This window comes from Alcanivorax limicola (assembly GCF_019931215.1).
Taxonomy (GTDB): domain Bacteria; phylum Pseudomonadota; class Gammaproteobacteria; order Pseudomonadales; family Alcanivoracaceae; genus Isoalcanivorax; species Isoalcanivorax limicola.
The window spans coordinates 515,994-746,679 of sequence record NZ_JAIOUB010000002.1 but is presented as its reverse complement, the minus strand read 5'-3'; the positions used below and the strand labels follow the sequence as shown (position 1 = coordinate 746,679).

At 61.3% G+C, this 230,686-nt stretch carries 218 protein-coding genes, 1 tRNA gene, 1 other RNA gene, 2 pseudogenes and 1 riboswitch (2 of these 223 only partly in view); of the genes and pseudogenes, 105 read left to right on the top strand and 117 right to left on the bottom strand.

What is annotated here, in order from left to right:
• Positions 1-630, top strand: the 3' portion of a protein-coding gene (locus K8B33_RS09380; protein ID WP_223425828.1) for an acetoacetate decarboxylase family protein. It extends 36 nt beyond the left edge of the window; 630 of the gene's 666 nt are visible here — the last part of the coding sequence; its start codon lies off the left edge, out of view; the stop codon is at positions 628-630.
• A 2-nt stretch (positions 631-632) separates the two neighbouring features.
• Here the strand turns inward: K8B33_RS09380 and hemE are convergent, their stop codons facing one another.
• From hemE to K8B33_RS09325, 11 genes are all read right to left on the bottom strand, one after another.
• Entirely contained in the window at positions 633-1,697 is a 1,065-nt protein-coding gene (gene hemE, locus K8B33_RS09375) for a uroporphyrinogen decarboxylase (RefSeq protein ID WP_223425827.1), read from the bottom strand.
• Between the two features lie 4 nt (positions 1,698-1,701).
• Entirely contained in the window at positions 1,702-3,123 is a 1,422-nt protein-coding gene (locus K8B33_RS09370; RefSeq protein ID WP_223425826.1) for an FAD-dependent oxidoreductase, read from the bottom strand.
• 56 nt (positions 3,124-3,179) lie between these two features.
• The gene (gene gltB / locus K8B33_RS09365) at positions 3,180-7,643 is read right to left on the bottom strand and encodes a glutamate synthase large subunit (protein ID WP_223425825.1); all 4,464 of its coding nucleotides are present in this window, start codon (positions 7,641-7,643) and stop codon (positions 3,180-3,182) included.
• A gap of 174 nt (positions 7,644-7,817) precedes the next feature.
• On the bottom strand, positions 7,818-9,212 hold the full coding sequence (locus K8B33_RS09360; protein ID WP_223425824.1) for an SPOR domain-containing protein: 1,395 nt from the start codon (positions 9,210-9,212) through the stop codon (positions 7,818-7,820).
• The gene (gene aroB / locus K8B33_RS09355) at positions 9,200-10,279 is read right to left on the bottom strand and encodes a 3-dehydroquinate synthase (RefSeq protein WP_223425822.1); all 1,080 of its coding nucleotides are present in this window, start codon (positions 10,277-10,279) and stop codon (positions 9,200-9,202) included. Before aroB ends, K8B33_RS09360 begins: the two co-directional genes overlap by 13 nt.
• An 83-nt stretch (positions 10,280-10,362) precedes the next feature.
• Positions 10,363-10,893, bottom strand: coding sequence for a shikimate kinase AroK (aroK, locus tag K8B33_RS09350; protein WP_223425820.1), 531 nt, complete (start codon positions 10,891-10,893; stop codon positions 10,363-10,365).
• A 6-nt stretch (positions 10,894-10,899) separates the two neighbouring features.
• Positions 10,900-13,005: a type IV pilus secretin PilQ family protein gene (pilQ, locus tag K8B33_RS09345; RefSeq protein WP_223425818.1), complete on the bottom strand. Its 2,106-nt coding sequence runs from the start codon at positions 13,003-13,005 to the stop codon at positions 10,900-10,902.
• Positions 13,006-13,024: 19 nt separating this feature from the next.
• On the bottom strand, positions 13,025-13,564 hold the full coding sequence (locus K8B33_RS09340; RefSeq protein WP_223425816.1) for a pilus assembly protein PilP: 540 nt from the start codon (positions 13,562-13,564) through the stop codon (positions 13,025-13,027).
• A 19-nt stretch (positions 13,565-13,583) separates the two neighbouring features.
• The gene (gene pilO, locus K8B33_RS09335) at positions 13,584-14,252 is read right to left on the bottom strand and encodes a type IV pilus inner membrane component PilO (protein WP_223425815.1); all 669 of its coding nucleotides are present in this window, start codon (positions 14,250-14,252) and stop codon (positions 13,584-13,586) included.
• Positions 14,249-14,818, bottom strand: coding sequence for a PilN domain-containing protein (locus K8B33_RS09330; protein ID WP_223425814.1), 570 nt, complete (start codon positions 14,816-14,818; stop codon positions 14,249-14,251). Before K8B33_RS09330 ends, pilO begins: the two co-directional genes overlap by 4 nt.
• Positions 14,815-15,882 carry a pilus assembly protein PilM gene (locus tag K8B33_RS09325; protein WP_223425813.1) on the bottom strand — a complete coding sequence of 356 codons (1,068 nt, stop codon included), beginning with the start codon at positions 15,880-15,882 and terminating at the stop codon, positions 14,815-14,817. The genes K8B33_RS09330 and K8B33_RS09325 overlap by 4 nt, the downstream gene beginning before the upstream one ends.
• A gap of 210 nt (positions 15,883-16,092) precedes the next feature.
• On the opposite strand from K8B33_RS09325, the gene K8B33_RS09320 reads away from it, so the two are divergent.
• Entirely contained in the window at positions 16,093-18,663 is a 2,571-nt protein-coding gene (locus K8B33_RS09320) for a penicillin-binding protein 1A (protein WP_223425812.1), read from the top strand.
• A 54-nt stretch (positions 18,664-18,717) separates the two neighbouring features.
• Here the strand turns inward: K8B33_RS09320 and K8B33_RS09315 are convergent, their stop codons facing one another.
• Both K8B33_RS09315 and rpmE read right to left on the bottom strand, forming a co-directional pair.
• Positions 18,718-19,992 carry a malic enzyme-like NAD(P)-binding protein gene (locus K8B33_RS09315; RefSeq protein ID WP_223425810.1) on the bottom strand — a complete coding sequence of 425 codons (1,275 nt, stop codon included), beginning with the start codon at positions 19,990-19,992 and terminating at the stop codon, positions 18,718-18,720.
• A gap of 125 nt (positions 19,993-20,117) precedes the next feature.
• A complete protein-coding gene (rpmE, locus tag K8B33_RS09310) occupies positions 20,118-20,339 on the bottom strand; it encodes a 50S ribosomal protein L31 (protein ID WP_223425807.1) in 222 nt (73 codons plus the stop codon).
• A 212-nt stretch (positions 20,340-20,551) separates the two neighbouring features.
• On the opposite strand from rpmE, the gene K8B33_RS09305 reads away from it, so the two are divergent.
• The 13 genes from K8B33_RS09305 (at position 20,552) to tatC (ending at position 32,900) form a co-directional block, all read left to right on the top strand.
• Positions 20,552-22,756 (top strand): primosomal protein N', encoded by a 2,205-nt coding sequence (locus K8B33_RS09305; protein WP_223425805.1) that lies wholly within the window; start codon positions 20,552-20,554, stop codon positions 22,754-22,756.
• A 76-nt stretch (positions 22,757-22,832) separates the two neighbouring features.
• Positions 22,833-24,578, top strand: a complete 1,746-nt coding sequence (gene argS, locus K8B33_RS09300) for an arginine--tRNA ligase (protein ID WP_223425803.1) — start codon at positions 22,833-22,835, stop codon at positions 24,576-24,578.
• Positions 24,578-25,198 carry an SPOR domain-containing protein gene (locus K8B33_RS09295; protein WP_223425801.1) on the top strand — a complete coding sequence of 207 codons (621 nt, stop codon included), beginning with the start codon at positions 24,578-24,580 and terminating at the stop codon, positions 25,196-25,198. Before argS ends, K8B33_RS09295 begins: the two co-directional genes overlap by 1 nt.
• A 116-nt stretch (positions 25,199-25,314) precedes the next feature.
• Positions 25,315-25,854, top strand: a complete 540-nt coding sequence (gene hslV / locus K8B33_RS09290) for an ATP-dependent protease subunit HslV (protein ID WP_223425799.1) — start codon at positions 25,315-25,317, stop codon at positions 25,852-25,854.
• A gap of 6 nt (positions 25,855-25,860) precedes the next feature.
• Positions 25,861-27,189, top strand: coding sequence for an ATP-dependent protease ATPase subunit HslU (hslU, locus tag K8B33_RS09285; protein WP_223425798.1), 1,329 nt, complete (start codon positions 25,861-25,863; stop codon positions 27,187-27,189).
• A 22-nt stretch (positions 27,190-27,211) separates the two neighbouring features.
• The gene (locus K8B33_RS09280) at positions 27,212-27,913 is read left to right on the top strand and encodes an FFLEELY motif protein (protein ID WP_223425797.1); all 702 of its coding nucleotides are present in this window, start codon (positions 27,212-27,214) and stop codon (positions 27,911-27,913) included.
• A 47-nt stretch (positions 27,914-27,960) separates the two neighbouring features.
• Positions 27,961-28,710, top strand: coding sequence for a bifunctional demethylmenaquinone methyltransferase/2-methoxy-6-polyprenyl-1,4-benzoquinol methylase UbiE (ubiE, locus tag K8B33_RS09275; protein ID WP_223425796.1), 750 nt, complete (start codon positions 27,961-27,963; stop codon positions 28,708-28,710).
• Positions 28,707-29,357, top strand: a complete 651-nt coding sequence (locus tag K8B33_RS09270; RefSeq protein WP_223425795.1) for a ubiquinone biosynthesis accessory factor UbiJ — start codon at positions 28,707-28,709, stop codon at positions 29,355-29,357. The genes ubiE and K8B33_RS09270 overlap by 4 nt, the downstream gene beginning before the upstream one ends.
• Positions 29,354-30,973, top strand: a complete 1,620-nt coding sequence (locus K8B33_RS09265) for an AarF/UbiB family protein (RefSeq protein ID WP_223425794.1) — start codon at positions 29,354-29,356, stop codon at positions 30,971-30,973. Before K8B33_RS09270 ends, K8B33_RS09265 begins: the two co-directional genes overlap by 4 nt.
• A gap of 79 nt (positions 30,974-31,052) precedes the next feature.
• Entirely contained in the window at positions 31,053-31,382 is a 330-nt protein-coding gene (locus tag K8B33_RS09260; RefSeq protein WP_223425792.1) for a phosphoribosyl-ATP diphosphatase, read from the top strand.
• Positions 31,383-31,432: 50 nt separating this feature from the next.
• Positions 31,433-31,678, top strand: a complete 246-nt coding sequence (gene tatA / locus K8B33_RS09255) for a Sec-independent protein translocase subunit TatA (protein WP_223425789.1) — start codon at positions 31,433-31,435, stop codon at positions 31,676-31,678.
• A 35-nt stretch (positions 31,679-31,713) separates the two neighbouring features.
• A complete protein-coding gene (gene tatB, locus K8B33_RS09250; RefSeq protein WP_223425787.1) occupies positions 31,714-32,118 on the top strand; it encodes a Sec-independent protein translocase protein TatB in 405 nt (134 codons plus the stop codon).
• Complete coding sequence (gene tatC / locus K8B33_RS09245; RefSeq protein WP_223425785.1) at positions 32,115-32,900, top strand: twin-arginine translocase subunit TatC; 786 nt, start codon at positions 32,115-32,117, stop codon at positions 32,898-32,900. Before tatB ends, tatC begins: the two co-directional genes overlap by 4 nt.
• On the opposite strand, the gene K8B33_RS09240 is transcribed toward tatC, so the two are convergent.
• From K8B33_RS09240 to pip, 5 genes are all read right to left on the bottom strand, one after another.
• Complete coding sequence (locus tag K8B33_RS09240) at positions 32,889-33,734, bottom strand: alpha/beta hydrolase (RefSeq protein WP_223425784.1); 846 nt, start codon at positions 33,732-33,734, stop codon at positions 32,889-32,891. The two genes, tatC and K8B33_RS09240, sit on opposite strands and share 12 nt — an antisense overlap.
• Positions 33,713-35,563 (bottom strand): Lnb N-terminal periplasmic domain-containing protein, encoded by a 1,851-nt coding sequence (locus K8B33_RS09235; RefSeq protein WP_449697254.1) that lies wholly within the window; start codon positions 35,561-35,563, stop codon positions 33,713-33,715. Before K8B33_RS09235 ends, K8B33_RS09240 begins: the two co-directional genes overlap by 22 nt.
• 101 nt (positions 35,564-35,664) lie before the next feature.
• A complete protein-coding gene (locus tag K8B33_RS09230; RefSeq protein WP_223425782.1) occupies positions 35,665-36,147 on the bottom strand; it encodes a DUF3015 domain-containing protein in 483 nt (160 codons plus the stop codon).
• Positions 36,148-36,253: 106 nt separating this feature from the next.
• The gene (gene dtd, locus K8B33_RS09225; protein ID WP_317846217.1) at positions 36,254-36,682 is read right to left on the bottom strand and encodes a D-aminoacyl-tRNA deacylase; all 429 of its coding nucleotides are present in this window, start codon (positions 36,680-36,682) and stop codon (positions 36,254-36,256) included.
• A 2-nt stretch (positions 36,683-36,684) separates the two neighbouring features.
• Positions 36,685-37,662, bottom strand: a complete 978-nt coding sequence (gene pip / locus K8B33_RS09220) for a prolyl aminopeptidase (protein WP_223425779.1) — start codon at positions 37,660-37,662, stop codon at positions 36,685-36,687.
• Positions 37,663-37,664: 2 nt separating this feature from the next.
• On the opposite strand from pip, the gene K8B33_RS09215 reads away from it, so the two are divergent.
• Positions 37,665-38,123, top strand: a complete 459-nt coding sequence (locus K8B33_RS09215; protein WP_223425777.1) for a nuclear transport factor 2 family protein — start codon at positions 37,665-37,667, stop codon at positions 38,121-38,123.
• A 27-nt stretch (positions 38,124-38,150) separates the two neighbouring features.
• Here the strand turns inward: K8B33_RS09215 and glnG are convergent, their stop codons facing one another.
• The 9 genes from glnG to K8B33_RS09170 form a co-directional block, all read right to left on the bottom strand.
• Positions 38,151-39,572, bottom strand: coding sequence for a nitrogen regulation protein NR(I) (gene glnG, locus K8B33_RS09210; RefSeq protein ID WP_223425776.1), 1,422 nt, complete (start codon positions 39,570-39,572; stop codon positions 38,151-38,153).
• A gap of 41 nt (positions 39,573-39,613) precedes the next feature.
• Positions 39,614-40,753 carry a nitrogen regulation protein NR(II) gene (gene glnL, locus K8B33_RS09205; protein ID WP_223425775.1) on the bottom strand — a complete coding sequence of 380 codons (1,140 nt, stop codon included), beginning with the start codon at positions 40,751-40,753 and terminating at the stop codon, positions 39,614-39,616.
• A 144-nt stretch (positions 40,754-40,897) separates the two neighbouring features.
• Complete coding sequence (locus K8B33_RS09200; protein ID WP_223425774.1) at positions 40,898-41,557, bottom strand: hypothetical protein; 660 nt, start codon at positions 41,555-41,557, stop codon at positions 40,898-40,900.
• 124 nt (positions 41,558-41,681) lie between these two features.
• Positions 41,682-43,088: a glutamate--ammonia ligase gene (glnA, locus tag K8B33_RS09195; RefSeq protein WP_223425773.1), complete on the bottom strand. Its 1,407-nt coding sequence runs from the start codon at positions 43,086-43,088 to the stop codon at positions 41,682-41,684.
• 218 nt (positions 43,089-43,306) lie between these two features.
• Positions 43,307-43,627 carry a sulfurtransferase TusA family protein gene (locus K8B33_RS09190; protein ID WP_317846214.1) on the bottom strand — a complete coding sequence of 107 codons (321 nt, stop codon included), beginning with the start codon at positions 43,625-43,627 and terminating at the stop codon, positions 43,307-43,309.
• Entirely contained in the window at positions 43,624-44,736 is a 1,113-nt protein-coding gene (locus K8B33_RS09185) for a tRNA (5-methylaminomethyl-2-thiouridylate)-methyltransferase (RefSeq protein ID WP_223425772.1), read from the bottom strand. Before K8B33_RS09185 ends, K8B33_RS09190 begins: the two co-directional genes overlap by 4 nt.
• A gap of 95 nt (positions 44,737-44,831) precedes the next feature.
• Complete coding sequence (locus K8B33_RS09180; protein WP_223425771.1) at positions 44,832-45,812, bottom strand: alpha-L-glutamate ligase-like protein; 981 nt, start codon at positions 45,810-45,812, stop codon at positions 44,832-44,834.
• A 2-nt stretch (positions 45,813-45,814) separates the two neighbouring features.
• Positions 45,815-47,350 (bottom strand): inactive transglutaminase family protein, encoded by a 1,536-nt coding sequence (locus tag K8B33_RS09175; protein ID WP_223425769.1) that lies wholly within the window; start codon positions 47,348-47,350, stop codon positions 45,815-45,817.
• A 46-nt stretch (positions 47,351-47,396) separates the two neighbouring features.
• Positions 47,397-48,026 (bottom strand): ATP-dependent zinc protease family protein, encoded by a 630-nt coding sequence (locus tag K8B33_RS09170; protein WP_223425767.1) that lies wholly within the window; start codon positions 48,024-48,026, stop codon positions 47,397-47,399.
• 303 nt (positions 48,027-48,329) lie between these two features.
• On the opposite strand from K8B33_RS09170, the gene typA reads away from it, so the two are divergent.
• The 11 genes and pseudogenes from typA to K8B33_RS09115 all read left to right on the top strand — a co-directional run.
• Positions 48,330-50,138 carry a translational GTPase TypA gene (typA, locus tag K8B33_RS09165; RefSeq protein WP_223425765.1) on the top strand — a complete coding sequence of 603 codons (1,809 nt, stop codon included), beginning with the start codon at positions 48,330-48,332 and terminating at the stop codon, positions 50,136-50,138.
• Between the two features lie 788 nt (positions 50,139-50,926).
• Positions 50,927-51,988, top strand: coding sequence for an acyl-CoA desaturase (locus tag K8B33_RS09160; protein ID WP_223425763.1), 1,062 nt, complete (start codon positions 50,927-50,929; stop codon positions 51,986-51,988).
• Between the two features lie 114 nt (positions 51,989-52,102).
• The gene (locus tag K8B33_RS09155; protein ID WP_223425762.1) at positions 52,103-52,840 is read left to right on the top strand and encodes a hypothetical protein; all 738 of its coding nucleotides are present in this window, start codon (positions 52,103-52,105) and stop codon (positions 52,838-52,840) included.
• 78 nt (positions 52,841-52,918) lie between these two features.
• Positions 52,919-53,290, top strand: a complete 372-nt coding sequence (locus K8B33_RS09150; protein ID WP_223425761.1) for a hypothetical protein — start codon at positions 52,919-52,921, stop codon at positions 53,288-53,290.
• 172 nt (positions 53,291-53,462) lie between these two features.
• Positions 53,463-54,548, top strand: coding sequence for a protein kinase domain-containing protein (locus tag K8B33_RS09145; RefSeq protein ID WP_223425760.1), 1,086 nt, complete (start codon positions 53,463-53,465; stop codon positions 54,546-54,548).
• 94 nt (positions 54,549-54,642) lie between these two features.
• The gene (locus K8B33_RS09140) at positions 54,643-54,888 is read left to right on the top strand and encodes an Imm32 family immunity protein (RefSeq protein WP_223425759.1); all 246 of its coding nucleotides are present in this window, start codon (positions 54,643-54,645) and stop codon (positions 54,886-54,888) included.
• A 114-nt stretch (positions 54,889-55,002) separates the two neighbouring features.
• Positions 55,003-55,620 (top strand): DUF4272 domain-containing protein, encoded by a 618-nt coding sequence (locus K8B33_RS09135; protein ID WP_223425757.1) that lies wholly within the window; start codon positions 55,003-55,005, stop codon positions 55,618-55,620.
• Between the two features lie 148 nt (positions 55,621-55,768).
• Positions 55,769-56,161, top strand: coding sequence for a VOC family protein (locus K8B33_RS09130; RefSeq protein ID WP_223425754.1), 393 nt, complete (start codon positions 55,769-55,771; stop codon positions 56,159-56,161).
• A gap of 438 nt (positions 56,162-56,599) precedes the next feature.
• Positions 56,600-57,022, top strand: a complete 423-nt coding sequence (locus K8B33_RS09125) for a hypothetical protein (protein ID WP_223425752.1) — start codon at positions 56,600-56,602, stop codon at positions 57,020-57,022.
• Positions 57,023-57,256: 234 nt separating this feature from the next.
• A complete protein-coding gene (locus K8B33_RS09120) occupies positions 57,257-57,664 on the top strand; it encodes a VOC family protein (RefSeq protein ID WP_223425749.1) in 408 nt (135 codons plus the stop codon).
• A gap of 85 nt (positions 57,665-57,749) precedes the next feature.
• A pseudogene (locus K8B33_RS09115) lies at positions 57,750-57,860 on the top strand (CPBP family intramembrane glutamate endopeptidase); the annotation flags it as partial.
• 84 nt (positions 57,861-57,944) lie between these two features.
• On the opposite strand, the gene K8B33_RS16255 reads toward K8B33_RS09115, so the two are convergent.
• Positions 57,945-58,070: a hypothetical protein gene (locus K8B33_RS16255; RefSeq protein ID WP_396020978.1), complete on the bottom strand. Its 126-nt coding sequence runs from the start codon at positions 58,068-58,070 to the stop codon at positions 57,945-57,947.
• A 125-nt stretch (positions 58,071-58,195) separates the two neighbouring features.
• Between K8B33_RS16255 and K8B33_RS09110 the strand changes: the two genes are divergently transcribed.
• The 3 genes from K8B33_RS09110 to K8B33_RS09100 are packed head-to-tail and all read left to right on the top strand — an operon-like array spanning position 58,196 to position 59,827.
• On the top strand, positions 58,196-58,666 hold the full coding sequence (locus K8B33_RS09110) for a hypothetical protein (protein WP_223425747.1): 471 nt from the start codon (positions 58,196-58,198) through the stop codon (positions 58,664-58,666).
• Positions 58,667-58,695: 29 nt separating this feature from the next.
• The gene (locus K8B33_RS09105) at positions 58,696-59,316 is read left to right on the top strand and encodes a uracil-DNA glycosylase (protein WP_223425746.1); all 621 of its coding nucleotides are present in this window, start codon (positions 58,696-58,698) and stop codon (positions 59,314-59,316) included.
• A 4-nt stretch (positions 59,317-59,320) separates the two neighbouring features.
• Positions 59,321-59,827: a GNAT family N-acetyltransferase gene (locus K8B33_RS09100; RefSeq protein ID WP_223425745.1), complete on the top strand. Its 507-nt coding sequence runs from the start codon at positions 59,321-59,323 to the stop codon at positions 59,825-59,827.
• Positions 59,828-59,973: 146 nt separating this feature from the next.
• On the opposite strand, the gene K8B33_RS09095 is transcribed toward K8B33_RS09100, so the two are convergent.
• Genes K8B33_RS09095 through K8B33_RS09085 form a run of 3 tightly spaced genes read right to left on the bottom strand, consistent with a single transcriptional unit; the run spans position 59,974 to position 62,076 of the window.
• A complete protein-coding gene (locus K8B33_RS09095) occupies positions 59,974-60,759 on the bottom strand; it encodes a thioesterase family protein (protein WP_223425744.1) in 786 nt (261 codons plus the stop codon).
• The gene (locus K8B33_RS09090) at positions 60,756-61,337 is read right to left on the bottom strand and encodes a 2-hydroxychromene-2-carboxylate isomerase (RefSeq protein ID WP_223425742.1); all 582 of its coding nucleotides are present in this window, start codon (positions 61,335-61,337) and stop codon (positions 60,756-60,758) included. Before K8B33_RS09090 ends, K8B33_RS09095 begins: the two co-directional genes overlap by 4 nt.
• Positions 61,338-61,350: 13 nt before the next feature.
• Positions 61,351-62,076 (bottom strand): SDR family oxidoreductase, encoded by a 726-nt coding sequence (locus K8B33_RS09085; protein ID WP_223425740.1) that lies wholly within the window; start codon positions 62,074-62,076, stop codon positions 61,351-61,353.
• A 98-nt stretch (positions 62,077-62,174) separates the two neighbouring features.
• On the opposite strand from K8B33_RS09085, the gene K8B33_RS09080 reads away from it, so the two are divergent.
• Positions 62,175-62,642 carry a winged helix-turn-helix transcriptional regulator gene (locus tag K8B33_RS09080; protein WP_223425738.1) on the top strand — a complete coding sequence of 156 codons (468 nt, stop codon included), beginning with the start codon at positions 62,175-62,177 and terminating at the stop codon, positions 62,640-62,642.
• Between the two features lie 30 nt (positions 62,643-62,672).
• Here K8B33_RS09080 and K8B33_RS09075 read toward each other — a convergent pair whose 3' ends face one another.
• Positions 62,673-63,071: an SEL1-like repeat protein gene (locus tag K8B33_RS09075; protein ID WP_223425735.1), complete on the bottom strand. Its 399-nt coding sequence runs from the start codon at positions 63,069-63,071 to the stop codon at positions 62,673-62,675.
• Between the two features lie 97 nt (positions 63,072-63,168).
• Between K8B33_RS09075 and K8B33_RS09070 the strand changes: the two genes are divergently transcribed.
• Positions 63,169-63,660: a tRNA (cytidine(34)-2'-O)-methyltransferase gene (locus K8B33_RS09070; protein WP_317846213.1), complete on the top strand. Its 492-nt coding sequence runs from the start codon at positions 63,169-63,171 to the stop codon at positions 63,658-63,660.
• 66 nt (positions 63,661-63,726) lie between these two features.
• Here K8B33_RS09070 and secB read toward each other — a convergent pair whose 3' ends face one another.
• The 3 genes from secB to K8B33_RS09055 are packed head-to-tail and all read right to left on the bottom strand — an operon-like array spanning position 63,727 to position 64,915.
• Positions 63,727-64,206 (bottom strand): protein-export chaperone SecB, encoded by a 480-nt coding sequence (gene secB, locus K8B33_RS09065; protein WP_223425733.1) that lies wholly within the window; start codon positions 64,204-64,206, stop codon positions 63,727-63,729.
• A gap of 41 nt (positions 64,207-64,247) precedes the next feature.
• Entirely contained in the window at positions 64,248-64,502 is a 255-nt protein-coding gene (gene grxC, locus K8B33_RS09060; protein ID WP_223425731.1) for a glutaredoxin 3, read from the bottom strand.
• Positions 64,502-64,915, bottom strand: a complete 414-nt coding sequence (locus K8B33_RS09055; RefSeq protein WP_223425729.1) for a rhodanese-like domain-containing protein — start codon at positions 64,913-64,915, stop codon at positions 64,502-64,504. The genes grxC and K8B33_RS09055 overlap by 1 nt, the downstream gene beginning before the upstream one ends.
• A gap of 238 nt (positions 64,916-65,153) precedes the next feature.
• Between K8B33_RS09055 and K8B33_RS09050 the strand changes: the two genes are divergently transcribed.
• The 3 genes from K8B33_RS09050 to K8B33_RS09040 are packed head-to-tail and all read left to right on the top strand — an operon-like array spanning position 65,154 to position 68,369.
• On the top strand, positions 65,154-66,305 hold the full coding sequence (locus K8B33_RS09050; protein ID WP_223425727.1) for a murein hydrolase activator EnvC family protein: 1,152 nt from the start codon (positions 65,154-65,156) through the stop codon (positions 66,303-66,305).
• Between the two features lie 22 nt (positions 66,306-66,327).
• Positions 66,328-67,608, top strand: coding sequence for a S41 family peptidase (locus K8B33_RS09045; RefSeq protein WP_223425726.1), 1,281 nt, complete (start codon positions 66,328-66,330; stop codon positions 67,606-67,608).
• Positions 67,608-68,369, top strand: a complete 762-nt coding sequence (locus tag K8B33_RS09040) for a divergent polysaccharide deacetylase family protein (protein WP_223425725.1) — start codon at positions 67,608-67,610, stop codon at positions 68,367-68,369. Before K8B33_RS09045 ends, K8B33_RS09040 begins: the two co-directional genes overlap by 1 nt.
• Here K8B33_RS09040 and K8B33_RS09035 read toward each other — a convergent pair.
• The 5 genes from K8B33_RS09035 to hisB all read right to left on the bottom strand — a co-directional run bounded on the left by K8B33_RS09035 (position 68,366) and on the right by hisB (position 72,335).
• Positions 68,366-69,247: a bile acid:sodium symporter family protein gene (locus K8B33_RS09035; RefSeq protein ID WP_223425724.1), complete on the bottom strand. Its 882-nt coding sequence runs from the start codon at positions 69,245-69,247 to the stop codon at positions 68,366-68,368. The genes K8B33_RS09040 and K8B33_RS09035 overlap by 4 nt on opposite strands.
• Before the next feature lie 202 nt (positions 69,248-69,449).
• Positions 69,450-70,223, bottom strand: coding sequence for an imidazole glycerol phosphate synthase subunit HisF (gene hisF, locus K8B33_RS09030; RefSeq protein ID WP_223425723.1), 774 nt, complete (start codon positions 70,221-70,223; stop codon positions 69,450-69,452).
• Positions 70,224-70,255: 32 nt separating this feature from the next.
• Entirely contained in the window at positions 70,256-71,011 is a 756-nt protein-coding gene (gene hisA, locus K8B33_RS09025; RefSeq protein WP_223425722.1) for a 1-(5-phosphoribosyl)-5-[(5-phosphoribosylamino)methylideneamino]imidazole-4-carboxamide isomerase, read from the bottom strand.
• A 39-nt stretch (positions 71,012-71,050) separates the two neighbouring features.
• Positions 71,051-71,698 carry an imidazole glycerol phosphate synthase subunit HisH gene (gene hisH, locus K8B33_RS09020; RefSeq protein ID WP_223425720.1) on the bottom strand — a complete coding sequence of 216 codons (648 nt, stop codon included), beginning with the start codon at positions 71,696-71,698 and terminating at the stop codon, positions 71,051-71,053.
• Between the two features lie 4 nt (positions 71,699-71,702).
• The gene (gene hisB / locus K8B33_RS09015; protein WP_223425718.1) at positions 71,703-72,335 is read right to left on the bottom strand and encodes an imidazoleglycerol-phosphate dehydratase HisB; all 633 of its coding nucleotides are present in this window, start codon (positions 72,333-72,335) and stop codon (positions 71,703-71,705) included.
• 129 nt (positions 72,336-72,464) lie between these two features.
• On the opposite strand from hisB, the gene K8B33_RS09010 reads away from it, so the two are divergent.
• Complete coding sequence (locus K8B33_RS09010; RefSeq protein WP_223425716.1) at positions 72,465-72,734, top strand: GNAT family N-acetyltransferase; 270 nt, start codon at positions 72,465-72,467, stop codon at positions 72,732-72,734.
• Between the two features lie 13 nt (positions 72,735-72,747).
• Here the strand turns inward: K8B33_RS09010 and K8B33_RS09005 are convergent, their stop codons facing one another.
• Complete coding sequence (locus K8B33_RS09005; RefSeq protein ID WP_223425714.1) at positions 72,748-74,673, bottom strand: sensor histidine kinase; 1,926 nt, start codon at positions 74,671-74,673, stop codon at positions 72,748-72,750.
• A gap of 214 nt (positions 74,674-74,887) precedes the next feature.
• Between K8B33_RS09005 and K8B33_RS09000 the strand changes: the two genes are divergently transcribed.
• The 5 genes from K8B33_RS09000 to K8B33_RS08980 all read left to right on the top strand — a co-directional run bounded on the left by K8B33_RS09000 (position 74,888) and on the right by K8B33_RS08980 (position 80,250).
• A complete protein-coding gene (locus K8B33_RS09000) occupies positions 74,888-77,089 on the top strand; it encodes an AsmA family protein (RefSeq protein WP_223425713.1) in 2,202 nt (733 codons plus the stop codon).
• A complete protein-coding gene (gene mutY, locus K8B33_RS08995) occupies positions 77,089-78,177 on the top strand; it encodes an A/G-specific adenine glycosylase (protein ID WP_223425712.1) in 1,089 nt (362 codons plus the stop codon). Before K8B33_RS09000 ends, mutY begins: the two co-directional genes overlap by 1 nt.
• 52 nt (positions 78,178-78,229) lie before the next feature.
• Entirely contained in the window at positions 78,230-78,517 is a 288-nt protein-coding gene (locus tag K8B33_RS08990) for an oxidative damage protection protein (RefSeq protein WP_223425711.1), read from the top strand.
• A gap of 55 nt (positions 78,518-78,572) precedes the next feature.
• Positions 78,573-78,648, top strand: a tRNA-Phe gene (locus K8B33_RS08985).
• A gap of 204 nt (positions 78,649-78,852) precedes the next feature.
• Positions 78,853-80,250, top strand: a complete 1,398-nt coding sequence (locus K8B33_RS08980; protein WP_223425710.1) for an oxygenase MpaB family protein — start codon at positions 78,853-78,855, stop codon at positions 80,248-80,250.
• A gap of 71 nt (positions 80,251-80,321) precedes the next feature.
• Here K8B33_RS08980 and K8B33_RS08975 read toward each other — a convergent pair whose 3' ends face one another.
• The gene (locus tag K8B33_RS08975; protein WP_223425708.1) at positions 80,322-80,741 is read right to left on the bottom strand and encodes a PRC-barrel domain-containing protein; all 420 of its coding nucleotides are present in this window, start codon (positions 80,739-80,741) and stop codon (positions 80,322-80,324) included.
• Positions 80,742-81,174: 433 nt separating this feature from the next.
• Between K8B33_RS08975 and K8B33_RS16250 the strand changes: the two are divergent.
• Positions 81,175-82,339 (top strand): annotated as a pseudogene (locus tag K8B33_RS16250) (NAD(P)/FAD-dependent oxidoreductase).
• A 35-nt stretch (positions 82,340-82,374) separates the two neighbouring features.
• Here the strand turns inward: K8B33_RS16250 and K8B33_RS08965 are convergent.
• Positions 82,375-84,732, bottom strand: coding sequence for a DUF6351 family protein (locus K8B33_RS08965; protein ID WP_223425706.1), 2,358 nt, complete (start codon positions 84,730-84,732; stop codon positions 82,375-82,377).
• 342 nt (positions 84,733-85,074) lie between these two features.
• Between K8B33_RS08965 and K8B33_RS08960 the strand changes: the two genes are divergently transcribed.
• On the top strand, positions 85,075-87,249 hold the full coding sequence (locus tag K8B33_RS08960; protein ID WP_223425703.1) for a hypothetical protein: 2,175 nt from the start codon (positions 85,075-85,077) through the stop codon (positions 87,247-87,249).
• A gap of 16 nt (positions 87,250-87,265) precedes the next feature.
• On the opposite strand, the gene K8B33_RS08955 is transcribed toward K8B33_RS08960, so the two are convergent.
• Positions 87,266-88,726, bottom strand: a complete 1,461-nt coding sequence (locus K8B33_RS08955) for an aminotransferase-like domain-containing protein (RefSeq protein ID WP_223425701.1) — start codon at positions 88,724-88,726, stop codon at positions 87,266-87,268.
• 280 nt (positions 88,727-89,006) lie between these two features.
• On the opposite strand from K8B33_RS08955, the gene K8B33_RS08950 reads away from it, so the two are divergent.
• The 3 genes from K8B33_RS08950 (at position 89,007) to K8B33_RS08940 (ending at position 91,133) form a co-directional block, all read left to right on the top strand.
• Complete coding sequence (locus tag K8B33_RS08950; protein ID WP_223425699.1) at positions 89,007-89,240, top strand: DUF2798 domain-containing protein; 234 nt, start codon at positions 89,007-89,009, stop codon at positions 89,238-89,240.
• Between the two features lie 89 nt (positions 89,241-89,329).
• A complete protein-coding gene (locus tag K8B33_RS08945) occupies positions 89,330-89,680 on the top strand; it encodes a YchJ family protein (protein WP_317846210.1) in 351 nt (116 codons plus the stop codon).
• A gap of 88 nt (positions 89,681-89,768) precedes the next feature.
• Complete coding sequence (locus K8B33_RS08940) at positions 89,769-91,133, top strand: SLC13 family permease (RefSeq protein WP_223425697.1); 1,365 nt, start codon at positions 89,769-89,771, stop codon at positions 91,131-91,133.
• A gap of 34 nt (positions 91,134-91,167) precedes the next feature.
• Here the strand turns inward: K8B33_RS08940 and K8B33_RS08935 are convergent, their stop codons facing one another.
• The 3 genes from K8B33_RS08935 to K8B33_RS08925 all read right to left on the bottom strand — a co-directional run bounded on the left by K8B33_RS08935 (position 91,168) and on the right by K8B33_RS08925 (position 102,076).
• Positions 91,168-97,050, bottom strand: coding sequence for a PKD domain-containing protein (locus tag K8B33_RS08935; RefSeq protein ID WP_223425696.1), 5,883 nt, complete (start codon positions 97,048-97,050; stop codon positions 91,168-91,170).
• A gap of 31 nt (positions 97,051-97,081) precedes the next feature.
• Positions 97,082-101,092, bottom strand: a complete 4,011-nt coding sequence (locus K8B33_RS08930; protein WP_223425694.1) for a PKD domain-containing protein — start codon at positions 101,090-101,092, stop codon at positions 97,082-97,084.
• Positions 101,093-101,524: 432 nt separating this feature from the next.
• Positions 101,525-102,076, bottom strand: coding sequence for an ATP-dependent zinc protease family protein (locus K8B33_RS08925; protein ID WP_223425692.1), 552 nt, complete (start codon positions 102,074-102,076; stop codon positions 101,525-101,527).
• A 343-nt stretch (positions 102,077-102,419) separates the two neighbouring features.
• On the opposite strand from K8B33_RS08925, the gene K8B33_RS08920 reads away from it, so the two are divergent.
• Positions 102,420-102,713: a hypothetical protein gene (locus tag K8B33_RS08920; RefSeq protein ID WP_223425690.1), complete on the top strand. Its 294-nt coding sequence runs from the start codon at positions 102,420-102,422 to the stop codon at positions 102,711-102,713.
• A 23-nt stretch (positions 102,714-102,736) separates the two neighbouring features.
• Here K8B33_RS08920 and cysQ read toward each other — a convergent pair whose 3' ends face one another.
• Positions 102,737-103,564, bottom strand: coding sequence for a 3'(2'),5'-bisphosphate nucleotidase CysQ (gene cysQ, locus K8B33_RS08915; protein ID WP_223425688.1), 828 nt, complete (start codon positions 103,562-103,564; stop codon positions 102,737-102,739).
• Complete coding sequence (gene nudE / locus K8B33_RS08910) at positions 103,561-104,124, bottom strand: ADP compounds hydrolase NudE (RefSeq protein WP_223425687.1); 564 nt, start codon at positions 104,122-104,124, stop codon at positions 103,561-103,563. Before nudE ends, cysQ begins: the two co-directional genes overlap by 4 nt.
• A gap of 71 nt (positions 104,125-104,195) precedes the next feature.
• Between nudE and yrfG the strand changes: the two genes are divergently transcribed.
• The 7 genes from yrfG (at position 104,196) to K8B33_RS08875 (ending at position 110,902) form a co-directional block, all read left to right on the top strand.
• Positions 104,196-104,861 carry a GMP/IMP nucleotidase gene (gene yrfG / locus K8B33_RS08905; RefSeq protein ID WP_223425686.1) on the top strand — a complete coding sequence of 222 codons (666 nt, stop codon included), beginning with the start codon at positions 104,196-104,198 and terminating at the stop codon, positions 104,859-104,861.
• Entirely contained in the window at positions 104,858-105,241 is a 384-nt protein-coding gene (locus K8B33_RS08900) for an RNA-binding S4 domain-containing protein (RefSeq protein WP_223425685.1), read from the top strand. The genes yrfG and K8B33_RS08900 overlap by 4 nt, the downstream gene beginning before the upstream one ends.
• Before the next feature lie 36 nt (positions 105,242-105,277).
• Entirely contained in the window at positions 105,278-106,156 is an 879-nt protein-coding gene (gene hslO / locus K8B33_RS08895) for an Hsp33 family molecular chaperone HslO (protein ID WP_223425684.1), read from the top strand.
• Positions 106,157-106,455: 299 nt separating this feature from the next.
• Complete coding sequence (locus K8B33_RS08890; protein WP_223425683.1) at positions 106,456-108,000, top strand: phosphoenolpyruvate carboxykinase; 1,545 nt, start codon at positions 106,456-106,458, stop codon at positions 107,998-108,000.
• A 237-nt stretch (positions 108,001-108,237) separates the two neighbouring features.
• Positions 108,238-108,693, top strand: coding sequence for a response regulator (locus K8B33_RS08885; RefSeq protein ID WP_223425681.1), 456 nt, complete (start codon positions 108,238-108,240; stop codon positions 108,691-108,693).
• A gap of 38 nt (positions 108,694-108,731) precedes the next feature.
• Positions 108,732-110,210 (top strand): PAS domain-containing sensor histidine kinase, encoded by a 1,479-nt coding sequence (locus tag K8B33_RS08880; RefSeq protein WP_223425679.1) that lies wholly within the window; start codon positions 108,732-108,734, stop codon positions 110,208-110,210.
• The gene (locus K8B33_RS08875) at positions 110,207-110,902 is read left to right on the top strand and encodes a DUF6901 family protein (RefSeq protein WP_223425677.1); all 696 of its coding nucleotides are present in this window, start codon (positions 110,207-110,209) and stop codon (positions 110,900-110,902) included. Before K8B33_RS08880 ends, K8B33_RS08875 begins: the two co-directional genes overlap by 4 nt.
• 16 nt (positions 110,903-110,918) lie before the next feature.
• Here K8B33_RS08875 and K8B33_RS08870 read toward each other — a convergent pair whose 3' ends face one another.
• From K8B33_RS08870 to K8B33_RS08850, 5 genes are all read right to left on the bottom strand, one after another.
• Positions 110,919-111,833, bottom strand: coding sequence for a YihY/virulence factor BrkB family protein (locus K8B33_RS08870; RefSeq protein ID WP_223425675.1), 915 nt, complete (start codon positions 111,831-111,833; stop codon positions 110,919-110,921).
• Positions 111,834-111,910: 77 nt separating this feature from the next.
• Positions 111,911-112,333, bottom strand: coding sequence for an SRPBCC family protein (locus K8B33_RS08865; protein ID WP_223425673.1), 423 nt, complete (start codon positions 112,331-112,333; stop codon positions 111,911-111,913).
• Positions 112,334-112,411: 78 nt separating this feature from the next.
• A complete protein-coding gene (locus K8B33_RS08860; RefSeq protein ID WP_223425671.1) occupies positions 112,412-112,735 on the bottom strand; it encodes a TRL-like family protein in 324 nt (107 codons plus the stop codon).
• 57 nt (positions 112,736-112,792) lie between these two features.
• Positions 112,793-113,530 (bottom strand): LytR/AlgR family response regulator transcription factor, encoded by a 738-nt coding sequence (locus K8B33_RS08855; protein ID WP_223425669.1) that lies wholly within the window; start codon positions 113,528-113,530, stop codon positions 112,793-112,795.
• A 13-nt stretch (positions 113,531-113,543) separates the two neighbouring features.
• Positions 113,544-114,626: a sensor histidine kinase gene (locus K8B33_RS08850; protein ID WP_223425667.1), complete on the bottom strand. Its 1,083-nt coding sequence runs from the start codon at positions 114,624-114,626 to the stop codon at positions 113,544-113,546.
• Positions 114,627-114,750: 124 nt separating this feature from the next.
• On the opposite strand from K8B33_RS08850, the gene argH reads away from it, so the two are divergent.
• The 6 genes from argH to K8B33_RS08820 all read left to right on the top strand — a co-directional run bounded on the left by argH (position 114,751) and on the right by K8B33_RS08820 (position 120,748).
• On the top strand, positions 114,751-116,136 hold the full coding sequence (gene argH, locus K8B33_RS08845; protein WP_223425666.1) for an argininosuccinate lyase: 1,386 nt from the start codon (positions 114,751-114,753) through the stop codon (positions 116,134-116,136).
• 34 nt (positions 116,137-116,170) lie between these two features.
• Positions 116,171-116,338 (top strand): LPS translocon maturation chaperone LptM, encoded by a 168-nt coding sequence (gene lptM, locus K8B33_RS08840; RefSeq protein ID WP_223425665.1) that lies wholly within the window; start codon positions 116,171-116,173, stop codon positions 116,336-116,338.
• A 34-nt stretch (positions 116,339-116,372) separates the two neighbouring features.
• Positions 116,373-117,614 (top strand): diaminopimelate decarboxylase, encoded by a 1,242-nt coding sequence (gene lysA, locus K8B33_RS08835; protein ID WP_223425664.1) that lies wholly within the window; start codon positions 116,373-116,375, stop codon positions 117,612-117,614.
• 107 nt (positions 117,615-117,721) lie between these two features.
• Entirely contained in the window at positions 117,722-119,404 is a 1,683-nt protein-coding gene (locus K8B33_RS08830) for a carbon starvation CstA family protein (RefSeq protein ID WP_223425663.1), read from the top strand.
• A gap of 79 nt (positions 119,405-119,483) precedes the next feature.
• A complete protein-coding gene (locus K8B33_RS08825; RefSeq protein ID WP_223426082.1) occupies positions 119,484-119,705 on the top strand; it encodes a cory-CC-star protein in 222 nt (73 codons plus the stop codon).
• Between the two features lie 2 nt (positions 119,706-119,707).
• Positions 119,708-120,748: an ArsA family ATPase gene (locus tag K8B33_RS08820; protein WP_223425662.1), complete on the top strand. Its 1,041-nt coding sequence runs from the start codon at positions 119,708-119,710 to the stop codon at positions 120,746-120,748.
• Here the strand turns inward: K8B33_RS08820 and K8B33_RS08815 are convergent.
• Positions 120,736-121,551, bottom strand: a complete 816-nt coding sequence (locus K8B33_RS08815) for a class II aldolase/adducin family protein (protein ID WP_223425661.1) — start codon at positions 121,549-121,551, stop codon at positions 120,736-120,738. The genes K8B33_RS08820 and K8B33_RS08815 overlap by 13 nt on opposite strands.
• A 116-nt stretch (positions 121,552-121,667) precedes the next feature.
• A complete protein-coding gene (locus tag K8B33_RS08810; protein WP_223425659.1) occupies positions 121,668-122,549 on the bottom strand; it encodes a metal-dependent hydrolase in 882 nt (293 codons plus the stop codon).
• A gap of 250 nt (positions 122,550-122,799) precedes the next feature.
• Here K8B33_RS08810 and dapF point away from each other — a divergent pair, with 250 nt between their 5' ends.
• From dapF to K8B33_RS08785, 5 genes are read left to right on the top strand one after another with little or no spacing between them, the layout of a single operon-like run.
• Entirely contained in the window at positions 122,800-123,657 is an 858-nt protein-coding gene (gene dapF / locus K8B33_RS08805) for a diaminopimelate epimerase (protein WP_223425656.1), read from the top strand.
• Positions 123,654-124,367 carry a DUF484 family protein gene (locus tag K8B33_RS08800; RefSeq protein WP_223425654.1) on the top strand — a complete coding sequence of 238 codons (714 nt, stop codon included), beginning with the start codon at positions 123,654-123,656 and terminating at the stop codon, positions 124,365-124,367. The genes dapF and K8B33_RS08800 overlap by 4 nt, the downstream gene beginning before the upstream one ends.
• A 34-nt stretch (positions 124,368-124,401) precedes the next feature.
• Positions 124,402-125,343: a tyrosine recombinase XerC gene (gene xerC, locus K8B33_RS08795; protein ID WP_223425652.1), complete on the top strand. Its 942-nt coding sequence runs from the start codon at positions 124,402-124,404 to the stop codon at positions 125,341-125,343.
• A 54-nt stretch (positions 125,344-125,397) separates the two neighbouring features.
• A complete protein-coding gene (locus K8B33_RS08790; RefSeq protein ID WP_223425651.1) occupies positions 125,398-126,105 on the top strand; it encodes an HAD family hydrolase in 708 nt (235 codons plus the stop codon).
• Positions 126,098-126,415 carry a YqcC family protein gene (locus tag K8B33_RS08785; RefSeq protein WP_223425650.1) on the top strand — a complete coding sequence of 106 codons (318 nt, stop codon included), beginning with the start codon at positions 126,098-126,100 and terminating at the stop codon, positions 126,413-126,415. The genes K8B33_RS08790 and K8B33_RS08785 overlap by 8 nt, the downstream gene beginning before the upstream one ends.
• 49 nt (positions 126,416-126,464) lie before the next feature.
• On the opposite strand, the gene K8B33_RS08780 is transcribed toward K8B33_RS08785, so the two are convergent.
• Both K8B33_RS08780 and K8B33_RS08775 read right to left on the bottom strand, forming a co-directional pair.
• A complete protein-coding gene (locus tag K8B33_RS08780; protein ID WP_223425649.1) occupies positions 126,465-127,490 on the bottom strand; it encodes a ChuX/HutX family heme-like substrate-binding protein in 1,026 nt (341 codons plus the stop codon).
• A gap of 85 nt (positions 127,491-127,575) precedes the next feature.
• The gene (locus tag K8B33_RS08775; protein ID WP_223425648.1) at positions 127,576-127,818 is read right to left on the bottom strand and encodes a hemin uptake protein HemP; all 243 of its coding nucleotides are present in this window, start codon (positions 127,816-127,818) and stop codon (positions 127,576-127,578) included.
• 208 nt (positions 127,819-128,026) lie between these two features.
• On the opposite strand from K8B33_RS08775, the gene K8B33_RS08770 reads away from it, so the two are divergent.
• Together K8B33_RS08770 and K8B33_RS08765 are read left to right on the top strand one after the other, a co-directional pair.
• On the top strand, positions 128,027-128,548 hold the full coding sequence (locus tag K8B33_RS08770) for a DUF6231 family protein (protein ID WP_223425646.1): 522 nt from the start codon (positions 128,027-128,029) through the stop codon (positions 128,546-128,548).
• An 89-nt stretch (positions 128,549-128,637) separates the two neighbouring features.
• Positions 128,638-129,309 (top strand): hypothetical protein, encoded by a 672-nt coding sequence (locus K8B33_RS08765; RefSeq protein ID WP_223425644.1) that lies wholly within the window; start codon positions 128,638-128,640, stop codon positions 129,307-129,309.
• An 11-nt stretch (positions 129,310-129,320) separates the two neighbouring features.
• On the opposite strand, the gene K8B33_RS08760 is transcribed toward K8B33_RS08765, so the two are convergent.
• From K8B33_RS08760 to K8B33_RS08745, 4 genes are read right to left on the bottom strand one after another with little or no spacing between them, the layout of a single operon-like run.
• On the bottom strand, positions 129,321-129,824 hold the full coding sequence (locus K8B33_RS08760) for a dihydrofolate reductase (protein WP_223425642.1): 504 nt from the start codon (positions 129,822-129,824) through the stop codon (positions 129,321-129,323).
• Positions 129,825-129,838: 14 nt separating this feature from the next.
• Positions 129,839-130,672, bottom strand: a complete 834-nt coding sequence (locus tag K8B33_RS08755; protein WP_223425640.1) for a thymidylate synthase — start codon at positions 130,670-130,672, stop codon at positions 129,839-129,841.
• Entirely contained in the window at positions 130,669-131,502 is an 834-nt protein-coding gene (lgt, locus tag K8B33_RS08750) for a prolipoprotein diacylglyceryl transferase (RefSeq protein ID WP_223425638.1), read from the bottom strand. Before lgt ends, K8B33_RS08755 begins: the two co-directional genes overlap by 4 nt.
• A gap of 12 nt (positions 131,503-131,514) precedes the next feature.
• A complete protein-coding gene (locus K8B33_RS08745) occupies positions 131,515-132,321 on the bottom strand; it encodes a sulfite exporter TauE/SafE family protein (protein WP_223425636.1) in 807 nt (268 codons plus the stop codon).
• A gap of 98 nt (positions 132,322-132,419) precedes the next feature.
• On the opposite strand from K8B33_RS08745, the gene K8B33_RS08740 reads away from it, so the two are divergent.
• Positions 132,420-133,181 carry an NRDE family protein gene (locus K8B33_RS08740; protein WP_223425634.1) on the top strand — a complete coding sequence of 254 codons (762 nt, stop codon included), beginning with the start codon at positions 132,420-132,422 and terminating at the stop codon, positions 133,179-133,181.
• Positions 133,182-133,193: 12 nt separating this feature from the next.
• Here K8B33_RS08740 and K8B33_RS08735 read toward each other — a convergent pair whose 3' ends face one another.
• The 3 genes from K8B33_RS08735 to K8B33_RS08725 form a co-directional block, all read right to left on the bottom strand.
• Entirely contained in the window at positions 133,194-133,865 is a 672-nt protein-coding gene (locus tag K8B33_RS08735) for a hypothetical protein (protein ID WP_223425632.1), read from the bottom strand.
• 138 nt (positions 133,866-134,003) lie between these two features.
• Complete coding sequence (ptsP, locus tag K8B33_RS08730; protein WP_223425630.1) at positions 134,004-136,274, bottom strand: phosphoenolpyruvate--protein phosphotransferase; 2,271 nt, start codon at positions 136,272-136,274, stop codon at positions 134,004-134,006.
• 3 nt (positions 136,275-136,277) lie between these two features.
• The gene (locus tag K8B33_RS08725; RefSeq protein ID WP_223425628.1) at positions 136,278-136,790 is read right to left on the bottom strand and encodes an RNA pyrophosphohydrolase; all 513 of its coding nucleotides are present in this window, start codon (positions 136,788-136,790) and stop codon (positions 136,278-136,280) included.
• Between the two features lie 143 nt (positions 136,791-136,933).
• Here K8B33_RS08725 and K8B33_RS08720 point away from each other — a divergent pair, with 143 nt between their 5' ends.
• Together K8B33_RS08720 and K8B33_RS08715 are read left to right on the top strand one after the other, a co-directional pair.
• Positions 136,934-137,593: a histidinol-phosphatase gene (locus K8B33_RS08720; RefSeq protein ID WP_223425626.1), complete on the top strand. Its 660-nt coding sequence runs from the start codon at positions 136,934-136,936 to the stop codon at positions 137,591-137,593.
• 34 nt (positions 137,594-137,627) lie between these two features.
• Positions 137,628-138,605 (top strand): imelysin family protein, encoded by a 978-nt coding sequence (locus tag K8B33_RS08715; RefSeq protein WP_223425623.1) that lies wholly within the window; start codon positions 137,628-137,630, stop codon positions 138,603-138,605.
• Positions 138,606-139,082: 477 nt separating this feature from the next.
• Here K8B33_RS08715 and K8B33_RS08710 read toward each other — a convergent pair whose 3' ends face one another.
• The 17 genes from K8B33_RS08710 to K8B33_RS08630 all read right to left on the bottom strand — a co-directional run bounded on the left by K8B33_RS08710 (position 139,083) and on the right by K8B33_RS08630 (position 163,489).
• Complete coding sequence (locus tag K8B33_RS08710) at positions 139,083-139,871, bottom strand: enoyl-CoA hydratase (protein WP_223425621.1); 789 nt, start codon at positions 139,869-139,871, stop codon at positions 139,083-139,085.
• Positions 139,872-140,019: 148 nt separating this feature from the next.
• Positions 140,020-140,637 (bottom strand): hypothetical protein, encoded by a 618-nt coding sequence (locus tag K8B33_RS08705; RefSeq protein ID WP_223425619.1) that lies wholly within the window; start codon positions 140,635-140,637, stop codon positions 140,020-140,022.
• 153 nt (positions 140,638-140,790) lie between these two features.
• Positions 140,791-142,005 (bottom strand): class I SAM-dependent rRNA methyltransferase, encoded by a 1,215-nt coding sequence (locus K8B33_RS08700; protein ID WP_223425617.1) that lies wholly within the window; start codon positions 142,003-142,005, stop codon positions 140,791-140,793.
• On the bottom strand, positions 142,002-143,480 hold the full coding sequence (gcvPB, locus tag K8B33_RS08695) for an aminomethyl-transferring glycine dehydrogenase subunit GcvPB (protein ID WP_223425615.1): 1,479 nt from the start codon (positions 143,478-143,480) through the stop codon (positions 142,002-142,004). Before gcvPB ends, K8B33_RS08700 begins: the two co-directional genes overlap by 4 nt.
• Entirely contained in the window at positions 143,477-144,835 is a 1,359-nt protein-coding gene (gene gcvPA, locus K8B33_RS08690) for an aminomethyl-transferring glycine dehydrogenase subunit GcvPA (protein WP_223425613.1), read from the bottom strand. Before gcvPA ends, gcvPB begins: the two co-directional genes overlap by 4 nt.
• A gap of 113 nt (positions 144,836-144,948) precedes the next feature.
• A complete protein-coding gene (gene gcvH, locus K8B33_RS08685) occupies positions 144,949-145,341 on the bottom strand; it encodes a glycine cleavage system protein GcvH (RefSeq protein WP_223425611.1) in 393 nt (130 codons plus the stop codon).
• Positions 145,342-145,358: 17 nt separating this feature from the next.
• Entirely contained in the window at positions 145,359-146,435 is a 1,077-nt protein-coding gene (gcvT, locus tag K8B33_RS08680; protein WP_223425609.1) for a glycine cleavage system aminomethyltransferase GcvT, read from the bottom strand.
• A 117-nt stretch (positions 146,436-146,552) separates the two neighbouring features.
• Positions 146,553-149,804 (bottom strand): Ig-like domain-containing protein, encoded by a 3,252-nt coding sequence (locus tag K8B33_RS08675; RefSeq protein WP_223425607.1) that lies wholly within the window; start codon positions 149,802-149,804, stop codon positions 146,553-146,555.
• 10 nt (positions 149,805-149,814) lie between these two features.
• Positions 149,815-151,185: an OmpP1/FadL family transporter gene (locus tag K8B33_RS08670; RefSeq protein WP_223425605.1), complete on the bottom strand. Its 1,371-nt coding sequence runs from the start codon at positions 151,183-151,185 to the stop codon at positions 149,815-149,817.
• 272 nt (positions 151,186-151,457) lie between these two features.
• Entirely contained in the window at positions 151,458-154,469 is a 3,012-nt protein-coding gene (locus K8B33_RS08665; RefSeq protein WP_223425603.1) for an Ig-like domain-containing protein, read from the bottom strand.
• 10 nt (positions 154,470-154,479) lie between these two features.
• Entirely contained in the window at positions 154,480-155,838 is a 1,359-nt protein-coding gene (locus tag K8B33_RS08660; RefSeq protein WP_223425602.1) for an OmpP1/FadL family transporter, read from the bottom strand.
• Positions 155,839-156,104: 266 nt separating this feature from the next.
• Positions 156,105-157,724, bottom strand: coding sequence for an ABC transporter permease (locus tag K8B33_RS08655; RefSeq protein WP_223425601.1), 1,620 nt, complete (start codon positions 157,722-157,724; stop codon positions 156,105-156,107).
• A gap of 63 nt (positions 157,725-157,787) precedes the next feature.
• Positions 157,788-158,831 carry an extracellular solute-binding protein gene (locus K8B33_RS08650; RefSeq protein ID WP_223425600.1) on the bottom strand — a complete coding sequence of 348 codons (1,044 nt, stop codon included), beginning with the start codon at positions 158,829-158,831 and terminating at the stop codon, positions 157,788-157,790.
• Positions 158,832-158,947: 116 nt separating this feature from the next.
• The gene (locus K8B33_RS08645; RefSeq protein ID WP_223425599.1) at positions 158,948-160,195 is read right to left on the bottom strand and encodes a UbiH/UbiF/VisC/COQ6 family ubiquinone biosynthesis hydroxylase; all 1,248 of its coding nucleotides are present in this window, start codon (positions 160,193-160,195) and stop codon (positions 158,948-158,950) included.
• Between the two features lie 31 nt (positions 160,196-160,226).
• On the bottom strand, positions 160,227-161,510 hold the full coding sequence (locus tag K8B33_RS08640) for an FAD-dependent monooxygenase (protein WP_223425598.1): 1,284 nt from the start codon (positions 161,508-161,510) through the stop codon (positions 160,227-160,229).
• Positions 161,507-162,835, bottom strand: a complete 1,329-nt coding sequence (gene pepP / locus K8B33_RS08635) for a Xaa-Pro aminopeptidase (protein ID WP_223425596.1) — start codon at positions 162,833-162,835, stop codon at positions 161,507-161,509. Before pepP ends, K8B33_RS08640 begins: the two co-directional genes overlap by 4 nt.
• Before the next feature lie 60 nt (positions 162,836-162,895).
• Positions 162,896-163,489 (bottom strand): UPF0149 family protein, encoded by a 594-nt coding sequence (locus K8B33_RS08630; RefSeq protein ID WP_223425594.1) that lies wholly within the window; start codon positions 163,487-163,489, stop codon positions 162,896-162,898.
• 144 nt (positions 163,490-163,633) lie between these two features.
• On the opposite strand from K8B33_RS08630, the gene K8B33_RS08625 reads away from it, so the two are divergent.
• From K8B33_RS08625 to K8B33_RS08610, 4 genes are all read left to right on the top strand, one after another.
• Entirely contained in the window at positions 163,634-163,846 is a 213-nt protein-coding gene (locus K8B33_RS08625; RefSeq protein ID WP_223425592.1) for a TIGR02449 family protein, read from the top strand.
• Positions 163,843-164,169 carry a cell division protein ZapA gene (locus tag K8B33_RS08620; protein WP_223425590.1) on the top strand — a complete coding sequence of 109 codons (327 nt, stop codon included), beginning with the start codon at positions 163,843-163,845 and terminating at the stop codon, positions 164,167-164,169. Before K8B33_RS08625 ends, K8B33_RS08620 begins: the two co-directional genes overlap by 4 nt.
• A gap of 84 nt (positions 164,170-164,253) precedes the next feature.
• Positions 164,254-164,439: non-coding RNA, 6S RNA (ssrS, locus tag K8B33_RS08615), on the top strand.
• Between the two features lie 106 nt (positions 164,440-164,545).
• Positions 164,546-165,082 carry a 5-formyltetrahydrofolate cyclo-ligase gene (locus K8B33_RS08610; protein ID WP_223426081.1) on the top strand — a complete coding sequence of 179 codons (537 nt, stop codon included), beginning with the start codon at positions 164,546-164,548 and terminating at the stop codon, positions 165,080-165,082.
• A gap of 87 nt (positions 165,083-165,169) precedes the next feature.
• Here the strand turns inward: K8B33_RS08610 and K8B33_RS08605 are convergent, their stop codons facing one another.
• Both K8B33_RS08605 and ilvA read right to left on the bottom strand, forming a co-directional pair.
• Positions 165,170-165,322 carry a hypothetical protein gene (locus K8B33_RS08605; protein ID WP_223425588.1) on the bottom strand — a complete coding sequence of 51 codons (153 nt, stop codon included), beginning with the start codon at positions 165,320-165,322 and terminating at the stop codon, positions 165,170-165,172.
• A 304-nt stretch (positions 165,323-165,626) separates the two neighbouring features.
• Positions 165,627-167,144: a threonine ammonia-lyase, biosynthetic gene (gene ilvA / locus K8B33_RS08600; RefSeq protein ID WP_223425587.1), complete on the bottom strand. Its 1,518-nt coding sequence runs from the start codon at positions 167,142-167,144 to the stop codon at positions 165,627-165,629.
• Positions 167,145-167,312: 168 nt separating this feature from the next.
• On the opposite strand from ilvA, the gene rpiA reads away from it, so the two are divergent.
• On the top strand, positions 167,313-167,966 hold the full coding sequence (rpiA, locus tag K8B33_RS08595) for a ribose-5-phosphate isomerase RpiA (RefSeq protein WP_223425586.1): 654 nt from the start codon (positions 167,313-167,315) through the stop codon (positions 167,964-167,966).
• 26 nt (positions 167,967-167,992) lie between these two features.
• On the opposite strand, the gene K8B33_RS08590 is transcribed toward rpiA, so the two are convergent.
• Complete coding sequence (locus tag K8B33_RS08590) at positions 167,993-168,655, bottom strand: fumarylacetoacetate hydrolase family protein (protein WP_223425585.1); 663 nt, start codon at positions 168,653-168,655, stop codon at positions 167,993-167,995.
• Complete coding sequence (locus K8B33_RS08585; RefSeq protein WP_223425584.1) at positions 168,652-170,037, bottom strand: FAD-binding oxidoreductase; 1,386 nt, start codon at positions 170,035-170,037, stop codon at positions 168,652-168,654. The genes K8B33_RS08590 and K8B33_RS08585 overlap by 4 nt, the downstream gene beginning before the upstream one ends.
• Positions 170,038-170,137: 100 nt before the next feature.
• Here K8B33_RS08585 and serA point away from each other — a divergent pair, with 100 nt between their 5' ends.
• From serA to K8B33_RS08560, 5 genes are all read left to right on the top strand, one after another.
• Positions 170,138-171,367, top strand: a complete 1,230-nt coding sequence (serA, locus tag K8B33_RS08580; protein WP_223425583.1) for a phosphoglycerate dehydrogenase — start codon at positions 170,138-170,140, stop codon at positions 171,365-171,367.
• Between the two features lie 161 nt (positions 171,368-171,528).
• A complete protein-coding gene (locus tag K8B33_RS08575; protein ID WP_223425581.1) occupies positions 171,529-172,902 on the top strand; it encodes a COG3014 family protein in 1,374 nt (457 codons plus the stop codon).
• Positions 172,899-173,273, top strand: coding sequence for a YcfL family protein (locus K8B33_RS08570; protein WP_223425580.1), 375 nt, complete (start codon positions 172,899-172,901; stop codon positions 173,271-173,273). Before K8B33_RS08575 ends, K8B33_RS08570 begins: the two co-directional genes overlap by 4 nt.
• Before the next feature lie 47 nt (positions 173,274-173,320).
• Positions 173,321-173,911 (top strand): penicillin-binding protein activator LpoB, encoded by a 591-nt coding sequence (gene lpoB, locus K8B33_RS08565; protein WP_223425579.1) that lies wholly within the window; start codon positions 173,321-173,323, stop codon positions 173,909-173,911.
• A gap of 38 nt (positions 173,912-173,949) precedes the next feature.
• The gene (locus K8B33_RS08560) at positions 173,950-175,233 is read left to right on the top strand and encodes a penicillin-binding protein activator LpoB (RefSeq protein ID WP_223425578.1); all 1,284 of its coding nucleotides are present in this window, start codon (positions 173,950-173,952) and stop codon (positions 175,231-175,233) included.
• Between the two features lie 58 nt (positions 175,234-175,291).
• Here K8B33_RS08560 and K8B33_RS08555 read toward each other — a convergent pair whose 3' ends face one another.
• From K8B33_RS08555 to K8B33_RS08520, 8 genes are all read right to left on the bottom strand, one after another.
• A complete protein-coding gene (locus K8B33_RS08555; RefSeq protein ID WP_223425577.1) occupies positions 175,292-175,738 on the bottom strand; it encodes a hypothetical protein in 447 nt (148 codons plus the stop codon).
• A gap of 420 nt (positions 175,739-176,158) precedes the next feature.
• A complete protein-coding gene (locus tag K8B33_RS08550) occupies positions 176,159-177,331 on the bottom strand; it encodes an HNH endonuclease (RefSeq protein WP_223425575.1) in 1,173 nt (390 codons plus the stop codon).
• 148 nt (positions 177,332-177,479) lie between these two features.
• On the bottom strand, positions 177,480-177,908 hold the full coding sequence (locus tag K8B33_RS08545; RefSeq protein ID WP_223425573.1) for a hypothetical protein: 429 nt from the start codon (positions 177,906-177,908) through the stop codon (positions 177,480-177,482).
• Positions 177,905-178,339 carry a GIY-YIG nuclease family protein gene (locus tag K8B33_RS08540; RefSeq protein WP_223425571.1) on the bottom strand — a complete coding sequence of 145 codons (435 nt, stop codon included), beginning with the start codon at positions 178,337-178,339 and terminating at the stop codon, positions 177,905-177,907. The genes K8B33_RS08545 and K8B33_RS08540 overlap by 4 nt, the downstream gene beginning before the upstream one ends.
• 107 nt (positions 178,340-178,446) lie before the next feature.
• Positions 178,447-179,577 (bottom strand): hypothetical protein, encoded by a 1,131-nt coding sequence (locus tag K8B33_RS08535; protein WP_223425569.1) that lies wholly within the window; start codon positions 179,575-179,577, stop codon positions 178,447-178,449.
• Between the two features lie 504 nt (positions 179,578-180,081).
• Positions 180,082-180,606, bottom strand: a complete 525-nt coding sequence (locus tag K8B33_RS08530) for a porin family protein (protein ID WP_223425567.1) — start codon at positions 180,604-180,606, stop codon at positions 180,082-180,084.
• 54 nt (positions 180,607-180,660) lie between these two features.
• Positions 180,661-181,041, bottom strand: coding sequence for a hypothetical protein (locus K8B33_RS08525; RefSeq protein ID WP_223425566.1), 381 nt, complete (start codon positions 181,039-181,041; stop codon positions 180,661-180,663).
• A 152-nt stretch (positions 181,042-181,193) separates the two neighbouring features.
• Entirely contained in the window at positions 181,194-182,183 is a 990-nt protein-coding gene (locus K8B33_RS08520) for an alpha/beta hydrolase (RefSeq protein ID WP_223425565.1), read from the bottom strand.
• A gap of 111 nt (positions 182,184-182,294) precedes the next feature.
• Here K8B33_RS08520 and K8B33_RS08515 point away from each other — a divergent pair, with 111 nt between their 5' ends.
• Positions 182,295-182,921, top strand: coding sequence for a flavin reductase family protein (locus K8B33_RS08515; protein WP_223425564.1), 627 nt, complete (start codon positions 182,295-182,297; stop codon positions 182,919-182,921).
• Between the two features lie 67 nt (positions 182,922-182,988).
• Here the strand turns inward: K8B33_RS08515 and fba are convergent, their stop codons facing one another.
• From fba to tkt, 4 genes are all read right to left on the bottom strand, one after another.
• The gene (gene fba / locus K8B33_RS08510; protein ID WP_223425563.1) at positions 182,989-184,053 is read right to left on the bottom strand and encodes a class II fructose-bisphosphate aldolase; all 1,065 of its coding nucleotides are present in this window, start codon (positions 184,051-184,053) and stop codon (positions 182,989-182,991) included.
• 104 nt (positions 184,054-184,157) lie between these two features.
• A complete protein-coding gene (locus K8B33_RS08505) occupies positions 184,158-185,318 on the bottom strand; it encodes a phosphoglycerate kinase (protein WP_223425562.1) in 1,161 nt (386 codons plus the stop codon).
• Between the two features lie 9 nt (positions 185,319-185,327).
• Positions 185,328-186,335 carry a type I glyceraldehyde-3-phosphate dehydrogenase gene (locus tag K8B33_RS08500; RefSeq protein ID WP_223425560.1) on the bottom strand — a complete coding sequence of 336 codons (1,008 nt, stop codon included), beginning with the start codon at positions 186,333-186,335 and terminating at the stop codon, positions 185,328-185,330.
• Positions 186,336-186,348: 13 nt separating this feature from the next.
• Positions 186,349-188,355: a transketolase gene (gene tkt / locus K8B33_RS08495; protein ID WP_223425558.1), complete on the bottom strand. Its 2,007-nt coding sequence runs from the start codon at positions 188,353-188,355 to the stop codon at positions 186,349-186,351.
• 176 nt (positions 188,356-188,531) lie between these two features.
• Here tkt and K8B33_RS08490 point away from each other — a divergent pair, with 176 nt between their 5' ends.
• From K8B33_RS08490 to K8B33_RS08465, 6 genes are all read left to right on the top strand, one after another.
• Positions 188,532-190,220 (top strand): alpha/beta hydrolase, encoded by a 1,689-nt coding sequence (locus K8B33_RS08490; protein ID WP_223425556.1) that lies wholly within the window; start codon positions 188,532-188,534, stop codon positions 190,218-190,220.
• A gap of 12 nt (positions 190,221-190,232) precedes the next feature.
• Positions 190,233-191,225, top strand: coding sequence for an ArsR/SmtB family transcription factor (locus tag K8B33_RS08485; protein WP_223425554.1), 993 nt, complete (start codon positions 190,233-190,235; stop codon positions 191,223-191,225).
• Between the two features lie 33 nt (positions 191,226-191,258).
• Positions 191,259-192,419, top strand: a complete 1,161-nt coding sequence (gene metK, locus K8B33_RS08480; protein ID WP_223425553.1) for a methionine adenosyltransferase — start codon at positions 191,259-191,261, stop codon at positions 192,417-192,419.
• A gap of 27 nt (positions 192,420-192,446) precedes the next feature.
• A riboswitch (S-adenosyl-L-homocysteine riboswitch) is annotated at positions 192,447-192,521 on the top strand.
• A 20-nt stretch (positions 192,522-192,541) separates the two neighbouring features.
• A complete protein-coding gene (gene ahcY, locus K8B33_RS08475) occupies positions 192,542-193,930 on the top strand; it encodes an adenosylhomocysteinase (RefSeq protein ID WP_223425552.1) in 1,389 nt (462 codons plus the stop codon).
• A gap of 60 nt (positions 193,931-193,990) precedes the next feature.
• On the top strand, positions 193,991-194,821 hold the full coding sequence (gene metF / locus K8B33_RS08470; protein ID WP_223425551.1) for a methylenetetrahydrofolate reductase [NAD(P)H]: 831 nt from the start codon (positions 193,991-193,993) through the stop codon (positions 194,819-194,821).
• 3 nt (positions 194,822-194,824) lie between these two features.
• Positions 194,825-196,135, top strand: a complete 1,311-nt coding sequence (locus K8B33_RS08465; RefSeq protein ID WP_223425550.1) for an MFS transporter — start codon at positions 194,825-194,827, stop codon at positions 196,133-196,135.
• A gap of 7 nt (positions 196,136-196,142) precedes the next feature.
• On the opposite strand, the gene K8B33_RS08460 is transcribed toward K8B33_RS08465, so the two are convergent.
• Both K8B33_RS08460 and trmB read right to left on the bottom strand, forming a co-directional pair.
• On the bottom strand, positions 196,143-196,442 hold the full coding sequence (locus tag K8B33_RS08460) for a hypothetical protein (protein WP_223425548.1): 300 nt from the start codon (positions 196,440-196,442) through the stop codon (positions 196,143-196,145).
• A 352-nt stretch (positions 196,443-196,794) separates the two neighbouring features.
• Positions 196,795-197,511 (bottom strand): tRNA (guanosine(46)-N7)-methyltransferase TrmB, encoded by a 717-nt coding sequence (gene trmB / locus K8B33_RS08455; RefSeq protein ID WP_223425547.1) that lies wholly within the window; start codon positions 197,509-197,511, stop codon positions 196,795-196,797.
• A 258-nt stretch (positions 197,512-197,769) separates the two neighbouring features.
• Here trmB and K8B33_RS08450 point away from each other — a divergent pair, with 258 nt between their 5' ends.
• On the top strand, positions 197,770-198,681 hold the full coding sequence (locus tag K8B33_RS08450; protein ID WP_223425546.1) for an aspartyl/asparaginyl beta-hydroxylase domain-containing protein: 912 nt from the start codon (positions 197,770-197,772) through the stop codon (positions 198,679-198,681).
• 112 nt (positions 198,682-198,793) lie between these two features.
• Positions 198,794-199,717 (top strand): recombination-associated protein RdgC, encoded by a 924-nt coding sequence (locus K8B33_RS08445; RefSeq protein WP_223425545.1) that lies wholly within the window; start codon positions 198,794-198,796, stop codon positions 199,715-199,717.
• A gap of 1 nt (position 199,718) precedes the next feature.
• Here K8B33_RS08445 and K8B33_RS08440 read toward each other — a convergent pair whose 3' ends face one another.
• From K8B33_RS08440 to K8B33_RS08425, 4 genes are all read right to left on the bottom strand, one after another.
• Positions 199,719-200,135, bottom strand: coding sequence for a hypothetical protein (locus K8B33_RS08440; protein WP_223425544.1), 417 nt, complete (start codon positions 200,133-200,135; stop codon positions 199,719-199,721).
• Between the two features lie 152 nt (positions 200,136-200,287).
• Positions 200,288-200,632 (bottom strand): YciI family protein, encoded by a 345-nt coding sequence (locus K8B33_RS08435; RefSeq protein ID WP_223425542.1) that lies wholly within the window; start codon positions 200,630-200,632, stop codon positions 200,288-200,290.
• 41 nt (positions 200,633-200,673) lie between these two features.
• Positions 200,674-201,903: an RNA polymerase sigma factor gene (locus K8B33_RS08430; RefSeq protein ID WP_223425541.1), complete on the bottom strand. Its 1,230-nt coding sequence runs from the start codon at positions 201,901-201,903 to the stop codon at positions 200,674-200,676.
• A gap of 14 nt (positions 201,904-201,917) precedes the next feature.
• A complete protein-coding gene (locus K8B33_RS08425; protein ID WP_223425540.1) occupies positions 201,918-202,289 on the bottom strand; it encodes a YciI family protein in 372 nt (123 codons plus the stop codon).
• A gap of 188 nt (positions 202,290-202,477) precedes the next feature.
• On the opposite strand from K8B33_RS08425, the gene K8B33_RS08420 reads away from it, so the two are divergent.
• The 3 genes from K8B33_RS08420 (at position 202,478) to K8B33_RS08410 (ending at position 204,897) form a co-directional block, all read left to right on the top strand.
• Positions 202,478-203,287, top strand: coding sequence for an alpha/beta fold hydrolase (locus tag K8B33_RS08420; protein ID WP_223425539.1), 810 nt, complete (start codon positions 202,478-202,480; stop codon positions 203,285-203,287).
• Positions 203,284-204,465: a helix-turn-helix transcriptional regulator gene (locus K8B33_RS16220; RefSeq protein WP_223425538.1), complete on the top strand. Its 1,182-nt coding sequence runs from the start codon at positions 203,284-203,286 to the stop codon at positions 204,463-204,465. Before K8B33_RS08420 ends, K8B33_RS16220 begins: the two co-directional genes overlap by 4 nt.
• Before the next feature lie 156 nt (positions 204,466-204,621).
• Positions 204,622-204,897 (top strand): hypothetical protein, encoded by a 276-nt coding sequence (locus tag K8B33_RS08410; protein WP_223425536.1) that lies wholly within the window; start codon positions 204,622-204,624, stop codon positions 204,895-204,897.
• Positions 204,898-204,912: 15 nt separating this feature from the next.
• Here K8B33_RS08410 and argE read toward each other — a convergent pair whose 3' ends face one another.
• From argE to ftsY, 8 genes are all read right to left on the bottom strand, one after another.
• Positions 204,913-206,076: an acetylornithine deacetylase gene (gene argE, locus K8B33_RS08405; protein ID WP_223425535.1), complete on the bottom strand. Its 1,164-nt coding sequence runs from the start codon at positions 206,074-206,076 to the stop codon at positions 204,913-204,915.
• Entirely contained in the window at positions 206,076-206,888 is an 813-nt protein-coding gene (locus tag K8B33_RS08400) for a thiazole synthase (protein WP_223425534.1), read from the bottom strand. The genes argE and K8B33_RS08400 overlap by 1 nt, the downstream gene beginning before the upstream one ends.
• A gap of 38 nt (positions 206,889-206,926) precedes the next feature.
• Positions 206,927-207,124, bottom strand: a complete 198-nt coding sequence (gene thiS, locus K8B33_RS08395) for a sulfur carrier protein ThiS (protein WP_223425533.1) — start codon at positions 207,122-207,124, stop codon at positions 206,927-206,929.
• 5 nt (positions 207,125-207,129) lie between these two features.
• Positions 207,130-207,516, bottom strand: a complete 387-nt coding sequence (locus K8B33_RS08390) for a DUF423 domain-containing protein (RefSeq protein ID WP_263284581.1) — start codon at positions 207,514-207,516, stop codon at positions 207,130-207,132.
• 113 nt (positions 207,517-207,629) lie between these two features.
• Entirely contained in the window at positions 207,630-208,490 is an 861-nt protein-coding gene (rpoH, locus tag K8B33_RS08385; protein WP_223425532.1) for an RNA polymerase sigma factor RpoH, read from the bottom strand.
• A 156-nt stretch (positions 208,491-208,646) separates the two neighbouring features.
• Positions 208,647-209,681 (bottom strand): permease-like cell division protein FtsX, encoded by a 1,035-nt coding sequence (gene ftsX / locus K8B33_RS08380; protein WP_223425530.1) that lies wholly within the window; start codon positions 209,679-209,681, stop codon positions 208,647-208,649.
• A complete protein-coding gene (gene ftsE, locus K8B33_RS08375) occupies positions 209,678-210,364 on the bottom strand; it encodes a cell division ATP-binding protein FtsE (protein ID WP_223425528.1) in 687 nt (228 codons plus the stop codon). Before ftsE ends, ftsX begins: the two co-directional genes overlap by 4 nt.
• Positions 210,365-210,384: 20 nt before the next feature.
• Entirely contained in the window at positions 210,385-211,476 is a 1,092-nt protein-coding gene (gene ftsY, locus K8B33_RS08370) for a signal recognition particle-docking protein FtsY (RefSeq protein WP_223425525.1), read from the bottom strand.
• A 187-nt stretch (positions 211,477-211,663) separates the two neighbouring features.
• Between ftsY and K8B33_RS08365 the strand changes: the two genes are divergently transcribed.
• The 8 genes from K8B33_RS08365 (at position 211,664) to K8B33_RS08330 (ending at position 220,503) form a co-directional block, all read left to right on the top strand.
• Complete coding sequence (locus tag K8B33_RS08365; RefSeq protein ID WP_223425523.1) at positions 211,664-213,034, top strand: M16 family metallopeptidase; 1,371 nt, start codon at positions 211,664-211,666, stop codon at positions 213,032-213,034.
• Positions 213,027-214,478, top strand: a complete 1,452-nt coding sequence (locus tag K8B33_RS08360) for a M16 family metallopeptidase (RefSeq protein WP_223425522.1) — start codon at positions 213,027-213,029, stop codon at positions 214,476-214,478. Before K8B33_RS08365 ends, K8B33_RS08360 begins: the two co-directional genes overlap by 8 nt.
• Entirely contained in the window at positions 214,456-215,037 is a 582-nt protein-coding gene (rsmD, locus tag K8B33_RS08355; protein WP_223425519.1) for a 16S rRNA (guanine(966)-N(2))-methyltransferase RsmD, read from the top strand. The genes K8B33_RS08360 and rsmD overlap by 23 nt, the downstream gene beginning before the upstream one ends.
• A gap of 45 nt (positions 215,038-215,082) precedes the next feature.
• Positions 215,083-217,200 (top strand): protein-disulfide reductase DsbD family protein, encoded by a 2,118-nt coding sequence (locus tag K8B33_RS08350; RefSeq protein WP_223425517.1) that lies wholly within the window; start codon positions 215,083-215,085, stop codon positions 217,198-217,200.
• 54 nt (positions 217,201-217,254) lie between these two features.
• Positions 217,255-217,872, top strand: a complete 618-nt coding sequence (locus K8B33_RS08345; RefSeq protein ID WP_223425515.1) for a redoxin domain-containing protein — start codon at positions 217,255-217,257, stop codon at positions 217,870-217,872.
• 13 nt (positions 217,873-217,885) lie between these two features.
• On the top strand, positions 217,886-218,686 hold the full coding sequence (locus K8B33_RS08340; protein WP_223425513.1) for a dienelactone hydrolase family protein: 801 nt from the start codon (positions 217,886-217,888) through the stop codon (positions 218,684-218,686).
• The gene (locus K8B33_RS08335) at positions 218,667-219,677 is read left to right on the top strand and encodes a hydrolase (protein ID WP_223425511.1); all 1,011 of its coding nucleotides are present in this window, start codon (positions 218,667-218,669) and stop codon (positions 219,675-219,677) included. The genes K8B33_RS08340 and K8B33_RS08335 overlap by 20 nt, the downstream gene beginning before the upstream one ends.
• Before the next feature lie 157 nt (positions 219,678-219,834).
• The gene (locus K8B33_RS08330; RefSeq protein WP_223425508.1) at positions 219,835-220,503 is read left to right on the top strand and encodes a sterol desaturase family protein; all 669 of its coding nucleotides are present in this window, start codon (positions 219,835-219,837) and stop codon (positions 220,501-220,503) included.
• 32 nt (positions 220,504-220,535) lie between these two features.
• On the opposite strand, the gene K8B33_RS08325 is transcribed toward K8B33_RS08330, so the two are convergent.
• On the bottom strand, positions 220,536-221,213 hold the full coding sequence (locus tag K8B33_RS08325; RefSeq protein WP_223425506.1) for a TetR/AcrR family transcriptional regulator: 678 nt from the start codon (positions 221,211-221,213) through the stop codon (positions 220,536-220,538).
• Positions 221,214-221,362: 149 nt separating this feature from the next.
• Between K8B33_RS08325 and K8B33_RS08320 the strand changes: the two genes are divergently transcribed.
• From K8B33_RS08320 to ggt, 5 genes are all read left to right on the top strand, one after another.
• Positions 221,363-222,805, top strand: coding sequence for a coniferyl aldehyde dehydrogenase (locus K8B33_RS08320; RefSeq protein ID WP_223425504.1), 1,443 nt, complete (start codon positions 221,363-221,365; stop codon positions 222,803-222,805).
• A gap of 7 nt (positions 222,806-222,812) precedes the next feature.
• Entirely contained in the window at positions 222,813-223,370 is a 558-nt protein-coding gene (locus K8B33_RS08315; protein WP_223425501.1) for a Tat pathway signal protein, read from the top strand.
• A complete protein-coding gene (locus K8B33_RS08310; RefSeq protein WP_223425499.1) occupies positions 223,367-225,004 on the top strand; it encodes a GMC family oxidoreductase in 1,638 nt (545 codons plus the stop codon). Before K8B33_RS08315 ends, K8B33_RS08310 begins: the two co-directional genes overlap by 4 nt.
• Before the next feature lie 148 nt (positions 225,005-225,152).
• Complete coding sequence (gene coaD, locus K8B33_RS08305; protein WP_223425498.1) at positions 225,153-225,647, top strand: pantetheine-phosphate adenylyltransferase; 495 nt, start codon at positions 225,153-225,155, stop codon at positions 225,645-225,647.
• An 18-nt stretch (positions 225,648-225,665) separates the two neighbouring features.
• The gene (gene ggt, locus K8B33_RS08300; RefSeq protein ID WP_223425497.1) at positions 225,666-227,411 is read left to right on the top strand and encodes a gamma-glutamyltransferase; all 1,746 of its coding nucleotides are present in this window, start codon (positions 225,666-225,668) and stop codon (positions 227,409-227,411) included.
• Here ggt and K8B33_RS08295 read toward each other — a convergent pair.
• The 4 genes from K8B33_RS08295 to mutM all read right to left on the bottom strand — a co-directional run.
• A complete protein-coding gene (locus K8B33_RS08295) occupies positions 227,377-229,077 on the bottom strand; it encodes a vWA domain-containing protein (RefSeq protein ID WP_223425496.1) in 1,701 nt (566 codons plus the stop codon). The genes ggt and K8B33_RS08295 overlap by 35 nt on opposite strands.
• 37 nt (positions 229,078-229,114) lie before the next feature.
• The gene (locus K8B33_RS08290) at positions 229,115-229,660 is read right to left on the bottom strand and encodes a porin family protein (RefSeq protein WP_223425495.1); all 546 of its coding nucleotides are present in this window, start codon (positions 229,658-229,660) and stop codon (positions 229,115-229,117) included.
• Positions 229,661-229,687: 27 nt separating this feature from the next.
• The gene (locus K8B33_RS08285; RefSeq protein WP_223425493.1) at positions 229,688-230,047 is read right to left on the bottom strand and encodes a hypothetical protein; all 360 of its coding nucleotides are present in this window, start codon (positions 230,045-230,047) and stop codon (positions 229,688-229,690) included.
• 168 nt (positions 230,048-230,215) lie between these two features.
• Positions 230,216-230,686, bottom strand: the 3' portion of a protein-coding gene (gene mutM, locus K8B33_RS08280; RefSeq protein ID WP_223425492.1) for a bifunctional DNA-formamidopyrimidine glycosylase/DNA-(apurinic or apyrimidinic site) lyase. Its footprint extends 339 nt past the window's final position; only the last 471 of its 810 coding nucleotides appear in the window; its start codon lies off the right edge, out of view; the stop codon is at positions 230,216-230,218.

The window sequence follows — 230,686 nt, the reverse complement described above, 5'->3', positions numbered from 1 at the left end:
TGGCAACTGACAGGGCGCGCCTACGCCATCGCGTTACGCCTGCCGGACGCACAGCGCATCGAACAAGCCGGCGTGCCGGCGATACTCGGCGAGCCCGCAGGCCGCTACAGCCTGATGATGTTCGTGGACTATACCGACTCAAATGTGGGGCCCTACCACGAGCTGCTGTTTATCCCGGGCAGTTATGACTTCGTCGACGGCCACCGCCATCTGTCCATCGGGCACATCTATGTGTCCAGCCAGGACAGCGTCGTCAACGGCCAGAACAACTGGGGCATCCCCAAGGACCTGGCCAGCTTCGAGGTGGTACGCGGCAAGCGGGAAGACACGGTGACGGTATCACAGGACGGGCAGGTGTTCTGTCGGCTGACGTTGCGACACGGGCGGCTGGGTGTGCCGGTGTTTGCGCCGCTGGTACCGCGCCGCCTGCGCACACTGGGGCAGGTTCGTGAGGGCAAGACGTTTATCTATGCGCCGTCCGCCAGCGGCACCCTGTGTCGCGGGCAACTGACAGAAAGCTGGGCCGACGGCGTGCACTTCCCGGAAATCCAGAAGGGCCGCGTCATCGCAGGCGGCTATATGCCCGCCTTCCGGATGAACTTCCCGGTGGCGGACACCTTTTCATCTTGAGTTCAGCGCTGGCTGAACTCATGCACCGCCTCGATGAAGGCACCGGCGTGGGCCGGGTCCACCTGGGGCGTAATGCCGTGGCCGAGGTTGAAGATGTGGCCATTGTGCGGACCGAAATCATCCAGAATACGTTTCACCTCGGCGCGAATCGCCTGAGGTGATGCGTACAGCACCGCCGGGTCCATATTCCCCTGCAACGCGACCTGCCCGCCAATGCGCTCCCGGGCGCGACCGATATTGATGGTCCAGTCCAGGCCAACACCATCACAGCCGCTGGCGGCGATATCTTCCAGCCACAGGCCGCCATTCTTGGTGAACAGAATCACCGGCACCTTGCGGCCATCGTGTTCACGAATCAGGCCGTCGACAATCTGCTGCATATAGCGCAGGGAAAACGTCTTGTAGCCTTCTGCCGAGAGCGCGCCGCCCCAGGTATCAAAGATCTGGACCGCCTGAGCCCCGGCGCGAATCTGGGCATTGAGATAATCGGTCACCGAGCGTGCCAGTTTGTCCAGCAGCTGATGTGCCAGCTCAGGCTGGCTGTAGACCATGGCCTTGAGATGACGGAAGTCCTTCGAGGAACCGCCTTCCACCATGTAAGTGGCCAGCGTCCAGGGGCTACCGGAAAAGCCGATCAGCGGCACCTTGCCATTGAGCTCGTGGCGAATGGTGCTTACCGCGCGCATGACGTAATCCAGATCCTTTTCTGCATCCGGCACTGGCAACGCATCAATCTCCGCCGCCGTGCGCACCGTCTTGCGGAAGCGTGGACCTTCGCCGGTTTCGAAATACAACCCCAGCCCCATGGCATCGGGAATGGTGAGGATATCGGAAAACAGAATGGCCGCATCCAGGTCGTAGCGCGCCAAGGGCTGCATGGTCACTTCGCAGGCCAGCTCGGCGTTCATGCACAGATCCATGAAGGAACCGGCACGCTCCCGGGACGCACGGTACTCGGGCAGATAACGCCCCGCCTGGCGCATCATCCACACCGGCGTCATGTCCACCGGTTCACGATTCAGCGCACGAAGAAAGCGGTCGTTCTTGAGTGCCGGAAAGGTTGCCATGCGCTTACACCCCCAGGTAATCGAGGATGCCTTTGGCCGCTTCGCGACCTTCCCAGATTGCGGTAACCACCAGATCGGACCCGCGCACCATGTCGCCACCAGCAAAGATCTTTTCATTGCTGGTCTGGAACGGGAACGGTTGTTGCTCGGCAGCGCGCACGCGACCGGACTCATCCATATTGATCTGTTTGCTTTCGAACCAGTCCGCCGGGCTGGGGCGGAAGCCGAATGCAATGATCACAGCATCGGCGGGCAGCACTTCTTCGGAACCCGGCACCGGCTCAGGACGACGGCGGCCATTGGCATCCGGCTCACCCATGCGCGTCTGCACTACCTTGACGCCGGTAACCTTGCCGTCCGCGCCGACAATCTCGATGGGCTGACGGTTGAACAGGAATTGCACACCCTCTTCGCGGGCGTTGGCCACTTCGCGGCGTGAGCCGGGCATGTTCTCTTCATCGCGACGGTATGCACAGGTCACACTCGCAGCCTGCTGACGGATAGAAGTGCGATTGCAATCCATGGCGGTATCACCACCACCCAGCACGACAACCCGCTGACCCGACATATCAATAAAGTCTGCCGCATCCTTCTCGAAACCGAGGTTACGGTTCGCACTGGAAATCAGGAAAGGCAGCGCCTCATGCACGCCGCTGAGCTCTTCACCGGGGAAGCCACCCTTCATATACGTGTAGGTGCCCATGCCCATGAAGACGGCATCGAACTCTTCCAGCATTTCATCAATGGTGATGTCCTTGCCCACTTCCGTGTTCAGGCGGAATTCGATCCCCATGCCTTCGAACACTTCGCGGCGCTTGGCCATGACCGGCTTTTCCAGTTTGAATTCCGGAATGCCGAAGGTCAGCAGGCCGCCGATTTCCGGGTAGCGATCAAACACCACCGGCTTGACGCCACTGCGCACCAGCACATCCGCACAGCCAATACCGGCAGGCCCCGCACCGATCACAGCGACTTTCTTGTCGGTCCACACCACTTTGGACATGTCCGGACGCCAGCCCATGGCCAACGCCGTATCGGTAATGTATTTCTCGGTGGCGCCAATGGTCACCGCACCGAAACCGTCATTCAGGGTGCAGGCACCCTCGCACAGACGATCCTGGGGGCAAACACGGCCGCAGACTTCCGGCAATGAATTGGTCTGGTGGCTCAGCTCCACGGCTTCCATCAGGTTGCCTTCGGAGATCAGCTTCAGCCAGTTCGGAATATAGTTGTGTACCGGGCACTTCCACTCGCAATACGGATTGCCACAGGCCAGACAGCGATGGGCCTGGTTCTCCACTTCCCGCACTTCGTAGGGGTAGTAGATCTCCTCGTACTTTTCCTTGCGCGCTTCAGGGGCCTTTTTCTTCGGATCCTGACGCGGCACATCCAGAAACTGGAAGCTGTTATTCAGACGCTCACCCATTTCCTACCTCTTCTTCACAGGCCCGGTACTCATGCACAGCACGTCACGCTGAGCACTCAAGCCGGATTGGCACGCGTGCTCTTGAGCAGATTCTCGAGGCTGGCGGCTTTCGGCTTGACCAGCCAGAACTTGCGGCTCATGGCATCAAAGTTATCGAGGATGTAACCGCCCCACTCGCTGCCGGTTTCCTCAACATATTCCCGCAACACACTGCGCAGATGGCTGCGGTGTGCTTCTGTCGCCTCGGTGCTGATGCGATGCAGCTCGATCAGCTCCGGGTTGATGCGGTCGAAGAACTGATTGTCCTGATCCAGCACATAAGCAAAGCCACCGGTCATGCCGGCACCGAAGTTGTAGCCGGTGTCGCCCAGTACGGTGACACAGCCGCCGGTCATGTATTCGCAACAATGGTCGCCCGCACCTTCCACCACCGCGTGGGCACCGGAGTTACGCACACCAAAGCGCTCACCGGCGCAGCCCGCAGCAAACAGCTTGCCGCCGGTGGCACCGTACAGGCAGGTGTTGCCGATGATCGACGTGTCCTGGCTCTTGAAGGGGCTGCCGGTCGGCGGCCGGATGACCAGCTTGCCGCCCGCCATGCCTTTGCCGACGTAATCGTTGGCATCACCTTCGATGTACATATGCAGGCCACCAGCATTGAACACGCCGAAGCTCTGGCCGGCGGTGCCGACGAAGCGCACGCGGATGGGCGCATTGCTCATATCCAGATTGCCGTAGCGCCGTGCAATTTCACCGGAAATACGCGCACCGATGGAGCGGTTGCAGTTGGTGATGTCGTAATGGAACGAACCACCACTGCGGCTTTCGATGGCCGGCAGCATGTCCGCCACCATCTGCTCCGCCAGCTCGCCTTTATCGAACGGCTCGTTGCGGTGCACCTGACAGTACTGGGGCTTGTCCGCCGGAATCGCGTCATTCCGCAGCATCGGCAGCAGATCCAGCTTTTTCTGTCGGGCCGTCTCGCCTTCCAGCATCGCGAGCAGATCGGTACGACCAATCAGGTCCGCCAGCGAGGTGACACCCAGCTTCGCCAGCAGCTCACGCACTTCCGTGGCCACGAAGGTGAAGTAGTGAATCAGCATTTCCGGCGCACCGATAAAGTGCTCCTTGCGCAGATCGTCACGCTGGGTCGCCACGCCGGTGGCGCAGTTGTTCAGGTGACAGATGCGCAGGTATTTGCAGCCCAGTACGACCATGGGCACGGTGCCGAAGCCGAAGGACTCAGCGCCCAGAATCGCGGCTTTCACCACATCCAGGCCGGTCTTCAGGCCGCCGTCAGTCTGCAGGCGAATCTTGTCGCGCAGATCATTGCTGCGCAGCGCCTGATGCGCCTCGGACAGACCCAGCTCCCAGGGCGAGCCGGCATAGCGGATGGATGTCAGCGGGCTGGCCGCCGTACCGCCGTCATAGCCGGAGATGGTAATCAGGTCGGCGTAGGCTTTGGCAACGCCAGCGGCGATGGTGCCGACACCGGGCTCTGATACCAGCTTGACCGACACCTGCGCCTGCGGATTGACCTGCTTGAGGTCGAATATCAGCTGCGCCAGATCCTCGATGGAATAGATGTCATGGTGTGGCGGCGGCGAAATCAGCGTGACACCGGGCACCGAATGACGCAGACGCGCGATCAGTTCGTTGACCTTGCCGCCGGGCAGCTGCCCGCCTTCGCCAGGCTTGGCACCCTGGGCCACCTTGATCTGCAATACTTCAGCATTGACCAGGTAATGCGGTGTCACACCGAAACGGCCGGACGCGATCTGTTTGATCTTGGACACACGCTCGGTACCGAAGCGGGCAGGATCTTCGCCACCCTCGCCGGAATTGGAGCGCCCACCCAGACGGTTCATCGCTGTGGCAATCGCTTCATGCGCCTCCGGAGACAGGGCACCCAGCGACATGCCGGCAGAATCGAAACGCGGCAGAATCTTTTCGATGGGTTCCACGTCATCCAGCTGCACGGGCGTAATATCGTCGCGCAGTTTCAGCAGATCACGCAGCGTGGCCACCGGACGGTCGTTGACCAGTTCAGCGTACCGCTTGTAGGCCTCGTAATCGCCGGAGTTCACGGCTTCGTGCAGGGAGTGGATCACGTCCGGATTGAAGGCGTGATATTCCTTGCCGTAAATGAATTTCAGCACGCCGCCGGCATCGATCGGCTTGCGCTGCTTCCAGGCGTCACTTTCCAGCGTGCGGAAATCACTTTCGAAATCACTGAAGTCCGCGCCGCCAATACGACTGGGCACGCCACAGAAGCACAGATCCACGACCTCACGGGCCACACCCACTGCTTCGAACAGCTGGGCGCCACGATAGGAGGCGATAGTGGAAATGCCCATCTTCGACAGGATTTTCAGCAAGCCTTTGTTAATGCCCTTGCGGAAGTTCTTCTGCAATTCCACCGCATCGCCCAGCAGCTCGCCGGAGCGCACCATATCGGCAATGACGTCATAGGCCAGATACGGATACACCGCCGTGGCGCCGAAACCGAACAGCACAGCAAAATGGTGGGGGTCGCGGGTCGTTGCCGTTTCCACAATGATGTTGGCATCACAACGCAGACCTTTGGCGGTCAGGTGGTGATGCACGGCGCCGGTGGCCATGGCCGCATGAATGGTAAAGCGCCCCGGCTCGATGGCGTAATCCGACAGCACCATGAGGACTTTGCCGCCGCGCACGGCCGCTTCAGCTTTCGCACACAGATCAACAACGGCCTGCTTCAGGCCCACCGCAGGATCATAGTGCAGCGACAGACGTTCGTGGGCGTAACCCTCACGGTCAAGCTGCAGCAGGTTGGCAAACTTCGAATGCGACAGGATCGGCGTGGAAAGAATCGCGCGATCCGCATGGGCCGCATCTTCCTCGAACACATTGCGCTCGGCGCCGATACAGGTTTCCAGCGACATCACGATGGCTTCGCGCAGCGGATCAATCGGCGGGTTGGTGACCTGGGCAAACTGTTGCCGGAAGTAGTCATAGACCGGGCGTTCGCGCTTTGACAGCACGGCCATGGGCGTATCGTCGCCCATGGAGCCCACGGCTTCCTGGCCAGCTTCCGCCAACGGCCGCAGCACCTGATCACGCTCTTCGAAGGTCACCTGGAACAGCTTCTGGTAGGCCAGCAATTCGCTCGGCTGCACCTCGTCCATGCGCTCCACTTCGGTATCGTAATCCGCCTCGATGCGCAGGCCCTTGCCCTTGAGCCACTCGCGATAGGGCTGGCGTACCTTGAGCTTGCTGTCGATGTCGTTGGTGTGCAGCAATTCGCCGGTTTCGGTATCCACGGCCAGAATCTGGCCCGGCCCGACACGCCCTTTGGCCACGACATCTTCCGCCGCGTAACCGTAGACGCCGATTTCCGAGGACACGGTAATGAAACCGTTGCGGGTGATCACCCAACGCGACGGACGCAGGCCGTTGCGGTCCAGCATGCACACGGCATACCGGCCATCGGTAATGACCAGCCCGGCAGGACCATCCCAGGGCTCCATGTGCATGGAGTTGTATTCGTAGAAGGCGCGCAGATCCGCGTCCATGGTTTCCACGTTCTGCCAGGCCGGCGGCACCATCATGCGCACCGCGCGGAACAGATCCATGCCGCCTGCAACGAGAATCTCCAGCATGTTGTCCATGCTGGAGGAATCCGAGCCCGTGCGGTTGACCAACGGTTCGAGTTTATCCAGACCGGGCAGCAGGTCGTTGACGAACTTGGGGGTACGCGCCACAGACCAGTTGCGGTTGCCCTGGATGGTGTTGATCTCGCCGTTATGTGCCAGATAGCGGAACGGCTGAGCCAGCGGCCAGCGCGGCATGGTGTTGGTGGAGAAGCGCTGGTGGAACACAACGATGGCGGTTTCCATCGCCTCGTCACCGAGGTCCGGGTAAAAGGCCGGCAGGTCCACCGGCATCATCAGCCCTTTGTAGGCGACGACAGACGCGGACAGCGAGCAGACGTAGAAGTGCTCATCCACACCAATGCGCTGCTCCGCATGGCGGCGCGCAAAGAACAGGCGACGATTGAGTTCGACATCAGAGAGGCCGTCGACGCCAACCAGGATCTGGGCGAAACCCGGCAGGGTCTGCACGGCGATCGGGCCCAGGCAATCCGGGTCGGTGGGCACATCACGCCAGCCCAGCACCGTCACGTCCTGGCGCTTGAGCTCTTCTTCCACGATGGCGCGCTGGCTGGCCGCCTTGTCGGCGTCCGGGCTCAGGAAGAGCATGCCCACGCCATAGCTGTCGGTGAGCGCGATGCCCAACTCGCCAGCGACCTTGCGGAAGAAGGAGTCCGGCTTTTTCAGCAACAGACCACAGCCATCACCGGTCTTGCCATCAGCGTTGATGCCACCCCGGTGGGTCATGCATGTCAGTGCTTCGATTGCGGTCTGCAGGAGCTCATGACTTGCCCGGCCTTCGGTATGAGCGATCAGACCGAAGCCACAGTTGTCGCGAAATTCTCCGGGCTCATAGAGACCCCGCACCAGCGTTGAATTCTGCTGCATCAAAACCTTTCCTCTTGAAATTCAGAGACTTACTCAGAGACGCTTTATCAGAGACTTAGACGAAGGTTATCTGCGCCCGGCGAGCGGCGACGGCAAAAGGGCGCTCATTTTACACACTGGACCCATGGCCGACAAATGGGGCCGGATTCACACCTCCAGGCCCACCCCGGGGGATCAGTCGGCGCGGCTGGCCATCTCGTCCTGAATGGTCGAAATCTGCCGCGGGAAAGGGCCGGCAGCGGCCAGATCAGCAGGCAGTTGCCCGCGCCCCTCGGTCGCTGCCGTGCGGGATTCGAAAGGCCCGAACAACACGATGAACACGTTACGCTCATTGCGCCGCGCACGATAGTAGGCGCTGCGCTCGACGCCCAGGCGATCTGCCAGCGCACGCGCGCTGTCTTCGCTGGACGCCAGTGTCACTTGCAGCATCCAGTGGTCTGCAGGCGCAGTGAGTAACCACTCATCCCGGCGATAGCCCAGCTCGGCGTCCAGCCCGGACATGGCCGGTGACTGGTCGGCGCGCACCACGGTGGGCGCATCGGGCGCGGTCTCTGGCACATCCGGCTCAGGTTCCGGTGCTGGCTCAGGCTCAGGCTCGGGCTCGGGCTCAGGCTGAGCCTGAGGAGATTGTTCCGCTGGCAGCGCGGGAGCAGCCTGCGGCTCTTGTGCCCCGGACTGGCTCACAGCGCCTGCCGGTGAGGGGGCCGGAGCGTCTGCGGTAACGGTCTGAGGCACTTCGCGCACCGGCAGAGCCAGGCTGCGCACGTCCTCATCCGCCTTGTCACCCCGTGGCCAGAGAATAATCAGCACCAGCGCCAGACCGCCAACCGCGGCCAGATGCTTCCAGGGCATCTGGAAATCGGCCAGCGGGTTGTTGCTGCGCAGCGTCGGTGGTGGCAGGGCAGCCAGCAGGGTAGCAGGCCAGACGCCAGCGTCATCATTCAGGTCGTCATCGAGCACATCATCAAACAGCGCCGCCACCTCGTCCTCTGACAGCGTCGCGCCAGCGACGACGTCCAGAAACTCGATGGCCTGATCCTCGCTCAGCGGCTGCAGGGGCAGATCATCGGTAATCGTCAGATCTGCCGCCTCAATGCGGGCTACCATTTCCGGGTACCCGCCAAGGATCACCGCAAAACCGGCACCCAGCCGCTCGCGTAACACACCCAGCGTGGCAATGGCTTCGCCGCCCAGCTGCTCGCCATTATCGATAATCAGCATCAGCGGTTCGCTGGCGAGCGCCCGCTCCAGGGTGGCCGCAAAGTCCTCTTTTGCCACGCCAAAATAGCCCAGCAGCGCAGACAACAGCGCGTTGCGGGACGGCGTTTGCGCGCCATCGACGCGGACCACCGCGCCATGATCCAACAGCCGCATGGCGGCTTCACCGAGCAGCGTGGAGACCCCGGCGCCCGCCGGACCAGTCAGCGCCACCAGGCCGCCACGCAGCCCGGCGTCGCAAAGAATCTCCAGTGCGTCGCCCCGGCCGGCGCCGCGATAGAAGACGCCATCCTGCTGGTCCAGGTCGTCAGGGTCGTTGCGGTTCACGCTGTTCGATTTCAAGAATGACACATTCGCTCCAGCAGGCGCGTCAACGCCAGTTTATCGAAATCCCCAGTGACCACAGCCTGACCGATGGCACGCAGCAATACCAGACGCAAGCGTCCGTCCTCGACCTTCTTGTCGTGGGCCATGAGGCTGCTGAAATCCGCGGGCTTCATGCCCGCCGGTGGTGCCACGGGCAGCCTGGCACGCTGCAGCAACTGTGCCAGATCAACCAATGCCTCCTGCGGCAGCCAACCCAGATCCGCAGACAGTTCTGCCGCCATCATCATGCCGGCCCCTACCGCCTCACCATGCAGCCACTCACTGTAGCCCGTGGCGGTTTCTATCGCGTGACCGAAGGTGTGCCCCAGATTCAGCAGTGCCCGGCTACCCTGTTCAGTTTCGTCCTCGGCAACCACGTCAGCCTTGTTGCGACAACTGACCAGAATGGCCTCTGCCAGCAGCGCCGGTTCCCGCGCCATCAACCCTTCCATGTGCCGGTTGAGCCAGGCATGAAAGGCCTTGTCGCGGATCAGCCCGTACTTGATGACTTCCGCCAGCCCGGCACTCAGCTGCCGCTCGGGCAGTGTCTGCAGCACCTCGGTATCAATCAGTACCGCTCTGGGCTGATGGAAGGCACCGATCATGTTCTTGCCACGGGGATGATTGACCGCGGTCTTGCCGCCGACCGACGAATCCACCTGTGCCAGCAACGTGGTCGGCACCTGCAGGAAATCCACGCCGCGCTGGTAGCAGGCCGCAGCGAAGCCGACCATATCGCCGATCACACCACCACCCAGCGCCACCAGGGTGGTGCTGCGGCTGTGGTGCCCGGCCAACAAGGCATCAAAAATGGTTTCCAGCGTCGCCAGGGTCTTGTACTGCTCGCCGTCCGGCAATATCAGGGTTTCAACGTTCAGCCCCTGCAAGCTGTCACAGATGCGCTGCAAATAAAGCGGCGCGACGGTCTCGTTGGTCACCACCAGCACCTGGCTGGCGCGCACATGCTGGCGCAGCAGGTCGCCATCCAGCAGGCCCTGACCTATGTAGATGGGATAACTTCGTGCCCCCAGGGCAACTTCAAGGCTTTGCATGGATTCTCCGGGCCGGACATTGTTCCACTGCGAGTGTTCCGCTGCGATATTGAGGATGATACCCGCAGGCACAGCCTGTGACATCAGGAGGGCAATGGCTGTTCCAGACAATGCAGAATCTGGTCGGCCACCCGGCGCAAATTGCCGGATGTTGTCGGGATGACGTGATGGGCGATCTGCCGATAGATGGGGTCGCGCACACGCATCAGTTCGCTGAGCACGCGCTCCGGATCAGGTGTTTGCAGCAGGGGACGATTGCGGTCATGGCGGGTGCGGGCCACCTGCACCTCTACCGGGGTGTAGAGGTAAAAGGCCCGCCCTCGATCATGAAGATGGCGCCGATTGGCCTCCCACAGCACTGCGCCGCCGCCCGTGGCGAGCACGACTTCCGGCAACGCGGTAAGCTCGTCGATGATTTCCGCCTCGCGGCGACGAAACCCCTCTTCGCCTTCCATATCGAAGATCCAGGGGATATCGGCGCCGGTGCGATCGACAATCACCTTGTCGGAATCATGGAAGGGGCGGCCAAGCACCTGCCCGAGGTATCGGCCCAGGGTGCTTTTGCCGGCACCCATGGGTCCGATCAGGAATACGGAGGGCAGTGCTGGGTCCATCGATCCTCAGTTATTGGCAAAGGTGTCTCTCATCAGCCGTGGCGTAATGAAAATCAGCAGTTCCTGCTTGCCGTCACTGCGGAATTCACGTCGGAACAGGCGCCCGATCCATGGCAGATCACCCAGGAAGGGAGTTTTCACCACACCTTCCGTTTTCTGTTGCTGGAAGATACCACCGAGCACCACTGTTTCGCCATCACTAACCAGCACGGTGGTTTCGACGCGATTGGTATTGATGCTGGGGATACCGGCGATCACCTCACCGACCGAGTCATTGTTGATCTTCAGATCCATGATGATACGGCCTTCCGGCGTAATCCGCGGAGTCACTTCCAGACGCAACTCTGCGTCGATGAATGACACCGCTGTCGCGCCGCTGGAGGTCGCTTCCTGGTAACCGATCTGATTACCGGATGCAATCAATGCGGGCTGCTGATCCGCCGTGAGCACCTTGGGAGTGGCGACGAGTTCGCCATAACCTTCAGCCGCCAGCGCAGACAGCTCGAGCTCCAGGATGCCGGCCGCCAGATCGACGAACCCGAGGGTAAAGCGCGTGGCTTCCGAGCTCTGCACACCCAGATCGACGACCAGCTCTTGCGGTGATTCGATTTCGATATCGTCTGCGTTGAACACGCCTACGCCAAAGTTGAGGGCGTTCTGCGCCCGGCCGGTGCCGACGAAAGCGCGACCATCCCGCGCCAGACGATTGCCCTCGAATGCCAGACCACCCCAGCGCACACCCAGCTCATTGGTCAGGTCGGAGGTTGCGATAACCACACGCGCCTCGATCAGTACCTGCTGCACGGCGATATCCAGTGTGCTGATCACTTCGCGGATTTCGTCCAGCTTGCGATCCGTATCCTGAAGGATCAACGTATTGGTGCGCTCGTCCACCGTCACCGAGCCGCGGGGCGAAAGCAGGGACCCTTCCGCCCGAATCAACGCTTCCATGTCCGTCGCACGGGCATAATTGACACGCACATACTCACTGCGCAGCGGCGCCAGGGACTCGATCTGGCGCTGACTCTCCAGCTCCAGTTGTTCGCGCGCAGCAATTTCGTCTGCCGGGGCCACCAGCAGGACGTTACCGATCTGCCGCTTGTCCAGGCCTTTGGTCTTGAGGATCAGATCCAGCGCCTGGTCCCAGGGAACGTTCTGCAAGCGCAGAGTGATGCGGCCGGTAACGGTATCGGACGCCACCAGGTTCAGGCTGGTGAAATCGGCTATCAGCTGCAGTACAGAGCGCACCTCGATATCCTGGAAGTTCAGGGACAGCTTCTCCCCGGTGTACTGGAAGGCATCGCGACGGCGGCGGGACTCTTCAGCCTGGGTGACGGGCTTGACGCTGATGCTGAACTCGCGGTCTGCCTGATACGCCAGATACTCCCAGTTGCCGGAGGCTTCGATGGTGATCACTGAGGTCTCACCTTCCTGGCGCGCGTCAACGTACTGCACCGGGGTGGCGAAATCCGTGACATCCAGACGACGGCGCAGCTCGCTGGGCAGTTGCGCACCGACGAAACGCGCCACGATCCGGTTACCTTCCTCTTTCACATCCACGGGCGTGGCTGAGCGCGAAAGATTTACCACAATGCGGCCGTCACCATCGCTGCCACGACGAAAATCAATCTGGCTCAGACGACTCTCACGGGCTTCACGAATGGCCGCCGGGCCGCCTTCATCACCGAACACAGGCTGGTCCGCGTCACCCACCCCGAGCTGCAGCACAAGATCATTGCCATCCTGCACCATGTTGTAGCCGGTCAGCTGCGCCAGATTGACGATCAGCCGGGTTCGATCACGGGCTTCCACCACGGTAATGCTGCGCGCATTACCCATACCAAGATTGAAGTTCCGCTCACTGAGACCGCTTTGCGTATCCATGAGATCCAGCGCAATACGCGCCGGCTTCTCGATACTGTAGCTATGATTTTCCGGGGGCGTGCCGTCGAAGTTCAGACGCACCTCGACCCGGTTACCCGGCAACGTTGTATAACTGACATCCTGCAAGACTGCCGCATTCACCGCAGCCGAGGCCAGGGTCGCCACCACGGACAGCGCCAGAGCACCAATTACTCGTCCGCTTATTATTGTTTCGCGCAAGCTTTTCATCACGACTTCCCCAGCATCTTTATTCCGTCAGCGAAATGGCGCGCGGCCGCTCGACCCAGCCATCATGCCCATCCGGTACAATTTCAATAAGGCCCAACCGCGTCTCATCCACAGAGATGACACGACCGAAGTTTCTACCCATGTGGTTACCCAGCCTGACCCGATTCACCGCGCCAGACGGATCCTCGACCAACGCCTCGAGCTCTGCACCCGGGCGCGTGATAGTCCCAACCATACGCAGGGAGTCCAGGCTGAAGCGCTCCAGGTACTCACGCGGCCGCGTCAGATCCGGGTCCACCTGGCGCCCCTGCGGAGCCGTGGCGAGCGTTTCATCAACCGGAGGCGTAAACGGTGCACGCAGCTGGTGGGCACCGTAAGCGAAGGTTGCAATGGGCTCGAACTCCGGCGGCGGATCAATCCTGCCACGGGGTCGCGCCTTGATCTCTGCAATCCTGGCATCCAGTTCAGCAATATTCGCACCGCTACTGCAGCCGCTGACCCCGAAACCGGCACCCAGCAGCAGCATCAGACATCCCGCCATGCGGGGCAAAGAGTTCATTCTCATATCTCTATCCCCCTTAGCGCCGTCTGCGCTGGTCGGCCTGCGGCGCTGGCGCCGATGACGGACTCGACGCGTAGCGATAGGTCTTGGCGGTCACATTCATGCGCAACAGACGCTCATTGCTGCCCTGCTGGGCCGGCACAATACTGAAATCATGCAGCGTCACGATACGCGGGAGACCGGCCACACCACTTACGAAGGCACCAAATCCATGGTAATCCCCGCGCACGATGATCTGGATCGGCAGCTCGGCATAGAACTCCCTTTCGGTTTCGGCGGCCAGTTCGATGCGATCGAATTCCAGCCCACTGCCGAGCCCGGTATGCGTGATGTCTTCCAGCAGACCCGGCACTTCCGTCTCGCGCGGCAATTGTTGCAGGAGCGACCCGAAGGTTTCTTCCATCTCCGCCAGCTGGGCCCGATACTGATCCAGATGATGCGCACGATGCGCCTTCTGTTCCAGCTGCTGCATCAAGGTTCTTTCACTGCTCTCGGCACGATCGCGCTGGTTGTTCAGGTCGGTGATGCTGAACATGTAACCCAGCCCGATGACGACGGCAAAGACGATAACCGCTGCGCCGATCTTGATCGGGGTGGGCCAGCCGCCGACATTCTCGAAATCCAGATCCTGCAGCTTTGCAAGCAGCTCCTGAAGATCGAACTTGTTGGTATCTTCAGCTTTCATTTCTCGCCCTCCGTCTCACTGCGCGGAGACCCCTGCCTGGCAGTCAGCGTAAAGCGGTTCGCCTGGGAATTCGCCTCCACCGCAGCCACACTGATCAGTGTGGGATCAGTGAACCAGGGCGAATCGCCGAGGTTACGCATGAGGCGCGATATGCGGTTATTCGATTCCGCCACACCGGTGATGGTATACAGCGCACCCACGCGACGAACTTCGGTAAAATAGACACCATCCGGCAGCTTGCGCACCAGCTCGTCAAACACATAGACGATGGTCGGGCGATTGCCCTGCAGCTCCTGAATGACGCGCATCCGCTCCACCAGCTCCGAGCGTCGCTGTTCCAGCTCCTGAATCTCGCTGATACGTTGATCGAGCTCGGATATCTCCTTCTCGATATGGCGGTTACGGGCATTCTGGTCGGTGATCGCGGACTGCACGCTGCTCTGCCAGAACATCCACACCAGCACCGCCGCCGCGGCAGCGACGACCAGCAAAACGATGAATTCCACCTGGCGCTGCTTGCGACGCTCCTCCCGCCAGGGGAGCAGGTTGATATGTGTTGTTCTCATTCTTCGAAGCTCCTCAGCGCCAGGCCGCAGGCAATCATCAGCGCCGGCGCATCATTGGCGATGCTGGCTGCACTGACTTTGCTCGCCATGGCCATGTCCACAAAGGGATTGGCCACCGAGCAACTTGCCCCGATCTTTTCCTGCACCAGCTCTGGCAACCCGGCAATCGAGGCCGAGCCCCCGGCGAGGAGGATGTAATCCACCTCATTGAACTGAGTGGACCCATAGAAGAACTGCAGGGATCTGTTGATCTGCTGGACCACGGCTTCCTTGAAGGGCTGCAACACTTCAGACTCGTAGTCATCCGGCAACTCACCGGTTTTCTTCGCCAGCCCGGCCTCTTCCATCGAAATGCCGTAGCGACGCTGAATTTCCTCGGTCAACTGCTTGCCACCGAACAGCTGCTCCCGGGTGTAGACGTTGCGCCCCCGATGCAGCACGTTGAGCGTGGTCATAGTGGCGCCGACATCGAATATCGCCACCGTCTCCAGATCATCTGCATTCGGCAGGTGTGGCAGCACCAGCTGGTAAGCCCGCTCCATGGCGTAGGCTTCCACGTCCACGCCACCCGCCTTGAGGCCGCCGATCTCGAGGCAATCCACCCGCAGCTGCACGATTTCGGTGCGCGAGGCGGCCAGCAGGACATCAACCCGTTCGGGGTTGTCCTCTGTCTGCCCCATGACGCAGAAGTCCATACGGACCTCATCCAGAGGGAACGGAATATACTGATCCGCCTCCGCCTTGATCTGGTTCTCCATCTCGTCTTCACTGAGGGAGGCGTCCATCTCGATCAACTTGGTGATCACGGCAGAACCGGCCACCGCCACGGCGGCAAGCTTGGTACCCGGGCGGGCACGCGACACCAGACGCGCCACTGTTTCTCCGACACTTTCGGAGTCAGTGACGTTCTTTTCGACCACGGCATTGGCCGGCAACGGCTCAACTCCGTAGCTGTCAACACGGTAACGATCACCGCTTTTAGACAGCTCAAGGAGCTTCACAGCCGTTGTACTGATGTCGATCCCCAGGACCCTCTGGGCCTTTTTACTTAGGAAAGGCAGCACTTTAGTTGTCCCGACTGGTTATTATTAAAGTGTTTTTTCAGAAGAAAGATACACTTACAGCGGATTTATGTCTAACCACTTTAGAATTAAGTAATAACAGAAAGGCTGTTAGATCACAACAGCCATACGGGCGTATAATGACGCGCTTCACGGAGTGGACCCGACGTCACTCTCAAGGTCCACATATTTACCCGTCAGAGCCCGTCTCCTATGCTGCTGAAGAAAACCTGGCCCAGACTTCTCCTTGCCCTGATGTTGCTGGGCCTGAGTGGCGCCACCCTCGTCATGACTGCCAGCTTCCTGTACCTCAGCCCTCAGCTGCCGGCCGCGGCCCAGCTGCGCGAGGTCACCTTCCAGATCCCGCTGCGGGTATACAGCCGTGACGGCGATCTGATCGGCGAGTACGGTGAACAGCGTCGTACCCCCATCGCCTACGAGGATATTCCGACCATCTTCATCGACGCCATCACTTCGGCGGAGGATGAGCGCTTCTTCCGGCACAACGGCGTCGATCTACGCGGCCTCACCCGCGCACTGACCGAGCTGCTGCGCTACCGTGAGATCCGCTCCGGCGGCTCCACCATCACCATGCAGGTGGCGCGTAACTTCTTCCTCTCGCGGGACCAGACTTTCCTCAGGAAATTCAATGAGATAGTGCTCTCTCTCCAGATCGAGAAGCTGCTCACCAAGGAAGAGATCCTGGAGCTCTACGTCAACAAGATCTACCTGGGCCACCGCGCCTACGGCATTGAAGCCGCTGCGCACGTCTACTACGGCAAGCGCATGGCCGAGCTCAATCTGGCCCAGATGGCGATGATCGCCGGGCTGCCGAAAGCCCCGTCCGCCTACAATCCGCTGAGCAACCCACGGCGGGCGCTTGCCCGCCGCGACTGGATCCTGGAACGCATGCACGATCGCGGCGTGATCAGCGACGAAGATTACCAGGCGGCCCACAGCGCACCGATTACTGCACGCCACCACGGCTCGCGCCCGGAAGTGGAAGGCTCGTATATCGCCGAAATGGCGCGGCAGGAAGCACTACGGCAAATCGGCCCGCGCATCTATACCGACGGCATCCGCATCACCACCACCCTCGACAGCACCATGCAACGCGCCGCCGTCAGCAGCCTGCGCCATAGCCTGCACGCCTATGACGAACGCCATGGCTGGCGCGGCGCGGAAGCCCGGGTCGCCGTCAATGAACTGCCCGCCCTGCCCGCTGCCGCCGCAGAGCTCGACGCCAGCGACACCGACGCACAGGCTGCCAGCGACGCAGAAGACACGCCGCCTCAGGCCGTGACCCTGGCCGGCATCCCGACCAGCATCGCCGCCTGGGCGCGCGAGCTGCGCAACTATCGGCGCATTGGCGAGCTCGAGGCAGCGCTGGTTGCCGAAGTCGGCGACGACCAGGTACGCCTGGTCCTCAGCACCGGGCAAATCGCCAAGCTGCCCTGGGAGCAGATGAAGTGGGCCAGCCCTTACCTCAACGCCAGTGCCGTGGGCGCGGCACCCAAGGCGCCGGCTGATGTGGTCAGCCCCGGCGATATCGTGCGCCTGCGCGCAGTGGCGGACGACGAGGGCACTAAAGTCTGGCGCCTGGCGCAGCTGCCGGCGGCGCAAGCCGCGCTGGTGGCGGTAGACCCCCAGACCGGTGCCATCCGGGCTCTGCAGGGGGGCTACAGCTTTGCCCAGTCGAACTACAACCGCGCGCTGCAAGCCGAGCGCCAGGCCGGCTCGGCCATCAAGCCTTTCGTTTACGCGGCCGGCATCGAGCGCGGCATCACTGCCGCCACGCTGATCAACGATGCCCCCGTCGTGTTCCAGGACAGTCAACTTGAATCGGCCTGGCGCCCCACGGGCGCCGGGGCTCGCTTCTACGGCCCGACACGGGTAAGGGAAGCGCTGTATCGCTCACTCAATCTGGTCTCCATCCGCCTGCTGCAACAGGTCGGTATCGGCAACACCATGGCCACCCTGAACGAATTTGGCCTGCCAACGCAGCGCTTCGCCCGTGACCTGTCACTGGCCCTGGGCAGCGCCACGGTCACACCACTGGAGATGGCCAGTGCCTATGCGGTGTTCGCCAACGGCGGCCATCAGGTGCCGCCCTGGTTTATCGAGCGCATTGAAGAAGAGGACGGTGAGGTGCTCTGGCAGGCGCCGCAGATCCACCTGTGCGAAGAGGACGAGTGCGATGTGCTGGAGCAGCCACTCCCGGCCGATATTGATGCCCTCACCGAGACCGCCATGCTCGACGACGACAGCGTGACGATTCCGCCACCGCTGCTGGAATGGCGGCCACGCAGTGTCGATGCCCGCACCATCTGGCTGATGGATTCGATGATGAAAGATGTTATCCGTCGCGGCACCGCAGGTAGCGCCCGGACACTCAATCGCAGCGACCTGGCAGGCAAGACCGGCTCCACCAACGACCACCTCGATGCCTGGTTCGCCGGCTACGCGCCGGGCCTCGCCAGCGTTGCCTGGGTGGGTTTCGACAGCCCGGCCACCCTCGGCCGCGGCGAGTACGGTGGCCGCGCAGCACTGCCGATGTGGATCGACTTCAACGCTGAGGCCCTGCCACGGGTCCCGGAAAGAAGCCTGCCCCAACCGCCAGGCATCATCTCTGCGCGCATCAATCCGGACAGCGGCAAGCGCGCCCGGCCGGGCGATCAGGGCGCCATGTTCGAGTATTTCAGGGAGGAGGACTTGCCAGACCTGGATGATGCACTGCACGGCGGCAGTGATGGCGACCAGATAAGTCCCGAAGATCTGTTCTGAAACAAATCTGTTCTGAAACAAAAAAGCCCGCTTTCGCGGGCTTTTTTTGGAACGTCAGATCTCGGGGAAAATATCGTCCACCGTTTTTAACGGATAGTGGGACGGGTAGCCCTTGCGCGCCACACCGCTGTCCACCGCCGCCTGCGCGACTGCCGCCGACACAGCGCCCAGCAAGCGCGGGTCATTGGGCTTGGGGATAATATAGTCAGGCCCGAACGATAGCGCATCGCCGCCATAGGCATTGAGCACTACCTCTGGCACTGGCTCACGCACCAGCCCGGCAATCGCGTGTACCGCCGCCAGCTTCATGGTTTCGTTGATGGCGCTGGCACGCACATCCAGTGCACCCCGGAAGATATACGGGAAGCCCAGCACATTGTTGACCTGGTTCGGATAATCCGAGCGGCCGGTGGCAATGATCAGATCCTTGCGCACCGTGTGAGCCAGCTCCGGGCGAATTTCCGGGTCCGGATTGGCCAGCGCGAAAACAATCGGATTCGGCGCCATGCTGGCGACCATATCCGCCGTCAGCATGTCCGGCCCGGACACGCCGATAAACACATCCGCATCGACCACGGCATCCGCCAGCGTGCGCTTGTCGGTTTCGTTGGCAAACGCGGCCTTGTACTGGTTGAGATCGTCCCGACGAGAGTGAATCACGCCCTTGCGGTCCAGCATCAGGATATTTTCCCGACGCACACCCAGTTCGATCATCAGCTTGATCGAGGCCACACCGGCCGCGCCTGCACCGACGCAGACCACCACGATGTCCTCGATCTTTTTCTTCTGCAGCTCCAGCGCATTGATCAGGCCGGCGCAGACCACGATGGCCGTGCCGTGCTGGTCGTCATGGAACACCGGAATATCGCACTGCTCTTTCAGAATGCGCTCGATTTCAAAGCACTCAGGCGCCTTGATATCTTCCAGATTGATGCCGCCAAAGGTGACGTGGATGCGCCGCACCGTGTCGATGAATGCCTGGGAACTCTCTGCCTCGACTTCGATGTCGAACACATCGATGCCGGCAAAGCGCTTGAACAGAATGCCCTTGCCTTCCATGACCGGCTTGGAGGCCAGTGCCCCGAGATTGCCCAGACCGAGAATTGCCGTGCCATCGCTGATCACCGCCACCAGGTTGCCCTTGGAGGTAAAGCGGTAGGCCAGCTCCGGCTCACGGGCGATCTCGCGCACCGGCTCGGCCACACCCGGGCTGTAAGCCAGCGTCAGGTCGCCGCTGGTTTCAGTGGGCTTGGTGATCTCGACACTGATCTTGCCCGGCCGCGGCTTGGCATGATAATCGAGCGCCGCCTGCTTGAACTCATCGGACATGGGTTTCTCCACTCGTTCCTTATGAGCGTCCCCGCCGGGGGATGCTATACACACTGTTCAGGGCCCCAGAAACACAAAAAGCACCCCCGGGGGTGCTTTTCGAGCGACACAATCAAACGGGCAGGTCAGCTCTTCTTGCGTGAGCTCAGCACACCAAAGCGCTGCTTGAACTTGTCGATCTGACCACCGCTCTCGGCCTGCTTCTGCGTGCCGGTGTAGAAGGGGTGGCATTTGGAACACACATCCACCAGGAAGTCTTCACAACGGGTGGAGCGTGTCTTCATGACATTCCCGCAGCTGCAGGTAATTGTCACGTTCTGGTAATCGGGGTGAATCTCTGCTTTCATGGCCTGACTCCGTACAGTGTCGCTACCCGAAGGCCGTTCGGGCACCACACATTGGCTTGCGCCGGGCAAAAGGGAACGCGAATACTACCAGCTTGTTTGTATTCCGCAAGGGCTAGTCTGTATTAAAGTCCCCCGTGAACGGCCTGAGCAGCGCACTTCAGCACACGCTTCGGCAACGATTCGACCACCCCCACCCTGACGAGGTAAGACGCTTGGCACAGCAGAAGGTGATCAGGGTCGCTGTACCTGTTCCCCTGCGGCAGCTGTTCGACTATCTGCCGCCGCCGGGACCGATGCCCGAGCCCGGCAGCCGCTGCGAGGTGGACTTCGGCAACCGTCGCCTGATCGGCATTGTCTGGGAAACCGGCGACGCCGTGCATGAGGGTGGCCGCATCCGCGCCGCCCGACGCCTGCTGGACCCCGCGCCACTGCTGGACGCCGACCTGCGCAAGCTGTGCCAGCGCGCTGCCACCTACTATCAACACCCCATTGGCGAGGTCCTGCAAACCGCCCTCCCGGTACTGCTGCGCCAGGACAATGACGGCGAGCCCCCCGGAGAGCTGATCTGGCGCCTGACGGCCCAGGGCCGCTTCGCGGAACCGGAGCAACTGACCCGGGCACCCCGCCAACAGCAGGCATTGATCGTGCTGCGCGAACACCCCGACGGCCTGAGCCGCCCCATGCTGACCTCCCTGGGCCTGTCCAGCCCGCCCTTGCGGGCGCTGGAGAAAAAAGGCTGGGCCGAGCTGGTCACCGACGCACCGGCGCCGGACATCACCGCGAACAGCGCGCCGCGCAGTCCGCTGGCGCAGCCCCATCTGGCCCCCGGCCCGGAACAGGACGCCGCCATCAGGGCAATCTGCGCCAGCGACCATTTTGTGCCCTTCCTGCTGGATGGCGTGACCGGCAGCGGCAAGACCGAGGTGTACCTGCAAGCGATGGCGCACCAGCTCGCCAGTGGCCGCCAGGTACTGGTGCTGGTGCCGGAAATCGGCCTGACACCGCAGACCATCCGCCGCTTTCGCGACCGCTTCAGCGTGCCGGTCACGGTACTGCACTCCGGCCTGAGCGACCGGGAGCGATTGCAGGCCTGGCACGATGCCCGGGACGGGCGCGCCGGCATCGTGCTGGGAACGCGCTCGGCCATCTTTACCCCGCTGCGCAAACCCGGCCTGATCATCGTCGATGAGGCCCACGACAATTCTTTCAAGCAACAGGACGGGTTCCGCTACTCGGCCCGGGACCTCGCGGTATGGCGGGCACAGATGCTGGATATCCCGGTGGTGCTGGGCACCGCCACGCCCGCCCTGGAAACCCTGCATCAGGCGGAAACCGGCCGCTACCGGCACCTGCGCCTGACACACCGGGCGGGGCCAGCAAAACCACCCAATATCTATATAGAGGACTGTCGCGGCCTGCCCGCCGATGCGCCGCTGAGCCCACGCAGCCTGGAAGCGCTGGAGAAGACGCTGCAAGCGGATCGCCAGGCACTGGTCTTCATCAACCGGCGCGGCTATGCGCCGATGCTGATGTGCAGCGATTGCGGCTGGCAATCCGAATGCGATCGCTGCGACGCCCACATGACCTGGCACCGCGCCGCAGGCGAGCTGCGTTGTCACCACTGTGACCATCGCCGGCCCGTGCCCCGGCGCTGTCCGCAATGCGGCTCGCTGCACCTGCGGGATATGGGCGCAGGCACCGAGAAACTGGAGGCGGTGCTGGCCAGCCGCTTCCCGGACGCCCGCCTGATTCGCATCGACCGCGACAGCACCCGGCGCAAGGGCAGCCTGGACGCCAGCCTCAAGGAAATCCGGCGCGGCGGCGCAGCGCTGTTGGTAGGCACCCAGATGCTGGCCAAGGGCCACCACTTCGAGCATCTGGACCTGGCTGTCATGCTGGATGCCGATGCCGGTTTCCTCAGCGCCGACTTCCGCGGCCCGGAACATGCAGCCCAGCTGATCCTGCAAGTGGCCGGCCGCACCGGGCGCAGCGACCACGCCGGGCGGCTGCTGATCCAGACCCGGCACCCGGATAATCCACTGCTGCAACTGCTGAGCCGTGGCGACTATCAGCGCTTCGCACACCAGATACTGGAAGAGCGCAAGCAAATCGGCCTGCCGCCCTATGGCCATCTGGCGCTGATCCGGGCTGAAGCACTGGCGGCGAACACGGCCATGACACTGCTGCAGGACATCAGCCAGAGCCTGCCCCTGGACAGCGGACTGATGCTGCTGGGGCCAGCCCCCGCACCGATGGAGCGGCGTCAGGGGCGCTACCGCACGCAGCTGTTACTGCTGGCACCCACCCGCGGCCTGCTGCACCGGCACCTGCCTGGCCTGCTCGAGGCGATCGGCGCTCACCCGCTGCAACGCAAATGCCGCTGGCACCTGGACGTAGACCCCACCGATCTGTTGTAGGGCAGCGCAATCACCTTCCATTTGCCTTACAATCACGCTCCCGAATTCGCCACATCCGAGTGTCACAACGCGCATCATGAAAGAACAGATTATCTCACTGGTCGAAACGGCCCTCGATACGCTGCGTCAACGTGGCGACCTGCCCGATCAACCGCGCCCGCCGGTGCAGGTTGAGCGCACCCGTGACAAACAGCATGGTGATTTCGCCACCAACATTGCCCTGATGCTGGCCAAACCCGCCGGGCGCAAGCCCCGCGACGTGGCCGAGGCACTGCTGGCAGCGCTGCCGGAAAGCCCGCTGGTCAGCAAGGCGGAAATCGCCGGCCCGGGGTTCATCAACTTCTTCCAGGCCGGGAATTACCTTCAGGACCAGCTGAAGGCCGCGCTGGCCGACGACAAACTCGGCATTGCCCCGGCAGCCAGGGCACAGACGGTGGTGGTGGATTACTCCTCGCCGAATCTGGCCAAAGAGATGCATGTGGGCCATCTGCGCTCCACCATCATCGGCGATGCCGTGACCCGGACGCTGGAATTTCTCGGCCACACCGTGGTGCGCCAGAACCATGTGGGCGACTGGGGCACCCAGTTCGGCATGCTGCTGGCCTACCTGGAAGAGCAGCAGGACCAGGCCGAACTGTCCTCCGAGCTGTCGGATCTGGAGAACTTCTATCGCGCGGCCAAACAGCGCTTTGATGAAAGCCCGGAATTCGCTGATCGCGCCCGCTCCCTGGTGGTCATGCTCCAGTCTGGCGATGCCCACTGCCTGAAGCTCTGGCACGACTTCAATCAGGTGTCCCTGAACCACTGTTTCGAGGTCTACCAGCGCCTGGGCGTCAGCCTGACACCCGCAGATGTGCGCGGGGAAAGCGCCTACAACCCGGAACTGCCGGTGATCGTTGCCGCGCTGGAGCAAGCCGGCCTGCTGGTCGAGAGCGACGGCGCCCGCTGCATCTTCCTGGACGACTTCACCACCCGCGACGGCCAGCCCTTACCTGTCATCGTGCAGAAAGCCGATGGCGGCTATCTCTATGCCACCAGCGACCTGGCCGCGCTGCGCTATCGCGCGCAGACACTGGGCGCCGACCGCATTCTGTATTTCGTTGATCAGCGCCAGGCACTGCACTTCCAGCAGGTGTTCCAGGTGGCCCGGCTGGCAGGCTTCGTGCCCGAGACCACTGCACTGGAGCACATGGGGTTTGGCACCATGAACGGTCCGGACGGCAAGCCGTTCAAGACCCGCGCCGGTGGCACGGTCAAGCTGGTGGACCTGCTCAGTGAAGCCGAAGATCGCGCGCTGGCGCTGGTCAGCAGCAAGAACCCGGCACTGGACCAGGACGACCTGATGCAGATCGCCAGCACCGTTGGCATCAGCGCGGTCAAATATGCCGACCTGAGCAAACACCGCACCAGCGACTACATCTTCAATTTCGAACAGATGCTGAGCTTCGACGGCAATACCGCACCTTACCTGCTGTATGCCTATACGCGGGTCGCCAGCATCTTCCGCAAGGCAGACGTGGCACCGGACAGCCTCACGGCGCCGATCACCACCGACGACGAACGGGAGTTGGCCCTGGCCAACAACCTGCTGCAGTTCGGTGAAGTGCTGCAATCGGTGGCCGACAAAGGCCAGCCGCACCTGCTGTGCACCTATCTCTATGATCTGGCCGGGCAATTTTCCGGCTTTTATGAACACTGCCCGATTCTCGGCGCCGACAGTGAGGCGCTGCGCGACAGCCGCCTGCAACTGGCCTGGCTCACCGCACGCACGCTGCGCCAGGGGCTGTCCCTGCTCGGCATCACGACACTGGAACGTATGTAATGGCTCGCAAACCCGCCGCGCCCCGCCGGGGCGCCAGCAAATCCGCCGCCCGGGAGCGCCTTGTTCCCGGCTGGGTCTGGTTGTTCACCGGCGTCGTCGCCGGTCTGTTCATCGCCTTTCTGTTTCATCTGGGCCAGCTGCAACTGGACCGGGAGAGCCGCCCGGCGACGGCGACCACGGACAGCAAACCTGACAGCAAACCAGCCGAGGACTCACGGGGGCCGCGCTTCGACTTCTATGCGGTACTGCCGCAGATGGAGGTCATCATGCCCAAAGGCGAGGATGACACGCCGCGGCCAGAGCGCCCTTCCCGCACACCGCCACCGGATCAGGAGCGGGCCGCCGATGACGCCCCGGTCGCACACCGGCAGAGCGAACATTTCCTGCTTCAGGCCGGCAGCTTCCGCCGCAGCGAAGATGCGGACCGCCGGCGTGCCGAGCTGATACTGCAAGGCATGGACGCGCGCGTGCAGCCGGTCAGCCTGGATTCCGGCGACACCTGGCACCGGGTCATGATCGGCCCCTTCACCAACGCCAATGCCATGCACCGTGTGCAGGATCAGCTGGTCAGCGCCGGTATCGAAACACTGGCCATTCGCGTGCGCGACCCGGACGCCTGACCCCTCTGGCCTGGCAGACGCGCGTTCTGCCGGGCCGCTTTCCCGCCTCCGGTCTTGAGTTTCCCGTCAGCCTCCCCCATATCTGCGACAAGCCTTACAGCAAGGAGCTTTCCTGCATGGAACAGTATCGTGGCACTACCATTGTTTCCGTCCGCCGCGGCAATGACGTCGTGATTGGTGGTGACGGCCAGGTGAGCCTGGGCAACACCGTCATGAAGGGCAACGCCCGCAAGGTGCGCCGACTGCACCACAACAAGGTGATCGCCGGTTTTGCCGGCGGCACCGCCGACGCCTTCACCCTGTTCGAACGTTTCGAAGCGCAACTGGACAAACATCAGGGCCAGCTGGTGCGCGCCGCCGTCGAGTTGGCGAAAGACTGGCGCACCGATCGCGCCCTGCGACGCCTGGAAGCCCTGCTGGCCGTCGCCGACAAAGACAACTCGCTGATCATCACCGGTAACGGCGATGTCATCGAACCGGAGAACAACCTGATTGCGATCGGTTCCGGCGGCCCGTTTGCCCAGTCCGCCGCCACCGCCCTGCTGGAGAATACCGACCTCTCCGCCCGAGAGATTGTGGCCAGAAGCCTCACCATTGCCGGTGATATCTGCATCTACACCAACCACAATCACACTTTCGAAGAATTATCCTGGTAAACCATCATGTCTGCTTTGACTCCCCGTGAAATCGTAAGCGAACTCAATCGTCACATCGTGGGTCAGGACCCGGCCAAGCGCGCCGTCGCCCTGGCACTGCGCAATCGCTGGCGGCGCATGCAACTGCCGCTGGAGCTGCGCAACGAGGTGGCACCGAAAAATATTCTGATGATCGGCCCCACCGGCGTCGGCAAGACCGAGATTGCCCGGCGTCTGGCGCGCATCGCCGACGCGCCGTTCATCAAGATCGAAGCCACCAAATTTACCGAGGTCGGCTACGTCGGCCGCGACGTGGAATCCATCATCCGCGACCTGATGGAAATGGCCATCAAGCTGTTGCGCGAAAAAGCAATGCAGCGCCAACAGGGCAAGGCGGAAGATGCCGCCGAAGACCGGCTGCTGGATGCGCTACTGCCTCCGGCGCGCGGCAGCGATCAGCCCACCGATAACACCACGCGCCAGCTGTTCCGCAAAAAATTGCGCGAAGGCGAGCTGGATGACCGGGAAATCGAGATTGAGGTTTCTGCCCAACCCATGGGCGTGGAAATCATGGCGCCCCCGGGCATGGAAGAGATGACCAGCCAGCTGCAACAGATGTTTTCCCGCATGGGCGGCAACAAGCGCAAGACACGCAAGCTGAAAGTCAGTGAAGCGCGCCGCCTGATACGCGATGAGGAAGCAGCGCGCCTGATCAATGAAGAAGAGCTCAAGGCCCAGGCGGTTGATCTGGTGGAAAACAACGGCATCGTGTTTCTGGATGAAATCGACAAGGTCGCCCGGCGCGGCGATGCTGGCGGCACCGACGTCAGCCGCGAAGGTGTGCAGCGAGATCTGCTGCCGCTGATCGAAGGCAGCACTGTGAGCACCAAATACGGCATGGTGCGCACCGATCATATCCTGTTCATCGCTTCCGGCGCCTTCCACCTCAGCAAGCCTTCGGATCTGATTCCGGAGTTGCAAGGCCGCCTGCCCATCCGTGTTGAGCTGAGCGCACTGACAGTGCGGGATTTCGAATGCATTCTGACCGAGCCGAACGCCTCACTGACTGAACAGTACCGGGCGCTACTCGCCACCGAAGGGCTGAAGATCGAATTCACCCCGGAATGCATCCACCGGATTGCGGAAGTCGCCTGGCAGGTCAACGAGCGGGTCGAAAACATTGGTGCCCGCCGCTTGCACACCGTGCTGGAAAAACTGCTGGAAGAAATCAGCTACGACGCTGACGACCTGGCCACCCAGTACCACGACAAGCCGCTGGTGATTGATGCCGAAGCGGTGGACCGTTACCTGGGCGAGCTGGCCGGCGACGACGATCTCAGTCGTTACATTCTCTAGCGGCTCTGCTGGAGCAGGGATGATGAAAGCCGGTGACCGACTCGGAGACGCGCTGGAGCGCTTTTTTGCACTGCGGCAACACAGTGACGACACGCGTTTCCAGTCGCGTCTGACAACGCTGCAGGCCTGGCAGATTGCCCGCCTGCGCCGCTCCCACCATGACCTGCTGGCCCAACCCACCACCGAACCCGGCGCAGAGTTCCTGTTTTCCGAGGTCTACGGCGGCCGCGACCTGCGCCCCGTGGCCAGGGAAGTGCGCCGCGCTCTGCCCAAAGCCCTGAAACTTCTGCCCGACCGGGTCATGGCCACCTCGGCCAGCGCGCTGGAAGCGGCCATCATTACGCAGGAACTGGATGAGCAGCTCACCGACCTGCTGGGGAGCGAACTGGACCGCCCGCCGGTGATGCTGACGGCGGACCTGTATGCCGCCGCCTACCGCGACCAGCAGCAGGAAGCCGCCCGCGAACGGCAGCTGCAACTGGTGTCCGAGCTCGGTCATCACATTGACCGCTATGTGCGCAGCCGTATGATTCAGACCACTTTCCGCCTGGTGCGACGTCCGGCCCATGCAGCCGGCTTCAGCAGCCTGTATGATTTCCTCGACCGGGGCTTCGGCGCCATGCGCCCCCTGCCCAGTGTGGACACGCTACTGACCACCCTGGCGACCCGGGAACGCGATATCATGCAGCGTTTGCTTTCGGGCCACCCGGCCCCCTTCGGGTAAACGCCCCGGCACCAGACAGATCTCAGCATCAGCGGAGCACCACGATTATGGCGGAAGACAAAAGCACTCACTTCGGCTATCAGGAAGTGCCCTGGCAGGAAAAGGCCAGCAAGGTTGCCGGCGTATTCCGTTCGGTCGCACCCAAGTACGACCTGATGAACGACCTTATGTCCATGGGCATCCACCGTGCCTGGAAGCGTTTTACCCTGGAGCTGGCGGGCGTGCGCCCCGGCCACCGGGTGCTGGATCTGGCCGGCGGCACCGGCGACCTGGCCATCAAGTTCTCGCGCATCGTCGGTGACCAGGGTGAAGTGGTGCTGGCGGATATCAACGATGCCATGCTCGGGGTCGGCCGGGACCGTCTGTTCGATGCCGGTTGCGCCCACAACACCCGCGTCGCGCAGGTCAACGCAGAAGCGCTGCCGTTTGCCGACAACAGCTTCAACTGCATCACCATTGCCTTTGGCCTGCGCAATGTCACCGACAAGGAAAAAGCCCTGAAGTCCATGCTGCGGGTGCTCAAGCCCGGCGGCCGCCTGCTGGTGCTGGAGTTTTCCAAACCGGTGCATGAGCCACTGGCCAAGCTGTATGACTTCTATTCGTTCTCGGTGCTGCCACGGCTCGGCAAGGCTGTCGCCAACGACGCCGAAAGCTACCAGTACCTGGCCGAATCCATTCGCATGCACCCGGACCAGCAGACCCTCAAGGCAATGATGACCGACGCCGGCTTCAGCCGCTGCGACTACTTCAACATGACCGGCGGCATTGTCGCCCTGCATCGCGGATTCAAGCTATGACGCTGGAACACCAGTCACAGCCGCCGGGCTTGCTGGAGACCCTGCTGCTGGCCAGTATCGAGCGCGGCGTCAACAGCGCCCTGCGCCACGACCCGGCCAGTCAACAGCGGCTGGCCGAGCATAGCGGCCGCCTGATCTCGGTCAGCCTGCGCGTGCCCGCCCGGGAGGTCTTCATCCTGATCGTGGAAGATGGCGTCGAGTGTTATCACAGCAGCGAAGCGGAAGCTGATGTTTCGCTGTGCGGCGGCCCCCTGGATCTGGCCGCAGAATTTCTCGGCTGGGACACAGCGCCCGGCGTCATTGCCGGCCCGGTCAGTGTGCGCGGTGATCGCGAACTGTTGCAGGCGCTCACCGCCATCGCCCGCGACCTGGACGTGGACTGGGGCGCCCTGTTCGCGCCACTGCTGGGCAACGAACTCGCGCAACAGGTAGATCACGGTGCCCGGCGCTTTTTCCACTGGGCCCGGGAAGGTCTCGACCGGCTGGCCCGCCAGGGCAGTGACTACCTGTCCCGGGAGAGCGGCCTGATGCCCTCGCGCACGGAGCTGCGCGAGTTCGGCCACGATGTCACCGAATTACAGATGGCCACCGAACGTCTGGAAGCCCGAATTCAACGCCTTCGGGCCCAGCAAGAGCCCCGGCAATGACCTTGCTCCCGACCCTGCCCGTTGGCCGTATCCTGTTCGTCATCCACATCGCCTGCCGCTATCGGCTGGCCAGCCTGCTGCCCGCCCATGGGCTGCGCCCGCTGGCGGTGTTGCTGCAGTACCTGGTGCCTTCCAGCTGGTTCGCCCCTCGCGGTCTCAGCGAGGGTGAGCGGCTGCAACAGGCGCTGGATCAACTCGGCCCGATCTTCATCAAGTTCGGCCAGTTGCTGGCCACACGCCGGGATCTGTTGCCACCGGAATGGACCGACGCGCTGGCCCGGCTACAGGATCAGGTCGCGCCCTTCCCGGTCGCCCAGGCACGCGCGCGTATCGAGCAGGAACTGGGGCAGCCCATCGAGGCCGTGTTCCGCCAGTTTGACGACACCCCGCTGGCCTCGGCCTCCATTGCCCAGGTCCACAGTGCCATCCTGCACGACGGCACCGAGGTGGTGGCCAAGATTCGCCGGCCGGGGCTGGAGCGCATCGTACAGCGCGACCTGACAGTGATGCGCTTTGGCGCCACCTGGCTGGAGCGTCTGTGGCGCGACGCCCGTTATTTCCGCCCGCGCCGTGTGGTGGATGACTATGCCGGCATTATCCGGGGCGAACTGGATCTGACCGCAGAAGCGCATAACAGCGAACTGATGCGCCGGCAGTTCCTGTTCAGTCCGCTGCTGTTCATTCCGCCGATTCACATGCAGTACACGACCGCGCGGTTGCTGGTGATGGATCGCATCCATGGCATCCCGGTGAATGAGATTGATCGCATCCGTGCCGCCGGTATCGACCCCAGGCAACTGGCCGAGCGCGGCGTCGAGATCTTCTTTGCCCAGGTGTTCCGCTACAACTTCTTCCACGCGGACATGCACCCGGGCAATATTTTCGTCAACCCGGACAAGCCCGACTCGCCGCAGTATATGGCCGTGGATTGCGCCATCGCCGGCCACCTGAGCAAGGACGATCTGGATGTGCTCGGGCGCATGGTGCTGGCAGTCATGCGCGAGGACTACACCACGCTGGTGGATGTGGTGATTCGCGCCGGCTGGACCACGGTACCGGTGGACCGGCATCGCTTCGAGCGTGCCGTGCGCAGCATCGTCGAACCCATTCGCACCATGCCACTGGACCAGCTGGAATTCGCGCCGCTGGTGATGAAGCTGTTCGACATGGCCCGCGGCTTTCATATCGAGGCGCCGGTCCAGTACATCCTGCTGATGAAGACCCTGGTACACATCGAAGGCCTGGGCCGCAGCATCTACCCGCAGCTGGACATCTGGGCCACAGGCCGGCCGCTGCTGGAAACCTGGATGATGGACAACTACGGCCCCGGTGCCACGCTGCGCAAGCTCCAGGCACGGGCGCCGGAGTGGGCCGCCAGCCTGCCGGACATGCCGGACATGCTGCGCGACGCCCTGGAGAACCTGCGCCGTCTGCCACAGCAACAGCAGCAACTGGCCGCGCGCCTGGCCGAGCAGCAGACCCATCACCGGCGCAAGCTGCTCGGCGGCATCGCGGGCCTGGGCCTGCTGGGCAGCACCCTTTTGCTCAGCGGTTTCTGGGCCGGGGCCAGCGCCGGGGCAGGCGCCCTGCTGCTGCTCGGCGCCCTGCGCCGCTGAGGCGGCGCGTCGGACGCTCGCCCCATGAATCTGCTAGACTCGACCCCATGAATCGCGGTGTCTGCGTAGGTGAATCTGCATGAATGACGTACTGAGCCAGCTGCACGACGTGCTGGAAGCGCGCAAGACCGAAGCCCCGGAAAGCTCCTACGTGGCCAGCCTGTATCACAAGGGTCTGAACAAGATTCTCGAGAAGGTGGGCGAGGAGGCGGTGGAAACCATCCTCGCCGCCCGGGATGCAGAAGTCAGCGGCAAGCTGGATGCCCTGATCAGTGAAACCGCTGATCTCTGGTTTCACAGTATGGTCATGCTGGCCGCGTTGAATGCATCCCCGGCACAGGTCATCGCAGAACTGGAGCGCCGCTTCGGGCTCTCGGGGCACGAGGAAAAGGCCTCGCGCAGCAACTGAGAACATACGACGTTTTTTAACTTTTGCGTTTTTAGTGTGGAGAGTCACTCATGTTATCCGGCATCAGTCTCTGGCAACTGCTGATTGTTCTGGCAATCGTTGTAGTACTGTTTGGCACCAAGAAGCTGCGCAATATCGGCGGCGACCTTGGCGGCGCAGTAAAAGGCTTCAAACAAGCGGTCAAGGAAGGCGAGGAAGACGGTAGCAAGCAGATCAAGGCGCGCCATGACGACGACAAGGGCACGACCCTCGACGAGCATGGCGAACCGGTCAAAGACAAAGACCACCAGTCCTGATTCTCAGGCACTGATCCTCAGACAGGAGCCGCCCCTTGTTGGATATCAGTTTTGCTGAACTGGCGCTGATCTTTGTCATCGCCCTGGTGATACTGGGACCCGAACGTTTGCCCAAGGCCGCGCGCACCGTGGGGCAATGGGTGGGCCGTGCCCGGGGGGCATTCACGCATCTCAAGAATGAACTCGAACGCGAAGCCATCAACATGGACATGCGCGAGAAGTTCAAGGAACAGCTCAAGGAGATGGGGCTGGAGGATGAGAGCCTGAAGCTGGATCAGGACATGATGCCGCCGGAGGTGGATGCGGCACCGCAGCACAACACCCGGCGGCCGGTGCAAGAAACGCTGGGCACCGGCAAAGAGACGGAAAGTAACGAGACGGAAAGCACGCCGACACGAAAGATCTCCGAGCGTCCCTCTGCAGATAACGATCCCTCATGAGACAACCGCCCCACTCTGAAGAACTGCCGCAGACCCTGATCAGCCATTTGCTGGAGCTGCGCAACCGCCTGCTGAAAAGCATGGCCGCCATCATGGTCATTTTTCTCGGGCTGTTCTATTTTTCGCGAGACCTCTACACGCTGGTCGCGAAGCCGCTGATTGATGCCCTGCCGGAAGGCGCCTCAATGATCGCCACCGATGTGGCCGCCCCCTTTATTGTGCCGTTCAAGTTGACGCTGTACCTGAGCATCTTTGTTGCCATGCCGGTGATACTGCATCAGGCCTGGGCATTTATCGCGCCGGGGCTCTATCGCCATGAAAAGCGCATCGCCATGCCATTGCTGGTCAGCAGCGTGCTGCTGTTCTATCTCGGCGCAGCGTTCGCGTATTTCGTGGTCTTTCCGCTGATCTTCGCTTTCTTTACCGCCATCGCACCGGAGGGTGTCGCGGTGGCCACCGACATCAGCCGCTACCTCGACTTTGTGATGAAGCTGTTTCTGGCATTCGGCTTCGCCTTCGAGCTGCCCATCGCCATTGTGCTGATGGTCTGGACGGGCGTCACCACTGTCGAAAAGCTCAAGACCAAACGGCCTTATATCATTGTCGGCTGCTTTGTCGCGGGCATGTTGCTGACGCCACCGGATATTCTGTCGCAGACATTGCTGGCCATTCCGATGTGGGTGCTATTCGAACTCGGCCTGGTGGCCGCCCGCTGGGTCAAGCCGCGTGAGGCAACCGACGAAGCGGACGCAGAACAGGAAGACGCCGGGTCAGCGCGCTGATCCGGCGCAGTCGCTCGCCATGAAATCCACCAGCCGTTCCTGCACCGACGGGTCACGCGTGCTGATGATGTGCCCACCCCGCAACGCCTGAAATGTTTTCGGTTCCTGCGCCGCCTCAAACAAGGTCTCGCCGTGATGGAAGGGAATAATCTGATCATCATGACTGTGCAATAACAGGATCGGCTTGGGCGCCAGCGCAGCAATATGATCCCGGGCATCCCAGTCCGTTGAAATGGTCGGCGCCACAACAAAACTGAATGGCCACAGCACCCAGCTGCCCCGCATGATCTCCTGCACGATATCCCTGAAGCCGGTGAAGCCCGCCTCCATGATGACGCAGTCATAGCTGCCCTGGTTTGCCTCCCGGGCCAGCACGTTGGGGGCCATGCTCGCGCCGAGACTCTGGCCAAACACAATCAGGGGGCCCTCCACACGCCCGGAAGCCTGCAACCAGTCCAGCCCCAGCTGAATATCATCGAACACGGCTGGCAGCCTGGCCTTGCCCTCCGACATCCCGTACTCACGATAATCCAGCAGAAACACCTGATACCCCTGGGCGGGTAACCAGGCCACATTCATCAGATGTGTGCTGATGTTCTGGGCATTGCCATGCAGAAAATAGACCGTCCCGCGCACGTCCTCACCCTGGGCTGGCAACCACCAGCCGTGAAGTCGCAAGCCGTCCGGATGCAGCAGGATCACGTCTTCGTAATCCAGATCCTGACGGGCGGGGTTCTGCACCCAATCGCTCATCGGATAGAAGAAGATGCCCGTGCAGGCACCCAGCTGTGCGGTTAGCACGAGCAACAATGTCAGTCGTAGAAATAGCGCCATGAGACCCGGAACTCCGTATCTGCGTCACCGCGCACCGCCAGCCGCTCCAGATCGAGGCGCAGCGCATTATTACGTGTCAGCGGCAGATTCGCCGTGACACTGGCCCGATGCCGGTACTCGTCATTGTTCAGGTAATAGCCACTCCCCTGGACACCCAGCGTCGCGCCTCTTCCTGCATGCCAGAGCAGCCCGCCACTGGCGCCGGCAGCGCCGGTGACAAAGGGATCATAAGCACTGTTATTCTCGGCGCGGAAGGTCGCAAACACAAAAGGTGTCAGCCTCCCCCACTGCCAGCTGAGCCCCGGCCCGCCCTCAACGAAATGCGAGCGGCCGTAGCGACGATCATCCTCATCGCCCGCCTGCACGCGCTCAATGCCCGCATGTACGAACCAGGAGACCGGCCGCACAAAGGTACTGCGCGGCGCCAGAGAACGGATATTGACCAGGTCGAAACGCTCAAGCTTCAGCGCCGCCGATTCCGTGCTGCGCAAACGCACATTGATGCCTTCTATCTGTGCGCCGCGCAAGAATCCGGTGCTGTTATCGAACAGGTCGTGATAGGTATAACGCAGCTGCACCTCACCGAATTCATGACCTTCACGCTGCCCGTATGCGGCAGCGATCATCTTGGTCGCATGCCCCTCCTCCGGGGGTTCAGGTTCGGACAGCGGCACGGCCTCTGCCACCACTTGCCCGGAAAGGCGGTTCACCAGGCGCAGCATTGCCAGACTGTTGCGCGCCACTTGCGCATCACGCTCCCGCGTGCGATTGCGGAAACGCAGAAATTCATAGGCGGTTTGCGCCATCAGGCGTTGTTGCTCAACGGGGTGACTCAGGAACTCGTCTTCGTCGGCCAGGGACGGATCAGCGGCCAGGCGTCGCGCCAGCCGCCGGGCTGCAGGGCTCAGTTGCGACGCCAGGTGATCCAGCTCCGCCGCCTTGGAAGGCCGGTAGACACGTTTCTCGATCAGCCCCGCATCCTGAAGTGCGCGCACCGTATTCACCGGCACTTCCGCAAACCGGTAATCATCCAGCAAGCGGCTGCCCGGGCGCGCCACCTCGATCAGTTCCAGCAGACGAAATGAACAGTTCTCATCAAAAAAATAGTAGTCGAAGCGGATGTCGCGCAGCTCCCAGAGGTGCTCCACCAGCCAGCGGCGCTCTTCATCATCCAGGGAAAGGGTGTACTCCCACATGTCCCGGTTCTCGAGGTGGGCGTAGTCCTGAATCTTTGTCAGATAGGGCACAATCGAAAAGTAACCGGGATAGCCGCCAGCCAGCCCGCGATAAATATAGAAAATCGAGTTGTCACTGCTGTCTACCTGGGCCCCGAAATTGACGGCCTGGGACAACCAGACACCGTCCTCCTCTTCGCCATCAATGCGCAGGAGCGTGTGCCCGAACATGGACGACGGGCTGTTGAGATAGGCAGCAGGAAAAATCAGCACTACCGGGCCATCAGGTATCTGCTCTCGCCAGCTGAGGTACTCCTCGCAATGCGCGAAGGGCGCACTGTCTTGCCAACCAAACTGTTCGGCGATAAAGCGATAACGCGCCGGGTAAGCGCAACGTGCCTGGCTGTCGGCCTCCGCCAGCGCGGCAATGCTGGCCTCAAGTTCCGCCGCCGGATCATCTCGACCATCGGGCGACAGAAAGAAACTCTCGTCGGTGACATAGCTGCGCCCCCGACCACGCAGCGTCGCGCCACGATTGATGTGCATCAAGGCCTGCCAGCGTGGTGATTCGGCCAGCTCGGCGACTGGAACCGAGGCATATGACGCCGACGAAAGAAGACAGAGAGAACAAAGCAGCCCGCTCAGCGGGGCCATCAGAAGAGAGCGCATAAGTATCCGGAAAAATAAAATGCCCTGCCGGATACGGCAGGGCATAGACTGAATCAGTCAGCGTTACATCATCTCAGGCCATGGCCTCAGGCGGTGTATTTTACCAGCTGCTGATCAGCTTTCATGATGGCCTGGATGCTGGCCAGCACTTCTTCGGCGGTAACGCTCTCATGCGGGAAAATCGCAGAGAAATTCTGGTGCAGAACGCTGTTGAAATGCCCGCGGTCATCAGAAGACACGCCCATGGAAACGGACAGTGCGGTCAGGGCTTCGCCCTCACCCATGGCGATGTCGTGCGCCACTTCTTCCAGCACGCCATTCATGGCCAGCAGGCTGCTGCCGCTGTAAGCCAGTGCGCCACTGGTGTCACAGCCGTTAGTGCCACTGGTCATGCCGAAAGTCGCGTTACCGGAGGTGCCGTTAACGAGCGTTGCCAGCAGATGAATCGGCAGGCCGCTCTGACCTTCAAACAGCATGTTGCCCCAACCACAGCCCGGGCCACCCGGTGCGTTGGCGGATGCAGTCATGGACGCGCCCAGCAGGGCAGTTGCCAGTACGATTTTTTTCATTTGAACTCCTCCGATTAACATTATATGTCCCTTGGCGCCCGTCACCGGTTGGTGCAGCGCTGCCTTCATCATAGAGAAGTCGGCGGCCAGCGCAACAGTCCATTAATCAGGAGAGGAAGAAGGTCACAGGCCCGTCATTGACAAGAGCCACCTGCATGTCGGCACCGAAAATACCGGCGGCTACCGGTACGCCTTGCGACGACAGGCTGACGAGAAAATGCTCGTACAGCTGCCGGGCCCGCTCCGGCTCAGCGCCGCCAGTGAAACCGGGCCGCAGGCCACGGGAGGTATCCGCAGCCAGGGTAAACTGGGACACCACCAGCAGACTGCCCCCGGCCTGGGCCACATTCAGGTTCATACGCCCCTGGTCATCGGCAAACACCCGGTAGCCCAGCACCCGCGCTGCCTGCCGCCGCACGACCATCTCATCATCGTCCCGGCAGACCCCGGCGAAGACCAGCAAGCCGCGCTCGATCTGCCCGACCACCTCCCCCGCCACGGTCACACTGGCCTGGGAGACCCGCTGAATCAGCACGTTCAAGACGATGCCCTCCCGGACTCGCGCGCGAAGTCAGCCACCGCCCGCACCAGCGCCGACTCAAGCGACGGCTCTGTGGCCGAATGACCGGCATCCGGCACCACAGTGAGCAGGCTGCCCGGCCAGGCCTTGTGCAGCGTCCAGGCCTGCTCCGCCGGACAAACCATATCGTAGCGGCCGTGCACCAGCCGTGCCGGGACGCCCGCCAGTGCCGGCATACCGGCCAGCACACCACCCGCCGGCATGAAGCCGTTTGCCATAAAGTAGTGGGTTTCGATGCGCGCCAGCGCCAGAGCCCGCTCACGGAAGGCCGTCATGACTCCCGGGGACGGCAGCAGGGTCGCGCAGGCCGCTTCCCACTCTGCCCAACGCAACGCCAGCTCCCCGTCCGGATCGTCCGCCATCAACCGGGCATGGTACGCCGCCGTGAGATTGCCACGTTCTGCCACCGGGATGGGCGCATTGAAGCGCGCCCAGGCCTCCGGAAAAACACGGCTCGCCCCTTCGTGGTAAAGCCAGTCCAGATCCTGCCGGCGACACAGAAAGACGCCGCGCAGCACCATGCCGGACACCCGTTGTGGAAACTGCTGGCCATAACAAAGCGACAGGGTGACGCCCCAGGAACCGCCAAACAGTAACCAGCGCTCCACACCCAGCACTGTTCTGATCCGCTCCATGTCGGCGACCAGATCCGCGGTGGTATTGGCCTGCAAGCCGCCCAGCGGGGTCGACCTGCCCGCGCCCCGCTGATCAAACAGAATGATGCGCCAGTGCGCCGGATCGAAGTAGCGCCGCATCCGCGGTGAACAGCCGCCGCCCGGCCCGCCATGAACCAGCAGCACGGGGGCCCCCTCGGGGTTGCCGGACTGTTCCACATAGATACGGTGGCCCGCACCCACATCGAGGTGGCGCTGGTCCCAGGGTTGTATCTCGGGATAAAGTGATTCCCGGACGGGAACCGAATTGTCAGGATTCATGAATGAAGCATACGCGATTTGCCGCCGTGCTGCTGTGTGCGCTGGTACTGACAGCCTGCAGCAAGACACCACCGGAGGAGGCCATCGAGGCCGCCATACACGAGATGGCGGATGCCGTCACTGAACGCCGGGGCGCCGTGATCAGCGCCCGGCTGGCCGAGGACTTCGTGCTGGAACAATACGGCGGGCAAAGCACCATGGACCGGCGCGATACCCAACGAATGATGGCCGGTCTGCTGTTGCGCTATCAGGACATCCGGGTAGTAATTACCAACGTCTCGGTAACACTGGACCCGGTTCGCGACGATCAGGCCGAGGCCACCTTCAATGCCCTGGTGACCGGTGGCCACGGCGGTTTATTGCCCGCCCGGGGGCAGCTGTTCAGAATGAGCACTGACTGGCAACACGATGGCAGTGACTGGCAGGTGGTCCGTGCCAGCGCCCGCCGGGCGCTGGAATAGCTCGGCGAGCGGCTTGTCGGTCAGGCGTCAATCGTCAACACCGGCCAATTCATCCATGCCCAGCTCCTTGATCTTGCGCGTCAAGGTATTGCGCCCCCACCCCAGCAACGATGCCGCATCGCGGCGACGGCCGCCGGTATGGTTGAGCGCCACTTCAATCATCGCCCGTTCGAATACCGGCACCGCGCTGTCCAGAATGCCGCGCTCGCCGCCAGACAGGGCACGCTCCGCCCACTGGCGCAGGGATTTTTCCCAACTGCCGCCGATTTCCGGCCGCACGTCCTGCTGGTTCAGCTCCATGGGCAGGTCGTCCACCAGCACTTCCCTGCCTGATGCCATCACGGTCAGCCATCGGCAGGTGTTTTCCAGCTGCCGCACATTGCCAGGCCAGGGCAGCCCGGCCAGATAGCGCTCGGTATCGGCATGCAGGGTTTTTGCCTCGACTTCCAGCTCACGCGCAGCACGTTGCAGGAAGTAACGCGCCAGGCGCGGGATATCTTCGCGGCGCTCACTCAGGCGCGGGATATGAATGCGGATCACGTTGAGGCGGTGGAACAGATCCTCACGAAAGTCGCCGTCTTTCACCAGTTTTTCAAGATCCTGGTGGGTCGCGGCAATAATGCGCACATCCACCTTGATCGGCGTCGTGCCGCCCACGCGATAAAATTCGTTTTCCTGCAGCACCCGCAGCAGCCGGGTCTGTGCCTCGATCGGCATATCGCCGATCTCATCCAGAAACAGCGTGCCGCCATTGGACTGTTCGAAGCGGCCAATACGCTGGGCATTGGCACCGGTAAAGGCGCCTTTCTCGTGCCCGAACAATTCTGATTCGATCAGGTCCCGGGGGATGGCCGCCATGTTCAGCGCCACAAACGGCTTCTCGCCACGCACCGAGTGGCGATGCAGTGCGTGGGCAACCAGTTCCTTGCCGGTACCGGACTGCCCATTGATCAATACTGTGACATTGGAATGGGAGAGCCGCCCGATGGCGCGAAACACTTCCTGCATCGCCGGGGCTTCGCCAATAATTTCCGCCGGCGGTTCACTGGGCTGCTCCACCGGACCGCCGCGCGCCTCGGCGCGGTGACGGACCGCACGCTTCACCAGCGCCACCGCCTCATCCACATCAAACGGCTTGGGCAGGTATTCGAATGCTCCGCCCTGATAGGAGGCCACCGCCGAATCCAGATCCGAGTGCGCCGTCATGATAATCACGGGCAGATCCGGGTGCTTGCGCTGCAATACCTTCAACATGCGCAAGCCATCCGTGCCCGGCATACGCACATCGGAAATCAACACATCCGGCTCTTCCGTGCCACTTTCCAGCGCGTTCAGCGCTTCGTCCGCATCCTCGTAGGCAACGACGTTAAAACCTTCCTGCCCCAGGGCCTTGTCCAGCACCCACCGGATCGAACGATCGTCATCTATGACCCAAACTTTTGCCGTCATGGTGTATTACTCTCGTGTGATTCCGCATTGCCTTGCACGCGTCATTCCGGCCTGTGTCCACTGGCCAGCACGCGCGCGCCGACCTCATCCATCTCTGCCTGCGCTTCCATCGGCAGCACCAGACTGAATACCGTTTTGCCGACAGCGCTCTCACATTCGATCAGCCCGCTGTGCTGGTTGATGATCGACTGTGCGATCGACAACCCCAGACCGGAGCCATTGGCCCGACCACTGACCATCGGATAGAACAACGTCTCCCTTAACTCCTCTGCAATACCCGGGCCGTTATCTTCGATGTCCACCTTCAGAACCATGCGGTGGCGCACAGTTCCGATAGTGTATTGCCGCAACACCCGCGTTCTGAGGATCACCCGGGCATCTTCGATGCGTGCTTCGGTCAGCGCCTGTACCGCATTGCGCACCAGATTCAGCACCACCTGCACCATCTGGTCCCGGTCAGCCGGAATTTCCGGCAGGCTGGTGTCGTAGTCACGCCGTACCGCCACCCCCTCGGGGTGCTCGGCAAGCACCAGCTGGCGCACATGCTCCAGGCATTCATGGATATTCAACGACCGGAAATACGGCAACCGCCGTGGCCCCAGCATACGGTCCGCCAGCGAGCGCAGCCGGTCCGCCTCGTCAATAATGACCCGGGTATATTCGGCCAGATCAGGATCAGGCAGCGCGCGCTCCAGAAGCTGCGCAGCACCGCGAATGCCCCCCAACGGATTCTTCAACTCGTGAGCCACACCACGCACCAGCGCCCGCGTCGCCTGGTGCGCGTGCACCAGTGCTTCTTCTCGCCCGATGCGCAACATGCGATCCAGCGGCTGCAACTCCACCAGCAAACTGACAGGCTGCCCCGGATCACTGAGCTGGACCATGGAGTAATCGGCGACGATCTCCTGGCCCGGCGCAATCGCCAGCTTTGCTTCACGGCGGGTAAAGGGATGCCCCTCGTCAATGCACCGATGCAGTGCAGCACTGGAGTCTTCATCATCAAAAAAGCAGTCTGGCAGGCGCTGGCCCACCGACCGCTGCGCACTGGCAAAGAGCAGAATCTCTGCCGCAGGGTTCAGATAGCGAATGCGCAGGTCCGCATCCACCATCATTACCGCCGTGGTCAGGTGATCCAGCAGCCGCTTGTGCACAGAGCTGTCGGGATATCTGGTTTTCGCCATAGCAGGGCCAAAGCAAGTTTCAGGCCATCACAACAGCGCTGCCATGGCCTCGCATTACGGCGCTTTCACGCCCGAATAGCATTTCGGGCCGGGCGCCCCCGTCTCAAGAGCCCAGATAATGCACCATAACGGGGCATGCATGCATCAATCCTTACCACCCCCCTCTTTTTTCGCCCCCGGACGCAGCAGCACGCTGGGCCGATGCACGAAAACAGTCACCGAGTCTGACCGTTTCAACGTCTGCCCCTCCGGGCCCACCACCTGCACCATCAATCGATGCTCACCGCGATCAGGCCAATCCAGCGCCATCGTCTCCTGTGGCACGCCGTTGAGCAGCAGTTGCACCCGATGCCCCGGCTGCAGCCCCGGCTCAATGCGGTAGGAGACCGGCACGGGCTCCGTCGGATGACGTATCGTGGCCTCGTGCTCAGGGGAGCTGATCTCAAGCAGGGTGTACTCCGCCACCGCAGCCGCATCCGGCACGCCTTGCGGCCGCGTCGCCGGTTGTGCTGACGGCGCCCTGGGCCGGGCCGGCATGACATTCACGGGCTCCGGCGGCGCCCTGCGTTCAAGCACTTCGCTGCCATCCGCAGGCGGCCTGTCACTGAAAACCGGCGAGCCATCCGCAGCCCGGCTGCGATACAGCGACCGCTCCGTGGCGTCGTCATCAGCCGCCCAGGCCGGTGCGCTCCAGACCGCCATGGACATCGCCATCAGGATGCCGCTCGCCATGACCCCCGATGCCACCACCCGGGGCACTATCGCTGCCCGCCACTGGCTGGCCACGCTCTGTTTCCTGTCCATATGCGTCTCCCGTCAATGAAGCACGCCTTCATTGTGGCAGATTTGCCGGGCGAAACCGCAGCAACAAAAAAGCCCCCTTGAAAGGGGGCTTTTCGTCCAGCCAGTGCTCAGATAAACCGAGCGCTTAGCAAGAGTAGTACATGTCGAACTCGACCGGATGCGGGGTCATGTTCAGACGCTCGACTTCGTCACGCTTGAGCGCGATGTAGCCGTCCAGCGCATCCTTGGTGAACACGCCGCCTTCCAGCAGGAAGTCGTGATCCGCTTCCAGCGCGTCCAGTGCCATGGTCAGTGTATGCGCCACAGTCGGGACGCCCTTGGCTTCTTCCGGCGGCAGGTCGTACAGATCCTTGTCCATGGCATCGCCAGGGTGGATCTTGTTCTTGATGCCGTCCAGGCCAGCCATCAGCAGCGTAGCGAAGCACAGGTACGGGTTGGAAGCCGGGTCAGGGAAGCGAGTCTCGATACGACGCGCTTTCGGGCTGTTGACCCATGGAATCCGGATGGAAGCTGAACGGTTGCGGGCGGAGTAAGCCAGCATGACCGGTGCTTCGAAGCCGGGCACCAGACGCTTGTAGGAGTTGGTGGAACCGTTGGTCAGCGCGTTGATGGCACGAGCGTGTTTGATGATGCCGCCGATGTAGAACAGCGCCATTTCAGACAGGCCGCCGTACAGGTCGCCGGCAAACAGGTTCTTGCCGTCTTTGCTCAGGGACTGGTGCACGTGCATACCTGAACCGTTGTCGCCGATCAGCGGCTTCGGCATAAAGGTCGCGGTTTTGCCATAGGCGTGTGCAACGTTGTGTACGCAGTACTTGAGGATCTGTACTTCGTCCGCCTTCTTGGTCAGGGTGTTGGCGCCAACGCCGATTTCACACTGGCCCGCGGTGCCCACTTCGTGGTGATGCACTTCAATCACCAGACCCATCTGCTCCATGGCAGCACACATGGCAGCACGCAGGTCGTGCAGGCTGTCCACCGGCGGCACCGGGAAGTAGCCGCCCTTGACGCCCGGACGGTGACCGATGTTGTTACGCTCGAAGTCGTCAGCAGACACCCAGGCGGCTTCTTCGGAGTAGATTTCGTACATGGCGCCCTGCATGTCGGACTTCCATTTTACGGAATCAAACACGAAGAATTCCGGCTCCGGACCGAACAGTGCGGTGTCCGCAATGCCGGTGGATTTCAGGTATTCCTCTGCACGCATGGCGATGGAACGCGGATCACGCTCGTAACCCTGCATGGTGGTCGGCTCGACGATGGTGCAACGCAGGTTCAGCGTTGACACGTCGGTGAACGGATCAATCACCGCTGTTTCGTCGTCCGGCAGCAAGATCATGTCGGATTCGTTGATGCCTTTCCAGCCAGCAATGGAGGAGCCATCAAACATCTTGCCTTCAGCGAAGAAATCATCGTTGATCTCGCTGGAAGGGATGGACACGTGCTGTTCTTTACCGCGGCTGTCGGTAAAGCGCATATCCACCCACTTGACGTCGTTCTCTTTAATCAGTTTGAGAGTCTTTGCAGACATGTTGAAGCGTCCTCCTGGAACAGCATTGAATATGGTAGTCGGCCCGTTGAGTGTGCACCGGACCGGGTCTTGCCCGCTAATAGAGCAAAATACGTGCCACGTTCGGCCAGCCTGATAGATCAGGGAGATAGCTGGCTCCGCGTATGGCGATCAGCACCTGTCAGCACTGTACGCGCACCATATTGGTGCGGACATTGCTGATTTGCACTACTTTGGTGCTAAAGGCTTCGCACGACCTGTAATCGTACAAAGATGATGCTTTCCCTGATCCCGGTCTCAAGCACCCCGGTTTCGAGTACCCCGGTCTCAAGCACAGTGTGCCCGTTGATCCGGCACCAGGCAGGCACATCATTGAGCACTCCGGGATCAGTGGCAAGCACTTCCAGCAAATCACCATCATCCAGCTCGCGAACCCGGTTCTGGGTCCGGATCACCGGCAGCGGGCAAAGCAGCCGCCGGGCGTCCAGTTGATGCCACTCCGTCGTGGCCGCCGTGGCCGCCGCCTGTTCCTGCTGTGCGCTCATGGATACCCGTTTCATAAATACCAGTGCTCCGGCACCTGCTCAGCGGTGAAGGGTTTGACCAGCAGTTCCTCCGCCACGCCATCCGGCTGTCGCCACACCACGCGCACCTGCTCCGCATCACGCCCTTGAGAGAAACGCGCCACGATAGCCGCCGCGAACTCCGCTTCCGCGCGGTCCGCCAGATCACCATCCACCAGCGTCAACGGCCCGCCGTGGCTGATCGTCTCCAGACTGCTGAATTGATAACGATAGCCCTGCAGGAATTGCCCCTCGCCTTCTTCGCGACTGATGATCAGCTTCAGATGCGGCCGCGGCCGCAGGTGCCGGCCCACCTTCAACAACATGATGTCGTCCAGCGCGTAATCCCGGCGCCCCCGGGCCTGCCAGAGATCACCCAGCTTGCGCGAATAGGCCTCGTCCGTCAGAAAGCAGCACCCCCCTGCCGGCTGAGCAAACTCTTCCAGCCCCAGCGCTTTCGCCAGGGCAATCTGGGGCTTGCGGTTGCGACCGCCGAAGCCATACAGCTTGCTGCGATCTACCCAGCCTTCTCGCTCGGGCAGGGTTTCATCGAGATTCCGGGCAGACAGGGGGCGCAGCAGCCGGTCTTCGGCGCCGGACTCCCGGGCAATCACCGGCATGCTCCATTTGCGCTGGGACTTGGGGCGCTGGCCCACCACCTCGCCGGTGATGATGAAATCGAATCCCTGGCCCTCGCCCGCTCTGTCGTTGGCCAGGCTGCGCGCCTTGTCCAGCATCAGGCTGGCCTGGCTGACCATGAATATCTTGCAGTCGAGGCAGGGGTTCATATGCGCGCCGTAGCCGTAACGCGGCTTGAGCACCACATCCTTGTACTCTTCGGAAATATCGATGATGTGCAGACGGATGCCCAACTGCTCCGCCACCCACAGCGCATTATTGCGCTTGGGCTTCTTGCGGTCGCGAATCGCGTGGGTGTGTCCCTCGACACAGAAACCGGTGAAGAAGTTGACGCCCTCTACCTCGATTCCCTGGTCCTGGATGACCTTTACCGCCAGCATGGAATCCAGCCCACCGGAAATCAGCGCCAGCGCCCGCCGTGGCCGTTGCTGCAGATTTTTACTTGTCTCGAGGATAGTCTCTGGCATAACGAAGGGCCCCGGAGATCAAGATCCCGCCGGGACTGTATCAAGTGAAGAATGGGTGAAGAAGGATAACAGAGAAAGCGGCCCGGGGCCTGCCCTCAGGCTGACACCGGCAGAATGTCCGAAGCGAAGTGCTGCTGGCAGTAGCTGATACGTTTGCTCGGGGTTTCAGTCTCCCCTGCGGCCGCCAGCGCCTCCATATGCCGCTCAACCACTGCACAGCGGCTGCCCAGGCCAGCATCATTGGCAATCTGGATATTCAGGCCCGGCCGCGCATTCAGCTCCAGCATCAGCGGCCCCTTGTCCTTGTCCAGCACCAGATCCACGCCCAGATAGCCCAGCCCGGTGAGCTCGTAACAGCCTGCGGCAATCTCCATGAAGCCGTTCCAGTCCGGCAGCTGTACGCCGGCCACCCGGTTGGCCGTATCCGGGTGGCGCTGGATAACCTGGTTATGCCAAGTGCCTTCCAGTGTTATCCCGGTGGCCAGGTCCACCCCCACACCAATAGCGCCCTGGTGCAGGTTGGCCTTGCCCTGCGACTGACGCGTGGGCAGGCGCAACATCGCCATCACCGGGTAACCGCACAGCACGATGATGCGAATATCCGGCACCCCTTCGTAACTGATCGCCCCGAATACGGAATCCGGTGTGACCCGATATTCCACCATGGCCCGGTCGCGGTGACCGCCCAGCGAATACATGCCGGAGAGGGTATTGGAAAGATGGTGCTTGATGTCGTCTTCCGTCAGCAGCCGCCCGCCCGCCGTGCGATAGAAATGATCGAACCGGTCGGTGATCACCAGAATACCGTCACCCCCGGCCCCCTGGGATGGCTTGATGACAAAGTCATGGTATTGGTCCAGCGAGCGCAGGAAGGCGTTGATGCCGTGCTCGCTCTCCACCGAGGCATACAGATCGGGCACCTGGATACCGGCACGAATGGCCCGCTCCTTGGTCAGCAGCTTGTCATCCACCAGCGGGTACAGGTGACGGCGGTTGTAGCGCAACACGTAATCGCCATTGCGCTCGTTGATGCCCATCACCCCGCGTCGACGCAATGCCAGCCAGCGACCCAGCATGATCAGCGCTCCTGCTTCTTCGCCAGCGCGCGGAAGCGCACCAGCTCAGTGAGGCGGTAACCACGGTAATGCCCCATCATCAGCATGATGCCGACAAATACCAGCAGAATGCCCGGGAAGGTGAAGCACAGATACGAAAGATGCGGCTGCGTCATCAGCAGGTGGCCGAACGTGGCCGCCACCAGCGTGCCCACCGCCGCCTTGAGCGCATCCGACGCACCGCGCTCTTCCCACATGATCGATAACCGCTCGATCACCATGGTGAGAATCACCATGGGGAACAACGCCACAGCCAGACCTCGCTCGACGCCCAGCTTGTGGCCCAGCAGACTGATCACCGCCATCAGGATCACCACAAAGGTCAGCACCACCGACAAGCGCGATAGGAGCTGCAATCGCAAGTGCTCGAGATAGGAGCGCAGCGACAGACCGATGGCCGTGATCACGGTGAACATGATGATGCCCCAGATCACCTCGGTTTCCCGGAAGGCCAGCGCCACCAGCACCGGCGTAAAGGTACCCAGCGTGTGCATGCCCACCAGGTTGCGCAACATCAGAATCAGCAACACCCCGATCGGGATCATGATCATGGTGCGATAGACTTCCTGCGTGGCTACCGGCAGGTCATAAAGAGAAAAGCTCAACAGCGTGCTGCGGCGCACCGGTTCGGACGTCTGCGCCAACTGAATCGCACTGACTTCCGTGCTGGTCACACTGAAGGTCACCCGGGCGTTCTGCCCACCCTCCACATCAACGACCGGCGCCACGCCAGACCACCAGACCACGCGGTCCTCTGGCAAGCCCCGATCACCCGTGACCGGGTTGAAATATATCCAGCGCTCTCCGTTATAGGTGCGCAGCCACACTTCCGGGCTCTGATTCTGACTGGGTAGCAAACGGATGGTCTGCACCTGCTCCGCTGGTATGTGCGCTACGGAAAGCAGCATCTCCACCACACGGGTGCGATTGCTGACGGATTCGTTACCCGCCAACAGCAGCCGCACATTGTCATCACTCAGATTGTTGACCCGGCGCACTGCCTCACTGATGAAGGTTTCCACATCGGCGGAGTGCTGCCGAATCGGCGCAAGCAGTGACTCCGCCGCAATGCGCTCTGGCTCGGCCAGCGGGGGGCGTGGCCTGAACTGCGGCCCGGTTTCGGCGACAGCCTTCTCGGCAAAGCGCTGGGACAGCGTCTTGCGGTAATACAGCGTCTGCTCGCCCTGCGCCCGGCGCGAGGACCAGACTACCTGCCGATTGGTGCCGGCGCGGCTGACATTGAAGCCGTAGTTCTGGGAAATAAAACTTTCATTGAGCACCAGGAATCGCTCACTGGGCGGCGGCACGAACAACTGCACCTTCACCGGCGAATTCCCGCTGGCGCGATAACTGACACGCGCGTCGATGACCCAGACCGGGTCGGTCTCACTCTCGCTCAGCGGGATGTTGAGCACCGCGACCTGATATACCGTGCTGGCGACGCCAGCCCCGATCATCACCAGCGCCAACAGCAGGGCATGCAGCTTCACACCACGCATTCATGCCCTCCCGCGAAACCCTCGACCGTCCCCGACGCAGTGATCATCAATCCTCTTCCCCTTCATCTTCCATCCCCAGCGTCACGCTGCACAGAGGCTGCCCGGCGCTGAATTCCTGGTCCGGATCAATCAGGGAGCGCATATCCCGCAGGCCCTCGGAACCGATCAACAGCGGATAACTGAAATTGCGGCGGTCCGTGAGATTGACCCGCATCGGCACCTGACGCTCGCCGATACACACCATCAGCCGTACTACCGGGCGACGCGTGTAGGTGCGCTGGGTTTCCTCGTCGATATCCGCCAGGCGGCGACGAATGCGCACCGTAGTATCCAGCGGCAGCTCCATTTCATCTTTATCGGCACCGTCTATGCCCAGACGGAAGGACACCCAGTCTTCGCCATCGCGCTCGAACATATTGATGTCATAGGCGCTGAGCGAGGCACTGACAGCCCCGGTATCGAGCTTCGCCTCCACCGACACCTCCAGCGCCTCGATGCGCGCATGCTCGTGGAGCCCGAAAATCACCTTGTGGTTGCTGGCCTGATAGTCGTCGGCCTCGTCAGCGACTGCCGACCCGCCCCCCGCCAGCACCGCCATGACCAGAAATGCTGTCAATATGGACAGTGCTCTCGCTGTGAGCTGTGCCGAAAAAGTCGTCATCGTCTGTATGGCCATAAAACAACCCCTGCCTTGCCTGCGTTCATATTCTGAGCCCCTGAGGTGCTGCCATGACCGCGAAACGCGCAGTACGCCCGGCCTCAGGGCTTCGACCCTGCCATTCGCAAACGGTTGCACCGCGTCGCTGCGACGTACACAAGTGGTGAGGGTGCCAGATTCTAGAGCATGACGGGCCGGAAATAACCGCCCGGAAGTAAAAGAGTCTTATATCTTACTGCCTTCACGCACACTCTACCCGTGTCGTTGGACCGCCGACCCTGCTATACTCCGCGCCCCAAAAGCTCTGTCGGTGCATTATCCGTGATCGAACGCCTGCGTAATATCGCCATCATCGCCCATGTAGACCATGGCAAGACCACTCTCGTGGACAAGCTGCTGCAGCAGTCCGGCACTCTGGGCGACCGCGCTGGCGCCGTCGAGCGGATCATGGATTCCAACGACATCGAGAAAGAGCGAGGCATCACCATTCTCGCCAAGAACACAGCGCTGCGGTGGAATGACTACCGCATCAACATCGTGGACACCCCCGGCCACGCCGACTTCGGCGGCGAAGTCGAGCGCGTGATGTCGATGGTGGATTCGGTGCTGCTGCTGGTGGACGCCGTAGACGGCCCCATGCCACAGACCCGCTTCGTGACCCAGAAAGCCTTCGAGCAGGGCCTCAAGCCCATCGTGGTCATCAACAAGATCGACCGCCCCGGCGCCCGCCCTGACTGGGTCATGGACCAGGTCTTCGATCTGTTCGACCGCCTCGGCGCGACTGACGAGCAGCTCGACTTCCCGGTGGTCTATACCTCCGCCCTGAACGGCATTGCCGGTCTGGATGCCGACGATATGGCCGACGACATGACGCCGCTGTTCCAGACCATCGTCGACAAGGTTGCCCATCCCGACGTGGACATGGACGGCCCGTTCCAGATGCAGATCTCCTCACTGGACTACAACAGCTATGTCGGCGTGATCGGCATTGGCCGGATCAAGCGCGGCCGCATCAAGAGCAACACCCCGGTCAAGGTGATCAACATTGAGGGCAAGGTGCGCAACGGCCGCGTCCTGACCATCATGGGCCACCACGGCCTGGAGCGCGTCGAAGTCCCGGACGCCTCTGCCGGCGACATCGTCTGCATCACCGGCCTCGACCCGCTGGATATCTCCGATACCCTGTGTGACCCGAACAACGTCGAAGCCCTGAAGCCCCTGACCGTCGACGAACCCACTGTAAGCATGTTCTTCCACGTGAACACCTCACCGTTCGCGGGCCAGGACGGCAAATACGTCACCTCACGCAACATCCGTGAGCGCCTGCACGAAGAGCTGCGTCATAACGTGGCCCTGCGCGTCGAAGACACCGGCAGCCCGGACCGCTTCCGCGTTTCCGGCCGTGGCGAACTGCACTTGTCCGTACTGATCGAAAACATGCGCCGCGAAGGCTTCGAGCTGGCCGTAGGCCGCCCGGAAGTGATCGTGAAAGAAGAAGACGGCGTCAAGAAAGAGCCCTACGAACAGCTGATCCTCGACGTGGAAGAACAGCACCAGGGCGCCATCATGGAACAGATGGGCCTGCGCCGCGGCGATATGCAGAACATGACCCCGGACGGCAAGGGCCGCGTGCGCCTGGAATACATCGCGCCTTCACGAGGCCTGATCGGCTTCCGTTCCATGTTCATGACCCTGACCTCCGGCACCGGTATCTTCAACTCCATATTTTCCCACTATGGTGATTTCAAGACCGGCCAGCTGGCAGAGCGTAACAACGGCGTGCTGATCTCCAACGTCAGCGGCAAGGTGCTGGGCTTCTCCCTGTTCAACCTGCAGGAACGCGGCCGCATGTTCATCGAACCGAACGTGGACGTGTATGAAGGGCAGCTGATCGGCATTCACTCCCGTGACAACGATCTGGTGGTCAACCCGACCAAGGGCAAACAGCTCACCAACATGCGCGCCTCCGGCACCGACGAGAACATCGTCCTGACCCCGCCGATCCGCTTCTCACTGGAACAGGCCATCGACTTCATTGACGAAGATGAGCTGGTGGAAGTCACGCCGCAGTTCATTCGCCTGCGCAAGAAGCTGCTGACCGAATCGGATCGCAAGCGCGCCAGCCGCTAAGGCAGGCCTGCCGCACCACAAGGGCTACGCTCGGGTTTCAGGACCCGGTGTAAGCCCAGACAACAACGCCCCGGATTCGGGGCGTTGTTGTTTGTGGGGTGTGCTGCACACCCAATGCGTCCTCCAAGGTGCACCCATCTGTCATCGTGAGAATTCCACCATCGGGGTAACCCAGGGCCAACAATGGTCATGGCGACATCTTTGTGCTATCCATATCGCCAGTGTTATTGAAATGGGAAAAGAAGAAGGCGCTGTTATTGGGGAAGCAAAGTAGGTGCGCGCCGCAACCCATTGACAGGGAAGCAATATTTTCAATATACAAATCTACATACTGTGATAGGCCGCGCGCGTCGTTATTCAATATAGGCGCCGGCGTCCTAATACCTGTTAAGCGAAATGACAAAACACACACTTGATTGTAGATCGTGCGGAGAATCCATAGAGGGTGAGCTCTACCACTTGGGGTTTGGCGACATAGATGCTATCTACTGCGATTCATGTCCGAACGTTATTCTGCTGAAGGACCGTGAATTCTTTGCAAGGATTGGGATTAAATTTCCATACCTTCAACCAGGAGACAAGGGGTGGGAATATTACAACAGGCACCTTCTTCCATACTATGAGGCGGCAGAGACGCATTTTCCGGCCTGCGCTTGTGGAGGTCGGTTTAGATACATGTCCGCGCTACGCTGCCCTTGCTGTGGAGATTACCTTATGGGAAAGGGCTTTGAAGAGCCAGTAGATCGGAATTTAAGATATGTTTTTGTCTCAAGGGATTCGATTGAGCTATGAAGCGCTTAACAAGGCCCAGCAATACGCAGCCTTCGGCTGCCGGACTCGCTGCGCTCGCCGTTGTGGGCGGCGTTATCTATCTCTGGAGAGTCATGCTTAGCACCGAAAGGGTTAAAGCCAAGCCTGATACCGACGCATTCGTTGGGCGGGTAGTATGGAGCCCGATTAAGTCGCTTTGGTTCAATTTCCACTTATTGGCCGCAATTTTTCTGGCCCCCTTTGTCGTTAGCCTCTCCTCAGTTGGTGTATTCATTCTGCTAACCGGCATTACCTTATGCTTTGGCCACTCGCTAGGTATGCACAGACTTCTGATCCATAGGTCATACGAATGCCCAAAATGGATGGAGTACCTGTTTGTATATCTAGGCACGTTGGTGGGTATGGCGGGGCCGATCGGAATGATGAAACAACATGATCTGAGGGATTGGGCGCAGCGCCAGACCCACTGTCACGACTATCTGTTACATGGCTCCAGCATCTTGAAAGATGGCTGGTGGCAGCTTAACTGCGATCTGGAGCTGAAAAATGGGCCTGACTTCTTTATCGAGGATTCTGTCTGGTACGATCCATTTTATCGGTTCATTGAAAAAACATGGATGTGCCAACAGCTAGCACTTGCGTTGCCGCTTTATTGGTTTGGTGGCCTAAGCTGGGTGGTCTGGGGGATTTCTGTGCGCATAGTTGTCTCGGTGGGTGGGCACTGGCTCATAGGCTATTTTGCGCATAATCGTGGGGAGCGTACTTGGCGAGTCGATGGCGCAGCGGTTCAGGGTCATAATATTCGTCTTGCTGGGTTGCTTTCCATGGGAGAGGCGTGGCACAACAATCACCATGCGTATCCCGGCTCGGCGATGCTTGGTCTATACAAGGATGAACCAGATCCAGGCTGGTGGGTTCTGAATGCATTGCACAACTTGGGTATCGTCAAGAATATCCAATTACCAAGGGATCTACCGCCGCGGTCTGAGCTTGTTTCTGAGAGCATCGATCTGGAAAAGCGTGTCGAGCGAGTGCCTGAGGACTGTGAGATTGCAAAGTTTATTCGAGGAAATAGATAACAAAGCCATGCACGCGACAAACGCGTGCATGGCGGCGTTAGCGAGAAAACGATGTCACTCCATAAGCAAGTAAATGCGTCAGGATTTCCACTGCAAATTGCTGTGGGACGAGTCGTGAGTGAAGAGCTCTCGGATTGGTCGATTTTGTATGAGGAACATGCGTGGAGCGGTGAAGGTCACCATGGGTTCATCGATTTGGCAATTGAATGGACCCACCGAACTTGGGTTATGAATATCGAGTGCAAAAGGGTTCGTGATGCAGAATGGATCTTCTTGAAAGATAGAAAGGCCCCTTCTGGGCGGCGGCAGGCAAAACTATGGATAAGCTACTACTCTGGCAATGGAGACTTCACGAAATTTGACTGGGCTGATGTCGCAATGGATCCACTTTGCCCAGAGTCAAGCATGTGCGTTGTGCCAGGGCAGGACCAAAAAGCCACTCCAATGCTTGAGCGGGTGTCTAGCGGCCTCGTAATGTCTACTGAGGCACTGGCGCGTGAAGAAGCATCGTTTCTAAAAGATAAGTATAGCGGATTGCGAATGTATCAGAATGTAATCGTGACAACAGCGAGGCTCAAGCTCTGTGAGATCGACTTGGCAAATATCGATATCGCTAGCGGTGAGATCGATCAATCTGCCTCATCTGCTGAGGTCCCCTTCGTGCGATTTAGGAAGCAGCTCGGCACAGCCAGCGCGAAGCGTGATGTCTCTTGTGATACATATCAGCTCAGAGATGTTGCGAAAGAATTTGAAGACACCGTCTTTGTAGTTAACTCAGCTAGGTTTGCGGAATTTGTAAGGGCGTGCGAAGTCGATATTGGCCCACTTATGGCGGTTTGTGGTCGTCGCTAACAAGTGGCAGCAGTCGGAACGTTTTTCCGCTCCTTCGTCGCTCCAAAACGTCCGCTGTGCCAAGCGTTAGGTGAAATCATGAGGATATATCCCCCTGCCTTGATGGTGGCCTTGCTGGCATCTCAGGCGAACTCAGAACCAATGCCTTGGGAAACCGAGGAATACTTCGAGAGCAAGCGAAAAGCCCAACAGGAACATTTATCGAAATTTCCAATTGAAATGATGCTTTTTCTAGCGGTGGGCTCCAAGCCAGATAAATCTCTAACTGGATGGATTCGGCTTGGCGAAGAACATCCATCTCCTTTGGATCCAAGGGTAAATATCGCTTCCGTGTTTAATGTATCATCAGGGATGAAAATCGGACTAAATGAGGGGATAATTAAAGACGTTTTTGATTATGGCATTGTGATTGAGGAAAACTCCCCGTTTGCGGTTAGTCCGGCTTTATAAAGCGAACAACGCTATTAGAAATTAAGAAGCCCATGCCAGAAGGCACTACAGTGAAATATTCAGTGGTTGATGGGAAGAACGAATGCGAGTAAAGAACCTAACAAGTAGCGGCGGTTTTCTCGCTGCGGCTCGCCGCTGCGCGGTGCGTTAAATGCACAGGAAGCTAAGCTCCATGGATCAAATAGATTTTCATGCTCTCGATGAGCATCAGAAGAAATTGATGTTAGAGGTTGCTTTGGGTAACAAAGGGAAGTGTGTTCCAGCTTCTGGGGGAATGTGCGGAGAGATTTATGTTTTTGATCAGGGTGAAAATGTATCACCTCGATATGTATGTGCAAAAATACCAAAACCTCTCACCAACGTTTCTGCTGAGGAAACGAACAATAGATTTGTCAATGAACTCAAGAATCAGCTTTCATATAACCACCAGAGCTTTGTTCATTGGGCATTTGATTTCTCAGAGGTTCTTGGAACTCCTGTGGCATTATTTCGCTATTGGGGAAGAGACCTTGAGAAGGTGATAAGAAATTCTGAACTTTCCAGTAAGGTCGAAAATCTTTCTATATTGGTTTATGTTTGCAGTGGTTTGAACCACTGCTATAAGAGTGGTCTAGTAGCACATCAAGATTTGAAGCCAGCCAATATTTTTTTGAGAGACGTCAAAAGCGAGTTTCATGATTTACCTGATATTGATATTTATAACTTGGCTCTAATAGCTGATTTCGGTCTAGCAAATGCTTTTCTAGACTCTTCCGTCTTCGGTGGCTCTCGGCCTTATATGGCTCCAGAACAGTGGGATGAATCTGAACTGTCACCTAAAACGGATGTATTTGCGCTGGGGGTCATTCTCTATGAGCTTATGAGTGGAGGGTTCCATCCGGTTGGCATCAAGCTCAGTGATTATTGGCCTCGACCGGTGGAGGGCAATAGTAAAAAGTGGACTAAAGCTGATGCTTGGAGAAAATGGGCAAAGAGCGCGAGTATCAATTTTGATGGTATTCCACCGATAGATCCTGAAATTCAATCTCTTGTTAATGACATGCTATCAGTTGACCCCGCTGATAGGCCATCCATTGATGAAGTCAAGGTGTCATTGCTTGAGATGATTAAGAGTGAATCACAAGAAAGCTGTGTTCAGCTAGAATTCCTTGTTGATTATTTTGAAAATAAGGCATCGACAGAGCCATTAAAAGACAGATGGCCATATTTGTGGGAAAGATGGCAGCGATTTCAAGTAAAGTTCGAGACGGGCATTTAACAATGCAAGTCACGGCGACGTCTACTACATTGCGACTTCGCCTCCATTACGTAGCCGCGCGTGCTTGGCGGCGTTATGAGTATCTGGGGTTGAAATGCTAACCGTAGAAAAAGATAAAGAAGCAGAGCAGGTTTTCATCCATGGCTCTCCTGAAAAGCTCCGGTGGCTCGCGGCCCGGCTAGAGGCCATAGCAACGGAAGCCGAAAATTCTGGCCGCTCACACGATCATTTTATGACTGAGGCGTGGGGTGGTAATGAATTATCGAGCGAGGCTCAGGGCGGCAAAGAGTCTCATGCATTAATCAATCATTTGATAGTTTATGGTTGGGGCGGCGGGTAGTGATAGCAACTCATAACAAGTTGCTGTTGTCGCCGCTTCGCGGCTGGGGCCTCCGTTCCGCTGCGCTTCACTGCGGCCAGAAAGCAAAGCGTTAGGACTCTCTGAGAAATGAGTATGGAAGAACTTAAATCCAGAACCACAGACTATCTTGCTTCGGTTGGTATCGAAGTGCCTGAGCATCTCCCAACGATTGAGGGGATGGATGAAGTCACGCCAAGAAATGCAAAAGACGTAGCAGGACGACTCAGTGCACTTGCTTACGTTATTGGACTTGGTTTTGGTGCAAAAGGCAGCGATCTTTTGGAGCACCTTCAACAGTACGACCTGATGCCCTACGTAAGCCAACGCGAAAAAAAACTGCTTCGCGAAGAAGTCCTCGGCAATCAAGATAAAGTAGATATGTTTTGGCAAACGGAATGTGCCCAAGCCCTGGCATGGTGTATTGGCCTTGTTGAGCTCGACCACTTCCAACACTGCGACGACGACTTGGCCCAAAAGATTCCATTCAAAGTAGATCCGAGTGACTTCATTCAAAGCGCCCACCTGAAGCCGATTACCGAAATTCAATCGCAATCAGACCTACTTTATAGAATGCACTGGCATGCGAGAAATTGCCGACTTACCGGGCGAGAATGCGATCTGAGTGAAAGCATTATCTCCGAACGGAGAAAAGCCATTGATTGGGTTTATGGTGTTGAGGAGGACTGGGATGAAGTTCCAATGGATACCTAGCCCTAACAATCGCAGGCACAGGGACAAAATTTCCAATGCGCTACAAGTTTGCCCGTGCTGCGGGCGTTATGAGGCACAACATATCGACACTGAGCGAACCTGCAGCGATTCAACTGGCCAGAAGGCCGAAGACAATGGAGATGCATAGATGTTCAGTCATGTGATGGTCGGCTCGAATGACATTGAGCGCTCAAAGCGCTTCTATGACGCCTTGCTAGGCATACTTGGGGCGGGGGAACCGCTGCGAAATCAAAACGACACTGGGCAAACGCGCTTGTTCTATCGGCACGATGGTGGAACCTTCTGCGTCAGTGAACCGATCGACGGTGAGCCCGCAACGTTCGCCAATGGCAGCACGATCGGATTCAAGTGCGCTTCGCCAGAGCAGGTGCAGCAGTTCCATGACACAGCTGTTGCCCATGGGGGTACTTCGATTGAAGAACCGCCAGGCCTGCGCGAAGGCAAACTCGGTGCCATGCACTTGGCATATGTGCGCGACCCGGACGGCAACAAGCTTTGTGCGCTTCATAGACCAAAGTGAGCACATGCGTCTCTGAGGGTCAGGCCTCCCATTGCCCACTAAGAATTTTCCTTTCGGAAATGAGAAACCTGACCTTAATGATGCTGCGCTGCAGTTCATCCGCCTGCGCAGGAAAGTTCCTGACCGAATCGGATCGCAAGCGTACCAGCCGCTAAGGCAGGTCTGCCATCAAGAGGATGCACCATGGGGATAGCCCCGGGGCGAAACATAGTCATGGCGACATCTTTGTGCTATCCATATGCCAGTGTTATTGAAACGGGAAAAGAAGAAGGCGCTGTTATTGGGGAGGCAAAGGACGCGCGCCATAACCCATTGATGGGGAATTATTATTTTCCAATATGCCGCATTGCATACTGTGATAGGTCGCACGCGTTGTTATTCATTATACGCGCCGGCGTCCTGATACCTGTCAGGTGTCTCTAAGAGGGGACCGCAAAAATGAATCGAAGGATCATTCGGCACGGATTTATCCTGATCTTGATCGCCTTGGTGACCGGCTTATTGCTTCCTGCCATGCAAATTCCGAGACTTGGACTGTCCGCACATACAATTGGCATTCTGAGTGGCGTGCTACTCATCGGGATCGGCGCCATCTGGAGTGCATTCAGCCTATCGGCCCGCCAGGCTCTCGTTATGTACTGGGGTTGGGTGTATTCCAGTTATGCCAACTGGCTAGGCTGCCTGATTGGTGCGTTTGCCGGCGCGGGGCAAATGACGCCATTGGCATCATCGGGCGTGAAAGCCGACACCTGGGCAGAGGCAACTGTTGCCGTGTTGCTCATTAGCGTTGCAATTACCTCACTGGTCGCAGTGGCGCTGTCCATCTGGGGATTACGGAGGCACAGGGCAAACGACGCCTGACAGTCGTTCCAGTTCGTTCCGGCCCTGATGGGCCTCCACCGGACGCCCTTTTCTCCGCTTCCCTGCGTAAAAGGTCGCCGCTCGGTCTCCGGGGTCAGGTCTCCCGGTCTCCGGGGTCAGGTCTCCGGTCTCCGGGGTCAGGTCTCCCATTGTCCAACGGGAATTTTCCTTTGGGAAATGAGAGACCTGACCCCAATTATGGTCCTGGCAATTGATTTGTTGATAGGAGGCACCATGCCAGATCAGGAAACGGCAACAGATGAAATTGTCGTCACGAGGCTTCTTCCAAACATCTGCACGGACCGCGTGGAAGAGACCAGGGACTTTTACGCGGCGTTGCTCGGTTTCGTCGTCGGCTTCGAGCATCAGGGCTGGTACACCCAAATGGCGTCACCTGAAAATCCTCAGTTACAAATCGGTATTGTGCGGCGCAATCACGAGTTCACGCCGAAGGCTTTTCAGAAACCGGCGCAGGGCGTCATCATCTCCGCGCAGGTTGCAGATGTCGATGCGGCGTACTCCGAAGTGCTAAAGCGCGGCATCCATATCGAACTCGAACTGCGAGATGAAAGCTTTGGGATGAGGCGCTTTATGGTAGCCGACCCGAATGGCGTTCTCGTCAACGTGTTTTCGTTCCCATGAAGCGATCTAACCGAGTTGTTGCAGCCCAGGTCGGTGCATTGACGGCTGACGTGGGCAGCGTCCCTCGCCGGCGCGAACAACTGTCTTCGGCGTGATTTTCAGCTACCTTTTCTGGCGATACGGCCTGGAGGCAGCGATTATTGCTCACGCGTTTGCGCATGTGATGACCCGTACCCTTGGCATTGTGACGGCATGACGCCGGCGTTCATGCAGGGCAGGCATCTAATGCGGCTCGGCCCGGTTAACAGGCCCAAGCAAGGGGGGCGCAACACCTTCAGGTTCAGGCAAATGCCGTAATGGTCTGCCGACTGAGCGCTACGGTGCTGCCATCCTGATCAGCAATCACGGCACGGCTCTGACTATAGCCCTCTCTGCACTGGTCAGTGGTTACCGCGTATTGCCACAGCGCATCCGGCCTCTGGGAAATGAGAGACCTGACCCCGGAGATGCTGACCCCGGAGATGCTCCCGGCGCCAGGCGCATAGCAAGCGCTCCCGGAATTCCTTTGGCGGATGAGTGGATAAAGATCACATGAGCGAAGAATTCATAAAGCATCACTCTTTACATGATAACCACATTCACGGATTGTCCTATACCGATGAAAACTTTGAAACAGAGTTGAAGTTGGATATTGACTACATCCATGAGCGGCACTGCGACAGAACACCAGTTGAATTTGTAGTGGCGCCTGCCTGGCTGATATTTAGAGGTGTCATGTCATACCGGGCCTCGCTTATCAGAACCTGTCCGACCCTTAACGGATATTTAGGTATTATTTTAGGACTAAAGATTGAGACCGTAGATGAGGACACCTTCCGGTATACGTTTTCTCTAGTCGGTGATGACAAGCTTGAAGTCGAGGCACGCAGTATTGCGCTAGTTATATGGGGGGAAGATGTGGTAACGCAACAGCAAAGTCTGTCCACTGGGCAGCGTCATGCGCCTGACAAGCAACGGCAGCTCGCCCCTTCGGGGCCAGACGCACCTACAGCGCGCCGCTGAGCAGGTCATCAAACCGCAAAGAGAGATATATGGACCGCCCCAAGTTACTCCGAGACAAAACAGCCAGGGAAGCGAGGTTGTCACAGCTTGACGAGGCTCATGTTGCTCGACTGACCGACTTTGTCGATGACCTTAGGATCAGGATAGGGCCAGAGGCTGCTATCCCATACTTCGACCCCTGGGATGGAGGAGTTGGGGCGGAGGCCCTTTTCCTCCTGGAGGCACCCGGCCCTAAGGCGCGCAATTCTGGATTTATGTCTATGAATAATCCGGACGAAACCGCAAAAAATTTGTTCGAGTTGATTCACGAAGCTGAAATAGACCGTCGCCGCATCGCAATCTGGAATACTGTCCCTTGGTATATAGGGTCTGGAGCCAAGATTCGACCGGCCAGCTCGTCCGACATCGCTTCGGGGATTGAGTCGCTCTCCAATTTGTTCCAACTGATGCCCAAGCTACGACTGGTCGTGTTGGTTGGTGCTAAAGCTCAGAAAGCCCACAAACATATCCAAAACGTGGCACCACATCTTGGCCTGCTCTCAAGCCCGCACCCTAGCCCGATGTTTGTGAATCGGCGCCCGGGGAACCGCGAAGCCATTCTAAACAGTTTGCGCACTGTGAGCATGTCGTTAGTCAGGAAAAAAGGTTGATATTATGAACTCCGTTATACGCGAAGAGTTACCGACTGATGTTGCGGCAATCCATGCCGTAACGATCGCGGCATTTATGAACGCACCACACACCGATCACACGGAGCAGTTCATCGTTGATGCCCTGCGCAAGGCCGGGGCGCTGTTCCTGTCCCTCGTGGCGGAGCAGGCTGGTTCCGTCGTGGGGCATGTCGCAGTGTCGCCGGTAACGGTGTCGGATGGTTCATCGCATTGGTATGGACTGGGCCCTATCTCGGTCATCCCTGAACTTCAGGGGCAGGGCATTGGCAGCCTCCTTATGCAAGAAGCCTTGCAGCGGCTTCGAGATAAGGGGGCGGCGGGGTGCGTCTTGCTGGGTGATCCGGCCTATTACTCACGCTTCGGGTTCAAGGCCATGTCGGAGTTAGTGCTACCGGATGTGCCGCCGGAGTACTTCCAGGCCTTGGCATTTCAGCCCTCTTTGCCACGCGGCATCGTTACTTATCATGAATCCTTCAACGCACAGGGCTAACCAGGCACTGAAACCGGCGACTCGCCGCTGCTCAGCAATCACTTTCATACACAGATATTTCTGTTGATGCGAGAGGCGCGGCATGAGCCCCCCTTAACCGTTCAAGCGGCCCAGTTGCGAGCCCAGTAAGGAGGGGCACAACACGCTCAGGCAAATACCGCAATGGTCTGGCGGCTGAGCGCAACAGTACGGCCTTCCTGATCACAAATGACCGCACGGCTCTGGCCATAGCCCTCACTGCACTGATCCGTGGTCACCGCGTATTGCCACAGCGTATCTGCCGGTCTGTTATCCGGCTCCTCCAGCAGTTCCATCGTCCAAGTCAGGGAGCTGGCCGCCGCCGGGCCCTTGAGCATAGGCAAAACCGAAGGCGGCCAGGTGTCTACCAGACAGATCAGCGCGGCTGTGGTCATCGCCTTTGGTGTTTCTGCAAAGCGCATATAGCCGGCAAAATCAGGCTCCTTGCTGCCGCTGTAGGGCGGCATGCCGGCCGCATAGCGCATATCAAAGTGCTGGAGGAAATCCGGCATCATGCCTTGAATAAACGGGAACTTCATGGCCTCGTCACTGCTTTTCATCGGCTCGAGTCCTGGCGCCTGTACCACAATCGCGGATTCGCGTGCGGCGCCAAAACTGGCCAGCATGACTGCCACCACCTGCTCACCCTGGCGAGCCGTGACCATGGCCTGCATGACCGACTTGCCCTCGCGCAGCACCTCGCCGCTCAACGACACCGGCCCCGGCGCGGCAGGCGCCACGAACGACAACGAGAAGCTGCGCAGGCGGCGCCCGGCCGACACGGTCTTTTCAAGATGATCGTAAAGCACCGCAGCAATAATCCCGCCAAACAGTGCCCGCCCCTGCCCCCATGCTTCCGGAAACGCGGCGTTGCCCTGGCCATCCACCGTGGCCAGAATGTCGTCAAAATTCATAGTGCTTCTTCCACAAAGTCCAGCCGATCCTGGCCAAAGAACATTTCGCCATCCACAAAGCAAGTCGGCGCGCCGAAGACGCCCCGTTTTACTGCGGCCTCGGTATTTTCGCGCAATCGACTCTTTACTTCATCCGACTCGGATTTCTCCAGCCAGGCTGCGCCATCCAGCCCAGCCTCGTTAAGCACCCGAACCAGCTCTTCCGGTTCCGACAGCTTGCAGGGCGACTTCCACATGGCATCGAACAGCGCCGCGACTATCGCCGCCTGCTCCGGCGCTTCCTCAGCCGCCGTGGCAATGCGCATGGCGCCCAGCGTATTCACCGGAAAATACGGGTTCATCGTCAGCGGCACCTGGTAGCGTTTGGCGAAGCGGCCCAGATCGCGCAGCATGTACTGGCCTTTGGCCGGCACGGCTGCCGGCGGGCTGTTACCCGTAGCCTTGAAGATGCCGCCGAGCAGCACCGGACGATATACCAGCTCGGCGCCCTGACGGGCACAGAGGGCCGGCAACTGCGTCCAGGCCAGCCAGGCGGTGGGGCTGCCCACATCAAAGAAGAATTCCACTTGCTTGCTCATTGCGGCTCTCCGTTCAAAAGGTTTCCATCCACGGGCGCAGATCCATTTCATGGCTCCAGGCATCGCGGGGCTGCCGATGCAGCATCCAGTACGCCTCGGCAATATGTTCGGGGTTGAGAATGCCGTCCTGCGCTTTGAGGGCATAACGGTCAGGGAAGTTGTCGCGGATAAACGCGGTATCAATCGCCCCATCGATCACCGGATGGGCCACATGAATCCCCTGGGGGCCCAACTCACGCGCCATGCTCTGGGCCAGCGCCCGCAGGGCAAACTTGGCCCCGGCAAAGGCGGAGAACCCCTTGCCGCCGCGCAGCGATGCGGTCGCGCCGGTGAACAGGATGGTACCCCGCTGGCGCGGCAGCATCACCCGCGCCGCTTCCCGGCCGGTCAGGAATCCGGCAAAGGCGGCCATTTCCCAGACCTTGCGATACACCCGGGCCGTGGTGTCGACCACCGGGAAATACACATTGGCACCAATATTGAACACGACCACCTCCAGCGGTCCAACCTCCGCCTCGATGGTCGCAAACAGATCCGCCACCTGCTGCTCATCGCGGGCATCACAGCCAAACCCCCGGGCCTGACCGCCCGCCTGTTCTATGTCGGCCACCAGTGGCATGACCGCATCCTGCGTGCGACGCGCCACACAGGCGACATATCCCTCACGGGCAAAACGTTTTGCGATGGCGCCACCGGTGGCATCCCCGGCACCGATGACCAGCATGGCAGCCTGACTCATGATACCCTCACTTTGATGGGTTCCAATTTGGAACTCAGACTAGGTTCTTTTTTGGAACCCGTCAAGCCGCTATGATGGGGCAACTTCGTGGAGGCGTTATGCGCTGGCAAGATATTGATCAACACCCCTGCTCGGTGGCGCGCACCCTGGCCATCGTCGGTGACAACTGGACGTTGCTGGTACTGCGCGATTGCTTTCTCGGGGTGCGCCGCTTTGATCAGTTCCAGCAACGTCTGGGGGTGACCCGCCATGTGCTCAGCGACCGACTGCGCAAGCTGCTCGACGGCGGCATTGTGGAAAAGGTGGCCTATCAGCAGCGGCCCGTCAGGGAGGAATACCGGCTGACCGATAGGGGCCGCGCCTTGTACCCGGTCATTGTTCATCTGGCCCAGTGGGGCGACACATACCTGCCCCACCCCCTTGGCGCTCCAGTGACCCGCATCCACACCCACTGCGGTGCAGCACTGGAAGCCACCCTGCAATGCAGTCATTGCGGCGAGGCGGTGGAGGCCAGGGATATCCGCGTGGAAGAAAACCCGCACTGGCGCGGGAAATTACTGCCCTGAGCTGATGATCCCTAAGCCCGGGCGGCACCGTCATACGTCCTCTTCTCGCCACCATGTCTGGAACAACTGTCGTGCCCGGGGGCCTGCCGGCGCATGCCCGGCCCGCGCGGCACGCTGGCACCAGAACACCCCCTTCACCGGGTCCACCTTGATACCCAGGCCCTCACCATAGATGGCACACAGCCGGGCAGCTGCCGCATTGGAGCCTGAGTAGGCGGCGTAGTCGAATTCCACCAGGGCACGCTCAACCCGCCCTGACTCGAAATAACGACGGCCCGCGTCATAGTCACGCTGCAGCGCCTCGGCTTCACTGGCTGCCAGTTCATCGGCGGCAGCCATTTCCGCCTGCAAGGCAGCATCCATGGACGGCCCGCTGGCACAAGCCGCCAGCAGGGCACTGCATAACACCACATATTTAGGGCTTTTCATCTCTGCGCTCTCCTTCTGCAACCGATCCCTGACACGTCTTCTGGCACTGCCCCCATGATGCTACCTGTTTCAGACATACGGCGAGTGAAGCCTGCCCGTGGCAGCACAGCTGGTGCATAATGCGCCCATGCTGCATATCGCCCTGTATGAACCCGAGATACCGCCAAACACCGGCAACATCATGCGCCTGGCCGCCAATACCGGCAGCCGGCTGCATCTGATTGCGCCGCTGGGCTTTGCGCTGGATGAAAAGCGTCTGCGCCGGGCCGGGCTGGATTATCGGGATCAGGCCACGGTGACATTGCATGAGGACTGGCAGGCGTTCTGCCGGTGGCGCGGGACACGCCGGTTATGGGCGTTTTCAACCAAGGCGCAGGCCTGCTACAGCCAGGCGCGCTATGCGCCGGATGACATACTGCTGTTTGGTCCGGAGAGTCGTGGCCTGCCCGAGGCGCTGTTCATGGATCAGCCCGACGTCGCGCCGGTACGGCTGCCTATGGTGCCGGGCAGCCGCAGCCTGAATCTGGCCAATGCCGTCTCGGTGGCCGTGTTCGAGGCCTGGCGACAGTGCGACTTCGAGGGCACCTGATCAGAGCCTGGTCAGCGCCTGATCAGCGACTAGTGACGCCCCGGCTCAGGCCGGGGCAGTGCGCTGTCAGTGGGTTTCTTCCGGCGCTTTCGGGGCGGCTTGCTGACCTTCCTGCTGGCGCTGTTTCGCGTCCAGGAACAGGGCATCAAAGTTGATCGGCTGCAACAGCAACTGCGGGAAGGTACCGCGACTGACCAGATCAGATACCAGCTCACGGGCATACGGGAACAACAGATTCGGGCAGTAGGCGCCCAGCAGTTGTTCGCGCTCGTCGCCTTCGATACCCGCCAGGGTAAAGACGCCCGCCTGTTTGATTTCTACCAGATACACGGTCTTTTCTTCACTGGCAGCAGTCACCGTCAGGCTCAGCACCACCTCGTAATCCGACTCGGTTTCCGCCAGCCGACGCGCTTCCGTGTTCAACTGCACGTTCACTTTGGGCTGCCACTGCTTGCGGAAGATGTCCGGCGCGCCGGGCACTTCGAATGACACATCCTTGGTATAAATGCGCTGCAATTGAAACGTACGCTGTGGTACTTCACTCATAACAATCCCCAAATTCTGTTTGTGTTCTGACCCGCATCGGGTCAGTTGTTCAGCATGTCGTCCAGGCGGCCCGCTCGCTCCAGCGCATAGAGCTCATCACACCCCCCGACATGGGTTTCACCGATCCATATCTGTGGCACGCTGCGCCGCCCCGCCCGCGCAGCCATATCGCTGCGCAAGGCCGGATCAGCGCCAACGTCGATATTGGTGTAGGGCGCGCCTTTGCGATCCAGCAAGCCGATAGCGCGAATGCAGAAAGGGCACCAGCGGGTGGTATAGAGCACCACATCAGCCATTACTTCACCACGGGCAGGTTATCGTTGCGCCAGCCCTGAATGCCGCCACGCATACGATGCAGCGCCGCAAAGCCTTCGTTTTTCAACTGACGGCCCGCCAGCGAGGCATGGCTGCCCACATTGCAGACCAGAATCACCGGCTTTTCCTTGTAACCCGCCAGCTCACTCATACGCTCTGATATCTTGGCGTAGGGCACATTGACGCTGCCGGCAATGTGGCCCTTGCGGAAATCGTCCTCGTCACGCAGATCGACGATGACACCGTCGTTGCGATTCACCAGTGTGGTGGCCATCTGCGGGGTCACAGGACGACTGCCGCGCCGGGACTCGGTAAAGAAAAACGCGGTCCAGAGCAGGAAAAATGCCGACACCAGAACATAGTGGTTGGCAGCGAACTCAAAAATGCGATCCATATCAGCGTCCGAACAGAGGAAAACGGCGCCCAAGTATAGGCAACCCGGACCAAATCATCCATGATCAGTCATCCATGATCCGTCACCGACGACCCGCGACGCCGGACGAACTCCCCGTCACAATTGCCGATCCGAGGCCCGACACACCGGTATGACCCGCTTTCCTTTCGCCATACTCCTCTGCCAGCCCCGCTGCCAGCCCCGCTGCCAGGCCCGCCGCCAAGCCCGCCGCAGTCACTTGCAGCTTATCGCCGCCCTGCTGGGCTTTGCGCTGATGCTGCCTGCGGGTGCCGAACAGGCCTCACCGGCACAGCTGCGCGAGCTGCGGGAGCGCATCCAGGCGCTGCAACAGACGCAGCAGCGGGATCTGCGCCGGCGTGATCAGCTGGCCAACGAACTGCGTGAGCGCGAAATCGAGGTCAGCCGGCTGGCACGTCAGGGCGAACAATTACGCAATGAGACCCGCCAGGCCGAGCAGCGCCTCGCCGAGCTGCGTGAGCAGCAGCTGCGCATGGCAGCCGAGCAATCCACACAGCTGCGCTGGCTGGAGCTGACGGTGCGCACCGCCTATATGAGCGGCCGCGAACCCCTGATGAAGCTGCTACTGAGCCAGGAGGAGCCGGACCAGGTGGCGCGGCTGCTGCGCTATCACGAATATTTCCAGCGCGCCCGGCATACTCGATTGCATGAACTGCAGGACGAACTCAAGGCACTACTGGCGGTCTCCCTGGAAGTGAGTGATGCCCGGGACAAGCTCTACCAGCGCCGCGAGGCCGTCAGCCGACAGCAGAAGGAACTGGAAAAGGCGCGCGCAGAACGGGCTACTGCACTGGCACGCCTGAACCGCCGCGTCGACGAACAGAAAGGCCAGCTGAGCTCGCTGCGCGAGGACGAAGCCCGCCTGGACAAGCTGCTGCAGGACATGAACCGCGCCATCTCGGACATCCCGGCAGACATTGGCGGCAAACCGTTCGGCGATCTGGCCGGGCAACTGCCCTGGCCGGTAGAGGGCCGCACCCGTGTCAGTTTCGGGGCACGCCGTGACGGCGGCATGCGCTGGAACGGCGTACTGCTGGACGCCAGCGCCGGCACCCCGGTGCAGGCCATCCATCCCGGACGCGTGGTGTACGCCGATTGGCTCAGGGGGTATGGTCTGATCATCATTGTCGATCACGGACAAGGGTATCTGAGTCTGTACGGCCACAATCAGAGCCTGATGCGTGACGTGGGTGACTGGGTTGCCCAAGGTGACGTACTGGCCCGGGCCGGCGACTCCGGGGGGATGAACACCAGTGGGGTCTATTTTGAAATTCGCCACAAGGGCCAGCCGGTCAACCCGGACCGGTGGTGCAACCGGCGTGTTACACTGCCTCCCGTCGCGCGTAGCTGATTCACAAGAGAGAAGCATCCGGATGAAACACATGTTGTGCGGCCTTGCCGCTCTGGCTCTCAGCGCCACCGTTATTGCCCAGCCTGCCAACCAGGACGCACCATCTCTGGACGACATGGCCGCGCTGCAGGACATCCCCGTCAATGAGATTCGCATCTTCGCCGAGGTCATGGAGCGTATTCGCGCCACCTACGTGGAAGAGATTGATGACCGCAAACTGCTGGAATCCGCCATTCGCGGCATGCTGCTGGAGCTGGACCCGCACTCCGCCTATCTGACGCCTGAGGATTTCGATGAGCTGCAAGTCACCACAAGCGGTGAATTCGGCGGCCTGGGTATCGAGATCAGCATGGAAGACGGCTTTGTCACCATCGTGACGCCTCTGGACGACACGCCCGCCAGTCGCGCGGGGCTGCAGGCCGGCGACATCATTCTCAAGATTGATGACACCTTTACCAAAGGCCTGAATCTCGGCGAAGCCGTGGAGCTGATGCGCGGTGAGATTGGCGAAGACGTGACATTGTCGATCATGCGCGGCAGCGAAAGCTCGCCACGGGAGGTGCAGCTCACCCGGGATCGCATTGCCATCCGCAGTGTGCGCAGTGAAATCATCGAGCCCGGTTACGGCTACCTGCGCATCACCCAGTTCCAGAACAATACCGGCCGTGATGTGCGTCAGCACCTGAGCAAACTGAAGGAATCCGGTGACCTCAATGGCCTGATTCTGGATCTGCGCAACAATCCGGGCGGCGTGCTCGGCGGTGCAATCCAGGTGTCTGACCTGTTCCTGGACAACGGCCTGATCACCTACACCCAGGGCCGCGAGGCCGAAAGCCGGGTGAATTATGGCGCCAGCCGGGGAGATATCCTGGATGGCGTGCCGCTGGTGGTGCTGGTCAACGGTGGCTCGGCATCTGCCTCCGAAATCGTCGCCGGCGCGCTGCAGGACCAGCAGCGGGCCATCATTATCGGCCGCCGCACTTTCGGTAAAGGCTCCGTGCAGACTGTCCTGCCCCTGCATGATGAACGGGCGCTGAAACTGACCACCGCGAAGTATTACACCCCCGGCGGCCGCTCGATTCAGGCGGAAGGCATCGTTCCCGACATCACCGTCGATATCGCCCGCGTTGAGCTGCAGGAAGATCAACCGGGTATGCGCGAAGCAGACCTACCTCGCCACTTGCGTGGCACGGCGCCAGACGACTCGGATGCGGAAAAGAAGGACAGCCTGGCCGGTCGCGACTATGACCTGTACCAGGCGCTGTCAATTCTCAAAGGCATCCATCTCTCCCGTTCGCGTTGATGCGAGACATCACCACGCCGTGCCTGACCAGGCTGACGCGCCTGCTGTCGGGCGCCCTCCTCGCCCTGCTTCTCTGCACCGGCGCCGCAGCGGCGGCGCCGGTGCGCATCGCTATCATCATTGATGACATCGGCTACCATCGACACCGCGGGCTGGAAGCCATCAACCTGGACCCGGGCATTACCTGCGCCGTGATTCCCAGGGCGCCACACGGCCAACGCCTGGCGCGGGAAGCCGCCCGACAGGGGCGCGAGGTGATTATTCATCTGCCCATGGCCGGCAATGGCCTGGCCCTGGACCCGGGTGGCATCCACAGCGACATGGCGCCGGAGGACATTGCGGCCGTGGTGCGGGAAGCCTTTACGCTGATTCCGGAAGCCACCGGTCTCAACAACCATATGGGCAGCGTCACCACCAGCGACCCGGAGGCCATGCACTGGCTGATGCATGAGCTGGCCAGCCACCAGGCCTTCTTCGTCGACAGCCGTACCTCGCCGACATCCGTGGCGGAACAGACCGCCCTGGCCCACGGGCTACCTGCCACGGGCCGCGATATCTTTCTCGATAACGAGCGCGACCTGCTGGCGATCAACGATCAGTTCAATGCATTACTGCGGCTGGCCCGCCGCCGGGGCAGCGCGATCGCCATCGGGCACCCCTATCCGGAAACCCTCGAATACCTGCGCCGCGCCTTGCCGCTGTTGAAAGAGGCCGGCATCGAACTGGTGCCGGTCTCCATGTTGCTCCCTGGTGCGCCTTAAGCCGTTTTTTCCGGACGGCCGATGCCAGTAAGACGGCTGTAGCCCAGCAGCAAGAAACCGAAGATGAACATCAACAACCCATACACCGCCGCAGGAATGGACATTTCCGGCGAATCCATCAGGCTCAGCGCGATCATCAGACCCAGGGTCCCGTTCTTGATGCCCAGCTCCACCGCCAGGGTGAAGGCCTGCGGGCGCGACAGCCCCATCAGCAAACCGCCGCCCATACCCAGCACGATCCCGGCAATGTTCAGCAGCACTGCAGCCACACCCGCCGCATTCAACAACCGCAGTGCCTGGTCGCCAACGCTGACCAGGATGGCAATAATCACCCCGATCAACACCACCAGACCGAAGATCGCCACGATGCGCTCGGCCCGCGCAGCCAGCCCCGGCTGATAGCGCCGCACCAGCATGCCGATACCCACCGGCACCAGAATGATGACGAACAGGGTGATTACGGTGCGCAGCACAGGCAGCTGCAAGGCGACACCGTCATCGTAATAGACGTTCATGGCCCAATTGACGAACAGCGGCAGGGAAATGATGGTCAACAGGCTGGCAATGACCGTCAGCACGATGGACAGCGCCACATCACCACGACCGATGAAGGCAAACAGATTGGAGGTCGTGCCCCCCGGGCAAGCCGCAATCAGCACCAGCCCCACCGCCAGTGCGGGCGGCAACGCCAGCGCTGTCGCGATCACGAAAGCGATCAATGGCAACAGGATGATCTGGGCAACGCACCCGAACAGCGTGGCCTTGGGCGCCACAACAACCTCACGAAAGTCACGAACAGTCAGGGTCAGGCCCATGCCGATCATGATCAGAAACAGCGCGATCGGAAGTCCGATCTCGAAAAGTGGACTTTGCTCCATAACTCACCCTTTTATCGTATTATCGTAGCGCGCTTGCAGCATAACCGGGCCGGACCGGGGGTGCCAGACGAGGGATGTAACAGCAGGGATGCAATGACGGGATTGCAACTACAGGATTACCACTACAGGGTGAGGCAAAGCCCGGTCGGGACCGACCGGGCCGGAAATCAGACAGGCCTGAACAGGCACTCCTTAACAGACACTACAAGCGCATCTCGATGCCTGCGGAGATCATGTACTCCTTGGCTTCGCGCACCGAATACTCGCCGAAATGGAAAATGCTGGCCGCCAGCACCGCATCTGCGCCGCCCTGCAGCACACCATCGACCAGATGCTGGAGGTTGCCGACGCCACCGGAGGCAATCACCGGCACCGGCACCGCTTCACTGATCGCTCGCGTCAGGGCGATATCGAATCCATTGCGCGTACCATCGCGGTCCATACTGGTCAGCAGTATCTCGCCCGCCCCGTATTCGGTCATGCGCCGGGCCCAGCCGATGGCATCAATGCCCGTGGCCTTGCGGCCGCCGTGGGTGAAGATCTCCCAGCGGTTGGATTCGCTCTCCGCGCTGACCTTCTTGGCGTCGATAGCCACCACAATGCACTGGGAACCAAAGCGATCCGCGGCGGCCTGGACGAAAGCGGGATCATGCACGGCAGCCGAATTGATGCTGACCTTGTCGGCACCGGCATTGAGCAGATTGCGGATATCCTCCAGCGTACGTACCCCACCGCCCACGGTCAGCGGAATGAAAACCTGGCTGGCCATCTTTTCGACGGTGTGCAAGGTGGTATCCCGGCCCTCATGGCTGGCGGTAATATCAAGGAAAGTGATCTCGTCAGCGCCGGCCTCGTTGTAACGCCGCGCCACCTCCACCGGATCACCCGCGTCACGGATGTCGACAAACTGAACGCCCTTGACGACGCGGCCCTGGTCCACGTCCAGGCAGGGGATAATGCGTTTCGCGAGACCCATAAGACACCATCAATACTGAAGAGCGACAGATTCTAACAGAGAGCAGCGTCCGGCGGGCACAGCTCATCCGACAGCGCCTGGCCGGCGGCAAAATCCAGTGTGCCCTCGTAGATCGCACGCCCGGTGATGGCACCCTCGATGCCCCGCTCGGCGACCGCACACAGGTCGCGCACATCATCGACATTGGTGATCCCGCCGGAAGCGATCACCGGAATGTTGATGGCCTCGGCCAGCCGCACCGTGGCTTCCACGTTGACGCCCTGCAGCATGCCGTCGCGGCTGATATCGGTGTAAACAATCGATGACACGCCGTCATTCTCGAACTGCCGCGCCAGCCCGGTCACCTCGATATCCGTGACATTGGCCCAGCCGTCCGTCGCCACCATGCCGTCTCTGGCATCCAGGCCGACAATGATATGGCCGGGGAAGCGACGGCACATATCCGCCACGAACTGCGGCTCACGCACCGCCTTGGTACCGATGATCAACCACTGCACCCCGGCCGCCAGATACGCTTCGATAATTTCCGGTGTGCGAATGCCGCCGCCGATCTGGATCGGCAGATCCGGAAACGCACTGGCGATCGCCTTGACGATGTCGCCATTCACCGGCTCGCCGGCAAATGCGCCATTCAGATCCACCAGATGCAGGCGCCGGGCGCCCTGCTTGACCCAGTGCGCCGCCACAGCGACCGGATCATCGGAAAACACCGTATCGTCTTCCATGCGGCCCTGCCGCAGGCGCACGCATTTGCCGTCTTTGAGATCAATGGCGGGAATCAGGAGCATTGGAACTCTTCCTCAAGAAATCGATGTGATGCGCGCAGATCAGGCAGCGCCGGGCTGCCAGCGCAAAAAATTGTCCAGCAGTATCAGACCGTGGGCGGCACTTTTTTCCGGGTGAAACTGCACGGCAAAGATATTGCCGCGGGCCGCAGCGGCCGCGAAGTGCAGGCCATACTCACAGCCACCGGCGACCTGCTCTTCCGGCAAATCCGTGACATGGTAGGAATGCACGAAGTAAAAGCGGCCATGATCCGGGATGTTCTGCCACATGGGGTGGCTGCTCTGACGCACCTGGTTCCAGCCCATGTGCGGCACTTTGAGGCGGTTGCCGAACTCATCCACCTGCTCGGGAAAGCGGCGCACGACGCCCGGGAAAATACCCAGGCAATCAACCCCTTCGTTCTCCTCGCTGTGGCTCATCATCGCCTGCATGCCCACACAAATACCCAGTAGCGGGCGCCCCGAGGCAGCCACTTCGAGGATCGCCTGATCCAGCTCGCGCTCGCGCAGTACAGCAATACAGTCGCGTATTGCGCCGACACCGGGAAACACCACCCGGTCTGCCGCAACCACCGCCGCCGGATCGCCGGTGACAACAATCTTCTGGTCGCCCGCCACTTTTTCGAGGGCTTTGGACACAGAATGCAGGTTACCCATGCCGTAATCGATTACGGCAATTGTTTCAGACATGGAATCAGCCTTTCGCGTCAGCGCTGGAGGCGCCGGCGTCTTCGGTAAGCGTGCCCTTGGTAGAGGGAGTGATGTCGGCCATGCGCGGGTCCGGTTCCACCGCCATACGCAGTGCCCGGCCAAAGGCCTTGAACACCGTCTCGGCCTGGTGGTGGGCATTGCGCCCGCGCAGATTGTCGATATGCACGGTGATCATGGCGTGGTTGACCACGCCCTGGAAGAACTCGAAAAACAGGTCCACGTCGAAATCACCGATGCGGGCGCGGCTGAAATCCACGTTCATCTCCAGCCCCGGGCGACCGGAAAGGTCCACCACGACCCGTGACAACGCTTCGTCCAGCGGCACATAGGCATGGCCATAACGGCGCACACCCTGCTTGCCGCCCCAGGCCTTTGCCAGCGCCTGCCCCAGCGTGATACCGATGTCTTCCACCGTATGGTGCGCATCAATATGCAGATCTCCCTTGGCGCGCACCTCCAGGTCGACAAGACCATGGCGAGCGACCTGATCAAGCATGTGATCAAGGAATGGCAGTCCCGTCTCGAAGACACCTTTCCCGGTGCCGTCAAGATTCACACTGACCTGAATCTGGGTTTCCAGCGTATTACGCGCCACACTGGCGGTGCGTTGCTTCATGAATGACCTCCGATGCACAAGCCGGGTATTATACGGCCCCCCCGGCAAGCGAACCAGCGAACCCAGACAATGCCTTTGATAGCCCGAGAACATCAGTGCTCCCCCGACTCCCCTGAGTACTTCAGCCGAGTGCTGAGAGACCACCCTGAGATCAGCGCGCGCCTGGCACAGCCCGCACCGGGGCTGCGGGTCCTGGAGGGGCACTTCAATGGCAGCCCGCTGGCGGTGTTGCTGGTGGAGGAGAGGCCCACAGGGCCGATGGTCACTGCCCTGGTCGTTCACCCGGCCAGTCGCAATCGCGGGGTCGGCAGCACCCTGCTGCGGGAGGCCTGCGCCTGGCTACCCGGGCTGGGCTGGCCGGATGAGCTGGCCAGACTGGCCCGCAAAGCGGGCCTGTAGCCGCAGGATCAGTTCAGAGCACAGCCATGGGCAGGCGCACACACAGCGTCAGCCCGGCGCCCCGGCCGGCACTCTCGGCCCACATTTCCCCGCCCATGTGGTCCATCATGAGCTTGGCGGTGGGCAGCGACAGCCCGAAGCCGTTGGCCTGATGCCCGGAACCAATCATGAAGAAAGGCTGGAAGATGCGCTCCAGATCGCACCCATCCAGGCCACGCCCCGTATCAGTGATCCGAATGGTGGCCAGGTGCCGGCGCGTATCAATCTCGGCGTCGGCGACAATGTCACTGTCGGCATCACTGTAGTGGGCCGCATTTTCCAGTGCCATGCCCAGCACCTCTTTCAGCTCTTTCTCACACCCCACCAGCAACAGATCGGCAGGCACCCGGTTGTGCAGGGTGAGATTGCGCGCCTTGAAGTTCTTCTCCTGCTGCTGGAGCAGGTCATCCAGCATCCACATCGGCTGGCAATGCGACAGCGCCGGCTCGCCCTCGCGCCCGACCAGATCAAAGTAGCGCAACGACGTGGAAACCAGCTGCTGCAGACGATCCTGGCCGTGCTGCACCATGCCCACCACATCGGCCAGATCGGTCTGTGCCTCACTGCTGTGCACAAGCCGTGCGCCAGCCAGCCAGTTCAGCGGCGTATTCAGCTCATGGCTGAGATATTCCAGAAACAGCGTCTTGTCGCGATCCATGCGCTCCACTTCCGCGACATGGCTCTCCAGTGTGAGCCGTGCATCCTCCGCCATCTCATCCCGCTCGCGCTGCAGCAACTTGATGCGGTCCCCCAGCGCCAGAGACATCAGGATAATTGCCCAGGCCCCGCCGAAATGCGGCGCGTAATTGGTCACTGCCAGATGGGGCAGCACCCCCAGATTCATCAGCGCGAAGACCCCGCAGCCCCCCAGGAAAAAGAACCATGCCAGCACGTACAGCCGTGCGGCCTGATAGCCGGCGCGCCAGGTCTGCCAACTGACAATGGTCAATGTCGGGACGATCAACAGTACCCAGAACACGATCATGAAATAGGACAGTGGCGGCGGAATAACCAGCGAGAGCACCGTCAGCAGCACCGTGCCGTGGAGCAGATACCGCAGCACCCGGTCCTGCCGCGGCCGGCGCTGATCCAGCCCCAGGAAACGGCGACTGAACTGGATGACCGCTGCCATGGTAATCCCCATCAGGAAGGGGAAATATTCGTTGATGACCGGCAGTTCCGGCCACAGGTACTGCAGCCCCAGACCGTTGATGTTCACGAAACTCAGGGCAAAACCCACAATGAAGAGCAGGTAATACAGGTAAGAGGTGTCTCGCACCGTGAAAAACAGCAGCAGGTTGTACAGCAACATGGCCACCACGCCGCCGAGAAACAGCCCGAACGCCAGTTGCTCACGATAAGTGCGCTCTACCAGTCCCTGCGTAGAAGACAGGCGCATCTCGATATGCAGCGCGCCAAGCCCGTGCACCTTCATGTAGTAAGTCTGCGGCCCGCGCAGATCCATGTTCAGCGGAAAAACAAACTCCCGCACTTGCATCACGCGCTCCCCGAACGGCAGCACATCGCCCATATGGCTGACATCGAAGCCGCCCTGCCCATCCGGCATGTACAGATGCATGTGGTCAACGATCGGATGCCGCTGAATCAGAAACCAGTTACGCCCCGACACCTGATCCAGGTCCAGCGTGAAGCGCAGCCAGATGACCGAACGCGTGAAGCCGAAACTGGGGTTGGCACTCTGGCTGGGCTGGAAACGCCCGGCAAAGGTCGTGCTGACATCGTCGATATCCCAGGCGCCCTCCGGGTCCACCAGGACATCGACCTGACGGCCCAGCAACAGATCCTTGTCATCTGGCGTCGGCACGATCAGGCTGGCCATGGCGCTGCCCGGCCCGACAAGCAGAACAGCCAGGCACAGGCGCAACAGGAACTTATGCAAGATCACTTCCTCTGACTTTCATGGCTGACTGGCATGGCCCCACACCCGCTGCATGCTGGAACTGCATTGTTTTGTCACCTGACATCACATCGGCCCGACAGCGCGCTGCTACAAAACACTGCTATAACACACTGCTATAATCGATCATCACTGATAGCATTGGTCGCTGACAGACCAGACAATCGTGCAACCCTTCCCGCAAGGAGAGCTTCAGATGGCCCGCGCCGCACGCATCATCCTGTACGTTCTGATCGGTTTATTCGTTCTGCTCGCCGTCGCCGTGTTTGCTGTCACGCGACTGATTGACCCCAACGATTTCAAGCCTCAGATCACCGCCCTCGCCGATGAGCACGCCGGCATCACGCTGGATATCCAGGGCGACCTGGGCTGGACCTTCTGGCCCTCTCTTGGCGTCAGCATTGGCCGCACGGAAGCGCGCATCGGCGACGACGAAGAGCTATTCGCTGCGCTGGATGAAGCGCGCGTCGGCGTGGCGATCTGGCCATTGCTGTTCCGCCGCGTGGAAATGGATGCCATCACCCTCAGCGGCGTCGACCTGAACCTTATTGAAACAGAGGATGGCGGCAATTGGGAACGCATTGCCGCCACAGAAACTGCACCGGAAGATGATGTCACCGTGACATCACCGGAGGACAGCGAGGACGCAACGGCGCTGGATATACCGGTAAAAATCCCGCTCATCAGCCTGTCTGACAGCCGCCTGCGCTACCGTAATACGGTGGACGGCACGGACATTACTGTCGAACACCTCAATGTCCGCGCCCGGGACGTACAGCTGGACCAGCCATTCCCGGTCACCGCATCGCTGCGCTATCAGGACCAGGACGATATCCGCATCGATCTGAACGTCGATACCGTCGTCGGGCTCGATCTGGACAACGAGGTCTACACGCTGGACCCGTTGCGGCTAGATACGTCCATCGGCGGCATTACCGCAAGCCCGATCCAGATTCGCGTTGATCAGCGCCTGGAAGCCGCCATGGGCGAGGGTCGCATCAGCATCCGCGAGCTGGTGCTCAATGCCGCCGGCATCACCACTACGGGCGAAATCCACATCACCGGGCTCAATGACGACGCCATGCAGCTGCGGGGCCAGCTGGATACCGAGCCCTTTGCCGCCAACACCGCGCTGCGCAATATCGGCGAAGCGCCCATCGAAACCAGCGATAGCGCTGCCCTGCGCAGAATCGGCTTCTCCGGCACGCTCTCCGGGCCGGCCAACAGCGTCATACTCGACCCCATGACCATCACGCTGGACGACAGCACCATTACCGGCAAAGCGGGCATTACCAACCTGGACAGCATGGCGATGATGTGCGACCTGGCGCTGGACCGCATTGCGCTGGATGGCTACCTGCCCCCTTCTGCGGATGAGCCGGTGCCGGAGAGCGAAAGCAGTGCCGCCGCACCTTTGTCAGAAGAGCCGATTCTGCCGCTTGAGGCCCTGCGAGAGCTGGCGCTGGACGGCAAACTCAGCATCGGTCAGCTGGCCATCATGGGGCTGGATGCCAAAGAGGTCCTGGTCACCGTCAGCGCGGCCGACGGCCTGCTGCGCCTGACCCGCGCGGAAGGCAAGACCCTGGAAGGCAGCTTCAGCGCCGATGCGCAGCTGGATGCCCGCACCGATAACCCAACCATGGCATTCAACAGCACGGTAACCACCTTGCAGGTCAGCCCGATCATCCAGATGCTGCTGGACGATGATCTGCTACTGGGCCTGTTCGATATGAAAGCCGCCTTCACCACCGCCGGCAACAGCGAGAAAGCCCTCTTCGAGAATGCCAAAGGCGGCATGGATCTGGGCCTGACCGATGCCACCGTACGCGGCGTTAACCTGCATGGCGCGCTGACTTCAGGCCTCAATGACATGCTTGGCAACTATCAGGCACTGGCCCGATTCATCCCCGGCGCCGAGGACGGCAGGCTGCCGCGTGAACTGCGCGAGGACACTGAAATCCTCGACCTGGACAGCCGCATCACCCTCAAGGACATGATTGCCACGGTGGAGCGACTGGACGCGCAGCTGGATCGCGGCGCCTCGCTCAAAGGCAACGGCTGGCTGAATATTCACAACAGCGATTTCGATCTGACCCTGCGCATGAAAGCACCGGAAATCAGCAGCCAGCCACGTATCAGCGAGCGCGAATGGCCGCTGCGCTGCGCCGGCAACCTGGCGGGCAGCCCGGCGCGCTGGTGCCTGCCGAGCAGCCAGGCATTTCGCGATGCCGGCCGGGAGCTGGTCGCACGCCTTGCCAGCGACCAGCTGGGCGTTGATCGGGAGCGCATTGACGCCGAACGGGAGCGCGCTGAAGAGCGCGTTCGCGAGGAGCGGGACCGCGCCGAAGATCAGGTACGCGACCGGGCCCGGGAACAGCTGGACCGTTTGCGCCGCTGATGACTGACGCAATGGCAACGGGCAGCTTCAGTGCTGCCCGATTCCGGCGTGCCGTGCTGGCCTGGTATGACCGGCACGGCCGCAAGGACCTGCCCTGGCAGCAGGACATCACGCCCTACCGCGTCTGGGTCTCGGAGATCATGCTCCAGCAGACCCAGGTCGCCACCGTGATCCCCTACTTCGAACGCTTCATGGCACGCTTCCCGGATGTACAGTCCCTTGCGGAGGCGCCGGTGGACGACGTACTGCATCTGTGGACAGGGCTCGGCTATTACGCCCGGGCACGCAATCTGCACAAGGCCGCGCAGACGGTTGTGCGCGAGCACGGCGGCGCCTTCCCGCGGGACATCGACGCGCTGACGGCACTGACCGGCATCGGTCGCTCCACCGCCGGCGCCATTGCCAGCATCAGCCTGGATCTGCGCGCCCCGATTCTCGACGGCAATGTGAAGCGGGTGCTGACCCGCTTCTTTGCGATTGCCGGCTGGCCCGGCGAACGTGCCGTGGAACAGAAACTCTGGGCCCTCGCCGAAACGCTGACGCCGACCACACGGCTGCGGGATTTCACCCAGGTCATGATGGATCTGGGGGCAACCGTCTGCACACGCCGACAACCCGCCTGCGAACGTTGCCCCCTGAAAGCACACTGCCAGGCACGCGCCGACGGCAACCCGCACGACTATCCGACCCGCAAACCGGCGAAGACCATTCCCGTGCGCAGCACCATGATGTTGCTGGCCCGAGACACGCAGGAGCGGGTACTGCTGGTGCAACGGCCACCCAGTGGCATCTGGGGCGGACTGTGGTGCTTCCCGGAAAGTGACGGCGACATCGACAGCAGCCTGGCCCGCCACGGGCTGAAAGCGTCCACGCCGGAGCCGCTACCGGGATTCCGGCATACCTTCAGCCATTTCCATCTGGATATCACACCGGTGATCGTGCAGGTGCGGCCCCATGGCGCAGGCATCGCGGAAGGCCCTGAGACCTGCTGGGTGGACCCCGCACAACCGGGTCGACTGGGGCTCGCAGCACCGGTAAAAAAGTTGCTGGAGAGCCTGGCGGAGCCACGACAGCTGTCCGTGCTATGATCCCCACCCACACCACTCTCGAACCCCGGTCCCGGACCCTGCTGGAGCACTTATGACCCGCACCGTCTTCTGTCGCAAGTATCAGCAAGAGCTCGAAGGGCTCGAGCGCCCGCCGTTCCCGGGCCCGAAAGGCAATGCCATCTACACGGATGTGTCGAAAAAAGCCTGGCAGGAATGGCTGGCGCAGCAAACCATGTTGATCAACGAAAAGCACCTGAACGTCATGGACCCGGCCACCAAGACCTACCTTGACGCGCAACGTGAACACTTTCTCGACAACGAGCCCTTCGATCAGGCCGAAGGCTATGTGCCACCGGAGGCTACGCAGGAAAACAAATAACGCCGGCCGCGCCTTGACGCAGCGAGGCCGAATCGCTTTAATAGCGCCCTCTTTTGCCCGGATAGCTCAGTTGGTAGAGCAGGGGATTGAAAATCCCCGTGTCGGCAGTTCGATTCTGTCTCCGGGCACCAAAACAGCAAGATGGCATTGCCATCGTGAAGAAACCCGGCCTGGCCGGGTTTTTTTATGCCTGCCTGTCTGTCCACGCCCCTCGTCCCCTCGCCCAGACGAACATTTTTCGCACACACATATACCTGCCTGGCATTGACAGAACCCATGAGTTCTAGCGTATGCTTTTACGGAACAGCAGTCCGATTATTCCAGCGAGGCACGGCATGAAGTCACTCGAAGCGCTACGCGCTCAGGTCGAAAACCAGCGCACGCTGATTCCCTCGCTCTATGGCGAAGTGGATTTCAGCAAGACGCCAGAGCGCTTCACCGCTGACACGCAGGTGCAGAGCATGCTGCCGGTGGAATTCTCCCGCAAATATCGCAAGGCCATCCTGGCGGAGGACGAGCGCGTCGAGCGGGCCCGGCTCTATACCATGCTCGGCGACAACGTCGCCGATGCCTACGCAGCGCTGGCGCCGAAGTACCGGGTGCGGCCGCTGATCGACATGCTCAAGAAGGCCTGCGATGAAGGCGTGGAGAATGTGGACGATGCGCCACAGGAGCTGATCGACTTCATCCGTTCCATGGAACACATTCCCGACTGGGTCGACATGGCGCTAGTCCGCGAAGGCGCGCGCTACAGCCGCAACATGCTCGCCAATCTCAGCCCGTTCGCGATCCGCGGCGCCTTTATTGCCACCTTCATGAACAAGTATTCCGGCCTGCCCATGGCGCTCACCGGCACGCTCTCGGGGCAATCCGCCGTGCAGCGGGTCAATGAAACGGCCAGCTTCTTCACCACGGCGGCCCTGCCCGGCGCGCTTGATCGCTACGGTCAGGGCTTCAAGGCAGCAGCCATGGTGCGGCTGATGCACTCCATGGTCCGCTTCAACCTGCTCAAACGCTCGAAGAAGTGGGATGTCGCGGTCTATGGCATCCCGATTCCCCAGGTCGACCAGATGCCCGCAGGCACCATTCCTGCCTTCCTGGCGGCGTTCAATACCGTACGCAAGGGGAAAACCGAGTTCGGCCCGAGGGACCGGGCGGTGGTCGAGCTGTGCCGATACCAGAGCTATCTGCTGGGCCTGCCCGAGGACCTGCTGCCGGAAAAACCGCAGGAGATCTTTGATGTGATGCTGACCTATGCCGGCACACTGCGCGACGGCTACGACGATGAGACCTGTGGTGAACTGGTGCGCGCGACCATGAACGCCTACCGCCCGAAAGACAAATCTGTGCGCAGTCAGATCTTCAACGCTGCGGAAAAAGGCTTCTCCAAGGTCTTTTTTACCCGGACCTTTCTGCGCGGCAATGACAAGTCCATGGCGCGCCGCATGGGTGTGCAGCCCGGCATGCTCGATTACGCCATGTTTGTCGCGTCCAATCTGTATATCCTGCCGCGTCTGAACGCGCACATGCTGCTGCGCCGGGTCCCGGTAGTCAGCGGTATCGCTGACCAGCTTCTGATCCGCAAGCTGAACCGGTTGCTGGTGGAGTACGGCCACGCGGAGTACGTCACCGACGCTGCCAAATACAAGGACCGCACCGTTCACGGGAGCAATGACACTCCTGCATTAACCGCTGACGCCGCGGCAGCGACCGCCACCAAGAAAACCGCCTGAGCACACAAATAAAAAACGGGGGCACATTGTGCCCCCGGTTTCCATGGGTTGGATCAACTGCATGGATCAGACTACTTGCGCTCGTGCTTCGGCGCGCTCTTCAGCGCATCTTCGCCAATGTTCACATAGAACACTGAATCATCATCTTCCACGGCGTGCTGGAGTTGATCCCAGTTCAGGCTGACTTCGCGCCCGCCCATCCCCAGCGTGGTGCCAGTGGTGATCACGACGCCCACAATCTTGCCATCTCTGCCGATGACAAGATCATCAACATCGCCGATGTTATCGCCTGAGCTGCGGTTCTTTACGTTTGCGCCAATCAGGTCGTCGGCATAGAGCGCGCCAGCAGGCGGGCTGGTCATAAACTGTTGGCTGCCCTGACGATCTGATTGTCGCTTCATGTTGTCGCCATCATTCGCAACGGCAACCGTGCCCAGTGTCAATGCCGGCACGATAGCAGCGGAAAGTATCAACGCGGTTAACTTTTTCATCACTAAACTCCTGGATTACGCGGCAGTATGCCGGGCCCTCACGGGCCATTAACGCAGTTCCCTGATCACGGGAAAGCCATTCCATCCTGGGCACCAGCAAATAGTTCATCAGTGCGCCAACGAACACAGGGCAGCCATTGCATGGCACAGAACGCATCATTTTACTAATGGGTGCCTGCTGACTCGTGAGCCAGGGTCGTAAAAAAAAGCGATGTACCGTGATTACCTAGATACGAGTCGCCGCAATGTCTGCAACATCCTTGTTGTCCGCAAGTCAGTGTGGAAACGCACCGACGCGAAAGACGCAGCCATGTGACGCTGATGGCGATACGCGCCAGCTATCAATTGTTAAATCATTGACTTCATCATTCGCCAGGAGAGGGCTGTGGACCTGAAAAGCGGATATCCATTCTGGGCCGTGAAGAATGGTCTGATGTATACCTTCCCTCCACTTGATGCCGACGTGAACTGTGACGTGGTGGTTGTGGGTGCCGGCATCACCGGTGCGCTGGTCGCTGACGAGCTGGCAGGCCATGGTCATGATGTCGTGGTGCTTGATCAGCGCGACGTCTGCTGGGGCAGCACATCGGCCAGCACCGCCTTGTTGCAGTATGAGAACGACACACACGCGACAGATCTTGTCAGGCGTTACGATCAGGACACAGCGCTGCTGGCCTATCAATCCAGCCTGGATGCCATCAGTGAGATCGGGGAGATCGCCCGAGCGGTCGGTGATGTCGATTTTGATACCTGCGAGAGCCTGTACTACGCCAGTAATCGCAAGGATCATCCCGGCCTGGTGGAAGAATTTGCCTGGCGGGAGAAGCACGGCTTTCCGGTACGCTGGCTCAACCGCGCAGCACTCAAAGACGAATATGCCCTGAATGCGCCCTCTGCCATTCTCAGTTCAATCGCTGCCCGGGTTGATCCCTATCGGCTCGCCTCACGCCTTGCTGCGCAGGATGCAGAAAAAAGGAACACGTGTATTCGATCGTACACAGGTAGCGTCCATCAAAACGACCGCGCGTTCCGCTCAACTGACCACCGACACAGGTATGTCGATCAAGGCGAAATACGCCGTGGTTGCCAGCGGCTACGAGTCGCAACGCTGGTTGCGCCAGCGGGTCGCCACCAATCTCAGCAGCTACGCCTACATCACCGACCCCATCGACCCCGACGAACTGGGCTGGTTGGCGAATACCCTGCTGTGGGAATCTGCGCGGCCCTATCTTTATCTGCGCAGCACTGGCGATGGACGGCTGTTGGTGGGTGGCGAAGACGACGACCATGACATCCCGGCACGCCGGGACCGGTCGGTGGATCGCAAGGCAGCAACGCTGCAGCGCAAGATCGCCCGCTTGTTTCCGCATCTTCATGCCGAGCCGGCGTTTGCCTGGGCGGGCACCTTCGCTGAAACTGGCGACGGCTTGCCGCTGTTCGGTCCGCATCCGGAACACGGGCCGCGTGTACTGTTCGCGCTGGCCTATGGCGGCAACGGCATCACTTACAGCATGCTCGGTGCCGGCTTGCTACGCGCACAGATCGAGCGTCGCAAGCATCCACTGACAGCATTGTTCGCCTTTGAAAGGCTTGCCTGACACCGGCGGGCAAACGCCCGCCGGGTTCATCGCCGTCAGGGCCGTCCGACATCAGGCTGACTGAAATCGCAGACGCCTTGGGGGAAGATGGCCTCAAGACGCGCAATCTGCGAGGCGTCGGGCTCCCAGCTCCCGTAGGTGCCGTCGGTCAGGGCTGTCTCGAGCGGCTTCAGCGCGCACTTGAAGAAGTCCCCCTGAATCGGCGCCCCTGCCACGACGCGTGAGGTCGTATAAAGCGGGAAGGTCGCCGTGCAATCGCCGCTGCTTTGCTGATCCAGAATCCCACTCCATACCTCACTCCCCGCCGCGATCAACGCACCATCGTTGTCGAAGCAGCTGTCCACCGCAGCGGCAGGCTTGTTTTCAGCCATGGAAAGGTCCGGATTCTCACGAATATTGGCCATCCATTCGTCAATCACCGCCAACGCCATGGGGGTCTGATCAAAGGCATTGTCTTCTGTACCCCGCGCGTCGGTGAACCAGATCACCTGGTTATCATGGTGACCGACCGCATCCAGCATCCGCTGCCGCACCGCGAAAGACTGGTGCACGTTATGCATGTCGAGCACTTCTTCGAGATAAGGGCGCCAGTCGATCAACGGAATATCCGCATGCCCCTGAAATACCATCCCGGAATCGTAGGCCGCATTCATGGCCTGCAAGTCGCCTTCAGTGCGCGGCGCCGGGGTGTCGTCCGCACTCAGGTTCATATTGCGACGACTCCAGGGATCGAAGCGCGAGGGATCTGCCTGGACATCACCCATACTGCCAATGAACGGAAAGCCTTCTTGCACCATTTCCGAGGGATGCTTCCAGCCACCGACCTGGGCATTCAGATCGAGAAATTCCTCGGCGGTAATGTTGCCATCCAGCAGGGCCTGCAAACCATACTGCACCCCCACGTTATCAAACAGCGAGCGCGCATGGCCGGTTTCATCGCGGCCATAGATATTCACCAGATCATCGGTGTGGGTCCAGCGAACGTCGCTCATGAGGGAAGCCGGTTCCATTTTCTGCTGCTCGCGCACACTGCCAAAATGCGGGTTCAGCGCCAGCGGCGTGAGGCCACGCCAGGACTCGATGCATTCGGTGGAACCCGGCGCGATGCCATAGTTTGTCCCGGCCAGATCGTTGAGCATCTGTTTGGCCGGCGCCAACGGATCAGGCACATTGTCAGTGGCATGCAGACCCACCAGCCAGGAGCGATTCGTTGTTGTATGCCACTTTGCGTTATCTGCATCAGTGACATCCATATAATGTTCAAGCAGTTCGCAATCACCGATATGAATGGTCTGCGTCACCATATCGGTGTAGGTCTGCACCGGCACACCGGCATCGATCAGGCCCGGCGCATTCTGTGCATACATGTATTGCTGAATGCCGCCGCCGGATGCGCCCAGGCCGACAGTATACAGCGGCGCGCCGTAGCGCTTGATGAAATGCTCCTTCACCATCAATGCCGTTTCAGCACCGAGCTCGAGGTTGTAATGTTCGCCGGTGCGGTTGCCGGTGGAATAGGCAATGGCATACCCCAGACCCAGCACTTCCGGGTGCAGCGCTCGCCGGTCGCGATCCACGCGGCCCTGGCTGTGGCCGATGCCCACGCCGCCCTGGAAGCGATACAACAGGCGGCCATTCCAGAGGTCGGCATCCAGTGCGCCCGGATTCTCGTTTGCTTCATCCAGCGTGGCCAGCATGGCATAGCTGTAAATAAAGCGGTTGATCGTGCCGCGCTCCCAGCGAACGATGAAATCAACCTCACGACCATCCATCAGTGTCGTCATCGCAAGGTCAGCCGGCCGCGAGCCATCCTGTGGTAATGGCGCATAGGTATTCGCCGTCGTGCGATACCAGTACTCGATATAAGGCTCGATCGAACAGTCACGGCTGTAACCGATCACATTATCTGCGTCATCCAGCACCGGAAAGCCTTCCGTAGCACCTTCATCCACCAGCGGCTGAATACCCAACTGATGCACTGTCATGCAGACAAACGGATACTGCTGCGCCCCGGAAAACATCGGCCCGGTAATCGGATGATTCTCCAGCGTCTGCGACGCCAGCACGCCGTGCCGCGCATGCACCACTTCCAGCAGGTTTTCGCCAAGCGTCAGCCCACTCACCAGACCTTCCAGAACGCCCTCGCCGGGCACCATCGCCTCTGTGGAAGCCGACTCACCATTCAGGCGCAACGACAACGATGACAGCGCGGCATCGTCGCCGCGCAGGGCAATCCTCACATCCCCGCCGGACACCTGGTCCGGCGCGCTGGAGATGATATCCAGCGATACGGTCGGGACCATGTCGCGCGACGATCCCGAACTGCCACCGCACCCCACCAACATCGCAATACTCATGGCGGCCAGCACACGGCTGACTGAATATCGTTTCATGATCTGCTCCTCGATTATTGTTATTCCAACGTCTTCTCTACGGTAGAAAAGCACCGTCGCTCGCGAAAGGTACAGTTCCGGATAAAGCAATCAAACAGTGTTACGCCTGGTCGAAAAAGGTTACCAAACGACCCATTCATCACTCCTTTCCCCCCCAAAGTCCGATTCCGGGCAACAGGCGTGCACTCCAACTGTGTCAGTCATTCACCGCAATCTGTCTCTGTCAGTCGCGCGGGGCACGCCAATACACTGAATGGCGCCTGCAACAAAACACTGGCAACACGACATCAACAACAAACAGGGCCACGCCCGTCACGGCGAATGGCCGATCTGGAGAACAACATGTCCACGCGCTACGCACGCCTGCTGGCAACCACCGGCCTTCTTGCTGCCGCCGTCATCATGTCCGGTTGCGGCGGATCATCGTCATCCTCTCGTGGCCCGCAAATCGATCTGTCGCATCTTGATCCGAGCGAGGCGGCCTATTGCGATCAGCTGATCAGCAGCTATTGTCTTTACCCGTTCCCGAGCAATCACTACACCCGCGCTGACGAAAACAGCGTGACAGGTTTGCGCATCAATTTTCAGGCGGCAGGCTTGCCCATCGCCCAGCCCACCGGCATCCCCGGTTTGCCGACAACGCCGGCTGCCATGAACCCGGATGAATGGAACCGCAATGATGGCTTTTCGCCAGGCGCCATGCTGCTGGCGCATTTTCCGGGCGTGGACCTTGCGCAGACCGGCGCCGTCACACTGGGCGATATCGAGGCCTCGCTGGATGGCGATGCCCCGATCCTGGTGATAGATGCCGAAACGCTGGAGCGACAGTTGATCTGGGCTGAGACCGACGCCACCGCCACGGACCCGGAGCGGCAGTCGCTGATGATCCGCCCTGCGGCGAATTTTATCGAAGGGCGCCGCTACATCGTCGCCTTGCGGCAGCTGCGCGATGACCAGGGCGAACTGATTCCCGCCCCCGCACTGTTTCGCGCCTACCGCGACAATTTGCGTACCGGGCAGGATGTGTATGAGCAACGCCGCCCGGCGATGGAAGATATTTTCAGCCGCCTTGCTGACCACGGGGTTGAACGTCACACCCTGACACTGGCCTGGGATTTCACCATCGCCAGCCAGGCGAATCTGACCGAACGTCTGCTGCACATTCGCGATGATGCCTTTGCCCGGCTTGGCGATCAGGCGCCGGCCTTTCAGATAGACACAGCAAGCAAGGAGATTGACGGGCAGGAGCGTGCGCTCTTCAGCCGTGGCATCAGTGGCACCTTTGAGGTGCCCAACTACCTCACCACTCCCGGAGGGCAGCCCGGCGGTCGCTTCCATTACGCAGACAATGGCGACGCAGATGCGTTGCCGCAGGTACTCAACAATGATGACGTGGTGCAGGCACGTTTTCGCTGCCAGATTTCCGAGGCCACTGTCTCCGATTTCGATGACGACACCGCCACCGTCTCACCGGCACGCGCCGCACTCTACGGCCATGGCCTGTTTGGCGAGGGGCCGGGCGGCGAGTTCCGCAGCAATGCGGTCAGCGTGATGTCCCACGAGCACAACATCATGTACTGCGCCACTGACTGGATCGGCATGTCGCGTTTCGACGTGGACGCCGGGGTCGTGCCGCTGGTGCTGGCAGACATCAGCAACCTGCCGATGATGAACGACCGCAGTCAGCAGGGCATTCTCAACACCATGTATCTGGCGCGATTGCTGACCCACCCCCAGGGATTTGCCTCACACCCGGCCTTCAGCCATGAAGGGCAGCAGGTTTTCGAGATAACGCATGATGAAGTCTTTTTTGACGGCAACAGCCAGGGCGGCATTATCGGCGGCGCCCTGGTGGCCACCGCGCCCGACATTCACCGTGGCGTGCTCGGCGTACCCGGTGCCAACTACAGCTTGCTGCTGCAACGCTTTGGCCCATTCGAGGAACGCTTCGGTTTCATTCTCTATGGCGCCTACCCTGACACCCTGGACCAGAGTCTGGTCTTCGCACTGATGCAGATGCTCTGGGACCGTGCGGAAAACAATGGCTATCTGAGCCATCTGGCCGGACGGCATTTACCCAATACCGAAACCGATAAACGCGTGCTGCTGCATGCTGCGCTCGGCGATCATCTGGTCACACACTGGAGCGCAGAAATCATCGCCCGCACCATCGGCGCGCCCGTGCACGAACCGACCCGGCGACTGGGCGACCATACCGACAGCAATCCCTACTTTGCGATTGCGGATATCCAGTATCCGCACGCGGGGCATGCGCTGATGATATGGGATTCCGGCGCCTACGATGCCGGCACTGACCGAGGCAACGCCCTGCCGCCCACCAACAATACCGGCCCGACCAAGGCCACCGGCTACGGCAATGATCCCCACGAAAGCCCGCGCCGCACACCGGCGGCCCAGGCACAGAAGAGCGCCTTCATGCAGCGCGACAGCGTGGTGATCGACGTATGCGGCGACGACATCTGCCGCAGCTTCGATCACACGGGTCTGGACCGTTGAATCCGGGGCGGCGGGGTCAATGCGACCTTGCCGCCATCAGCCTGGCCACCATATCCCCCAACTGCTGCACCGCATGGCGAATGGCATCCGTTACCGGATTGCCCGCATTGATGCGCAGATACCCCCGATATTCCCCGGTGGCGGAAAACACGCCTCCGGGAAACACATGAATATCGGCCTCGGCCGCCATGCCAAACAACTGATGGCTGTCGACCCCCTCCGGTAATCGCACCCACAGCACACAGCCTCCGGACGGCAGCGACACGCGCGTGCCCGCAGGAAACGCCGCCAGTATCAGCGCCTGCATCTGTACCGCCTGACGATACAGTGCCTCGCGCAGCGCACGCAGGTGGCGAGCATGGAAACCGCTTTCCAGCAAACGCCCCATGGCAAGCTGCGACAGGGATGGCGAGGTGATGGTGCTGAGCTGTTTCAGCTCCAGCAGGCGCCGATGAAAGCGCCCTCCTACGGCCCAGCCCAGACGCATGCCGGGCATCAGTGTCTTGGAAAACGAATTGCAGTAGATCACCAGGCCTTCCCGATCCCAGGCTTTGGCCGGCAACGCCTGGTCTGCGGCATATACCGTGTCGCCCCAGATATCATTCTCGATCAGCGGAATACCGTAGCGCGCCGATAACGCAACCAGCGCCTGTTTGCGTGCGGCAGACATGGTGAAACCGAGCGGGTTCTGGGCATTGGTGGCCACCATGCAGGCGGCAACACGGCCCCGGGCAAACACCTCCTCCAGCGCCGACAGGCTGATGCCGTCACGGGGATGCGCTGGCACCTCGACCACCCGGCGCTGATGCGCTTCCAGCAACAGCAGCGTGCCGTAGTAGGTGGGCGATTCCACGGCCACGGCATCACCCGGCTTGCTGACGCTGCGCAGGGCCAGGGTCAGCGCCTCCATACAGCCATTGGTGACAATGATGTCTTCAGCGGCAAACGGCTGATCGTAGCCCAGGCTGCGACGGGCCAACTGATGCGTCAGCGGACTGTTGGCATTCGGGTGGATGTAATCCCACGCTTCGACGGGATGGCGCCGGGTCACGTCACGAATCACTTGCATGACCCGCCCCAGGGGCAACACTTCTGGCCCCGGCAAGGCGATACCCAGACGCGCCACGTCCGGGCGGGCATGCAGCGCCATATACTCCAGCACCTGCTCGCTGAGCGACACTTCCACCGGCAACAACGGGTAGCGCGCCTCGTCCGGCGGCGGCACCGCATCGCTCTCCATGGGGCGCACGAACACCCCCGACTGGGGGCGTATCTCGAGATAGCCCTCCAGCTCGAGCTGCCGGTAGCACTGCATGACCGTGTTGACGCTGACGCCAAAAAGCGCGCTCATGCGTCGCACCGAGGGCAAGCGCTCGCCCACGGCATAGTTGCCAGCGCGGATCTGTTCCAGCAGGCGCTGGCTGATCCGTTCGTATAGAAACCGCTCCTGTGACACCTCGCTCTCCGGGCCGGGCATTGCGTGTGGCTATCCTGGATTATCCTGGCTGCCAACCGGCAACCCATGGAACCATGCCGCAATCATCTCGAAGGACCAAGCTTTTTTGCAACATGGTGCCACATCCTGCCAGTAGCGCCCTTGCCGGAAAGTGCGCTTTCTGCCCGGGTCGCAGCGCCGTCAGCGGGACAGCTTTTTTACCGGCGTAAACCGGTACCGGCGGTCACTGTACACATAACCCCGGCTGCCGTTTAATGACGGCCTCGCACCTCATTGTTTGCACATCACAGGATGCCCGGCCATGCCCGCTGTCTTCCCCGCCCGCTTTCGTCCGCTGTTGTTCGCCCTGATCATGTCGGCATTGATGTCGTTTCTGATGTCCGGCGTTATTACGCTGATCAACACGGGGCTGGCGGAGGGCTTTCTGTTTCGCTGGTTGTGGGCCTGGATCGTTGCCTGGGCAGTGGCCTTTCCTCTGGTGAGCTTTATTGCCCCCCTGGCACACCGCCTGACGAACAGCCTGATCCGCCCGTGAGCCAGTGCCCTTGCGGGAGTGACCACCCCTATGACGCCTGCTGTGGCCCACTGCATGCCGGAGGACCTGCCAGCGGCCCCGAGGCGCTGATGCGCTCGCGCTTTTCCGCCTTTGCCCGGGGCGATATCGACTACCTGCTGGCCAGCTGGGCGCCGGAAACCCGCCCGGCGCGCTTCGCGTCGGACCCGCAAACACAGTGGCACACCCTGACCGTCGTCAGTGCGCAGGCAAACGATGCCCGGGGCGAGGTCCATTTTTTGGCTGTGTCACGGCAGGATGGGCAATGGCACTGTCTGGAAGAGCGCAGCCGCTTCCGGCAGGAAGGCGGCCACTGGTTTTATATCGACGGTGACCCGGTGCTGACTACGCTGTCCCCCGGACGCAACAGCCCCTGCCCGTGCGGCAGCGGCGCCAAATTCAAACGCTGCTGCGGCGGTTGATGGCTCCTGCGACCACCTGCTTTCGCCGCCCCCCGCTTCGGTTTACGCTGCCAACACCCACTCTGCAAATAACGGTACGGAGGCTGTCATGTCGGCCCACCCCCTGCGGCTGCTGCTGGCCATCGTGCTCGCTGTCCTCGCCTGGCATCTGCCCGAGGCGCCCGACCAGCAGGCCGGCCTGGCCCTGTTTGTGCTGATCGCCACGCTGTGGCTGACGGAGGCATTGCCGTTGACCTTCACCGCGCTGCTGGTACCGGTCATGGCCGCCGTGCTCGGGCTGGGCACCTTGCCCGAGGTGCTGCAGGGTTTTGCCCATCCGATCATCTTCCTGTTCCTGGGCGGCTTTGCCCTGGCGGCAGCCCTGAGTCACCACGGCATTGATCGCTGGCTGGCGGCGCAACTGTTGCGCCTGGCCCGGGGCAAGCCGCTGCCCGCCGCGCTGCTGCTGAGCGGTATCACCGCACTGTTATCCATGTGGATCAGCAACACCGCCACCGCCGCCATGATGCTGCCCGTTGCACTGGGTTTGCTGGCGCCGCTGGGTGAGGGCTTCCCCCGCTTTCGCCTGTTTCTGCTGCTGGGGCTCGCCTGGGGCGCCAATATCGGCGGCATCGCCACCCTGATTGGCAGCCCACCGAACGCCATCGCGGCGGCGGCACTGGGCTGGCAATTCATGGACTGGTTGCGGGTCGGCGTGCCGGCCTTTCTGGTGTTGTTTCCACTGGCACTGGCGGTCCTCTACGGCGCCACCCGGCCCGAACGCGGCGTGCCCCGTCTTGATCCGGGTGCGGTGCCGCCATTCCCCCGTTCGCGCAGTGCCATGATGGCACTGGCGGTATTCGCCCTCACGGTGCTGCTGTGGGTGCTCGGCAAACCGCTGGCTGCCTGGACGGGCATTCAGGACACCGACGGCTGGGTTGCACTGCTGGCCATTGTGCTGCTCGGTGCCACCGGAGCCCTGGACTGGAAGAGCATCGAGCGGCGCAGTAACTGGGGCGTACTGTTGCTGTTTGGCGGCGGCATCACATTGGGCAGCCTGATGGACAGCTCCGGCACCAGCCACATGCTGGCGCGCGCCCTGGAGGGCATATTGCCCGGCGGCGAGCATGTGGCGCAGCGGTGGCTGCTTTATGTGTTGATTGCCCTGTTCGTGGTGATGCTCACCGAGCTGGTCAGCAATACCGCCAGCACGGCACTGCTGGTGCCTCTGCTTGGTGCCGTGGCGATAACGTTGGGCGTCAGCGAAACCAGTGTGATCGTGCTGATTGCGGTGTGCGCGTCCTGCGCTTTCATGCTGCCGGTGGCAACGCCACCCAATGCACTGGTGTACGGCACCGGGCAGGTGCCGCAACAGGACATGATCCGCGCCGGCTTGCGGCTGAATCTGTTGTGCGCCCTGTTGCTGGGCACCCTTGCCAGTGCAGCGATACCGCTGCTCACCGCTGCGTCCTGACGCTGGCCGGATTTCACCAGCTGCAGCGATACCGTCAGGGCGCGGCCACGCCGAAATCACTCAGACAACGTTGCACCTGGGTATCCCGCTGCGCGCTGTAGTCCAGCACATCAGCAATGAAGCCATGACGTTGCAGGAAGTGATGGATCTGGCAGTTGGCGCCGCCATGACCGCGCGGATAACCGTGCGGATTCGGTCCTTCTGTTGGCGGGATATTGGCCAGTGGCGGTGATAGCACGCCTGGCTGTACCCAGACGATATTGGCCGAACCCGACGCGCGGCCCTGCTCATCGAATTGCAGACGCGGAATATCATAGTAAGGCGCAATATCCGGATTCAGGCCGGGATAGCGCAGCGTGTCACGATCATCCACCGGCGCGCCCATGGTGCGCGCCATCATGTCGACGCTCCAGTGGGTCACTTCCTGATCGGCAAAGGCGGTGTGCAGCAACACATGATTATCTGTGCCAGACAGATTCGGTTGCGTGCCGTCCACGGCCTTGTCGCGTTCCGTCAGGTAGGCAGCAAAGCCGGAATTCTCGCCACGATCCCAGAGCATCTGGATCAGCGCAAACGCCAGATTGCGATCCAGTTCATCCGGGTAAGCCAGATACAGCGGTATCGAGTAGAGCGTGAAATCCTTGCTGCGGCGCAGCAACAATGAATAGTTCATACCCGGCACACCGTAGACACCCCGGTTGATGTCCGGTGATACGGCCTGGACCGGGCCGGGCAGGATGCCGCCCTGGCTGTTGCCGTAATAGAACACATCGCTGCGGTCAAACGCCGGCGCAGCCGCCGCATCCCCGCCCTGGCGGAACGCAGGGTGTGCCGCAAAGCCGTCCGGGTGCAACATGGCGCGCGCCAGGAACATCCAGTTGAGCATGCCTTGCTGAGACGCATCCGGAATGATGCCGAAGTTTGACAGGTCCAGCAGTGTCAGCAGGATATTCGGCAGATCCCCCTGGGCAAAGCCGAACCAGTCGATGGCACAGAACATGGTGTTGTAATTGTAGGCAACACGACTGCGGCCACCGGGGTGGTCATAGGTCAATGCCACCCGCCCTTGCAGCAGGCCATGCCCGTACAAGGACGCGCGGGACGGCTGGTCCAGCCCGTCGTAGGCGTCACGGGGAATCTCGCAGGTGTAGCGCGCAGATATCTCATCCACCACTGGCATACGATCCGGCAGGGCATCACCGTAGCGCTGCAGATCCAGCGTCGTCGGCGACGGTGGCACCAGCGCATCAAACGCAGAATAGTTCAGCCGATTGGGCGGCAACAGGCTGGCGGATTCGATGATGTCATAGGCATCATTATCGAAGAGCGCCGCAAGCGGTACGTCATCGAAGAGCCCCAGCAAGCCTCGTATTTCCGGGCGCGCCAGCGGTGATGTATCCGCCGGCAGCAGGTAGCTCGGGATCATCAGTGTGCCGTCGATTTTCACCATGCGGCCGTCGTCCGCATCCAGATCCACCGTGTCCACCGTAAAGGTCGGCGGCGCACAGTCAGCGGCGCGGCTGTCGTCATGTCGCAGACAATCGTCTGCGCCACTGCGCGACAGGCTGGCGAAGGCGTCATCGCGCATGTGCACCAGCCGCCCGGTAATGTTTTCGGTGCTGGCGACAGTAAAGTCCCAGGCCAGATACAGGCTGCTGTCACGATGAATGCCGGCGGCGTCCAGCACCGGGAAAACATCCTGCTCCAGCGCATCGCACCGCCCCTGCACCGCAGGCAGTGATGAATCGAGTTGGTCACGGCAGACCTGGAAGCCAATTGATGACGCGATGGTGCCGCCATCGGCATCACGCAGGTCGCGCATAACGACGACGTAACGGCGCCCGGGAATGAAGTTTTTCGCAGGCCGCACCAGCACCGCCGAACGGGCTTCGCCGACACGATCAATGTCGTCGCCAAAGACCTCACCGGTGGGCAGGAACAGGCCCGCATTCGTATCCTGCTCCACCCAGACCAGATGCTCCCGAGTCACCAGGTTTTCTTCATCCACCACTTCCAGCACCAGCACCGGCGGGCGGCCCCAGCCGTTGGCAAAGGCTTCGTCGGTCAGGGACCGGCGCGGATCGGCAATACCCAGTTGATCCAGCGGTGCCTGATAGGTCTGCGCCATATCCAGCCCCGGCACGAAGGTCGTGATCAACTGCCCCGGTGAAAAACCGTCGTTGCGATTCCAGTCCGTGGGATCAATGGGCTTGCCCACAATATTGCTGGGCATCGCCAGCGGATTGAAAAACACTCGTCGACCTGTCGCAACGCCCGGCGTGCCCGCGGGCACACCCGCCGTAAAGTGATTCGAGGGGAACGGGTACAGGCAATGGGCCGGGTCCAGCAGATCACAACCCCGCAGTGTGGCATCCGCCCCCGTCACCAGCAGTGACAGATCCGCTGGCCCCGTCAGTCCGATACCGGTGAGCAACCCGTTGATGGTGTCTACCAGCTCATCCGCCAGGCCACAGGCCGGGTCCAGTGGGCCGTCGCATTGCGCCAGCAAGGTATCGACAAGGTTATCCACTTGCTGGCACACCGGCCCCAGCAGCGGCAGCCCGAGCACCGCGCAAACCTCGGTAATTTCGGGCACCAGATTGACCGGGGGCGGCGCCGTCGCCAGCGGGTTGCTGAGCTGGCCTTGCAGTAATGGCAGCTGCACGCTGCCGCTGATGTTCACAAACGGCACCAGCGCATCCCGCGACCAACTGGCGGGATACTGGGGGTGGAACCCGTAAACCAGCAGCGCCAGTTCTTCCCCGGCAGGCAACGCTTCTGCGATGCCGACCATATGCACCACGGCATCACGCTGGAGGCCCCGCACCGGCATGATCTGGTCATCCACCAGTTGCCAGCGTTGCGCACCCGGCGCACGCCGACCAATGCCGATAAACACGGCCGGATCACAGCCGACACTCAACAGCGGCAATGCCACTTCACAGGCGTCGCGCCCCAACAGATCTGACACGGTCAGCTGCGCTGTGGGAATGCCTCCCAGCACAGCACCTTCCGGCCCCACCACACCCAGTGGCATCACCGCCGGCACCACAGTGGCCGTGGCCACGGCGGTGAAACCGGAGGGCACAGGCGTCGCGCTGCTGACCTGACGCTCTATCACATAAGGCCCGGCCAACAGCGCGTCAGCAGCGGCCGGTGCCGGGAAGTCGTCCATCGGCACCAGCAACGAGGCGCCATCATCCAGCGACAGACACACCTGGTCTTCCGTGCCATCAAAATAGGCAGGCAGTGCTTCGCCAAGCAAGCTGTAGCGCATCCAGTCACGCGTTGCACGGGAGACAGAAATGTCGCCGCAGGCAAACGCGCCCGCCCCGCTCTGGAACCCGGGGATGTTCAACAGATTGCCGAGTGGCGGCGGTACATAGGTGCCCGGTTGAATATCCTCCGGGGCTTCCAGTGGCAAAATGTGGCCGCTCTGGTGGGTCAGCAACCGTACGTCGCCGCCGCGCTCGCGCAAACAATCGAAGTTGTGCCACGCCTCGTTGAAATTGAACAGCGTATCGCGCATGCCCTGGGTCAACAGCACGTCTGCCATCGGATAATTATCCGGGGGCGTGTCATAGGCTGGCGGATTCACCAGGCCGAGCAACAAGCCATTGGGGTCCAGTGGGCGCTCGGGAATGGGCTCGCCGTTACATCGGTAAGCGGGGCTGTGGTAATAGAAAAAATCGAGGCTCTGATCCGGGAATGTATTGGTGGCCAGGCCGCGCACCAGCGTTTCACGAATGATGGGGTCCAGCCCGCCATTGCGGTTGGGCTGGGAACCGGCTTCACCGCCAAGGACCAGAAACAGATCCCAGCCGGTCTTGATCACATTGCCCGGGTTGAGGCTGTAGCGCAGGTCATGCCAGGTGATATCCGGCACCAGGGCATCGAGACGCTGGCGCGGATCCTGACCGTGCAACAACATCTGGAAGCCACCGCCATAACTGCCGCCCATGGCGCCAACCACCAGATTGGGATTCAGCTCCGGCGGCAACCCTGCCTTGTCGCGCTTCATCAGGTAATCAAGATTGTCTTCTGCCCAATCCAGAATACGGATCAGGTCGCGCCCTTCAAATTCCGGGTCCATCACGCGCACGGTGCCGCTGCTTTCACCAAAGCCCCGCGAATCAATAGAGATCACGGTAAAGCCCGCTTCCCGGTAATCATTGAAGCCCGAAAGCGAACGGGAACCGCCGAAGCCATGGCCGTGCAACACCAGCGCGTGCCCGCTCTCGCAATCGACACCGCCGATGGGCTCCAGTACCTGAAAGGCGATGGTTTCGCGGCTTTCCGATTCAATATAAACCGGGTAGCTGCGCCCGCCTTCCAGCGCCTCGCCGGTAGCACAGGAGGCGGGCGCCTGCATCGCACCGGCTGGCGGTATCGGCCTGGAGAACAGGCTGTTGCACAACAGGTCCGCCGGTTCACCCAGCAACGGCCGCGACAATTGCACACATTCATTATGCGCCGCATCGGGTATCGCGAAGAGGCCGCCACAGATTTCCTCAGCCGGGCCACCAAATCCCGCCACAGTGTCATCACACTGCTCGCGCTGGAACGGCAACAGCAGGGACGGCAAACCCTCGAAGCCCCCTTCATCCGGCGGCGGCTCCTCACCGCCGGTGCGTGGCGCGACCGTCACCCGAGTTTCGTCGCTGCCTTGCGCGCCCTGATCATCGGTAACGACAAGGCGGAAACGCAGCACCGTGTCATTCGCCACCAGCGGCGCTTCGAACCGGGCGGTCAACGTATCCGCATCCGTGAGCGTCACGGCCGGGCCCGCCAACTGCTCCCACTGTGCCGCGACGATATCGCCGTCCGCATCACTGCTGCCAACACCGGAGAGCACCACCATGTCACCGGCCGTCACCTGCTGATCCTCGCCGGCCGCCGCCACCGGGGGCTGGTTCGGCGCCGCCACGACGGTAACGCGGGTGCTGTCCTCGCTGCTCAATCCGGCGTCGTCGGTGACCGTCAAGGTGAAGGTCAGCACATTGCCGGGTTGGTTTTCCGGCACAAGAAATGAGGCGACGGGTTGATCTGCATCCTGCAATACCACGGGCATTCCGCCGACTTGCTGCCATGCAAAAGTGACCAACGCGGCGTCGCCTTCATCGCTGGCGCTGCCATCCAGTATGACGGTGTCACCCACCATGGCAGTCTGATCCGACCCTGCGTCCGCGCGTGGTGGCTGCTGCGGCGCAAACGGCGCGCAGTCAGGAATACCTTCCAGCCGGTCGCGCATCAACATGCTTTGCGTCAGCGCTTCACAGGCATCAAACGGGTCCGGCAGTGCCGTGCGTCCACTTTCGCTCAGGCGCGCCATCAGGTAAGCCTGCGCGCCGCCGTCAGCAAACTGTGCGTCGAAGGCGTCCACTGGCAGATCGAAGTTGATCGTCAGGCCCATGGCGTCAGCGTGGGCCTGCTCTGTGATAAGGATTTCGTCAGCCTCCTGCGCCGCATGGGCTTGCAGAAAGCGCGACATATTGATGGCGCACAGATCACTGCCTGCCTCGCCTGCTGCCTCACCACTTTCCTCACCACCTTCCTCACCACACACCAGATCTACGGGAAATGTCTGCACAGGCAAACACGCAGAACGGCCCAGCACCAGTTCACCGATTTGCCAGCGTACGCCCGTGTCCGCATGGCAGGCGTAGCCGCCAGCAGGCGCCAGTGATGTGCGACGCACGGTCTCATCACCGCTCTGGGCATAACCCAGGTTTACCACCGGCGCATTGACGAAGACCCCTTCAGTATCCGGCGCCGGCGGTTCAACAACCGGAGGACGTGATGTAGAACTCGAGCCACCGCATGCTGCAAGAGCCAGCACCATCATGCTCAGCATGATGGTACGGGCAGCATGGTACGCGCGGGCAGCAGGTCCGCCTGTGGAAGCCACTACTGACATGGGTATCTCCTTTTTCTTTTTTGGTTTTTCACTATTCGGTTCGCCAACGCGCAGCGTCTTCTTCGCTGCGACGATAATTCAGCCAGACCTGATCAGGGTTGCCCGCAGCAAGTCGTGCCTCGCGCAGCCGTTCGTTGAAATAGGCGTTCTCTGGTACAGCAAAACGGAAGCCAGCCGGACATTCAGCCTGGCCCCAGCCTCCGGCCGGGCCGGCAATATGCCAATGGGCGGGATCATCTTCGGCAACGCAGGCGTAAGGCCGCTGGGTGCTACAGTGATCCGCCTCAAAACGCCCCTGGTTGTTCTGGAAGGCGCAGTCATGGCCCGGCGTTTCAGCGGGTTGCTGTGATGCCCAGCTCCAGATGAAAGCCACCACCTGTTCCGGCACGAGAAAATCCGGGGACGGCATGTTGACGCCGCAACGCAACATTTCCGGCATGGCATCGACCACGCGCAAACCCGGACTGCCGGTAAAAGCACCCACCAGGGTTCCGTCCTCATAAAAGCGGGTCCAGCGCGTGTTGTGGGTGGCGCGATCAAAATCACACTGGGGATAGTGATAACCTTCGAAACTCAGGCGTGCCGACTGCACATGGTTGCTGCCGCGCTTGCGGTGAAACAGCGAGGCCCAGCGCTCACTGACGCCGTCGCTGCATGTGCCGGTGTAGATCATCACCTGCGCACCCGCCTCACGTATTTGTTGACGACTGACGTTCAACCAGGAGGTCGGCGACGTCATGGCGGCCTCATCCTCGCAGGTCGCACCGTGATCACCGGGGCGATATATCAGGTCACCCAGCACAGCAATAAAATCATCGGCGGTGCGATCAAAGGACACACTGGTGTCATCCAGCGGTTCGTCGAGATTGGCCTCCAGATCGATGATGATGACTTCATCCGGATTGGCGTCCAGCCAGCCGCGCAGCAATGTCAGCTCTTCATGCAGCGTACGCTCGTAGGTACATCCGACGTGCTGCACATTGCCGTGGCAAACCACCGGCGCAAACGGAATCGGCACACCGCCCCCGGTCAGGCCGCCAATCAGGTTGCTGATCAGGCCGACAAGACCCTCGCTTCCACGAACACTCGGCATCCAGTGCACATCCAGTTCCAGGCCGCGCACGCCCATGCGCAACTGATCCACCACACCATAGAACTGGTTGGCGTCCAGGCCGGAGAGGGTCGGCGGCGTGTTTTCATCGGTGGCATTGAAGGAGTTATGTGTCGCCAGTATCTGGGTGTGCACCCACGGCAGCGACAAGCCCAGGTTATTCTGCAAAGCGATGGCGCGCGCCGCCCAGCTCTCTTCGAACCCGGCAATCTGACGCTCGTTGATATGCACGCCGCTGATCAGACTGCAGACTTCATTGCGCAACGCATCCTCGGGGAGCATAGCGTCAGGCGCGGAGAAAGCCTGGCGGCAGAAAGACGCTGCGCCCTGCACAAAAGTGTCCACGGCCTTGCACATCGGCAGAGGGCTGTTTTCGACAAAGGCATCCGGCAAACCGGCGTAGCAGGTTTTTACCAATGTATGCAGGTTGCCGCTGGTGAGCGAACACAGCAGCCCGCCGCCGAGCAGGCCACAGCTCTGTTGCAGACCGGCCTGGGCATCCGAGAGCAAATCGCAGAGCGGATCACTGCCCGGCACACTGTATGCGTGGCACACATCGCTCAGGCCCGGGCCCGCCATTGATGCCGCTTCGCCGCCCGGCAGCAGACTCAGGGGATCAAGCAGATTGCAGAATTCCTGCGGCAATCCATTATCCTCACACGCCGTTTTCAGGCCGCTCTGGATAAAACCCAACTGCCGACCGACATCCGCCAGTACGCAATCTTCACTGGCCAGCGATTCATGGCAGGCCAGCAGATTGGGCGGCAATCCCTCGACAGACAGGGGACCGACATCGAACAGCGGGTTATAGCCCTGCAGACGCAACATGGGGGCCGTTAACGGCCCGAGCGATACATACTCTTCGTAATTGGTGAACGGCAGTAACAGGCCCGTGCCGCCTTCCGGGTCGACATAACTGAATTCGTTCTCCGGAATGATGTAGCCGAACGATTGCTGCGTCAGGCCGAGGAACATCACGTCGGCGCCCGGCTGTGCCAGCGCGCGAATGGACTCACCAAACGTATTGGTGGCTTCACCGGGAATAGTGACAATTTCCAGGCCCGATTCTGCGCCGCCAAGTGTCACGCGGGAGACAATCGTGCTCGCTGTCGGTGTAATCTGCGGCAAAAAGCCGGCCTGCTCTCCCAGGAACGGGATATCCGCCAGCGGCAACATCAGAAAGTCGTAATAGCGATTCAGCGCGCCCAGCGCACCCAGCCCGATAAACAGCGGATTGGTCACCGGCAGCGCCGCGCTTTCGTGACGCACGGTGAGTGTTGGCGCCAGCTCGCGCATGGGCGCCATCATTGCCTGGCGGGCAATATTTTCACCGCGGGACCTGACACGCTCGTAAGCATCATCGCCAGGCGCTGGTCCGGCACTGGACGCATCTGCGATGGGGCCATTGAAATAGAGCGCGACGCCGCCCTGCTCCTGCTCGAGCAATTCCACAGCACCGAGAATGTAGTCCGCATGGGGAACACGCGGGTCCTGGCCAGCGCTGATACCTACCGGGTGGGCGTTGTATTGCAACAAACTCCCGCGCACCGCGCCCGCGTCATGGCCACTGGTGCAACGCGCCTGCAACAGGGTCATGGCGGGATCGGCCTCGGCATCCGTGCGCACGCGCGGACGGCGATAGCTGTTCAATGCCGGCACAGCGACCTGCCCGACACTCAGTTGTGCAGTGCACATAGTTTTTTGTGCATCACTGACCGCCTGCACCGCAGCCGGATACAGCACCGTGTCGATCCAGTCCTGCGGCACACCGCCCCACAAGCCTTGCAGGTCGGCGCCAGCATGAGAGTGCGTCTGGCCGAACAGAATATTGTCCGGCGCTATGCCTGTGGCATCAGCAACCCGCGCCTTGAGATTATTGGTAATAACGTTACCGGCACCGATGGCATCCATGACCAGAAATACCACCTGCTCATCCTGACCATCGGGCGAGCGCCGGGAGAGCACCATGGCGCGCAACCAGGTGTGTTCCTCACGGCCCGCCGCGTTGGTGTGGACGCGGGCGCCTGCCGCTTGCGTGAGCAATTCACCCAGGGAACCGAACGGCTCGGGAAAGTTCTGCGTCATGTCGAAGCCGAAGCCGCCCAGATTGAACTGCTGCAAACGGCCAGCACCGAGCAAACGCGCTTCCTCGACGCCGTCGATATGCTGTTGCGCGGGTGTGATACGGGCACGCGCCGCGCCGGCGCAGAACTGGCTGTCATCACATTGCGGTGGCGGCACCACTTCGACGTTTACCTCGGCGTTGTCCCAGGCGCCCCGCTGATCTGTCACGATGAGGCCGAAGCGCAGGGTCGCCGGGGCGTCCACGGAGGGCGCAAGAAATTGCGGCTGCGCCTGATCCGCGCCGGCCAATGCCACCGTCGGCCCCGCTTGCTGCGCCCAGGAAAAGGTCAACGCCGAATCATCGGCAGCGCGGCTGCCGCGACCGTCCAGCACGACAATATCGCCTGGTACGGCGATCCGGTCGGCACCGGCATCTGCCTGGGGTGGCGCCTGGGGAAATACCGTGATTGTGACCGTGGCCGCTGCGTCGTCACCCCGGTCGTCCGTCACAACAAGACGGAACGTCAGCGCTGTTTCCGCCGCGACCACCGGCGCTGTAAAAACAGGACGCGCTGTTTCTGCATCGTCCAGCAACACAGAAGGCCCTGCCGTCTGCATCCAGGAAAAGGACACCAGCGCACGGCCAGGCAAGGCGCGGCTGTTGCGCCCGTCCAGACGCACGGCATCACCGGTGCGGACCTGTTGATCCGGCCCTGCGTCAGCAATCGGCGCCAGTGCTCCCCGTGGCGCGCTGGCGCTCTCCGAACCGCCGCAGGCGCTGAGAAGCGTGACGAGAAAAAGCGCCAGGCAGGGCATCACGCCATGACGCCGACCGGAACAGTGGCGCTGGTAGCCATGGAGGGGCATGGCGGGTCTCCCGATGTAGCGCTACGCCCTCATCCGGAGCGTGCTTGTTGTTGGTCTTGATGCAACAACGTATAGCCGGAGACACACTGCTGGCAATCTGCCATCTTTTCGCCATAACTCCCCGAAGAACAGACTGTTACAACGTTCACTCGGGGCGGACAGGCAGGTCCGGATCAGACATCTCTGGCCCGCGCAAACGGATCAGGGAAGGTGAGGGGGAGGCAATACTTTAATTATCAGTACGTTGGTGCCACCTTGAGAGCATATTCTTGCCGCGCCCCGGGCTCGAGCAGCCATCAGAGGCGGGGCCAGAAACACAGCGAGAAGAACAGAATTCTGTCACAGCATTGCAAAAGGACACGCAAATGACATATCCGGGACACATTGCTACAGATCGTTGTATTTTTTTAGCCGGCACGCAGACTGCGCAAATCAACAGGTCGGATCAGCCGTGTAGCGATGCGCAGAACTCACCAGCACGTGGCGAGAAAGAAAGTTGCGGCCCACCAGCATCGGGTAGGTCATGGCACTGCGGTCTGCCAGCGTGAATTCCGTGTCCTGTTGTCGCTCGCCGATACACAACGGCAGACTGACGACATAGCGCGTTGTCACCCCACCCGCCTGCCGAACATCGGTCTGCTCGATCAACGGGCGCTCGATCTCATGGGCGCCGCCATCGTGGTCATCAAACACGAAACGCACCCACTCTTTACCGTCACGCTCGAATTTCTCGATGTCTCTGGCATGCATTGAACTGCGTTGCGCGCCGGTGTCCAGGCGGGCAGAAAAATATCGGTCGTCGCCATTGATGCTGGCTTTTTCAATGTGTCCGAAGACGGCCTTTTCGCTGACATCCTTGTCCGGCACTGCCGCAGACACGGCCATCGGGAAGGAAGCCACGAACAAAAGAAGTGCGGCAGTAAACGTCCTGAGAAAAATCGATTGCTCTCCATGAGAAGCATGCCCGAAAAAGAAATTTTTCATTTCACCTCCACCTTCGCATCGTCAGCTATAACTGTCTGCGAGCAGGCATGAAAGTTCCGCAACGGCATGCCAGGAGAAATGAAAAACAGTATGAATCGCGCGGCTCACCCGGCCCTTCGAAGCACCAGAGTGCCAGATCCGCACACTCCGTTTCTGATCGGCAAATCACGCCAATCGGGAAATTCGGGACACAAGTCACGTCACCGCCTCACTGCACCAGCCAGAATGCGTGTGGGGGGTGGTGCACGAGGGGGCACCGCCAAAGGCATCGAGACAGATGCCGCACAAGAAAAAACATCACCCGTGGTGCGCAGAGATGCATCATGCGGTGGGAGCATGACGCATGCTGGACAATACGTTTACCGGCCTTTCTTTCCCATTGGACTTTCTGGCGGCATCCGGCGATAGCGGCGTGTACATGCTGGCAGGTGCGGCCGTGGCAGCGCTGCTGATGCTGTGCCTGGCCGCAAGCCGCCTCCGGCAGGGGTTACTCTCCGCGCTGCTGGTCAGCCATGTCATGATTCCAACCATCAGCATCTGCCTGATCGCCATCTTGAGCCTGCACGCCGTCGATCAGGTGCACTGGATGAGCGCGGAGCTGGAAGACCTGTTGCGGCAGGGCCTCAGCCAGCGCTGAAGGGACACATGCCTGGCGGCCGGTCACAATAACGGCTTGAGAAACCGCCATCGCTCAGGCTCTGATCCCGTCACCAGAAAGTGCGGATTCAACAGGTCCTCTTTCTGGTAGCGCAGCGGCAGGAAATCCGGCCCCAGCACCTCACCCCCTGCCGCCTTGACGATGGCATGGGCCGCAGCGGTATCCCACTCTGCCGTTGGCGCCAGACGCGGGTAGATATCAGCCCGGCCCTGGGCGATCCGGCACAACTTGAGCGACGAGCCCATGCTGGTGCGCGCCACCGGCCCCATACGCGCTTCAATCGCGTCTTCCAGCGCCGCCACGGCGCCCGCACCGTGGCGCCGACTGGCAACCAGTGTCACCGGACTCGCCGGGGAGCGGGCGCGTATGGCGTCACGCACATGCCCGGATTGATGCCAGGCTCCCGTCACCTTATCGGTATTCAAACCCAGAAATACTTCCCCGGTGACAGGCACCTGCACCACCCCCATCACAGGCACCCCGTCCTCGATCAAGGCAATATTGACCGTGAACTCCCCGTTGCGACGGATAAATTCCTGCGTGCCGTCCAACGGGTCCACCAGCCAGAACAGCGGCCAGCTCAACCGCTCGGCGATGTCCACCGCTGCGGATTCCTCCGACAGCACCGGCACCTCTGGCGTCAACGCCTTGAGCCCGGCGTCAATAAGGTGGTGGGCGGCCATGTCCGCTTCTGTGAGCGGCGAGTCATCGGCCTTGCGTGTGACACTGATGTCGCCGCGCTCATAAATGGTCCGTATTGCCTCACCGGCCTGCCCCGCCAGTGTCACCACCGCCTCGAGCAGGGCCATCCTGTCCCGCAGCAGGCTCATGGCGCCTCACCTGCCCGGCGCCGGGCCATGATGTCCCGCACCATATAAAGGGCGGCAATCACACGGGCCTCCGTCATATCGTCCCGCGCCAGCAGCGCATCCAGCTCGGACAGGCGCCAGGTCAGCACTTGCAATGGCTCGGGCTCATCCCCCGGCAGGCTGGAGGGATACAGCTCCTCCGCCAGCACGGCGTGAATCCGGTGGCCCATGTAGCCCGGCGAGAGACTCATGCGCTTGAGCTCCGTCAGTCGCCGGGCGCCATACCCGGCCTCTTCCTGCAGCTCCCGGTGCGCCGCATCGTGCCAGTCTTCGCCGTCATCCAGCGCGCCTTTGGGCAGGGTCAACTGATACGACTCCATACCGGCGCCGTATTCACGGATCAGCACCACCGTATCGTCATCCAGCATCGGCACCATCATGACCGCTGCAATGGGGGGCGTGCGCAGGCGCTCATAGGTCCGCTCCTCGCCGTTGCTGAAGCGCAGCTTCATTTCTTCAATCCCGAACAGCCGGCTTTTAGCCACCAGGCGGGTTTCGAGAATTTCCGGTTTCTGTTGCATACTGTGCTCCTGCACTTTCACCAGACACTTTCACCAAACACTTTCACAAGACAAGGCAACGCGGTAGATCCATGATCAAGTGGCAAGACATCGACACAGTATTACTGGATATGGATGGCACCCTGCTGGATCTCGCCTTCGACAACTATTTCTGGCAGATCTATGTGCCGCAACAGTATGCCCTGCAAAAGCAGCTCACTGATAGCGAGGCCACCGCCCGGTTGACTGACTGGATCGGACGGCACCAGGGCACACTGAACTGGTATTGCCTGGATTTCTGGTCCGATGAACTGGGCCTGGATATCGCCACACTCAAGCGCCGGGTTGCCCAGCGCATCGGTTACCGGCACGGCGCCGAGGACTTTCTGGCGTCCCTGCGCGCCAGCGGCCGCAAGGTGATCATGGTTACCAATGCTCACCCGGACGCCCTGGCATTGAAGGTGGAGCGCACCGGTATAGATCGTTACTTCGACGCGCTGGTCTCCAGCCATCAGTATCGCGCCGCCAAGGAGGAACAGGCCTTCTGGCAGACCCTGCGCGAGCATCACCCTTTCGATGCGCCGCGCGCGCTGCTGGTGGATGACTCGCTGCCGGTGCTGGCCTCTGCGCAGCAGTACGGCATCGGCCATCTGTGGAGCATCCTGCACCCGGATTCCAGCACCGACGCCAGACCCCACACCGACCCCTTCCCGGCCATCGGTGATTTCGCCCAGGTCATGCCGGCGCGCGCCTCATGAGCGAGGCGGTGCGGATCGACAAATGGCTCTGGGCGGCCCGCTTCTTCAAGACCCGCAGCCTGGCGCAACAGGCCGTGGAGGGCGGCAAGGTGCAGATCGAAGGCCAGCGCGCCAAGCCGAGCAAGCTGGTCAAGTGCGGCATGACAGTGGAAGTCCGTATCGGCCTGGATGTGCGCATCGTGACGGTCACCGGTATCGCGGAAAAACGGGGCAATGCCACGGCTGCCGCCTTGCTTTACCAGGAAACCGACGCCAGTATTGCCGCCCGCGAGGCCGCAGCAGCAGTACGCAGTGCCGAGCGCAGCACCCAGGTCGCCCCGGATCACCGGCCCAGCAAGAAAGAACGTCGTGATCTGCAGCGCTTCCGCGACCGCCAATAGCCCTGATGAGCGCATTACCCCGACACCGAGGTTTCCATGAGCACAACCGATCTGCGTCAGCGCTTCCTGTTTCCTGACAGCGACATTCGTGGCGAGATAGTGCGCCTCGACACCAGTGTGGCCCAGGCACTGCAGGCCCGCAGCTACCCGCTGGTGATCGAAGCGCTGCTCGGCGAAGCCATGGCCGCCGCCACACTGCTCAGCGGCACCCTCAAGTTCGAAGGGCGCCTGAGCCTGCAAGCTCAGGGCCAGGGCGACCTGACCCTGCTGCTGGCCGAGTGCACCCACGACAGCCAGATCCGGGGCCTGGCCCGCACGCGTCTCACCGCCGGGGATTCAGAGCAGCAGCCTATGACGGCGCAGCTACCGGCGCTGCTCGGCGACGGCATCATGGCCATCACCATCGTGCCGGAGCGCGGCAATCAGTATCAGGGCCTGGTGCCGATGGAATCCGACACCCTGGCCGGGTGCCTGGAGGGCTACTTCTCGCAGTCGGAGCAGTTGCCTACGCGGCTCTGGCTCGCCGCCGGCAACGGGCATGCCGCAGGCCTGCTGATTCAGGTGCTGCCGGAGCACGCAGGCTCCGCCGAACACAATGCCCGCGTCTGGGAGACCGTGACCGCCCTGGCCGGCACCCTGACCATGGAAGAGCTGCTGACCCTGCCGGTGGAAACCGTGCTGCATCGCCTGTTCCACGAGGCGCCGCCCATTCTGTCCCCGGCAGATACCGTGCGTTTCGGCTGCACCTGCTCACGCGAGAAGGTGCGCGGCACCTTGCTGTCACTGGGGAGCGAAGAGCTCCAGGCGCTGCTCAGCGAGCAGGGCGAAGCCCGGGTCACCTGCGATTTCTGCGGCAGTGAAGAGCTGTTCGATGCCGTGGACCTGGCCGAGTTGGCCCACCAGAGCGCCAGCTAGCGCCACTCGGGGAGCCCCCCATAGCCAGCAGCTATAGCGCCTGGCGGCAACAGTCCACCGCCCGGCGCATGGCACCCCCTATCCTTTTCTGTCATAATCGCGCGCCTGTCGGCGCTCTATGTATCTACGGAGTATGTACGGACCCGACAGGTCTGGCGGCAGGCGTTCATGCACCACTTCACGCCTGTCGCCCGGGACCGGCACCGTCACCCGCGATGCGAAAGAATACCTGGGCCCTGTGATATGCCCGGATGTTCTGTTTACGGCCAAAAGCCAGGACTACAAGCCCAGGAAGAGTCATGACCCAAGCAACTGTTTACAACGACCTGAGCCCGGCGCAGCTCGTCGAGCTGGCCATTCAGCGTAATGAAGGCCGCCTGGCCGCCAACGGCGCCCTGGTCTGTGAAACCGGCCACCGCACTGGCCGCTCCCCGATGGACCGCTTCATCGTTGATGAGCCCAGCACCAGCGCCAAGATCCACTGGGGCCCGGTTAACCGCCCCTTCGATGCCGACAAATTCGATGCCCTCTGGGAGCGCGTTGCCGCGTTCGCAGCCGGCGAAGATCAATTCGTGTCGCACCTGCATGTCGGTGCCGCGTCTGATCACTACATCCCCGTCAAAGTGACCGCGCAGACGGCCTGGCACAATCTGTTTGCCAACACGCTGTTCATTCGTCCGCAGCAGTACAACCCGGGCAACAAGGGCGAGTGGGAAATCCTGCACGCCGCCAACTTCCAGTGCGACCCGGCACGTGACGGCACCAACTCCGACGGCTGCGTCATTTTCCAGTTCGCCCAGCGCCGGGTGCTGATTGCCGGCATGCGTTACGCTGGCGAAATGAAGAAGGCCATGTTTGCCGTGCAGAACTTCCTGCTGCCGGAAAAAGACGTGCTGCCGATGCACTGCTCTGCCAACGTGGGTGAAGACGGCGGCGTTGCCCTGTTCTTCGGCCTGTCCGGCACCGGCAAGACCACCCTGTCTGCGGACCCGGATCGCTTCCTGATCGGCGATGACGAGCACGGTTGGGGCAAAGGCGTTGTCTTCAATATTGAAGGCGGCTGCTACGCCAAGTGCATCGATCTGTCGCAGAAGAACGAGCCGGTAATCTGGGATGCGATCAAGTTCGGTGCCGTACTGGAAAACGTGGTAATGGATGCGGAAACCCGCGTTCCGGATTACACCGACGTGTCCCTGACCCAGAACACCCGAGCGGCTTACCCGCTGGAGAACGTCGACAAGCGCGTCATCGAAAACCAGGCCGGCGAACCGAAACACATCATCTTCCTGACGTGCGACCTGACGGGCGTGCTGCCGCCGGTGTCCAAACTGTCCCGTGAAGCGGCCGCCTATCACTTCCTCAGCGGCTACACCGCGCTGGTAGGCTCCACCGAGATGGGCGCAGGCTCTGGCATCAAGAGCACCTTCTCCACCTGCTTCGGCGCGCCGTTCTTCCCGCGCCGGGCCGGTGAATATGCCGAGCTGCTGATGAAGCGCGTAGATGAGTTTGATTCTCAGGTCTATCTGGTCAACACCGGCTGGACCGGCGGCCCTTACGGTGAAGGGGATCGTTTCAGCATCCCGACCACCCGTGGCGTCGTCAACGCGATTCTCTCCGGCGCACTGGACAACGCAGAAACCCAGCATCTGGACATCATCAACCTGGACGTCCCGAAAGTGGTGCCCGGCGTGGACAGCAACCTGCTGGTGCCGAAAAACACCTGGAAGAATCCGGAGAACTACGAGGCCCGGGCACGAGATCTGGCCGAGCAGTTTAATCAGAACTTCGCCGAGAAGTACGCGGATGTCTCTGAGGATATCCGCAAGGCCGGTCCGGGAGTCTGATCGACCTGCTCCCAGCGGGACGACACAGCACAAAAAACCCGCCGAATGGCGGGTTTTTTGTGCTCAACGGTCGTGTTCGAGAGATACGGCAGGGGCGCTGAGGAGCATTGCGTCAGACCTGAGTGAATGGTACTTTGTTCGTATTCTGAATGCTTGGCTCGACACCTGAAAAAAAACAATAATCCGGTGAGGGGGAACCGATCAGCGTCAGAGAACTTATACCCACGGAGCCCGGCCATGACCGCCTACACCATCATGATCGTTGATGATGAAGAGAATATCCTGAAAAGCCTGGCGCGGAGCCTTCGCCACAAGGAGAACTGGGAGCTCGAAACCTACACCTGTGCCGAAGATGCGCTAAAGCGAGCACGCACACGCATCTTCGATGCGGTCATCAGCGACTACAGCATGCCAAATATTGATGGCATGGCATTCCTGTCAGAACTGAAAATCCTGCAACCTGATGCAGTGCGCATCATCCTGACCGGCGTAGTCAGCATCGAAACACTGATGGCCGCCATCAATGTCGCGGGCGCTTTCCGTTTCTTCGCCAAACCCTGGGACGACAAGGCGCTGATTGAAGGGCTGGAGGAAGGCTTGCGAATGCGCGACACACTACTTGAAAACCGTATGCTGGCACTGAAGGTAAAAGACCTTCAGGAGGAGCTCGACCGCATCAAGGGCGGCATGTAACAGCCTGGAAGGCTGACCTGTAACACAGGGGAAAGGCTATGGATCTTATCGAAGCACTGGCAATGCCTTTTAACAGTGAAAACGTTTCGGTTTTCTACATCTCAACGTCCATCATTGTCATGCTGGTGGTCATTCTTGTGCTCTACAAGACCTACCGCGCATCACTGAATGTCGAGGCCCGTCTGGCCGAATTTTCATCGCTGACCACCAACCCGTTCGCCAACCGCCTCAAGCTGATCGAAACCAACGCCGATGAGTACCGGATCAACAAGCAGGCGCTCGGCCCGCTTGCCCGAATCATTGATGAGTACTGCGTATTCACCACTGACATACATGGTCAGATCACCTATGCCAACGAGAAGTTTCTGGCGCTGAGCGAATATCAGCTGAAAGACCTGATAGGCAAACATCAAAGCATCACGCGAACCAAAAACTCCGACGAAGGCAACGATGACAAGATTCAGAAGAATCTTTCTGAAGAAAAAGTCTGGCACGGCGAACTCTGCAACCGAAGCCGGAGCGGAAAAACATACTGGGTCGATGCGTTTGTCTTTCCCCTGTCCTATCTCTCGGAGGTAGACCGGGGCTATATCTACTTCGGCACCGACATCACCGCCATCAAGCAATTGAATAATCAGCTACTCAGTGAAGTCCGGAAGAAAGAGGAGGCCATCAGCAAGGTTGAAAACATGCTGCTTCACTCAGAAAAGATGGCGTCCCTCGGCGTTATCTCTGCCGGCATCGCACATGAAATCAATACACCTCTGGCGTTTGTCTCCAACAACATCCGCCGTCTGGATGAAAATATCGAGCCTCTTCTGCTTGCGGTAAAGGTGTCGCGAGAGCTGCTGGGCGCAGAGGCGCTGACCAGAAAACTGCAGGAGACCCGGCCAGAACTGCATGAAAAGGAGCTGGCTTATCTTCTGGATGATACGCCCTGCCTGACCCGCGAAACCAATGACGGCATTGAGCGCATCAAGAAGATCATTACCGACCTGAAATGCTTTTCCCATGAAGGGAAAGATGCATTCGCGCCGACCGACGTACACAAATGTATTGAAAGCGCACTGAATCTGGCGCGGCACGAAACGCGCCATGGCATTGAGGTGGTCCGCCAGTTTGATGACACAGAAACACAGGTCATGGGATCAGAAACCCAACTCTCCCAGGTCCTGGTCAATCTCGTGGTCAATGCGGCGCAAGCCCTGCAAGGGCAAGGCCGCATCACCATCGCCACCCGCGTCGTAAACGACCATTTCTCGATCAAGGTAACCGACAACGGCCCCGGCATTGAACCCGACATACTCGAGAATATCTTCGAACCCTTCTTCACCACCAAAAGTGTCGGCAAGGGCTCCGGTCTCGGCCTGGCGATCAGCCAGGATATCGTCAAACGACACAATGGCAATATTTCCGTTGCAAGCAAACCGGGTGTAGGCACCGCATTCCTGATACAGCTGCCTCTGGCCAAACCGGCCGAGACACCGGCGACAGCACCGCAAGAGCTGGCGCCGTGAAACCGGACTTTGAATATCGCATCACGGGAAAGACCGGCGCACTGACGCGCATCCCGCTTTATCTGGATGAAGACACCGGGGAGATCCATATCCCGACAGCGTTCCAGACTCCCCGCTGGGCCCGCCTCGAGCACCAGCAATGCAGTCATTGCCCCCTTGATCCAGGCACAACCCCGGACTGCCCGGTTGCCCGCAACGTGGCATATGTTTTCTCACTGGCGCCGTTGGGAGATTCTTTCGAGAGCATTCATCTGGATGTGCAGACACCGCAGCGTACCTATGTGATGGATACCTCTCTGCAGCGTGCGCTGGGCGCGCTGTTCGGCCTCGTATGTGCCCTGAGCAAATGCCCCTACATGCTGCCACTGAGACCCATGGGGCTTTTTCATCTGCCACTGGCAACAGAATCCGAGACATTCTTTCGTGCAGCCTCTGTCTTTCTGATGCACAGCTACCTGCAAAGGGAAACCAACCCCGAGACCCGAGTCGATCTTTCGAGCATGGAAGAGGCTTACACAAATCTGCGCGAGATCAATCGCAGCTTTGCCCGCCGGCTGCGCGATATTGATGGCGCGGAGGCCGCGACGAACGCCATCGTTCTGCTGGACATGCTGACCCGCGACGTGACCTTTCAGCTGGAAGAACAGATGCCGTATTTGAGACGCCTGTTCGGCTTGCCACCCGGGCACTGAGTGCGACAGATCGCAATCATCCTGCCTCATCATCTTCTATCAGGGTCTTGTGCACACACACTGCCGTATTACGTGGCCGGATACGCACCCCTCTGGCCTCTGTATGTGCACGGGTAAACGCAGCACCGAACAGCAGTATCAACGAAGAGTAGTTCACCCACAGCAGTAACAGCACCAGTGAACCGGCCGCACCGTACGTCGATGCAGTGCCTGCGTTGGCGAGGTAGGTAGCAATCAGAATGCGCCCGAGGGTAAAAAGCAGCGCCGTGATAAATGCCCCGAGCATGACATCTTTCCAGCGCAAGATGACGTCAGGCAGCACGCGGAAGATCGTCGCAAACAGCAAGGTGATTACCGAAATCGACAGTATTGCCTCCATGCCGACCATCGCCATACCGGGGACCGGCAGCCAGTCGGAGGCGAATATCATGATGGCGCGCAGTATGACGCTCAGTAACAGCGAGACCAGCAGAATAAAGCCGATGGACAACACAATCGTCAGCGACAACACCCGGCTCTTGAACAGCAGGAAAAGCGTATTTCTCGAAGGGCGCGGCGCCACATCCCAGATATTGTTCAGCGAACGTTGCAGCTGCGCAAACACCGTCGTCGCGCCAATTACCATGGCGCCAATACCAATCAGCGTCGGCACCAGACCACTGTGATCAATCTCCGTGCCCGCCACGGCCACCCGAACTGCCTCGGCAGCCTCTTCGCCAATGGCCGCCTGCAATTGCTCCATGATCTGCGCCATCGCCGCCTCGGTACTCAGCACCAGGCTGATGACATGGACAGCCAGAATCACGACCGGGGCAATGGAGAACACCGTGAAGAAGGCCAGCGCGCCAGCATAGATAAAAGCATGACTCTTGAGCCAGTTATCCAGCGCGGCGCGCAGAATGCCGAACCAGTACAGAAAAGCAGCTTTCATCCAGCAGGCTCCCGGAGCGATTGTCGAGTGCCCAGTCTAGCGGCTTCACGCTGTACTACGCATCTCGGCGTCGCATCTCACAGCCGCAGCTTGTCCAGGCCCTGGCGAATACCGCGATTGAGCGCGGCGCGGACCAACGGACCGATCAACGGCAACTTGCCCTCGAACTCGATAGTGTAATGCAGGACAGAACCTTCGGGTGTGGCGCTGAAGCGCATCACGCCATGGTGATTACGCAGCGGACTGCCCCGGGTAATGCGGTATTCGATGCGCTCGTTTTCGCGGAACAGCGTCACTGTTTCCTCGAAGGCGGGTGCAATCAGGATGCGCAGGCGGCGGACAGATTTCAGCCCATCCGGCGTATCAACCCCGTCGCGCACCCTGTCGATGCGCGCTGGCACGAAGATCGCCTCCAGATTCTTGTGCACGCTCAAAAAGCCGAACAGCTGCTCGACGGGGTAGGGAAATTCCTTGCGGATATCGATTTTCTGCAGGGCCATGCCACGCTCCAGTGAAAGAAAGCACGGATTGTCGCTTTCTCACTGGAGCCCGGACAGGTTCAGACGGGCCAGATGTATTCAGTTCCCGTAGACCACTACCGTGAATTCAGCCAGGACACCAAAGAAATTCTGGGACTCGTAGTCCACATAGTGAATTTCCGTGATGCCCCCGTTGCGGGCTGCGGTATGGATACTGGCATCCCCGGAGGCGATCAGGCCCAGAATGGAACGCACCGAAGCACGACCAACCAGAGTGGTCTGCCCCGGGGCAGCGGTGCCCGTCATCGGCGCCTTGACGTTACCGTACATGAAACCGGAGACCGGCATGGTGGCCGTCGCGCAGCCCATCAGACCGGAACAAAGAAGCACTACAGCGATGAGCGCTGGCAGGATTGTTTTCATGACTTACCTCTGATTGTTGTTTTTATGGTGTGCTCAATACCTTGTGTCAGGCCCTTATCATAGCCGCTGCATGAGCTTACGCAACCCGGCCACATGGCGGCGGCTGACCACCAGCGGCTCATCAAGCCCGCGCAGGCGCAGCTGGTGATGCCCGTGCCCCGACTGCTCCATGCCCTCGATATAACTCAGGGCCGCCAGCGCATTGCGGTGCACCCGGACAAACTGATCGCCGAACTCCTCCTCCAGATCCTTGAGGGTCTCATCAATCAGTACCTCACCGTCCCCGTAGCGCACCGTGATGTACTTCTGATCGGCGAGGAAATAACGCACATCAGCCACCGGGACCAGCTCCATCCCCCGGTGAGTCCGCGCAGAGATGTGCCGACGCCGACGCCCCGAGGCCGCGCCCTCAAGATTGTCAGGGATACGCTGATGACGCGCGAGGCCATCCGCGCGCGCCAGGGCGGCAGACAATTCCTCCCGGTTCACCGGTTTGAGCAGATAGTCCATGGCATGCACCCGAAAGGCATCCAGGGCATGCTCATCATAGGCGGTACAGAAAATCACAGCGGGCGGTTCTTCTGCGCGCGCCATATGCGCCGCCGCCTCAAGGCCATCCATATCCGGCATACGGATATCCATCAGCACCACATCCGGCTGCACACGCTGGGCCGCCAGCACTGCCTCCCGGCCGTTGCTCGCCTGCTCCACCACCTCGACGTCGTCGAGACTGTCAATCAGCCGTACCAGACGCTCCCGCGCCAACTGTTCGTCGTCACAGACGAGTACTCGCATCAAGCCCCCTGATTCAGGCAATCGGGTAACGCAGGGTCACCCTGTATTCATTATTATTTGCTCTGGCATCCACCGATGCCCGTTCCCCGTAAAGCGCCGCCAACCGATGGCGGATATTATCCAGCGCCATGCGGTTCCCCTGGCTGGCTGATGGATCTGCCGATGAAGCCCCGGCAGCAGCCTCCGTCACGGGCAACGGATTGGTGACCAGTACCTCCAGCATATCGCCATCCCGGGCAACACGCACCTGCACATACCCCCCTTCTGCACGGGGCTGGATGCCATGGTAGATGGCATTCTCCAGCAAGGGCTGCAAGGTCAACAAGGGGATTGTCACCTGCGTCGGGTCCAGCTGGATATCCCAGCCCACCCGCAGCCGCTCCCCCATCCGCAATCCCTCGATGCGGGCATAGCGGCGGCACAGATCCAGCTCCTGGCTCAACGGCACCTCCGCCGGGCCCTCCCGCAGGCTGGCCCGAAATAACCGGGCCAGATCTTCCACGGCCTGCTCGGCCGCCTCCGGCGCCACCGCGATAAGACTGGAGATGATGTTCATGCTGTTGAACAGAAAGTGCGGACGGATACGGGACTGCAACGCCTGAATGCGAGCTTCGAGCTCGGCCTCGCCCTTGAGCCGCAGCTGCTCCTGAATATAGAAGTAGCGCATCACCACACCCGCGACAATCGCCGCGATCGCCACGTTGACCACCACATTGGCATGCCAGAGCACCGGACCAGGGCCCGGATCAACCCAGGTCGGCAGCAACAACGCCACGACGCTGAACAGCAAGGTGTTGAGCACTACCAGTGCCACGACCGCCAGGGCCGCCCAACTCAACGGCAAGCGATTGAGGCGCTGGCGCAGCGCACAGATCAGCGCCGCCGAGGTCAGCCCCACCCACTGCATGAAGAACGACGTCAGCCCCAGACGCTGAAAGCTGAAAGGCTCGTAGTAGGTCGCCATCAGGGTCAGCACGATCGCCACCAGCTGAGCCATGACCACCACCACGAGCACAGCGCGCGCCTCACAGAGATCCGGCAGGAAAGCCCGACTGGTCGTCGTCTCTGGCGTGTTGCGGAGTGTCATGGCTGGCATACCTCAATCCTGACGGGCGGGTGGCAGCGCCCCAGCAGTCCTTATACCTGAGGCCCGCGCCGTGGGCGACCCTGAGGTGCTATACTGCGCGCCTTTCCGGTTGAACGGTTAATGAGGAAGATCCATGGCTGACAAGCAAAACAAACTCTGGGGCGGCCGCTTCAGCGAGTCCACCGATCAGTTTGTCCAGGAATTCACCGCCAGCGTGAATTTCGACCAGCGCATGTATGCCCAGGATATCCGCGGCTCCATCGCCCACGCCACCATGCTCTCGGAGGTCGGCGTGCTGACTGATGCGGAGCGCGAGGCCATCATCAATGGCCTGACCGAGATTCGCGAGGAGATCGAGCGCGGCGAATTCCAGTGGTCCGTGGCGCTGGAAGATGTGCATATGAACATCGAAGCGCGGCTGACCGATCGCATCGGCATTACCGGCAAGAAATTGCACACCGGCCGCAGCCGCAACGATCAGGTGGCCACCGATATTCGCCTCTGGCTGCTTGATCACATTGACCTGATCGACCGCGAACTGCATCGGCTGATGCAGGGCATGCTGGGCCTGGCGGAGCGCGAAGCCGCCACCATCATGCCCGGCTTTACCCATTTGCAAACCGCACAGCCGGTGACATTTGGTCATCATCTGCTGGCCTGGTTCGAAATGCTGCGCCGTGACCGCGAGCGTCTGGCGGACTGCCGCAAGCGCACCAACCGCATGCCGCTGGGCAGCGCTGCACTGGCCGGTACCACTTACCCGATCAATCGGGAACGCACCTGCGAGCTGCTGGGCTTCGACGAGGTTTGCCAGAACTCGCTGGACGCCGTCAGCGACCGGGATTTCGCCATTGAATTCTGCGCCATGGCCGCACTGTGCATGACCCACCTCTCGCGCATGAGCGAAGAACTGGTGCTGTGGACCAGCGCCCAGTTCGGTTTCATCAATCTGCCCGACCGCTTCTGCACCGGCAGCTCCATCATGCCGCAGAAAAAGAATCCGGATGTGCCAGAGCTGGTGCGCGGCAAGACCGGCCGCGTCAACGGGCATCTGATCTGCCTGCTGACGTTGATGAAAAGTCAGCCGCTGGCCTACAACAAGGATAACCAGGAAGACAAGGAGCCACTGTTCGACGCTGTGGACACTCTGCTTGGCAGCCTGCGCGCCTTCGCTGACATGGTGCCGGCCATTGAACCGAATCGTGACGTGATGCGCGAAGCCGCCCGGCGCGGTTTTGCCACAGCCACCGATCTCGCCGACTATCTGGTGCGCAAGGGCATCGCCTTCCGGGACGCTCATGAGGTGGTCGGCAAGGCCGTCGGCTACGGCGTCTCCAGCAAGAAGGACCTGAGCGACATGAGCCTGAGCGAGTTGCGCCAGTTCAGCGACCAGATCGACGACGATGTGTTCGAGGTGCTGACACTTGAGGGCTCGGTAAGCGCGCGCAACCATGTCGGCGGCACCGCGCCGGACCAGGTCCGGGCGGCGGTAGCGCGAGCACGGCAGCGCCTTGGCTGAGCAGCCATAACGGGAACAGGAACGGGAGGACATCATGCGTTACTGCGCGATAATGCTACTGGTGCTGATGCTGTCCGCGTGCGGACAGCGTGGCGCGTTGTATTTCCCCGGCGAAACCGGCAACGCCACCAGCCAACCGGCGCCATCCACCCCGACCGATGCTGATAGCGATGTCAGCGACAGCGAAGACAACGACGATTGATCCCCTCACCGGGACAGGTAATGAGGCGCAGCACATGGACCACTTTCAGTATCGCGACGGCCACCTGTTTGCCGAGGACATTGCTCTCGGCGACCTGGCTGAACGCTTCGGCACCCCGCTGTATGTGTACTCCCGGGCGACCCTGGAGCGGCATTTTCGCGCCTTTGATGACGCCTTCGGCGATCACCCGCATCAGGTTTATTATGCGGTAAAGGCCAACTCCAATATCGCGGTACTGAACGTGCTGGCGCGCCTCGGCGCCGGCTTCGATATCGTCTCCGGCGGCGAGCTGGAGCGGGTGCTGCGCGCCGGCGGTGCGCCCGACAAGATCGTCTTCTCCGGCGTCGGCAAGACCGCCGACGAGATGATCGCGGCACTGGCCGCCGGCATCCACTGCTTCAACGTGGAATCCGCCGCCGAGCTCGAGCTGCTGAACATGGTGGCCAGCGAACAGGACACGATTGCGCCGGTATCGATTCGCGTCAATCCCGATGTAGATGCCCAGACGCACCCCTATATTTCCACCGGGCTCAAGGACAACAAATTCGGCGTCGACATTGAGGACGCCCCGGCACTGTATCAACGCGCTGCGGACCTGCCGCATCTGCGCGTGCTCGGTGTGGACTGCCACATCGGCAGCCAGCTCACCAGCCTGGCCCCCTTCGAGGATGCGCTGGCTCGGGTGCTGGCTCTGGTGGAAAAACTCTCTCACCGCGGCATTCATATCCGTCATCTGGATCTGGGCGGCGGCCTCGGCGTGCGCTACCGGGACGAGACCCCGCCAGCACCTGACGAGTACATTCGCGCCTTGCTGCGCCATATTCCCGGCGACATGCCGGTGCATATCGAACCGGGGCGCGCCATCGCCGCCAATGCCGGGGTGTTCCTGACCCGGGTGTTGTATCTCAAGCCAACACCGCACAAGAATTTTGCCATTATCGACGGCGCCATGAATGACCTGATTCGCCCCAGCCTGTATGCCGCCTGGCAGGACATCGTGCCCGTGCAACCCCACGATGCCGACTGCCGGGAGTGGGATATCGTCGGCCCGGTGTGTGAGACCGGCGACTTTCTTGGCAAGCAGCGCACCCTGGCGCTGGAAACCGGCGACCTGCTGGCGGTGCGCTCGGCTGGCGCCTATGGCTTCTCCATGGCCAGCAACTACAACAGCCGCAACCGCCCCGCTGAAATCATGGTGGACGGCGATCAGGCCTTCCTGGTGCGCCAGCGCGAGACCATCGAGGAGCAAATGCGGCTGGAGTCGCTCCTGCCCTGAATCCATGCTGCGCCGGGAAAGGCGCAGCCTCTGACTTTGGTCTGATTGACTAAGCCCCGGTTACCGTTAGAGTTGAGTACCTCAGAACAACAACACCGGGAGCTTCCATGAGCGCCATCGTGTTAATGCTGCTGGGCCTGGGCGGTATGGCAGCGGGCTATTTCCTCTACTCCCGCTTCATCGCCGAGCGCATCTACCAGCTGGACCCGGATTTCCGCACCCCCGCCCATGAGTTCGAGGACGGCGTCGACTTTGTGCCGACCAACCGCTTCGTGCTCTGGGGCCACCACTTCACCTCCGTGGCAGGCGCCGCCCCCATCGTTGGCCCCGCCATCGCAGTGATCTGGGGCTGGTTGCCCGCATTCCTCTGGGTCGTGCTGGGCACCATCTTCTTCGCCGGCATACACGACTTCGGCGCCATCTGGGCCAGCGTGCGCAATCGCGCCCGGTCCATCGGCGCCCTCACCGGCGAGGTGGTGGGGCGCCGCGCCCGGGCGGTCTTCATGATCGTCATCTTCCTGGTGTTGTTGATGGTCAACGCGGTATTTGCCGTGGTGATTTCCCGCCTGCTGATCAACAACCCCGGCGCGGTGGTCCCGGTATGGGGCGCCATCGCCGTTGCCCTGATCATCGGCCAGCTGATCTACCGGCGCATCATTGGCCTGGGCCTCGTGTCCGTGCTGGGCGTTGCGGCACTCTACGCGCTGATTTACGTGGGGCCGCAGGTGCCGATCTCGCTGCCGGAAACCACCCTGGGCCTGTCGGCAGGCGCCAGCTGGATCCTGATCCTGTTCTTCTACGCGGCCATCGCCTCGCTGCTGCCGGTGTGGGTGCTGCTGCAACCCCGGGATTACATCAACGGCCTGCAATTGTTCATCGGGCTGATTCTGCTCTACGGGGCGGTGCTGGTGGCCAACCCGACGCTGGTGGCGCCCATGGTCAATGCCGATGTCCCCGCAGGCACGCCATCGCTGATTCCGTTGCTGTTCGTCACCATCGCCTGTGGCGCCATCTCAGGCTTTCACGGGCTGGTGTCCTCCGGCACCACATCCAAGCAACTGGATCGGGAGCCGGACGCCCGTTTTGTCGGCTATTTCGGCGCCGTCGGCGAGGGCTCGCTGGCCCTGGCGGCGATCATCGCCACCTGCGCCGGCTTTGCCACCCTCGCTGACTGGCAGGCGATCTACACCGCCTACGGCCAGGGCAGCATGGGCGCCTTCGTGAATGGCGGCGCCAACATATTGCATGCCGGCACGGGCATGGATGTGGCGGTGGGTGCCACACTGCTGACCGTCATGGCCGCGCTGTTCGCCGGCACCACCATGGATACCGGTCTGCGGCTGCAACGCTACATCTTCCAGGAATGGAGTGTGATCTATGAGATTCCCTGGATGGGCAAAGCGCTGCCCGCCACCTTGCTGGCGGTGGCCAGCTGCCTGATCCTGGCCTTCGGTGCCGGCGGCGCGGACGGCAGTGGTGGCATGTTGATCTGGCCCCTGTTCGGCACCACCAACCAACTGCTGGCAGGCCTGACCCTGCTGGTCATCACCGTGATGCTGGTACGTCTCGGGCGGCCCGCGCGTTACACCCTGATCCCGCTGGTCTTCTTGCTGGCCATGACACTGGCAGCGCTGCTGTTGCAGCTGCGCAACCTCTATCTGGACGGCGAATGGTTCCTGCTGGGGCTGGATATCGTGGTGCTGGTGGCCGCGGTGCTGGTGACACTGGAATGCATCGGTGCGTTGCGGCGCCTGAAGCAGACACCGCCTGCCGAAAGTAGCGCGCCGTGACGAGTAACGCACCATGAAAAGCGCCATGACACTGACATCGCGCCTGCGCCGCTGGCACCAGAAGGCCGGGGAACTCGGCATGACCTGGTATAACGCGCCCTACCGGGCCGCCATTGCCCGCGCCAGGCGCGACGAGGAGGACCTGTTCATGCTGCTGGTGTTCTCCGAAACCCTGGGCGTGCCCAACCCGGCAAGCTGGTACACGCTGGAGCTGCAGCCATTGCTGCTGGAACGCTTCCACGACTGGCACCGGCGTATGGGCATGGAACACTCGCCACTGGACAACATGCGGTGTTGCTGACCATGCCCGGAACAAAAACGCCCGCACTGAACGTCCCGGCACTCATCCGCCAGCACCGGCTGTTGCTGGTGGGCGGCAAGGGCGGCGTGGGCAAAACCACCATGGCATCGGCGCTGGCCTTGGCAGCGGCACAGCAAGGGCAGCGCGTACTGCTGGTGTCTACCGACCCGGCACACAGCCTGGCGGATGCCTTCGACCGGCCCATTGGCGGCCAGGAAACCGCGCTGGCCGAGCGGCTGACAGCACTGGAAATTGATCCGGATCGGGAAACCGACGCCTACCTCAACCGCGTCCTGGAGCAGATGCGAGGCTTCACCACCCCGGACCAGCAGCGCGAGCTGGCGCGGCAGATGAACCTGACACGTCAATCCCCCGGCGCCGAGGAAGCCGCCCTGCTGGAGCGGCTCGCCCGCCTGCTGGAGGATGCCCGCGAGCGTTTTGATCTGGTGGTGCTGGACACCGCCCCCACCGGCCACACCCTGCGCCTGCTGAGTCTGCCGGAGATCATGGCCGCCTGGACAGATGGCCTGCTGCGTCACAACGAACGCGCGGCGCAGCTGGGCAAGGTGCTGGGGCATCTGACGCCCGGCCGGGATCTGGACAGCCCCATGGGATCACCGCAACAGGATGCGCTGGCCAGCATGGATGCCCGCACCCGTGGCCTGACCGAGACCCTGCGCCAGCGCCAGCACCTGTTTCACCGCACCCGTCGATTACTGATGGACCCGGCACACACCGCCTTCGTGTTTGTGATGACACCGGAGAAGTTGCCGATTCTGGAAACGGAGCGCGCCGTCAGCAGCCTGCAGGCGCACCAGATCCCGGTCGCCGGCATCATTATCAATCGGGTATTACCGCAGGACACCGGCAGCGCCTTCATGCACGCCCGAGGGCAACGGCAACAACGGCATCTGGACGACATAGATCAGCGCCTGGGCACACTGCCCAGGCGGCAAATCGCATTGATGGCGGACGACGTTCAGGGCCTGGCGGCGCTGTCCGCCCTGGGCGCCGAACTACTGGGCAGCGCTCAGTCGGCGTAACCCGGATTGGTCCGATCAAGCTTGCGCAGCAAGCCCGGCCAGGCCAGCGCTCCACCCAGCCCTTTCGTCACCTGGGCCGCCTGCGCCTGTATGCCCGCCACAATCCGCGGATCAACCTGAATCAGTTCGCGACTGCCCGCCAGCGCCCGCACCTGCACCATGCACGCCGCTTCAAAGACATACATATTCAGAAAAGCGTCTGCCACCGAGGCACCGACGGTCAGCAGCCCGTGGTTGCGCAACATGAGAAAGTTGGCGGTGCCCAGATCCGCCACCAGGCGCGGCTTCTCCTCCTCGTTGAGCGCCACCCCTTCATAGGCGTGATAGCCCAGCGACGAGAGGACGAAAAGCGACTGCTGGGAGATCGGCAGCACCCCGTCCTTCTGCGCGGAAACCGCAACGCCATTGAGTGAGTGGGTATGCATGACACACAAGGCATCCTCGCGGGCAGCATGCACCGCACTGTGGATGGTGAAGCCAGCCGGATTGACGGGAAAATCGGACGCCTCCACTTTTTCACCGTGCAGGTCCACCTTGATCAGGCTCGAGGCGGTAATTTCCTCGAACATCATGCCGTAGGGGTTGATCAGGAAATGGTGTTCCGGGCCGGGCACGCGCACGGAGATGTGGGTAAAGACAAGATCATCCCAGCCGTACAAGGCCACCAGGCGATAGGCGGCTGCGAGGTCGACCCGCAGCTGCCACTCTTCGGCGCTGACGCTGTTGCCGGGCGCAGCAGGGCGCGGCCGGGAACCTGATGGAGAATCTGATTGAGAAGGTAAGCGGGAGTCGGGCGTGGTCATGGCACTCTCCGGTGATGTCATCCACCGATAGTGCCTGACCCGCGCCAATCTGGACAGACCGGGCCGGAACGGCAATGGTCAACAGGGCAGGTCACGACAGAAAAATGGCCCTTGCCTCAGGCTGGCTTTTCCAGCAACTCGGGACGGTTCAGCATTTTTGCCAGTTTCTTCAGCCCCTGCTCACGCAGCGCCTTGCTGTCTTTCTGGGCAGGGTGGAAATCACGCCGATAATACGACCGGTACGCCGGACCGAGTTTGCGCAACCAGCCCGGACGGCCCAGCAACCAGTTGAAACCGCGCGCCACCGAGCGCAGGTCGCGCTTGTCGTCCATGCCCGAACGCAGCTGCAGATAATGGAAGATGGTAAAACCAAGAAACTCTACCGTGGTCTTGGCCATCTCACTGGTGCGAATCCAGTAGCTACCGACCTGGTCCTGATAGACGTCGAAGGCGACGGACTTGTGCTCGCTTTCTTCCACCGCGTGCCAGAGCCACAACGGCAGCATGCGCTCGTCCATCCCTTCCAGCATTTCCGGGTGCTCGAGAATGGTCTCCGCCAGCATCGCCGTGAAATGCTCCAGTGCACAGGTCTTGGCCAGCTGCCGCTCGCGGGACATGCGGCTGGATTGCCACTTGAGCCCCTTGAGCACGAATGCCTCGACCTTGCGGGCCGGGATACCGCGCTCCTCGAGAAAGGCATTGAACGCTTCATGCTCGTTACCGTGATGGGCTTCCTGACCTATGAAGCCTTTCACTTCCTCGCGCAATTGCGGGTCCGTGATATGCGGCTGATAGTGGCGTACGGAGCGCACGAAGAAGCGCTCTCCCTCGGGAAAGGTGCAAGACAGCGCCGACAACAGCAAGGTCTTGAACTGATCACCGGCAAACCAGTAGCGCGGGATCGACGGATCGAACTCGAAATCCATGCGCCGGGGCTGGATATCGCTCTTGTTCGTACGACGCACCGCAGGCGCTGCAACACTGGCTTTCGCATTCATTCTGACACTCCACAAATCCGGTGACATACAAATTCGGTGACACACAACGATGAACCAGTATCCACAGCCACACCCGGGCACGTGAGTGCAGGTTGTGCCAATATCACCCGCCGCTGGCGTCCCGGGCTGGCCCAGACGGCACATGCCGCAAGGCAATTCCAGGGACAATCCATCTGCCCGATGATCAGGTGACCCCCACGCGCCCGACCGCTACAATGGAGCGTTTTCCGGCCTCACTGAGCAACACGCGATGACACTCAAGTTCACCAAAATGCACGGCCTGGGCAATGACTTCATGGTGCTCGACGGCATCCGGCAGCCCCTGCCGGAGCAGGGCTCGCCCCTGCCCGTCGCCACCCTGCAGCGCCTGGCGGACCGGCATTTCGGTATCGGCTTTGATCAATTGCTGCTGGTGCAACCCGCCCTCGGTGACGCTGATTTCCGCTATCGCATCTTCAATGCCGACGGCAGTGAGGTGGGGCAGTGTGGCAATGGCGCGCGCTGCTTTGCCCGCTTCGTCCGCGAGGAAGGCCTGACGGACAAACACGATATTCGCGTCGAAACCCGCAGCGGGGACATCACCCTGCATGTCACCGATGATGGCCTGGTGACGGTGGATATGGGCGCGCCGCGCTGGGCACCGAAAGACATCCCCCTGCGTGCAACGCAGGAAGCGGATACCTATTTTCTGGTTTCCGGGCAGCAAGCCTGGGAAGTCTCGGCAGTCAGCCTGGGCAACCCGCACTGCGTGCAACTGGTGGAAAATGTGGACACCGCGCCGGTCGCCACCGTTGGCCCCCTGCTGGAGAGCCATCCGGACTTCCCCGAGCGGGTCAATGTGGGCTTCATGCAGATAGTGGATCGCGGGCACATCCGCCTGCGGGTGTTCGAGCGCGGCGTGGGCGAGACCCTGGCCTGCGGCTCCGGCGCCTGCGCGGCCGTGGTCTGCGGCCAGCGCCGTGGCTTGCTGGATGACACCGTTACCGTCACCCTGCCCGGCGGCGATCTGCGCGTGCGCTACACGAACACGGGCGGCGTCCTGATGACAGGCCCGGCAAGCCGCGTCTATGATGGCCACCTGAACCTGAATGCATGGAGCAAGGCATGAGCGAGCACAAGCCCCTCAGCGGTGATCAGGTTGCCGCCTGGCTGCGCGACCACACAGATTTCTTCCAGGGCCGTCAGGAACTGCTTGAACTGCTGAAGCTCCCGGACCCCCGCGGCAACGCGGTATCCTTGCTGGAACGTCAGGCGCAGATACTGCGCGAACGTAACCAGGGCCTGCGGGACCGGCTCAACAATCTGCTCGGGGTCGCACGCGACAACGACCAGCTGTTCGAGAAAACCCGCCAGCTGGTGCTGACCATGGTCGAAAGTCGCAGCGCCGAGCAGCTGTTCCCCGATCTGATCCGCATTCTGCAACAGGACTTCGGCGCCGATACGGTATCCCTGCTGGTCTATGACCGGGACATGGACCTGACCGGCGAACTGCGCAGTCAGGTACGCTGCCTCGCCGCTGACGATCTGCACGAAGCCCTGCAATTGCTGCTGCGCAACGGTAAGGCCATCTGCGGGGTGTTGCGTCAGGTAGAACTGGAGCAGCTGTTCCCGCGCCATGCCGATCAGGTGCAATCCGCCGCCATGGTGCCGCTCGAATGGCAGGGCCGACAGGGGCTGCTGGCCATCGGCAGCTTCGACGCGCACCACTTCCGCAGCTCTCTGGGCACCATCTTCATCAGCCATATCGGTGATGTGCTGAGCCGCCGCATGCATGACCTGCTGCGCCGCTATCCCCGTCTCGAAGCGCGCCGCGCCTGACGCCTGCACCCGGGATCGCTATCATGACGGCATCATGCCGACATCATTAGAGCAACCTCTGCAGGATTACCTGCACCACCTCGCCACCGTAAGGCGCATGTCACCGCATACGGTCAAACACTATGGCCGCGACCTTGCGCAAACCGCCGCTCTGCTTACCGAACGCGGCCTGACGCGCTGGGATGCCGTCACCGTGCATGACGTACGCCAACTCACCGCTACCCTGCATCGCCGTGGTGTCGGCGGCAAAAGCCTGCAACGCCTGCTGTCGGGCCTGCGCGGCCTCTATCATTACCTGATCAGCCAGGGGCTGGCGCGGGATAATCCCGCGGTCGGTGTCGCGGCACCGAAAAGCCCGCGGCGCTTGCCGAAAACCCTGGACCCGGACAGTGTCGGGCATCTGCTGGACAGCACCCGCGACGATGACCCGTTGAGCCTGCGCGACCGCGCCATGATGGAGCTGATCTATTCCTCCGGGCTGCGTCTGGCCGAGCTTGCCAGCCTGGACATCGACAGCATTGACCGCCACGACGCCAGCCTGGTGGTCACCGGCAAGGGCCGCAAGACCCGCCATCTTCCCGTGGGCCAACCGGCCCTCGCCGCACTGGGCCGCTGGCTGCGCGCTCGCGCGGCACTGGTGCGTGATCCGGCGGAACGGGCCCTGTTTGTCGGCCAGCACGGCCGGCGGCTGGGTGACCGGGCAATCCAGAAACGGCTTGCGGCACGGGCCCGCGAGGCGGGGCTGGAGCAGCACCTGCATCCCCACATGCTGCGCCATTCGTTTGCCACCCATCTGCTCGAATCCAGCGGTGACCTGCGTGCGGTGCAGGAGCTGCTGGGTCACGCCAACCTCAGCACCACCCAGATTTACACCCATCTGGACTTCCAGCACCTGGCCCGGGTCTATGATGCCGCTCACCCCCGGGCCCAGCGCCGCCCGGAGTTCGACGGCCCCGAGCCAGAGGACGACGCCTGAGCATCATTTACCTGGCGCATTTCCCCGACAGGGACAGAGCGCTATGATGCTGCCATGGCGACGCTGAAGCTGATCACATTCGATCTCGACAACACACTCTGGCCGGTGGATGAAGTCATTCGCCGGGCGGAGCGACGCTGCCGGGACTGGATCGCGGAGCGCTACCCGGAAGCCGCGACGATCATGACCGTGGACAAGGTGCGAGAGATTCGCGACCTGCTACTGCTGGAAAAACCCGGTTATGTGCACAATCTCACCGCCCTGCGCCGGGAGGCACTGGCGCGGGGGTTCCTGGCGGCGGGCTATTGCACCGACGAGGCAGGCCGGTTGGCAGGGCAGGCGTTCGAGATTTTCCACGAGGCGCGCAATGAGGTGGTGTTCTTTCCCGGCGCGCTGGAGGTCCTGGAAACCCTGGCAGACTCCTACACCCTCGGCGCGCTGACCAATGGCAATGCGGACCTGAAACGCATCGGCATCGGTGATCTGTTTGCCTTCCAGCACTCCTCGGAGTCCATCGGCAAGCGCAAACCGGCCCCGGACATGTTCCTGGCCGCACTCGCCTCGGCCCGCGTCCGGGCCAACCAGTCCGTGCATGTTGGCGACCACCCGCTGGAAGACGTCGATGCCGCACGTCAGCACGGATTCCAGGCGGTCTGGGCCAATCTGCTGGATCAGAAATGGCCCCTGGATTTGCCCGACCACCCCCATCGCATTCACAATCTGCACGAACTCAGCGACCTGGTGGCCCTGCTCGATGGCTGACACCCTGCGAACCGATCTGCTTGCCCTGCTTGATGACCTGGAACAGGAGCTGCGCCGTCTCGGCTATTGGCAGGGCACGCCGCCAGCCCCCGAAGCGTTCCTGAGCACCACGCCGTTCAGCGCCGACACCATGGCCTTCACCGAGTGGCTGCAATGGGTTTTCGTGGCGCGCTTTCGCGCCCTGGTGGTTGGCGGGCACCCACTGCCCGGCGCCTGCGACGTGCGCCCCATGGCAGAACAGGCCCTGTCCGGCCTGCCCCGTTGCGAGCACTTGCTGTGCATCATCGGCGATATCGACGACCACTTCTGATTCGGGCCGGTGATTCGCGCAGGTGATTCGAACAGGCCATCAGAAGTGATCAGCCCGGCGCATCGGGCGGCATCAGGCAATCTCCCAGCAAGGCGCGCCAACTCGGTAACTCCGAGCCGCTGCTGCTGCCGGCGCAGGAGAGCATCAACACCCGCTGGTCCCGGTGATCAAACAACTCGATACGTGTGGCAATGTGGCGGTTATTGCCGCGCCCGGCCGGCATGCGCACCCGCCATACGGACGCGATCTGCCTTGGCAGCAGGCGAAAATCCAGCCCCGGCTGCCGCAGACAGACCCCCTCCGCACCCCAGACCGGCAACGGCAAGACGCCTTCGTAGCGCTGCTCACAACCACCACTGACGCCATCGCCACTGAAGACCTGCAACCGCACAGGCGTACGTCGTGCGGCCGCCAGCGCCAGCAAGGCGGGCACGCTATCCAGCCGCACTGCCCGGGCAAATTTGTCACGCACGCGGCAATAAGCACCCAGACGACTGATACCGGCACGCTGCAGCAACGCTGTGAACTCCCGATGGTCCGCCAGCACCGACCAGTCCTGTTCAAATGCCGCCAGATCCACACTGGCTGCACTGCTGTGCAGCGGCAGCGGGTCAGGCACCGGCACCTGATGCTGATCCGGGTGCAGCCGGTTGCAGGCCAACTCCTCGAATGCCATGCCGGCGGTGCCCTCGGGCACCTGCACTTCATGCAGCAAACGCCCGTAGCGATCGAAAAACAGGAAGGTACGCGCGGGAATACCCGCCAGCGGCGCCAGCACCGCCAAGCTCAAGGCCCAGCGCCGGGGCGTCGCTCGCCAGGCAAAGCCGGGGCCGCGCAGCGCCATCGCCGCGCTGTCACCGCACACCGACAAGGGCGAGTAGCTGGCGCTCTGGTGTAGCCGCACCGCCTCGTTGCGGGTGGCAATGTGCAACTGCGGGAAGCGGTAAAGCATCTTCAGCAGCGCCGGGGCGTCGTCCTGCAGACGCAGGATGCGATCACCCAGCGACGCGGCACAAACGCCCAGTGGTGCGGGCCAGGGCGTACGGTAAACACTGAGAGATGTCAGGGCATTCATTGTGTCACCTGCATGAACAAGTGCGGAGTGGCTGGCGACTGCTGGCTTGTCCGTCAGGGGAAAAGGGGGCCGGGGAGCAGGCCAGTCATTTGGTCAGAATCAACTTGCCGGAGGCGGTCCGGCGCAGCTGATAGCGGCTGTTGTCATGTTCGATCCAGAGCAGCCCGTCGCTGCCCAGCAATGCGTCACTGGGCACCAGATCATTGTGTACCGCCACCTGTCTCGCCACCTGTCGCGAGGAGGAAGACACCGCTCTGGCCGTGCTTTTGGCGGTCTGTGGCGTGGCCTGTAAAGAATCGTGTGCTGCTGAAGGCTGAGGTTTGCTCATGCTGGCGCTCCGTTGAAATCCGTGACAGTGGCCGTTCATTTCCTTAATGAGTCCATTCTCTTAAATGAGAATGATTACCATTAACTATACTGCATCCTGTCAACCTGACCGTCAAGCATCCTCGCAACCATTCCGGCAACCATCCTGCAACCCTCCCAACAAACCTGCACGCTCGCCTTTTCCTTCTCCCTCGCGCTACACTGACCGCATGAGCCAAGCAGAAGCCACCGTCCCGGCGACGGACAGCCCGCAACAACACCTGGCCGCCATTCTTGACGGCCACCGCCCGACCTCCCTCCTGACACTGAGCCTGAACCCGGTCACACTGGTGGATGAGTGGTGTCAGGCCCATGGCGTCAGCAACATCGCCATTACCGAGCAAGACCCTTTCCCCCTGCTGGCCGAACTGGGCCGCTTTGATCTGGTGATCGTGGCGGACCAGCTGGAATACATGAATCGTCATCACGGGGAAGAACTGCTGGGCCTGCTGCGCAACCTGCACACCGACAGCATGGTGGTGATGTATCGCGCCGATCTGGCGCCGGCGAAACTGCGCTGGGAACGCAACCACTTTCTCGGCATGGGGCTGCGGCGAGAAGCCGTGTTCGAGCAGGGCGAGCGCAGCATGGCGCTGTACAGTTACGAGCTGGCCACCTACAACTTCCGCCGCACCTGGAACAACTCACGCTTCTGGGCCAATCCGGAAAACTGGGGCAAATACTGGTGGTGAGGTAAAGCGCATCAGGCACTCACTTTTGCCGCCCGCCCCGTTATACTGCCTGCCTGACGACACTCCCCGAACGGTTTTCAAGGATCATCATGATAGGCCAACGCCTGAACGAGACGCTGCGCTTCTGGTGGCAGAATATTCCCGCACTGCTGCTGGTGACACTACCGTTTGCCTTGCTCGGCGAGACCGCCCAGGCGATTCTGGGCCCGGCCATCATGGCCGGCGAAGAGGGGCTCAGCATCACCCAGAGCTCTGCCGTCATCCTGTTGCTGCTGCACCCGCTGACGGCGGGCGCGATCATGGCGCAACTGACCGCGATCCAGAGTGGCCGCGCGCGCAGTCTTGGCGACTGCCTGCTGTTCAGCCTGCGCGCCTTGCCGATCCTGTTGCTCACTTACATGCTGCTGGGCCTGAGCGTCTATTTCGGGTTGTTGTTGTTCTTCTTCCCTGGCGTGTGGCTCTACGCACGGCTTTGCCAGGCGCCTTTCATCGCCGTGCTGGAAAACCGCACGCCGCTGCAAAGCCTGCAGCAAGCCTTTGTGCGCAGTGCGTCGGATCAGTGGCAGATGCTGGCAGCGATTACGCTGATCTTCATGTTGATCGTGGTCATCGTGCTGTTTTCCGCCACGCTGGTTACCAGCCTGATCGGCACCGGCACCTTGAGCAGTGTGATTCTCGGGGGCATTACGGGTCTGGTGACGTGTCTGCTGAATATCATCGTGTTCCGCTACTACGGGCTGCTGAGACCCGCAGCAGCGTGATCCCGGAAAAGTCAGCGGCGCTGATAGACCACGAAACTGTAGTCATAGGGATTCGGCGGCTGGGCGGAAAAATCCTCCCGGCCTGCCTCCTGCCACTGGCTCATGTCCACCTCCGGGAAGAAGGCATCCCCGCCCACATCGGCATGCACTTCGGTGACATACATGCGATTGATCTGCGGTAACGCCAGCGCATAGATCTCAGCGCCGCCGATCACGATAGCCTCATCCGCACCGTCAATAAGCCCCACATGCCCGGCCAGCGTCAGTGCCTCGTCCAGCGTCGACACCACGCGCGCGCCCTGCGCCTGATAGCCTGCCTGCCGGGTAATGACAATGTTGGTGCGCCCCGGCAAGGGCCCTTTGAGAGACTCCCAGGTCTTGCGGCCCATAACGATGGGCTTGCCCAGCGTCACCTGCTTGAAATACTTCAGGTCGTTGGGCAGATACCAGGGCAGTTTGTTGTCGCGGCCGATACAGCCATTGGCCGCACGGGCCACCATCAATGCCAGTTGCATGCTTGATCCTCTGATCAGACCGCGATGGGCGCCTTGATATGGGCATCCGGCTCATAGCCCTCCAGGGTGAAATCCTCGATGCGAAACGCAAACAGGTCTTTCACATCCGGATTGATGCGCATCTGCGGCAGCGTGCCAGGTGAGCGGGAGAGTTGCAGATCCGCCTGCTCGAAATGATTGCTGTAAAGATGCGCATCGCCCAGCGTGTGGACGAACTCCCCCGGCGCCAGATCACACACCTGCGCCATCATCATCGTCAGCAACGCGTAGGAGGCAATATTGAACGGCACACCCAGGAAGATATCGCCACTGCGCTGATACAGCTGGCACGACAACTTGCCGTCGGCGACATAGAACTGGAACAGGCAGTGGCAAGGCGGCAAGGCCTGGCGGCCCATGCTCGCATTCACCTCTGGCGCCAGTGAGGGGTCCGGCAGCACGGCCGGATTCCAGGCCGAGACCACCAGACGTCGCGAATCCGGGTTGCGGCGGATTTCCGCCAGCACCTCGCTGATCTGGTCGATCACGCGGCCATCGTGGGTTTTCCAGCTGCGCCATTGCTCGCCATACACCGGGCCCAGCTCACCGTCTTCCGTGGCCCACTCATCCCATATCCTGACGCCGTTTTCCTTCAGGTAACGGATGTTGGTGTCACCGGATAAAAACCACAGCAACTCGTGAATGATGGATTTCAGATGCAGCTTCTTGGTGGTCAGCGCGGGAAACCCCTCGGCCAGATCAAAGCGCATCTGGTAGCCGAATACGGCCCGGGTCCCGGTGCCGGTGCGGTCACTTTTTTCCACGCCGTTGTCGCGCACATGGCGCAGTAGGTCGAGATACTGTTTCATTTTGCCTTGGCTCCTTTTCGGGTCGGCGCCTTCACCGGTGCGCTCGCCAAAGGCTGAGTGCGGTACGCCCAGACCATCATGGCCACCCCGATCACCACCATGGGCAGGCTCAGTATCTGCCCCATGGTCAGCCAATCGAAGGCAATGAAGCCGATATGCGCATCCGGCTCGCGGAAGAATTCAGCAATGATGCGGCACGTGCCGTACCCGACACCAAACAGGCCGGTCACCGCCCCCAGAGGCCGTGGGCGGGAGGAGTAGAGCCACAGCACCACAAACAGCAGCACGCCTTCCAGCAGGGACTGATACAGCTGCGAGGGGTGTCGGCTGATCTGCAACGGATCACCGGGGAAGATCATGGCCCAGGGCACATCCGATGCGCGCCCCCAGAGCTCACCATTGATGAAGTTGCCAACGCGCCCGGCAGCCAGGCCCAGCGGCACCATGGGCACCCCGAAATCCACCACTTCGAAATAGCGCTTGCCGCTCTTGCGGGCAAACAGCCAGAGCGCGAGCAGCACACCGATCATGCCGCCGTGGAACGACATGCCGCCCTGCCACAGGCGCACCAGTGACAGCGGGTCGGCCAGAAATCCGGAGAAGTTGTAGAACAGGGTGTAGCCGATACGGCCCCCCAGAATCACCCCCACGGCCCCGAAGAACACCAGATCACTGACTTGCTGGGCGCTCCAGAGGCTGCCCGGCTGTTTCGAGCGGTGATGGCACAGCAACCAGGCGCCGACAAAACCGATCAGGTACATGAGGCCGTACCAGTGTATCTGCAGGCCGAACAGCGAGATCGCTACAGGGTCGATATCAGGGTATTGCATAGTGCGTCCTTTTCATCCGAGCGCCAGTCGCAGGCCGATGATAAACAGCAGCGCGGCAAAAATCCGCTTCAGGGTACTCGCGGGCAGGCGATGGGCCAAACCGGCCCCGACACGCGCCATGGGGTAACTGGCAATGCCGATGCCCACTGCCGCAGGCAAATAAACGTAACCCAGGCTGCCCGCAGGCAAGGCCGGATCGCCCCAGCCCGCGATAACAAACCCGAGACAACCGGCCAGGGCAATCGGCAGCCCGCAGGCGGAGGATACGGCCACCGCCTGCTGCATGCGCACCCGGCAGGCATTGAGAAAGGGCACGGTGAGGGAACCCCCACCAATACCAAACATGCTGGATACCAACCCGATCGCCGCGCCCGCCAGACTCAGACCGCCCGCACCCGGCAGACGTTCCGACGCATCCGGGGGCGGTGCCCGCAGACTGCTGAACATCATCTGCAACGACAGCAGCACGGCGAAGGCACCGAACAGGCGCGCCAGCCGGGGGCCGGAGAGCCAGTCCGCCACGAAAGCCCCCGCGAAAGCGCCCAGCGAGACGCCGATGGCCAGTTGCCAGACCAGGGGCCAGCGCATATTGCCGCGCTGGTGGTGGGCGCGCACCGCGCCGATGGATGTCACGATAATGGTTGCCAGTGATGTCGCCACCGCCAGCTGCGTCATCACCTCGATCTCGATGCCGCGCAGGTGAAAGATCAGCAACAGTGCCGGCACGACGACGATGCCACCGCCCAGCCCCAGCGCACCACCCAACAACCCGGAAAGCACACCGATCAGAACGTAAAGCGGTAAATATTCAATCTGCAACAGCTCTCTCCACGCACCTGCCCGGGTACGGATGCTATGCTGGGTTCGGCCGACGCCGCGGCGGCCTTAGTGTAATCATTCCCGAAAGACGAGTCGCTATGTGCATTGTACTGTTTGCCTGGCAAAGCCACCCCCGCTATCCGTTACTGGTCGCCGCCAATCGTGATGAGTTCCACCGCCGTCCTGCGGAGCCCGCCCGCTGGCGCGACGATATGTTCTGCGGCCGGGACCTGGCGGCTGGCGGCACCTGGCTGGGCGTGACACGCACCGGCCGTTTCGCCACCGTCACCAATTTCCGCGAGCCCATTGAGGACCACAGCCGGGGGGCGCGCTCGCGGGGTGATCTGCCCACCGGCTATCTGGCCGGGGACCTGTCACCGCGCGCCTATTGTGAGCACATTGCCACGCATCAGGATGATTACGGCCCATTCAATCTGCTGGTGGGGGATGCCCGGGAGCTGTGGTACATGAGCAATCGGGGCGCCGCGCCCCAGCGCGTGCCGCCGGGCGTGCACGGGCTGAGCAACGGTCTGCTGGACACGCCCTGGCCGAAAGTCACCCGCGGTATGGAAAAGCTGGCCGCCATCGGCGAGGGCCAGGCCCACCCACAGCACCTGCTGTCGCTGCTACATGACAGCTGGCGACCGGACGATCACTGGTTACCGGACACCGGCGTCGGCATGGACCTGGAAAGGCTGGTCGCGCCGATCTTCATCCAGTCCGAGGTGTATGGCACCCGCGCCAGCAGCGCAGTCCGCCTCGCCAGTGAAGGGGTGCCGGAAATGGTTGAGCAGCGATGGCATCCGGATGGCTCCCCGGACGGGGAGCCTGTCAGCAACCTGGGTGAGCGTGAGGTGTAAGCCGGGAACGACTCAGCGTTGGGTCAGAATGCTGCTGTAATGGCTCATGAAGCCTTTCAGCTCATCATCGCTGAGCCCCTTGAGCACCTTGTTGTTTACCGCGTGCACCGCCTTGCGGCTGCCTTCTACGCCGACATTCAGGGCCTTCCCCGTAACAAAACCGATCTTCACATAGCGGGTATTCTCGAGAAATACCTTGTCGATGATTTCGTTGGTCAGGCGATCCATAACGGCCGTAATCAGCGCCACTTCACTGGTGCCCTGGCCCGCTTCCGCGACGTCAGCAGCGCGCCGGAAATCCGCAGCAAAGTCGTCCGGCACGGCAAACGCCAGTGACGGATGCTGATTATTATCCTCGCCCGCCGACCAGTACATGGCGCGCACATTCTGCGCAATCGGCTCGAACTCGTCGTTGCTGACCTTTTTATAGATCTGGCGCGTCAGCATGTGCGACGCCTTGCTGGCCGTGGACACAGCAAAGTCGATGACCTTGCGCTGGCCCCCTGACAGCTCGGTCATCTCAGCCGGCTCCAGCAGGAACAGGCCGAGCAGCCGATCTGTCAGCCGGTCCACCAGCGTGATGAACTTCTCGGCAGCGGGCTTGCCATGCTCCATGGCCTGCAGGAAATCTTCGGTGCTGTTGACCAGTGCCGGGTTGGCCGGGATGGCGACGACATTCTGCATAATCATGCTTCCAGTAGCAGGTGACTGTAGCGCAGGGCGAGTGGGTGCCCTGCAAGAATCAGCCGCGCATCATAGCGGCGGTTCGGGCAGGACTGAATATCTGAACGTGCCATATGCTGTTGCGATGGCTGCATTGCTTCAAAGCACCGCACGGCGGTGTTGCAACAGGTCGCCGAGACCCGCTTTTTCCAGTTGCAGATCCACATAGGCGGCAATGACTTCACCATTATCCATGGCCAGCACTTCGTTGAGCAGCTTGCGGGCAAAGGTGATCTTGATGCGCCGTATGGCCGCCTTGACCTTGAGCAGGTTGGACGCATTCATGGACAACGCCTGAAACCCCATGGCCATCAGCATCAGTGCCGAACCGGGCTCACCCGCCATCTCGCCGCACACGGACACCGGTTTGTTCTCTTCCCGGGCGGCCTCCACGATATGCATCAGCGCGTGCAGCACCGCCGGGTGATAGGAGTTGTACAACCCCGCCACCTGACGGTTGTTGCGGTCCACCGCGAGCAGATACTGGGTCAGATCGTTGGTGCCCACCGACAGGAAATCCACCCGCTGGGCCAGGGCCCGGGCCTGGTACACCGCCGCCGGCACCTCGATCATCACGCCCACCGGCGGCATCGCCACATCGGCGCCTTCGTCACGCACTTCCAGCCAGGCACGGTGAATCAGATGCTGGGCTTCTTCCGCCTCAAATACGGAGGTGACCATGGGCAGCATGATGCGCAAATTGTCGAGCCCCTCACTGGCACGCAGCATGGCCCGCACCTGCACCATGAAGATTTCCGGGTGATCCAGTGTCACGCGAATACCACGCCAGCCGAGGAACGGGTTTTCTTCCTTGATCGGAAAATAGGGCAATGACTTGTCGCCACCGATATCCAGCGTGCGCATGGTGACCGGGTAAGGCGCAAACGCCTGCAGCTGCTCGCGATAGATCCGGCACTGCTCTTCTTCAGACGGGAAGCGGTCGCGCACCATAAAAGGAATCTCGGTACGGTACAGGCCGACGCCCTCCGCCCCACGCTCGAGCGAGCGGGAAATATCGGTCATCAGGCCGGTATTGACCTGCACCTGGATGCGCACGCCATCTTCGGTCTCGGCCGGTTGCTCGCGCAGCTTTTCCAGCCCCGCCAGCAGATCCAGCTCTTCCGCGATGATTTCCTCGAACTGGTGCTTGAGCTCCGGCGTGGCATTGCTGATCACCCGGCCCCGGAAGCCATCGACGATCAGCTCTTTGCCGTCCATCTGTTTCAGCGGCAGACCCTGTACGCCCACCACGGTGGGAATGCCCATGGCCCGGGCCACAATCGCCATGTGCGAGTTGCGTGAGCCGTGGCTGGAGGCGATGCCGACGATACGCTCCTGCGGCACCTCCATCAGCATCGTGGTAGTAATCTCTTCGCCCAGCAGAATGCTGCGCTCGGCAAACTGGATCTCACGCCGGTTGCGGCTTTGCAGCTCGGCCAGCACCCGGCGACCGAGATCGCGGACGTCCGCCGCCCGCTCGCGCAGGTAGGCGTCATCCATCATTTCGAAATTGCCGATGTGCTCTTCGATAACGATACGCAACGCGCCCTGGGCCCAGTGCCCCTCGCGAATCTTGGCGATGAATTCACCACCCAGCGCCTGCCGGTCCAGCATGCGCAGATACACCTCGAACAGCGCCTGCTCTTCCGGGCCCAGGCGCCCCTTGGCACGCTCACCCAGCGCGCGCACATCCGAGCGCACCCGCATCAGCGCGGTTTCCAGCAAGCTGACCTCGGCCTCGATATCCTCCGCCTCGCGGTCCGGCACCCCGCTAAGGTCCGCAGGCGGAAACAGCAACACGCCCGTGCCGATGGCGGCACCGGCGGCACCGGCGACACCATCAAAAAAGCGCGCGGTGGGTTCGTTGGTATCCAGATTACCCAGCGCGCCAGTCGCTCGCGCGTGGGCCACGACCGCCGACAGCTGCGCAGAAATGGTGACCAGAAAAGCTTCTTCACTCTGGTCGAAACGCCGTGCGTCACGCTGCTGCACCACCAGCACGCCGAGCACGCGACCGTGGTGCATCACCGGCACGCCGAGAAACGCATGGAAGGGATCTTCGCCGGTTTCTGCCAGATACAGGAATTTGGGATGCGAGAACGCATCCTCGAGATTGATCGGCTCTTCGCGCAGGCCAACCTGACCGATCAGACCCTCCGCCACACCCAGGCTGACGCGTCCGATGGCCTCCTTCTTGAGGCCTTCCGACGCCATCAGCACGTAACGAGGTTCGGTGCTGTCCAGCAGGTAAATGGAGCAGACTTCAGTGCCCATGGCGTCGCGCACGCGACGCGCCATGAGATCAAGCGCCGTTCTCAGATCCGGCGCGCTGTTGACCTCCTGAACAATCCGTCTGAGGGTATCGAGCATGCATCAAGCCTTGTTGAGGTGGCGTTCGCGCCGCATCACCGGTGCCAGTTCTTTCAATGCCCTGGCGTAAACGCCGCGCTTGAAATGCACCACCTTGCGGATCGGATACCAATAGTTGACCCAGCGCCAGGCCTGAAACTCGGGGCTGCCGGTACGCGCCAGATCAATGCGCTCTTCGTCAGAAACCAGCCGTAACAGAAACCACTTCTGCCGCTGCCCGATGCACTGGGGCGAGTCGTCCCGGCGACGACGGAGAAAACGATGCGGCAGCCGGTAACTCAGCCAGCCTTCGGTACTGCCGAGTATTTCCACGTCAGCTTCCGTCAGACCCACTTCCTCTTCCAGCTCGCGGTACAACGCCTGCTCCGGGGTTTCACCCGGCATCAGCCCGCCCTGGGGGAACTGCCAGGCATCCCGGTTGCCGATCCGCCGCCCCCAGAAGACGCGTCCTCCGGCGCCAACCAGAATAATGCCGACGTTTAACCGGAAGCCCTGTTCATCAATAATACCTGTCATCGTCCTGCCTGCTGGTTGCAGCACAATTAAAGCATAACAAGGGCCAGCTCTGCTCATCTGTGTGCAGTTTATGCTGCGCCGCTCTGCTATCCTTGCGTCTTCCTGATGATCATTCACTGCCTTGCACCCCAACGGAGCCTTTCATGACGCTTGCCCTGTTCGATCTGGACAACACACTGATCGCCGGTGACTCCGATCATCTGTGGGGCGACTACCTGGTGGCCCGGGGTGTCATCGACGCCGAGGGCTACAAAGCCACCAATGATCGCTTCTATGAGGATTATCTCGCCGGCAAGCTGGATATCGCCGCCTACCTGCGTTTCGCATTGAGCGTCCTGGGCGAGCATCCCCTGTCTTCGTTGCTGCAATGGCAGGCTGATTTCATGCGCGATGCAGTGGCCCCGATCATGTTGCCGCAAGCCGCCGCCCTGCTGGACGAGCATCGCAAGAAAGGCCACACGCTGGTGATCATCACGGCCACCAACGATTTCGTGACCCGCCCGATTGCCGAGGCGCTGGGCGTGGAACATCTGATTGCCACCATGGCCGCCATCGAAAACGGGCGCTATACCGGGGATTTTGTCGGCACACCCTGCTACCGTGAAGGCAAAGTCACCCGGCTCGAAGCCTGGTTGGCGGAGACCGGGCACGACCTGGAGGGCGCCTGGTTCTACAGCGACTCACGCAATGATCTGCCGCTGTTGAGCCTGGTGTCGCACCCGGTCGCCGTAGACCCGGACCCTGTACTCAAGGGGGAAGCAGACAGTCGCGGCTGGCCCGTGATCAGCCTGCGTCAGGACTGATTAATACGGCTATTTTGGGGAATCGGACAAGACCATGAATTTTCGCCTGATCTGCCTGCTGGCCCTGGCCGGCAGTGTTCTGGTGGGCTGTGACCGCGAACCTGCGGCGCCCGCACCGGAACCGGTACTGGACACCACCACCGTCGTCGGTGCAGAACACCACGCCCTGGCCCGTGCGTTCGAGGACGAGGCAGCGCCCTGGCAACGCAAGCTGGTGGTGGCCGCCCCCGGCTTCCGCGAAGCCGTCAGAGCCCTGCTCCGGCAACCGGATGAGAACAGCCTGGACGCCACACGCAACGCCTGGACCCTGCTCTACGAGAGCTACAATCGTGCCTGGCCGATCCTCGCCACACGCGCCATGCTCGACCCGACCCTGACCACCCATCTTGAGCGCACCGATATCTGGCCGCTGATGCCCGGCTACGTCGACGCCATGCCCCAGTGGCCCGAAAGCGGCATCATCTACGATGCCACCGTCGATCTGGACATCGACAGCCTGCTCGCTCAACAGAATATGACCGACCCGGCAGAAGTCACGGTCGGCTTTCAGGTGCTTGAGCTATTGCTGTTCGGTCTGCCGGATGCACCGCGCAGCGCGCTGGATCTGACCCTCACCGAGACACTGCCAGACCGCCAGCAACCGGAAACAGAACAGCCACAGCACCGTCGCCGGGCCTATCTGGACGCCGTCAGCGCCCTGCTGCTGGAGGACCTGAGCCCGTTGATGCGCCCCCAGGCCCCCGTGCCCGCCGGCGAGCTGGCGCCCGCACTGCTGCAAGCCCTGTCCGTGAGCCGTGAACGGCAAAACCGGCTGGATGCCCTGGCGGAGGCCAGCGACCCCGACGGCGGCGAGTACCTGTCAGAACGCGCAAGGACCATCGCCATGCAGGGGATGGATGAGGCGATGGCCGCCTGGTCGGACGGTGACAGTGACGCGGGCAAGGCACTGGCGGAGTATCTGGCATTGCAGGCGAGCGACGCGCCAACGGCGTTAGAGAATACCGCCGAGTAGCCCTGCTTCGCGGCTTCATGGGGACGTTTGCCGAGAGAACGGAGAGCCGGGGAAGCGAGGAGCTCTCCAGCGAGTACGCACCCTCCAGCGAGCACGCGTTGAGCCGGGGTATGCCCTTCCGGGACCGCTCAAGCCATCCCTGGTCGCTCGCGCTTTGGCCATCCCTGGCCAAAGAGGTCCCTCCACGGCATACCCCGGCTCAACGCTGGCAGGAAATTCAACGCAACGTGGTTATACCGACTTTCTGGAGGAACAAAACTGCCGGTTGGCTTCCATCTCGTTAACAGGGCTTGCGCGTGACGGCCCTCGGGGGGCGGGGAAGGTTTTAAGGACTGTTTGAGGCAGGATGCCGAAACCAAGCCCCCAGGGATGGGTTTACGGCGTGTCCTGAAAACCTTTCCCGCCCCCCGAGGGCCACAACCACCAAACCAACAAAGAATGGAAAGCACCAAACACGAACCAACCGCCCAGCCCCCGTCAGCTGAAACGGCTGAAGTCCGGCTTGCGCTTTTCCATGAAGGCGGTCATGGCTTCCCGCGCCTCCGGTGAGCTCAGGCGCTCGAGGAAGGTGTCCCCCTCCAGTTTCATGTGTGCCGCCACGGCATCACGGGTCGGCCCCCGCAGGAATGCCTTGGTCAGGCGCACTGACGCCGGCGGCTGGGCTGCAAGTCGCGCAGCCTGGCGGCGCGCCTCAGCCAGATACTCGCCGTCCTCGTACACCGCATTGGCGATACCCAGCGCCACCGCCTCTTCGCCGGAAAACGTCTCCGACAGCATCAGCAACTCCGCCGCACGCGGGTGCCCCATGATCATCGGCAGCAGCATGCTGGCACCGGCTTCCGGGCACAGCCCCAGGCTCACAAACGGCATCTGCAGTTTTGCACTGCGCGCGCAATAGACCAGATCGCAGTGCAGCAGCAGGGTTGTGCCAACGCCGACTGCCGGGCCGTTGACCGCCGCCACCAGCGGCTTTTCCTGCGCCAGCAGCTGCGCCAGAAAACGCATGACCGGGCTATCGTCGCCCTTGGGGGGATCTTTCAGAAACTCCACCATATCGTTGCCGGCGGTGAAGCAATCGTCGGTGCCCGTGATCAGGGCCACTCGCACAGCAGGGTCCGTATCTGCCGTCACCAGCGCACGGGTGATGGCATCGTACATACCGTGGGTCAGAGCATTCTTGCGCTCAGGGCGCTGAATCCGTATCTCGAGGATACCGTCGGCCTGGCTGACGGTGACGTGTTCATGTGCTGCAGCAGGCTGCGCCATGCGATTTCTCCCGGGCTTATCAAAGTCAAAGGCCGCCGTGACGCATGCCTCGGCGGCCTCGGGAGTATACAGCCCAGCCTCTCAGTGCAGAAACCCGGGCACTGTCCTCAACACACGGCCCCTGAAATGCGGTCCTTGAACACTGCCCTCAAAAATTGTAGCGCCCGAACAGGCCAACGGTGCCGATGTCATCGCCAACCTGCACCCGCGCGCCCACGTCCAGGCTCTGCTGGACATTGAACAGCGCTTCACCATAAAGGCCGGTGTCACTGCGGTCGATGTTCTCGTGGAACGCACCACCGGCCAGCTGCAGGCGGTCCGTGGTGCGGTGACGCACGCCACCACGCAGTTCAAGGCCTGTATCGGAAGCACTGCTGCCGCCTGATTTGGCGCGCACCTGCACCACATCACCGGAGGCAACAAAATCCAGATCGTTCTGCAGCAGTGTGTTAAAGCCAAGACCTGCGGAAATGCGGTGCCCGTGGATGTCAGCGCCGCCCCGGCGCACATCGCCGTCGTAGTACCCCAGACCACCGCGCACGTGAAGGTTCGGGTCTATGGCGTAGCTGCCTTCGACGTATACCGTGTCAGCGTCAGCACGCGGATTACGCAGGTTGCCCACATCGACACCGCCTTGCAGGTAGGTATAGGAAAAGGCGTTATCCCGGCCCGGCAGCGTGGCGACCGGATCGGCAACTGCGGCTGTGAACGGGGCGCATATCACGGCAGACAGCAGCAGCGGAGCAGAATACTTCATCGATTTCATGGTCGGTCCTCGCATCAGTGACGGATTCTCAATTCCGGATATTGAGCTCAACAGTAGCCCTTTGACGCACAGACAGGCCCCGGAGTTTCACCGGTCCTGTAAACTGCCGTTAAACATGACGGGCTGACGCCGGGCCGGGAATGAATGCATGCCTCAGAGGCTGGGCAGTACGCGTACGAACCAGCTTTTCAGGTAGGCGGTTTCGGGAATGGCGGGATGCATCGGATGATCCTCTGCCTGCCCCGCGCTGGCGAAGACCTGGGCAAACCGGTCAATGTGCCGCGCGCTGGCCCGCACCACATCCAGCAACTGCTCTGACTGCAAATGCATGGAACAGGAAGCCGACACCAGCACCCCGCCCGGCGCCACCAGCCGCATGGCCAGTTCGTTGATGCTGTGATACCCCGCGAGGCCGTTCTTGATGTCCTTGCGGCGTTTGATGAACGCTGGCGGGTCCAGCACCACGATGTCGAATTTTTCCCCGGCACTGGCCAGTTCTTTCATGCCGGTGGCCGCATCCGCCTGCAAGGACTGCACCCGCTCAGCCACACCGTTGGCCTCGGCATTGCGATGCACGAAATCCAGCGCCAGCGCTGAAGAATCCACACACATGACATCCCGCGCACCGTGGGCAGCCGCCAACACGCCCCAGGCACCACAGTAGGCGAACACATCCAGCACCCGTGCATCTTTGGCCAGCGGAATGATGTGCCGCCGCGCCGCACGGTGGTCAAAGAACCACCCGGTCTTCTGGCCCGCCGCCAGCGGCGCACTGTAGGCGACACCGTTCTCCGTCAATGACACGGTTTCCGGCAGGTCGCCGTGCAGGGCCCGGGTATATTGCTCCAGCCCTTCCAGCTCGCGAATACTGCTCTCGTTCTTTGCCACCACGACGCGTGCCTGATGCTGGTCCACCAGTACCTTGGCCACTTGCTCCTGCACCCGTTCCATACCGGCGGTGCCCGACTGCAGCACAAACACATCGCGGTAACGGTCAATCACCAGCCCCGGCAGGCCATCGGCCTCGCCAAATACCGCTCTGTAGCAGCCATCGGGGAACAACCGCTCGCGAAAGGAAATCGCTTGCTCAACGCGTTTCTTCAGAAAGCTGTTGGACAACCCCTGGGTGACATCGCGGCTGTAGAGTCGCGCGCAGATCAACGATTGCGGGTTCACGTAGGCGCGGCCCAATGGCTTGCCCCGGTTATCCTCGATCACCACTTCACTGCCAGGCGCCAGACCTTTCAACGGTGTCTTGTCGGTATCCACTTCATTGGAATACACCCACATATGGCCGGAGCGCAGGCGGCGCTCCTCACCACGGCGCAGTGTCAGAACCGGCACCGCCTCGTTCACAGAGCCGCTCACAGCTTACTCCAGACCAGGTCCAGCTCGCGGGCTGCCTTGACGTCATCCAGGCGCCGCACCGGCTGACTGTAAGGCGCGCCCTTGAGCAGCTCGGGATTGTCGCGGGCTTCCGCCAGAATGCTCTCCATGGCGGCCACGAATTCATCCAGCGCTTCTTTTGTTTCGGTTTCCGTCGGCTCGATAAGAAAGCACTCCGGCACCAGCAAGGGGAAGTAGGTCGTGGGGGCGTGCTGGTTGTAATCCAGCAGCCGCTTGGCGATATCCATCGCCGAGACGCCCAGGGTTTTCGCCTCTTTGGCAAACGTCAGAATGAACTCGTGGCTGGCACGACGCTCCGGGTAGGCCGGGGTACAGCCGATGGCTTCCAGACGCTTGAGCAGGTAGTTGGCCGCCAGTGTCGAATACTCCCCGACACGGATCATGCCCTCGCGCCCGAGGACGCGCGCATAGAAGTACGCCCGCAACAGCACGCCCGCGTTGCCCATGAAGGCCGACAGGTGGCCGATGCTCTGGGGCAGATCATTCTGATCCAGCCAGCGATAGCGTCCGTCATCGTCACGGCCCACGATCGGCGTCGGCAGGAACGGCTTGAGCCGCTCGCTGACGCCCACCGGCCCTGCGCCGGGGCCGCCGCCACCGTGGGGCGTGGCAAACGTCTTGTGCAGGTTCATGTGAATCACGTCGAAGCCCATGTCACCCGGCCGCACCTTGCCGAGAATGGCGTTGAGGTTGGCGCCATCGTAGTACAGCAGGCCACCGGCTTCGTGCACCGCCTTGGCGATGCCATCAATCTGCCGCTCGAACACCCCGCAGGTAGACGGGTTGGTCATCATCAGGCCCGCTGTCTGCGGCCCGCAGGCGGCCTTGAGCGCCGCCAGATCCACATCGCCGTCCTTGTTGACCGGCACTTCGCGCACCTTGTAGCCACACATCACGGCGGTGGCCGGGTTGGTCCCGTGGGCCGCTTCGGGGATCAGGATTTCCGTGCGCGCATCATCGTTACGCGCTTCGTGATAGGCGCGAATCATGGCCACACCGGCGAATTCGCCCTGCGCACCCGCCATGGGGGTCAGTGACACGCCCTGCATGCCGGTCACTTCCTTGAGAAATTCCTGCAGCTCGAACATGCAGGCCAGATACCCCTGGCTGTGGCTTTCCGGCGCCAGCGGGTGGCGGCCCAGGAAGCCCGGCAGCATGGCGGCTCTGTTGGCCCCGCGCGGGTTGTACTTCATGGTGCAGGAGCCCAGCGGGTAAAACTGCTTGTCGATGGCAAAATTGCGTGTCGACAGGTTGGTGTAATGGCGCACTACCTGCAGCTCGGACACTTCCGGCAGAGCCGGGCGCTGCTTGCGTCGCAATGCGGCCGGAATGGCGGACAGCCGTTCCGCCGGCAAGGCGCGGGGCGCTTGTGCCGCAGCGCGGCGACCGGGACGGGACAGTTCGAAAATCAGTGTGTTGTCTGCTTGTGTGCTCATGCCAGCACCTCCGCCAGAACGGTCGCATACAGGTCGATATCATCCGCAGTGCGGGTTTCGGTGGCGCACACCAGCACGCAATCTGCCAGGCTCGGGAAATCCAGACCCAGGTCGTAGCCGCCGATGATGCCGCGCTCCGCTAACTGTGGCAGGACCTCACTGGCCGGTTTCGGCAAACGCAGGACCGCTTCGTGGAAGGTGGCGTCGGTAAAGGCAACGCTGACACCGTCAATAGCACCCAACCGGGCGACCAACGTCTGCGTATTGGCATGACTGTGCGCGGCCACGGCTTCCAGCCCTTCCGGCCCCAGCAGCGACAGATAAATGGTTGCCGCCGTCATCGCCAGGCCCTGGTTGGTGCAGATATTGGAGGTCGCCTTGGAGCGACGGATATGCTGCTCGCGGGCCTGCAGCGTCAGGGTGAAACCGGGCTTGCCTTCCAGATCCACGGTGCGGCCGATGATCCGCCCCGGCATCTGCCGGATGTGCTGCTGCTTGCAACACATGAAGCCGCAATAGGGCCCGCCGGAGGACAACGGAATACCCAGCGGCTGAGCTTCGCCGACCACGATGTCCGCACCTTTCTCGCCCCACTCGCCCGGCGGCGTCAGCAGCGCCAGCGCGGTGGGATTGACCAGCGCGATCACCAGCATGCCCTGGGCATGGGCCCAGTCGGTCAGCGCATCCACATCTTCCAGCCCGCCAAAGAAGTTGGGCTGTGCGATCACCAGCGCCGCGAAATCTTCGCCGGCATACCCCGAGAGCGCCGTCACCGCCGTGGTGCCAGCCGCCGCATCGAAGGGGACGGAAACCAGCTCTACGTTCTGGTTCTCGCAGATCGCTGTCACGGTCTGGCGATAGCGCGGGTTTACGGCCTCCGGCATCAACACCCGCCCGGACTTTGACTTGCGATTGGCGCGCAGCGCCATCAGCACCGCCTCCGCCAGACCCGACGCCCCGTCATACACCGAGGCATTGCTGGCATCCATGCCGGTCAGGCGCGCCATCAGCGTCTGGAATTCATAGATGGTCTGCAACGTGCCCTGGCTGGCTTCCGCCTGATAGGGCGTGTACGCCGTGTAGTACTCGCCGCGTGTGGCGATTTCCCATACCGCCGCCGGAATGTGATGCTCGTACGCGCCCGCGCCGAGGAAGCACAGGACGCCGGCATCCTGGCGCGCCCGTGACGCCATCAGCGCCGTCACTTCCATCTCGGACAGCCCTTCAGGCAGCCCGGCCAGGGCACCGGCCTTGAGGTGGGCGGGGATTTCATCGAACAGGTCTTCAATACTGTCGGCGCCAATCGCCGCCAGCATGGCCTGCACGTCGTCGGAGGTATGAGGAATAAAGGGCATAGTGCTGTCTTCAGGTTGGGAGACGGAGCGCGCTCAGGGGCGAGCGCGCTGGCAATCAGTGTCCACCGCCCACCGTGGATAGCCAGTGAGCGGGCGGCAAGCGATGACCGGAATCAGTCTTCGCTGTCGAGTTGGGTCCGGTAGTCGTCGGCGCTGAGCAACTGCTCCAGCTCGGCCTTGTCATTCAAGCGAATCCGGAACAACCAGCCGTCACCGTAGGGGTCCTGATTGACCAGCTCCGGGGTGTCTTCCAGGGCTTCGTTGATGGCCACGATTTCACCGGACACGGGCGCGTAAATGTCGGAAGCCGCTTTGACGGACTCCACAACACCGGCCTCATCGGTCACTTCCAGCGCTTGCCCCACTTCCGGCAGCTCAACATAAACCAGGTCGCCCATGGCATCCTGAGCGTGGTCGGAGATACCGACATACGCCGTGCCGTCATCCTCAAGACGCACCCACTCATGACTGGTGGCATAGCGCAGCTCAGCGCGAATATCGCTCATGATTTTATTCCCTAATGCTATTGCTGATAGACGGTTTTGCCGTGCCGCACAAAAGGCGGACGGACGATGCTTACGGGCAGCCGCTTGCCGCGGATTTCCACTTCTGCCTTGCCTTCGGTGCCCGCAGGCACCCTGGCCAGCGCGATGGAGAGGCCCAGTGTCGGCGAAAACGTGCCGCTGGTAATCTCCCCTTCGCCCGCCGCGCTGATCACTTTCTGGTGGGCGCGCAACACGCCCTTGCCTTCCAGTATCAGCCCGACAAATTGCTCATGCCCTGCCTGCTGCTGGGCTTCCAGCGCGGCGCGGCCGATAAAGTCACGGTCGTCGCCAAAGGCCACTGTCCAGCCCATGCCGGCCTGCAACGGCGTGATGGTTTCATCCATGTCGTTGCCGTAAAGATTCATGCCGGCTTCCAGCCGCAGCGTATCCCGCGCGCCCAGGCCGCAAGGCCGGACACCGGCATCAGCCAGCTGTTGCCACAGCGCCACGGCGTCCGCGCCCGGCAGGATGATCTCGACACCGTCTTCGCCCGTGTAGCCGGTGCGGGCTATCAGCCAGTCACCGTCTTCGGCAAAGCCAAACACCTTGAGGTCGGACACCGCCGCCGCGCGAGCGGGCGCAAGCAGGGCACCGAGACGCTCGCGGGCACGGGGGCCCTGCACCGCGACGATGGCCAGCTCCGGGCGCTCCGCCACCTGCACCGCAAAGCCCTCGGACTGTTTCGCCAGCCAGGCCAGGTCTTTCTCGCGGGTGCCGCAGTTGACCACCAGACGGTAGTCATTGTCCCGACGATAGACGATAAGATCGTCGATCACGCCGCCTTCTGCGTTGAGCATGGCAGAATACAACGCCTTGCCGACCGGCGCACGGTCCACATCATTGGCGAGCAGATGGCGCAGATAGTCCCGGGCACCGGCGCCGGTCACATCCACGACGGTCATATGAGAAACGTCGAACATGCCGGCATCGGTACGCACGGCGTGGTGCTCGTCCAGCAGGGAACCGTAATGTACCGGCATATCCCAGCCACCAAAGTCCACGAGGCGCGCACCGGCGGTCACATGCTGGTCATAGAGCGGGGTTCTGTGTCCCATGGGTCATGCTTTTCCGGCGTTGAAAGTATGCCGCGCATTCTACATGGATGGTGCGGGCGGTCATAGCAGCCGGCGGCCACACCCTGCTGCCCGGACGGCAACAGGGTGTGGCACCGCTCAGCGCTTGATCGCGCCGGAGGTGTAGTTGAGGTTGGCGCCGTTGAAGGGAATCTCCAGATTCACTTCCGCCTCGAGGAAGCCCAGCGCCACCAGCTCGACGTCCAGCGCCACGAGCCCCTGACTGAGCAGCCCGACTTCCAGCCGCCCGTCGTCGTAGAACTCGACCGGGCCGAGCAGGTCCAGCGCGAAGCCATAACTGCGCTGGTTATGCTCCAGCGGCACCGCCGTCGGGTCAGCACCCTCCGGCAGAATGCTGGTAATCGCCGCGATGACGTCACTGACGGTGCCCAGCACCGGATCGGTGACCGGGCTGAGCAGCCCCAGCAATCCACCCACCAGATCGCCCAGCACCGGCACCTGGCCGATGGCGTTGGCCAGATTGTCCGGCAACGCATCCAGCGCCAGAATATTGACGCGCGGGTCCAGCGCAGGGGAATCGATATACAGGTTCAACGCCGTGGCGAATTCCGTGCCGCTGGCGCCCTCGAATATCCAACCCTCGACCAGACCTGCCTCGCCGTCCTCGCACTGACGGATCGGCGCCGCATTGGGTGGCTGTGGCGCTCCGCTGGTGCGGGCATCGCAGGCATACCGCACCCGCAATGTCATCGGCCCGGTGTCTGCCGGCGCCGCCTCGCCAATGGCCGAGGTAGCATCCACAACAATGTTGCTGGTCTGCAGCTGGGTGGGATACAGATACACCAGCACCCCGCCGCCCGCCGCCGTCACCACCGGCGGCACTGGCGTTCTGGCCACCGCCTCCGCCTGCTCGGCATCGAAGAAGCCGACCACATCGGTGTCGATGCCGCCCGTGAGATAGATCAGGCATTGCTCCAGATCGTTACCCGCGTTGTCCTGCCCGCACTGCAGCTCGGCATCCGTCACCACCATATCGTCCACGCCCACCACCTCAACAGCCGCACTGTTTTTCAGCAGCTCCGGGTTGTCGATACCGTTGTCTTCACCGGGGTCGCGCAGGGTGTTGCTGTTGACGTCAGCCGTAGGCAGGTTGCCCAGAATAATCCGCGCCCAATCCACTTCCGGTGCGCCACGGAATGCAATCTGCAGATCGGGGCCACCGCCATCCAGCGTCGGCGCGGCACTCGGTGTCTGGGCAAACAGCCGCGTCCGCAAGGGCAGGCCATCCTGCGAGCAGATCATCTCCTCCGGCACACAGGTGCTGGCGCGGCTTTCGCCATTGGAGCGCAGCGTGTATTGATACAGCGCACCGATTTCCCAGGGCTGATCCGGCGTGAACACCATCCCCCGCGCCCGGGTTTCCAGGCGACCGGATACCAGCCCCGCCACACTGCCGTCCTCATTCAGGCGCTCTACCGTCACGCTGCCCGCGTTGTCGCCATCGGTCAGCGTGAAGCTGTCGAGATTCATGACCTGGGAGAAACGCACTTCGATGCTGCGGTTGGCCGGCATCTGCGGTACTGGCAACAGATCATCGGATGCCATCGCGCCGTCACAGCGACCGGTAATCCCGGCACTCAGATTGCGTTCGTCGGTATTCAGTGCGCAGGGGTAGCCGGGGTAAACATTCAACGCCAACGGCGAGGCCAGCGGCACGTCGCGCACATACTCTTCCATCGTGAAGGTCAGCGTCTGCGGCATCAACGGTGTACCGGCAATGTCGGTGATACCGTCACGCAACACGACATCGTAGGTTTCGCCGTATTCCAGGTCCGCATTGATGACCAGGGATACGCCGTCGAAATACGCGGTATAAGGCACATCCATTCCCGCGCGACGCAGGGCGATGCGCGGGTCCACGCCGCCAAGCGCCAGCGTCTTGCGATCCAGCGCCTTGGTGAAATTCAGCACGATGGGATCACCGGGGCGCTGCTTGTCCACGTTGTCCTGAAATGGCGGCACATTGTTGCCGGGCATCCAGGACTGCAACGCCAGCTCGCGCATGTCCGGCAACGGACCAGGCGCATTTTCCTGATCAAGCAGGCCTTCCATGCGGAAACTCAGCGTGCCGAACGCCGTCTCCACACCCAGCACTTCGGACTCCACAACGGTCAGCGCATCAGCAACCAGACGGCCGTTCTCCACGACCGCCTGACCGACCAGCTCCAGATGCAGGACATCCTGATTGAACGCAGCGTTGGCTTCGGCATCGCCCGTGGCAATAGCGATATCCATCAGCACCCGCAACTGCCTGGGCGCCTGCGGATTAGTGCTGTAGGGGTTGGGCGACAGGAAACCAACGGCATCAGAGATAAACTCCACCGTCACCGTGCCGGAGTTGAAGCCGGCGTCTACGGCGCCCCCGACATTCACGACCAACTCGTCCCCGGAGAGCATGCCGCCCTTGGCGATGCGCAAGGGCGTCACATCAGGAAAGTTTGGCACGAAAGCCAGCTGTGAAAACACCAGGCCTTCCTGCTGTGACTCAGTGTCATCACCCAGCAGCGCCGCAATCACCGGCACCAGATTGACCGTCTGCCCGGTCAGCTGGGACAGCTCTCCGGACGCAGGCGCTTCAAGCACCAGTGTTTCATTGGGACCGGAATCCAGGGGCGTGAACGTCCGCGACATTGTCACCAGCGGTGCGTCATAAATACTGCGCACACTGCTCTCGATGGTCAGGGTATGCGGCACACCCGGCGCAAGATTTTCATCTGGATCGATGGTCAGGAAATGCCCTTTCGCCAGCAGCGTCGCCGGCACCAGGTCACCGCCCTCCGTACGCAGGGAAATATCATGGCCATAGCGAATTGTCGCCACATCGACAGGCTGGCTGAGCTGAACGCGCAAGGCGGAGAAGTCGACAATCGGCAAGCTGTCGCCATCCGGCACCATACGTGTCACGGCAAACTCCTCAGCGGTGATCTGCTGCGAGCGCGGACCTTTCGTTGCCGGCCCGGTGGTAAAGTCGAGACTGCCGTCAGGCAAACCGGGCATGCTGAGTGCATAGCGCGTATTGAAATCCAGCTTGCCCTCCGGGCGCACGACAACACTGCGCCCCTCGCCCACTGTTTCCACCGTCACGGGCACTGCTTCGCCATCACTCACCAGCGTGACATCGGCAGCGTCAATCGACACCGCCCCGGAAAATCTGACGACCATCGGGATACGCGTTGACACACCGGTCTGGTCCGCGTCCGGATACGTGTAGAAAACGGACTGGGCCGGCGGCGCCGGTGTCACCGTCTGCTTACTGCCGCTGCCACAGGCGGCCAGCGCTGCCATGGCAACAATCAGGGCTGTAGCTCGAAAGCGATATATGCTGTGCATGGCGCCCTCCTCAGAATTTGATGGTGACCGAACCGGCAAAGACATGAACATGGCCGTCGGTGGCAACCAGCTCTTCGTAGGGGTCGCCGTTTGAGTTTGTTCCGGAAATCACGAAATCGCGGTCACGCAGATGGTGGAACTGGTAGCCGAAGTCCAGGCGAAGCGGGAACGCGAGAATGGGTGGATTGGCAATTTCCAGCGCGCCCCCCAGGCCGAGAATGATGCGGTCGTTATCGAGATAGTTCACATCTTCGGAGCGCGTGCTCTTCAGTGGCGACACTTCATAGGCCACACCTGAGGTCACCGACAGCATGTCATTGAGCTGGTATTCGACACCGACGCGCGGAATGAAGATGTCACGGAATTCCAGATTGCCCACGTTCTTGATGGTGTCGTCGCGCAGCTCGCGCTCAAGACGGGACCAGCGCTGGAATTCGCCACTGACGCCCAGGCGCGCACGGCCAAGCTGGTATTGGGCGCCCACGGTGAGCACCTCAGGCTGGAACGAATCCAGCGTCTTTACCGCCAGGTCCAGCCCCGGCTGCGGAATGACACCGGGAATCGTCGCGTTGGCATTCACCTTGGTGCGGGTGTTGGAATATCCCTTGTAGGCAATCGCGGTATCCAGATTTTCCATCCAGCAAGGCGTGTGGGAGCAAAACGTCTCACCCCAGTTCACGTTGACGCCGAGAATGGGACGCAGCACCGGTTTGGCGGATACATTCAGACTTTCCCGGGAGGTATTGCCTGCCAGATCACTGTTGGTATTGAGGGTGGCGTCAGCGTGCAGGGTGACGCGCACAGACGCACCCACATCGATGCCGCGCCAGATATTCAGCCCGCCGCCGATCACCAGAAACAGCGGCTGCCGCCCGTAATTGAAGAACTGCCCTTCCTCCGAGGTTTCAGATTCGAAGGCCAGCATTTCCTGACCGAATTTTTCCACACCGGCCATGAAGCCCAGGTACATCGGGCGATCATATTTTGTCACCGACGACAGATCGGTTTTCAGACCAATCAGCACCTGCTGGGAAGGCGTATCGTCAAGCACGCGGCCTTCCCGGGTGGGCGCGTTAACGCCGCCCTGACTATCGACTCGCAGCTCGTGCTCCGCATGCAACAGACCCGCCGTCAGTTCGCCGCGCGGATCACGCACCAGAAAGGCCGGGTTGTAGTAGGTCGCCGACACCTGGGTATTGAACAGTGACAGGGCCTGCGCCGAGGCAATATCTGTGGGCAGAATGCCGAAGGTGGTGGCGGTATTACCCATGCTCGCGTGAGCGCCTGATACCGCCAGACCCAGGGTGGCGCAGCACAAGATACCAGTGCGCAGCGTGCTACGGGCCATTGCCACTGCGGGCAGTCGAAGGAGAGAAGACATAATTGATGCTCCGCTTGATTATTATTCAGGTCTTGCCATCGAGACAGCACATTCATGACCTGGCGGTCACGACGTGATACCCACTACTAACAGGCTTGCATGCAACGGAGCGTGACAGAGTTCAGGGCGGGGTTCAGCGGGAGTTTATTAAGCGGCGTAGTGATAATGTTACATCCGGGAAAACGAGTGTAAACCCGGCCAGAGAGAAAACAGGAAGAGTGCCAGGCTCTCGCTCTGGCACTCTGGTTCCGTTTTTGATGGCCCTCTCTGCGCTATTTCACCGGGCGGGCCAGGAACGTCAGATCAAGCCCGTTCTCGGGAATCCGCAGCGTCATCCCCGCCGCACCAAATGAGAGCAGACTGATGCTGGCCTGGATATCGGCCGGGCCACCAATATTGGTCTGCTGAATGACCATCCGCCCGTCCGGCAGGAAGCTGACCGGACCATCCACATTCAATGTCAGCGGATAGCTGTAAAGATCGTGGGTGAGGGTGATCCCAATCACCTCGGGCGCAAGATTCGGTGCGTCCAGGTAAAGCTGCAGCGTCGCGCGCAGACGTGGCCCATCCGGCGTTTCGTAGAGCCAGCCGGTGATCGGCTGGTTACGCTGGCCGGCACCATTATCCTCGTAACGCATGCGCATCACCTGGGGGCCAGTCGGGATCACCGTCTGACTCGGGACGAGCAGGAACAACACGGCATGCACATCAATCGAGGTGGTCATGATCAGCGTTGGCCGAATATCCACCCGCACCGCCTCCTCGACCGGGTCATACTCCCCGACATCCGCCGTCAGCCCCCCCGTGATATACAGGAACTTCTTGTCATTGCAGGTCTCTTTGCCGGGGCTGTAGCCGCCCCCGGTAAAGCCGCAACCGACATTGGCATCCAGCAACAGGCCACTGGTGTTATGCACCCGCAGCTCGGCAGCGTTGTCCGGCACAATGTAGAACCCCGGATTGTCCGGATCGGGCTGTGGATTGGCCTCACCGGGGTCGATAGCAAAATTGGCATTGGTGTCCGATGTGGGCAGATTGACCAGTTGCTGGAACACATCACCGGTGGCGGCACCGCCCCGGAAATGGTTGACCATGTCGCGGCCACCCGCACTGGCACCTGCCCCCCGCAGCAGCTCGGTCTGCAACGGGTAATTAAAGGTGGAGCAGATGGCCAGCGTGCCGCAGTCGGCAGCCACCGCGTCCCGGTTCGACGCCAGGACGTAGCGGTACAGCTCACCTTCCTCCCAGGGGCTGTCAGGCGAGAACGACAACCCGCGCGGAGACACCTCAAGCTGACCCGGCACAGCATTGATGCAAGTCCCTGCCGCATTCAGACGCTCCACCCGGAAGGTACCGCTGCCACAGCTCTCGCCCAGAACGATACTGCTTGCCGACATGTTCTGGGAAAACTGGACAGAGATGGCACGCTCGGCCGGCACGCGCTCCACCGGGAAACGATCGTCTCCGGCCCGGCCACCGCGACAACGGCCCTGATGCTCGCTCGGCGACCCGTCCAGATTCGGGTCCTGCATGGCGCAGGGGTAACCGGGGTAGGTCGTCAATGCGATCGGCGAACGATTGCCAGCGCCATGATAATCCGCCATATCAAAAGACAGGCTTTGCGGGCTCAACGCGTTACCGGCGGTATCGGTAATCTGGTCCGACAGGGTAATCGTGTAGCTGCTGCCGAATTGCAGACCGCCCTGCGGCTCCAGTACCACCGAGGCACCATCCAGACGCCAGCTGGCATCCACCGCTGTACCATCACGGGTGACCGTTACGGCCCCCTCGATGCTGGCCGGGTCCAGTGCTTCGGTGAAATTCAGAATGACCGGATCGCCGGGCCGGGCGGACGCGGCATAGTCACCCGGCACCCAGGATTGCAGTGTCGGCGCTACGGTATCCTCGACCGGGTCCGGCGCGTTCAACTGATCGTGGTAGGAGGCCAACCGGAATGACAACACACCCCAGGCCTGCTCCAGCCCCAGCACCCGTGGCTCCACCAGACCAACCGCATTGATCACCAGCTGGCCCTCCTCGACAAAGGCGGTGCCCGCCAGCTCCACGTGCAGCAGGTCCTGACTCAACGCGCCATTCGCCTCGGGATTTTCTGCGGTCATGGCGATATCCATGAACAAGCGCACATGGCGTGGCGACTCCGCCGCCGAGGTGTAGGGGTTCTCTATCAGATAGCCCATGGCGTCACTGATAAAGCGCACCTCGATATCGCCGGTACTGAACCCGGCAGGCACTTCACCGGCAACACTGACTTCCACCGAGGAGCCTTCCAGCAACGCGCCCCGGGGCACCCGCAAAGGCGATACATCAGGAAAGTTCGGGATATATGCCAGCTCGGCATGCACATCACCCTGCTGCTGGGAGCTGCTCTGATCCCCCAGCAGGCGCGCATTGACCGGCACATTGTTGATCGGCATGCCGGTAAGCGGCGACAGAATGGTGCCACCCTCGGAGTCTGCCGCACGCTTCACCAGCGTTTCCCGTGGCGCGGAATCGCGCGCGGTCAGCGCCATACTGAAAGGCGCCAGCGATTCACCATAGAGACTTTCCAGCCCGCCATTACTGGTCAGCGTGTAGCTGCCGCCTGGCGTCAGATCATCCACCGGGTCCAAGGTCAGATAGCTACCCTGAATCAGCACACGCGCCGGCACCAGATCATCATTGCTGTCCAGCAATGCCAGCGCCTCGCCGACGCCGTAGCTGACGGAGTCACGGTCCAGCGGCTGGCTGAACTGCAACCGGAATGAGGAAAAGTCCATCACTGGCTGGTGCTCGCCATCCGGGATCATCCGGGTAATCTCGAACGCCCCCGGCAAGGCCCGGAAATCCCGCGGCCCCACCGGCAAACCCCGGGTACGGAAATCAATCGGGGCGTCAGGCACACGTGCCGTGCGCCCTTCACTGCCCAACTCACCCAGCTCGATACGGTAATCACTGACGGGACGTAGCGGTGCTGACGGTGTCAGCACCAGCGAGCGGCCATCCGCTGTCATGGTCGCGGTAAACGGCACCGGCTGGTCGTCTGCATCCAGCCATTGCACCTCATCCTCTGGCGCTGTGTCGGTCAGCGGATGGGAAAAGCGCAGCACCACCGGCGCTCGTGTCGAGACTTCCGGCTGGCCATGATACGGAAAACTGTACTCCAGCCGGGGCCTGTCACCCCAATCGGTGCGCGTGGTCTGTTTGTCTCCACCACAGCCCCCGACAAGCATGAGAAGGCCGAGCGTGCACAGTGAGAAAACGGATTTGCCTGTTATTGTTTTCATAAGGCTCTCCTCAGAACTTGAGCGTTACCGAACCGGCAACTGCATGCACATCACCCGTTGCCCGCACTCTCTCGTACGGGGTATCCGGATCGTCCTGCTGGCTGCTGGTGAGGTCAAACTCACGAGCGCGCAGGCCGTGGTACTGGTAACCGATATCCACGCGCACCGGGAAAGCCAGTACCGGCGCTTCGCGGAACTCTGCGCTGAACCCCAGGCCGACGATGATGCGGTCGTTGTCCAGGTAGTTCACATCCAGTGAGCGATCACTGTCGAGGGGCGACTTCTCGTAGGCCACCCCGGTGGTAACAGACAGCATATCATTGAGCCGCACTTCGGCCCCGACGCGGGGAATGATGATGTCACGGAAGCGCAGATTCGCCTGATCCTTGATGGTGTCATCTTCGAATTCATCCTCGAGACGGGACCAACGTTGCAATTCACCGGATACACCGATCCGGGCACGCCCCCATCGGTACTGCGCCCCGATAACCACCACCTCCGGCTGGAAGGAATCCAGGGTCTTTATCGACAATGGCAGACCGATGCCCCCGACAACGCCGGGAATGGTGGCAAAGGCATCGACCTTGGTGCGGGTGTTGGAGTAGCCACGATAGGCCAGGGCGGTTTCCAGATTATCCATCCAGCAATCGCGGTCCGGGCAGAAGGTCTCGCCCCAATGCACGTTGATCCCGGCAATCGGTCGCAACACCGGCTTGGCTTCCACCGACAGGGACTCGTTGCTGGTTTCACCTTCCAGATTGGTCCAGGTGTTCAATGTCGCGTTGGCGTGCAAGGTGATGCGAGCTGTCAGCCCGACATCAACACCGCGCCAGACATTCATGCCGCCGCCCAGATTCAGGAACAGTGGCTGCCGACCATAATTGAAAAACTGGCCTTCCTCAGAGGTGGTCGATTCGAACGCCAGCATTTCCCGGCCGTAGCGCTCTACCCCGGCCATAAAACCCAGATAGAGCGGGCGGTTATAGCGGGTCAGCGACGTCAGGTCCGTTTTCATGCCGATCAGCACATGCTGGCTGGGGTCATCCTCCAGCACATCGCCGCCCTCGCGGATCACCGGGTCCGGGCCACCCAGGCTTTTCACCCGCAGTTCGTGTTCAGCATGAAACAGCCCCACCGTCAGCTCACCACGGGGGTCACGGGCCAGGTACGCCGGATTGTAATAGGTGGCAGACACCTGGGAATTGAACAGGGACAACGCCTGGGCAGACGCAAGATCCTGGGGCAGCACACCATAAGTGGAGGCGATGTTGCCCATATTGGCGCTGGCCAGCGGCGCACCGAGCAAGGCGCCGGAGGCCAGGCAGACACAGCCCAGACGAGAAAGCATGGGGGGAGAGAGAGAGAACATAGTGCGTAACTCCGGTTTCTTTATTATTTATTGTTCGCGCTCCCGCCGTTAGCGGGCCCGCTCATCAATCGCGCGAGCGGCGCGTGAAGATTGTGGAGTCTGGCAAACGGTTCTTTACACAAAAAGGTCAATAGTGACCATTCACACCGGTTAATTGTTACCGGAATGTAAAGCCCCGTGAAAAGGCGAGCCAGTTCTCAGTGGCCCTCATACGAAAGGATGGGTAAAACGAAAAACGGGGAGCGTAAGGCTTATACGGCGGGGATTCAGTGCGCGCGGGTGCGGCGCATCAGCAGGTAAACAGGCAACAGACCGACCAGTACCAGCGTCAGGGAAGGCAACGCGGCACGCGCCCATTCGCCCTCTGTGGTCATCTCGTAAACCCGCACCGCGAGCGTGTCCCACCCGAAGGGACGCAACAGCAGGGTCGCCGGCATTTCTTTCATGACATCAATCAGCACCAACAGCAGGGCTGTCAGCACGCCGGGCGTCAGCAGCGGCAGATAGATCCGGCGCACCGCTTCTGCCGGTGTCGCCCCCAGGGTGCGCGCAGCATCAATCAGGCGCGGGCGCACCCGTTCAAACGACGACTCCACCGGGCCGTATGCCACCGCCAGGAAGCGCACCACATAGGCCACCATCAGCGCCAGCAGCCCGCCCATCAGCACCGGACGCAGGCCGAAGGTGCTGCCCAGCCAGTGATCCACCGCAGCAAAACTGAGCATGATGCCCACGGCCAGGACCGAACCCGGCATGGCATAACCCACCGTCGCGCCACGCACCGCCGCATGCACCATGCGATGGATTCGGGTGCGGCGCACGTATCCCAGCAGCAGCGCCAGCGTCACCGTCGCCAGTGCCGCGCCGGTGGCCAGCAACAACGTCCGGGTAACCAGCCCCCAGTAGCGGCTGTCCAGATCCAGCCAGGCGCTGTCCACCACCCAGAACAACAACCGCCCCACCGGAATGGCGAAGGCGGCCAGAAAAATCACACTGGCATAGCCGGTCAGCAACCAGCGCTGCACGCTGCCCGGACGCACCCGATGCGGACGGTGCGCGCCCTGCTGTTGCTCGAAGCGCGCACGACCGCGCCCCATGCGCTCCAGCACCAGCGTCACCAGCACGAACAGCAGCAGCAGCGACGCCAGCTGGGCGGCGGCGTTCAGGTTGCGCAGGTGGTACCAGCTCTTGTAGATGGCGGTCGTGAAGGTGTCATAGTTGAACACCGCCACGGCACCAAAATCCGCCAGCGTCTCCATCAATGCCAACGCCAGACCCGCCGCAATGGCGGGGCGCGCCATCGGCAGGGCAACGCGCCAGAATGCTGCATACGGGCCCAGACCGAGTATGCGCGCCTGATCCATAAGCGCGCGCCCCTGCACCATGAAAGCAGCGCGGGCGAGCATGTAAACGTAGGGGTAGAACACCAGCGACAGGGTCACCACCACCAGCCAGGGCCGGCGCACACTGCCACCTTCAAACGCCGGGATGGCCTGTCGCAGCACACTCTGCACCGGACCGGAGAAATCGAGAATATCGAGGGCGACAAAAGCCAGCACATAGGCCGGCACGGCCAACGGCAGCAACAGCGCCCAATCGAAGAAGCGGCGCCCGGGAAAGTCGAGGGTCGACACCATCCAGGCCAGGCTGACACCAAGCACAAGTACGCCAACGCCCACCCCGACAACCAGCAGCAGCGTGTTGAGGACCAGATCCAGCAGCACCGTATCCGCCAGATGACGCCATATCTGGGACTCATTGCCCAACCACGACAATGCCAGCACAGCGATCGGCATCAGCACCATGGCTGACAGCGCCAGCGTCAGCAGGACCAGAGCGTCCGGCCGCCGCAGCCTGCGCGGCCGGCCGAGTGCCAATACCCCCATCAGCGCCTGCCTCCGGCTATGTCTCCGGGCATGTCACGCCTTGCTACCATCTCAACGATAACCTCAACGATAACCGGCCCGATCCATCAACTTGACCGCTTCCACCTGACGGCGTCCGGCGATTTCCACATTCAGGTCATCCGGACGGAAGTCACCCCAGGCAGCCACCTGCTCATCGGGCATGACATCCGGATTCACCGGGTATTCAAGATTGCCATCCGCGAGGATACGCTGCGCCTGGGGCTGGGCCATCCACGCCAGCAGGTCCAGGGCGGCCTCGGCATTTGGCGCATTGCGGGTCAGACCGGCCCCCGAGACATTGACGTGCACACCGCTCTCGCCGTCGCCCTGGTTGGCCCAGAACAGACGAATCGGCAAATCAGGCCGGTCACGCAGCATCCGGCCAAAATAGTAAGTATTCACAATCCCCACATCGCACTGCCCCGCGACAATCGCCTGCATCACGGCGTTGTCATTGGCAAACACATCCGTCGCCAGGTTATCAATCCAGCCCCTGACCACACGCTCGGCCTCAGCCTCGCCCAGACGCTCGATCATGGTCGCCACCAGCGACTGGTTATAGACCTTCTTGGACGTGCGCAAGCACACACGGTCTTGCCACGCATCGTCGGCCAGGGCTTCGTAGGTGGAAAGGGTTTCAGGGTCGACCCGCTCCGTGGAGTAAACCAGGGTGCGGGCGCGCACGGTCAGGCCGAACCACTGGCCGTCCGGGTCACGCAGATTGGCGGGCACGGCGCTCTCCAGCCGCGCGTCAGACACCGATTGCAGCAAGCCGCGATCCGCCGCCAGCCAGAGATTGCCCGCATCCACCGTAATCAGCATATCCGCCGGGCTGCCAGCGCCTTCCGCTTCCAGGCGGGTAATCAGGGCCGCCTCGTTGTCGGTAATGAAGCGGATGGCGGTACCGGTTTCGGCGGTGTAGGCGTCAAACACCGGCTTCACCAGATGATCGGCCCGGGAGGTGTAGACAATGATCTCGTCGGCGCGGCGTTGATCGCCGCAGGCACTGAGCATCAGCGCCATAATGACAGCCACACAAACGGCCACGCCCCGCATATCAGCAGACTTGACTCTCGTACGCACCATTGACAACTCCCCGGCAGCAAGGAAAATAAGAATGGTTCGCATTATCCTTCATAACCGCATTGCTGCGCAAGGGAGGCAACGCCAGCCCCATGGGTGGCGCAGCCACGCTCCGCCAATCAGGAAACCTTGCTCCGGGCCAGCTGCGGCAAATCGCCACCACGGCCCATCGCCTGACGCGCAAACAGGTTGCGCGCAGGCAGCAGACGATTAACCAGATTCATGCCCATATTGCGGACCAGACGCACCGGCGGTGCAGACGCTTCGAACAACACCTTGAAGCCGTGCATTGCGTTGAGCATCAATGCGTTATGCCCGCGACGACGACGTTCGTAGCGCTGCAGGGCGCTGGCATGGCAGTGCGGCAGACCGCGCTGCCGGGCACGCAACATCTCCTCGGCCAGCACCGCCGCATCCAGCAACCCCAGATTGATCCCTTGTCCGGCCAGCGGGTGCACCACATGCGCCGCATCACCAATCAGCGCGAGCCCCTCGCTGATATAGCTGCTGGCATGCAACTCCTGGATCGGAAACACGAAGCGCCGCCCCTGAAACTGCATGTCGCCGAGACAACCGGTGCTGGCCTGGGTCAGCGCAATATCAAAGGCGGCATCGTCCAAGGCCATCAGCCGTTCGGCCTCGGCCGGCCAGAGCGACCAGACAATAGACACCTGGTGTCGGGCTTCCGGTTCTCCGCGCTCCCCGGTGAAGAGCGGTAGCAAGGCCAGCGGCCCGGAGTCGATGAAGCGCTGGCGCGCACAGGCACCGTGGGGCAGGGCGGTCATGGCGCTGCCTACGATTGCCACATGCCCGGTGTCCCGACCAGTGCCGGGAATACCCGCCACCTGGCGTACTGCTGACCGTGCGCCATCCGCCCCGATCAACATCGGTGCGCAATATTCGCGGCCATCGGCCAGCGTCACCCGCCAGCCCTGCTCACTGCGCCGGATACATTCCGTGCGCGCGTTCGGCTGCCATTGCACGCGGGATGCCGTCACGACCTGGTACAAGGCAGCCACCAAGGCCTCGTTCTCGACGATCCAGCCCAGGGCGTCCGTGTGCAGATCCTGTGCGGCGAAACGCACATCGCCGGTGCCATCGCCATCCCACACATGCATGCGGTCATAGGGCTGAATACGCGCAGGCGGCAGCTGCTGCCAGGCCCCCACGTTTTCCAGCATGTGCCGGCTGGCCTCGGTCAGGGCCGACACTCTTGGCGTGGCAGCACCGGCTGGCATCTGCGGCACCGGGGCCGCATCCAGCACCACCACCGACAAACCGCTATGCATCAATGCGGCCGCCATGAGGCCGCCCGCCATGCCGCCGCCGACTATCAGTACATCCGACTCGGTAAGGGACAAGGTCATGGCATCAGGTTCCTGAATCGGCAAACAAGCATCAATTGGCGAGCCCCATGGCGCGGGCAGCAAACTGGCTGCGCAGGCCGGGCCAGAGTGTCAGTGCCACCAGCCCGAGCTGGCGGGTGTGCGCAAACGGCCCGAAGCGCACCCGGAACAGCTCCGGCAGCCAGCGCGAGGCCTGGCGAATCAGCGCCTGATCGCCTTCCCGTCGAGATACATAGTCGTTCAACAGAGACAAATCACCGGGGCAGTCCGTGGCGCCCAGCGTCTCCGCCAGCAACGCCAGATCCCGCAAGGTCAGGTTGAACCCCTGGCCCGCCACCGGGTGCAGATTGTGCGCCGCGTTGCCCACCACCACACCGTGGGGGACCGCCTGGGCACAGGCATGGGTCAGCACCAGCGGATAGCGCTGCCGCGCCCCGGCGCGAGCAAAGCGCCCGAGCCGGTCCAGCCCGAAGGCCTGTTCCAGCTCGGCCAGAAAATCAGCTTCCGGCAGGGCCTCCAGACGGTCAATCAACGACCGGGGACCGGTCCAGACCAGCGCCATGCGCCGCCCCGGCAACGGCAACAGCGCTAGCGGCCCGCTGTCGAGAAACCGCTCCCAGGCAACGCCGTCAGCCTCTTCCGGGCAGCTTTCACTCAATCCGATATTGGCAATCAATGCATCGTGGCCCGTGTCATCGGAATGCGCCGCGATGCCCAGCGCGTCACGCATGCGCGATCCGGCGCCGTCCGCGGCGACCAGCAAGGCGCATTCGATCTTTTCCGGCTGCGCGCTGGCGTCCTGGCGCACAAAATGAAGCGCATAGCCCTGCTTCAAACGCCGGGTCTGCGTCACGCGCGCTGGCGCGATCAACCGAATCCCCGCATCCGCGCGCACCGCCTCCAGCAGTGTTTGTCCCAGCCACCGGTTTTCCACCACGGCACCCAGTTGCGCGAGCCCTTCTTCGCTGGCGCTCATACGGGTACTGCCCAACCGCTGGCGACGGGACACATCCACCGCCTGAATGGCCGCCGCCCGGGACAGCAACCCCTCACTCAGCCCCAGCGCCGCAAAGATCGCCAGTGTGCCGGCAGAGAGCGCCGTGCTGCGCGCATCAAAGCTCGGTGTATCCAGTTGCTCGCCCTGCGCCAGGCTAACGGCTTCTATCAACGTCACAGCAGACTGCCCGTGGTGCCGCAGCAGCAACGCCAGCGCCAGCCCGGCCATGCCGCCGCCAACAATCACGATGCCCGAAGGGGCAGGGCGCTCGCCCTGATGCTGATCCGGCACGTCGAAAGCAAGGCCGCGGGTCTGATTACGGGTCCGATCAGAGGTCATGCGCGCTTGCGAACCTCACTGGTCAGGGCCTCGATATCTGCCACCCGTTTGGGCACATCAATCGTCAGGATGTCATGCCCATCGCGGGTCACCGCCACATCATCCTCGATGCGAATGCCGATGCCACGCCAGCGGCTGTCGACGCTGGTGTCGTCCGGTGCGATGTACAGCCCCGGCTCAACGGTGACCACCATGCCCGGCTCCAGCACCCGCCAGGCGTCATGCACTTTGTAATCACCCACATCATGCACATCCAGCCCCAGCCAATGGCCGGTGCGATGCATGAAGAATGGCCGGTAGGCCTCGGTTTCGATGAGCTCTGAGACCTCGCCCTTGAGCAGCCCCAGATCGCGCAAGCCCTGGGTCAGCACCGTCAGCGCGGCTTCATGGAAGGCGTTCCAGTGCTGGCCGGGCCGCACTTCCTCAATGGCGGCCTCCTGGGCAGCAAGCACCACCTCGTACAGCGCCTGCTGGTCGCGACTGAAACGGCCGCCCACCGGGAAGGTACGGGTAATGTCGCTGGCATAGCTGTGATATTCGCAACCGGCATCCACCAGCACCAGATCACCGTCGCGCAGCTTCTCGCTGTTCTCGATGTAATGCAGGATGCAGGCGTTGGCACCGCCGCCAACGATGGAGGGATAAGCGGGCGAGCGAGCGCCGTGGCGCATGAATTCATGCAGGTACTCGGCCTCCAGCTGATACTCGTACATGCCCGGATGTACCGCACGCATGGCGCGAATGTGCGCCGCCGCTGCGATTTCACCGGCACGGCGCATGACCTTGAGTTCCGCCGCTGACTTGTAAAGCCGCATATCGTGCAGCAGATGCGTCAGCGCCAGAAACTCGCCGGGCGGATGCGCGCCGGTGCGCACCTTGGCACGAATGCTGTTGACCCAGTTCATCACCTGGCGATCAAACTCCGCATCGCGCCCCAGATCGTAATAAACCCGCTCGCGCCCTTCGATCAGGCCAGTCAGGATTTCGTTGATGTCGCTGATCGGGAACGCATCATCCGCACCGTATTTCTCCACCGCGCCTTCCGGGCCAGCGCGGTAGCCATTCCAGATTTCCATGGTGCGATCCCGCTCGCGGCAGAACACGACAAATTCGCCGTGCTCGCGCCCGGGGATCAGCGCCATCACCGCCTCCGGCTCCGGGAAGCCGGAGAGATACCAGAAATCACTGTCCTGCCGGTAGGGATGCTCGACGTCACGATTGCGCGTCCGCTCCGGCGCGGCGGGCAGAATCGCGATACTGTTTTCTTCCATCTGCGCCATCAGCGTGCGGCGGCGACGGGCAAATTCCTGGCGGGAAATCGACATGCTGGCTCCTGCAACGGTCCTGCGGCAGCCCTGCATGCGGGGCTGCCCGAGAAATGCTGATCAGTGGCGTACTGGCGGCGTATCCGCCCCTTCTCCGGCGGGCGTCTTTCTGCCGACCATGACGATTTCGGTAAAGATCATCAGCGCCGCCATGCGACAATGCTCGGCTATCTGCTCGAACATGGCTTCCTCTTCCGGGCTGTTCTCTTCCGGCAGCTCAGCCTGACTCACCGCCGCCAGATCGGACAAGGCCTCCTGCAGCCCCGGCGCCAGGTCACTGTCTCGCACGCCAGCGCTGCCGGTGCCGAAGCCCACCAGAAAGCCCTCGCACCACTGGGCCAGTGCGGCAACCCGCACGCCCAGCTCCTCATCATCGTCCGGCAGCAACAGTGCCAGCTCCAGCGTCTCACCGGCATAGCCGGATGCCGCCAGATCACGCAGTGCCACAAAGCCCTTTGCCGCTTCCGCTGGCCATTGCCCGACCAGTTCGCTATGCGCCGCCAGCATGCCCAGCAACTCCGCGTCCTGGCCACCGGCACCGGTACTCAGCAATCCACAGATAACGCCATGCAGCTCCGTGGGGCTGTGGCGAACACCGGCACTGGCCAGTGCGTCGGCAAGAGGCTCGAAATAGTCGGCCGTGCGTTGAGTCATTATGTCATCCTGTGTGGGCAAACCCGGGTGAACCCGGCCCGTTGGGTGGTGTCTCGGAAGCAGTGCAACCGCGTTGACCCCCTGCGGGGCCGTCTCTATAGTACAGGCGGGGGTACTCCATAGGATAACAGTGCGCAATCGCCCATGAAATCGGAAGATCAACTTCGGCAACTGGAAGCCCGCGTAGAAGAGCTGGTGAGCATCAGCGCCCGGCTGCGTGAGGAAAACCAGACTCTGCATTCGCGCGAAACCCGTTTGCTGGAAGAGCGTGCGCAACTGTTGAAGAAAAACGATGCGGCCAAAGCCAAGGTGGAAGCGATTATCTCCCGACTGAAATCCCTGGAGCAGGAATCATGAACGAGTCAGATTCCGTGGTCGTACACCTGCTCGACAAGGAGTACCGGGTCGCCTGCCCCGCCGGTGAGCGTGACAACCTGCTGCGCGCCGCACGCTATCTGGACAAGCAGATGCGTGAAGTGCGTGATGCCAATGTCATCGGATTGGAGCGTATTGCGGTCATGACCGCGATCAACCTCGCGCACGAACTGCTGCAAACCTCCACCGCCCTGGAAAGCGCGCCTTCCAGTGATCGGCTCGAACGCCTGCTGAACAAGGTGGATGCGGAGATCAGCGCACAGCAGACGCATCGTGCGGCAATGAACACCCCGCACTCTCTATAAGCCTATAGCGGGATGACTTTGATCCCGATTCTCTGGCTACAGTCGCTCGCGGCAGCATCACCTCAACTGCTATACTCTCTCTTGTGTTCCCTGGTGTGTTTGCCAGCCAGGCGATGTCCCTGAGCCGATGTTTTATATACCGGGGGCGAATACTGGCGGGCCCGTGCGCATGTCCGTGATCGAGCGGAAAGCCTGAAGGCAAGCCTGACGCCACCACCTTGAGCCGCAGGGTTCAAGGGCTAAGCCGGCAGCGGCACGACCGGGGAACACTATTTCTTCTTTTTGCTCTTCTTTGCGCAAGAATGCCTGACGCAAATTGCTCATCACCGTGCGAGGCACCCGATACGTGCTGACACATCGCCGCCCACTACGTCAGATGATGCGACAGCGACGGCGCGCCCTGACACCCGGCATGCAACGCCAAGCCGCTCGAAACCTGGCCCGCAACCTCGCCACCCATCCCGCCATACGCCATGCCCGGCGCATCGCCCGCTATTTGCCCGCCGATGGTGAAATAGACCCCGGCCTGCTGTTTCAGCGCAGTCAGTGGCAGCATCGCCATGCCTTCCTGCCGATATTGGCGCCGCTGGGACGTGGCAGCCTGCTATTCGCCCATTGGCGCCCCGGCATGCGCCTGGTCCGCAACCGCTTCCGCATTGACGAACCGCCCATACCGCAACGCCCCGTGCCCGCCTGGACACTGGACGTGATTCTGTTGCCACTGGTGGCGTTCGACAACGCGGGTAACCGCCTGGGGATGGGTGGGGGGTTCTACGATCGTACGCTGGCAGATCTGGCGCGGCGGCCACGGCGGCCGCGCCTGATAGGCGTAGCCCATCACTTCCAGCAGGTGCCACAGCTGGACGCTGCCGACTGGGACATACCCGTGGATGCGGTGATTACCGACGCCTGACAGTAAACGCGCGGCACGCGACAGCGCCGACACCCGCCCGGGTCATCGGTTCAATTGAAATGAGTCAGAATCTGCAAACAGGTCGCGTCAGCGATTCATGCCCGGGCTTTTCACGCCCGCGCTTACCGCCATCTGATCGTGACGACTTTCATTGCCGCCATAGGTCAGGGTACTCACGAGTACGCCCAGGCCGAAAATGATCGCCAGAATGACCAGTGCATCAGGTTTTTTCTTGTTCATCTTCTCAGGCTTCCCCGCGCCTTGTATTCGCTCATAAAACAGCCAATTGGGTAACCAGTCTCATTCGTGCCCAATGCTATGGGCTCAATCAGACTGCAAAAAACGACACTGCAAAAGCAGTACCAAGACATCCATGCCAAACATCAGCATTCCGGCCTGCACGCCGGGGTCAGTAAGATTACCGAATCATGACATGCATAACCGGAACCGGTTCAAAAAATGAACAATTCGGAGGCCAAAGTCAAGGAGTTAGAACAATTCTCTAACATTCGACATCATGTTACGGCGCCAACTGTACGCATGGTCAGCTAAGAAACAGCTGAAAGGCGGGATTGTCGGTTTCTTCGGTCATCGGGTAGGGCACATCCCGCAGGTCGCGGCGCAGGCGAGCCTCAGCGCCCACCGGCACCTGGAACCCGACCAGCACTCGCCCGTAGGCCGCGCCATGATTGCGATAATGGAACAGGCTGATGTTCCAGCGGCCACCCAGCGCACTCAGAAACTTCAGCAAGGCGCCCGGGCGCTCCGGGAATTGCACCCGGAACAACAGCTCTTCCACATCCGGCACGGAAGCATGACCGCCCACCATATGACGGATATGCACCTTGGCCATTTCGTTGCCGGTCATGTCCACCACCGGATAGTCCTTTTCTTCCAGCGCCTGAACCAGCGTGGCCAGATCGTCTGACCCCGGCCGCATCTGCACACCGACAAATATGGTGGCCGCCGCCGCATCGCGATATCGGTAATTGAACTCGGTGATACCACGCCGCCCCAGTGTCTGGCAGAACTGCCGGAAGCTGCCGGGGCGCTCGGGAATCGTGACCGCCAGAATGGCCTCGCGCTGCTCACCGACCTCGGCACGCTCGGCAATGTGCCGCAGGCGATCAAAATTGACGTTGGCACCACTGTGGATGGCCACCAGCGTCTTGCCTTCAACGCCGTGCTGGGCCACCCAGTTTTTCAGGCCCGCCAGGGCGAGCGCCCCCGCCGGCTCGGCAATCGAGCGGGTATCTTCGAAGATATCCTTCACCGCAGCGCAGATCTCATCGGTGTTGGCCGTTATCACCTCATCGACACAACGGCGCAGCACGCGGAAGGTTTCCTTGCCGACCTGTTTCACTGCCACGCCATCGGCGAACAGGCCCACCTCCTGCAATACCACCCGGCGCTGTTTCTCCATGGCGGCCTTCAGGCAGGCGGCATCCTCAGGCTCCACCGCAACGATGCGGATCTCCGGGCGCAGGTATTTGATATAGGCCGCGACACCGGCGGCGAGACCGCCACCGCCCACGGGCAGGAATATGGCATCAATGGGCCCGGTATGCTGACGCAGGATTTCCATGCCCACCGTGCCCTGGCCGGCAATCACGTCCGGATCGTCGTAGGGATGCACGAAGGTCAGGCCGTCACGCTCCTGCAGGATCAGGGCATGCTCCAGCGCCTCATCAAAGCTGTCGCCATGCAGCACCACCTTGCCGCCACGCTCGCGCACGGAGCGCACCTTGATATCCGGCGTCGTGCGGGGCATGACGATGATGGCCTTGAGGCCCAGGTAACCGGCGGCCAGTGCTACGCCCTGGGCATGGTTGCCCGCTGAGGCGCAGATCACGCCGCGCTGCTGCTGTTCTTCGGACAGCCCGGCAATCTTGTTGTAGGCCCCGCGCAGCTTGAACGAAAACACCGGCTGCAGATCTTCACGCTTGAGCAGCACCCGGTTGTTCAGACGGCCGGACATCAGCGCCACGTCATGCAACGGACTTTCGATGGCCACGTCATAGACGCGGGCCTGCAGTATTTTCTTGACGTAGCGGTCCGGCATGGCGTGAACCCGGGTTGAGTAGCAAGCAGGAAAGTGGATATCAGGCGTGATTGTACAGGCGCGGGGCCCGGCACGCATAGCACAGGCGGCGCCCCTCTCAACCATGCCCCTCGCAGCCGTCGTATGGCTGGCCTACAATAAACACCCAATCACTGCCGAGTCTCTCTCATGGATCAGGACGCCCAGAAACAAGCCGCAGCGGAAGCCGCACTGACTTATATCGAAGCCGGCACCATTGTCGGCGTAGGCACGGGCAGTACCGCCAACTATTTCATCGATGGCCTGGCGCGGATGAAGGACAGCATTCGCGGCGCCGTGGCCAGCTCCGAGGCCAGCGCCGAGCGCCTCCGAGGCCATGGCATCGAGGTCTTTTCCCTGAACGACGTGAATGAAATCCCGGTCTATGTCGATGGCGCTGACGAAGTCACCGCGCACCGCGAGATGGTCAAGGGCGGCGGCGGCGCACTGACGCGAGAGAAAATCGTCGCCGCCGTGGCCGAGCAGTTCATCTGCGTGGTGGACGAGAGCAAACGGGTGAAACGCCTTGGCGCCTTCCCGTTGCCGGTGGAGGTGATCCCCATGGCCCGCTCGTATGTGGCCCGGCGACTGACCGCCCTTGGCGGGCGACCCAAGTACCGAGAGGGGTTCGTCACCGATAACGGCAACATCATTCTGGACGTGCACGGCCTGGACATCATGCGGCCAATCAAGCTGGAAGAAGAGATCAACAATATTGTCGGCGTTGTGACCAACGGCCTGTTTGCCCGCCGCCCCGCCAATATCGTTTTGCTCGCCAGCAGCCAGGGCATCGAAAAATTCTGATCCTTCTGCAGCTTGCCCGCAGAAGATCAAAGCACCTCGGTGCGCACCATCAGGAAATTGCCCAACCGGGCGGCCAGGCGATCACCCGCGTGCAGCGGGCCGACGCCCTTCGGCGTGCCGGTAAAGACCAGGTCCCCGGGCAGCAAGGTGAAGTGCCGGCTGATTTCCGCCACCAGCGGAAATAACGGAAACAACATCTGCCCGGTATGGCCGTACTGGCGCACCGCGTCATTCACTTCCAGCAGCACATCCAGATTCTGCCGGGTGGACACACCCCGCGCCTCAATCAACCCGGACACCGGCGCCGACCCGTCAAAGGCCTTGGCTTTTTCCCACGGCAGCCGCTGCGCTTTCAACTCGTCCTGCACATCACGCAACGTCAGATCCAGACCGACACCGTAGGCCATGACCGCCGTTTTCGCCTCTTCGACATCGGCGTTGCGCAGCGGTGCACCAATCAACACCACCATTTCCACTTCATGGTGTACCGCGCCGCGATCGGCAGGGATATGCAACGGTCCATCGAGATGGCACAGCGCCGTGGCCGGCTTCATGAACAGCACTGGCTCTGTCGGCACCGCATTGCCCAGTTCGCTGGCATGCTCGGCGTAGTTACGCCCGACGCAGACCACTTTTCCCGCGGGAAGATCAATCGGCGAACCGTCGATCCACTTGTGTGCGTAGGTCATATCAGTTTGCCGGGGTTCATGATGCCGTTGGGGTCGAAGATCTGTTTCATGGCCTGCATATAAGCAATTTCTTCCGGGGAGCGAGAGTATTCGAGATACGGCTTCTTGGTCATGCCAACACCGTGCTCGGCAGAAATCGAACCGTTATATTTCTGCACGATTTCGAACACCCACTTCGATACATTGTTGCAGCGGGCAAAGAATTCTTCTTTAGCCAGCGCCGCAGGCTTGAGAATATTCAGGTGCATGTTGCCGTCGCCAATATGCCCGAACCAGACAATCTCGAAATCCGGATACGCTTCCTGCACCACCGCATCCACCTCTTCGACAAACGCGGGCACTTTGCTGACGGTCACGGAAATATCGTTCTTGTAGGGCGTGTGCGGCGCAATACTTTCCGAGATGCGCTCGCGCAATTGCCAGAGCTGCTCAAGCTGCTGCAATGACTGGCTCATGACACCATCCAGCACCCAGCCCTGTTCGACGCAGTGTTCGAAAATTGCCATCGCCGCATCGGCGGTCGCCTCGGACAGCTGCTCGAATTCCAGCAGACAGTAGAAGGGCGCATCGGTGTCGAAAGGGCGGGGCACACCGTGCGCGAGCACATGCTGCATAGCCTTGTCGGAAAAGAACTCGAAGGCGGTCAGGTCGATCTGCTGCTGGAACGCATGCAGCACCTGCATCACCTCGCTGAACCCCGGCGCGCCCAGCACAAACGCCGTGAGATCCTTCGGCTGACGCGCCAGCTTGACCGTCGCCTCCACCACCAGACCCAGCGTGCCTTCGGAGCCAATAAACAGATGCCGGAAGTCATAGCCGGTGGCGTTCTTGATCAGCCCCTTGTTGAGATCCAGCAGGTCGCCCTTGCCAGTCACGACCTTGAGGCCGGTGATCCAGTCACGGGTCATGCCATAGCGAATCACCTTGATGCCGCCCGCATTGGTGCCGATATTGCCGCCGATCTGGCTGGAACCGGCGGACGCGAAATCCACCGGGTAGAACAGGCCCTGGGCCTCGGCGTATTCCTGCAACTGCTGGGTAATGACACCCGGCTGTACGGTGACCGCCCGGTCGAACGCATCAAAGCTGAGCACCTTGTTCATCCGGTCAAAGGCAATCACCGCCTCGCCATGGGCCGCCACGGCCCCGGCAGACAGCCCGGTACGGCCGCCGGAGGGCACCAGGGCGATACCGTGCTCATTGGCCAGGCGCACGATCTGCTGCACTTCTTCCACCGTTTCCGGCAGCAGCACCACGCTGGGCGCCGGCGCCCAGACCTTGGTCCAGTCGGTACCGTAGCGCTGGCAGCTATCGGTATCGCTCAGGCAGCGATTGTCTCCCAGCAGGGGACGGAACAGGTCAGCAACAGCGCTATGATTCATGGGTCGATCTCTCCGGGCACACGCGGGCAGATGGAGGGTATTTCTCCGGGCGCGCTATGGTACCATACGCGCCCATTTCAACGCTTACCGGGATGCATCCATGGCCAGAAAGTCTCTCGAAAAGGACAAGATCCGCGTTCTTTTGCTGGAAGGAATCCACGATTCCGCCGTGGAGAACCTGCGTAACAGCGGCTATAGCAATATCGAGCTTCTGAAAGGCGCCCTCACCGGGGACGACCTGAAGAACAAGGTGCAGGACGCCCACATCGTCGGTATTCGCTCACGCACGCAGCTCACCGAAGAGGTGTTCGAGGCGGCTGACAAGCTCATGGCGGTGGGCTGCTTCTGCATCGGCACCAACCAGGTCGACCTGAGCGCCGCCCTGCGCCGGGGCATCCCGGTCTTCAATGCGCCGTATTCCAACACCCGGTCTGTGGCCGAGCTCGTCATCGGGCAGACCATCATGCTGATGCGCGGCATCCCGGAGCGCAACGCCTCCTGCCATCGCGGCGGCTGGCTGAAATCGGCCAAAGACAGCTACGAAGTGCGCGGCAAGAAGCTCGGCATCGTCGGCTACGGCAATATCGGCGCGCAGGTCAGCGTGCTGGCAGAATCCCTGGGCATGAAGGTCTACTTCTACGACGTGGTGACCAAGCTGCCACTGGGCAACGCCACACAAGTCACCAGCCTCAACGAGCTGCTGGGCCTGAGCGACGTGGTCAGCCTGCATGTGCCGGACACGGCTGGCACCCGCTGGATGATGAAAGAAGAGCAGATCCGGGCCATGAAGCCCAAGAGCTACCTGATCAACGCAGCGCGGGGCAAAGTGGTGGACATCGACGCCCTCAGTGCAGCGCTGCGTGACGGCCACCTGCTGGGTGCCGCCATTGACGTCTTCCCGGAAGAGCCCAAATCCAACGATGACGAGTTCGTGTCCCCCCTGCGCGAGTTCGACAATGTGATCCTCACACCACACGTTGGCGGCTCCACCCAGGAAGCTCAGGAGAATATCGGCGCTGAAGTGGCCGAGAAGCTGGTGCGCTACTCGGACAACGGCTCCACCCTGTCCGCCGTGAATTTTCCGGAAGTGGCCCTGCCATCGCATCCCGGCATGCACCGCCTGCTGCATATTCACAAGAACGTGCCCGGCGTGCTCAGCCAGATCAACCAGGTGTTCTCGGATAACGGCATCAACATCGCCGCCCAGTTCCTGCAGACCAATGAGGAAATCGGTTACGTGGTGATTGATGTTGACGCGGATTACAGCCAGCTCGCGCTGGAAAAGCTGCGCAGCATTGCTGGCACCATCCGTACCCGTGTGCTGTTCTGATCTGATCACATCTCATCACAACAGGGCCCACACCAGCCCACACCAGAAAGGACGCCCGAGGGCGTCCTTTTTTGTTCCTCAGTGTCGGCCTCGACACGCGCGCCACATAACGCTACCTTGAGCGTTCTTATAATCATTCTCTTCGGTGAACCTGACCGCCAATGCCCAGTCCCGTCCCGTATCAGGCACTGCTTCTGCTCCTGGTGACCCTGCTGTCGGGCTGCGCCACCAGCTCTCTGTTCAATCCCTATCCGCAACAGGCCGCACACTGGAAGGGCGACCTCAGCAGCGAGGAACCGGAGCGCGCCCTGCGCCACCTTGACCGCCGCACCCGCAGTGCCGACAAGCTGCTGTACCTGCAGGAGCGTGCCCGCGTGGCACAGATCGCTGGCGATATTGAGCGCAGCCAGGCGGATTTCGCCGAGGTCATTGCACTTTACGATGCGCAGGATCAACAGGCTGTGGTGCGCGCCAGCAGCGCCGGCGGCGGCGTCGGCGCATTAATGGTCAATGACAACGCGCTGCCCTATCGGGGGCAGGAGCACGAGCGCATCATGGTGCACGGCATGCAGGCGCTGAACTACTGGCAGCTGGGCGATCTGGAAGCCGCCGCCGTGGAGTTCCGCCGCGTCACACTCGAACAACAGGTCGCAGAAGAGCGGCGTGCAAGAGACATCAGCCGCGCCCTCGAAGACAGCGAACCGGTAGCGCCCCCCAGCGACTTCGAACAGGAACTGGCAGGGCTCAACCGTGCCGCCGCTGACGTGCGCTCCAGCATCCAGAACGCCTATCTGTATTATCTGGCCGGCGTATTCCGTGAAGGCGTCGGGGATTACAACAATGCGCTGGTGGATTACAAGAAGGCCTGGGAGGTCAACCCGTCGCTGTCACTGCTGCCCGCCGACATTGCCCGGGTGGAAGCGCGCGGCAATCGCCGCTATGTCACCGACCAGGGCCAGGTGGTGATTGCCTATGAGCAGGGCTTCATTCCCCCGCGTGAAGAAATCAACCTCCCCATTCCGACCATTCACGGCTATTTTGCCGTGGCGTTTCCGACTTATTCCTCACACCAGACACCGCCCTCGAGCTTGCGCGTCACCGCCACGGCCGACAACGACGCGCCCATCGAGACCCGCACCGAAGTCGCCGCCGCCCTCAGCGGCATGGCCGCACGCGCACTGCGAGACGGCGTGCCGGGCATGCTGGCCCGCCAGACCCTGCGCGCCACCGCCAAATATGAAGCACAGAAACGCGCCAACGATGACCTCGGTCTTTTCGGCGCGTTCGCCACACAGATCTACAATCTGGTATCCGAATCCGCCGACTTGCGCAGCTGGCTGACACTGCCCGCCTATGCGCAACTGGGACGGCTGGAACTTCCCCCTGGCGACCACGCTCTTACATTGTGGGGAACAGGAGGCAGTGCTACCGTAGAAATCCCCGTTACCCGCGGCGGCATCACGCTGGTCCGAGTGATTGATACGGGCCAGCGATTACATATAACCGTCATGCCCGCCCTGGAGGAAACACCATGAAATACCTTGCCTTGCTGTTGCTTGTGCCCGCCTTGCTGGCCGGCTGCGCTACCACCAGCGACCTGCCGCCGGAAGATCAGGCTGTCATGCGCTACGACAGCGTGTCCCTGGATGGCCGCCTGGCGCTGCTGGAAGTCAACCGTGCCGACAGCGGCGACCTGATCCGCACGCAGGTGCTGGTGCACAATCGCTCGGCCTTTGCCCTCTCATACCAGTACAAATTCCGCTGGTATGATCGCAATGGCTTCGAGATCGCGCCGGATGGCGAACCCTGGCAGCCCCGCAGGCTGGCAGGCCGCAGTGAAGAGCGCCTGCAAGGCGTCGCGCCGAATCCCTCGGCGGTACGCTTTGAAATCTGGGTGAGAGAATAAATCGTACTGGAATCATTCCAGAGATCATTGACCAAGGAGAGAACGCGATGACGCGTGTATTCACACTGGCGCTGGTAGTACTGGCCCTGACCATTACCGGCTGCACCCGGGTTCAGTACGGCGACGCGACTGCCACCGAAACCGTAACCGTTGATTTTGGCTCCACCGACCTGCAAATGATCGCCACCTCCATGGTGGACGACCTCATGAGCTTCCCCCCCGTGGTGCAACTGACCCTGGACCGGCGCCCCGTCGTGTTTGTGGACCGGGTGCAGAACCGCACGGTGGAACACATTGATACCGAATCCGTCACCGACAGCATCCGCACACGCCTGATCCAGTCCGGCAAGTTCCGCTTCGTCGACATGACCGTGGTAGATCGCGTGCGCCAGCAGATGGATTTCCAGACCCAGAGCGGCATGGTAGACCCGGCCACCGCCGTCAGCATGGGCCGCCAGATCGGCGCCGAATTCATGCTCTATGGCGCGTTGACCAGCATCGTCAAGCGGGATAACCGCACCAAGGACGTCTACTACAAGTTCACGCTGAACATGATGAATCTGGAAACCGGCATCATCGAATGGTCCAGCGAAAGAGAAATTCGCAAGACCCAGTCCCGCAGCCTGTTCGGTCGTTAAGACCGTTCATGCGGGGCCCAGAACACAGGAGTCAGATCATGCGCGCTGCACTGAAAGCATGCCTGTTGCTACCCCTGCTGCTGTCGCAGCCGGGGTTCGCCGAGCAGGCACCGGCGGGTGAGCAAACTGTTACGCGCAACGCCAGCGGCTACGGCAACTCACCCCAGCAGGCGGTCTCCAATGCCCTGGTGGAGGCCGCGCGACAGGGCCTGGGCGTGGTCGCCACGCTGGACCCGGACTTCCGCACCGGCGTGCATGAATGGGTGGTCAGCCAGGGCATCGCCACGGGCCGCCGATACAGCGAACCCGAGGCGCGCCTGCCCACACTGGCCGCCATCCGCAGCTATCGCGTCCTCGACACACAGCAACTGACAGACCATCTCTGGCAGGCTGACATCGAAGCGCAACTCCTGACGTTTCAATCCGTCGGCGAAGACCGGCGCCACCTGCCGGCCATCGCCATTGGCAGCTTCCGCACCGGGGAGGGCACCTTCAACCTCGGCGTCGATACGCCCGCCGCAGAGGTGCGCGCACAACTGCGCACCGCGCTGGTCAACAGCCTCACTCAAAGTGGCCGCGTCCGAGTGCTGGACCGCGACTTCAGCAACGACCTGCAACAGGAACGGCGCCTCACCGCCGGCAGCCTGCTGCCGGAAGAACAGATCCGCCTGGGCCGCGAAATGGGCGCCGACCTGATGCTGGTCGGCGAAATCCGAGACTTCCAGCTGGGCCGCCCGAATCGCAGCTACTACGGCACCTACTTCAACCAGCTGGAACCGGTGATTCGCATCCACTACCGCCTGATTGAAACCGCCACCGGCGAAATCCTGCGCGCAGACACCTTTACCTACCGACAAACCCCGGGCGAGTTACGCCGCCGCCTGCGGGATGCCGATATTGATCCGGAACAGGAAAAAGATCGCATTGCGGAATTCCTGTTCCCGGATGTGGCCACGGACCTCGCTGGCACTGTCACAGACACCTTGTACCCGGTGCGCGTCCTGGCCGCCGAAGCCGGCCAGATCTACCTGAGCCAGGGCAGCGGCCGGCTGGCAGTCGGCACGCTACTGACGCTGCACAACCTGACCCGCGAACTCCAGGACCCGGATACCGGGCAGACCATCCGCCTTGAAAGCCCGTCACTGGCCACGCTACGCGTCACCCAGGTGGAGCAGGATTATGCCGTGGCGGAGTTGATCGAGGGCAGGGCAGAGGCCGTTACCACGGACGCCACAGTACGCAAGGCGACGCTGACAGCTGCGCCGACCGGCGGCAGGCCGATGACACCGGGGTCTTCGGCTGCGCCGATTCAGTGGGATTGAGGGGTAGGGCTCATTGCGAGCCTTGTTGGGATTTCAGGCAGTAAACATCACTGCACACTTACTTTTCGGGGGGATTACCCCTGGCAAACATCTTTACGAGCATCACCATGTTAATAGCCAGCCCCAATGCAGCCACAAGAGCATTGGATGTGAACGCCATCTGATGAAGGGTGGCCTGCCTTGGCCCGCCCCCTTCATATTCTACGTGATAAGCGTATTCCTCTCTTTCTTTCCGATACTTCACCAAAACCCTCCGCCCCACCATCTCTGACTCTATCTTTTCGCATAGCTTACCCCCTACCGCCCTACTGAACGCCGTCTCGCCAACATGAAAATTCAGAATTCTCGTCCCTTTACCAATGGGTTCGGAGCAGTACGCATGAGACGCCACGCCTGTCATTTCTTCATAGTCATAATGGACTATACGAAGATAAACCGTCGACATCACAAGAAAAATAATCACATTGACCGATACGAACAACATTGCCTTTTGCATGGCAGACATACGCAATTCCCAAAGAAACTTACTGACTCAAGCCGCCCGCAGCCCGTAAATATATCATAGAGGGCAAGCATCTCATTTCCCAAAGGGAAGCTTTAAGTGAGAAAAGGAGACCGGAGGCCAGAGATGCTGGCACTGATTTATGTTAGCTTGTACTCTTGCCCATAGCCTTGGCAGACCTCACATTTGGCGCCTCCAGCACTGCCACTTCCCCCGTAATATGAACACTTGGACAGCTCACCATCAAGGATTCCGTACAAGGCCGCCTGGCAACGAGAGCCGTTAGCGCGATCAGCCAAGCAAGAGTCGTTAGAGAATTCCATGCTTAGGCTTCCGTACATTTTACAGATGGAGTTTAGTGCGCGCATTTTCAATAAAACCTTACAACGCTTCAAACAACAGAATATAAAGGCCCGCAGGGCTTTATTTATCTGACTGATTTGGCTTGTTAAGTTTTTTCAGGTCAATGACTTCTTCCGTGTCAATTCTGTGGATCATACGAATGAACTCCAATGCAACCTCGGAGGCGAGGCTTGAGATCATTTTATTGGTAATAGATTCATATTTTCCAGAAATATGATTGGCAACTGCTTTATTTACTAATTTAGAAATTTCCTCACTCATTTGTCTTTGTTGGAACGATTCAATAATGTTCCCGACTGCTGTTCTTAAGGCTTCCTGATCAGCGCCATTCTCGTGAGAAAGGCATAATATATTTTCGGCATCAGACACCTCGATTTCCCTGGACTCCTGTGTTACCGGGTCGATTGTGTAAGCCTTGCTGGTGCTAGGGCCGCTCCAGTCTTCAGTAAGGGTGATGAAAAACCTAATATTCCCGTATATCTCTAAAATGGCTACAACTCTTTTTGAGCTATCGCAGGATGAAACAATTAAGCGATGATTAATTTCCGAAATTGGCTCTACTTCTGAGGGAGGCTCTTCCGTTGTAAAGCTTACAAAACTATTCTCAACGCCTTCCTTATTTATGTATCCAATAATAGATTGGAATTCCGGCAGTCTTAGTCTATCTGGAGAAACAAATGTTGCCAAATAGGTTAGCGCCATCTTTGCTACTGACCTAAACTGCTTTTCACCCCCTATCTGAATGCATCCACTAACACGCGGGATATATGATCTTACGGATTTGGCCTCTAGGTCTTTGAAATCGTCAATAGACTTTCCGTATTTCTTTAATACTTCGGAAAGGATCTTTAACGCTTCTTCTTCAGAGTTGGCACTGATAGATATTTCCGCCCCTTCATCCTGCTCATTTATATCAACATTGCTCTTTGAGAATTTAATCTTCCCACCAGCAAGAATATCGAATTTCTTTCCTTCATGTTCTCCGAAAAGTTTTTGCGTCGGAGCCCGCTTTCTTCTTCCCGTCGTAATATCTAGCATTGTTGAAAAGAAGCTAAGCGATTCACTCATATCTTCATCAATCTCTTTCCCAAGCCTGTTATTACAGCCCACGCAACATACATTTTTAGATGTCTTCCTTCCACCCAGTGACGACAGAATTGCATGCTCCTCTGACCCTCTTCCTTGCTCGAAGGATTCGTTCGAGCAGTAGATACAACTGAGTTCCAAATCCATTCTCCCATTCAAATTAACAGGTATTTGGGCACCAGAATCATCATTGGGGTCAGACCTCTCATTTACCAAATGAAAACTTTAAGTGGGAAATGGAAGACCTGACCCCAGAGACTCCTGGCCACGCAGTGGCCGATGGTTGAGCGCTTTGTTAGTACAATTCTTCGTAAGGTTTCTCTATGTTCCGATCTACATAACCTACAAAGAAAAAGTTTTTAAATTCACATAAAAAGTTAAGCCCATCATTGTCTAGAGGGAATAGCCTAATAAACTTCTTTGATTTTGAGACTTTATTAGATTTGCCAACATATTCACATGCATCACTAATCAAACTTGCCCCGAAATAAATATAGCCGTATTTAATGTGATGCACGACAAATAAGTTATGTGGCAACTGGAAAAGAGTATGACTCTCTAGTTGTCGGTCTTGGACAGCGTGGAACTCAAAAATATCAATATCATCAATGTAAGCATCATACTCTAAGAAGAAAGCTGTAAATTTAGTAGTATGCTTAGGTCGTTCTACCGGAAAAATTAACTTCTGAAACGACAATTCGATGAAGTCGTAAACTAAATTCATTTCACGATTCTCTGCACTTTATCTGAGTTTAACAAATCTTCAGCGGCGTCAGATTGCCACTTATGCTGCAGATTTCGATTGTACTTCCCCTTCCCAACAATTGGAGATTGAATGATATCGAAGAAATCATACACATAATCACGAGGACCATTACCTTGCATACGCTTTATTTTTTCGCGCTCTAATTGAGCATAATGAAGGTCAAATGCTTCTTGGTGCAATTTAAGGTAGTCCAAGTTTTTTACCACTAATTCCACAACAGATACCTCTTCTTTGTCGTCGCAGTTCCAAGAAGCTTTAGATGCAACCCAAATATCTGGCGTGGTGTAAAAGCCCTTGCCAAGCTCTCCCCCACCAAGACTCCAGTCAATTTTTCCGCTGTGAATACTATCGATTGCGGCTGAACTTGAGCCATGATAATTTTTTTTCAAACTGCATCCTTTGATGATTAATTGATTTTACTAACAGCATGCCCAGCGGCAGCAAAAAACAGAGCGAGGTACGAACGACGCTTTTTACTGTCAGCTGCAGCTGCTTGTTAAATCAATTTCCACAGAGGCTCCGAAAAACCACCATCATCTGTTCTTAAGCATGTATTAAACAGCACCTGACTCAAGATTGATTGTGGTTTATCATAGTTTCTGCGAAATGGATTAACTTCCCAGTTGTTTGCAACTGCGCGATCTAGTTGACGCTGGATATTTCCAACGATCGTATTGGCTGCATGCTTTCGATTTGCACCGCTACGCATATAAAAGGCTGCTGCGTCCTTAGCGGCTCGCCAAATAAGATTGTATGCCTGAGCCACAGAAAAATTATCCAAGACCTGATTCAAGACAATTTTCGTTTTTTCACCAGCCGTAAACGACAATTGATGCTCTGCAACGACATATTCTAAATAACTTAGGCACTCTAACAGTGAGATTTCGCGTGCAAGTTCTACAATTTCATTATGCCGGTCATCTCGGTAATCTCCGCTTGCCAACAGTGCCTCTATTTTCTCGATGATGCTTCTCGGGCTCTTTGCGTCCTCAAACATCACGAAATTCCACGCCACCCGTGTTACGTAAAAAGTAAAACCACCTTCGTTATTTAATTCAAAAGCATCTAAATCAGACAGCGGACTGATTGCTATTAAGCCTTCCCGATATAACTTTCTTAATATTTCAATATCGAATTCAAACTCCGGAGATAGTGTAGCGGTACGATTTTCTTCGTGAGGCAGAATATATGACAAGTCTTCAGCAGCAGAGCGCCGAATAACTGCAAGCAAATATGCAATCTCTCGAAAGCCCAAGCTTGTAATTTCAATATTCTTATTGGCACATGACTCATAATCGCTTTTCAGCCTATCCCGAAATTCTTGTTCTTGAGCTTCTTTTAGTTCGGCAACACATGTATCACATACCCAGCCCGGAACTGGGATAAATGTATTACAATCAGACCTATTCTTAAATTGATACATCTCCCCACACACAGGGCAGGCCATATCCTCAGAAAATGCCGAACTGTTATTTGACACGATTTTCAATAAGGTGGCCGAATTAATTCCATACTTATTCGTTATCTCGGCTACCGTGGCCACAAACTGCCCGCCATCGCCCAAAGCCCAATAGTCAGAGCATATTGCTACGATTTCCTTGTCTTCTGAGTATATGTCAACGATCATCTGATGTTTCTATTCACTTAGTGATTTAACAAGTATTAGGACTCCGGCGCACATATCCAATAACGACGCACGCGGCCTATCACAGTATACTTATTTGTATAACAGTAGAAAGTCATTACAGAACAACGTCTTGGGGAATGCACGGATCGACCATCGCCTATACGCGTGATCTCTTCTTTCCCAATCCAATAACACTGTCCAAACCACCATAGCCCAGGATCATACAGCCCCCCGGCAGACAATCAGGACCAGAACCCCAGACACGCTACCGCCCTACCCGACATACCACGCATCATTCCATGCAGTGGCGAGCATCTTGCTGTATTGCGGCGTATTGAAGCAGGCGTTGCGGCAGCACCTCTGCTGGGTGCTTGTCCGGCTTGCCAGTAACCCTTGCCAGATACTGCCCCGGTGGGCTTGTGAAGGCAACCCCGCCCGGTCAGGCGATCGGGCGGGCACAAAAAAGCCCGCTTGCTGCGGGCTTCTTCGTTAACGCTATAACGCTCAGAACTTGAAGGTAAAGCCCAGCGATATGGCGTCCAGGTCCACATCTTTGTCGAGCAGGCGGGCGTACTCGAGATTCAGCGCCAGGAACGGGTCCAGGTTGAAGTCGGCACCTACACCGTAGCTGCCGCCGTCAGCGCTTTCGCTGGTGCCGCCTGTTTTGGTTCGGGCATCCGTCCAGCCGCCGAGCAGATACGGCGTGAAGGCGGTCTGGTTCGGCAGGCTGGCGCGTGCGTAGAAGCCGTAATAGTTATCGATCTCTACCTTGGTGCCGCCGATGCGGTCGCCGCCGATACCAAAGCCCAGACGGGCCTCACCGGAAATGTACGGGTTCAGCTGCGCGCCCAGGCGGCCGCTGAGTACATCAAAATCCGGGTTCGAGATGCCGCTGACCTTGGCCTCCACATAGTTGTACTGGGCACCGAAATAGAATTCCGGCTGCATGCCGAATTGCTGTTGGGCCTGCGCCACACCGGCAAAGGTCATGACTGATGTTGCGCCAATGGCTGCTATCCACTTTTTCATCCTGTTTCTCCCTGGTCTCAGTTGAACACTGCAAAACGTGTGTGGCAGAGGTGTTTATTCGCTCTGCGGGTAGTCGCGCACCGGCCCGGTGCGTTCCCGGGCCTGTGCGTGTGCATCTCTTGCTGCCTGTCGCTGCGTGCTTTGGCGATCCGCCGATGCTTGTCGCGCTGCATCGGCTCGCTCGCGGGTGTCTTCTTGCTGCCGCTCGGCATGCTCGCGCGCTTCATCAATGCGCTGCTGTGCCTGGTCCCGTTGCGTTTCCGCGCGTTGCTGCGCGGCGTCGCGGTTTTCTCTGTCGCGTTCGCGGGCATGCTCGCGGGCATCACTGGCGCGAATGCGCGCATCGGCCGCGTCACGGGCAGCCTCGCGTCGTTCTGCGCTCGGTGCGTTTTCATGTTGCGTTGCCATCTCTGCGATTGCGGTACCGGTGAGCATGGCGGTCATCAACGCTGACAGGGCAAAAAGTCGCAGGGGCTCACGTGCCGCGCCTTTCCTTGTCGTGCTTGTCTTGCCTGCTACGTCTCTCTTTACCCTGCCACATCTCATCATAAAAGTATGTTTCCATGTTGCTGCCTGAGGGCGATGCGTCAGGCCAGATGCTTGCTGATAATGCGCAGTACCTGCTGCCGGCAATCCGTATGCTCGTTCGCCAGCTGATGTCGCGCGCCCTTGATCATGTGAATTTCCGGCTTGTCGAACAGGTCTTCGATAATGTTCAGGTTGTGGCGCCAGTCCACCGTATCATCCATGTCGCCTTGCACCACCACCGGCGACACTTTCACCGGCGACGCCCGCTCGAACAACGGAATCCACTTCTTCAATGCTGTTACCCAGCGTGCAGACAGTGCGCGGTGCTGTAAAGGGTCAAGGTGTTCGAGAAAATGTAAAAAATCTTTATCATTGGAATTCACGGTGAATACGCGTTTCACGTAGTCCGTGAACGGGCTGACCACCGCATGCAGCAACCGGCCAGAGCGCCAGGCAAACGGCCGCACCAGCGGGGCCAGCAGGATGATCTTGTCGAGGTCTACCCTGCCGGGCGCAAGATCATCCTGCTGGCCCTGCTGGTGCAATAAATAGTCCATCACAATGGCGCCGCCGGTGCTCTGGGCAATCGCGTGCCGCGGCGCGGGGAAGCCCTCTCCCATGTTCGCCAGACACTGTTTCAGCACCTGCTGATACACCTGAAAATCATCGACGGCGGCTCTCGGGCCGGATGACAGACCATGACCCGGCAGGTCATAGGCGACCACGGCGTAGCCCAGCCCCAGCACATGCCCGATGACATGCCGGTACAGTCCGACATGATCAAAGTAGCCATGCAGGACCAGCACCGTCCCGCGTGCGGAGGGTGGCAACCAGGTGTGCACCGCCAGGGTGTGTTCGGCTGCCTCAAAGTAGCCGAAGGCATGGTGCACCTCGGGAAACGGCTCCGCGAAGTCGATGCCGTAGTAGCGCGCATAGCGCAGGGCCTCTCCACTGATCGCCTGGGGGGTGGCCCAGTCCAGCGGTTGCCAACTGCCGTGTATGGCATCGACATCAAAAGGGGGAGCATCAGGGGCGGCGGCGTTCGTCATGCACAGAGCATACCCGCGACCGCGACCGTCGGCGAGTCTGTCAGCCACAATGACACGCTCATGACGCCGCATCCTTCACGCTCTCCCCAACTCACTGCCTGGCGCACCCTCATGACACTCACATCCTTCGACCTGGACACGATGCCACGGCGCTACCGCACCAACTTCGTGAATACGCTCAGCGGCTACAAGAGTGCCAATCTGGTCGGCACGCGCAGTAGCGACGGTCGCGAGAATCTGGCGCTGTTCAGCTCTGCAGTACATCTCGGCGCCGACCCGGCCCTGCTGGCGCTGGTGAGCCGCCCGCCGGTGAGCGATCGGCACACACTCGAGAATATCGAAGCGACGGGCTGCTTCACCGTCAACCAGGTGCATGCCGACATGGTCGCGGCGGCCCACCAATGCAGTGCGCGTTATGCGCGGGACGTGTCGGAATTCGATGCGGTGGGCCTGACGCCTTGGTACAGCGACACGCTGCAAGCACCCTATGTGGCAGAAAGCCGTCTGAGGCTGGGGCTGGTATTGCGTGAGCTGGTGCCGGTGGCGCTGAACGACACGGTGATCATCATCGGTGAAATCACCGAGGTCTTTACCGATGCAGAGAAGGTCGGGGAGGACGGTTACGTGGACATCGAGGGGCTGGAGGCGGTTGCCGTGTCCGGGCTGGACAGCTATCACCGCACGCAGCGTGTTGCACGCCTGCCGTATGCCAAGCCGGGGCAATCCGTTCAGGACTAGCTATACAGGAAAGCGCCGCCGCGCCATTTGATGTTATGCGCGGCAGCGCTGCCTGATGCGAGCGGGGTTACTTGACGCGGGGCGCCAGCTCGCCGTTCTCGTACCGCTGGAACATGACTTCCAGTGACAGGGGCTTGATCTTGCTGGCGTTGCCCGCCGTGCCGAAGGCCTGGTAGCGGTCGATACAGATTTCTTTCATGGCCTGTGTGGCCACCGCCAGGAATTTGCGCGGATCGAATTCGGATTTCTTTTCGGCCAGGAAGCGGCGCACGGCACCGGTGCTGGCCAGACGCAGGTCCGTATCGATGTTTACTTTGCGCACGCCGTGGCGGATGCCTTCCTGAATTTCGGATACCGGCACGCCATAGGTTTCGGCAATCTCGCCACCGAATTCGTTGATCACTTTCAGCCATTCCTGCGGTACGGAAGACGAGCCGTGCATCACAAGGTGGGTGTCCGGGATGCGCGCATGGATCGCCTTGATGCGGCCGATATCCAGAATGTCGCCAGTCGGTGGGCGGGTAAATTTGTAGGCGCCATGGCTGGTGCCGATGGCAATCGCCAGGGCATCCACGCCGGTCGCCTTGACGAAGTCGGCGGCTTCTTCCGGGTCGGTCAGCATCTGGCTGTGATCCAGGGTGCCTTCTGCGCCGATGCCGTCTTCTTCGCCCGCCTGGCCGGTTTCCAGTGAGCCCAGGCAACCCAGCTCGCCCTCTACCGAGACGCCGCAGGCATGGGCCATGGCAACAGCCGTCTGGGTAACGCGCACGTTGTAGTCGTAATCCATCGGCGTCTTGCCGTCTTCACCCAGGGAGCCGTCCATCATCACGGAGGAGAAGCCAAGCTGGATAGAGCGCTGGCACACGGCCGGGCTGGTGCCATGGTCCTGGTGCATCACGACGGGAATATGGGGAAACTCTTCCACCGCTGCGAGGATCAGGTGGCGCAGGAACGGTGCACCGGCGTATTTACGCGCACCGGCAGAGGCTTGCACGATCACCGGGGAATCGGTCTCATCTGCGGCCTCCATGATGGCGCGCATCTGCTCCAGATTATTCACATTGAAGGCCGGGACGCCGTAGCCGTATTCGGCGGCGTGGTCCAGCAACTGTCGCATGCTGATGAGTGCCATGGATACTCTCCTGTCTTGACCGTGTCAGGGCGGGCCATCTTGGCGCCGCCCACCTTGTTCGTCTAACTTGCTCGCCTGACTTGTACGCCTGACTTATACGTTTGTCAGCTGTTGCGCTGTTCCAGAATCGCGACGGCGGGCAAGACCTTGCCCTCCAGAAATTCCAGGAACGCGCCACCGCCGGTGGAAATATAGGACACCTGATCCGTCACGCCGTACTTGTCCACGGCGGCCAGGGTGTCGCCACCGCCAGCGATGGAGAAGGCATCGCTCTCGGCAATGGCTTCGGCCATTTCCCGTGTTCCGCCACCGAACTGATCGAACTCGAATACGCCCACCGGGCCGTTCCAGACGATAGTGCGCGCTTCTTTCATCAATGCGGCAAACACATGGGCGGTTTTCGGGCCGACATCCAGGATCATGTCGTCGTCTTCCACATCATCCACGCTTTTGGTGACAGCTTCGGCATCAGCGGAAAAAGACTTCGCCACCACCACGTCCACCGGCAAGGGGATATGTACTTTATCGGCGATCTTTTGTGCGGCGGGGATCAGATCGTGCTCGCACAGGGACTTGCCCACGGGCTTGCCCGCTGCCGCCAGGAAGGTGTTGGCAATGCCGCCGCCAACGATCAACTGGTCCACCTTGTCCGCCAGCGATTCCAGCACTTCCAGCTTGGTGGATACCTTGGCGCCACCGACAATGGCCACCACCGGCTTGGCCGGGTCTTTCAAGGCCTTGCCCAGTGCTTCGAGCTCTGCGGCCAACAACGGGCCTGCGCAGGCCACCGGCGCAAACTTTGCCACGCCGTGGGTAGACGCCTGGGCGCGATGCGCGGTGCCGAAGGCATCCATCACAAAGATGTCGCACAGCGCGGCCATCTTTTTCGACAGCGCTTCGTCGTCTTTCTTTTCGCCTTTGTTGAAGCGCACATTTTCGCACAACACGAGTGCGCCTTCGGCGACATCAACACCGTCCAGCCAGTCGCGCACCAGCGGCACGTCCCGCTCGAGCAGGCCGGCCAGATGTTCGGCCACCGGCTTCAGTGAGGCAGCCTCGTCGAACACGCCTTCGTCCGGCCGTCCCAGGTGCGACATCACCATCACCCGGGCGCCGGCATTCAGCGCATGGCGAATCGTCGGCAGCGAGGCACGAATGCGCGCATCGCTGGTCACCTTGCCGTCTTTCACCGGCACATTGAGATCTTCGCGGATCAACACGCGCTTGCCCTTCAGATCCAGATCCGTCATGCGCAAAATGGACATCTTGTTACCTCATCTCTCTGCCAGCCAGCTGACCAGATCCAGCAGCCGGTTGGCATAACCCCACTCGTTATCGTACCAGGCCACCACACGCACCATGTCGCCCTGGACACGGGTCTGGGTGGCATCAAAAATCGCCGACTCACTGCGGTGGTTGAAGTCCACACTCACCAGCGGGTCGGTATTGTATCCGATCAGCCAGGGCACCTGCTCGGCACGCTGGGCCATCAACTGATTGATCTCCTCCGCCGACGGCGTCTGCCGCAAACGCAGGGTCAGGTCTACCATGGCCACGTTCAGGGTCGGCACGCGGATCGAGCCGCCGCTGATACGGCCCGCCAACTGCGGCAGTATCTGTTGCACCGCGCCGATGGCGCTGGAGGTGGTGGGCACGATGTTCTGCGCCGCAGCGCGCCCGCGCCGCTCATCACGGTGCACATGATCCAGCAACGTCTGGTCAGACGTGTAAGCATGGACCTCTTTCATCAAGACCTGTTCCACGCCCCAGGCCTGATCCAGCGCCGCCAGCAGGGGCGCAACGGCATGCGTGGTGCAGGAGGCTGCGGACAGCACCTGCTGATCATCCTGCAGTGTCTCGTGGTTGACGCCATATACCAGCAGCGCATCTGCCTGATCAAACGGCACCGCACCAATAATGACGCGCTGCGCGCCAGCCTGCAGATGCATCGCTGCCTCGTCGCGGCCGCGATAGACGCCGGTGCATTCCAGCGCCACACCGACCCCCACGTCCTGCCAGGGCAACTGCGACGGCACCGGTTCGCTGAACAGGCGCGCCGTGTGGCGCCCCACCGTGAGGCCATCCGGCCCCAGCGACGCCAGCCCCGGGAAGCGACCATGGGTGCTGTCATAGCGAGTGAGATAGAGCAGGTCTTCCGGGCGGCCGAGATCATTGATCGCCACCAGCGAAAACGGCGCTTGCCAGCCGCCGGCTTCGCGCTCCGCCAGCGCTCGCACAAACGAGCGCCCGATACGGCCATATCCATTCAGTGCTATGCGCACGTTTGCGCTCCGCTCAGCTGATCAGCCCGGCAACCGCCTGCTCAACAGCCTCAGCCGTGATATTGAAGTGTTTGAACAGATCCCCTGCCGGGGCCGAGGCGCCGAAGCTGCTCATGCCGACAATGGCACCGTCCAGGCCCACGAACTGATACCAGTAATCCTTGATGCTGGCCTCGACTGCCACACGAGCGCGCACGGCCTTCGGCAGCACCTGCTCGCGGTAGGCGGCGTCCTGCGCCAGGAAGATCTCGACGCAGGGCATGGAGACCACGCGGATGTTCTTGCCGGTCAGCGCCTGTGCGGCCTCCATGGCCAGCTGCACTTCGGAGCCGGTGGCGATGATGATCGCGTCGGGCTGGCCTTCGCCGGTCTGATGCAGCACATAAGCGCCACGGGCAATGTTCGCCAGCGTCGCGTCATCGCGCGCCATGCAGGGCAGGCCCTGGCGGGTAAAGATCAATGAAGAGGGGCCGTCCGTGCGGGCAATCGCCGCCTTCCAGGACACGGCCGATTCCACCGTGTCACAGGGGCGCCAGGTATTCATGTTTGGCGTCTGGCGCAGGTTGGCCAGCTGCTCCACCGGCTGGTGGGTCGGGCCATCTTCACCCAGACCGATGGAGTCGTGGGTGTAGACCAGAATGGTCGGCTGCTTCATCAGGGCCGCCATGCGCACGGCGTTGCGGGCGTACTCCATGAACACCAGGAAGGTGCCGCCGTAAGGCCGCACGCCGCCATGCAGTTGCATGCCGTTCATCACCGCTGTCATGCCGAACTCACGCACGCCGTAATGCACATAGTTGCCGTTGGCATTGCCGGCGGACACGGCTTTCGAGCCTTTCCAGATGGTGTTGTTGGAACCGGCCAGATCCGCAGAGCCGCCAATCAGTTCCGGCAGCCAGGGGCCGAAGGCGTCCAGGCAGTTCTGGCTAGCCTTGCGGGTGGCGACCTTTTCCTGTTTTTCCTGGCACTCGCGAATATAGGCGTCTGCCTTGTCCAGGAAATCCGCCGGCAGCGCACCGCTCAGGCGCCGTTCCAGCTCCGCCGCCAGTTCCGGGTACTGCTGGCGATAGGCATTCATCAGCGCCTTCCAGTCAGATTCCCGGGCCGCGCCGGTTTCCCGCGCATCCCAGGCCGCATAGATGTTGGCGGGCACTTCGAAAGGTCCGTGCTTCCAGCCCAGCGCCTCGCGGGTCAGGGCAATCTCGTCATCGCCGAGGGCCGCGCCGTGGCAGTCTTCCTTGCCTTGCTTGTTGGGGGAACCGAAGCCGATCACGGTCTTGCAGCAGATCAGCGTCGGCTGATCCGGGTTCTTGCGGGCATTCTCGATGGCGGCCTGCACTTCCCCGGCCTCATGGCCATTCACGTTGGGAATCACATGCCAGCCGTAGGCCCGGAAACGCTCCACGGTGTCATCGGTGAACCAGCCTTCCACTTCGCCATCGATGGAGATGCCGTTGTCGTCATAGAAGGCGATCAGTTTGCCCAGGCCCAGGGTGCCCGCCAGCGAGCTGACCTCGTGGGAAATACCCTCCATCAGGCAGCCATCGCCGAGGAAGCAGTAGGTGTAATGATCCACAACCGGGAAGCCGTCCTTGTTGAACTGGGCCGCGAGGATCTTTTCGGCCAGCGCCATGCCCACGGCATTGGCGATGCCCTGGCCCAGGGGGCCGGTGGTGGTCTCCACGCCCGGGCACTCTTCATGCTCCGGGTGCCCGGCGGTCGGGCTGTGCAACTGGCGGAAGCGTTTCAGGTCGTCGATGGACAGGTCGTAGCCACTCAGGTGCAACAGGCTGTACAGCAACATGGAGCCATGGCCATTGGACAGCACGAAGCGGTCCCGGTTGGGCCAGCTCGGGTTTGCCGGGTTGTGGCACAGGAATTCGCGCCAGAGCACTTCGGCGATATCCGCCATGCCCATGGGTGCACCGGGGTGACCGGAATTGGCCTGCTGCACGGCATCCATGCTCAACGCCCGAATGGCGTTGGCAAGGTCGCGAGAACCGGGGCGGGTAGCGGACATGAAGCGGCTCCTGAGCTGTCTGTTGCACGGTCAATCAAGAACGGCGCCTGCCGGTAGGAACCGGGGCGCCGGTAAAGGGGCGCTATTGTCGCCCAGCTTGAGGCTGGCGGCAAACCGCTTCCCCGGTGGGCCATGTCATGATGTACTGCGCTTGCGCTACTGGGAGACAGGGAAATATGTCACGCAATCACCGCAGCAGGCCATTGCTGCTCACACTGGCGGCCGTCGCGCTTGCGGCCCTCATCTACTGGTCGGCAGCCACCGAGCGGCAGGGCAACGAGCAGGACATCCGCTTTTCGAGCATTGCCGATATCACCAGCGATACGGGCGAGCGGCTCATGTGGAAGGAATGCGACCAGCTCCCTGCCATGCCCGCTGGCACGGAGATAGGCTGTGCCTGGCTGGGCTTTGACGACGAGCATCTCGGTGAGATCTGGATACCCATTGCCGTATTCAGCTCCGGCAACACCGGCAACACGCCTGTCATCTATCTCCCCGGCGGCCCCGGCGGTTCAGGCTGGCTGGAGGAGTTCGGCCTGGCGGGCTGGCAGGATTGGTGGCAATCCGTCGATGCCAACAGGGACCTGATTGTCTTCGATCCCCGGGGGACAGGCCTGGGCTTCCCGAATCCACAATGCGAACAGTTCCGGGAGCAACGTCGGGCGCATCTCACGGCCCACTCGGGCCCGAACAGGGAAGCCGCCGATTTTGCCCTGGCACTGACCCGATGCATCAAGGATATCCACGCCAAAGGCACCGATCTGCGCGGCTTCAGCACCGCCGCGATGGTCGATGATGTGGATCGCATTGCGCGCCTGTTGCAGCAAAGCCAGGGGTATACGCGTTACCACCTGCATGGCATCTCCTACGGCTCCCGGCTCGCCTTGCAGATTTCGCGGCACGCGCCGGACTGGCTTGAATCCATGGTCCTTGACGGCGTCTACCCGCCTGACAGGGACGGCCTCACGCATCTGCCGCGGTTCTTTGCGCTGATGCTGGACCGGATAGATCAGGTCTGCGCAGCCAGCGCCTGGTGCAACGAGCGCTTCGGCGAGGCCGGCGTCCCCATACTGGCGCTGGCCCATGAGCTCCGCGAAAACCCGGTCACTCGCACCATTCGCTGGCAGGACGGGCGGCGTCAGCAGATCATCTTCAGCGACCAGCGCCTGCTGGAGGCGCTCGCCGCCGATGTATACACGAATGAGGCCCTGCCGTTCCTGCCGCTGATGATCGCGCGTTTCATGGACGGTGAGGAGGATGCCCTGGATATGCTGCTGTGGAACCTGCTCGCGTTTGAAGCGGACAGCTCGTTCAACAGGCTGATCTTCAGTGCGGTGGAATGCCAGGACAACGCCTTCCTGAGCGCTGCAGCCTGGCAAGCCATGTGGGCGGCGCACCCACAGCACGCCCCTTTCATCAGCACCTATTTCGATGAAAATGCCTGCGCGCGCATGGGGCTGTCCCCCGCCACGCCGGCGTGGCGGGAGCCGCCCGTGAGTGACATCCCGACGTTGCTCGTCAGCGCGGGTCTGGACCCGGTTACGCCGGTGGCCGACGCAGAACACACGGCGCAATACCTTTCCCGCAGCCAGCACCTCGTCATTGCCAACGCGCCTCACGGCGCCACCTTCGGCCACCCCTGTGCCCACGCCGCAATGCGGGCGTTCTGGGCGGGAGCCTCCACCCCGCCACACTGTGACCTTGACGACCTCCCCCTCAGTGCCAGCAATGATGCAGACGCGCTTGATGCGCTGATACGGGAAACCGCTGACTTCTGGGGGTACAAGCCGGAGGAAACAGGACCGAGCCCGGAATGCCGCGCATCTATATCAAAAAACTTTGATATAGATGCGCCGATCCCCTAAACTGCCCTCCTTATGACTCTGCCACAGATCCAGCTGCCCGACGGCGGCCATGTGCTTGATCCCCTGACCGGCCTGCTGCGTGCCGCCGGGGACACCCTGCGTCTGCAGGTCTTGCAGGTGCTGGGCAGCAACAGCTTTGCGGTGCTGGAGCTGTGCGAGGTACTGGCAGTACGCCAGTCCGGCATGAGCCATCATCTGAAGGTGCTGGCCAAAGCGGGGCTTGTGGAGCAGCGGCGGGAAGGCAATACCATTTTCTACCGACGCCGGCTGCCGACCACCGATGGCGAGCCCGCCCTGCTGCACCAGGCGCTGCTGGACGAGTTGGATACGCTGCCATTGGCCACCGAGGTGGCGGAGCGACTGGCCGGAGTAGTGGCACGCCGGGCGGAGCAGAGCCGGGCCTTCTTTGATCGTCACGCGGGGGACCTGACGGCGCGCCAGGACCTGATCGCGGACTTTGATCAGTATGGCGACCTGGCGGCAGAGATGCTGGAGCGGGCACTGCCGGAAGGTGGCGAAGCGGCACTGGAAATCGGGCCGGGCGATGGCCGTTTCCTGGCCTGGCTGGCGGACCGCTTCGAGCAGGTCACCGGGCTCGACAATACCCGGGCCATGCTGGATCACGCGCGCCGTAGCGTCGACAGTCTGAAAAATGTCACGCTGTGTCTGGGAGAATGGCCCCAGGCCGCACCACCACGTCAGTTTGACGCGGTGGTGTTGAATATGGTGCTGCATCATTTGCCGGCGCCGGGTGACAGCTTCATCAGCGCCGCGCGCCGGCTGCGACGCGGCGGCGTCTTGCTGGTCACCGAGCTGAGCCGCCATGACCAGGCCTGGACGCGGGACAACTGCGGCGACCAGTGGCTGGGCTTTGAAGAGGCCGAGCTGACCGGCTGGGCAGAGCGGGCCGGGCTGACATTGCTGGAAAGCCAGTTCCTAGCATTACGTAACGGTTTTCAGGTTCAGGTGCGCACCTTTGCGCATCTGGATCACATCACAAGCTGACAACGACCACATCACCATGGAGCCACTGCATCGATGAGCGAATATTCCATCTTCACGTCCGAATCCGTATCCGAAGGTCATCCGGATAAAATGGCTGATCAGATTTCTGATGCGGTACTGGACGCGATCATCAAGGACGACCCCCATGCCCGCGTCGCCGTGGAAACCATGGTCAAGACCGGCATGGCGATCATCGCCGGCGAAGTAACCACCTCCACCTATGTGGATCTGGAAGATGTGGTCCGCCAGGTCATTCTGGATATCGGCTACGACAGTTCTGACGTCGGCTTCGACGGCAGCACCTGTGCGGTACTGAATGCCATTGGCAAACAGAGCCGCGATATCGCCATGGGCGTGGACGAGAAAGAAGACAAGGAAATCGGCGCCGGCGACCAGGGCCTGATGTTCGGTTTCGCCACAGACGAAACCGACACGCTGATGCCCGCACCGATTTTCTTCTCTCACCGTCTGGTGGAGCGCCAGGCCGAGCTGCGCAAGAACGGCGTGCTGCCGTGGCTGCGCCCGGATGCCAAAAGCCAGGTCACCCTGCGCTATGAAAATGGCAAGCCGGTGGCCATCGATGCCGTGGTGCTCTCCACTCAGCATTCCCCGGACATCAGCCAGAAAGATCTGCGTGAAGCGATCATGGACGAGGTGCTGTTGCCGGTGTTGCCGAAAGAGTGGCTGCACGACAAGACCCGCTTTCATATCAACCCCACCGGCCAGTTCATTATCGGCGGCCCCATGGGCGACTGCGGCCTGACCGGGCGCAAGATCATTGTGGACACCTACGGCGGCATGGCCCGTCACGGTGGCGGTGCCTTCTCTGGCAAGGATCCCACGAAGGTGGATCGCTCCGCTGCCTACGCCGGCCGCTATGTGGCGAAGAATATCGTTGCTGCCGGGCTGGCCTCGAAGGTCGAGATCCAGGTGAGCTACGCCATCGGTGTGGCAGAACCCACCTCCATCTCGCTGAATACGTTCGGCACCGGCAAGGTTGCCGATGACGTGATCATCGAACTGGTACGCAAACACTTTGATCTGCGTCCGCGTGGCATCATCGAGATGCTGGACCTGCGTCGCCCGATCTATCAGGCGACAGCTGCCTATGGCCACTTCGGTCGCACCGGTGACAACTTCACCTGGGAAAAAACCGACAAGGCTGCCGCGCTGAAAGCGGACGCAGGCCTGTAACACTCGCACATCTATTACTGAGCCTGACTGACCGAGGGGCGCTGCAGCGGATTACCGCGAGGCTCGGTCAGGCAGGTGGCACGACAACGGCGCCCATTCGTCAAAAACGAATGGAGAAAGACATGAACGCAAAAGCAAAAGCACTGCAGGATTACAAAGTCGCGGATATCGCGCTGGCCGATTATGGCCGCCGGGAAATCGAAATTGCCGAAACCGAAATGCCGGCACTGATGACCATCCGTGAAAAATATCGTGCCGAGCAGCCGCTCAAAGGCGCGCGCATCATCGGCTGCATCCACATGACGATTCAGACCGCCGTGCTGATCGAAACCCTGCAGGCACTGGGCGCGGAAGTGCGCTGGTCCAGCTGCAACATCTTCTCTACCCAGGATCACGCCGCTGCGGCCATCGCGGCTGCCGGCATCCCGGTGTTTGCCTGGAAGGGCGAAACAGAAGAAGAGTACATGTGGTGCATCGAGCAGACCTGTCGCACACCGGATGGGGAGCTGTGGAACGCCAACATGATTCTGGATGACGGCGGCGATCTGACCGGTTACATCCACGAGACCTACCCGGAGATGCTCACGCACATCCACGGTGTCACCGAGGAAACCACTACCGGCGTACACCGCCTGCTGGAGATGCTGAGGAAAGGCACCTTGAAAGTGCCGGCTATCAACGTCAACGACTCGGTCACCAAAGCGAAGAACGACAACAAGTACGGTTGCCGCCATTCGCTTAACGATGCCATCAAGCGCGGCACCGATCACCTGCTGTCCGGCAAGAAAGCGCTGGTCATCGGTTACGGTGACGTGGGCAAGGGCTCCGCGCAGTCTCTGCGTCAGGAAGGCATGATCGTGAAGGTCACGGAAATTGATCCGATCTGCGCCATGCAGGCCTGCATGGACGGCTATGAAGTGGTCAGCCCCTTCATCGACGGCGTCAATACCGGCACCGACGCCTGCATCGACAAGACGCTGCTGGGCACCACCGATTTGCTGGTCACGACCACCGGCAACTATGACGTCTGCAATGCCAACATGCTGCGCGCGCTGAAAAAAGGCGCTGTTGTCTGCAATATTGGCCACTTCGACAACGAAGTCGACACCGCTTTCATGCGCAAGGCATTCGAGTGGGAAGAAGTCAAACCCCAGGTGCATAAAGTATGGCGCGACAAGGCTGCGGGCGACTTCCTGCTGCTGTTGTCCGAAGGCCGCCTGGTTAACCTGGGTAACGGCACCGGGCATCCCAGCCGCATCATGGACGGTTCGTTTGCCAACCAGGTCCTGGCGCAGATGTACCTGTTCGATCAGGCCTATGCCAACCACAGCGATACGGTGAAAAAAGACATGCTGACGGTCAAGGTGCTGCCCAAGCATCTGGACGAAGAAGTCGCACGCTACATGGTGCAGGGCTTCGGTGGTGTCATCACCAAGTTGACCGAGAAGCAGGCCGAGTACATCGGTGTGCCGGTAGACGGCCCGTTCAAACCCGAAGACTACAAATACTGATGCCATGCCCCGCAGGTCGATGACCTGCGGGGCAACACGGCAAATGGAACGAAAAAAACCATGACAAAACATGCCATAAGCTTCGAGTTCTTCCCGCCCAAGACGGACGAGGGCCTGGGAAAGCTGCAGCTCGTGCAGCAGAAGCTGCTCAAGAAAAACCCCGAATTCTTTTCCGTGACCTTCGGTGCTGGCGGCTCCACCCGCGACCGCACCTGGGACACGGTCATGAAGGTCCGCGAGGGCGGCACGGATACTGCGCCGCACCTGAGCTGTATTGGTCAGGACCAGAGTGAAGTCACCGACCTGATTCACCGCTACCGCGACGCCGGCATTACCCGGCTGGTGGCATTGCGCGGCGATATGCCGTCCGGCATGGGCTATGCCCAGAGCGCGCTGAAGTACGCAGACGATCTGGTGCGCTTGATTCGCGCCGAAACCGGTGATCATTTCACCATTGAAGTCGCGGCCTACCCGGAGATGCATCCGCAGGCGCGCTCTTTTACCGACGACATCGCGCACTTCAAACGCAAGATTGATGCAGGCGCCAACAACGGCATTACGCAATATTTCTATAATGCCGATGCCTATGCGTACTACATGGAACAGCTGGACAAGCTGGGGGTGACCGCACCCGTCGTGCCGGGCATCATGCCGATCACGAATTTTGCCAATCTGGTGCGCTTCTCCGATGCCTGCGGTGCGGACATCCCGCGCTGGGTGCGCAAGGGCGCAGAACACCAGCCGGACGATGGCAGCCTGCGCGCTTTTGGCGAAGAGGTGGTAACCCGGTTGTGCGAACGCTTGCTGGCGCTGGGTGCGCCGGGGCTGCACTTCTATACCATGAACCAGTCTGCCGCCAGCTTGCGCATTCTCGACAATCTGGGTCTGTAATACATGGGCACCAACCGGCGGGCGGCGGACAAGTTCTATCAGCTTGTCGCCAACGACGAAGATGCACGGGTCTGTACCGACATCTCCGACGATGCCTGCCGTGAGGTGCCCGGCAATTTTGTCCGCATGCTCAGCAGCCAGGTGCTCACCAGCATCGGCGACCTCCTGATCAACCCGAAAACCGTACTGGCCTGGCTGATTGGCGCCGTGGGCGCGCCGGCCTCGCTGGTGGCGTGGCTGGTACCGATCCGCGAATCCGGCTCACTGATTCCCCAGTTGGCCATCGGCGCCTGGGTGCGCCGCCATCCGCAACGCAAATCTTTCTGGGTCCTGGGCTCGGTCCTGCAAGGGCTGGCCGTCGCCGGCATGGCCGCGTGCGTGTGGCTGCTCGATGGCCTGGCCGCCGGGCTTGGCATTATTGGCCTGCTGATCCTGTTCAGCCTCGCCCGAGGCCTCTGCTCTGTGGCAATGAAAGACGTGCAGGGCAAATGCATCCCCAAATCCCGGCGCGGCCGGCTCAGCGGGCTGGCCGCTACGCTCTCCGGGCTGATAACGCTGGCGCTGGCCGCCGTGGTATTCCACGACAATGCCGAGCCGGGGCCGGGTTTCTACACGGTGGTGTTGCTGGCCGCCGCAGCCACGTGGCTGCTGGCGGCTGCGCAGTTTGCCCGGGTGGAAGAATTCGATGGCGAAACCAGCGGCGGCGGCAATGCGTTCAAGGCCGCGTTGGCCAGCCTGTCATTGCTGCGCGACGATGCCCCCTTCCGTCATTTCGTGATATCCCGCGCCTTGCTCATGGCATCGGCGCTGGCGTCGCCCTTTATGGTCGTGCTGGCACAACAGCAGGGTGGGGGCGCCCTGGCGCTGGGCAGCTTTGTCATGGCCGCCAGCCTGGCCAGCGCCATCAGCGCGACGCTCTGGGGTTATATGGCCGACACGGCCAGCCGGCGGGTCATGGTGCTGGGCGGCGCCCTGGCCAGCCTGGCCTGCCTGCTGACCGGCGGCCTCGCCGTCATCGACAGCACGCTGGTGGCCGGGCTCTGGTTCTATCCGGCGGCCTTTTTTGTCCTGGCAGTGGCCCACGCGGGCGTGCGCATCGGTCGCAAGACCTACATGGTGGATATGGCGGGTGGGAACAAACGGACGGACTATGTGGCCGTCAGCAACACGGCGATTGGCGTGCTGCTGCTGGCCGCCGGCGGCCTGAGCGCGCTGGCGTCACTGATTTCCACAGCGGCCGTGCTGATCATGCTGGGTATGATGGGACTGGCGGGCGCCATCAGCGCTTTCCGACTCAAGGATGTGTCGGCCTGACGCTAACTCAGTACGCCTGGGTGTCGGTATCGTAGTATTCCAGTGACAACTGCACCGGCAGCGGGCGGGCATCCCCGTCACTGCGACGGGCGCCGCTTTCTTCAGCGATACAAGGCTTGAGGCCGACCAGATCAAAACCGGCCATGGCCGCGGTGTGGCCCACCGTCTGCCCGACCTTGTGACAGCTGATGACCGTCTGTGAGCCAGACAACGCGAGATTGCGGCGGCTGTCAGCGGCGGAAAGCGCCAGCATCAGCACCAGCGCCAGAATCATTGTGAAAACATAAATGGGCCTGGACAGCATCATTCTCTTTCTCACCAGGTCGTGCCGCGTTCTTTTTATGTGCTCCCGCGTGCATCAACGTGCCGCAGTGAGCCCCCGCTTCGCTCAAATTGACTGACTTCTCACAAACAACGTGACCCAGTCGAGCGTTATGACTTTATTGTTCATCAGGGGGTGCTTGCACTGAAGTACAGATTGATGTCGTTTTGTTGGGGCAGTGTTAACAAAAAGCACCCGAAAAGGTGCTGGAAACAACGCTTACTCACACAGCCTGATACGAAAGGATGAGATGTGTTTTCTTCTACGCTTTTAGCGTTAATTTTTGGCTGACTCTAAATAATTAGCGCCTGCGGCATGATGTTCACAGCGCGCGCTGTTACACCTTCCTGTACAGCAGATCCCAGACGCCATGCCCCAGCCGCGCGCCGCGCCGCTCGAACTTGGTTTCCGGGCGCCAGGCCGGGCGCGGCACAAAATCACCGTCCACCGCTGTATTCTCCCAGCCCGGCGCGTCACGCATCACCTCCTGCATATGGCCGGCATAGTCTTCCCAGTCTGTGGCCATATGAAACAGACCGCCGGGCGCCAGCTTGCGCAGCACCAGCGCGACGAACTCCGGCTGCACGATGCGTCGTTTGTGGTGTTTTTTCTTGTGCCAGGGGTCCGGGAAATACAGCTGCACCCGTGTCAGACTGCCGTCCGGCACACACTCCGCCAACACCTCCACGGCGTCATCACAATAGCTGCGCAGGTTCGTCAGGCCCTGCTCTTCAATCGCCATCAACAGGGCGCCGACGCCGGGGCGGTGCACCTCGATGCCGATAAAATCCATGTCCGGCGCCGCGCTGGCCATCTCCACCAGCGACGCGCCCATGCCGTAACCGATCTCCAGCACGCGCGGCGCCTCGCGGCCGAATACCGTCGGGTACGCCAGCATGCCAGCGGCGCGCTCCAGGCCGTACACCGGCCACAGCACTCTCAATGCGCGCTCCTGGCCCGGGGTCAGGCGGCCTTCACGCAGCACGAAGCTGCGCACCTTGCGCATCACACGTCCGGTCACCGGATCCTTGTCCTGTTTGATGAAGTCGAGCATGCGCAATCCGCTTTCCGGCGTGAGGGGCCGCTATTCTAGAGCCTGACATCACGCTTTGCATTGATCCTGACACATCTTGTCCGCAGGACCATTCAGCGTGACCCGTGTGCCGCAGATGTGATGTACGGCAGATTGACTCTCATCTGAAGATGGTGGAATCTCACCCCGCTGCACTCTGAGGGGAGGGGCAGCGAGAATCATAACAGGGCCCGCACCACAGCTACCGCGACGGGCTCGCACATCGTAGAGGGAAGGTTCATGGGCCTGTGGTTAATCGTTGCCGTGGTGCTCGCCTATGCAGGCTGCATCATGTTCGTGCGTTATCGTTCCAGTGTGAGCTTCCCGCTATCCCGGCAGCTGACCGACTTTTCCACCTTCATGGTGCCCTTCAACCTGCCCGCCTACCTGTTGTCCCGCGTGCCCACGACACCGCGCATCAGTGCCGACCATTTCCCGGAGCTGCGTCTGATCGAGGATAACTGGGAGGTGATTCGTGACGAGGCCCTGGCGCTGTACGAGCACGGCCATATCGCCGCCAAGGACGACCTGCCGGCGAGCAGTTTTTACAAGAATGGCCGCTGGAAGAGCTTCTACCTGAAGCTGTATGACAGTGACATCCCCTCGGCCCGCGCATTGGCGCCCAATACCATGGCGCTGCTGGACAAGACCCCGACGATCAACATTGCGCTGTTTGCCATGCTGATGCCGGGCAAGAAACTCAGCAACCACCACGACCCGTTTGCCTATACGCTGCGCTATTCCCTGGGCCTGAGCACGCCCAACTCCGAAGATTGCGCCCTGGTGGTCGACGGCGAACATTACACCTGGCGCGACGGGCAGAGCATCATCTTCGATGAAACCTACTTCCACTCTGCGCACAATCGCACCGATGTGCCGCGCATCATTCTGATGACGGATGTGGATCGCCCCCTGCATCTGCGGTGGGTGCAGCGCGCCTATTTCCTGTTCGGTCGTTTTTTCAACAGTCTGTTTGCCATCGACAATCTGGACAGCCAGCGCAGCGGTATCGGCAATCGCCTGGGCAAGGGCGTGCTCGCTTACAGCGCACTGCTCAAGCGCATCAAACACCGCAATCGGAGTCTGTACATCGTCACAAAATGGCTGATCCTGCTCGGATTGCTGGGGCTGCTCGTCTGGCGCATCGCATAGACGGGCTGACGCGACGGTTGCGCTATTGAGGTAGCGACGCAGGTCGGCTAAGGTTTGCGGCCCGTTTCCGGTGCGCCCTCCCCAGGGCGCCCGCAGCCTTCGAGATAGCCTTATGTGGTTCAGAAATCTGTCCGTGTTCCAGAGCAGCCAGCCGTTCAAATGGTCATCTGCCGAGCTGGACGACATGCTGTCCCGGGCGCACTGTCCGAGCATCACCCAGCAAGCCCTGAGCGTTGATGGTTTTGTCGCGCCGGTGAAGACCGATGAACGCATGGTGCATGACACCGACGGGCTGATCTTCGCCACCTACCAGGAAACATCCCGGCTGTTGCCCGGCGCCGTGATCAAGGAAGAGCTGGAAGAGCGCGTTCAGCAGATCGAAGCAAAGGAAGGCCGCAAACCTGGCCGCAAGGAGCGCGCCGATCTCAAGGATCAGATCACTTTCGAGCTGATGCCGAAAGCCTTTACCCGCTCCCGACGCATTCCCTTTCTGATCGACATGATGCGGCATCGCATCATCATTGATGCCTCCGGCGCGCGCGCTGAGCAGGTGGTCGCCGCGCTCCGCAAGGCCGTGGGTGATCTGCCGGTCAAACCGCCCGGCGCAGAGCATGCCCCCGCGGCAGCGATGACCGAATGGCTCCGCAACCCGGCCAGCCTGCCAGGCGGGCTGACGCTGGGCGACCGTTGCGAACTCAAGGCTGACAGCGACGCTGGCGCCAGTGTGCGTTTCACGGCGATGGATCTGGGCCGCGAGGAAATTCTCGCCCACCTGGAGACCGGCATGGCCGTGGTCAAACTCAATCTCTGCTGGGATGACGCCTGCGAATTCGACCTGTCAGACAAGCTGGAGATCAAGCGACTGCGGCCGCTGGACATGCTGCGGGAAAATATCGACGCCATCGATGAAGAGGATGTGCTGGCGGAGCTGATGGCGCACATCAGCCTGCAGGGCGGACTGATGCGCAGCATCCTTGATCGGCTTTACACGTTTTTTGGCGACGAGGCCCAGGCGCCCACCCCTGTGAGCCGCTGAGTTACTCCTCGGTGAGCATCACCGCCAGGCCGTAGCCACACGGCTCGATGCTGCAGTTGACCATGATCACCGACACCCGGTACTCCGCTTCAACCTTCGGTGTGTAGTTCAGTACCGGCAAATCGTCGTCCAGCAGGTCCGAGGCGACGACATTGCCGCGACTATCGCGCAGCACCAGATCAATATCGTCACAGTCCTGGTCGCAGGCGGCCAGCATCACGTGGGCCCGCCCACCCTGCAGGCGCACCACCAGCTCCTCCCGTTCGCCAGCCTCCAGAGCGCCGAAGCGGGGCGATTCGCGCAACACATAACCGCCGCCAAGAAAAATTCTGACGCCTTCCTCTATCTGCATACCCACAACGCCGCCCGACTGGGCACTGACCAGCGGAGCGGCCGCAGCCAGCCACACGGCCATCATGGCCCTTCCGGACGTTCTCAACACAGAACGCCATGCGTTACCGCTCATGCTCCGTTTCATAGTGATCTACCCCTGCTGTTGTTTGTCATTATGATGGCGCGGCCTCATCTTCTGAACACCGGCCACAACGCCAACAGCCACTGCACGGGTATTCAGACGGCCAACGTGCGGACAGGGCGCACTTCGATACTGCCCACTCTGGCCGGCGGAATGGCCGCCGCAATCCTGAGGGCCTCTTCCATGTTGTCAGCCTCGATCAGGTAGAACCCTGTGAGCTGTTCCTTCGTTTCCGCAAACGGGCCGTCAGTGACCGACACCTGCCCCTCGCGGACCCTGACCGTCACGGCAGTGGCCACAGGTTCGAGCGCCTCGGCGGCCACCATCTTCCCGCTACGCGCCACGGCCTCGGCATAGGCGTGGCACTCGGCATCCTCAGGACTTTCCGGCAGGCTGTGGAGCAAATGCTCATCACTGTAGACCAGACACAGGTATTTCATTTTTGCTCTCCTGTTTTCTCACCGCGCCTGCTTGCACCACATCAGGTCAGCTCACGTAAACGCAGTGCAAAAAAATCCCGCTCGGCCTGTTGCGTGGAATAGGCCAGCGCTTCAGCGTAGGCATCGCGCGCTTCGGCGCGACGTCCCAGACGACGGTACATGTCCGCCCGCGCGGCGTGGGCCAGACTGTACTCGCGCAGATCGCCGCGCTCCAGTATCGCATCAATCAGCGCCAGGCCAGTGTCGGGTCCGTCACGCATTGCCACCGCCACCGCCCGATTCAGTGCCACCACCGGCGACGGCGCAGCCCGCAACAGGACATCATACAAACCGACGATCTGCGGCCAGTCTGTCTCATCGGCGGTGCGCGCCTCCGCATGCACCGCCGCGATGGCCGCCTGTAACGCATAAGGACCAAAACGGCGCGAACGCAACGCCGTCTCCACCAGGGCTTCGCCTTCCGCAATCAATGCCGGGTCCCACAGCGTGCGGTCCTGATCCGCCAGCAGAATCGGCGCGCCCTCCGGCGTCATACGCGCGGGACGCCGGGCCTCCGCCAACAGCATCAACGCCAGCAGGCCTGCCACCTCCGGTTCGGGCAGCAGCTCGTGCAGCAGACGACCCAGCCGCACCGCCTCCGTCGAAATATCCGTGCGCACCAGTGCGCTGCCGGAGCTCGCATAATAGCCTTCATTGAAGACCAGATAGATGACACGCAGGACGGCATCCAGCCTGCCCGCCAACTCAGCGCGCTCGGGCACGGCATAGGGTATCCCTGCATCACGGATTCTGTTTTTTGCTCTGACGATGCGCTGCGCCAGGGTCGGCGTGCCCACCAGAAAGGCACGGGCGATTTCTTCTGTGGTCAGGTCACAGACTTCCCGTAACGTGAGTGCCACCTGTGCGTCCTCCGGCAACGCGGGATGGCAACAGGTGAAGATGAGACGCAGCCGGTCGTCCTCCACACTGTCTTCCAGTGCGCGGGTCACCGGGTCTTCTTCTTGCCCTTCAAGACGGATCGCCAGCTCGCGCACCGAGGCATCGAAGCGCACACGGCGGCGCAGGCGGTCAATCGCCTTGAAGCGTCCGGCAGATACCAGCCAGGCGCGCGGGTTGTCGGGCACGCCATCGCGCGGCCACTGCTCCACCGCCGCGATGAACGCATCCTGCAAGGCCTCTTCCGCCAGATCAAAATCACCCAGCAGCCGGATCAGCGTTGCCAGCACGCGCCGGGATTCGGCGCGGTATACCGCTTCGATGCGTACTTGCACAGCGCGCTCATCAGTCAAGGCAAGCCCTCACGCTCTTCCGCCAGCGGCCTGATCGGACGCACCTCCACTGTGCCGGCGCCTGCAAACGGCACCCGGCTCGCCACGCGAATCGCATCGTTCAGGTCCCGGGCCTCAATCAACAGAAAGCCGGTGAGCGGCTCACTGCCGGACACCAGTGGCCCCGGCACCACCTGACCGACGCCCTCACGCACGAACACCGACGCCGTGGCGGACGCGCCCCCCAGCGCCTCCGCCGCAAGATAATGGCGCGAGGCACGCACCACATCATCACAGACCAGATGCGCTTGCTCAACGGCTCGCCGCCCACAGGCCGGCAATATGCAGGGCTGGCGCAACGCACCGTAGATCAGACACAGATATTGCATAGCGGCTCCGGGCCCTCTGATGTGTTTTGACGACATGTTCTGGTCGCCCACCGCCACGCCCTTTCGACAGAGGACCGCCATCTCACGTGCTGTGTGATCGACGCCGCGAACGAGGGGCATACAGAAGTGCGTTTGTGGCCGTCCAACACGTGTGATAGAAATCACAAATGCATCTCCGGGGATCAACAATGAGCATGACTGCCGCACCGGCTGGCAAACCGGCCACCGACGCCCAGGCGCTGGTGATCGACGCTGTTCACGGGCCTGAAAACCGCCCGACGCTCGTCTTCATTCATGGCTGGTGCTGTCGGCGGGACTACTGGCAAGCCCAGGTGGACGCCCTGCGCGGCGACTACCCGATGTGGGTCGCCGACCTGCCCGGGCATGGCGACAGCCCTGCCAGTGGGACACACACCATCGAGACCCTCGCCGACACCCTGATCCAGGCGCTGCGTCGGGACAGCCGGGGCATCAGTGGCCCTGTGGTGCTGATCGGTCATTCCATGGGGGGTGCTGTAGCGCTGGAAGCCGCTGCCCGACTGGGGCCTCAGGCTGCGGGCGTCATCCTGGTGGACAGTTTCGTGATTGATTACGGCGGCCTGGACGCGGACACGCAGGGCGCTATCCATGCGCCGTTTCGCGCCGACTTTAGCGCCGCCATGGCGGATCTGATCGACAACACCAGCACCGCCCTGACACCGGTGGCGCTCAAAGCGCGCCTGAAACGGGAAATGGCTGACGCGGACCCCGCCCGGGCCCTGCCGTTATGGGCCGCGTTGCTCGCCTGGCAACCCGACGCTCTGGCGCAGCTGGACTGCCCCATCCACGCCATCAACGGCAGCCTGATTCCCGACAGCGCACGCACCCGCTGCGCGCCCTGGGTGAGCGAGATCGTGGTGCCGGGCACCGGCCACTTTCTGCAAATGGAGGTCCCCGACCAGGTCAATGCCCACCTGCGCGATCTGCTCGCAGACATTGCCGCGTGGCCTGCGAGGTGAGCGCATCGCCGAGCGGGTCAGCGCAGCGGCTGGCACAGCATCAGCCGCAGCTGCTCGACACCCTGTACCGCGCCGCCGCCGAGCCGGCCCACTGGCAAGCGGTGCTGCATCAGCTGGTGGAGATACTGGACGCGCGCTCTGCGCGACTGCTGGTGCTGGATCGCAAGGCCGCATCGGTGCAGACCGGTGTCGTGATCAACCATTGCGAGCACTACTATCAGCAATACGTCGATCACTACGTCAATCTGTGCCCCTGGCGGCCCGAGCTGGCACAGAAGCCATCGGGGCAGCTTTACAGCACTTATCTGGATTTTTCCTGCCGGCAACCGGATTTTCTGAAATCCCGCTTTTTCAACGAATGGGCACGCCCGCAAGGCATCCACCACGGCATGCTCGGCACCGTCTACCAGGACCCGGACTGCACCGTGCAATTGCTGGTGCAGCGCACGGATGGCCCCGGCCACTTCAGCCGGGAAGAAACCCGGGCCATGAATACCCTGGTGCCACACCTGCAGCATGTCTGCCAACTGCGGCGCCTGTATGAAGACAATCAGCTGCGCAGCGGCGCCATGGTGCGCTCCGCTGAAACCCTCGCCAGTCCGTTCCTGTTGCTGGATGCCTCACACAGGGTGGTCTATCTGAGTCCGCGTGCCGAAGCCCTGATTCAGGCCAGCACCGTCATGCGTCTTCAGCAGAACCGTCTGCGGCTCTGTGCGCCGGCCGCACAACATCATTTCCAGACCGCTTGCACCGAAGCCGCCCGGGCCTTTGATCCGGCACCTGACGGTGTACGAAGTGGCGCGCCGCCGCTGCGCCTGCATTGTCCGGAACACGGGGATATCTGGCTGCGCATTTTGCCCGTGCAGGGCGATGACGTGCCCTTGCTGTTTACACCCCGCCGGGCTTTCGTGGTCGTGCAGCTGCAACCGGCAGCGCAACGCCCGGCCATCTCCTCCGCGCAACTACAGCACCTCTTTGATCTGACACCCCGGGAAGCGCATATCGCCTGCAGGCTCGCCGAGGGGGATTCCGTGCAACGCATCGCCGACGTCAGCCAGACGCAGGAAAGCACGGTGCGCACTCACCTCAAACGCCTGTTCCTGAAAACCGGCACGCACAGCCAGGCCGATCTGGTGCGCTGCGTGCTGACCAGCCCGGCCTGTACCTGGTCTATCTGAGCGGCTTATCCCGGCTGGTCGTGTACCCCATTTGGGGGACGACACCTGCCGCACCGTGCGTAAGGCTCACTGCGGAGGGAATGACGCATGAGCCAGATACAGCAATCCAGTACCAGCCATAGCGATAGGCATCGCAATAGACATAGTGCGGGCAGCATGGGCCGTACAGGGGCGGTCATCAATTGGGCGCCGCTGGCACTGGGCACCGCACACAAACACCGCGTCCGCATTCTGTGTCGACGGATGCTGGGGCGCGACACCCTGCTGATCGAGGACGCCACCGATTTTGTCTTGCGGGAACTGGCCCGGGACAACTGGTCGCGCTGTCTCCGTTTTCAGGGCAAGGCGAAGCCGGACACCTGGCTTTATCTGTTGTCCGTGCAGCTGATTCGGGAATATCGGAAGCGCCTGCTCGAACCGCCCGGCCGGTGACCTGACCGGCCCGCATCAAGCCTGTTGCAAATGCGCGGTGAGCGCATGCATGAAGTCCATGCACGCCTTGAGCTGGGGCAGGGTGACAAATTCGTCCGGCTGGTGTGCCTGACGGATGCTGCCGGGGCCGCAAATAACCGTGGGCAATCCGGCCTGTTGAAACTGGCCCGCTTCGGTCGCGTAGGCCACCTGTTCCGTTGGCAATTCACCCAGCAGCCTGTTGCACAAGGCCAGCGCCGCGCCGTTATCGCGATTGGCCAGCGGCGGCACGGTGGCGGTCAACCGCTCGGTGCGCACTGACACCTCTGCCAGACCTTTACCATGTTCTGCCACCAGTGCGTCCGCGCGCGCCTCAACGCGGGCCAACAATGCCTCGAACTGATCCGTCGGCAAATGGCGGATTTCCCAATCGAAATGGCATTCAGGCGCCATGACATTGATCGCAATACCGCCCTGGATACGGCCCACATGCAGGGTCGAGTGGGCAATATTGAACGCCTCATCGACACATCCTTCAGTGCGCAGATCAGCCATGACGTCTTCGATGGCCGTCACCAGCCGCGCCGCCAGATGGATCGCGGACACGCCCTGATCAATCTGGCTGGAGTGCGCCGCCTTGCCGGTGACCACGGTGCGCAGATTGGTACTGCCCTTGTGGGCCACCACCGGCTGCATCAACGTTGGCTCGCCGACAATCACCGCCGACGGGCGCGGATGCGCCGCCAGCAATCGCTCGATCATGCGCGGCGCGCCCAGACACCCCACTTCTTCATCGTAGGACAGCGCCAGATAAATCGGCCGCTGCAATGGGGTCTGTGACCACACCGGCAGCATCGCCAGCGCGCAGGCGATAAAACCTTTCATGTCACAGGTGCCACGACCGTGCAGCCGCTGGTCATCGCCGGGCGTCAACACAAACGGATCGCTGTGCCAGTCCTGGCCCGCCACCGGCACCACGTCGGTATGCCCGGACAGCACAACGCCCCCGGCAACGGCAGGCCCGATGCGCGCCAGCAGATTGGCCTTGCGGCCATCATCACTGGCAACACGCTCGCAGACGGCGCCATGTTGCGTCAGCAACGCCTCGGCATGATCAATCAATGCCAGATTGGAATCCCGCGACACAGTGGGGAAACCCACCAGCGTGGCCAGTTGCTCCTGCGCGGTCGCGGCATCCATCAGACTTTGCTCACACCGTCCAGCGGCGAGGACGCGCTGGCATAGGCCTTGCGCGGCATGCGCCCGGCAAGAAACGCCTCGCGCCCTGCCTCGATGGCTTTTTTCATGGCGCTGGCCATCAGGACCGGCTGGCCGGCATGGGCAATCGCCGAGTTCATCAACACGCCTTCGCAGCCCAGCTCCATGGCCAGCGCGGCATCGCTGGCGGTGCCGACGCCGGCATCGACGATGATCGGCACGTTGGCTTCTTCGATGATGATGCGGATGTTATGCGGATTGAGAATACCGAGCCCGGAACCGATCAATGAGCCCAGCGGCATGACCGCGACGCAGCCCATGTCTTCCAGCGTCTTCGCCGCGATGGGGTCGTCGTTGGTATAAACCATCACCTTGAAACCGTCCGCGACCAGTTGCTCTGCGGCGATCAGGGTTTCACGCATTTGCGGGTACAGGGTTTTCTGGTCGCCCAGCACTTCCAGTTTGACCAGGTCATGGCCGTCCAGCAGTTCCCGGGCGAGCTTGCAGGTGCGCACCGCGTCTGCGGCGGTGTAGCAACCGGCCGTGTTCGGCAGAATCGTGTACTGGTCCGGCGAGATAAAATCCAGCAGGTTCGGTTCGCCCGCGTTCTGGCCAATGTTCGTGCGCCGGATCGCCACCGTGACAATTTCTGCGCCGCTCATTTCGATGGCCGCGCGGGTCTCGTCAAAATCCCGGTACTTGCCGGTGCCGATCAACAGACGTGATTGATAGGTCTTGCCCGCTACCTGAAAGGTATCGGGCCCTTGCGCACCAGACACTTGTGAATCACTCATTACTGCTCCTGTGGGATCTTATAGACACGCACTGTCGCTCAACCGCCGCCAATGGCGTGGACAATTTCAATCGTATCGCCATCGTGCAGCCGGGAGGTGCCGTGTTCGCCTTTCGGGACGATATCACCGTTCACTTCCACGGCCAGACGCCGGCCGCTGATCTCGAGACGGGTCAGCAAGTCAGCAATGGTCTCACCGTCGAAAACAAGTGTGTCGCCGTTAACCTGGAGTTGCATGGCTATCAGACCGTTTTGTAGAGAGAAAAGGCGAGCCAGACCCAGCCGATAATCAGCAGGGTGCCGCCCACCGGCGTCACCGCACCGAGCCAGCGCTGACCGGTCAGCACCAGCAGATAGAGGCTGCCACTGAACACCAGCATGCCGGCAAACAGTATCCAGCCTGCGGTAATGATACCGGCGGCAGCGCTGAACTGTTTTGCCAGCACGCCCACCAGCAACAGGCCCAGGGCCTGGAAAAAATGATACTCACTGGCCGTGGCCCAGGTATCGAGTCGCCCGGCCTCCAGCAGGCCCGCCTCGACCCGGGCCTTGAGGCCGTGGGCACCAAAGGCACCACACACCACGGCCAGCGCGGCATTCAGGGCACCCAGTATCAACAGGATCTTCATCAGCACGGCTCACAACAGTGGGACACAAAAACGCCGCCCGAGGGCGGCGTTCATTCTACCTGAGATCGGCGCCGGCATTCAGCGCTCATACCTCATTGCTCACGGCTCAGACCTCACGCCACCATGGCATTGCGCAACTTGCCGATCGCTGCGTTTTCCAGCTGCCGGATGCGCTCTGCGGAAACGCCATAATGGTTGGCCAGATCCTGCAGGGTGGTCTTGTCTTCGGCAAGCCAGCGGCGCTCGAGGATGTCGCGGCTGCGCTCATCCAGGCTCAGCATCGCCGAGCCGAGACGCCGGCTGCTCTGCTCCTGCCAGTCCTGATCGGCCAGAATGTCCGCCGGGTCGCCGCCGTCCGCTTCAAGGTACTGGGCGGGCGATACCACCGGGCTGTCATCATCGTCGTCCATGGGGCCGTCGAAAGACGCATCAAAGGCCGCCAGGCGGCCTTCCATTTCCCGCACATCGCGGGTACTGACGCCGAGGTCATCCGCCACGCGCTGGGTCTCTTCCGGGGTCAGTCGTGCCAGACGTTTCTTGGCACCGCGCAGGTTGAAGAACAGTTTGCGCTGCGACTTGGTGGTAGCCACCTTGACGATGCGCCAGTTCTTCAACACGAACTCGTGAATTTCAGCCTTGATCCAGTGTACGGCGAAGCTGACCAGCCGCACGCCCACATTCGGGTCGAACCGGCGCACCGCTTTCATCAGACCGACATTGCCTTCCTGGACCAGATCGCCCAGCGGCAGCCCGTAGCCGGTGTAGCTGCGGGCAATATGCACCACGAAGCGCAGGTGCGAGAGCACCAGGCTGCGCGCTGCATCGATATCATCCTCGTAGAACAACCGCTCTGCCAGGGCACGCTCATCTTCCGCGCTCAGTATCGGCACGGCACTGGCTGCCGAGATGTAGCTGTCCAGGCTGCCGCCGGGCACATTCATCAGTTGCAAGGCATCAAATTTCTGCAGTTGCATGGTCTTGTTCCTTATCCGGGTAGCTCGTCGCTCAGCCTCAGCTGATACGCGCTTTGAGCAGGATATTAGCACTCGTTGCCTTGGAGTGCTAAGGGTGTGCATTTGTTCCCCTGATAGGCCCAGGCTATGCAGACGTGTTTGTGGGCAGCAGGCCTCTCAGAGAAGCTGCGGGTCGATGTCATTGAGGTGGCGGGAGACCGCCAGCCAGGCGCCCATCAGCCCCAGAAGACCCGCAAACAGCGGCAGCACCAGCACGTTCACAAAGCCGATGCCGACTAGCGAGTACTCACTATCGTACAGTGCCGTCAGCTCATCAATGGGTGAACCGATCCACAGCAGGGCGATCTGCACCAGCACTACGGACACCAGCCCGCCTGCCAGCCCGAACCAGAAACCGGTATACAGAAACGGGCGGCGCACAAAACCGTCGGTGCCGCCCACCAGCTTGATCACCACGATTTCCTCGCGGCGGCTTTCGATGGCCAGGCGGATGGTATTGACCACCACCAGCACCACAGCGAGCGCCAACGCCAGTGTCAGTGCCCCGACAATACGGCCGGCCAACTCGATCATGGCGTGCAGCCGCTGCACCCAGAGCACATCGAGTTGCGCCAGATCCACCTCGGGCATGGCGTTCAGGGCGGATTGCAGGGCGGCCAGCTGATCCGGGTGGGCGTCCACGGGATACACCATGATCAGCGGCGGCAACGGGTTGTCCGGCAGCGCGTCCAGCACATCGCCAAAGCCGGACAGCTCGCGGAATTCCGCCAGCGCCTGCTCCCGCGTGACGGACTGGGTGCGCGCCACATCATCACGCGCTTGCCAGGTCGCCGCCAGCGCACGCTGCTGGTCGCTATCCACGTCGTCCTTCAGAAATACCGACAGATGGGCGTTGCCATCCCAACCGCGCGTCGCGGCCTGGGCGTTTTCCAGCAACACCGTGATGCCCGCTGGCAGCGCCAGGGCAATGGCAATCACCAGCACCGTCATGGCCGTTGCGGCAGGCGCGGCGCGCATGCGCAGCAAGGCATCCCGTGCCGAATCCCGGTGATGCAGGCGCCAGGACTCGAGGCGGTCTCGCCAGGCGCTGCGGGCGGCGCGGGCGCCACTGCTGCGACGCGGTGGCGTGACCGGCGCGGCGCGCTTCGGTTTCAGCGGTGTGGCATTACGGCCGGGGCGCTTCGTGGTCATACAGGCGTCTCATCCCGGTCGGCGACCAGATGGCCTTCGCGCAGGGTCAGCAATCGGTGGCTGTAACGGGCAATCAGGGACAGGTCATGGGTGGCGATCATGACGGCGACGCCTACGCGGGCAAAATCCTTGAACAGATCCATGATTTCTGCCGACAGCTCCGGGTCAAGATTACCGGTGGGCTCGTCCGCCAGCAGCAGGGGCGGCTTGTTGACCACGGCACGGGCGATGCCCACGCGCTGCTGCTCACCGCCGGAGAGCATCATCGGGTTGAGCTTCTCCTTGCTCAGCAGGCCGACCTTGTCCAGCGCGGCACGCACACGCTTGCCGATATCTGCCCGGGGGAAACCGGCGATCACCAGCGGCAAGGCCACGTTGTCATAGACGCTGCGATCAAACAGCAGTTGATGATTCTGGTGCACCATGCCAATGCGACGGCGCACCAGGGGAATCCCGCTGCGGCCGACACGATTGAGCGGAATGCCATCCACGAGAATCTCACCGGCGGTGGGCCGCTCGATCATCATGATCAATTTCAACAGGGTGCTTTTGCCCGCGCCGGAGTGCCCGGTGAGAAAGGTCAGCTCGCCCGCAGGCAGCGTCAGCGATACCTGCTTCAGCGCATCCTTGCTGCCCATGCCCGGGCTGCTATACCGCTTGCTGACGCGATCCAGCTGTATCATTCACCGACTCCGCACCCGGACTAAGCCCCGGTGACATCCTCAAACAGCGCCTGAACAAATTCCTCGGCATCAAACGGCCGCAGGTCCTCGAGCTTTTCACCCACGCCGATAAAGCGGATCGGCAGACCGGTGCGTTGTGCCAGCGCGAACAGAATGCCGCCTTTGGCGGTGCCATCCAGCTTGGTCAGTGCCAACCCGGTGACGCCTACCGCCTTGCGGAACTCCAGCGCCTGGTTGATGGCATTCTGGCCGGTGCCGGCATCCAGCACCAGCAGCACTTCGTGGGGCGCGTCGGGGATCAGCTTCTTCATCACCCGCACCACCTTGCTGAGTTCCTCCATCAGGTTGCCGCGGGTATGCAGCCGGCCTGCGGTATCCGCAATCAGGACATCCACGCCCCGCGATACCGCCGCCTGCACGCCATCGAAGATCACCGAGGCGGAGTCCGCGCCGGTGTGCTGTGCAATCACCGGAATATCGTTGCGCTCGCCCCACACCTGAAGCTGCTCTACCGCGGCGGCACGGAAAGTGTCCCCCGCTGCCAGCATCACGGACTTGCCGTCGTTGCGCAGCCGTTTGGCCAGCTTGCCGATCGTCGTGGTCTTGCCAACGCCGTTCACGCCAACCATCAGGATCACGTAGGGTTTCTTGTCCGGTTCGATCACCAGGGGTTTGTTCACTGGCATCAGCAGCCGCCGCAGTTCTTCCTGCAGCGCGTCATACAAGGCATCGGCATCCACCAGTTCCTGGCGGCCGACCCGTTCTGTCAGGGCATTAACGATGGTATCGGTGGCTTCCACCCCGACATCGGCGACCAGCAGCTGGGTTTCAATCTCTTCGAAAATCTCGTCATCAATTTCCTTGGCGCCCACCAGCAGGTCTGCCAGGCCCTTGCCGAAATTCTGGCGCGTTTTGCCCAGCCCGGTTTTCATCCGCGTCCAGAGGTTCTCCTCCTGCGATGATTCACCAGCCGCCGACGGTGCAGGTGCTACGCTGTCGGCTGCGTTATCCGCCTCATCCTGCCGACGACGGAACATGCGGGAGAACAGCCCCCCGTCCTTGCGCTCATCGTCCTTGTCGGAATCAGGTTTGCTGGAAACTTCATCAGTCATGCCGGGTCTTTCCACTGTGTGGTGATGGTATGGAGGCCGCGCTATCCTATCATCCCGCCTCAGGCAGAGAAATGCAGCGGCACACGGCCACACTGAGACATATTGAAGAGACGAGTCCTATTTGATGCTGATGCGAACAACCCGCCACACCCGGCCAGCCCCTGTCATGCACTCGATGATACGCCTTTTGACGTTACGCGGACTGCGCCTCCTCGCGCTGGCAACAACGCTGTGCCTGCCCACCAGCGTCTGGTCCGCCGATCTGGTGCCGCCGACACATGAATTCACGCTCGATAACGGCCTGCGCGTGCTGGTGCGGCAAGACCACCGCGCCCCGGTCGCCGTGGTCATGGTGTGGTACAAGGTCGGCAGCATTGACGAACCGCCGGGCATGACCGGCATCAGCCACATGCTCGAGCACATGCTGTTCAAGGACACCAAACACCTGTCGCCGGGGGATTACTCCAGTCTCGTGGCCCGTTTCGGCGGCCAGTCGAACGCCTTTACCGCCTACGAGTACACCGGCTATTACCAGCAGTACGAGGCGACGCGCCTGCCCCTGGCGCTGGAGCTGGAAGCCGAGCGCATGGCCCATTTGCGCATCGACGATGATGAATTCTTTCGCGAGCTGCAGGTGGTGCTTGAAGAGCGGCGCCAGCGCACCGACGACAATCCCAACGCGTTGGCCTGGGAAAAATTCACCGGCATTCTCAGCCCCGGCCAGGGCTATGCCCACCCGATCATCGGCTGGCGCCAGGAGATACAGCAGTATCAACCGGAAATGGCCGAGCACTGGTATGAGCGCTGGTACATGCCCGGCAACGCCACACTGGTCGTGGCGGGTGATGTGGACGTTGATGAAGTGCGCGCTCTCACGGAGCGCTTCTTTGGCGCCATCCCGGCCCGCGATGTGCCCGCCCGGCCAGAACCCCGGCAAGCCGACATCGCCGGGGAGCGCCGCCTGAATCTGGTCATGCCGGTCCAGGTGCCAACCCTGTATATGGGCTGGAACCTGCCCTCGCTGCTGACCGCCGAAGACACCCACGAGTTTTACGCCCTGAGCATGCTCAGCGGCATTCTGGACGGCGGCCGCAGCGCACGTTTTCAGCGTAATCTGGTGCGCGGGCCGCGCCTGGCCGCAGGTGTCAGCGCCAACTATCGCGGCCTCGCCCGGGGCGACGGCGCCTTTATCGTCAGTGGCACTCCCACACCGGGCACCAGCCTGGATCAACTGGAAGCCGCCGTCGAAGCAGAAATACGCGCTATTGTCGAAACGCCGCCGGACGTCGCGGAGCTGGATCGCGTGCGCGCCCAGGTGCTTTCCAGCCATGTTTTCGGGCAGGACTCCCTGTTCGGGCAAGCGATGGAGCTGGGCTATCTGTCTGTGCTGGGCATCGACTGGCGCCTGCGTGCCGGCATGGCCGAGGCCCTGGCGGCCGTCACCCCGGAAGACGTCAGCGCGGTGGCGCGCCGCTATCTCACCCGCGAACGTCGTGCGGTGGCTTTTGTCGAGCCGCACGTTGCACCAGACACAGCGCAGGAGACAGCTGATGAGTGACCGCCGTTTTTTCATCGCACTGTGCGCCGTGCTCGCGCTCATCGCGCTGGCTTTTGTCATCAACTGGCCCGCAACGTCCTCACAGGCACAAACCGACGCGGCGCACTTCCCCACCTCGCTGGCGGAAGTCCGTGCCGCCGAACCGGGTCGCCGCGAACTGTCGATACAGCAATGGCAGACCGACGCCGGGAGCCGCGTGCTGTTCGTCCACACCGATCAGCTGCCCATGCTCGACGTGCGCCTGGTATTCAATGCCGGCAGCGCCCGGGACGATGATCTGGCGGGCCTGGCCAGCCTCACCAATGCGCTGCTGGATCAGGGCGCAGACGGCCTTGATGTGGACGATATCGCCCGCGAATTCGAGGATATGGGGGCACGTTTCGGCACCAGCAGTCACCGGGACATGGGGCTGGTCAGCCTGACCACCCTCAGCGATGACGAATTCCGCACACCCGCGCTGGCACTGGCGACACGCATCCTGCGCAGCCCGGATTTTCCGGAAGATGCTCTGGGACGCATCCGCACGCAGATGCTGCAGAGTCTGCTGATGCAGCAACAGGTGCCCGGCCCGCAAGTCGCCCGGGCCTATAACAACGCCCTGTTCGGCGCGCACCCCTACGGCATCCATGCCGGTGGTTCGCCGGAGAGCCTGCCGCGCATCACGCCGGAAGCCGTTGCCGCGTTCTATCAGCGCTACTACACCGCCGGCAATGCCGTGATTGCCCTTGTCGGCGCAGTGAAAGAGGACGAGGCGCGGCAGATTGCCGAGCAACTCAGTGACGCCCTGCCGGCCGGCGAGCGCGCCCCGGCGCTGCCGCAGGCGGCCATTCCCGGCGAGAAGACACAGACCCACGTGGATTTCGCGTCGTCCCAGACCCATATCCATATCGGCACGCAGCTGGTGCGCCGGGACCATGAAGACTATGTCGCGCTGTACGTGGGCAACCATATTTTCGGTGGCGGCGGTTTCAACGCCATCCTGATGGACGAAGTGCGGCAGAAGCGCGGGCTGGTGTACGGCGTCAGTTCCTCCCTGTCGCCCATGGCGGCGGCCGCGCCCTTCACCATCGCGCTGCAAACCGCCAACAGCAATGCGGACGAAGCGCTCGGCCTGACGCTGGATCTGCTGGCAGATTTTGTCGCTGACGGCCCCACCGCAGAACAGGTTGAGCTGGCGGTGGACTATCTCACCGGCAGTTTCGCCATGAGCACCGCCTCCAACAGCGCGATTGTCGGCCAACTTGGCTCCATGGGCTTCTACGATCTGCCGCTGGATTACATGGACCGATTCCAGCGTGATATCGCTGCGGTGACGCCTGCGCAGATTCGCGACGCCCTGCGCCGCCACCTTGATCCGCAGCGGGTCGTGATCGCCAGTATCGGCCCACGTCAGCCGGAAGCACGGTTGCCCGAGGACGAGGATGGCGCCCGTGGCGACCAGTAAGGGCAGTGTGCGCATCATCGGCGGCACCCACCGTGGTCGCCGTCTGCATTTCATCGACCAGGGCGGCGACCTGCGCCCCAGCGGTGACCGCATGCGCGAAACCCTGTTCAACTGGTTGCAGCACTACGGGCTGCACCAACGCCGGGTGCTGGATCTGTTTGCCGGTTCAGGCGTGCTCGGCGCCGAAGCGCTGTCGCGGGGCGCCGGCCATGCCGTGCTGGTGGAGAAGAAACGGGAGCGCGCCGCAGACCTGTCGCGCCAGCTGAAGCCGATCTTCGACACCCGCATTCATATCCAGTGTGCCGACGCGCTGACATGGCTGCAGCGCGAAACGCCCGCCACGCCCTTCGATCTGGTGTTCGTCGATCCACCTTATGATCTGGGCCTGGCAGGGAGCGCCTGCGCGGCACTCGACGCCCCCGGCTGGCTCAGCGCGGGCGCTCTGGTTTATGTTGAATCCCGGCGCCATGACCCCGCCCCGACGGTTCCGGCCCATTGGATACTGGAAAAGGAAAAGGAGGGCGGCGACGTGCGCGCCCGGCTTTACAAACAGATCTGACCGTCGCAACCACTCTGACTGTCGCAACCATAACGAGCAAGCGCTATGCCTCATCAACGCCGGATCATCGCTCACGCTCTGACGACTTGCCTGGCGCTGTGCGCGGCCCTGCTTTCCGTTGCGCTTTCCGCTGCGGCCAGCGCCAGCGATCCGGCCCGCTCCGGCAGCGTCAGCCAGCCGCATATTCAGGCCGAACTGTTCAGCGACGTCAGTGCCGTGGCCCCCGGCGACACCCTGACCGTGGCGCTGCGACTGCAACCCGACGAAGGCTGGCACACCTACTGGCTGAATCCGGGCGACTCCGGCCTGGAGACGCGCATCAACTGGACTCTGCCCGAGGGCGCCAGCGCCGACGGCATTCAGTGGCCGACACCGGAAAGCATCGCCGTTGAACACCTGGTCAACTACGGCTTCAAGGGCGACACCCTGTTACTGACCGACATTACCGTGCCCGCAGATCTCGGCGCGGACACCGACACGTTTGCGCTGACCGCCGATGCCAGCTGGCTGGTGTGTGAAGCCGAATGCATCCCCGGCAGTGCCTCCCTGTCCCTGACTCTGCCGGTGGCGGATATCAGTGAGCTGTCACCGCACACGGCGTTGTTTCGCCAGGGCCGCGACAGCCAACCGCAGGCGGCAGACTGGCCGACGCGCTTCGTCATCCACGACACCTACCTGGAAGTGCGCATTCAGGCGCCGGACGATCTGCCGACCACAGATCTGCATTTCTTCGCCGGCGCGGCAGAGCTGGTCGAGCACGCAGAACCCCAGAGCGTGACCCGCGAGGCGGGGGCGCTGGTCATCCGCCAGCCCCTCAATCTTTATTTCAACCAGACACCCGGGCGCTTCGCTGCCGTGTTGCGCCACGACCCGCCGGGCGCCAGCGCCAGCGCCTGGCTGCTGGACGCGCGCAACAACGCCCTGGTCGCTGAGGCCGGTGAGGTCGCCGGTGCACCAGCACCCACCGGCCTGTGGCTGGCCTTGCTGCTGGCGCTGGGCGGCGGCGTGCTGCTCAATCTCATGCCTTGCGTGTTCCCGGTGTTGTCCCTGAAGGCGCTCAGCCTGACGCAGGGCAGCGCGCATCGCGGGCATGCGCTGGCGTACACCGCCGGCATATTGCTGTGCTTTATCGCCATCGCCGGCCTGCTGCTGGCCCTGCGCGCCGGGGGCGCGGCCCTTGGCTGGGGCTTCCAGTTGCAAAGCCCGCCGGTGGTCGGCGCCCTGGCGTCTCTGATGTTTGCGCTGGGGCTGGGCCTCACCGGCATGGTGCAACTCGGCGCGGGCTGGATGGGTGTCGGCCAGCGGCTGACCCACAGCAGTGGTCTCTTCGGCAGTTTTTTCACCGGCGTGTTGGCGGTGATCGTCGCCAGCCCCTGCACCGCGCCTTTCATGGGCACCGCCCTGGGCTATGCCGTTACCCAGCCTGCGCCGGTGGCCTTGTCTGTCTTTGCCGCGCTGGGGCTTGGTCTGGCGCTGCCTTTTCTGTTGATCGGCTTCATTCCCGCACTGGCCCGGGCATTGCCCAGGCCCGGCGCCTGGATGGAGACGTTCAAACAGGCCATGGCGTTCCCGCTTTTCCTGACCAGCGTCTGGCTCTTGTGGGTGCTGGGCCGCCAGACTGGCGCCGACGGCATGGCGCTCGCGCTCGCGGGGCTGGTGGTGCTGGCGCTGGCCCTGTGGCTGTGGGGTGTCGCCCAGCAGCAGGGCAGCCGCAACAAGCGGATCGCCGCCGCTGCCTTGCTGCTACTGGCCGTATGGCCGCTGTGGAGTGCCACGCAATCCGTGGCCCCGACCGCGGGCAACGGCACGGGCCACGCGCGCGCCTGGTCGGCCGAGACGCTCGCGGCACTGCGTGCCGAGGGTGAGCCGGTGCTGGTCAACATGACCGCCGACTGGTGCATCACCTGCCTCGCCAACGAGCGGGTGGCACTGGACACGCACACCGTTCGCGAGGCGTTGACGACCCATGGCGTTACCTATCTCAAGGGGGACTGGACGCGACAGGACCCGGCCATCACGGATTATCTTGCCGGTTATGGCCGCAACGGTGTGCCATTGTATGTGCTCTACCCGCGAGACGGCGGCGCACCACGCATCCTGCCGCAGGTGCTGACACCTGCGCTGGTGAGCGATGCGCTGGCCGAGGCCGCTGGCGCACCGTGATGCACAGTGCCACGCCGCTCACGACACACATTCAGTAAAAAGGAGACACGGTTGATGACACGCATTTCCCGGATACTCAGCGGCACCGCAACACTGTTGCTGGCCGCCACACTGCCCCTGACCGCGCTGGCCGCCCCCAAAGTCGGTGAGCCCGCGCCAGCGTTCAGCGTGGCCGATACAGCAGGCACCACTCACTCGCTGGATGATTTCGCCGGACAGACCGTCATTCTGGAGTGGACCAATCATGAGTGCCCGTTTGTGGTGAAGCACTACGGCAGCGACAACATGCAAACCCTGCAGCGCCGCTATACAGAGGCCGGTGCCGTCTGGCTCACGGTCATCTCCTCCGCGCCGGGCAAGCAGGGCCACGTGTCCGCAGAGGATGCCGATCGCCTGACCCGGGAGCGCCAGGCCGCCCCCAGCGCCGTGTTGCTGGATGAAAGCGGCGACATGGGCCGCGCCTACGACGCCCGCACGACACCGCACATGTATGTCATCGACGGCGAAGGCATACTGCGTTACATGGGCGGCATCGACAGCAACCCCAGTGCAGATCCGGCAGACATCCCCGACGCCACGCCTTATCTGGCCCACGCCGCCAGCGCGGTACTGGACGGTGAAGACGTCAGCCGGGCTGTCACGCGGCCCTATGGCTGCACTATTAAATACTGATCGAGGAACCCGCATGAAAGCCGTCCCGCTGATTGCCGCAACATCCCTGCTTTGCAGCGCCGCGCTGGGCACCAGCGGCGCGAGTCATGCTGACATCGTGACCAGCAAGGTGGCCTACGACATCGACGGCCAGCCGTTCGAGGGCATGCTGGTCTACGACGACAGCGTCACGACACCCCGTCCGGGCCTGCTGATGGTGCCCAACTGGATGGGGCCGACAGACAATGCCGCACGCAAGGCTGCGCGCGTAGCCGGCACCCGCTACGTCGTCTTTGTCGCGGACATGTATGGCCGTGATATACGGCCAAGCAACACGGAAGAAGCGGCCGCCGCCGCTGGCGCCGTGCGCGGTGACCGTGCCTTGCAGCGCCAGCGCGCCCTGGCCGCGCTGGACGTGCTGCGCACACAGCAGCAGGTGCCGATGCAGGCCCACAAGATCGGCGCTGTCGGCTTCTGTTTCGGCGGCGGCTCGGTGCTGGAACTGGCCCGCGCAGGCGCCGATGTCGGCGGCGTTGTCTCGTTCCATGGCAATCTCGACACGCCGGACCCGGAAGACGCCCGCGCCATCCGCGCGCCGGTGCTGGTCCTGCATGGCGCCGATGACCCTTATGTGCCGGCGGAGCAAGTGCGCGCCTTCGAAGCCGAAATGCGCAACGCAGAGGTGGATTGGCAGCTTGTCAGCTATGGCGGTGCCGTGCACTCTTTCACGGACCCCACTGCCAATGCGCCTGGCGAAGCCGAATACAATGCCCGGGTTGCCGGCCGCGCTTTCGACCAGATGAATCTGTTTCTTGATGAGCAATTCGAACGCTGAAACACCACTCGGGGCCGAGCCCTTCCGGCCCCACCCACTGCTGCGCTCACGCCACCTGCAGACGGTGTGGGGGCCGTTGTGGCGTAATCACCCGCCCTTACAGCAGCGCCAGGAGAAACTGGCCCTCAGGGACGGCGATCATCTGTGGCTGACCTGGGCGGGGCCCACACCGCGCCAGGGCAGGCCCATCGTGCTGATCCTGCACGGCCTGTCCGGCTGTTATGACTCTCACTATGCGCGCGGATTGCAGACCTGCCTGGCCGCACAATCCGTTACCAGCGTTGTCATGAACGCGCGGGGCACCGCGCACCGGCACAATGACCGCGCCTGCATCTACCACGCGGGCGAAACCGCAGACCTGCATGATGTGATCAGCGACCTGCGCACGCGCAATCCGGGCGGCGTCATTCTGCCGGTGGGCTACTCTCTTGGCGGCAGCCGTCTTCTGAATTACCTCGCCGACACCCCGGCACGTTGCATCCCTGCGGCCGTTGCAGTGTCAGTCCCGTTGCAACTGGCGTTGTGTTCCGCGCAACTCGACCGCGGCGTCGCGCGCGTTTACCGCAACCGCCTGCTGCGCGAGTTGTTGCAGCAACTGGACGCCAAGAAAACGCATCTGCGCCAGGTCGCACCGGCGCAGGCCCGACGCCTGGAGGCCCTCGGCCACCTGGATGGCGTCCGCACCTTTCGTGATTTCGATGACTATATTGTCGCGCCACTGCATGGCTTTGCCGGCGCTGATGATTACTACGACCGCTGCAGCGCCGGCCCCAGGCTGACAGCTGTTCGCACCCCCACCCTGCTGATCCATGCCACAGACGATCCTTTCATGACGCCGGCGGTGGTGCCCACATCAGACACGGTGAGCCAGGCGGTGCAGCTGGAAATCAGCCCCCACGGCGGTCATGTGGGCTTTGTGGCGGGCCACCTCAACGCGCCGGTTTATTGGCTGGAACAACGCATTCCTGCATTCTTCGCGCCCTGGTTATAGTCCCTGCAAAAGCCCCTGCAAAGTCCCTGCAAAAGCCCCCGCAAACTGGCGCAATATGTCAAAAACACGGCGCCAAGCGTCAATATGCTTCCCCGGCCATGGGCCACCATGACAGGACATTCCAGAATAAGACGCTCCAGACAGCGAGGCCCTCGTCATGATCGGATTCCCCATCGCGCTCGTATTTGCCAACGGCTTTGAGTGGTATGCGCACAAATATGTGCTGCACGGCACACCACGCAAGGGCCAGGGCCGCTACAGCCCGGTACCCCGCTCCATGAAAAGCCACTGGGCACATCACAAGATCGTGCGCACCTCGGACTACGAGGATCTCGGCTACGCCGAAGGCTTGTCCAACTGGCGGACCCGCAATGAGGTGGTGTCGTTGCTGGCGCTGACGGCGGCGACCACCCTGGTGTTCCCGGTGGCGCCTTTCTTCACCCTGGGCACCTACTACGCCGCCGGGCGTTACTTTTATGTGCACCGGCGTTCGCACCTGGACCCCGAGTGGGGCAAGAAGCGCATTCCGTGGCATTTTGACCACCACATGAACACCAATCAGGACGCCAACTGGTGCGTCACCCGGCCCTGGTTCGACTACATCATGGGCACCCGGGTCGTCTCCAGCCCGGACCTGATGGAATCAAATCCGCTCGGCATTCCTCTGCCAAAGGTGATCGAGAAGCCGTTCAATCGACTGTGTCGCAAGGCTTTTCCTGGTGCTTTCCGGCGTCTGGATGAGCGCCAGCGCCAGGAGGCCGAGAAAGCAGCCCGGCAGAAACAGGGCGCCGCCGACACATCGGCTGACGAAGGCCGCGCCGCCTGAACGCCTGCCTGAACGCCTGAACGGAGCTGGCCTCAAGCGCCGAACAGCAACGCCATGGTGTCGGTGCCCTGGTCACTGTAGCGGGCCTTCATCATTGCCAGGTGGGATTGTGCCTCGCCGCGCAGGTAGGGCGCCTCGAGGCAGATGATCTGATAGATGCCCTGGCGCAACAGGGTGCGGTCCAGCGCTTCATTCTGCCGGGCCGGCGATACCAGGCTGTGGACGAAACTGGCCCAGGACGCCGCCAGCACCCAGGTATTGACCAGCAGGGCACGCAGGGTCTCATCACTGGCATCCATCAGTGCCGAGCGGCGCAAGCCCTCATACACCAGCAGGCCACGATCCAGACTTTGCCGGACAAAGACCCCGTAACGCTCGCGCAGACGCGCGTCCTGATTCAGCAGATGCCCCAGGTCCCGGTGAAAGAAGCGCGCGCCCCACATGCTCTCCAGAATCGCCTCGAAGTAGCCGATCTTGTCTTCCCAGGTCAGCGGCCGATCCTCCGGCACGCTCAGGAAGCCGGTCACGATCTGCTCGTAACGCTCGAACAGGCTGAAGACGATGTCGGCCTTGTTGCGGAAGTGGTAGTACAGATTGCCCGGGCTGATCCCCAACGCCTCCGCAATGTGATTGGTGGTCACATTGCGCTCCCCGTCACGGTTGAAGAGCATCAGACTGGTTTCAAGAATGCGTTCGCGGGTGCTAGTCATATCGAGCCAAAAATTGGGCGGGAAAACCGGTTAACAGGAAGCTGATTGACAGTTAGAGTAATTGCTCTAAGAATCGAGTACAACAATATCCCCCAATCCACGGGCCGCGGACACGCCGAGGCCCGGCTTCAAACCCAGGGAGGCGCATCATGGTCGCCGAAGTCAAGACTATGCACGGTCAGCAAGAAGACACCAGCCATCTGCAATCACTGTTCGAACAACAGAAGGCCGCCTTCCGCCGGCACCCTTACCCATCAGCGGAAGAGCGCAAGGAACATCTGGCGCGTCTCAAGCCGATGCTGCTGGACAACCTTGACCGCATTACCGATGCCCTGAACAAGGACTTCGGCAGCCGCTCCCCGGATGAAACAAAAATTGCCGAGGTCCTGACCAGCCTGGAAGGCATCAAGTATTACAGCAAGCGCCTGCGCAAGTGGATGAAACCGCAAAAGCGCAAGACCGGCAGCATGGGTTTCCCCGGCTCCGCCCAGGTGATCTATCAGCCGGTCGGCGTCGTCGGCGTGATCGTGCCCTGGAACTATCCGCTGTACCTGGCCATCGGCCCACTGTTGGCGGCGCTCGCTGCCGGCAACCGGGTGATGATCAAGATGAGCGAGGCCACCCCCCATGCCGGCGCGCTGCTGGAAGAATTGATCGGCAAGACCTTCAGCGCCGACCATGTGGCCGTGGTCAACGGTGAAGTGGAAGTCGGCGCGGCGTTTTCGAAGCTGCCGTTTGATCATCTGCTGTTTACCGGCTCTACCTCCGTGGGGCGTCACATCATGCGCGCTGCCGCCGAGAACCTGACACCGGTTACCCTGGAGCTGGGCGGCAAGAGCCCGACCATCATCGGCCCGGACTTCCCGATGCAGGACGCGGTGGAACGCATCGCCTTCGGCAAATGCTTCAACGCGGGCCAGACCTGCGTTGCTCCGGATTACGTCATGTGCCCACGCTCACGCGTGGATGAGTTCATTGACGCTTTCGGTGCTCAGGTCGGCAGCATGTACCCGACCATGGTGAACAATCAGGATGTCACCAGCGTCATCAACGACCGCCAGTATCAACGCCTGCAAGGCTACCTGGCTGACGCCCGCGCCAAAGGCGCACGCGTCGTCGAGGTCAATCCGGGCAATGAAGACTTCAGCAGCACCCGCAAGATGCCCTTTACGCTGGTGCTGGATGTCACCGACGACATGAAGATCGCCCAGGACGAAATCTTCGGCCCGCTGATGATCGTGCATCCCTATGACGACATCGACCAGGCCATCAATTTCGTCAATGACCGTCCGCGTCCGCTGGCGCTGTACTATTTTGACTGGAACAGCGAACGCGCCAATTACGTCATGACGCACACCCATTCCGGTGGCGCTTGCCTGAACGACACCATGAGCCACGTCGGCATCGATGACATTCCCTTCGGCGGTATCGGCGATTCCGGCATGGGGCATTATCACGGCCCGGAAGGTTTCTTTACCTTCAGCAAGGGCAAGGGCGTATTCCGCAAGGGACGTATCAACGCCACCCGCAATATCCTGCCGCCGTTCGGTAATCGCATGCACAACTTCATCTACAAGTTCCTGATGAAGTGAGGCACGCATGAACAACATCGCCGGGCAAGCCCCGGCCAATGAAAGCCGGCGCGCGTTTATTCGCTTCGGCCTGATCGGTTCAGCGGTGGTCGCCTCCGGCGCCACCCTGGCCACAGTCAGCGGCTGCGCCAGCAACACCACGCCCGCCAGCGGCTATCGCCAACTGCGGGATGCCGACCTGACACTGCTGCGCCCACTGGTGCCGGTACTGCTGGTCGGTGCTTTCGATCCCACTGATGACAATATCGAACACACCCTGCACGGCATGGATCAATTGCTCGATTCCGCTGCGCCGGGCGCCATTGCCGATCTGCACCAGCTACTGGATGCGCTGCAAGTCGCTCCCATGCGCCGGTTCTTCACCGGCAGCTGGCGTCATTTCGGTAACCAGAGCACGGCCGAGCTGACCGAGACGGTCACGCAGTGGCAGCAGCGCAACTACGAACTCTCACGCCTTTCCCTGCGGGCCATCAGCCAGCCGCTGCTGTGGGCCTGGTATCTCACGGAAGAGGGCGCCCGCAGTACCGGCTATCCCGGACCACCGAAGAAGGTACTTGCCGCATGATCCAGGATCTTTCCACACTGGCCATTCGCAACATCGCCGATCCCTGGGAGCAGGGCATTGCCGCAGGCTGGGACGTCATTGACGGCGCCGCCGCCAGCGAAGACCTGACACTGGATGCCGATGTGATCATCGTCGGTACCGGCGCAGGCGGCGGCGTCAGCGCCGAAATTCTCAGCCAGGCCGGGCTGCGCGTCATCATGGTCGAGGCGGCCCGTCTGAAAAGCTCGAATCAGTTCAACATGAACGAAGGCGAGGCCTACCGGGACCTGTACCAGGAGGGCGCCACCCGCACCAGCAAGGATGCCGCGATCTCGATTCTGCAGGGGCGCGCGGTCGGCGGCACCACCGTGGTCAACTGGACCTCCAGTTTCCGCACGCCGGAGCAGACGCTGAACCACTGGCAGGACACCTTCGGCGTGACCGGCATGTCCGCACAGGACATGGCCCCCTGGTTCGAGCGCATGGAAAAGCGCCTCAAGGTGAGCCGCTGGATCATGCCGCCCAACGCCAATAACGATGTGATCCGCAAGGCCGCCGAAAAGCTCGGCTGGCACTGGGACACCATTCCACGCAATGTTGATGGCTGCTGGAACCTGGGGTACTGCGGCACCGGCTGCCCCACCAACGCCAAGATGTCGATGCTGGTCACCACCCTGCCGGAAGCCATGAAAGCCGGCGCCACGCTGGTGCACAGCACGGAAGCCGTATCCCTGGACCATGATGGCACCCGGGTGACCGCCGTGCAGTGCCGTATGCTCGGCGAAGACCGCCAGCCCAACGGGCACCGCTGCGTGTTACGCGCGCCCACCATTATCGTCGCCGGCGGTGGCATCAACACGCCGGGGTTATTGCTGCGCTCCGCGGTGCCGGACCCGCACAAGCGCGTCGGCAAGCGCACCACCTTGCATGTCACCAGTTCCGGCTTTGGCGTTTACGACAATGAAGTGGCCGGTTACTACGGCGCGCCGCAATCCCTGTACTCTGACGAATTCACCTGGCGCGACGGCGCCACCGGCAAGATGGGCTACAAGCTGGAGGTGATGCCGGTGCATCCCGGCGTGACATCAGTGCTGCTGGATGTCTCTGGCGAACGGCTGCGCGAGGAAATGGGCGAGCTGCCGAAGCTGTCCATGGCCATCGCCATGATGCGTGACGGTTTCCATGAACAGAGCCCTGGCGGCGATGTACAGCTGCGTGACGACGGCTCACCGGTGCTGGACTACACGCTCAGCGCGCATCTGCTGGAAGGCGTGCGCCACAGCCTGCTCAGCCAGGTCGAGATGCATTTCGCCGCAGGTGCCAAGAAAGCCCGTGCCCGGCACTCGGACGCGCGCTACCACACCAGCTGGCAAGAGGCGAAAACCGCGATTGAGGGTTACCGCTACGCCACGCATTTCGTGCCGCTGGGCAGCGCCCACGTGATGGGCGGCTGCGCCATGGGCAGTGACGAGACCGTGTGCGTGACGGACAGCGATGGCCGTTACCGCCATCTGAAGAATCTGTATATCTTCGATGGCTCGGTGTTGCCCACCAGCCTCGGCGTCAATCCGCAGCTGACCATCTACAGCATCACCGCCCGCAACGCCTCCCGGCTTGCCGAAAAGCTGGCGCCTTCGGCCTCCGCAACGGCCTGACCCGCCGTCCGCCACCCCCTCTGCCGCCACACCCGCCGTCCTGTTCCGGCCCGGGACAGACGGCAGGGTGAGGCCGGCCACCGAATCCGGTATGCTGCCCGGCATCATCTGTTGTTTGATCCGCTATCCAATCAGTGAGTGGCTTGCCATGACCAACCGCGTCGTCTATCCCGGCACTTTCGATCCCATCACCAACGGTCACAAGGATCTGGTGGAGCGCGCCTCCGCCATGTTCGATGAAGTGATCGTTGCCGTGGCCCACAGCGAGAAGAAAGGGCCGCTGTTCGATATCGACCATCGCGTGGCGCTTGCCGAGCAGTGCCTGACGCACCTGCCCAACGTCCGGGTTGTCGGCTTCTCCAAACTGCTGGCGTTCTTCTGCCAGGAGCAGGAGGCCAACATCCTGCTGCGGGGTCTGCGCGCCGTCTCTGATTTCGAATATGAATTCCAGCTCGCCAACATGAACCGCAAGCTGGCGCCGGAACTGGAAACGGTTTTCCTGACCCCGGCGGAACATCTGTCCTTCATCTCCAGCAGCCTGGTCCGCGAGATTGCCTTGCTCGGCGGCGATATTTCTCAGTTCGTACCTGAGTCCGTCGCCGCCGCACTGACGGAAAAGCGCAAGCAGCGTTCTGGAGCCTAACTGTCAGGAGTCGACGCCATGGCTGAAATCCTTCTCTTTCGCCGCACCGTCACGCGCAGGTGCCTGCTGCTGTTACTGGCATTCTCCGCCACGGGGCTGGCCACCACGCCCCTTACTGCGACCGCCTCCGCGCAGGAAACACATCCGGCCGCCATCGCCAGCGCACATCCCCTGGCCACAGAAGCCGGCCTGACAATACTGTCCCTGGGCGGCAATGCTTTCGATGCCGCCATCGCCGTCGCCGCTGCACTGGGGGTTGTCGAGCCCGCCGGCTCCGGCCTGGGCGGCGGTGGCTTCTGGCTCCTGCACCGCGCCGAGGACGGCTATCAGACCATGCTGGACGCCCGCGAGAGAGCACCGGGCCGGGCCAGCGCGGACATGTACCTGGACAGCCACGGCGATGTGGTACGCGGCCATGCCATCAACGGCCCCACAGCGGCCGCCATTCCAGGGCAGGCCGCTGCACTGGCACACCTGGCCGAACAGTATGGCGCCTTGCCGCTCAGCATCTCGCTGGCCCCGGCCATTCAACTGGCAGAAGAAGGCTTCGAGGTCAGCGCCCGTTACCGCATGCTCGCCGGTTTCCGGGAAAGTGCCATGCAGGACTTTGCGCCCACCCGTGACATTTTCCTGCATGAAGGCGAAGTGCCGCCGCTGGGCCACATCATTCGCCAGCCGGATCTCGCGCGCGTGATGATCCAACTCGGGCGAGAGGGCCACGCCGGGTTCTACGAAGGTCCGGTGGCGCAGCAGCTAGTGCGCGCCGTGCGCGCTGCCGGCGGCATCTGGGATCTGCAGGATCTGAAGGATTACCGGGTTATTGAACGCGAGCCCCTTGTCAGCGAATTTCGTGGTGCCCGCATCGTCTCCGCGCCGCCGCCATCTTCCGGCGGTATCGTGCTGGCGCAGATATTCAACATCCTGGCGGAGTTCAATGACGGTGACATCGACCCCGCGCTACTACCGCACCTGAACGTCGAGGCCATGCGCCGTGCCTACTACGATCGCGCCGTCCATCTGGGCGACCCGGACTTCGTCGACATTCCCGTGCAGCGCCTGCTCAGCCAGGACCATGCCCGCGACCTGGCCCGCAGCATCCGTCTGGATCAGCCCACCCCCAGCGCCGAACTGGGACAGCCTGTGGATCAGCCCGAGGGGCCACACACCACACACTTTTCGATTATTGATGCGCAAGGCAACCGGGTGGCCGCCACCCTCAGCATCAACCTGCCGTTTGGCTCCGGTTTCACTGTGCCCGGCACCGGAATTCTGCTGAACAACGAAATGGACGACTTCTCTGCCAAACCGGGCAAGCCCAATGCCTACGGCCTGGTGGGCAGCGAAGCCAATGCCATTGCGCCAGGCAAGCGCCCGTTGTCATCCATGACGCCAACATTCGTGGAATGGGATGATCAGGTCGCCATCCTCGGCACGCCGGGCGGCAGTCGAATCATCACGATGGTGTTGCTGGGCATTCAACAAGCCCTGGCGGGGGAACCCGTGGCGGCCTGGGTCAGCACGCCGCGCTACCACCATCAGTATCTACCCGACGTCGTGCAGGTGGAACCCGAGGTAATGGACTCGCCGCTGGCGAAAGAACTGGAAGTGCGCGGCCACACACTGGAATCCGTGGGCCGCGGCTATGGGGACATGCATGCCATTCACTGGCATCGTGAATCGGGTGCTGTCTCGGCAGCCTCCGATCCACGCGGTGAGGGGGCTTCTGCGATTACCCCTGGAAGGGATCCGCTTTCTGCGCATTAATGGTCACGCTTGAGCGGCAACCCGGGAGCAGAAATTGCCCCCCCTCTGAGACATAGAGCTCAACATTGCCCTGACGCCCCGGGCGCATCAGCAGATACTCACTTTGCGGCGTCCGGGCGAAAACATGACGCTCTTCTGCTGTCCCTTCGTGCTCCAGGTTGCCATCCGCATCGTACACCTCGAAGTCGGCAACCTCCGTGATGGGGGTAAACTCGTCTTCCCCGGTGCGTATCGCCCATACGTACTCACCCGTACCAGGGCAGGATTCGCCGAGCCAGTTATCAACCCAGCGCAGCGCTTTGATCTTGGTGAGCTCCCCTTTGAAGGGTGCGCGATTACCGGCCTTCACCAGCGTCCCTCTGTTAGTCCCGACGGCACCACTCACCGTAGCGCTGGCGGAACAGTCCGCCGTCGTCGTCGTGCACAACCCGCCGAGCAACTCCAGTGAATAGGTTTCACTGTCAGCGCGCTGTGTCTCCGCAACAACATGGTGAACCAGACGAATCCCTTGCACGCGTTGATTTTGCGCATCAGCCAGACCGCGCAGCACGCCGATCAGACCCGCTTCACTGGAAACATGGACGGCATTCGGATCAATCAGCCTGAGCGCAGCCATGTCCGCATCCGGACCATACCCGACCAGGGTGACCCGTCTGCCCACAAGCCGCTGTTGCAAAGCCTGCACATCCAGTGAGCCAGCCATGTGTTGACCGTCCGTGATCACCACAGCATCACGCGTCTGGTAGTGCACCGGTGACACGGTATCCCCGGAACTGGAGGCCGCGTTCATGATCGCACTATTCAGATCAGAGCCTGGCTCATAAGCACCACCGGGAGGCAGGTAGTAGCGCAGCACACCATTCAGGTACGCGTCTGCAGTCAGATCATTGGCCGCCGGATAGATGTAACGTGTCTCTGGCCCTTTGTCGAACACGGCAAAGTAATGACGATGATCGAAATCGCCCTGGGTGTAGGCGCGCAGATCCAGCAAAGCGTTCTGAATCGCGGGAATGTGCAGACGCATGCTTTCACTGGCGTCCGTATGCGTGATGATGACGCGCTGCTTTTCCGGATCGGACTCCAGATGCAGATGCTCTTCGCCCCCTCCGGCCACATCCAGCCCGTCACGCAGCACGCGCAAGTCAGAAGCACTCATCGGTCCGGTGTAAGGCCCACTGTCTCGCACGACACGGATTGCCATGGACACCATGGAGGGCTCTGCACCTGCCGCCATAAGAAGGCGCAGTTCTCCCGTTCCACCGTCGGGATCCGTCGGCGTCACCGGGTCAGTCGGGTCCGTGGGGTCAGTCGGGTCGCCAGGATCAGGCTCGCCACAGGTCAGCGGAGTATCCTGGGTAACGGTGGTGCGTGAAATCGTCAACTGGCCATTACTGAATCGGCAATCAGCGCCCCCTGAAGTCGCGGTAATCGCCAGATTGTAACGGTCCCCGTTCGCCAACTGCTCGCTGAATGCCTGACGCCCGTCGCTCGTGAAGGTGATCACCTGCCCGCCGTTGAGACTGACACTCACTGTCTGCCCCGGGTTCAGACCTGAGGCCTGAACCGCCGGACGCGCAAAGGTGACGCCCCCGCCACCACTGGATGAACCACCGCAACCCACGAGCAGCGCTGCCAGCGCGACGCAAAAATATCCTGTCCCCTTCACCGCTTACCCCCGATAGGTTTTTCTGTTTTTTTCCTTGTCAGAAGCGCCAGATCAGCCCCGCAGAGGGCCCTTTCAGACGCAGCGTGTTCGTGTCGTAGTATTGTGTGAATTCCAGGTTCAGGCCCAGGCGATCACCAAGATAAATATCGACGCCGCCTGCCACGGTGGTGTCGTCAAAGGAGCCGGTCACTTCGCCGCCACCTACCAGTGTTACGCGTTCGCGCACATAGGAATACCCTGCACCGACATAGGGGCGAAAAATGCCCACTTGATAACCCGCCTGCAGCATCATCGTGATGATGTAGTCATGGCGATAATCACGCACACCTACCGGTGACGTGCCGCTTTTGTCATTCAGCGTGGTGCCGATTCGCAGCTCGGAAGTGAAAATCTCGTTGAGATGGCCGCCGATACGGGCAAAGACTTCACCGGTGTCATAGCGGTCCTGACCGAAGAAGCGGTCGTATTGTTCGAGCTCCGCGTAACTGATACCGACATAGCCCTGCATACGCTGCTCTGCATGCGCGGCTGCACCGGTTGCCAGCAACATTCCGGAAAGCAGTATTGCGCCTGTTTTTTTCATTATCGAGTCTCCCGACACAAACATGACTTATCTGTTGGCGCGTTCAGTACGGCGTTCCGCGCGACGCTGTTCATGTTGCGCCGGTGTGCAGCCCAGGCAGCGCAGGAAGGTGGACCGTGCCGGCGCTTTCACCAGACGCTCGCCCGCTTCGTCCACGTTACCGCCCAGTGCACTGAAGGGCAGTGATGCAGTGAAAGCCACCAACCCCAGTCCGGTGACAACCACCATGACAGGACGCACGAAAATCGCATCACCGATGGTGGCCAGCTCGCCGGGGCGTTCCTCGGCGTAAACGCTGCTCGCCTGCCCCGTCATCGGCGCCATTCCCACCATGATCAGGGAGGCGGCAAGAATGCCGGAGAGGACCGGGCGCTTGGCTCGCTGCATGATCAATCCCTCTTAAAGTCTGTTAAATGCTTGTTATAGTTAATGTGCTGCCATCAGTGTGTCAGCTAAGTGGTTAATATACAGGCAATTGCGTCACAATCTACACCTTTGGTGTGAAACCGGCAACTGAACCCCCGAAAACCGGCTTAGCGCTCTGTCAGGCGCACCTCACGTCTGACAGACGGCGCAGTAGGTCGTGCTGCGCTGTCCGTGGCGCGCCAGCCGCAATACCGCACCACAACGCTGACAGGGCAGCCCGTCACGGCCATACACCGCCAGCGCCTGGCTGAAGTAACCCGGTTTGCCCTCGGCACTGCTGAAATCACGCAACGTCGTGCCGCCCGCCGCAATGGCGCGGGTCAGGACATCCCGTATCGCCATTGCCAGGCGGTCGTAGCGCGCGGCGCTGACGCGCCCTGCGGGGCGCGACGGATGGATGCCCGCCAGAAACAGGCTTTCCTGCGCATAGATATTGCCCACCCCGACGACCGTGCGATTATCCATAATGAAAGTCTTGATGCTCTGCTTGCGGCCGCGCGAGCGCCGGTAGAGCAGGGCGCCGTCGAAGTCCGGCCCCAGCGGCTCAGGGCCCAGGTGATCCAGCAGCGGATGCGCGCCCGGCGTGGCCGTCCACAACAG

Coding starts and splice junctions, on each gene's coding strand:
- hemE (WP_223425827.1), bottom strand. CDS start 1,697: ATGGCAACCTTTCCGGCACTCAAGAACGACCGCTTTCTTCGTGCGCTG.
- K8B33_RS09370 (WP_223425826.1), bottom strand. CDS start 3,123: ATGGGTGAGCGTCTGAATAACAGCTTCCAGTTTCTGGATGTGCCGCGT.
- gltB (WP_223425825.1), bottom strand. CDS start 7,643: ATGCAGCAGAATTCAACGCTGGTGCGGGGTCTCTATGAGCCCGGAGAA.
- aroB (WP_223425822.1), bottom strand. CDS start 10,279: ATGCAAAGCCTTGAAGTTGCCCTGGGGGCACGAAGTTATCCCATCTAC.
- aroK (WP_223425820.1), bottom strand. CDS start 10,893: ATGGACCCAGCACTGCCCTCCGTATTCCTGATCGGACCCATGGGTGCC.
- pilQ (WP_223425818.1), bottom strand. CDS start 13,005: ATGAAAAGCTTGCGCGAAACAATAATAAGCGGACGAGTAATTGGTGCT.
- K8B33_RS09340 (WP_223425816.1), bottom strand. CDS start 13,564: ATGAACTCTTTGCCCCGCATGGCGGGATGTCTGATGCTGCTGCTGGGT.
- pilO (WP_223425815.1), bottom strand. CDS start 14,252: ATGAAAGCTGAAGATACCAACAAGTTCGATCTTCAGGAGCTGCTTGCA.
- K8B33_RS09330 (WP_223425814.1), bottom strand. CDS start 14,818: ATGAGAACAACACATATCAACCTGCTCCCCTGGCGGGAGGAGCGTCGC.
- K8B33_RS09320 (WP_223425812.1), top strand. CDS start 16,093: ATGCTGCTGAAGAAAACCTGGCCCAGACTTCTCCTTGCCCTGATGTTG.
- K8B33_RS09315 (WP_223425810.1), bottom strand. CDS start 19,992: ATGTCCGATGAGTTCAAGCAGGCGGCGCTCGATTATCATGCCAAGCCG.
- rpmE (WP_223425807.1), bottom strand. CDS start 20,339: ATGAAAGCAGAGATTCACCCCGATTACCAGAACGTGACAATTACCTGC.
- argS (WP_223425803.1), top strand. CDS start 22,833: ATGAAAGAACAGATTATCTCACTGGTCGAAACGGCCCTCGATACGCTG.
- K8B33_RS09295 (WP_223425801.1), top strand. CDS start 24,578: ATGGCTCGCAAACCCGCCGCGCCCCGCCGGGGCGCCAGCAAATCCGCC.
- hslV (WP_223425799.1), top strand. CDS start 25,315: ATGGAACAGTATCGTGGCACTACCATTGTTTCCGTCCGCCGCGGCAAT.
- hslU (WP_223425798.1), top strand. CDS start 25,861: ATGTCTGCTTTGACTCCCCGTGAAATCGTAAGCGAACTCAATCGTCAC.
- K8B33_RS09280 (WP_223425797.1), top strand. CDS start 27,212: ATGAAAGCCGGTGACCGACTCGGAGACGCGCTGGAGCGCTTTTTTGCA.
- ubiE (WP_223425796.1), top strand. CDS start 27,961: ATGGCGGAAGACAAAAGCACTCACTTCGGCTATCAGGAAGTGCCCTGG.
- K8B33_RS09270 (WP_223425795.1), top strand. CDS start 28,707: ATGACGCTGGAACACCAGTCACAGCCGCCGGGCTTGCTGGAGACCCTG.
- K8B33_RS09265 (WP_223425794.1), top strand. CDS start 29,354: ATGACCTTGCTCCCGACCCTGCCCGTTGGCCGTATCCTGTTCGTCATC.
- K8B33_RS09260 (WP_223425792.1), top strand. CDS start 31,053: ATGAATGACGTACTGAGCCAGCTGCACGACGTGCTGGAAGCGCGCAAG.
- tatA (WP_223425789.1), top strand. CDS start 31,433: ATGTTATCCGGCATCAGTCTCTGGCAACTGCTGATTGTTCTGGCAATC.
- tatC (WP_223425785.1), top strand. CDS start 32,115: ATGAGACAACCGCCCCACTCTGAAGAACTGCCGCAGACCCTGATCAGC.
- K8B33_RS09240 (WP_223425784.1), bottom strand. CDS start 33,734: ATGGCGCTATTTCTACGACTGACATTGTTGCTCGTGCTAACCGCACAG.
- K8B33_RS09235 (WP_449697254.1), bottom strand. CDS start 35,563: ATGGCCCCGCTGAGCGGGCTGCTTTGTTCTCTCTGTCTTCTTTCGTCG.
- K8B33_RS09230 (WP_223425782.1), bottom strand. CDS start 36,147: ATGAAAAAAATCGTACTGGCAACTGCCCTGCTGGGCGCGTCCATGACT.
- pip (WP_223425779.1), bottom strand. CDS start 37,662: ATGAATCCTGACAATTCGGTTCCCGTCCGGGAATCACTTTATCCCGAG.
- K8B33_RS09215 (WP_223425777.1), top strand. CDS start 37,665: ATGAAGCATACGCGATTTGCCGCCGTGCTGCTGTGTGCGCTGGTACTG.
- glnG (WP_223425776.1), bottom strand. CDS start 39,572: ATGACGGCAAAAGTTTGGGTCATAGATGACGATCGTTCGATCCGGTGG.
- glnL (WP_223425775.1), bottom strand. CDS start 40,753: ATGGCGAAAACCAGATATCCCGACAGCTCTGTGCACAAGCGGCTGCTG.
- K8B33_RS09200 (WP_223425774.1), bottom strand. CDS start 41,557: ATGGACAGGAAACAGAGCGTGGCCAGCCAGTGGCGGGCAGCGATAGTG.
- glnA (WP_223425773.1), bottom strand. CDS start 43,088: ATGTCTGCAAAGACTCTCAAACTGATTAAAGAGAACGACGTCAAGTGG.
- K8B33_RS09190 (WP_317846214.1), bottom strand. CDS start 43,627: ATGAAACGGGTATCCATGAGCGCACAGCAGGAACAGGCGGCGGCCACG.
- K8B33_RS09185 (WP_223425772.1), bottom strand. CDS start 44,736: ATGCCAGAGACTATCCTCGAGACAAGTAAAAATCTGCAGCAACGGCCA.
- K8B33_RS09180 (WP_223425771.1), bottom strand. CDS start 45,812: ATGCTGGGTCGCTGGCTGGCATTGCGTCGACGCGGGGTGATGGGCATC.
- K8B33_RS09175 (WP_223425769.1), bottom strand. CDS start 47,350: ATGCGTGGTGTGAAGCTGCATGCCCTGCTGTTGGCGCTGGTGATGATC.
- K8B33_RS09170 (WP_223425767.1), bottom strand. CDS start 48,026: ATGGCCATACAGACGATGACGACTTTTTCGGCACAGCTCACAGCGAGA.
- K8B33_RS09160 (WP_223425763.1), top strand. CDS start 50,927: ATGAAGCGCTTAACAAGGCCCAGCAATACGCAGCCTTCGGCTGCCGGA.
- K8B33_RS09150 (WP_223425761.1), top strand. CDS start 52,919: ATGAGGATATATCCCCCTGCCTTGATGGTGGCCTTGCTGGCATCTCAG.
- K8B33_RS09145 (WP_223425760.1), top strand. CDS start 53,463: ATGGATCAAATAGATTTTCATGCTCTCGATGAGCATCAGAAGAAATTG.
- K8B33_RS09140 (WP_223425759.1), top strand. CDS start 54,643: ATGCTAACCGTAGAAAAAGATAAAGAAGCAGAGCAGGTTTTCATCCAT.
- K8B33_RS09135 (WP_223425757.1), top strand. CDS start 55,003: ATGGAAGAACTTAAATCCAGAACCACAGACTATCTTGCTTCGGTTGGT.
- K8B33_RS09130 (WP_223425754.1), top strand. CDS start 55,769: ATGTTCAGTCATGTGATGGTCGGCTCGAATGACATTGAGCGCTCAAAG.
- K8B33_RS09125 (WP_223425752.1), top strand. CDS start 56,600: ATGAATCGAAGGATCATTCGGCACGGATTTATCCTGATCTTGATCGCC.
- K8B33_RS09120 (WP_223425749.1), top strand. CDS start 57,257: ATGCCAGATCAGGAAACGGCAACAGATGAAATTGTCGTCACGAGGCTT.
- K8B33_RS09110 (WP_223425747.1), top strand. CDS start 58,196: ATGAGCGAAGAATTCATAAAGCATCACTCTTTACATGATAACCACATT.
- K8B33_RS09105 (WP_223425746.1), top strand. CDS start 58,696: ATGGACCGCCCCAAGTTACTCCGAGACAAAACAGCCAGGGAAGCGAGG.
- K8B33_RS09100 (WP_223425745.1), top strand. CDS start 59,321: ATGAACTCCGTTATACGCGAAGAGTTACCGACTGATGTTGCGGCAATC.
- K8B33_RS09095 (WP_223425744.1), bottom strand. CDS start 60,759: ATGAATTTTGACGACATTCTGGCCACGGTGGATGGCCAGGGCAACGCC.
- K8B33_RS09090 (WP_223425742.1), bottom strand. CDS start 61,337: ATGAGCAAGCAAGTGGAATTCTTCTTTGATGTGGGCAGCCCCACCGCC.
- K8B33_RS09085 (WP_223425740.1), bottom strand. CDS start 62,076: ATGAGTCAGGCTGCCATGCTGGTCATCGGTGCCGGGGATGCCACCGGT.
- K8B33_RS09080 (WP_223425738.1), top strand. CDS start 62,175: ATGCGCTGGCAAGATATTGATCAACACCCCTGCTCGGTGGCGCGCACC.
- K8B33_RS09075 (WP_223425735.1), bottom strand. CDS start 63,071: ATGAAAAGCCCTAAATATGTGGTGTTATGCAGTGCCCTGCTGGCGGCT.
- secB (WP_223425733.1), bottom strand. CDS start 64,206: ATGAGTGAAGTACCACAGCGTACGTTTCAATTGCAGCGCATTTATACC.
- grxC (WP_223425731.1), bottom strand. CDS start 64,502: ATGGCTGATGTGGTGCTCTATACCACCCGCTGGTGCCCTTTCTGCATT.
- K8B33_RS09055 (WP_223425729.1), bottom strand. CDS start 64,915: ATGGATCGCATTTTTGAGTTCGCTGCCAACCACTATGTTCTGGTGTCG.
- K8B33_RS09045 (WP_223425726.1), top strand. CDS start 66,328: ATGAAACACATGTTGTGCGGCCTTGCCGCTCTGGCTCTCAGCGCCACC.
- K8B33_RS09040 (WP_223425725.1), top strand. CDS start 67,608: ATGCGAGACATCACCACGCCGTGCCTGACCAGGCTGACGCGCCTGCTG.
- K8B33_RS09035 (WP_223425724.1), bottom strand. CDS start 69,247: ATGGAGCAAAGTCCACTTTTCGAGATCGGACTTCCGATCGCGCTGTTT.
- hisF (WP_223425723.1), bottom strand. CDS start 70,223: ATGGGTCTCGCGAAACGCATTATCCCCTGCCTGGACGTGGACCAGGGC.
- hisA (WP_223425722.1), bottom strand. CDS start 71,011: ATGCTCCTGATTCCCGCCATTGATCTCAAAGACGGCAAATGCGTGCGC.
- hisH (WP_223425720.1), bottom strand. CDS start 71,698: ATGTCTGAAACAATTGCCGTAATCGATTACGGCATGGGTAACCTGCAT.
- hisB (WP_223425718.1), bottom strand. CDS start 72,335: ATGAAGCAACGCACCGCCAGTGTGGCGCGTAATACGCTGGAAACCCAG.
- K8B33_RS09000 (WP_223425713.1), top strand. CDS start 74,888: ATGGCCCGCGCCGCACGCATCATCCTGTACGTTCTGATCGGTTTATTC.
- mutY (WP_223425712.1), top strand. CDS start 77,089: ATGACTGACGCAATGGCAACGGGCAGCTTCAGTGCTGCCCGATTCCGG.
- K8B33_RS08990 (WP_223425711.1), top strand. CDS start 78,230: ATGACCCGCACCGTCTTCTGTCGCAAGTATCAGCAAGAGCTCGAAGGG.
- K8B33_RS08980 (WP_223425710.1), top strand. CDS start 78,853: ATGAAGTCACTCGAAGCGCTACGCGCTCAGGTCGAAAACCAGCGCACG.
- K8B33_RS08975 (WP_223425708.1), bottom strand. CDS start 80,741: ATGAAAAAGTTAACCGCGTTGATACTTTCCGCTGCTATCGTGCCGGCA.
- K8B33_RS08965 (WP_223425706.1), bottom strand. CDS start 84,732: ATGAAACGATATTCAGTCAGCCGTGTGCTGGCCGCCATGAGTATTGCG.
- K8B33_RS08960 (WP_223425703.1), top strand. CDS start 85,075: ATGTCCACGCGCTACGCACGCCTGCTGGCAACCACCGGCCTTCTTGCT.
- K8B33_RS08955 (WP_223425701.1), bottom strand. CDS start 88,726: ATGCCCGGCCCGGAGAGCGAGGTGTCACAGGAGCGGTTTCTATACGAA.
- K8B33_RS08950 (WP_223425699.1), top strand. CDS start 89,007: ATGCCCGCTGTCTTCCCCGCCCGCTTTCGTCCGCTGTTGTTCGCCCTG.
- K8B33_RS08945 (WP_317846210.1), top strand. CDS start 89,330: ATGCGCTCGCGCTTTTCCGCCTTTGCCCGGGGCGATATCGACTACCTG.
- K8B33_RS08940 (WP_223425697.1), top strand. CDS start 89,769: ATGTCGGCCCACCCCCTGCGGCTGCTGCTGGCCATCGTGCTCGCTGTC.
- K8B33_RS08935 (WP_223425696.1), bottom strand. CDS start 97,050: ATGTCAGTAGTGGCTTCCACAGGCGGACCTGCTGCCCGCGCGTACCAT.
- K8B33_RS08930 (WP_223425694.1), bottom strand. CDS start 101,092: ATGCCCCTCCATGGCTACCAGCGCCACTGTTCCGGTCGGCGTCATGGC.
- K8B33_RS08925 (WP_223425692.1), bottom strand. CDS start 102,076: ATGAAAAATTTCTTTTTCGGGCATGCTTCTCATGGAGAGCAATCGATT.
- K8B33_RS08920 (WP_223425690.1), top strand. CDS start 102,420: ATGCTGGACAATACGTTTACCGGCCTTTCTTTCCCATTGGACTTTCTG.
- cysQ (WP_223425688.1), bottom strand. CDS start 103,564: ATGAGCCTGCTGCGGGACAGGATGGCCCTGCTCGAGGCGGTGGTGACA.
- nudE (WP_223425687.1), bottom strand. CDS start 104,124: ATGCAACAGAAACCGGAAATTCTCGAAACCCGCCTGGTGGCTAAAAGC.
- yrfG (WP_223425686.1), top strand. CDS start 104,196: ATGATCAAGTGGCAAGACATCGACACAGTATTACTGGATATGGATGGC.
- K8B33_RS08900 (WP_223425685.1), top strand. CDS start 104,858: ATGAGCGAGGCGGTGCGGATCGACAAATGGCTCTGGGCGGCCCGCTTC.
- hslO (WP_223425684.1), top strand. CDS start 105,278: ATGAGCACAACCGATCTGCGTCAGCGCTTCCTGTTTCCTGACAGCGAC.
- K8B33_RS08890 (WP_223425683.1), top strand. CDS start 106,456: ATGACCCAAGCAACTGTTTACAACGACCTGAGCCCGGCGCAGCTCGTC.
- K8B33_RS08885 (WP_223425681.1), top strand. CDS start 108,238: ATGACCGCCTACACCATCATGATCGTTGATGATGAAGAGAATATCCTG.
- K8B33_RS08880 (WP_223425679.1), top strand. CDS start 108,732: ATGGATCTTATCGAAGCACTGGCAATGCCTTTTAACAGTGAAAACGTT.
- K8B33_RS08870 (WP_223425675.1), bottom strand. CDS start 111,833: ATGAAAGCTGCTTTTCTGTACTGGTTCGGCATTCTGCGCGCCGCGCTG.
- K8B33_RS08865 (WP_223425673.1), bottom strand. CDS start 112,333: ATGGCCCTGCAGAAAATCGATATCCGCAAGGAATTTCCCTACCCCGTC.
- K8B33_RS08860 (WP_223425671.1), bottom strand. CDS start 112,735: ATGAAAACAATCCTGCCAGCGCTCATCGCTGTAGTGCTTCTTTGTTCC.
- K8B33_RS08855 (WP_223425669.1), bottom strand. CDS start 113,530: ATGCGAGTACTCGTCTGTGACGACGAACAGTTGGCGCGGGAGCGTCTG.
- K8B33_RS08850 (WP_223425667.1), bottom strand. CDS start 114,626: ATGCCAGCCATGACACTCCGCAACACGCCAGAGACGACGACCAGTCGG.
- argH (WP_223425666.1), top strand. CDS start 114,751: ATGGCTGACAAGCAAAACAAACTCTGGGGCGGCCGCTTCAGCGAGTCC.
- lptM (WP_223425665.1), top strand. CDS start 116,171: ATGCGTTACTGCGCGATAATGCTACTGGTGCTGATGCTGTCCGCGTGC.
- lysA (WP_223425664.1), top strand. CDS start 116,373: ATGGACCACTTTCAGTATCGCGACGGCCACCTGTTTGCCGAGGACATT.
- K8B33_RS08830 (WP_223425663.1), top strand. CDS start 117,722: ATGAGCGCCATCGTGTTAATGCTGCTGGGCCTGGGCGGTATGGCAGCG.
- K8B33_RS08825 (WP_223426082.1), top strand. CDS start 119,484: ATGACCTGGTATAACGCGCCCTACCGGGCCGCCATTGCCCGCGCCAGG.
- K8B33_RS08820 (WP_223425662.1), top strand. CDS start 119,708: ATGCCCGGAACAAAAACGCCCGCACTGAACGTCCCGGCACTCATCCGC.
- K8B33_RS08815 (WP_223425661.1), bottom strand. CDS start 121,551: ATGACCACGCCCGACTCCCGCTTACCTTCTCAATCAGATTCTCCATCA.
- K8B33_RS08810 (WP_223425659.1), bottom strand. CDS start 122,549: ATGAATGCGAAAGCCAGTGTTGCAGCGCCTGCGGTGCGTCGTACGAAC.
- dapF (WP_223425656.1), top strand. CDS start 122,800: ATGACACTCAAGTTCACCAAAATGCACGGCCTGGGCAATGACTTCATG.
- K8B33_RS08800 (WP_223425654.1), top strand. CDS start 123,654: ATGAGCGAGCACAAGCCCCTCAGCGGTGATCAGGTTGCCGCCTGGCTG.
- xerC (WP_223425652.1), top strand. CDS start 124,402: ATGCCGACATCATTAGAGCAACCTCTGCAGGATTACCTGCACCACCTC.
- K8B33_RS08790 (WP_223425651.1), top strand. CDS start 125,398: ATGGCGACGCTGAAGCTGATCACATTCGATCTCGACAACACACTCTGG.
- K8B33_RS08785 (WP_223425650.1), top strand. CDS start 126,098: ATGGCTGACACCCTGCGAACCGATCTGCTTGCCCTGCTTGATGACCTG.
- K8B33_RS08780 (WP_223425649.1), bottom strand. CDS start 127,490: ATGAATGCCCTGACATCTCTCAGTGTTTACCGTACGCCCTGGCCCGCA.
- K8B33_RS08775 (WP_223425648.1), bottom strand. CDS start 127,818: ATGAGCAAACCTCAGCCTTCAGCAGCACACGATTCTTTACAGGCCACG.
- K8B33_RS08770 (WP_223425646.1), top strand. CDS start 128,027: ATGAGCCAAGCAGAAGCCACCGTCCCGGCGACGGACAGCCCGCAACAA.
- K8B33_RS08765 (WP_223425644.1), top strand. CDS start 128,638: ATGATAGGCCAACGCCTGAACGAGACGCTGCGCTTCTGGTGGCAGAAT.
- K8B33_RS08760 (WP_223425642.1), bottom strand. CDS start 129,824: ATGCAACTGGCATTGATGGTGGCCCGTGCGGCCAATGGCTGTATCGGC.
- K8B33_RS08755 (WP_223425640.1), bottom strand. CDS start 130,672: ATGAAACAGTATCTCGACCTACTGCGCCATGTGCGCGACAACGGCGTG.
- lgt (WP_223425638.1), bottom strand. CDS start 131,502: ATGCAATACCCTGATATCGACCCTGTAGCGATCTCGCTGTTCGGCCTG.
- K8B33_RS08740 (WP_223425634.1), top strand. CDS start 132,420: ATGTGCATTGTACTGTTTGCCTGGCAAAGCCACCCCCGCTATCCGTTA.
- K8B33_RS08735 (WP_223425632.1), bottom strand. CDS start 133,865: ATGCAGAATGTCGTCGCCATCCCGGCCAACCCGGCACTGGTCAACAGC.
- ptsP (WP_223425630.1), bottom strand. CDS start 136,274: ATGCTCGATACCCTCAGACGGATTGTTCAGGAGGTCAACAGCGCGCCG.
- K8B33_RS08725 (WP_223425628.1), bottom strand. CDS start 136,790: ATGACAGGTATTATTGATGAACAGGGCTTCCGGTTAAACGTCGGCATT.
- K8B33_RS08720 (WP_223425626.1), top strand. CDS start 136,934: ATGACGCTTGCCCTGTTCGATCTGGACAACACACTGATCGCCGGTGAC.
- K8B33_RS08715 (WP_223425623.1), top strand. CDS start 137,628: ATGAATTTTCGCCTGATCTGCCTGCTGGCCCTGGCCGGCAGTGTTCTG.
- K8B33_RS08710 (WP_223425621.1), bottom strand. CDS start 139,871: ATGGCGCAGCCTGCTGCAGCACATGAACACGTCACCGTCAGCCAGGCC.
- K8B33_RS08705 (WP_223425619.1), bottom strand. CDS start 140,637: ATGAAATCGATGAAGTATTCTGCTCCGCTGCTGCTGTCTGCCGTGATA.
- gcvPB (WP_223425615.1), bottom strand. CDS start 143,480: ATGAGCACACAAGCAGACAACACACTGATTTTCGAACTGTCCCGTCCC.
- gcvPA (WP_223425613.1), bottom strand. CDS start 144,835: ATGCCCTTTATTCCTCATACCTCCGACGACGTGCAGGCCATGCTGGCG.
- gcvH (WP_223425611.1), bottom strand. CDS start 145,341: ATGAGCGATATTCGCGCTGAGCTGCGCTATGCCACCAGTCATGAGTGG.
- gcvT (WP_223425609.1), bottom strand. CDS start 146,435: ATGGGACACAGAACCCCGCTCTATGACCAGCATGTGACCGCCGGTGCG.
- K8B33_RS08675 (WP_223425607.1), bottom strand. CDS start 149,804: ATGCACAGCATATATCGCTTTCGAGCTACAGCCCTGATTGTTGCCATG.
- K8B33_RS08670 (WP_223425605.1), bottom strand. CDS start 151,185: ATGTCTTCTCTCCTTCGACTGCCCGCAGTGGCAATGGCCCGTAGCACG.
- K8B33_RS08665 (WP_223425603.1), bottom strand. CDS start 154,469: ATGAAAACAATAACAGGCAAATCCGTTTTCTCACTGTGCACGCTCGGC.
- K8B33_RS08660 (WP_223425602.1), bottom strand. CDS start 155,838: ATGTTCTCTCTCTCTCCCCCCATGCTTTCTCGTCTGGGCTGTGTCTGC.
- K8B33_RS08655 (WP_223425601.1), bottom strand. CDS start 157,724: ATGGGGGTATTGGCACTCGGCCGGCCGCGCAGGCTGCGGCGGCCGGAC.
- K8B33_RS08650 (WP_223425600.1), bottom strand. CDS start 158,831: ATGGTGCGTACGAGAGTCAAGTCTGCTGATATGCGGGGCGTGGCCGTT.
- K8B33_RS08645 (WP_223425599.1), bottom strand. CDS start 160,195: ATGACCTTGTCCCTTACCGAGTCGGATGTACTGATAGTCGGCGGCGGC.
- K8B33_RS08640 (WP_223425598.1), bottom strand. CDS start 161,510: ATGACCTCTGATCGGACCCGTAATCAGACCCGCGGCCTTGCTTTCGAC.
- pepP (WP_223425596.1), bottom strand. CDS start 162,835: ATGTCGATTTCCCGCCAGGAATTTGCCCGTCGCCGCCGCACGCTGATG.
- K8B33_RS08630 (WP_223425594.1), bottom strand. CDS start 163,489: ATGACTCAACGCACGGCCGACTATTTCGAGCCTCTTGCCGACGCACTG.
- K8B33_RS08625 (WP_223425592.1), top strand. CDS start 163,634: ATGAAATCGGAAGATCAACTTCGGCAACTGGAAGCCCGCGTAGAAGAG.
- K8B33_RS08620 (WP_223425590.1), top strand. CDS start 163,843: ATGAACGAGTCAGATTCCGTGGTCGTACACCTGCTCGACAAGGAGTAC.
- K8B33_RS08610 (WP_223426081.1), top strand. CDS start 164,546: ATGATGCGACAGCGACGGCGCGCCCTGACACCCGGCATGCAACGCCAA.
- K8B33_RS08605 (WP_223425588.1), bottom strand. CDS start 165,322: ATGAACAAGAAAAAACCTGATGCACTGGTCATTCTGGCGATCATTTTC.
- ilvA (WP_223425587.1), bottom strand. CDS start 167,144: ATGCCGGACCGCTACGTCAAGAAAATACTGCAGGCCCGCGTCTATGAC.
- rpiA (WP_223425586.1), top strand. CDS start 167,313: ATGGATCAGGACGCCCAGAAACAAGCCGCAGCGGAAGCCGCACTGACT.
- K8B33_RS08590 (WP_223425585.1), bottom strand. CDS start 168,655: ATGACCTACGCACACAAGTGGATCGACGGTTCGCCGATTGATCTTCCC.
- K8B33_RS08585 (WP_223425584.1), bottom strand. CDS start 170,037: ATGAATCATAGCGCTGTTGCTGACCTGTTCCGTCCCCTGCTGGGAGAC.
- serA (WP_223425583.1), top strand. CDS start 170,138: ATGGCCAGAAAGTCTCTCGAAAAGGACAAGATCCGCGTTCTTTTGCTG.
- K8B33_RS08575 (WP_223425581.1), top strand. CDS start 171,529: ATGCCCAGTCCCGTCCCGTATCAGGCACTGCTTCTGCTCCTGGTGACC.
- K8B33_RS08570 (WP_223425580.1), top strand. CDS start 172,899: ATGAAATACCTTGCCTTGCTGTTGCTTGTGCCCGCCTTGCTGGCCGGC.
- lpoB (WP_223425579.1), top strand. CDS start 173,321: ATGACGCGTGTATTCACACTGGCGCTGGTAGTACTGGCCCTGACCATT.
- K8B33_RS08560 (WP_223425578.1), top strand. CDS start 173,950: ATGCGCGCTGCACTGAAAGCATGCCTGTTGCTACCCCTGCTGCTGTCG.
- K8B33_RS08555 (WP_223425577.1), bottom strand. CDS start 175,738: ATGTCTGCCATGCAAAAGGCAATGTTGTTCGTATCGGTCAATGTGATT.
- K8B33_RS08550 (WP_223425575.1), bottom strand. CDS start 177,331: ATGGATTTGGAACTCAGTTGTATCTACTGCTCGAACGAATCCTTCGAG.
- K8B33_RS08545 (WP_223425573.1), bottom strand. CDS start 177,908: ATGAATTTAGTTTACGACTTCATCGAATTGTCGTTTCAGAAGTTAATT.
- K8B33_RS08535 (WP_223425569.1), bottom strand. CDS start 179,577: ATGATCGTTGACATATACTCAGAAGACAAGGAAATCGTAGCAATATGC.
- K8B33_RS08530 (WP_223425567.1), bottom strand. CDS start 180,606: ATGAAAAAGTGGATAGCAGCCATTGGCGCAACATCAGTCATGACCTTT.
- K8B33_RS08525 (WP_223425566.1), bottom strand. CDS start 181,041: ATGCTCACCGGTACCGCAATCGCAGAGATGGCAACGCAACATGAAAAC.
- K8B33_RS08520 (WP_223425565.1), bottom strand. CDS start 182,183: ATGACGAACGCCGCCGCCCCTGATGCTCCCCCTTTTGATGTCGATGCC.
- K8B33_RS08515 (WP_223425564.1), top strand. CDS start 182,295: ATGACACTCACATCCTTCGACCTGGACACGATGCCACGGCGCTACCGC.
- fba (WP_223425563.1), bottom strand. CDS start 184,053: ATGGCACTCATCAGCATGCGACAGTTGCTGGACCACGCCGCCGAATAC.
- K8B33_RS08505 (WP_223425562.1), bottom strand. CDS start 185,318: ATGTCCATTTTGCGCATGACGGATCTGGATCTGAAGGGCAAGCGCGTG.
- tkt (WP_223425558.1), bottom strand. CDS start 188,355: ATGTCCGCTACCCGCCCCGGTTCTCGCGACCTTGCCAACGCCATTCGG.
- K8B33_RS08490 (WP_223425556.1), top strand. CDS start 188,532: ATGTCACGCAATCACCGCAGCAGGCCATTGCTGCTCACACTGGCGGCC.
- K8B33_RS08485 (WP_223425554.1), top strand. CDS start 190,233: ATGACTCTGCCACAGATCCAGCTGCCCGACGGCGGCCATGTGCTTGAT.
- metK (WP_223425553.1), top strand. CDS start 191,259: ATGAGCGAATATTCCATCTTCACGTCCGAATCCGTATCCGAAGGTCAT.
- ahcY (WP_223425552.1), top strand. CDS start 192,542: ATGAACGCAAAAGCAAAAGCACTGCAGGATTACAAAGTCGCGGATATC.
- metF (WP_223425551.1), top strand. CDS start 193,991: ATGACAAAACATGCCATAAGCTTCGAGTTCTTCCCGCCCAAGACGGAC.
- K8B33_RS08465 (WP_223425550.1), top strand. CDS start 194,825: ATGGGCACCAACCGGCGGGCGGCGGACAAGTTCTATCAGCTTGTCGCC.
- K8B33_RS08460 (WP_223425548.1), bottom strand. CDS start 196,442: ATGATGCTGTCCAGGCCCATTTATGTTTTCACAATGATTCTGGCGCTG.
- trmB (WP_223425547.1), bottom strand. CDS start 197,511: ATGCTCGACTTCATCAAACAGGACAAGGATCCGGTGACCGGACGTGTG.
- K8B33_RS08450 (WP_223425546.1), top strand. CDS start 197,770: ATGGGCCTGTGGTTAATCGTTGCCGTGGTGCTCGCCTATGCAGGCTGC.
- K8B33_RS08445 (WP_223425545.1), top strand. CDS start 198,794: ATGTGGTTCAGAAATCTGTCCGTGTTCCAGAGCAGCCAGCCGTTCAAA.
- K8B33_RS08440 (WP_223425544.1), bottom strand. CDS start 200,135: ATGATGGCCGTGTGGCTGGCTGCGGCCGCTCCGCTGGTCAGTGCCCAG.
- K8B33_RS08435 (WP_223425542.1), bottom strand. CDS start 200,632: ATGAAATACCTGTGTCTGGTCTACAGTGATGAGCATTTGCTCCACAGC.
- K8B33_RS08425 (WP_223425540.1), bottom strand. CDS start 202,289: ATGCAATATCTGTGTCTGATCTACGGTGCGTTGCGCCAGCCCTGCATA.
- K8B33_RS08420 (WP_223425539.1), top strand. CDS start 202,478: ATGAGCATGACTGCCGCACCGGCTGGCAAACCGGCCACCGACGCCCAG.
- K8B33_RS08410 (WP_223425536.1), top strand. CDS start 204,622: ATGGGCCGTACAGGGGCGGTCATCAATTGGGCGCCGCTGGCACTGGGC.
- argE (WP_223425535.1), bottom strand. CDS start 206,076: ATGGATGCCGCGACCGCGCAGGAGCAACTGGCCACGCTGGTGGGTTTC.
- K8B33_RS08400 (WP_223425534.1), bottom strand. CDS start 206,888: ATGAGTGATTCACAAGTGTCTGGTGCGCAAGGGCCCGATACCTTTCAG.
- thiS (WP_223425533.1), bottom strand. CDS start 207,124: ATGCAACTCCAGGTTAACGGCGACACACTTGTTTTCGACGGTGAGACC.
- K8B33_RS08390 (WP_263284581.1), bottom strand. CDS start 207,516: ATGAAGATCCTGTTGATACTGGGTGCCCTGAATGCCGCGCTGGCCGTG.
- rpoH (WP_223425532.1), bottom strand. CDS start 208,490: ATGCAACTGCAGAAATTTGATGCCTTGCAACTGATGAATGTGCCCGGC.
- ftsX (WP_223425530.1), bottom strand. CDS start 209,681: ATGACCACGAAGCGCCCCGGCCGTAATGCCACACCGCTGAAACCGAAG.
- ftsE (WP_223425528.1), bottom strand. CDS start 210,364: ATGATACAGCTGGATCGCGTCAGCAAGCGGTATAGCAGCCCGGGCATG.
- ftsY (WP_223425525.1), bottom strand. CDS start 211,476: ATGACTGATGAAGTTTCCAGCAAACCTGATTCCGACAAGGACGATGAG.
- K8B33_RS08360 (WP_223425522.1), top strand. CDS start 213,027: ATGAGTGACCGCCGTTTTTTCATCGCACTGTGCGCCGTGCTCGCGCTC.
- rsmD (WP_223425519.1), top strand. CDS start 214,456: ATGGCGCCCGTGGCGACCAGTAAGGGCAGTGTGCGCATCATCGGCGGC.
- K8B33_RS08350 (WP_223425517.1), top strand. CDS start 215,083: ATGCCTCATCAACGCCGGATCATCGCTCACGCTCTGACGACTTGCCTG.
- K8B33_RS08345 (WP_223425515.1), top strand. CDS start 217,255: ATGACACGCATTTCCCGGATACTCAGCGGCACCGCAACACTGTTGCTG.
- K8B33_RS08340 (WP_223425513.1), top strand. CDS start 217,886: ATGAAAGCCGTCCCGCTGATTGCCGCAACATCCCTGCTTTGCAGCGCC.
- K8B33_RS08335 (WP_223425511.1), top strand. CDS start 218,667: ATGAGCAATTCGAACGCTGAAACACCACTCGGGGCCGAGCCCTTCCGG.
- K8B33_RS08330 (WP_223425508.1), top strand. CDS start 219,835: ATGATCGGATTCCCCATCGCGCTCGTATTTGCCAACGGCTTTGAGTGG.
- K8B33_RS08325 (WP_223425506.1), bottom strand. CDS start 221,213: ATGACTAGCACCCGCGAACGCATTCTTGAAACCAGTCTGATGCTCTTC.
- K8B33_RS08320 (WP_223425504.1), top strand. CDS start 221,363: ATGGTCGCCGAAGTCAAGACTATGCACGGTCAGCAAGAAGACACCAGC.
- K8B33_RS08315 (WP_223425501.1), top strand. CDS start 222,813: ATGAACAACATCGCCGGGCAAGCCCCGGCCAATGAAAGCCGGCGCGCG.
- K8B33_RS08310 (WP_223425499.1), top strand. CDS start 223,367: ATGATCCAGGATCTTTCCACACTGGCCATTCGCAACATCGCCGATCCC.
- coaD (WP_223425498.1), top strand. CDS start 225,153: ATGACCAACCGCGTCGTCTATCCCGGCACTTTCGATCCCATCACCAAC.
- ggt (WP_223425497.1), top strand. CDS start 225,666: ATGGCTGAAATCCTTCTCTTTCGCCGCACCGTCACGCGCAGGTGCCTG.
- K8B33_RS08290 (WP_223425495.1), bottom strand. CDS start 229,660: ATGAAAAAAACAGGCGCAATACTGCTTTCCGGAATGTTGCTGGCAACC.
- K8B33_RS08285 (WP_223425493.1), bottom strand. CDS start 230,047: ATGCAGCGAGCCAAGCGCCCGGTCCTCTCCGGCATTCTTGCCGCCTCC.